Annotated in this window: 176 protein-coding genes, 5 tRNA genes, 3 pseudogenes and 1 riboswitch (2 of these 185 cut by a window edge); of the genes and pseudogenes, 125 read left to right on the forward strand and 59 right to left on the reverse strand. The window is 71.2% G+C overall.

Annotated features, from left to right (window positions below):
• On the forward strand, window positions 1–180 hold the 3' portion of the coding sequence (locus DMA15_RS36790) for a hypothetical protein (RefSeq protein ID WP_164551834.1). The gene continues 1,179 nt to the left of window position 1, outside the view; the window shows 180 of its 1,359 coding nt (coding positions 1,180–1,359); the start codon falls outside the window, past its left edge; it ends in the stop codon at window positions 178–180.
• Between the two features lie 107 nt (window positions 181–287).
• Window positions 288–1,163, forward strand: coding sequence for an alpha/beta fold hydrolase (locus DMA15_RS26720; RefSeq protein WP_125515303.1), 876 nt, complete (start codon window positions 288–290; stop codon window positions 1,161–1,163).
• A 7-nt stretch (window positions 1,164–1,170) separates the two neighbouring features.
• On the opposite strand, the gene DMA15_RS26725 is transcribed toward DMA15_RS26720, so the two are convergent.
• Window positions 1,171–1,713 (reverse strand): hypothetical protein, encoded by a 543-nt coding sequence (locus DMA15_RS26725; protein WP_125515304.1) that lies wholly within the window; start codon window positions 1,711–1,713, stop codon window positions 1,171–1,173.
• Between the two features lie 56 nt (window positions 1,714–1,769).
• Entirely contained in the window at window positions 1,770–2,384 is a 615-nt protein-coding gene (locus DMA15_RS26730) for a YceI family protein (RefSeq protein WP_125515305.1), read from the reverse strand.
• 265 nt (window positions 2,385–2,649) lie between these two features.
• Here DMA15_RS26730 and DMA15_RS26735 point away from each other — a divergent pair, with 265 nt between their 5' ends.
• From DMA15_RS26735 to DMA15_RS26760, 6 genes are all read left to right on the forward strand, one after another.
• On the forward strand, window positions 2,650–3,195 hold the full coding sequence (locus DMA15_RS26735; protein WP_125515306.1) for a hypothetical protein: 546 nt from the start codon (window positions 2,650–2,652) through the stop codon (window positions 3,193–3,195).
• A 146-nt stretch (window positions 3,196–3,341) separates the two neighbouring features.
• On the forward strand, window positions 3,342–4,181 hold the full coding sequence (locus DMA15_RS26740) for a DUF4097 family beta strand repeat-containing protein (RefSeq protein WP_125515307.1): 840 nt from the start codon (window positions 3,342–3,344) through the stop codon (window positions 4,179–4,181).
• Between the two features lie 184 nt (window positions 4,182–4,365).
• Window positions 4,366–5,349 carry an ATP-binding cassette domain-containing protein gene (locus DMA15_RS26745; RefSeq protein WP_125515308.1) on the forward strand — a complete coding sequence of 328 codons (984 nt, stop codon included), beginning with the start codon at window positions 4,366–4,368 and terminating at the stop codon, window positions 5,347–5,349.
• The gene (locus DMA15_RS26750; protein ID WP_125515309.1) at window positions 5,346–6,188 is read left to right on the forward strand and encodes an ABC transporter permease; all 843 of its coding nucleotides are present in this window, start codon (window positions 5,346–5,348) and stop codon (window positions 6,186–6,188) included. The genes DMA15_RS26745 and DMA15_RS26750 overlap by 4 nt, the downstream gene beginning before the upstream one ends.
• 330 nt (window positions 6,189–6,518) lie before the next feature.
• Window positions 6,519–8,111 (forward strand): acyl-CoA carboxylase subunit beta, encoded by a 1,593-nt coding sequence (locus tag DMA15_RS26755; protein WP_125515310.1) that lies wholly within the window; start codon window positions 6,519–6,521, stop codon window positions 8,109–8,111.
• A gap of 21 nt (window positions 8,112–8,132) precedes the next feature.
• Window positions 8,133–8,327, forward strand: a complete 195-nt coding sequence (locus DMA15_RS26760; protein ID WP_125515311.1) for an acyl-CoA carboxylase subunit epsilon — start codon at window positions 8,133–8,135, stop codon at window positions 8,325–8,327.
• 152 nt (window positions 8,328–8,479) lie between these two features.
• Here DMA15_RS26760 and DMA15_RS26765 read toward each other — a convergent pair whose 3' ends face one another.
• On the reverse strand, window positions 8,480–9,367 hold the full coding sequence (locus tag DMA15_RS26765; protein ID WP_125515312.1) for a LysR family transcriptional regulator: 888 nt from the start codon (window positions 9,365–9,367) through the stop codon (window positions 8,480–8,482).
• Between the two features lie 115 nt (window positions 9,368–9,482).
• Between DMA15_RS26765 and DMA15_RS26770 the strand changes: the two genes are divergently transcribed.
• Window positions 9,483–9,881: a tautomerase family protein gene (locus DMA15_RS26770; RefSeq protein WP_125515313.1), complete on the forward strand. Its 399-nt coding sequence runs from the start codon at window positions 9,483–9,485 to the stop codon at window positions 9,879–9,881.
• A 64-nt stretch (window positions 9,882–9,945) separates the two neighbouring features.
• On the opposite strand, the gene DMA15_RS26775 is transcribed toward DMA15_RS26770, so the two are convergent.
• The 8 genes from DMA15_RS26775 to DMA15_RS26810 all read right to left on the reverse strand — a co-directional run bounded on the left by DMA15_RS26775 (window position 9,946) and on the right by DMA15_RS26810 (window position 20,656).
• Window positions 9,946–10,530, reverse strand: coding sequence for an ATP/GTP-binding protein (locus tag DMA15_RS26775; protein ID WP_030361923.1), 585 nt, complete (start codon window positions 10,528–10,530; stop codon window positions 9,946–9,948).
• Entirely contained in the window at window positions 10,511–11,101 is a 591-nt protein-coding gene (locus tag DMA15_RS26780) for a DUF742 domain-containing protein (protein ID WP_125515314.1), read from the reverse strand. Before DMA15_RS26780 ends, DMA15_RS26775 begins: the two co-directional genes overlap by 20 nt.
• A gap of 95 nt (window positions 11,102–11,196) precedes the next feature.
• Window positions 11,197–11,610: a roadblock/LC7 domain-containing protein gene (locus DMA15_RS26785; protein ID WP_030787419.1), complete on the reverse strand. Its 414-nt coding sequence runs from the start codon at window positions 11,608–11,610 to the stop codon at window positions 11,197–11,199.
• Between the two features lie 10 nt (window positions 11,611–11,620).
• Window positions 11,621–14,734 (reverse strand): nitrate- and nitrite sensing domain-containing protein, encoded by a 3,114-nt coding sequence (locus DMA15_RS26790; protein WP_240660264.1) that lies wholly within the window; start codon window positions 14,732–14,734, stop codon window positions 11,621–11,623.
• Window positions 14,735–15,218: 484 nt separating this feature from the next.
• Window positions 15,219–15,818: an ATP/GTP-binding protein gene (locus tag DMA15_RS26795; protein ID WP_125515316.1), complete on the reverse strand. Its 600-nt coding sequence runs from the start codon at window positions 15,816–15,818 to the stop codon at window positions 15,219–15,221.
• Complete coding sequence (locus DMA15_RS26800; RefSeq protein ID WP_030787427.1) at window positions 15,799–16,200, reverse strand: DUF742 domain-containing protein; 402 nt, start codon at window positions 16,198–16,200, stop codon at window positions 15,799–15,801. Before DMA15_RS26800 ends, DMA15_RS26795 begins: the two co-directional genes overlap by 20 nt.
• A gap of 142 nt (window positions 16,201–16,342) precedes the next feature.
• Window positions 16,343–16,756, reverse strand: coding sequence for a roadblock/LC7 domain-containing protein (locus DMA15_RS26805; protein ID WP_030787430.1), 414 nt, complete (start codon window positions 16,754–16,756; stop codon window positions 16,343–16,345).
• A 9-nt stretch (window positions 16,757–16,765) separates the two neighbouring features.
• The gene (locus tag DMA15_RS26810; RefSeq protein WP_240659945.1) at window positions 16,766–20,656 is read right to left on the reverse strand and encodes a nitrate- and nitrite sensing domain-containing protein; all 3,891 of its coding nucleotides are present in this window, start codon (window positions 20,654–20,656) and stop codon (window positions 16,766–16,768) included.
• Between the two features lie 574 nt (window positions 20,657–21,230).
• Between DMA15_RS26810 and DMA15_RS26815 the strand changes: the two genes are divergently transcribed.
• The 9 genes from DMA15_RS26815 (at window position 21,231) to DMA15_RS26855 (ending at window position 25,325) form a co-directional block, all read left to right on the forward strand.
• Complete coding sequence (locus DMA15_RS26815; RefSeq protein ID WP_206302848.1) at window positions 21,231–21,431, forward strand: hypothetical protein; 201 nt, start codon at window positions 21,231–21,233, stop codon at window positions 21,429–21,431.
• 192 nt (window positions 21,432–21,623) lie between these two features.
• A complete protein-coding gene (locus tag DMA15_RS26820) occupies window positions 21,624–22,421 on the forward strand; it encodes a fumarylacetoacetate hydrolase family protein (protein ID WP_125515318.1) in 798 nt (265 codons plus the stop codon).
• The gene (gene gltX / locus DMA15_RS26825; RefSeq protein ID WP_125515319.1) at window positions 22,414–23,889 is read left to right on the forward strand and encodes a glutamate--tRNA ligase; all 1,476 of its coding nucleotides are present in this window, start codon (window positions 22,414–22,416) and stop codon (window positions 23,887–23,889) included. The genes DMA15_RS26820 and gltX overlap by 8 nt, the downstream gene beginning before the upstream one ends.
• A 104-nt stretch (window positions 23,890–23,993) precedes the next feature.
• Complete coding sequence (locus tag DMA15_RS26830) at window positions 23,994–24,722, forward strand: HAD family hydrolase (RefSeq protein ID WP_125518019.1); 729 nt, start codon at window positions 23,994–23,996, stop codon at window positions 24,720–24,722.
• An 88-nt stretch (window positions 24,723–24,810) separates the two neighbouring features.
• A tRNA-Gln gene (locus tag DMA15_RS26835) sits at window positions 24,811–24,882 on the forward strand.
• A gap of 41 nt (window positions 24,883–24,923) precedes the next feature.
• Window positions 24,924–24,996, forward strand: a tRNA-Glu gene (locus DMA15_RS26840).
• Between the two features lie 63 nt (window positions 24,997–25,059).
• Window positions 25,060–25,132: transfer RNA gene (locus DMA15_RS26845), tRNA-Glu, on the forward strand.
• Between the two features lie 24 nt (window positions 25,133–25,156).
• Window positions 25,157–25,228 (forward strand) — tRNA-Gln (locus DMA15_RS26850).
• A gap of 24 nt (window positions 25,229–25,252) precedes the next feature.
• Window positions 25,253–25,325, forward strand: a tRNA-Glu gene (locus tag DMA15_RS26855).
• Between the two features lie 61 nt (window positions 25,326–25,386).
• Here the strand turns inward: DMA15_RS26855 and DMA15_RS26860 are convergent.
• Window positions 25,387–26,052 (reverse strand): MerR family transcriptional regulator, encoded by a 666-nt coding sequence (locus DMA15_RS26860; protein ID WP_125515320.1) that lies wholly within the window; start codon window positions 26,050–26,052, stop codon window positions 25,387–25,389.
• Between the two features lie 121 nt (window positions 26,053–26,173).
• Here DMA15_RS26860 and DMA15_RS26865 point away from each other — a divergent pair, with 121 nt between their 5' ends.
• Window positions 26,174–26,659 carry a DUF4188 domain-containing protein gene (locus DMA15_RS26865; protein WP_125515321.1) on the forward strand — a complete coding sequence of 162 codons (486 nt, stop codon included), beginning with the start codon at window positions 26,174–26,176 and terminating at the stop codon, window positions 26,657–26,659.
• A 73-nt stretch (window positions 26,660–26,732) separates the two neighbouring features.
• Here DMA15_RS26865 and ndgR read toward each other — a convergent pair whose 3' ends face one another.
• On the reverse strand, window positions 26,733–27,449 hold the full coding sequence (gene ndgR, locus DMA15_RS26870; protein WP_030787455.1) for an IclR family transcriptional regulator NdgR: 717 nt from the start codon (window positions 27,447–27,449) through the stop codon (window positions 26,733–26,735).
• 181 nt (window positions 27,450–27,630) lie between these two features.
• On the opposite strand from ndgR, the gene leuC reads away from it, so the two are divergent.
• From leuC to DMA15_RS26890, 4 genes are all read left to right on the forward strand, one after another.
• A complete protein-coding gene (gene leuC, locus DMA15_RS26875; RefSeq protein ID WP_125515322.1) occupies window positions 27,631–29,055 on the forward strand; it encodes a 3-isopropylmalate dehydratase large subunit in 1,425 nt (474 codons plus the stop codon).
• Window positions 29,056–29,060: 5 nt separating this feature from the next.
• A complete protein-coding gene (gene leuD, locus DMA15_RS26880) occupies window positions 29,061–29,654 on the forward strand; it encodes a 3-isopropylmalate dehydratase small subunit (RefSeq protein ID WP_125515323.1) in 594 nt (197 codons plus the stop codon).
• 247 nt (window positions 29,655–29,901) lie between these two features.
• Window positions 29,902–30,138, forward strand: coding sequence for a hypothetical protein (locus DMA15_RS26885; protein WP_030787464.1), 237 nt, complete (start codon window positions 29,902–29,904; stop codon window positions 30,136–30,138).
• Window positions 30,139–30,300: 162 nt separating this feature from the next.
• A complete protein-coding gene (locus DMA15_RS26890; RefSeq protein WP_125515324.1) occupies window positions 30,301–30,984 on the forward strand; it encodes an HU family DNA-binding protein in 684 nt (227 codons plus the stop codon).
• A 108-nt stretch (window positions 30,985–31,092) separates the two neighbouring features.
• Here the strand turns inward: DMA15_RS26890 and DMA15_RS37620 are convergent, their stop codons facing one another.
• Entirely contained in the window at window positions 31,093–31,296 is a 204-nt protein-coding gene (locus DMA15_RS37620) for a hypothetical protein (RefSeq protein ID WP_030787468.1), read from the reverse strand.
• Between the two features lie 13 nt (window positions 31,297–31,309).
• The gene (gene cofC / locus DMA15_RS37625; RefSeq protein ID WP_240659946.1) at window positions 31,310–31,945 is read right to left on the reverse strand and encodes a 2-phospho-L-lactate guanylyltransferase; all 636 of its coding nucleotides are present in this window, start codon (window positions 31,943–31,945) and stop codon (window positions 31,310–31,312) included.
• Between the two features lie 142 nt (window positions 31,946–32,087).
• Between cofC and DMA15_RS26900 the strand changes: the two genes are divergently transcribed.
• The 3 genes from DMA15_RS26900 to DMA15_RS26910 are packed head-to-tail and all read left to right on the forward strand — an operon-like array spanning window position 32,088 to window position 35,123.
• Window positions 32,088–32,882 (forward strand): lysophospholipid acyltransferase family protein, encoded by a 795-nt coding sequence (locus DMA15_RS26900; protein WP_125515325.1) that lies wholly within the window; start codon window positions 32,088–32,090, stop codon window positions 32,880–32,882.
• Window positions 32,879–33,907 carry an NAD(P)H-dependent glycerol-3-phosphate dehydrogenase gene (locus DMA15_RS26905; protein WP_276314373.1) on the forward strand — a complete coding sequence of 343 codons (1,029 nt, stop codon included), beginning with the start codon at window positions 32,879–32,881 and terminating at the stop codon, window positions 33,905–33,907. The genes DMA15_RS26900 and DMA15_RS26905 overlap by 4 nt, the downstream gene beginning before the upstream one ends.
• A gap of 34 nt (window positions 33,908–33,941) precedes the next feature.
• Window positions 33,942–35,123, forward strand: a complete 1,182-nt coding sequence (locus DMA15_RS26910) for a D-alanine--D-alanine ligase family protein (protein ID WP_125515326.1) — start codon at window positions 33,942–33,944, stop codon at window positions 35,121–35,123.
• 76 nt (window positions 35,124–35,199) lie between these two features.
• On the opposite strand, the gene DMA15_RS26915 is transcribed toward DMA15_RS26910, so the two are convergent.
• Together DMA15_RS26915 and DMA15_RS26920 are read right to left on the reverse strand one after the other, a co-directional pair.
• Complete coding sequence (locus DMA15_RS26915) at window positions 35,200–35,697, reverse strand: DUF3515 domain-containing protein (protein ID WP_125515327.1); 498 nt, start codon at window positions 35,695–35,697, stop codon at window positions 35,200–35,202.
• Between the two features lie 20 nt (window positions 35,698–35,717).
• Window positions 35,718–35,951 carry an Lrp/AsnC ligand binding domain-containing protein gene (locus DMA15_RS26920; protein WP_030787487.1) on the reverse strand — a complete coding sequence of 78 codons (234 nt, stop codon included), beginning with the start codon at window positions 35,949–35,951 and terminating at the stop codon, window positions 35,718–35,720.
• 209 nt (window positions 35,952–36,160) lie between these two features.
• Here DMA15_RS26920 and DMA15_RS26925 point away from each other — a divergent pair, with 209 nt between their 5' ends.
• Both DMA15_RS26925 and thiD read left to right on the forward strand, forming a co-directional pair.
• Entirely contained in the window at window positions 36,161–37,129 is a 969-nt protein-coding gene (locus DMA15_RS26925; protein WP_125515328.1) for a thiamine-phosphate kinase, read from the forward strand.
• Window positions 37,126–37,920: a bifunctional hydroxymethylpyrimidine kinase/phosphomethylpyrimidine kinase gene (gene thiD / locus DMA15_RS26930; protein WP_125515329.1), complete on the forward strand. Its 795-nt coding sequence runs from the start codon at window positions 37,126–37,128 to the stop codon at window positions 37,918–37,920. Before DMA15_RS26925 ends, thiD begins: the two co-directional genes overlap by 4 nt.
• On the opposite strand, the gene DMA15_RS26935 is transcribed toward thiD, so the two are convergent.
• From DMA15_RS26935 to rpmB, 3 genes are all read right to left on the reverse strand, one after another.
• Window positions 37,893–39,161: an FAD-dependent monooxygenase gene (locus tag DMA15_RS26935; protein WP_125515330.1), complete on the reverse strand. Its 1,269-nt coding sequence runs from the start codon at window positions 39,159–39,161 to the stop codon at window positions 37,893–37,895. The two genes, thiD and DMA15_RS26935, sit on opposite strands and share 28 nt — an antisense overlap.
• 35 nt (window positions 39,162–39,196) lie before the next feature.
• Window positions 39,197–42,223, reverse strand: a complete 3,027-nt coding sequence (locus DMA15_RS26940; RefSeq protein WP_125515331.1) for a BTAD domain-containing putative transcriptional regulator — start codon at window positions 42,221–42,223, stop codon at window positions 39,197–39,199.
• Window positions 42,224–42,360: 137 nt separating this feature from the next.
• Window positions 42,361–42,546 carry a 50S ribosomal protein L28 gene (gene rpmB / locus DMA15_RS26945; RefSeq protein ID WP_125515332.1) on the reverse strand — a complete coding sequence of 62 codons (186 nt, stop codon included), beginning with the start codon at window positions 42,544–42,546 and terminating at the stop codon, window positions 42,361–42,363.
• Between the two features lie 220 nt (window positions 42,547–42,766).
• Here rpmB and DMA15_RS26950 point away from each other — a divergent pair, with 220 nt between their 5' ends.
• The 9 genes from DMA15_RS26950 (at window position 42,767) to mutM (ending at window position 51,793) form a co-directional block, all read left to right on the forward strand.
• Window positions 42,767–44,455 (forward strand): DAK2 domain-containing protein, encoded by a 1,689-nt coding sequence (locus DMA15_RS26950; protein WP_125515333.1) that lies wholly within the window; start codon window positions 42,767–42,769, stop codon window positions 44,453–44,455.
• A gap of 61 nt (window positions 44,456–44,516) precedes the next feature.
• Window positions 44,517–46,724 (forward strand): ATP-dependent DNA helicase RecG, encoded by a 2,208-nt coding sequence (gene recG, locus DMA15_RS26955; RefSeq protein ID WP_125515334.1) that lies wholly within the window; start codon window positions 44,517–44,519, stop codon window positions 46,722–46,724.
• A gap of 53 nt (window positions 46,725–46,777) precedes the next feature.
• Window positions 46,778–47,371, forward strand: a complete 594-nt coding sequence (gene rsmD, locus DMA15_RS26960) for a 16S rRNA (guanine(966)-N(2))-methyltransferase RsmD (protein ID WP_125515335.1) — start codon at window positions 46,778–46,780, stop codon at window positions 47,369–47,371.
• Window positions 47,372–47,397: 26 nt separating this feature from the next.
• Window positions 47,398–47,877, forward strand: a complete 480-nt coding sequence (gene coaD / locus DMA15_RS26965; RefSeq protein ID WP_206302964.1) for a pantetheine-phosphate adenylyltransferase — start codon at window positions 47,398–47,400, stop codon at window positions 47,875–47,877.
• Between the two features lie 111 nt (window positions 47,878–47,988).
• Window positions 47,989–49,035, forward strand: a complete 1,047-nt coding sequence (locus DMA15_RS26970) for a cell division initiation protein (RefSeq protein WP_125515337.1) — start codon at window positions 47,989–47,991, stop codon at window positions 49,033–49,035.
• 142 nt (window positions 49,036–49,177) lie between these two features.
• Window positions 49,178–49,861 (forward strand): YceD family protein, encoded by a 684-nt coding sequence (locus DMA15_RS26975; RefSeq protein ID WP_125515338.1) that lies wholly within the window; start codon window positions 49,178–49,180, stop codon window positions 49,859–49,861.
• Window positions 49,862–49,863: 2 nt separating this feature from the next.
• Window positions 49,864–50,037, forward strand: coding sequence for a 50S ribosomal protein L32 (rpmF, locus tag DMA15_RS26980; RefSeq protein ID WP_026165248.1), 174 nt, complete (start codon window positions 49,864–49,866; stop codon window positions 50,035–50,037).
• Between the two features lie 7 nt (window positions 50,038–50,044).
• The gene (gene rnc / locus DMA15_RS26985; protein ID WP_164551835.1) at window positions 50,045–50,866 is read left to right on the forward strand and encodes a ribonuclease III; all 822 of its coding nucleotides are present in this window, start codon (window positions 50,045–50,047) and stop codon (window positions 50,864–50,866) included.
• A 66-nt stretch (window positions 50,867–50,932) separates the two neighbouring features.
• On the forward strand, window positions 50,933–51,793 hold the full coding sequence (mutM, locus tag DMA15_RS26990; RefSeq protein ID WP_125515340.1) for a bifunctional DNA-formamidopyrimidine glycosylase/DNA-(apurinic or apyrimidinic site) lyase: 861 nt from the start codon (window positions 50,933–50,935) through the stop codon (window positions 51,791–51,793).
• Here the strand turns inward: mutM and DMA15_RS26995 are convergent.
• Together DMA15_RS26995 and DMA15_RS27000 are read right to left on the reverse strand one after the other, a co-directional pair.
• Window positions 51,766–52,146, reverse strand: a complete 381-nt coding sequence (locus DMA15_RS26995) for a helix-turn-helix domain-containing protein (protein WP_125515341.1) — start codon at window positions 52,144–52,146, stop codon at window positions 51,766–51,768. The two genes, mutM and DMA15_RS26995, sit on opposite strands and share 28 nt — an antisense overlap.
• Before the next feature lie 62 nt (window positions 52,147–52,208).
• Window positions 52,209–53,090 (reverse strand): CAP domain-containing protein, encoded by an 882-nt coding sequence (locus DMA15_RS27000; RefSeq protein ID WP_125515342.1) that lies wholly within the window; start codon window positions 53,088–53,090, stop codon window positions 52,209–52,211.
• Window positions 53,091–53,264: 174 nt separating this feature from the next.
• On the opposite strand from DMA15_RS27000, the gene DMA15_RS27005 reads away from it, so the two are divergent.
• The 4 genes from DMA15_RS27005 to DMA15_RS27020 all read left to right on the forward strand — a co-directional run bounded on the left by DMA15_RS27005 (window position 53,265) and on the right by DMA15_RS27020 (window position 59,589).
• Entirely contained in the window at window positions 53,265–53,546 is a 282-nt protein-coding gene (locus DMA15_RS27005; protein WP_125515343.1) for an acylphosphatase, read from the forward strand.
• A 403-nt stretch (window positions 53,547–53,949) separates the two neighbouring features.
• Window positions 53,950–54,153: a hypothetical protein gene (locus DMA15_RS27010; protein WP_030787543.1), complete on the forward strand. Its 204-nt coding sequence runs from the start codon at window positions 53,950–53,952 to the stop codon at window positions 54,151–54,153.
• A 235-nt stretch (window positions 54,154–54,388) separates the two neighbouring features.
• Complete coding sequence (gene smc, locus DMA15_RS27015) at window positions 54,389–57,955, forward strand: chromosome segregation protein SMC (protein ID WP_125515344.1); 3,567 nt, start codon at window positions 54,389–54,391, stop codon at window positions 57,953–57,955.
• A gap of 209 nt (window positions 57,956–58,164) precedes the next feature.
• Complete coding sequence (locus tag DMA15_RS27020) at window positions 58,165–59,589, forward strand: sugar porter family MFS transporter (protein ID WP_125515345.1); 1,425 nt, start codon at window positions 58,165–58,167, stop codon at window positions 59,587–59,589.
• A 53-nt stretch (window positions 59,590–59,642) separates the two neighbouring features.
• Here the strand turns inward: DMA15_RS27020 and DMA15_RS27025 are convergent, their stop codons facing one another.
• On the reverse strand, window positions 59,643–60,626 hold the full coding sequence (locus DMA15_RS27025; RefSeq protein ID WP_125515346.1) for an LLM class flavin-dependent oxidoreductase: 984 nt from the start codon (window positions 60,624–60,626) through the stop codon (window positions 59,643–59,645).
• Window positions 60,627–60,763: 137 nt separating this feature from the next.
• Entirely contained in the window at window positions 60,764–62,224 is a 1,461-nt protein-coding gene (locus DMA15_RS27030; RefSeq protein ID WP_125515347.1) for a cytosine permease, read from the reverse strand.
• A 198-nt stretch (window positions 62,225–62,422) separates the two neighbouring features.
• On the opposite strand from DMA15_RS27030, the gene ftsY reads away from it, so the two are divergent.
• Window positions 62,423–63,643, forward strand: coding sequence for a signal recognition particle-docking protein FtsY (gene ftsY / locus DMA15_RS27035; RefSeq protein ID WP_125515348.1), 1,221 nt, complete (start codon window positions 62,423–62,425; stop codon window positions 63,641–63,643).
• 187 nt (window positions 63,644–63,830) lie between these two features.
• Here the strand turns inward: ftsY and DMA15_RS27040 are convergent, their stop codons facing one another.
• Window positions 63,831–64,493, reverse strand: a complete 663-nt coding sequence (locus DMA15_RS27040) for a bifunctional DNA primase/polymerase (protein WP_125515349.1) — start codon at window positions 64,491–64,493, stop codon at window positions 63,831–63,833.
• A gap of 440 nt (window positions 64,494–64,933) precedes the next feature.
• Between DMA15_RS27040 and DMA15_RS27045 the strand changes: the two genes are divergently transcribed.
• The 6 genes from DMA15_RS27045 to ftsH all read left to right on the forward strand — a co-directional run bounded on the left by DMA15_RS27045 (window position 64,934) and on the right by ftsH (window position 74,753).
• Window positions 64,934–66,406: a hypothetical protein gene (locus DMA15_RS27045; protein WP_125515350.1), complete on the forward strand. Its 1,473-nt coding sequence runs from the start codon at window positions 64,934–64,936 to the stop codon at window positions 66,404–66,406.
• A 339-nt stretch (window positions 66,407–66,745) separates the two neighbouring features.
• Complete coding sequence (locus DMA15_RS27050; RefSeq protein ID WP_125515351.1) at window positions 66,746–68,104, forward strand: ammonium transporter; 1,359 nt, start codon at window positions 66,746–66,748, stop codon at window positions 68,102–68,104.
• Complete coding sequence (locus DMA15_RS27055) at window positions 68,101–68,439, forward strand: P-II family nitrogen regulator (protein ID WP_125515352.1); 339 nt, start codon at window positions 68,101–68,103, stop codon at window positions 68,437–68,439. Before DMA15_RS27050 ends, DMA15_RS27055 begins: the two co-directional genes overlap by 4 nt.
• A 69-nt stretch (window positions 68,440–68,508) precedes the next feature.
• Window positions 68,509–71,001, forward strand: a complete 2,493-nt coding sequence (locus DMA15_RS27060) for a [protein-PII] uridylyltransferase (RefSeq protein WP_125518021.1) — start codon at window positions 68,509–68,511, stop codon at window positions 70,999–71,001.
• A gap of 124 nt (window positions 71,002–71,125) precedes the next feature.
• Window positions 71,126–72,679 (forward strand): signal recognition particle protein, encoded by a 1,554-nt coding sequence (gene ffh / locus DMA15_RS27065; RefSeq protein WP_125515353.1) that lies wholly within the window; start codon window positions 71,126–71,128, stop codon window positions 72,677–72,679.
• A 139-nt stretch (window positions 72,680–72,818) separates the two neighbouring features.
• A complete protein-coding gene (gene ftsH, locus DMA15_RS27070) occupies window positions 72,819–74,753 on the forward strand; it encodes an ATP-dependent zinc metalloprotease FtsH (protein WP_125515354.1) in 1,935 nt (644 codons plus the stop codon).
• Between the two features lie 49 nt (window positions 74,754–74,802).
• On the opposite strand, the gene DMA15_RS27075 is transcribed toward ftsH, so the two are convergent.
• Window positions 74,803–75,663 (reverse strand): SAM-dependent methyltransferase, encoded by an 861-nt coding sequence (locus DMA15_RS27075; RefSeq protein WP_125515355.1) that lies wholly within the window; start codon window positions 75,661–75,663, stop codon window positions 74,803–74,805.
• A 414-nt stretch (window positions 75,664–76,077) separates the two neighbouring features.
• On the opposite strand from DMA15_RS27075, the gene DMA15_RS27080 reads away from it, so the two are divergent.
• From DMA15_RS27080 to DMA15_RS27150, 15 genes and pseudogenes are all read left to right on the forward strand, one after another.
• A complete protein-coding gene (locus DMA15_RS27080) occupies window positions 76,078–76,710 on the forward strand; it encodes a hypothetical protein (protein ID WP_164551836.1) in 633 nt (210 codons plus the stop codon).
• A 189-nt stretch (window positions 76,711–76,899) separates the two neighbouring features.
• Window positions 76,900–77,337, forward strand: coding sequence for a 30S ribosomal protein S16 (gene rpsP, locus DMA15_RS27085; RefSeq protein WP_125515357.1), 438 nt, complete (start codon window positions 76,900–76,902; stop codon window positions 77,335–77,337).
• Window positions 77,338–77,339: 2 nt separating this feature from the next.
• Window positions 77,340–77,579, forward strand: coding sequence for an RNA-binding protein (locus tag DMA15_RS27090; RefSeq protein WP_014176063.1), 240 nt, complete (start codon window positions 77,340–77,342; stop codon window positions 77,577–77,579).
• Window positions 77,580–77,672: 93 nt separating this feature from the next.
• Window positions 77,673–78,278, forward strand: a complete 606-nt coding sequence (gene rimM, locus DMA15_RS27095) for a ribosome maturation factor RimM (RefSeq protein WP_125515358.1) — start codon at window positions 77,673–77,675, stop codon at window positions 78,276–78,278.
• Window positions 78,278–79,099, forward strand: a complete 822-nt coding sequence (trmD, locus tag DMA15_RS27100) for a tRNA (guanosine(37)-N1)-methyltransferase TrmD (protein WP_125515359.1) — start codon at window positions 78,278–78,280, stop codon at window positions 79,097–79,099. The genes rimM and trmD overlap by 1 nt, the downstream gene beginning before the upstream one ends.
• Window positions 79,100–79,230: 131 nt before the next feature.
• Window positions 79,231–79,581 (forward strand): 50S ribosomal protein L19, encoded by a 351-nt coding sequence (rplS, locus tag DMA15_RS27105; RefSeq protein ID WP_030787595.1) that lies wholly within the window; start codon window positions 79,231–79,233, stop codon window positions 79,579–79,581.
• Between the two features lie 45 nt (window positions 79,582–79,626).
• A complete protein-coding gene (lepB, locus tag DMA15_RS27110; protein WP_125515360.1) occupies window positions 79,627–80,346 on the forward strand; it encodes a signal peptidase I in 720 nt (239 codons plus the stop codon).
• Complete coding sequence (gene lepB / locus DMA15_RS27115; RefSeq protein ID WP_125515361.1) at window positions 80,339–81,424, forward strand: signal peptidase I; 1,086 nt, start codon at window positions 80,339–80,341, stop codon at window positions 81,422–81,424. Before lepB (DMA15_RS27110) ends, lepB (DMA15_RS27115) begins: the two co-directional genes overlap by 8 nt.
• Window positions 81,309–82,271 carry a signal peptidase I gene (gene lepB, locus DMA15_RS27120; protein WP_125515362.1) on the forward strand — a complete coding sequence of 321 codons (963 nt, stop codon included), beginning with the start codon at window positions 81,309–81,311 and terminating at the stop codon, window positions 82,269–82,271. Before lepB (DMA15_RS27115) ends, lepB (DMA15_RS27120) begins: the two co-directional genes overlap by 116 nt.
• Before the next feature lie 80 nt (window positions 82,272–82,351).
• Window positions 82,352–83,107, forward strand: coding sequence for a signal peptidase I (lepB, locus tag DMA15_RS27125; protein WP_125515363.1), 756 nt, complete (start codon window positions 82,352–82,354; stop codon window positions 83,105–83,107).
• A 37-nt stretch (window positions 83,108–83,144) separates the two neighbouring features.
• On the forward strand, window positions 83,145–83,636 hold the full coding sequence (locus DMA15_RS27130; RefSeq protein ID WP_240660266.1) for an NUDIX hydrolase: 492 nt from the start codon (window positions 83,145–83,147) through the stop codon (window positions 83,634–83,636).
• A gap of 55 nt (window positions 83,637–83,691) precedes the next feature.
• Window positions 83,692–84,000 (forward strand): DUF2469 domain-containing protein, encoded by a 309-nt coding sequence (locus DMA15_RS27135; RefSeq protein WP_003965949.1) that lies wholly within the window; start codon window positions 83,692–83,694, stop codon window positions 83,998–84,000.
• Between the two features lie 191 nt (window positions 84,001–84,191).
• Window positions 84,192–84,569: a YraN family protein gene (locus DMA15_RS27140; protein ID WP_164551837.1), complete on the forward strand. Its 378-nt coding sequence runs from the start codon at window positions 84,192–84,194 to the stop codon at window positions 84,567–84,569.
• Window positions 84,569–86,188 carry a YifB family Mg chelatase-like AAA ATPase gene (locus DMA15_RS27145; RefSeq protein WP_125515366.1) on the forward strand — a complete coding sequence of 540 codons (1,620 nt, stop codon included), beginning with the start codon at window positions 84,569–84,571 and terminating at the stop codon, window positions 86,186–86,188. The genes DMA15_RS27140 and DMA15_RS27145 overlap by 1 nt, the downstream gene beginning before the upstream one ends.
• Window positions 86,185–86,868: pseudogene (locus tag DMA15_RS27150) on the forward strand (DNA-processing protein DprA); the annotation flags it as partial. The gene DMA15_RS27145 and the pseudogene DMA15_RS27150, both read left to right, overlap by 4 nt.
• 198 nt (window positions 86,869–87,066) lie before the next feature.
• Here the strand turns inward: DMA15_RS27150 and DMA15_RS27155 are convergent.
• The 4 genes from DMA15_RS27155 to DMA15_RS27170 form a co-directional block, all read right to left on the reverse strand.
• Window positions 87,067–87,360: a hypothetical protein gene (locus DMA15_RS27155; protein ID WP_125515368.1), complete on the reverse strand. Its 294-nt coding sequence runs from the start codon at window positions 87,358–87,360 to the stop codon at window positions 87,067–87,069.
• A gap of 100 nt (window positions 87,361–87,460) precedes the next feature.
• Entirely contained in the window at window positions 87,461–87,979 is a 519-nt protein-coding gene (locus DMA15_RS27160) for a DUF6262 family protein (RefSeq protein ID WP_125515369.1), read from the reverse strand.
• Entirely contained in the window at window positions 87,976–90,459 is a 2,484-nt protein-coding gene (locus DMA15_RS37135) for a tyrosine-type recombinase/integrase (RefSeq protein WP_206302850.1), read from the reverse strand. Before DMA15_RS37135 ends, DMA15_RS27160 begins: the two co-directional genes overlap by 4 nt.
• Entirely contained in the window at window positions 90,456–91,598 is a 1,143-nt protein-coding gene (locus DMA15_RS27170) for a tyrosine-type recombinase/integrase (RefSeq protein ID WP_125515370.1), read from the reverse strand. The genes DMA15_RS37135 and DMA15_RS27170 overlap by 4 nt, the downstream gene beginning before the upstream one ends.
• Before the next feature lie 155 nt (window positions 91,599–91,753).
• On the opposite strand from DMA15_RS27170, the pseudogene DMA15_RS27175 reads away from it, so the two are divergent.
• From DMA15_RS27175 to DMA15_RS27185, 3 genes and pseudogenes are all read left to right on the forward strand, one after another.
• Window positions 91,754–92,230 (forward strand): annotated as a pseudogene (locus DMA15_RS27175) (DNA-processing protein DprA); the annotation flags it as partial.
• A 345-nt stretch (window positions 92,231–92,575) separates the two neighbouring features.
• Window positions 92,576–93,418 carry an RNA polymerase sigma factor WhiG gene (whiG, locus tag DMA15_RS27180; protein ID WP_125515372.1) on the forward strand — a complete coding sequence of 281 codons (843 nt, stop codon included), beginning with the start codon at window positions 92,576–92,578 and terminating at the stop codon, window positions 93,416–93,418.
• Window positions 93,419–93,538: 120 nt separating this feature from the next.
• Window positions 93,539–94,096: a TetR/AcrR family transcriptional regulator gene (locus DMA15_RS27185; RefSeq protein WP_125518023.1), complete on the forward strand. Its 558-nt coding sequence runs from the start codon at window positions 93,539–93,541 to the stop codon at window positions 94,094–94,096.
• An 8-nt stretch (window positions 94,097–94,104) separates the two neighbouring features.
• Here the strand turns inward: DMA15_RS27185 and DMA15_RS27190 are convergent, their stop codons facing one another.
• Window positions 94,105–94,677, reverse strand: a complete 573-nt coding sequence (locus DMA15_RS27190) for a M23 family metallopeptidase (RefSeq protein ID WP_125515373.1) — start codon at window positions 94,675–94,677, stop codon at window positions 94,105–94,107.
• Between the two features lie 345 nt (window positions 94,678–95,022).
• On the opposite strand from DMA15_RS27190, the gene rpsB reads away from it, so the two are divergent.
• The 9 genes from rpsB to DMA15_RS27235 all read left to right on the forward strand — a co-directional run bounded on the left by rpsB (window position 95,023) and on the right by DMA15_RS27235 (window position 104,898).
• Window positions 95,023–95,949: a 30S ribosomal protein S2 gene (gene rpsB / locus DMA15_RS27195; RefSeq protein ID WP_125515374.1), complete on the forward strand. Its 927-nt coding sequence runs from the start codon at window positions 95,023–95,025 to the stop codon at window positions 95,947–95,949.
• A gap of 101 nt (window positions 95,950–96,050) precedes the next feature.
• A complete protein-coding gene (tsf, locus tag DMA15_RS27200; RefSeq protein WP_125515375.1) occupies window positions 96,051–96,887 on the forward strand; it encodes a translation elongation factor Ts in 837 nt (278 codons plus the stop codon).
• 199 nt (window positions 96,888–97,086) lie between these two features.
• Window positions 97,087–97,848 (forward strand): UMP kinase, encoded by a 762-nt coding sequence (pyrH, locus tag DMA15_RS27205; protein WP_125515376.1) that lies wholly within the window; start codon window positions 97,087–97,089, stop codon window positions 97,846–97,848.
• Window positions 97,849–98,004: 156 nt separating this feature from the next.
• Window positions 98,005–98,562 (forward strand): ribosome recycling factor, encoded by a 558-nt coding sequence (gene frr / locus DMA15_RS27210; RefSeq protein WP_125515377.1) that lies wholly within the window; start codon window positions 98,005–98,007, stop codon window positions 98,560–98,562.
• A gap of 31 nt (window positions 98,563–98,593) precedes the next feature.
• Complete coding sequence (locus tag DMA15_RS27215) at window positions 98,594–99,640, forward strand: phosphatidate cytidylyltransferase (RefSeq protein ID WP_125515378.1); 1,047 nt, start codon at window positions 98,594–98,596, stop codon at window positions 99,638–99,640.
• Between the two features lie 108 nt (window positions 99,641–99,748).
• On the forward strand, window positions 99,749–100,855 hold the full coding sequence (rlmN, locus tag DMA15_RS27220) for a 23S rRNA (adenine(2503)-C(2))-methyltransferase RlmN (protein WP_055534624.1): 1,107 nt from the start codon (window positions 99,749–99,751) through the stop codon (window positions 100,853–100,855).
• Window positions 100,856–100,911: 56 nt separating this feature from the next.
• A riboswitch (TPP riboswitch) is annotated at window positions 100,912–101,028 on the forward strand.
• A gap of 77 nt (window positions 101,029–101,105) precedes the next feature.
• Window positions 101,106–102,188 carry a thiamine ABC transporter substrate-binding protein gene (locus DMA15_RS27225; protein WP_125515379.1) on the forward strand — a complete coding sequence of 361 codons (1,083 nt, stop codon included), beginning with the start codon at window positions 101,106–101,108 and terminating at the stop codon, window positions 102,186–102,188.
• Between the two features lie 71 nt (window positions 102,189–102,259).
• Window positions 102,260–103,870: an iron ABC transporter permease gene (locus tag DMA15_RS27230; protein WP_240660267.1), complete on the forward strand. Its 1,611-nt coding sequence runs from the start codon at window positions 102,260–102,262 to the stop codon at window positions 103,868–103,870.
• A complete protein-coding gene (locus DMA15_RS27235; protein ID WP_125515380.1) occupies window positions 103,870–104,898 on the forward strand; it encodes an ABC transporter ATP-binding protein in 1,029 nt (342 codons plus the stop codon). The genes DMA15_RS27230 and DMA15_RS27235 overlap by 1 nt, the downstream gene beginning before the upstream one ends.
• Before the next feature lie 545 nt (window positions 104,899–105,443).
• Here DMA15_RS27235 and DMA15_RS27240 read toward each other — a convergent pair.
• Both DMA15_RS27240 and DMA15_RS27245 read right to left on the reverse strand, forming a co-directional pair.
• On the reverse strand, window positions 105,444–106,118 hold the full coding sequence (locus DMA15_RS27240; RefSeq protein WP_125515381.1) for a response regulator transcription factor: 675 nt from the start codon (window positions 106,116–106,118) through the stop codon (window positions 105,444–105,446).
• A gap of 56 nt (window positions 106,119–106,174) precedes the next feature.
• On the reverse strand, window positions 106,175–107,395 hold the full coding sequence (locus tag DMA15_RS27245) for a sensor histidine kinase (protein WP_125515382.1): 1,221 nt from the start codon (window positions 107,393–107,395) through the stop codon (window positions 106,175–106,177).
• 468 nt (window positions 107,396–107,863) lie between these two features.
• On the opposite strand from DMA15_RS27245, the gene DMA15_RS27250 reads away from it, so the two are divergent.
• Entirely contained in the window at window positions 107,864–108,991 is a 1,128-nt protein-coding gene (locus DMA15_RS27250; RefSeq protein WP_125515383.1) for a glycosyltransferase family 4 protein, read from the forward strand.
• On the opposite strand, the gene DMA15_RS27255 is transcribed toward DMA15_RS27250, so the two are convergent.
• Complete coding sequence (locus tag DMA15_RS27255) at window positions 108,958–110,130, reverse strand: LOG family protein (protein WP_125515384.1); 1,173 nt, start codon at window positions 110,128–110,130, stop codon at window positions 108,958–108,960. The two genes, DMA15_RS27250 and DMA15_RS27255, sit on opposite strands and share 34 nt — an antisense overlap.
• A 245-nt stretch (window positions 110,131–110,375) precedes the next feature.
• On the opposite strand from DMA15_RS27255, the gene DMA15_RS27260 reads away from it, so the two are divergent.
• The 4 genes from DMA15_RS27260 (at window position 110,376) to DMA15_RS27275 (ending at window position 118,504) form a co-directional block, all read left to right on the forward strand.
• The gene (locus DMA15_RS27260; protein WP_125515385.1) at window positions 110,376–114,689 is read left to right on the forward strand and encodes a HAMP domain-containing protein; all 4,314 of its coding nucleotides are present in this window, start codon (window positions 110,376–110,378) and stop codon (window positions 114,687–114,689) included.
• Window positions 114,686–117,097, forward strand: a complete 2,412-nt coding sequence (locus tag DMA15_RS27265; RefSeq protein WP_125515386.1) for a SpoIIE family protein phosphatase — start codon at window positions 114,686–114,688, stop codon at window positions 117,095–117,097. The genes DMA15_RS27260 and DMA15_RS27265 overlap by 4 nt, the downstream gene beginning before the upstream one ends.
• A gap of 115 nt (window positions 117,098–117,212) precedes the next feature.
• Window positions 117,213–117,575, forward strand: coding sequence for an STAS domain-containing protein (locus DMA15_RS27270; RefSeq protein WP_240659948.1), 363 nt, complete (start codon window positions 117,213–117,215; stop codon window positions 117,573–117,575).
• 5 nt (window positions 117,576–117,580) lie between these two features.
• The gene (locus DMA15_RS27275) at window positions 117,581–118,504 is read left to right on the forward strand and encodes an anti-sigma factor RsbA family regulatory protein (protein WP_125515387.1); all 924 of its coding nucleotides are present in this window, start codon (window positions 117,581–117,583) and stop codon (window positions 118,502–118,504) included.
• Between the two features lie 89 nt (window positions 118,505–118,593).
• On the opposite strand, the gene DMA15_RS27280 is transcribed toward DMA15_RS27275, so the two are convergent.
• The 5 genes from DMA15_RS27280 to DMA15_RS27300 all read right to left on the reverse strand — a co-directional run bounded on the left by DMA15_RS27280 (window position 118,594) and on the right by DMA15_RS27300 (window position 123,106).
• Complete coding sequence (locus DMA15_RS27280; RefSeq protein WP_125515388.1) at window positions 118,594–118,998, reverse strand: VOC family protein; 405 nt, start codon at window positions 118,996–118,998, stop codon at window positions 118,594–118,596.
• Window positions 118,999–119,138: 140 nt separating this feature from the next.
• Entirely contained in the window at window positions 119,139–120,293 is a 1,155-nt protein-coding gene (locus DMA15_RS27285; RefSeq protein WP_125515389.1) for a hypothetical protein, read from the reverse strand.
• Window positions 120,275–121,108: an ATP-binding cassette domain-containing protein gene (locus tag DMA15_RS27290; protein ID WP_125515390.1), complete on the reverse strand. Its 834-nt coding sequence runs from the start codon at window positions 121,106–121,108 to the stop codon at window positions 120,275–120,277. The genes DMA15_RS27285 and DMA15_RS27290 overlap by 19 nt, the downstream gene beginning before the upstream one ends.
• 193 nt (window positions 121,109–121,301) lie before the next feature.
• Window positions 121,302–122,681: an aspartate aminotransferase family protein gene (locus DMA15_RS27295; protein ID WP_125515391.1), complete on the reverse strand. Its 1,380-nt coding sequence runs from the start codon at window positions 122,679–122,681 to the stop codon at window positions 121,302–121,304.
• On the reverse strand, window positions 122,666–123,106 hold the full coding sequence (locus DMA15_RS27300) for an Lrp/AsnC family transcriptional regulator (protein WP_125518026.1): 441 nt from the start codon (window positions 123,104–123,106) through the stop codon (window positions 122,666–122,668). Before DMA15_RS27300 ends, DMA15_RS27295 begins: the two co-directional genes overlap by 16 nt.
• A gap of 267 nt (window positions 123,107–123,373) precedes the next feature.
• On the opposite strand from DMA15_RS27300, the gene DMA15_RS27305 reads away from it, so the two are divergent.
• From DMA15_RS27305 to DMA15_RS27315, 3 genes are all read left to right on the forward strand, one after another.
• Window positions 123,374–124,813 (forward strand): gamma-aminobutyraldehyde dehydrogenase, encoded by a 1,440-nt coding sequence (locus DMA15_RS27305; RefSeq protein ID WP_125515392.1) that lies wholly within the window; start codon window positions 123,374–123,376, stop codon window positions 124,811–124,813.
• 222 nt (window positions 124,814–125,035) lie between these two features.
• A complete protein-coding gene (locus DMA15_RS27310; protein ID WP_125515393.1) occupies window positions 125,036–127,630 on the forward strand; it encodes an MXAN_6230/SCO0854 family RING domain-containing protein in 2,595 nt (864 codons plus the stop codon).
• A gap of 129 nt (window positions 127,631–127,759) precedes the next feature.
• Window positions 127,760–128,923 carry a spermidine/putrescine ABC transporter substrate-binding protein gene (locus tag DMA15_RS27315; RefSeq protein ID WP_164551957.1) on the forward strand — a complete coding sequence of 388 codons (1,164 nt, stop codon included), beginning with the start codon at window positions 127,760–127,762 and terminating at the stop codon, window positions 128,921–128,923.
• 3 nt (window positions 128,924–128,926) lie between these two features.
• On the opposite strand, the gene DMA15_RS27320 is transcribed toward DMA15_RS27315, so the two are convergent.
• Window positions 128,927–129,904, reverse strand: a complete 978-nt coding sequence (locus DMA15_RS27320) for an AraC family transcriptional regulator (RefSeq protein WP_125515395.1) — start codon at window positions 129,902–129,904, stop codon at window positions 128,927–128,929.
• Between the two features lie 215 nt (window positions 129,905–130,119).
• On the opposite strand from DMA15_RS27320, the gene tkt reads away from it, so the two are divergent.
• The 6 genes from tkt to gnd all read left to right on the forward strand — a co-directional run bounded on the left by tkt (window position 130,120) and on the right by gnd (window position 138,458).
• Window positions 130,120–132,228 carry a transketolase gene (gene tkt, locus DMA15_RS27325; protein ID WP_125515396.1) on the forward strand — a complete coding sequence of 703 codons (2,109 nt, stop codon included), beginning with the start codon at window positions 130,120–130,122 and terminating at the stop codon, window positions 132,226–132,228.
• A 72-nt stretch (window positions 132,229–132,300) separates the two neighbouring features.
• A complete protein-coding gene (tal, locus tag DMA15_RS27330) occupies window positions 132,301–133,452 on the forward strand; it encodes a transaldolase (protein WP_125515397.1) in 1,152 nt (383 codons plus the stop codon).
• Window positions 133,449–134,981 carry a glucose-6-phosphate dehydrogenase gene (gene zwf / locus DMA15_RS27335; protein WP_125515398.1) on the forward strand — a complete coding sequence of 511 codons (1,533 nt, stop codon included), beginning with the start codon at window positions 133,449–133,451 and terminating at the stop codon, window positions 134,979–134,981. Before tal ends, zwf begins: the two co-directional genes overlap by 4 nt.
• Entirely contained in the window at window positions 134,978–135,919 is a 942-nt protein-coding gene (opcA, locus tag DMA15_RS27340) for a glucose-6-phosphate dehydrogenase assembly protein OpcA (RefSeq protein WP_125515399.1), read from the forward strand. The genes zwf and opcA overlap by 4 nt, the downstream gene beginning before the upstream one ends.
• Window positions 135,912–137,573: a glucose-6-phosphate isomerase gene (pgi, locus tag DMA15_RS27345; RefSeq protein WP_125515400.1), complete on the forward strand. Its 1,662-nt coding sequence runs from the start codon at window positions 135,912–135,914 to the stop codon at window positions 137,571–137,573. The genes opcA and pgi overlap by 8 nt, the downstream gene beginning before the upstream one ends.
• A 6-nt stretch (window positions 137,574–137,579) precedes the next feature.
• Window positions 137,580–138,458: a phosphogluconate dehydrogenase (NAD(+)-dependent, decarboxylating) gene (gene gnd, locus DMA15_RS27350; RefSeq protein WP_125515401.1), complete on the forward strand. Its 879-nt coding sequence runs from the start codon at window positions 137,580–137,582 to the stop codon at window positions 138,456–138,458.
• A 29-nt stretch (window positions 138,459–138,487) separates the two neighbouring features.
• On the opposite strand, the gene DMA15_RS27355 is transcribed toward gnd, so the two are convergent.
• The 5 genes from DMA15_RS27355 to DMA15_RS27375 form a co-directional block, all read right to left on the reverse strand.
• Entirely contained in the window at window positions 138,488–138,955 is a 468-nt protein-coding gene (locus DMA15_RS27355; protein WP_125515402.1) for a hypothetical protein, read from the reverse strand.
• A 46-nt stretch (window positions 138,956–139,001) separates the two neighbouring features.
• Window positions 139,002–140,153 carry a serine hydrolase domain-containing protein gene (locus tag DMA15_RS27360; RefSeq protein ID WP_125515403.1) on the reverse strand — a complete coding sequence of 384 codons (1,152 nt, stop codon included), beginning with the start codon at window positions 140,151–140,153 and terminating at the stop codon, window positions 139,002–139,004.
• Between the two features lie 133 nt (window positions 140,154–140,286).
• A complete protein-coding gene (locus DMA15_RS27365; RefSeq protein ID WP_125515404.1) occupies window positions 140,287–141,171 on the reverse strand; it encodes a DUF72 domain-containing protein in 885 nt (294 codons plus the stop codon).
• 22 nt (window positions 141,172–141,193) lie between these two features.
• On the reverse strand, window positions 141,194–141,874 hold the full coding sequence (locus DMA15_RS27370) for a glycerophosphodiester phosphodiesterase (protein ID WP_125515405.1): 681 nt from the start codon (window positions 141,872–141,874) through the stop codon (window positions 141,194–141,196).
• Entirely contained in the window at window positions 141,862–142,974 is a 1,113-nt protein-coding gene (locus DMA15_RS27375) for an adenosine deaminase (RefSeq protein WP_125515406.1), read from the reverse strand. The genes DMA15_RS27370 and DMA15_RS27375 overlap by 13 nt, the downstream gene beginning before the upstream one ends.
• A gap of 297 nt (window positions 142,975–143,271) precedes the next feature.
• Between DMA15_RS27375 and DMA15_RS27380 the strand changes: the two genes are divergently transcribed.
• From DMA15_RS27380 to DMA15_RS27415, 8 genes are all read left to right on the forward strand, one after another.
• Window positions 143,272–143,754 (forward strand): DUF4190 domain-containing protein, encoded by a 483-nt coding sequence (locus DMA15_RS27380; protein ID WP_125515407.1) that lies wholly within the window; start codon window positions 143,272–143,274, stop codon window positions 143,752–143,754.
• Window positions 143,755–144,366: 612 nt separating this feature from the next.
• A complete protein-coding gene (locus DMA15_RS27385; protein WP_125515408.1) occupies window positions 144,367–145,869 on the forward strand; it encodes a gamma-aminobutyraldehyde dehydrogenase in 1,503 nt (500 codons plus the stop codon).
• A 148-nt stretch (window positions 145,870–146,017) separates the two neighbouring features.
• Window positions 146,018–147,220 (forward strand): spermidine/putrescine ABC transporter substrate-binding protein, encoded by a 1,203-nt coding sequence (locus tag DMA15_RS27390; protein ID WP_125518027.1) that lies wholly within the window; start codon window positions 146,018–146,020, stop codon window positions 147,218–147,220.
• Between the two features lie 114 nt (window positions 147,221–147,334).
• Window positions 147,335–148,495, forward strand: a complete 1,161-nt coding sequence (locus DMA15_RS27395) for an ABC transporter ATP-binding protein (RefSeq protein WP_125515409.1) — start codon at window positions 147,335–147,337, stop codon at window positions 148,493–148,495.
• On the forward strand, window positions 148,492–149,430 hold the full coding sequence (locus DMA15_RS27400) for an ABC transporter permease (protein WP_125515410.1): 939 nt from the start codon (window positions 148,492–148,494) through the stop codon (window positions 149,428–149,430). Before DMA15_RS27395 ends, DMA15_RS27400 begins: the two co-directional genes overlap by 4 nt.
• Entirely contained in the window at window positions 149,430–150,230 is an 801-nt protein-coding gene (locus DMA15_RS27405; protein WP_125515411.1) for an ABC transporter permease, read from the forward strand. The genes DMA15_RS27400 and DMA15_RS27405 overlap by 1 nt, the downstream gene beginning before the upstream one ends.
• Before the next feature lie 43 nt (window positions 150,231–150,273).
• Complete coding sequence (locus tag DMA15_RS27410; RefSeq protein WP_125515412.1) at window positions 150,274–151,692, forward strand: FAD-dependent oxidoreductase; 1,419 nt, start codon at window positions 150,274–150,276, stop codon at window positions 151,690–151,692.
• A 150-nt stretch (window positions 151,693–151,842) separates the two neighbouring features.
• On the forward strand, window positions 151,843–152,310 hold the full coding sequence (locus tag DMA15_RS27415; protein WP_125515413.1) for a hypothetical protein: 468 nt from the start codon (window positions 151,843–151,845) through the stop codon (window positions 152,308–152,310).
• Between the two features lies 1 nt (window position 152,311).
• Here DMA15_RS27415 and DMA15_RS27420 read toward each other — a convergent pair whose 3' ends face one another.
• Together DMA15_RS27420 and gabT are read right to left on the reverse strand one after the other, a co-directional pair.
• Window positions 152,312–153,127 carry a phosphatase PAP2 family protein gene (locus DMA15_RS27420; protein ID WP_240659950.1) on the reverse strand — a complete coding sequence of 272 codons (816 nt, stop codon included), beginning with the start codon at window positions 153,125–153,127 and terminating at the stop codon, window positions 152,312–152,314.
• A gap of 129 nt (window positions 153,128–153,256) precedes the next feature.
• A complete protein-coding gene (gene gabT / locus DMA15_RS27425; RefSeq protein WP_125515415.1) occupies window positions 153,257–154,591 on the reverse strand; it encodes a 4-aminobutyrate--2-oxoglutarate transaminase in 1,335 nt (444 codons plus the stop codon).
• 276 nt (window positions 154,592–154,867) lie between these two features.
• Here gabT and DMA15_RS27430 point away from each other — a divergent pair, with 276 nt between their 5' ends.
• The 10 genes from DMA15_RS27430 to DMA15_RS27475 all read left to right on the forward strand — a co-directional run bounded on the left by DMA15_RS27430 (window position 154,868) and on the right by DMA15_RS27475 (window position 171,778).
• Window positions 154,868–157,270: an ATP/GTP-binding protein gene (locus DMA15_RS27430; protein ID WP_125515416.1), complete on the forward strand. Its 2,403-nt coding sequence runs from the start codon at window positions 154,868–154,870 to the stop codon at window positions 157,268–157,270.
• Window positions 157,271–157,414: 144 nt separating this feature from the next.
• A complete protein-coding gene (locus tag DMA15_RS27435) occupies window positions 157,415–159,175 on the forward strand; it encodes a PucR family transcriptional regulator (RefSeq protein WP_125515417.1) in 1,761 nt (586 codons plus the stop codon).
• 391 nt (window positions 159,176–159,566) lie between these two features.
• A complete protein-coding gene (locus DMA15_RS27440; RefSeq protein WP_125515418.1) occupies window positions 159,567–161,012 on the forward strand; it encodes an aldehyde dehydrogenase family protein in 1,446 nt (481 codons plus the stop codon).
• Between the two features lie 235 nt (window positions 161,013–161,247).
• Window positions 161,248–163,188 (forward strand): acyl-CoA dehydrogenase family protein, encoded by a 1,941-nt coding sequence (locus DMA15_RS27445; RefSeq protein ID WP_125515419.1) that lies wholly within the window; start codon window positions 161,248–161,250, stop codon window positions 163,186–163,188.
• 98 nt (window positions 163,189–163,286) lie between these two features.
• A complete protein-coding gene (gene dxr / locus DMA15_RS27450) occupies window positions 163,287–164,555 on the forward strand; it encodes a 1-deoxy-D-xylulose-5-phosphate reductoisomerase (protein ID WP_125515420.1) in 1,269 nt (422 codons plus the stop codon).
• Window positions 164,552–165,853: a site-2 protease family protein gene (locus DMA15_RS27455; protein WP_125515421.1), complete on the forward strand. Its 1,302-nt coding sequence runs from the start codon at window positions 164,552–164,554 to the stop codon at window positions 165,851–165,853. The genes dxr and DMA15_RS27455 overlap by 4 nt, the downstream gene beginning before the upstream one ends.
• A 164-nt stretch (window positions 165,854–166,017) precedes the next feature.
• Window positions 166,018–167,175, forward strand: coding sequence for a flavodoxin-dependent (E)-4-hydroxy-3-methylbut-2-enyl-diphosphate synthase (gene ispG, locus DMA15_RS27460; protein ID WP_125515422.1), 1,158 nt, complete (start codon window positions 166,018–166,020; stop codon window positions 167,173–167,175).
• A gap of 1,344 nt (window positions 167,176–168,519) precedes the next feature.
• Complete coding sequence (locus tag DMA15_RS27465; protein ID WP_125515423.1) at window positions 168,520–169,368, forward strand: GNAT family N-acetyltransferase; 849 nt, start codon at window positions 168,520–168,522, stop codon at window positions 169,366–169,368.
• Window positions 169,369–169,428: 60 nt separating this feature from the next.
• Window positions 169,429–169,971, forward strand: a complete 543-nt coding sequence (locus DMA15_RS27470; protein ID WP_125515424.1) for a GNAT family N-acetyltransferase — start codon at window positions 169,429–169,431, stop codon at window positions 169,969–169,971.
• A gap of 112 nt (window positions 169,972–170,083) precedes the next feature.
• Complete coding sequence (locus DMA15_RS27475) at window positions 170,084–171,778, forward strand: proline--tRNA ligase (protein WP_125515425.1); 1,695 nt, start codon at window positions 170,084–170,086, stop codon at window positions 171,776–171,778.
• A gap of 83 nt (window positions 171,779–171,861) precedes the next feature.
• On the opposite strand, the gene DMA15_RS27480 is transcribed toward DMA15_RS27475, so the two are convergent.
• Genes DMA15_RS27480 through DMA15_RS27490 form a run of 3 tightly spaced genes read right to left on the reverse strand, consistent with a single transcriptional unit; the run spans window position 171,862 to window position 173,793 of the window.
• Window positions 171,862–172,761, reverse strand: a complete 900-nt coding sequence (locus tag DMA15_RS27480) for an aminoglycoside phosphotransferase family protein (RefSeq protein ID WP_125515426.1) — start codon at window positions 172,759–172,761, stop codon at window positions 171,862–171,864.
• 25 nt (window positions 172,762–172,786) lie between these two features.
• Window positions 172,787–173,257 carry a ferritin-like domain-containing protein gene (locus DMA15_RS27485; RefSeq protein ID WP_125515427.1) on the reverse strand — a complete coding sequence of 157 codons (471 nt, stop codon included), beginning with the start codon at window positions 173,255–173,257 and terminating at the stop codon, window positions 172,787–172,789.
• On the reverse strand, window positions 173,254–173,793 hold the full coding sequence (locus tag DMA15_RS27490; protein ID WP_125515428.1) for a hypothetical protein: 540 nt from the start codon (window positions 173,791–173,793) through the stop codon (window positions 173,254–173,256). Before DMA15_RS27490 ends, DMA15_RS27485 begins: the two co-directional genes overlap by 4 nt.
• 255 nt (window positions 173,794–174,048) lie before the next feature.
• Between DMA15_RS27490 and rimP the strand changes: the two genes are divergently transcribed.
• From rimP to DMA15_RS27540, 10 genes and pseudogenes are all read left to right on the forward strand, one after another.
• The gene (rimP, locus tag DMA15_RS27495; RefSeq protein ID WP_125515429.1) at window positions 174,049–174,567 is read left to right on the forward strand and encodes a ribosome maturation factor RimP; all 519 of its coding nucleotides are present in this window, start codon (window positions 174,049–174,051) and stop codon (window positions 174,565–174,567) included.
• 2 nt (window positions 174,568–174,569) lie between these two features.
• On the forward strand, window positions 174,570–175,559 hold the full coding sequence (gene nusA, locus DMA15_RS27500; RefSeq protein WP_125515430.1) for a transcription termination factor NusA: 990 nt from the start codon (window positions 174,570–174,572) through the stop codon (window positions 175,557–175,559).
• 110 nt (window positions 175,560–175,669) lie between these two features.
• The gene (locus DMA15_RS27505; RefSeq protein ID WP_125518028.1) at window positions 175,670–175,960 is read left to right on the forward strand and encodes a YlxR family protein; all 291 of its coding nucleotides are present in this window, start codon (window positions 175,670–175,672) and stop codon (window positions 175,958–175,960) included.
• Between the two features lie 146 nt (window positions 175,961–176,106).
• Window positions 176,107–179,226, forward strand: coding sequence for a translation initiation factor IF-2 (infB, locus tag DMA15_RS27510; protein WP_125515431.1), 3,120 nt, complete (start codon window positions 176,107–176,109; stop codon window positions 179,224–179,226).
• 178 nt (window positions 179,227–179,404) lie between these two features.
• Window positions 179,405–179,698 (forward strand): DUF503 domain-containing protein, encoded by a 294-nt coding sequence (locus DMA15_RS27515; protein WP_125515432.1) that lies wholly within the window; start codon window positions 179,405–179,407, stop codon window positions 179,696–179,698.
• 51 nt (window positions 179,699–179,749) lie between these two features.
• On the forward strand, window positions 179,750–180,226 hold the full coding sequence (rbfA, locus tag DMA15_RS27520; protein ID WP_125515433.1) for a 30S ribosome-binding factor RbfA: 477 nt from the start codon (window positions 179,750–179,752) through the stop codon (window positions 180,224–180,226).
• Window positions 180,223–181,125 (forward strand): tRNA pseudouridine(55) synthase TruB, encoded by a 903-nt coding sequence (gene truB, locus DMA15_RS27525; RefSeq protein WP_125515434.1) that lies wholly within the window; start codon window positions 180,223–180,225, stop codon window positions 181,123–181,125. Before rbfA ends, truB begins: the two co-directional genes overlap by 4 nt.
• A 295-nt stretch (window positions 181,126–181,420) precedes the next feature.
• Window positions 181,421–185,266 carry a hypothetical protein gene (locus DMA15_RS37630; protein WP_240659951.1) on the forward strand — a complete coding sequence of 1,282 codons (3,846 nt, stop codon included), beginning with the start codon at window positions 181,421–181,423 and terminating at the stop codon, window positions 185,264–185,266.
• An 11-nt stretch (window positions 185,267–185,277) separates the two neighbouring features.
• Window positions 185,278–186,687: pseudogene (locus DMA15_RS27535) on the forward strand (serine protease); the annotation flags it as partial.
• Window positions 186,688–186,860: 173 nt separating this feature from the next.
• Window positions 186,861–187,811, forward strand: coding sequence for a bifunctional riboflavin kinase/FAD synthetase (locus DMA15_RS27540; RefSeq protein ID WP_125515436.1), 951 nt, complete (start codon window positions 186,861–186,863; stop codon window positions 187,809–187,811).
• A gap of 166 nt (window positions 187,812–187,977) precedes the next feature.
• On the opposite strand, the gene DMA15_RS27545 is transcribed toward DMA15_RS27540, so the two are convergent.
• The 7 genes from DMA15_RS27545 to DMA15_RS27575 form a co-directional block, all read right to left on the reverse strand.
• Window positions 187,978–188,997 (reverse strand): ABC transporter ATP-binding protein, encoded by a 1,020-nt coding sequence (locus DMA15_RS27545; protein WP_206302965.1) that lies wholly within the window; start codon window positions 188,995–188,997, stop codon window positions 187,978–187,980.
• A 23-nt stretch (window positions 188,998–189,020) separates the two neighbouring features.
• A complete protein-coding gene (locus DMA15_RS27550) occupies window positions 189,021–190,040 on the reverse strand; it encodes an ABC transporter ATP-binding protein (protein ID WP_125518029.1) in 1,020 nt (339 codons plus the stop codon).
• 5 nt (window positions 190,041–190,045) lie between these two features.
• Complete coding sequence (locus DMA15_RS27555) at window positions 190,046–190,978, reverse strand: ABC transporter permease (RefSeq protein WP_125515438.1); 933 nt, start codon at window positions 190,976–190,978, stop codon at window positions 190,046–190,048.
• Window positions 190,975–192,069, reverse strand: a complete 1,095-nt coding sequence (locus tag DMA15_RS27560; RefSeq protein ID WP_125515439.1) for an ABC transporter permease — start codon at window positions 192,067–192,069, stop codon at window positions 190,975–190,977. Before DMA15_RS27560 ends, DMA15_RS27555 begins: the two co-directional genes overlap by 4 nt.
• A gap of 3 nt (window positions 192,070–192,072) precedes the next feature.
• Window positions 192,073–193,977 (reverse strand): ABC transporter substrate-binding protein, encoded by a 1,905-nt coding sequence (locus tag DMA15_RS27565; protein WP_125515440.1) that lies wholly within the window; start codon window positions 193,975–193,977, stop codon window positions 192,073–192,075.
• 474 nt (window positions 193,978–194,451) lie between these two features.
• Window positions 194,452–197,739: an SCO5717 family growth-regulating ATPase gene (locus tag DMA15_RS27570; protein ID WP_125515441.1), complete on the reverse strand. Its 3,288-nt coding sequence runs from the start codon at window positions 197,737–197,739 to the stop codon at window positions 194,452–194,454.
• Between the two features lie 469 nt (window positions 197,740–198,208).
• Window positions 198,209–198,511 carry a DUF397 domain-containing protein gene (locus tag DMA15_RS27575; protein ID WP_125515442.1) on the reverse strand — a complete coding sequence of 101 codons (303 nt, stop codon included), beginning with the start codon at window positions 198,509–198,511 and terminating at the stop codon, window positions 198,209–198,211.
• Between the two features lie 626 nt (window positions 198,512–199,137).
• Here DMA15_RS27575 and rpsO point away from each other — a divergent pair.
• The 5 genes from rpsO to DMA15_RS27600 all read left to right on the forward strand — a co-directional run bounded on the left by rpsO (window position 199,138) and on the right by DMA15_RS27600 (window position 204,737).
• A complete protein-coding gene (rpsO, locus tag DMA15_RS27580) occupies window positions 199,138–199,425 on the forward strand; it encodes a 30S ribosomal protein S15 (RefSeq protein WP_125515443.1) in 288 nt (95 codons plus the stop codon).
• Window positions 199,426–199,855: 430 nt separating this feature from the next.
• On the forward strand, window positions 199,856–202,084 hold the full coding sequence (locus DMA15_RS27585) for a polyribonucleotide nucleotidyltransferase (RefSeq protein ID WP_125515444.1): 2,229 nt from the start codon (window positions 199,856–199,858) through the stop codon (window positions 202,082–202,084).
• On the forward strand, window positions 202,081–203,460 hold the full coding sequence (locus DMA15_RS27590; RefSeq protein ID WP_125515445.1) for a pitrilysin family protein: 1,380 nt from the start codon (window positions 202,081–202,083) through the stop codon (window positions 203,458–203,460). The genes DMA15_RS27585 and DMA15_RS27590 overlap by 4 nt, the downstream gene beginning before the upstream one ends.
• 54 nt (window positions 203,461–203,514) lie before the next feature.
• Window positions 203,515–204,267 (forward strand): 4-hydroxy-tetrahydrodipicolinate reductase, encoded by a 753-nt coding sequence (gene dapB / locus DMA15_RS27595; protein WP_125515446.1) that lies wholly within the window; start codon window positions 203,515–203,517, stop codon window positions 204,265–204,267.
• A gap of 17 nt (window positions 204,268–204,284) precedes the next feature.
• The gene (locus tag DMA15_RS27600; RefSeq protein ID WP_125515447.1) at window positions 204,285–204,737 is read left to right on the forward strand and encodes a tetratricopeptide repeat protein; all 453 of its coding nucleotides are present in this window, start codon (window positions 204,285–204,287) and stop codon (window positions 204,735–204,737) included.
• 35 nt (window positions 204,738–204,772) lie between these two features.
• Here the strand turns inward: DMA15_RS27600 and DMA15_RS27605 are convergent, their stop codons facing one another.
• Both DMA15_RS27605 and DMA15_RS27610 read right to left on the reverse strand, forming a co-directional pair.
• The gene (locus DMA15_RS27605) at window positions 204,773–205,351 is read right to left on the reverse strand and encodes a PH domain-containing protein (RefSeq protein WP_125515448.1); all 579 of its coding nucleotides are present in this window, start codon (window positions 205,349–205,351) and stop codon (window positions 204,773–204,775) included.
• Window positions 205,352–205,473: 122 nt separating this feature from the next.
• Window positions 205,474–205,713 carry a hypothetical protein gene (locus tag DMA15_RS27610; protein WP_125515449.1) on the reverse strand — a complete coding sequence of 80 codons (240 nt, stop codon included), beginning with the start codon at window positions 205,711–205,713 and terminating at the stop codon, window positions 205,474–205,476.
• A gap of 189 nt (window positions 205,714–205,902) precedes the next feature.
• On the opposite strand from DMA15_RS27610, the gene thyX reads away from it, so the two are divergent.
• The 3 genes from thyX to DMA15_RS27625 form a co-directional block, all read left to right on the forward strand.
• Window positions 205,903–206,643, forward strand: a complete 741-nt coding sequence (gene thyX, locus DMA15_RS27615; RefSeq protein WP_125515450.1) for an FAD-dependent thymidylate synthase — start codon at window positions 205,903–205,905, stop codon at window positions 206,641–206,643.
• A 190-nt stretch (window positions 206,644–206,833) separates the two neighbouring features.
• Window positions 206,834–207,733, forward strand: coding sequence for a 4-hydroxy-tetrahydrodipicolinate synthase (dapA, locus tag DMA15_RS27620; protein WP_125515451.1), 900 nt, complete (start codon window positions 206,834–206,836; stop codon window positions 207,731–207,733).
• Between the two features lie 147 nt (window positions 207,734–207,880).
• A protein-coding gene (locus tag DMA15_RS27625; RefSeq protein WP_125515452.1) for a ribonuclease J crosses the window boundary here: on the forward strand, window positions 207,881–208,505 show its 5' end (the start). The gene runs 1,061 nt beyond the window's last position; only the first 625 of its 1,686 coding nucleotides appear in the window; it begins with the start codon at window positions 207,881–207,883; its stop codon lies beyond the right edge, outside the window.

Here is a 208,505-nt window from a genome sequence, read left to right on the forward strand (position 1 = left end):
CCGGCGTACGGGGCGGACTTCGGGGAGGGGTACGGGGACGTCGGGGGCGGCTATGGGGGCGGGGACTACTCGGGGGCGGACTTCGACCCCGGCGACTTCGGCGGCGGAGGCGGCGGGGACTTCGGCGGTGGCGGGGACTTCGGGGGCGGCGGGGACTTCGGCGGGGGTGGTGGGTTCTAGGGCGGGGCCGTGGCGGGACATCGGCCGCGCTTGCGCGAGAAGACTGCGAGACGGTACGGTTCGTCTCGTATCTCTATCTCGTGCGTTCGACTCGCTGGAGGTGGCTCATGGTGCGTGAGCAGTACGTGGAGGTCGCGGCCGGGGTGCGGCTGTGGACGGAGCGGCGGGGGGCGGCCGACGCCCCGGCGCTGCTGCTCGTCATGGGGGCGCAGGCCTCCGGGCTCGGCTGGCCCGAGGAGCTGGTGGACGCGCTCGCGGAGCGGCATCACGTCATCCGCTACGACCATCGCGACACGGGGCGCTCCAGCCACAGCTTCGACGAACACCCCTACCCCGTCACGGACTTGGCGCGGGACATCATCGCGGTCCTGGACGGCCTCGGGATCGAGGGGGCGCACCTGGTGGGTCTCTCACTCGGCGGCATGCTCACCCAGCTGGTCCTCGCGGACCACCCCGAGCGGGTGCTGAGCGCGACCCTGATGGGGACGTGCGCGCTGAGCGAGACGCCGTACCTGGGGCCCGATGGCGTGAGCGAGCTGCCGGGCATCGCGCCGGAGGTGCTCGCGCTGTGGGCGCAACCGGTGGAGGACCACGGTCTGGAGGCCGAGCTGGACCGGCGGGTGGCGCACTGGCGGGTGCTCGGCGGCGATCGGATCCCCTTCGACGCCGCGTACTTCAGGGAGCTGGAGCGGCGCATCATCGAGCACGCGGGCGGTTACGCGGCGCCGACCGCGCACGGCCGTGCCGACGATTCCGGGATGCTCCGCACCGCCGAGCTGGCCCGGAACGAGGTCCCGACCCTCGTCGTCTCGGCCCCGGCCGAGCCGGTCTTCCCGCCCCCGCACCCGCAGCATCTCGCCCAGGTCATCGGGGGATCCCGGCTGGTGGAGGTGCCGGGCATGGGGCACGCGCTGCCCCCGGCCGTTCTCGGCCCCCTCGCGGAGGCGATCCTGGCGCACACCGGGGGCGCGGTGCGCGTGTGAGGGGCCGTCAGTCCCCGTGCGGGGAGGGCGTGGTGACGGCCCAGCGGCCCGAATGGCCGGGTGGCAGCGCCAAGTCCCTTCGTACGGCCGCGTAGTACCCCTGCCGTGCGATCCGCTGGCGCTCCAGCATCCCGGCCCAGGCCCCCGGATCACGTGTGTCGTCGCGCAGGAACCGTTCCATCTCGATGACGGTGAGCACCCACACCCGCGCCTTGTCCACCACGTCCGGCGCCCCGAGCATGAGCAGCGCCTCGCCGGCCGGGTCGCGGGCGTCGGCGGCCTCCGTGAAGTGGGGCGCGGCCGCCTCGGGGGAGAGGGGGTGCGGATGGGGATCGTTGCCGAGGTGGGCGGCGACGCGGTAGGTCAGGGTGACGGCCTGCTTCAGGACGCGGGCGTACTCGGTGTAGATCGCGAGCCGCCGCTCCTCCCACCGGGCCGCCTGCTCACGCCGGAAACGGATCCGGTCCCCGCGCACGATCGCCAGGTACGACCCGAGCGCGCCGACGATCACGCCGATGAGGGCGGGCAGTTGCTGTAGGAACTCCGGCACGGCGAAACCGTAGCGCGCGGACGCGGCCGGCGGCAGGGGGTGATCATCTCCCGGGCTCAGGAGGCCGTCTTGATCGCCGAGATGTCGAAGTTCAGCTTGATCTTGTCGGAGACGAGGACGCCGCCGGTCTCCAGCGCGGCGTTCCAGGTGAGGCCCCACGCCGAGCGCAGGATCTCGGCCTTGCCCTCGAAGCCGACGCGCTCGTTGCCGAACGGGTCCTTGGCGGAGCCGTTGAACTCCAGGTCGATGGAGAGCGGCTTCGTCGTGCCGAGGATCGTCAGGTCACCGGTGACGCGGTAGTCGTCGCCGCCGAGGAACTCCACCTTGGTGGAGCGGAAGGTCATCTCGGGGAACTCCTCCGTCTTGAAGAAGTCCGCGCTCTTCAGGTGCCCGTCACGGTCGGCGTTGCCGGTGTCGATGCTCTCCATCTTCACGTCGATGGAGGCCGTCGAACGGGACGGATCGGCGCCGTCCAGGTGCAACGTGCCCGCGACGTCGAGGAAGGAGCCCTTGACGTTCGTGACCATGGCGTGCCGGGCGACGAAGCCGATCGTCGAGTGTGCCGGGTCGATCGTGTAGTCACCGGTCAGCGCGGCGAGCTGAGGGTCGACCACGGGGGCCGTGGCGGTGGGGGTGGCGGTGGTGTCGTTCTTGCGGCCGAAGAGACCCATGACGTGCTCCTTGGGGGGTGGCTCCGATGGGGAGCTTCTGTTGAAGGTTCAACGAGATTGAATGTAGCGCGATTCAGTTCAACATTCAACATCTGGCGGAGTGGTGCTGAAGTGGCGTTACGTGATGCCACTGGGGTGTCAGATTGCCGCCGATGGGGGCGCCGTCCATCCTGACCTGCGGAAATCGCCCTTGCGGTTACTGGCTGGCCCACTCGTGGCGCGCCTAAGGCTTGCAATGGCGCCACGATGGTGCCACTATGGCGTCATGAACCTCACGCAATACGTCGACCACCTCCGGCAGGAGCTCGCGGTCGCCGCCGAAGCCGGTGGCGACGAGGCCCGCGCCCTGGCCGAGCGCCTCACCGCCCCGCTGGAGTCCGCCGCCCGGCTCACGCTGCTGAACGCCCTGTCCGCCGCCGCGGAAGAGATCACCAGCGAACTCGCGCCGGGCTCGGTCGACCTGCGGCTGCGCGGTCTCGACCCCGAGTTCGTGGTCACGCCGCCGCCCGCGGGGGACACGTTCGACGCCCAGGCGGAGTACGCCGCGCTCATGGCCCCGCCCGCCGCGCCCCCCGTGCCGGACGGCGCGGACGAGGGGGGCACGGCCCGTGTCAACCTCCGTCTCCCGGCCCACCTCAAGGCCCGCGTCGAAGAGGCCGCGAGCGGCGAGGGCCTCTCGGTCAACGCCTGGCTCGTGCGGGCGGTCTCCGCCGCGCTGGACCAGCCGGGCGGCGGCAGACCCGGCGGGAGCGCCGGCCGCCGGGAGACCGCCCCGGGCTTCGGCGGCGGCTATACGGGCTGGGTGCGCTGACCGGCCCTCGCGAGGGCCGCGCCCCCACCACGTGACGTCAGGCTCCGGCGGGGCCTTCGATGCCGGCACGACTTCGGGTCCACACGACTTCAGGTACCGACAACACCGAGCCCAAGGGCTCGTCTAGCCACCAGGACGGGACAGCCATGCCTACTTTCGACACTCCCAAGCCCATCATCGCCACCGTCGGCTTCGAGAGCGGGACCCTCCGCGTCATCGCGGGGGACGTCGCCGAGACGGTCGTCGACGTACGCCCCAGCAGCGAGAGCCGGGACGAGGACGTCAAGGGCGCCGAGCGCACCCGCGTCGAGTTCGCGAACGGCGCACTGCTGGTCAAGGGCCCCAAGAACCGGTCCCCGTTCAGCAAGGGCTCGTCGATCGACGTCCACGTCACGCTGCCCGCCGGTTCCGAGGTGCGCGTCGACACCGCGATGTCGCACGTGGTCACGGAGGGCAGGCTCGGGGACTGCGACATCAAGACGTCCGTCGGCGATCTCCAGATCGAGCAGGCGGCCGCCGTCCAGCTGAACACGGGGTACGGAGAGGTCTCCCTGGGCCGCGCGAGCGGCTCGGCCCAGGTCACCACCGGGTCCGGCGGCATCAGGCTCGGCGAGGTCAAGGGCGCGGTGACGGTCAAGAACTCCAACGGCGCCACGGACATCGGGGTGGTCGGGGGCGACCTGACGGCGAGGGGGGCGAACGGCTCCGTCACGGTCGAGCGCGCGGAGGCGGACGTCACGCTCAAGAGCGCCAACGGCTCCCTGCGGGTCGGCGAGTTGGCGCGCGGCACCGCCGTCCTGGAGACGGCTGTGGGCTCGATCGAGGTCGGCATCCGGCAGTCCACGGCGACCTTCCTCGACGTACGTACGAAGGCGGGGTCGGTGCGGCAGCCGCTGGCGGAGTCCGAGGCGCCGGCCGAGTCGGCGGACACGCTCAAGGTGCGCGCCCGCACGGCGATGGGTGACATCACGATCCGCCGCGCCTGAAGTCCTGCTCCCGGGGGCCGGCGCTCGGCGCCTCGCACACCGCTGAGCCCAGCTCCCACCCGGTTGCCCACGCCCCAAGGGGCGTCCGCAACCTCAATTTCGAACTGATGTGCGATTGCGGTCTCCATCCACCGCTCGCCCCTCGGCCGCCCGGCCCCTCCCCTCTCCATGAAAGGGAACCCCCATGACCAGGCTTCTCCAGCCGCCCGCGCCCCCCACGGGCACCCCCGCGGCGATCACCGCCACCGCCCTGCGGAAGTCATTCGGCGGGAAGGCCGTCCTCGACGGGATCGACCTGCACATCCCGAAGGGCTCGATCTTCTCCCTGCTCGGGCCGAACGGGGCCGGCAAGACGACCGCCGTGCAGATCCTCTCCACGCTGATCGCCCCGGACGGCGGCGACGTACGCGTCGCGGGACACGACCTGGCCCGCGACCCCGCGGCCGTCCGCTCGGTGATCGGCGTCACCGGGCAGTTCTCCGCCGTCGACAACCTCCTGACCGGCGAGGAGAACCTGCTCCTCGTGGCCGACCTCTACGGCTACCGCAGCCGCGAGGCCCGCCACCTGGCCGCCGGCCTCGTCGAGCGGTTCGACCTCGTGGAGGCGGCGAAGAGGCCCGCTTCGACGTACTCCGGCGGTATGCGCCGCCGCCTCGACATCGCGATGACCCTGGTCGGCGACCCGAGCATCATCTTCCTCGACGAGCCCACCACCGGCCTCGACCCGCGCAGCCGCCACGGCATGTGGGAGATCGTCCGCGAACTCGTCGGCGACGGCGTCACCGTCTTCCTGACGACGCAGTACCTGGAAGAGGCCGACCAGCTCGCCGACCGCATCGCGGTGCTGAGCGGCGGCAAGCTCGTCGCCGAGGGCACCCCCGAGGAGCTGAAGCGCCTCGTCCCCGGCGGCCACGTCGTCCTGCGCTTCGCCGACGTCGCCGGCCTGGACCGCGCCGCCCACACCCTCGGCGTCGGCACCCGCGACGACGACGCCCTCACCCTCCAGGTCCCCAGCGACGGCAGCGTGCAGTCCGTGAAGGCCCTGCTCGACTGGGTCGAGGCCACGGAGACCGAGGTCGAAGGCCTCACGATCGACACCCCCGACCTGGACGACGTCTTCTTCGCCGTGACCGGCCGTCCCGACAACGAGAAAGTGACGACCCGATGAGCGTCTCCGCCCCCGCCACGTCCGCCGCGGCCCCGGCCACCGTCCGCCCCTCCAGGCCCGCACAGCCCTCCGCGCTGCGCAACTCCCTGACCATGCTGCGCCGCAACCTCCGGCACGCCCGCCGCTACCCGGCCATGACGATCAGCCTGGTGATCATGCCCATCACCATGCTGCTGCTCTTCAACTACGTCTTCGGCGGCACGATGTCGGCCGGCATGGGTGCCACGGGCGCGGAGTACATCGACTACCTCGTCCCCGGCATCCTGCTGATGGCCGTCGGCGCGGGCGTCCTGCCCACCACGGTCGGCGTCTGCGTCGACCTGACCGAGGGCATCGTGGCCCGCTTCCGTACGATGCCGATCAGCGCCTCCTCGATCCTGACGGGACGTGCCGTCGGCGCCGTCATCCAGACGCTGCTCAGCGTCGTCCTCGTCATCGGGGTCGCCTTCCTCGTGGGCTTCCGCTCCGGCGCCGAACCCATCGAGTGGGTCGCGGCGGCCGGGCTCATCGCCTTGATGTGCTCCGCCCTCACCTGGCTCGCGGTCGCGCTCGGCCAGCTGGTCAAGGCCCCGGAGGCGGCCAGCAGCGCCGCCATCCCCTTCTCCTTCCTGCTGCCCTTCCTCAGCAGTGCGTTCGTACCGCTCGACTCGATGCCGGACTGGCTGCGCCACTTCGCCGAGTGGCAGCCCTACACCGCCTTCATCGAGACCCTGCGCGGGCTGCTCCTCGGCGACGAGATCGGCAAGTTCGGACCGCTGGCGGTCGGCTGGGGCGTGGCGATCACCATCGGCGCGTTCCTGTGGGCGCGGTCCCAGTTCAACCGGGCCACCACCCGCTGAGACGCCATCCGGAACACCGTCGTACGTTTGTCGGCCTCCGCCAACGCGAGGCCGACCGCGCTACGGTTCACGCGGGCCGCCGGGTGCGGCCCGCGTGTCATCCTGTGAGGCGTCTCTCACCCGGCGCGGACCACCTACGTGACCCCTACGCGACCCCTACGAGGCCGCGCGCGGGGCATTCTTTGTGGAGACCCTACAGACGGCGCCTGCCCGAACAGTCACTTCTTCAGCAACCGCGCTCTCTTCTGTCCGGGGCTGCCAGGAAAACGGCCCGGAGACTGTACAGAGTCGACGGTCCGTTTCCCTGGGGGCCCTCCGTAAGGTCGCTACATGACCGTTTTGGACGAGACCGCCTCCTCCGGGGGCGAGCCCACCGACGCGCGTGGGCGCGTGGCCGAACTGCACGAGATCCGTGCGCAGGCGCTGCGCGGGCCCAGCGAGAAGGCGACCGAGGCGCAGCACGCCAAGGGCAAGCTGACCGCACGCGAGCGGATCGAGCTCCTCCTCGACCCGGGCTCGTTCAAAGAGGTCGAGCAGCTGCGCAGGCACCGCGCCACGGGCTTCGGCCTGGAGACCAAGAAGCCCTACACCGACGGTGTCATCACCGGCTGGGGCACGGTCGAGGGCCGTACGGTCTTCGTCTACGCGCACGACTTCCGCATCTTCGGCGGCGCGCTGGGCGAGGCGCACGCCACGAAGATCCACAAGATCATGGACATGGCCATCGCCGCGGGTGCCCCGCTGGTCTCCCTGAACGACGGCGCGGGCGCCCGCATCCAGGAGGGCGTCTCCGCTCTCGCGGGCTACGGTGGCATCTTCCAGCGCAACACCAAGGCCTCGGGCGTCATCCCGCAGATCAGCGTGATGCTCGGCCCGTGCGCGGGTGGCGCGGCGTACTCCCCGGCCTTGACCGACTTCGTGTTCATGGTCCGCGAGACGTCGCAGATGTTCATCACCGGGCCGGACGTGGTCCGCGCGGTGACCGGTGAGGAGATCACGCAGAACGGTCTGGGCGGCGCGGACGTGCACGCCGAGACCTCCGGCGTCTGCCACTTCGCGTACGACGACGAGGAGACCTGCCTCGCCGAGGTCCGGTACCTCATCGCGATGCTCCCCTCCAACAACCGTGAGAACCCCCCGGCGCACGAGTCCGACGACCCGGCCGACCGGCGCTCGGACGTCCTGCTCGACCTGGTTCCGGCCGACGGCAACCGCCCGTACGACATGGCCAAGGTGATCGAGGAACTCGTCGACGACGGCGATTTCCTCGAAGTCCATGAGCGGTGGGCGCGGAACATCATCTGTGCTCTGGCCCGTCTTGACGGCAAGGTCGTCGGGATCGTGGCGAACCAGCCGCAGGCGCTGGCCGGGGTCCTTGACATCGAGGCCTCCGAGAAGGCCGCCCGCTTCGTGCAGATGTGCGACGCCTTCAACATCCCGATCGTGACGCTGCTCGATGTGCCGGGCTTCCTGCCGGGCGTCGACCAGGAGCACGGCGGCATCATCCGCCACGGCGCCAAGCTCCTGTACGCCTACTGCAACGCCACCGTGCCCCGTATCTCCCTGATCCTGCGCAAGGCCTACGGCGGCGCCTACATCGTCATGGACTCCCAGTCCATCGGCGCCGACCTCACCTACGCCTGGCCCACCAACGAGATCGCCGTCATGGGCGCCGAAGGCGCCGCCAACGTCATCTTCCGCCGCCAGATCGCGGCCGCCGAAGACCCCGAAGCCATGCGCACCCGCATGGTCAAGGAGTACAAGGCCGAGCTGATGCACCCCTACTACGCCGCCGAACGCGGCCTGGTCGACGACGTCATCGACCCCGCCGAGACCCGCGAGGTCCTCATCAACTCCCTCGCCATGCTCGCCAACAAGCACGCCGACCTGCCCTCGCGCAAGCACGGCAACCCTCCGCAGTAGCCCACAAGGAGAACGCTGCAGATGACTCCCCCCGACATCCGAGTGGAAAAGGGCCACGCCGAGCCCGAGGAAGTCGCGGCCATCACCGCGATCCTGCTGGCCCGCGCCGCCGCGCAGCCCGCCGCCGCCCCGGCCCGCCGCGGCCGCGCGAAGGCCGGCTGGCGCCGCCTGGAGCGCACCCCGGGCTTCCGCGCCCCGCACAGCTGGCAGGGCTGAGTCCCTCCGTATTTCGCTACGGGCCCCGTTCTCCTCCGGGAGGGCGGGGCCCGCGCCGTTCCCTGGGTGCGAACGCGCCGACAAACGGAGCCCGTTTCGGCGGCAAACGGGCAACGGGCGCCGTCCGCAGGCGGGTTCGGCAGGGGGCCGGGTCAGGACGTCGGCGTGGGATCGGTCGTACGGGACAGGTGAGTCACCGCCGCCTTCGCCAGCGGACGGACCGCCGGATGCCAGGCGCGGCCCAGCGGCCCGCTCAGCACCAGGCGCCGCGAGGCCCGCGGCTCCACCGGCAGCAGCACCAGGTCGGGCGGGACCAGGGAGCGCGAGACCTCGGACAGGACGGTCACGCCGATCCCGGCCTGCACCATGCTGATCAGGGTCGCCAGGTCCCGGACGCGGTGCGTGGGGCTGAAGCGCAGTCCGGCCAGACGGTGGAGTGCGCGGACCCGGTCCTCGCAGCCGTTCGGCGAGATCAGGAACTCGTCGTCCTCCAGATCACGGATGTCGACGGCAGGTTCGCCCGCCAGGGGATGGTCGCGCGGAAGCAGGGCGCGGTACCCGTCCAGGGCGAGCTGGACACCGGGGCCGGGCGGCGGATCGACGAGAACGGCGGCGTCGGCCGTGCCGTTCTCCAGCCACTGGGCGACCTCGGAGCTGTCGCCCTCGAAGAGCCGCACCGTGACGCGCGGCAGGCTCTCCCGCCAGTGCCGCAGCAGGCCGGGGAGCAGCCCCTGGCAGACCGTGGGCGTCGACGCGAGCCGCACGGTTCCGACCGGCGTCCCGGCGTCGGCGGCGATCTCCTCCACCGCCCTGACCGCCGACAGCGCGCCACGGGCGTACGGCAGCACACGCTCCCCGAGCGCCGTCGTCCGCACCGGACCCGAGCGGACCAGCAGCGGGGCCGCCAGCTCGCGTTCGAGGGAGGCCACGGCGTGCGACACCGCCGACTGGCTCATGCCGAGCTCCGCGGCGGCCGCGCTGAACCCGCCCGCGTCGACGACGGCGAGAAAGGCCCTGAGCTGCGGGAAGTTCACGGTCATGAGGCGGCCTCATAGGTCTATGACGGCTATGCGTTGGATCAATGGTGCCAGGCCGGGCCAGGGTTGCCCCGTGCCGCCGACCGGGCGGACACGGAAGAACGACGCGAGGAGAGCCATGCCCCACATCAGGGCCACCGTCACCGACCCCGACCTGCCCGCCGACGTCGGCCGTGCCCTCGCCGAGGGCCTGACCGGCCTGGCGGTCTCCGCGCTCGGCAAATCCGCCGCACGGACCATCGTCCATCTCGACCTCGTCCCCGCCGGCCGCTACCACGTCGCCGGGAAGCCCCTGAGCGAGGGCGACCGCGACGCGCACCTGGAGGTCAGCATCACGGCGGGCACCAACAGCGCGGCGGAGAAGGCCGCGTTCGTGACCGGGGCCGCCGCGTTCCTGACGGACCTGCTCGGCCCGCTCGCCCGGGGCGGCGTCGCCCTGCACGAACTGCACCCCGAGAACTACGCCTACCAGGGCGTGACGCAGTTCGAGCACTACCGCGGGGCCCGCGGGAACTGACAGGGGCCCGCACGCCGAAGCGTGCGGGCCCTCATCCGCGTACGGGAAAAAGTGGGACGGACCGCTACCGCAGCCGCGCCATCAGCGCGTGCTCGACCAGCGTGATCAGCGCGCTCTTCGCGTCCGCGCGGTGTCGTGCGTCGGTGGTGATGATCGGGGTGTCCGGGCCGATCTGGAGCGCCTCACGGACCTCGTCGGGGGTGTAGGGCTGGTGGCCGTCGAAGCCGTTGAGGGCGATGACGAAGGGGAGCCCGGAGTTCTCGAAGTAGTCGACGGCGGGGAAGCAGTCGGCGAGCCGCCTCGTGTCGACCAGGACGACCGCTCCGATCGCGCCACGGACCAGGTCGTCCCACATGAACCAGAAGCGGTCCTGACCGGGCGTACCGAAGAGGTACAGGATCAGGTCCTGGTCCAGGGTGATGCGGCCGAAGTCCATGGCCACCGTCGTGGTGGTCTTGTCCCCGGTGTGGGTGAGGTCGTCGATGCCCGCGGACGCGGACGTCATGACGGCCTCGGTGCGCAGCGGGTTGATCTCAGAGACCGCCCCGACGAACGTGGTCTTGCCCACGCCGAAGCCGCCCGCCACCACGATTTTCGCGCTGGTGGTGGAGCGGGCTGTTGCTCCTCCGCTAGAGCTTGCGAAGTCCACTGAGCACCCTTTCGAGCAGTGTCACGTCTGGCTGGCCGCCGGCGGACTCGTCGCCGCCGGGCTGGTGGATGGCGACAAGTCCGGCCTCCGCCAGGTCGGCTACGAGGATTCGGGCGACGCCGAGGGGGATGGAGAGCAGTGCCGAGATCTCAGCGACTGACTTGATCTCGCGGCACAGGTTGCAGATCCGCTGATGCTCGGGCAACTGGCCCTGCAACTGGTGCGGTTGTGCGGTGGTGTGCACCAGCGCCTCGATGGCGAGCTGGTAGCGCGGCCTGGTGCGGCCGCCCGTCATGGCGTACGGGCGCACCAGGGGGTTGTGCGCCGACCCGGCGGGCGCCGGTGTGGGGGCGCGCCGCTGGGACTGGACCGGCTGGATACGGGGCGCGTGCGCCGGCGTGCCCTGGTCGTAGGGGCGCGGACCCGGCTGCTGGGGCTGCGCGTACGGCTGGCGGCGATGGCTCGGCGCGGAGGGGAAGTTGTACCGGTTCGGCCCGCCGTCGTGCTGACCACCCTGGCCGTGACCAGGGGACCAGTTCGCCGAAGACGAACCGTCTGGGGGTGTTGCCACGTTGCTTCCTCCTCCAACTGTGCCGGGCACCATCACTGTGGAGCCGCGTCCCGAAACCTTACGGGCACGGGCCGCGAAAACGCACCGTCTGTCTGTTAGTTGAGAAGGCTCCCCTGGAGCTCCGCGCGCAGGTCCGGCGTGAGGACGGTGCCCGCGCGGTCGACAAGAAGTGCCATCTCGTACCCAATGAGACCGATGTCCGCATCCGGGTGGGCGAGGACGGCGAGCGAGGAGCCGTCGGAGATGGACATGATGAAGAGAAATCCTCGCTCCATCTCCACAACGGTCTGGGTCACGGAGCCGCCCTCGAAGATCCGGGAGGCCCCGGCGGTGAGGGAGGTCAGACCCGAGGCGACGGCCGCGAGCTGGTCGGCACGGTCGCGGGGGAAGCCTTCGGACATCGCCAGAAGGAGTCCGTCGGCGGAGACCACCACCGTGTGGGACACCCCGGGGGTGTTGTCCACGAAGTTGGTGATCAACCAGTTCAGGTTCTGCGCCGCCTGGCTCATCGGGCTCACACTAACGCTCCTGGTTGTAGGTGCTATCAGGGCTGAAGCCCTGGCCATTCGTGTCACTGCTGTTGCTGCGGCCCCGCTGGACGCCGCGGCGCAGGTTGCTCAGCCTGCCCCGCACTTCCTCGGGATCGCGGGAGACCTGGGGGCCGCCCTGTGGGGTCTGTTCCGCCGTGCCTTCGACCAGGTTGGCCTTGGGCACGCGCCGCGGGAGCCCGGACGAGGTGACCCCGCCCGCCTTCGGCTCCTTGAGGCGCTCGGCCCGCTGCCAGCGCTCGTCGTTGGACGAGCGCCAGTCGGGCCCGCCCGGGCCGCCCTGGCCCGCGTTGGCCGCGAGAGCACCCCCGGCGGGAGCACCTCCAGCGGGAGCACCCCCGGCGGGACCGTTCCCGGCGGGCGCGTTCCCGTTCGGGGCCGAGGAGCCCCGGCGGGGGAGACCCGCCTTGGTCGTGTCGTGCACGACGGACGGCGTCGGTCCGGGCCGGTCGAAGCCTACGCGCTCGGCGTCGCCCGCGGGGGCCTGAGCGGATTCCGCTTCCTGGCCGTACTCGGGCTGGTAGCCGTCCCCGCTGGGCCAGTCGTCCTGACGGGACCGCTCCGGATAGGAGATCTGGGGGTCCTGGTAACCGTCCTGCGCCGGGTAGTACTGCTCGTCGTACGCGGGGGCCTGCTGCTGCTCGTCGCCGTAACCGCCCTCGGCGTACTGCCCGTTGCCGTACTGGTCGGCGGGGTACTGCTCACCGGCGTACTGGTCGTGCGCGTACTGGCCGTGCGCGGGCTGCTCACCGGCGTACTGCTCGTTCTCGTACGCGGGGCGGCCCTGGTCGTACCCGGACTGCGCCTGGTCGTAGCCGCCCTGCTGCTCGTCGTAGGCGGGCGCGTGCTGCTCGTACGAGTCCTGCCGCGCGCCCTGTCCACCCTGCTGCGGGTCGACCTCGTCGCGGAAGAGCGGGCGGCCGGCGCCCGGCTGCTGGGCCTGTGCCTCAAGGGCGGCCCTGCGCTCCTCACGCATCAGCGAGCGGCCGACGGGGTCGAGGCCCGCCTCGGCGCCGTCACCGTGGTAGCGGCTGTCGTCGAAGCCCAGCTCCGCGGCGGTGCGCAGCGGCTCGGCCTCCAGGACCTGCTGCTCCGGGATGATCGAGGAGACGGTGAACTCGGGGTCCTGCCCGTGCTGTTCGCCACCACCACCGTGCGTGATCCCGTCCGGCAGCATGACCAGCGAGGTCGTGCCCGCCTGCTCGCCCGAGGGGCGCAGCTGGACGCGGATGCCGTGCCGGTCGGCCAGCCGCCCGACCACGAACAGGCCCATGCGCTGGGAGATCGCGGCGTCCACGGTCGGCGGGTTGGCCAGCTTGTGGTTGATGTCCGCGAAGTCCTCGGCGGTGAGGCCGATGCCCTTGTCGTGGATCTCGACCATGACGCGGCCGTCGGGCAGCCGGGTCGCGGTGACGCGGACCTTGGTCTGCGGGGAGGAGAACGTGGTGGCGTTCTCGAGCAGCTCGGCGAGCAGGTGCACGAGGTCGGTCACGGCGAGGCCGTGGATCTCGGCCTCCGGGACGCCCGACAGCTCGATGCGCTCGTACTGCTCCACCTCGGAGGAGGCGGCGCGGAGCACGTCGACCAGCGGGACCGGCTGGTCCCAGCGGCGGCCGGGCTCCTCGCCGGAGAGGACCAGGAGGTTCTCGCCGTTGCGGCGCATACGGGTCGCCAGGTGGTCCAGGCGGAAGAGGGACTCCAGCTGGTCCGGGTCGGCCTCGTTGTTCTCCAGGTCGGTGATGAGGGTCAGCTGGCCCTCGATCAGCGACTGGTTGCGGCGCGAGAGGTTGGTGAAGATCGCGTTGATGTTGCCCCGCAGCAGCGCCTGCTCGGCGGCGAGCCGCACGGCCTCGCGGTGCACCTGGTCGAAGGCGCGGGCGACCTCGCCGATCTCGTCCGTGGTGGTGATCGGGATGGGCTGCACGCGGGTGTCGACCCGGCCCGGGTCGGTGCGCGACAGCTGGTCGACCAGCATCGGCAGCCGCTGCTCGGCGATGCCGAAGGCGGCGGTACGCAGCTGACGCATGGCCTTGGACATCTGGCGGGCCATCATCCCGGCCAGGATGAAGGCGGCGAGCAGCGCGACGACCACGATGGCGCCGGTGATGTACGCGTTGCGCTGGGCGTCGGAGGCGATCTGGGAGGCCTCGTCCACAGCCTTGTCGGCGAGGTCGGACTCGATCGTGCGGTAGGCGTCGAACTTGGCGGAGGTGGTGTCCCACCAGGCCTGCCGGGTGATGCCCTTGCCGGCGAGCTCGACCCGCGCGCTGGGCTGCGTGCTCTCCATGGTGGCGATGGCCGCGACCATCTGGTCCTGGGTGGGCGGCGGGTTGGCCTGCTTCTCGGCCTCGGCCGCCAGCTTCTTCTTCGCCTCCTCCAGCTTGGCGACGTCCTGGGGAGTGCCGCCGCCGGTGTACTCCTCGATGGCGACGCGCTCCAGGTAGGCGTACGAGGAGAAGGAGGTGCGCTGGAGGGTGAACGAGCCGGTGCCGGGGCCCGGCTTGACCAGCAGGTGCGTGCCGATGGACCGCTGCAGCGAGAGCGCGGCCTTGGAGAGCGAGATCGCGTAGACGGTGCGGCCGTAGCTGGTGATGTTGCCGGTGCCCAGACCGAGTTCGTTGGCGAACTCCATCAGGGGGTGCTGGATGGCGACGTAGCCCTCTTCGGTCTTCACGCCGGGGAGCTTGGTGGTGTACGCGGCCTGACGCAGCGGGATCAGCTTCGGCTCGACCTTGCGGAAGGCCGCGAGACGACGGGTGAGCCCTTCCTTGTCCGGCATGTCCTCGGCGGCCGCCTTGAACGCGGCCGCGGCCTCGTCGGTGGCCTTGCGGGCCTTGACGACGGCCGGGTCGGTCCGCTTGCCGTTCAGCAGCGGGGCGGCGGAGATGTCACGCTCCTCGACGAGGCGGTTGCCGTAGTCGAGGGAGGCCCGCACCAGGCGGGCCGTGCTCTCGGCGTCCCGGGCCTCGCTCCAGGTGTCGATGGAGCCCTTCACCTGGAAGCCGCCCATGACCAGGCCGACGAGCACGGGTATGAGCAGGATCGCGTTGAGCTTGGTCGGTACGCGCCAGTTGCGGGGGGACATCCGTCCGCCGGAGGGAGCCGGGGGCTCGTTGCCGGGGCCGGAGCTCACGTCAACGGGGGACGCCGCTGTGCGCGGCGGCGGGGTGAAGTTGCCCCGCGCGTCCCCGGTGGGGGGTGCCGCGGGGCTCGTCTTGCTTCGCCTCACTCGACCAACAACCTCTCGGCGGCGGCACTCACTCTCGTGCCGCTGTCGTCTCCAAGGCCCGTGCTACTGGGCAGTTCAGCGCATTCCAGCACGTCAGGCACTGCTCTTCCAAACAGTGGGAAGCGGAAGTTCCGAGTGGTGTAAGCCTCAGATAAATCGGTCATAAAGAGCGAGCCCCGCCAAAAGGCGGGGCTCTTGTGAGCACAGCGGCACCAGGCGACCGCGACGCGTGGCGGTCACCTGGTAATTCTCTGTCGAAACGTTATGAACACGGCGCGCGCCCGTGTCAAAGGACACAGGCCGCTCCGTGCGGTCTACGACAACTGCCGTATACACCTGCCTACTTGAGACGTGCCATAAGTGCGTGCTCGACCAACGTGATCAAGCCACTCTTTGCGTCTGCACGGTGTCGCGCGTCGGTGGTGATGATCGGCGTACCCGGACCGATCTGGAGCGCCTCGCGCACCTCGTCCGGGGTGTAGGGCTGGTGGCCGTCGAAGCCGTTGAGGGCGATGACGAACGGCAGCCCGCTGTTCTCGAAGTAGTCGACGGCCGGGAAGCAGTCGGCGAGCCGCCGCGTGTCCACGAGCACGACCGCTCCGATCGCGCCACGGACCAGGTCGTCCCACATGAACCAGAAGCGGTCCTGACCGGGCGTACCGAAGAGGTACAGGATCAGGTCCTGGTCCAGGGTGATGCGGCCGAAGTCCATCGCGACGGTGGTCGTCGTCTTGTCCCCGGTGTGGGTCAGGTCGTCGATGCCCGCGGACGCGGACGTCATGACGGCCTCGGTGCGCAGCGGGTTGATCTCCGAGACGGCCCCGACGAACGTGGTCTTGCCCACGCCGAAGCCGCCCGCCACCACGATCTTGGCGGAGGTGGTGGAACGGCCCGAGCCGGAGCCTGAGCCGCCCGAGCCGTTAGAGCTTGCGAAGTCCACTGAGCACCCTTTCGAGCAGTGTCACGTCAGGCTGACCGCCGGCGGACTCGTCGCCGCCGGGCTGATGGATGGCGACGAGCCCGGCCTCGGCCAGGTCCGCCACGAGGATCCGGGCCACACCGAGCGGCATCGACAGGAGCGCCGAGACCTCGGCCACCGACTTGACCTCGCGGCACAGGTGGCAGATCCGCTGGTGCTCGGGGAGCAGTCCCATCAGCTGGGCCGGATCGGCCGTGGTGCTCACCAGCGCCTCGATGGCGAGCTGGTAGCGGGGCCGGGTCCGGCCGCCGGTCATCGCGTATGGACGCACCAGCGGCTGGTCGCCCTCCATTCCGTACGAGGGGTCACCGTACGGGTTGTGAGAGGCGGTGGGCGGGGTCATGGATCCTCCGGGCGGGACAGCAGGTCATCTGCGTGTGCCGTCTGACAGAGCCGGTGGGGGCGTATGGCGGCCGGACGGTTGGTCAGTACGTTCGGTCGGTGGGGCGGCCGAAGGGGCGGAAGCTTTCGAGCCGGCTTCGGGGCTAGTGGAGCAGGCTGCCCTGCAACTCGGCGCGCAGGTCCGGGGTGAGGACCGCTCCCGCGCGGTCGACGAGCAGCGCCATCTCGTACCCGACGAGGCCGATGTCGCACTCGGGGTGCGCGAGCACGGCGAGGGACGAGCCGTCGGAGACCGACATGATGAAGAGGAACCCCCGCTCCATCTCCACCACGGTCTGGGTGACGGTGCCGCCCTCGAAGATCCGGGACGCCCCGGCGGTGAGGGAGGTGAGGCCGGAGGCGACCGCGGCGAGCTGGTCGGCCCGGTCCCGCGGGAACCCCTCGGACATGGCCAGAAGGAGGCCGTCGGCGGAGACCACGACCGTGTGGGACACCCCTGGGGTGTTGTCCACGAAGTTGGTGATCAACCAGTTCAGATTCTGTGCCGCCTGGCTCATCGGACTCAACTAACGCTCCTGCTGGTGAGTGGGGCGAGGGAAACTGCCGGTCTGGCCGGTACCGGCCTGGCGACCCTGCTGAATGCCCCGACGGAGATTCGTCAGCCGGCCGCGTACCTCTTCGGGCGCACGCGAGACCTGCGGACCTGTGCTGTCCTGCTGCTGCTGTGCCGTGCCCGCGACCAGGTTGGCCCGCGGGACGCGGCGCGGCAGTCCGGATGTGGTGACCCCGCCCGCGGTGGGCTGCCGGACGCGCTCGGCCTGGCGGCCCAGCTCGTCGTTGGGCGAGGAGCGCCAGCCGGCGGGGGCACCGGGGCCCGCGCCGTTCTGGCCGTTGCCGTTCCCGTTGCCGGCCGCGGGTGCGGGTCCGGCGGGCGGGGCGTGGCGCGGGCCGCGCGACGGCAGCGGGCGCTGCGGGCCGGGGGCCTGCGGCGCTTGCGGTGCCTGCCGCTGGGCGGGCTCGGCGGGGTGGCCACCGGTCTGGTGGCCGTGCTGGGCCTGCTGCTGGTTCTGGTGGCTCTGCTGGTCCTGCTGACGGCTCTGCTGCTCGGCCTGCGCCCGCTGGTTCTGCTGCTGCTGGAACCAGTTGGTCTCCAGCGTGTCGTACAGCGGGGTGCGACCGTCACCGGGACCGGCGGCGGGCAGCAGGTCATCGGGCTGCGCGGAGCCGGGCAGCTGGTCGGCCTGCGGCTGCTGGGGGAGGCCCTGGTGGGGCTCGCCCTGGCCGCGGCGCGGGGCCGGCGGACGCGGCACCGTGTAGTCGGTCAGCTCCCGGCCGGCCTGCTGCGCGGGGCCGCTGCCCTGGTCCTGCTGCTGGTTCTGCTGGTTCCGCGGCTGGTTGCGCTGCGGCGCCTGCTGCTGGTTCTGGTGCTGGTTCTGCTGCGGGGCCTGACCCTGCTGGCGGCCCTGCTGGGCCTCTCCCTGGCCGCCGAAGACGTCCGAGCGGACGAACTTGCCGGTGCCCTGGTCCTGCGGGGCGGGCGTGCCGGGCGGCGGCGCGTTGAAGTCCGGGCGGGGGAACTCGGCGGTGGAGCCGGGACCCTGTCGCTCGTCGGGGGCGGTGGCCTGCGGGAACTGGCCGGTGGCCTCGTGCTCCTCGTGACCGCGCGGGGTGTCGAAGGGCTCGCGCGAGACCTGCGGCTGCGCGTTCTCGTCGCTCCAACTGGGCACGCGCGGCTGCGGGTTGCCCCCGGGCAGCTCGGCACGCGGCCCGCCCCGGGGCGGCAGCTGAGGCCTGCGCCCCTGGTCACCGGAGTCGGCCGGCGGCTGCATGGCGTTCGTACGCTGCTGGGGGACCGGAGGCTGCTTGGCACCGCCGCCACGGCCGCCCTGCGGCGCCTGCGGCTGCTGGCCCTGCTGTCCGGGCTGGCCCTGCTGCCCGTGCTGGCCCTGAGGACCGGCCGGCGGACGCTGCTGGCCGGTGTCCCGGGAGGGCAGCGCGGCGCGCGGACCCGAACCGGCGACCTGCTGGCGCGGCGCACTGGCACCGAGCCGTCCCGCGCCACCCGGACCACCGGCACCGGGCGCACCCGCGCCGGGCCCGCCACCGAGCGCCGGACCGCCACGGCCGGGGCCACCGGCCGGACCGGAACCACTGCCGAGCGCGGGACCGTTGTTCCCCGCGCCGACCCCGCGGCGCGCGGCCGCGGCACCGGCAGCGGCGGCCGCCGCGGCGGGACCACCGGTCGGGCCGGGGCCACCGGGCTTGCCGGGAACCTTCTTGCCGCCCTGGGCGACATCGACGGGCAGCATGACCAGCGCGGTCGTACCACCGGAGTCGGAGGGGCGCAGCTGGATGCGGATGCCGTGGCGCTGCGAGAGGCGGCCGACCACGAACAGACCCATGCGGCGGGAGACGGAGACGTCCACGGTGGGCGGCGAGGCGAGCCGCTCGTTGATCGCGGCGAGGTCCTCGGGGGAGAGGCCGATGCCGGTGTCGTGGATCTCGATCAGTACGCGGCCGTCGGGCAGCGCGTGACCGGTGACCTTCACCTTCGTCTGCGGCGAGGAGAACGACGTCGCGTTCTCGAGCAGCTCGGCGAGGAGGTGCACGAGGTCGTTGACCACGCGGCCCGCGACCTCGGTGGCGGGCACGGCGGACAGTTCGATGCGCTCGTACTGCTCCACCTCGGACGCGGCGGCACGCAGCACGTCGACGAGCGGCACGGGCCGCGTCCAGCGACGGCCGGGCTCCTCACCGGCGAGGACGAGGAGGTTCTCGCCGTTACGGCGCATGCGGGTCGCGAGGTGGTCGAGCTTGAAGAGCGAGGAGAGCTGGTCCGGGTCGGCCTCGCGGGACTCCAGCTCGGAGATGAGCGAGAGCTGGCGCTGGATGAGGCCCTGGGAACGGCGCGAGAGGTTGGTGAACATCGCGTTGACGTTGCCTCGCAGAAGGGCCTGCTCGGCGGCGAGGCGGACGGCCTCGCGGTGCACGTCGTCGAAGGCCGCGGCCACCTGGCCGATCTCGTCCCGGGAGTGCACACCGACGGACTCGACGGAGGTGTCGACGTCCTGCGGGTCCGACTCGGAGAGCTGCTTGACCAGCTCGGGCAGGCGGTCCTGGGCGACCTTGGTCGCGGTGTCCTGGAGCCGGCGCAGCGAGCGGATCATGGAGCGGGCCACGACGAACGCGCCGACGAGCGAGACGCCGAGCACGAGCAGGATCAGCGCACCGTTGAGGATGGCCGACTGCTCCGACTCGTTGCGCAGCTCGCGCGCCTTCTGCTCCATCTCGCCGAGCAGCGTCAGCTCGATCTTGGACATCGCGTCGATCTTGGTGGTGTCGGCGTCGACCCAGTCCCTGTAGGACCGCTTGTCCTGGAGCTTGATGCCGCCCTCCTGCTCGAGGACGCGCTTGGCGTACTCGTTGGCGGCCTTGATCGAGGCGTTGCCGCCGTCGATGGGCTTGGTCAGCTCCTCCGCGTTGCCGGCGTAGATCTTGCTGAACGTCTGGAGCTGCGAGCGCTCCTTGTCGTTGGCGCTGAGACCGAAGGTGCGGTCGGTCTCGCTGAGCTTGCCGTACTCGCTGTCGTTGGCGGGCAGGGCGGCGGCGATGATCGCCCGCTGCACCGACGCGTACTCCTTGGCCGAGGAGAAGGCGGCCAGGGCGCGGGTGCGCTGGATCATGTCCGGGTTGCTGGTCGCCTGCGCCATGTCCTGCGAGAGCGCGAGCAGCTGCTCGACGAGCTGGCTGTAGGCCTCGACGGTCTGCGAGGTGGACGCGCCGTCCTTATAGGCGTCCTTGCGGACCTTGTTGATGCCCTGGAGCTGCTGGGTGATCTGGACCGCGCTGTGCCGGACGCCGAGAAGACCCTTCTCGCCGTCCGTGTCGTTCAGGTCCTGGGTGCCCTGGAGGAAGTTGCGGTAGACCCGGTCGGTCTTGGCGCGGGCGCCCTTGACCGTGTAGTCCGAGGCCGTCGCGCCGTGCGACAGGGGACCGGCCGACTTGTCGCGCTCCTCCTGGAGCGCCACGGCGAGCGCGGTGGCCTGCTTGGTCATGTCGGTCAGCAGCTTCATGTTGTCGAGCTGCTGGATCTCGTCCATGGACGAGTTGATGCGGAGCGCGCCGAGTGAGGTCGCGGTGATCACGGGGAGCGCGAGCAGGGAGACCAGGCGGGTCGAGATGCGCCAGTTGCGCAGGGCTATTCGTGAGCCCGTGTTGCTGGGCGAGGCGGCACCGGACGCACCCTTGCCCTTGGCCGGGGCGGCAGCGGGCCCGCTGCCCGGCGCACCCTGGCGCGCGGCACCGGCCTTGTCGCCGGGCGCACCGGGTCCCGGGTTCTGGGCGTGCTGGGGCGAGGAGCCGCGGTCGCCGCCGCGCTCCGGCTCCGCCGCGGCATCCCCTCGGCCGCGACCGGCCTGGGGAGACCCCTTGCCATCCCTCTTGAAACGTCCCTGCACTAGCGTCGCAACCTCTGGACCAGGCGTCCTGCCGCTGAACGGCGGGACGGTGTCGGCGTCGTGGGGCGTCAAGCGCCCCATGGGTGGTCGTTGAGTGACCGGCGCTGCTTCCCCTTCCGGCCGCCACTCGGCGCTGCGTTGCGCCCTGCGCGCCGGTTCGATCCCGCGGCGGTCCCGGGAATTCCAGCACAGTGCAGGATCTCCAACAAGGCCCGTGTGTCGCGCCGGGACAGAGGTGACACGGCGTGAGTGAGGGGTCACGAGACGTAGAAGGTGATCCGGGGGAAAGCGGACGCATCCCCTCAAAGTGGCTACGGGGAGGGGGTGTCCCAGTCTTCATGATCAGGAGCGGAATGGTGCCTTCAGTGGCGCAATGTCCGTTTCCAAGTGGCGGAAGCGGGGCCTGATTTGACCTTTTTGCCCGCTCCTTCGTGAGCAAACTCACATGAAGATCATGGCCTCTTCCGGACTTTGGCCGGGAATTGGATGTTTAGCCTGACGCTTTACAGGGATGGCGAATCCGACAAGCCGCGTCCGTCAGACGACGCCTCAACCGACAGGGTCCGAACAGCAGATGAAGACTGTGAAGCCGACGATGTTCCGCAACATAGCCAACCCGCGCCGCACCACCCTCGCGCATCTCGAGGACGCCGCCGACGTCCAGCGCGCGGCCGACCAGCCGGAGCACGCCGTCGACCTGCCGACCCAGACCGCCAACCCGAAGCGCACGATCCTGATGACCGCGCCGGAGACATTCGTCCCGTCCGGCGCTTGAGGGCTTTCGCCCGCCCGCGGGGTCCAGTGGCCGTCCGTACGAGATTCCAGCCCGTCCGGCGTTTGAGGACGAGCCGCGAAGCGGCGATCTACCGAGGTGAAACTCGGGGCCCGGTGAAGAGAGCGACCGCCGGCCGCAGGCCATCACGTTAGCCTGGGGTGTCAGACCCCACCCACCTCAAGAGGCTAGAGCGTGCGCATCGCCAGGTTCTCCATCGACGGCAATGTCGGCTACGGCGCGGTCGAGGGGGAGAGCGCCCCCGGCAGAGAGGGCGAACTCGTCCTCGACATCATCAAGGGCATCCCGTACGCCGACTTCGAACTGTCCGGCACCAAGGTCCCGCTGAGCAAGGTCCGCCTGCTCCCGCCGGTGCTCCCGAACAAGATCGTGGCCTTCGGCCGCAACTACAAGGAGCACGCGGCGGAGCTGGGCAACGAGACGCCGGACGTCCCCTTCGCCTTCCTCAAGCCGTCCACCTCCCTGGTCGGCAGCGGCGACCCCATCACGTACCCCTCCTTCTCCGAGGAGCTGCACCACGAGGCCGAGCTGGCCGTGGTCATCGGCCGCATGTGCCGTGAGGTCCCGCGCGAGCGGGTCAAGGACGTGATCTTCGGCTACACCTGCGCGAACGACGTCACCGCACGCGACGTGCAGCGCCGCGAGAAGCAGTGGGCCCGCGCCAAGGGCTTCGACAGCTCCTGCCCGCTCGGCCCCTGGGTGGAGACGGAGATCGACCTGGCGGCCGCGAACGACCTCACCATCCAGTGCACGGTCAACGGCCAGCAGCGCCAGCTCGGCCGCACCAGCGAGATGACCCACTCCATCGAGGATCTGATCGTCAACATCTCCGAGGCCATGACGCTGCTCCCCGGCGACGTCATCCTCACGGGCACCCCGGCAGGCGTCGGGCCCCTCAACGTCGGCGACGAGGTCGCCGTCACCATCGAAGGCATCGGCACTCTCACCAACAAGGTGATCAAGCGTGGCTAACGCGAACGTCCGCGTACGTTTCTGTCCCTCGCCGACCGGCAACCCCCACGTGGGTCTGGTCCGCACCGCCCTGTTCAACTGGGCCTACGCCCGGCACAACGGCGGCACCATGGTCTTCCGCATCGAGGACACCGACGCGGCGCGTGACTCCGAGGAGTCGTACCAGCAGCTGCTCGACTCGATGCGCTGGCTGGGCTTCGACTGGGACGAGGGCCCCGAGGTCGGCGGCCCGCACGCGCCGTACCGCCAGTCGCAGCGCATGGACATCTACAAGGACGTGGCGGCCAAGCTCCTCGACGGCGGCTACGCCTACCCCTGCTACTGCACCACCGAGGAGCTGGACGCCCGCCGCGAGGCCGCCCGCGCCGCCGGCAAGCCGTCCGGCTACGACGGCCTGTGCCGCGACCTCACCGACGAGCAGAAGCGGGCGTACGAGGCCGAGGGCCGCAGCCACATCGTCCGCTTCAAGATGCCGGACGAGGCCACCACCTTCACCGACCTGGTCCGCGGCGAGATCACCGTCCAGCCGGAGAACGTCACCGACTACGGCATCGTGCGCGCCAACGGCGCCCCGCTGTACACGCTGGTCAACCCGGTCGACGACGCCCTGATGGAGATCACCCACGTCCTGCGCGGCGAGGACCTGCTCTCCTCCACGCCCCGCCAGATCGCCCTCTACAAGGCGCTGATCGAGCTGGGCGTCGCCGAGCGCATCCCCGAGTTCGGCCACCTGCCGTACGTCATGGGCGAGGGCAACAAGAAGCTCTCCAAGCGCGACCCGCAGGCGTCCCTCAACATCTACCGCGAGCGCGGCTTCCTCCCCGAGGGCCTGCTGAACTACCTCTCCCTCCTGGGCTGGTCGTTCTCCGCGGACCAGGACGTCTTCTCGATGTCCGACATGGTGGCGAGGTTCGACGTGGCGGACGTCAACCCGAACCCCGCCCGCTTCGACCTCAAGAAGGCCGAGGCGATCAACGCCGACCACATCCGCATGCTCGACGTGAAGACCTTCGCCGAGGCCTGCGAGCCCTGGCTGAAGGCCCCGCACGCCAACTGGGCCCCCGAGGACTTCGACGAGGCCGCCTGGCAGGCCATCGCGCCGCACGCGCAGACCCGCCTGAAGGTCCTCTCCGAGATCACCGACAACGTCGACTTCCTGTTCCTCCCGGAGCCGGTCTTCGACGAGCCCTCCTGGACGAAGGCGATGAAGGAGGGCTCCGACGCCCTCCTGCGCACGGCCCGCGCCAAGCTGGAGGCGGCGGACTGGACCTCTCCGGAGTCCCTCAAGGAGGCCGTCCTGGCCGCCGGCGAGGAGCACGGTCTCAAGCTCGGCAAGGCGCAGGCCCCGGTCCGCGTCGCCGTCACCGGCCGCACGATCGGCCTGCCCCTCTTCGAGTCCCTGGAGATCCTGGGCAAGGACAAGGCCCTGGCCCGCATCGACGCGGCCCTGGCGAAGCTGACCGCCTGATCGGCGAATACATGGCGGATACGCGGATACGCCATCGAAGGGCCCGGAAGCCGAGACGGCTCCCGGGCCCTTCGCATACCGTCGGTGCCATGGCCCTCAATGCCGTGCCCATCAGAGCCGTGGTCTGGGACATCGACGACACGATCTTCGACTACGCGACCGCCGACACGACCGGCATGCACGCGCACCTGACCGCCGAGGGCCTCCTGGAGCGGTACGAGTCCGCCGAGCGCGCCCTGGAGCGCTGGCGGCTGCTCACCGAGCGGCACTGGGCCCGCTTCGGCGTGGGAGGCATCACCTTCGAGGCGCAGCGCCGCGACCGCGTACGCGACTTCCTGGACGCCCCCGGCCTGAGCGACGCCGACGCCGACGCGTGGTTCGACCGTTACGTCGGTCACTACGAATCGGCCTGGTCCCTCTTCCCGGACACGCTCCCCGCCCTGGACGCCCTCGCCGGCGGCTACCGCCACGCGGTCCTGTCGAACTCGGCCCTGTTCGTCCAGGAGCGCAAGCTGCGCCGCCTCGGCGTGCGCGACCGCTTCGAGGCCGTCCTGTGCGCCGCCGACCTCGGATTCTCCAAGCCCGCCGCGGAGGCCTTCCACGCGGCCTGTACGGAGCTGGGGCTCGCGCCCGCCGAGGTCGCCTACGTCGGGGACCAGCCGGAGATCGACGCCAGGGGCGCCCGGGACGCGGGACTCCTCGGGATCTGGCTCGACCGCAACGGCACCGCGGGGGAAGGCCCCTCGGGAGTACACCGCATCACGCACCTCGGCGAGCTGCCCGCGCTGCTGCGGGCGGATACCCGTTTTGGAGCGCCGTCCACCTTCGGGTAATGTTCTTTCTGCGCCGCCCGAGAGGGCCGAAAGGTCCGGCCGGGAAGCGCACATCAGAACAAAATCCCCGTAGGGGGTTGCGGTTTGATGGCCTATGGTGTAATTGGCAGCACGACGGTTTCTGGTTCCGTTAGTCTAGGTTCGAGTCCTGGTAGGCCAGCTCGCAGAGCTCATCTGCAAAATGTGGATCATATCCACGAAGCCCCCGTTGTGTAGCGGCCTAGCACGCTGCCCTCTCAAGGCAGTAGCGCCGGTTCGAATCCGGTCGGGGGTACAGATCCTTCCCACGGGAACAGAGCGGGTCGCACCCACTGTCCCCTGATGCAGGATCGCTAGGGCCCCCGTTGTGTAGCGGCCTAGCACGCCGCCCTCTCAAGGCGGTAGCGCCGGTTCGAATCCGGTCGGGGGTACTGTGGTCTGGTCTAGACCACCAGTGGGCTATGGTGTAATTGGCAACACGAAGGTTTCTGGTTCCTTTGTTCTAGGTTCGAGTCCTGGTAGCCCAGCGCAGTACAGCAGCACATTTGCTAGCCCCCGTTGTGTAGCGGCCTAGCACGCCGCCCTCTCAAGGCGGTAGCGCCGGTTCGAATCCGGTCGGGGGTACAGAAACGGCAAGGGGCCTTCCCGGTGGGAAGGCCCCTTCGTCATGCTCCTGGACTGTGCCTCATGCCTCCGGACTCCCTTGCCCGTAGCGGCGGTTGGACTCCTCGCTCTGTGCCATCCGGCGCAGAGCGAGCAGCACCGGCTCGTACAGCACCGTGAGCGCCACCGCCGCCTCCAGCTGCTCCTCGGGCGAGTCGTACCGCTCGATCAAGTCCAGGTCGGTGACGGCCAGTTGCCGCCCGGCGCGGGCGTAGGGCGCCAAGTCCTCGACGGCGCAGGGATATCCGAGCCGCGCCAGGGTGCCGACCGCCGTCACCAGCATCCGATAGGACGGCGACTCGTCCCCGTACCCCTCGGCGAACTCCCAGCCGAGGCGCGCCAGTAGCGCGTCCACCGTGCGGCGCGCCGCCGCCCCGGTCTCGTCGGCCGACTCGTCGCCGGTGGGCTCCGGGCCGTGCGGCAGGGCCCATACCGCCGTACCCAGACGGGAGTTGTGGTCCAGGGACTCGTCCTCCAGGGCGGTCAGGACCTCGCGCGCCGAGGCGATCGGCACCCGGCCCACCTGGATCAGGGCCCGCACGAGCCGCAGCCGCTTCAGATGCGCGTCGTCGTACTCGGCCTGGGTGGCCGTCACGCGACGGCCCGGCGGCAGAAGACCCTCGCGCAAGTAGTACTTGATCGTGGCCGTGGGGACCCCGCTGCGCCGGCTCAGCTCCGCCAGTCTCATCCGTTCGCACTCCCTTTTTCGCGTGCACTCTTGCGCCTCTCCTTGGAGAGTGGCACTATCCAATCATGGATAGCGGAACTATCCAATGTTCCGTTCTGGGCTCCACGAAGGGGGAATCGTCATGAGCGAGAAGCCGATCGAAGGGCGTATGACCGCCGAGGGGGCGGGCGAGGTGGTCGTGTTCCACATCGGGATGCGCATCAACAACTTCCTCGCCCCGCGCAGCTGGCTGCCCCTCATGCGGGCCATGCCTCGCATGCTCAAGGAGCTGTCCAAGGATCCGGAGAGCGGGATGCTGGGATTCCGGCTGCTGCTCGGCGGGGCGCGCCTGGTCTACGTCGTCCAGTACTGGGAGTCCCAGGAGAAGCTGCTCGCCTACTCGGCGGCGCAGGACAAGGAGCACCGGCCCGCGTGGGCGGCCTTCAACCGGCGCATCCGGGAAGGCAAGGGGAAGGTCGGCTTCTGGCACGAGACGTACGTCGTGCCGGCCGGCGCCCATGAGGCGGTCTACGTCAACATGCCGCCGTTCGGCCTGGGGGAGGCCACCGGAGTCGTGCCGGTGGGCCGTCGCGGGGACCGGGCGGCCGATCGCCTCAAGGCGGCCTGAGGATCTGGCGGGGGAGTGCGCGCACGGAGGGGCCGCCGCGGCGTTGAGGCGGCCCCTCCGTACGTGCGTGGCGTCAGCTGGAGCGGCGCAGGGCCTCGGAGAGGCGTCCGGCAGCGTCGATGACCGCCTGCGCGTGCATGCGGCCCGGGTGGCGGGTCAGGCGCTCGATCGGTCCGGAGACCGAGACGGCGGCGACCACGCGGTTCGAGGGGCCTCGCACGGGCGCGGAGACGGACGCGACGCCCGGCTCGCGCTCGCCGATCGACTGGGCCCAGCCCCTGCGGCGTACGCCCGAAAGGGCCGTCGCGGTGAAACGGGCGCCCTGGAGGCCGCGGTGCAGGCGCTCCGGCTCCTCCCAGGCCATCAGGATCTGGGCCGATGAGCCCGCCTTCATGGTGAGCGTCGAACCGACCGGGACCGTGTCCCGCAGGCCGGACAGGCGCTCCGCCGCGGCCACGCAGATGCGCATGTCGCCCTGGCGGCGGTAGAGCTGCGCGCTCTCGCCCGTCACGTCGCGCAGATGCGTGAGGACCGGGCCCGCCGTGGCGAGCAGGCGGTCCTCGCCCGCCGCGGCGGCCAGCTCGGCGAGGCGCGGGCCGAGGATGAAGCGGCCCTGCATGTCCCGCGCCACCATCCGGTGGTGTTCCAGTGCCACGGCCAGTCGGTGGGCCGTGGGTCGTGCGAGCCCGGTGGCCGCGACCAACCCCGCGAGGGTGGCCGGACCGGACTCCAGGGCGCTCAAGACAAGAGCCGCCTTGTCGAGAACGCCGACGCCGCTAGAGTTGTCCATGCGTCGATACTCGCGTCTCACTCTGTGAAACGCAAGTTCAATTTTCCGTGGAACACGCCACTCTGTACGAGCGAACCGCAGACCAACGGATTTCGCGGTCCACGCGCGGCACGAGGGGTACGCGCGTCGGCGAACAGATTCTCTAGTTGGGCCGGCGAAACGGCCGGTCGGAGGGAAAGCGATGGGTAGGACACTCGCGGAGAAGGTCTGGGACGACCACGTCGTCCGGCGCGCCGAGGGCGAGCCCGACCTCCTCTTCATCGATCTGCACCTGCTGCACGAGGTGACCAGCCCCCAGGCCTTCGACGGCCTCCGCCAGGCCGGCCGCCAGGTGCGGCGGCTCGACCTCACCATCGCCACCGAGGATCACAACACCCCGACCCTCGACATCGACAAGCCCATCGCCGACCCGGTCTCGCGGGCCCAGCTGGAGACGCTGCGCAAGAACTGCGCCGACTTCGGTGTGCGCCTGCACCCGCTGGGCGACGTCGAGCAGGGCGTCGTCCACGTGGTGGGACCGCAGCTGGGACTGACGCAGCCGGGCACCACCGTGGTCTGCGGCGACTCCCACACCTCCACGCACGGCGCCTTCGGCGCGCTGGCGTTCGGCATCGGCACCTCGCAGGTCGAGCACGTGCTGGCCACCCAGACGCTGCCGATGGCCCGCCCCAAGACCATGGCCATCACCGTCGACGGCGAACTGCCCGACGACGTCACGGCCAAGGACCTGATCCTCGCCATCATCGCGAAGATCGGCACCGGCGGCGGCCAGGGCTACGTCCTGGAGTACCGCGGCCCGGCCATCGAGAAACTCTCGATGGAGGCCCGCATGACCATCTGCAACATGTCCATCGAGGCGGGCGCCCGCGCGGGCATGATCGCCCCGGACAAGACCACCTTCGACTACATCGAGGGCCGCGCCCACGCCCCGCGGGGCGAGGACTGGGACGCCGCGGTGGAGTACTGGAAGACACTCAAGACGGACGAGGACGCGGTCTTCGACGCCGAGGTCTACATCGACGCCACCACGCTGGCCCCGTTCGTCACCTGGGGCACCAACCCGGGCCAGGGCGCGCCGCTTTCGGCACACGTCCCCGACCCGGCTTCGTACGAAGACGCTTCGGAGCGCCACGCCGCCGAAAAGGCCCTGGAGTACATGGGGTTGACCGCCGGGCAGCCGCTGCGGGACATCAAGGTCGACACGGTCTTCGTAGGTTCGTGCACCAACGGCCGCATCGAGGACCTGCGCGCGGCCGCCTCCATCGTCGAGGGCCGCAAAGTCGCCGACGGCGTACGGATGCTGGTCGTCCCCGGCTCGGTCCGGGTCTCCCTGCAGGCCGTCGCGGAGGGCCTGGACAAGGTCTTCACCGCCGCCGGCGCCGAATGGCGGCACGCGGGCTGCTCGATGTGCCTGGGCATGAACCCCGACCAACTGGCTCCCGGCGAGCGCTCCGCGTCCACCTCCAACCGCAACTTCGAGGGCAGGCAGGGCAAGGGCGGCCGCACCCACCTGGTCTCCCCGCAGGTCGCCGCCGCGACCGCCGTCACCGGCCATCTGGCCTCACCCGCCGACCTGTCCGACGCCCCCGTGACCGCCGGAGTCTGAGAACCATGGAAGCATTCACCACGCACACCGGCCGGGCCGTCCCGCTGCGCCGCAGCAACGTCGACACCGACCAGATCATCCCCGCCCACTGGCTGAAGAAGGTCACCAGGGACGGCTTCGAGGACGGGCTCTTCGAGGCCTGGCGCAAGGACCCCCAGTTCGTGCTCAACAGGCCCGAGCGCCAGGGCGCCACCGTCCTGGTCGCCGGACCCGACTTCGGCACCGGCTCCTCGCGCGAGCACGCCGTCTGGGCGCTGCAGAACTTCGGCTTCAAAACGGTCGTCTCCTCCCGCTTCGCCGACATCTTCCGCGGCAACTCGCTGAAGAACGGCCTGCTCACCGTCGTACTCGACCAGAAGGTCGTGGACGCGCTGTGGGAGCTGACCGAGAGCGACCCGCAGGCCGAGATCACCGTGGACCTCCGGGACCGCCAGGTCCGCGCGCAGGGCATCACCGCCGACTTCGAACTCGACGAGAACGCCCGCTGGCGGCTCCTGAACGGCCTGGACGACATCAGCATCACGCTGCGGAACGAGCCGGACATCGCCGCGTACGAGGCCAAGCGCCCCTCGTACAAGCCGCGGACCGTGCGGGTCTGACTCCCCGCAACACCCCGCGACGCCCTGATGTACCCCCAATCGTGGACGGTTGGGGGTACATCTGTGTCTGCTCCCGGAATGGGCCCGATGACCTGAACGGGTGGTCTCAACTCCCTTGATTCGGACGGAAGAAGAGGCCGGAAATCCCCTTGTACTCGGCGCGACCGGGTACCCTCATGAGGGCGCCGGATGGCGGTAGTTACCCCCTGCGGAGGCGACAACTCGCCCCAGATGGCACAATCGGTGCATGGGACGCGACAGCCAACTCGAGCTCTACGGCCTCGTCGCGGCCCAACTGAAGGAAGCGCACTCACGAGTGCGCGCACTGCAAGTCCCGGAGGGCGTACGGATGGCGCTGACCCGGAAGCTGCTGGTCATTACGGCCGCGGCCAAACACGATCTCGCCGATGCGGCAAGGCGTCTGGAGCGTTTGATGGCCTCCCTCGACGAAGCTGACGAGGGCCGATTCCCCGAAGACACCTGAGCCTCAAGCCTCAACGGGCCTTCGAGGAACTCCGAGATGGTCCAGTTCGTTGCGGCACAAGGGTGATTAGCCCGTTTCGTGTTTGATTTGCGGTATATATCTGCCTAACGTGCGAAAAAGCCGGAGTATTTCGCTCCCGGCAATGTCTCCGAAGGGGAAGACGTGAACAAGGCGCAGCTCGTAGAAGCGATTGCCGACAAGGTGGGCGGCCGCCAGCAGGCCGCCGACGCGGTCGACGCGGTACTCGACGCCATCGTCCGTGCCGTGGTCAGCGGTGACCGCGTTTCGGTCACCGGCTTCGGCTCGTTCGAGAAGGTCGACCGCCCGGCCCGCTACGCCCGCAACCCGCAGACCGGGGAGCGCGTGCGGGTCAAGAAGACCTCGGTTCCGCGCTTCCGCGCCGGTCAGGGCTTCAAGGACCTGGTGAGCGGCTCGAAGAAGCTCCCGAAGAACGACGTCGCGGTCAAGAAGGCGCCCAAGGGCAGCCTGACCGGCGGTGCTTCGGCGACGGTCAAGAAGGCGGCGGCCAAGAAGGCCACCACCAAGAAGGCGGCCGCCAAGAAGACCACCGCCACCGCCAAGAAGACCGCCGCGAAGAAGACCACGGCGACGGCGAAGAAGGCCACGGCGAAGAAGACCACCGCCAAGAAGGCCACCTCGACGGCGACGGCGAAGAAGGCGACCGCCAAGAAGACCACGGCCAAGAAGGCCACGCCGGCGGCGAAGAAGGCCACGGCCAAGAAGACGGCGCCCGCCAAGAAGGCCACGGCGAAGAAGACCGCGCCGGCCAAGAAGGCCACCACGCGCAAGACGACCGCCAAGAAGGCCACCGCCCGCAAGAAGTAGGGGCACAGGGCACTCACGCGCCGGGCCGGACTCCCACGGGGGAGCCCGGCCCGCGTCGTGCGCTCCTAAGGGCTGTCGTGTCCCGGAGGGCTCGGGGCCGCCGGTGCCTCAGAACGTCTGGAGCGTCACCAGGGTGATGCGGCGGGCCTCGCCCTCGCCGTCGACCTCGATCCGCACCCGCTGGCCCGGCCGCAGCAGCCGCAGCCCGCCCGCGTCGAACGCGGGCGCCTCGAAGGGCACCGGGGTGCCGTCGTCGAGCAGCACGCTGCCGCTGCGGGTCTCGGAGTCGTACGTGTACGCGGTCGCCTGCATGGGGGCAGCGTACTCAGTCGGCGATGAGAAGCCGGGCGGCGGCCTTCGCGGTGCGCGGTCCCACGCCGAGTGCGAGGGCGGTCCGCAGGTCTTCTCCGGTGTCCACGTCCTGGCGTACGGAATCGATGCCGTCGAGCGAGAGTTCCACGGCTCCGGACGCCGTGTGGTGGGCGCGGGACGCCGTGCCGAATGCCGGCCGCAATTCCGTTCCGGCCGCCGCGGTCAGCAGTGTCGTGCCGATTCCGGCGGCATCCGGCAGGAATGCGCGGGGGAAATGGGCGGCGCGATCAAGGACACGGGCCAATTCCAGGGGGCGCAGGGCGGGCAGATCGGCGTTCAGGGCGGCGACGGACGCGGCGGGCCGCCCGGCGCGCACGACCGCCGCGCCATGGCGCAGGGCGGCGTTCAGGCCTTGTCCCGGCTCGTCGGGAACGATACGGGCGCCCAGTGCGGCCAGCTCACGACCCGCCAGGGCGTCGTCCGTGACGACTGCCACATCCCGTACCGCCGGGCAGGCCACCGCCGCGGCCACGGTGTCCTGCGCGAACGCCAGGGCGAGGCCCGGACGCAGGCCGTCGCCCGCGGCGGCGGCGAGCCTGCTCTTGGCGCGCGCCAGCGGCTTCAGGGGTATGACCAGGGTCCACTGCACGGGCGCTCCGTCCTTGTCGTCGCGCCCATTGTGACCTGCTGGGGGGCCTTGATACCTGGGCGGGCGTACGGTGTTCTCGACAGACCGGCAGCCTGGGGCGACACTTGTGCGGCCGACCAGGTTCATGGAGGAAGGTGTTTGCGTGTCCCGCCGCAGAATCGGCTTCTGGTACCGCCTAGCGGCGGTCATCGCAAAACCGCCGCTGGTGGTTCTGTTCAAGCGGGACTGGCGTGGAATGGAACACATTCCGGCCCACGAAGGATTCATCACGGCGGTGAATCACAACTCGCATATCGACCCGTTGTCGTACGCACACTTCCAGTACAACACCGGTCGGGTGCCGCGTTTCCTGGCAAAGGACGGCCTTTTCAGGCGCGGCTTTGTCGGCCAGGTCATGAAGGGCACGGGGCAGATCCCGGTCTACCGCGAGACGACGAACGCGCTCGACGCCTTCCGCGCGGCGGTCGCCGCCATCGAGCGCGGCGAGTGCGTCGCGTTCTACCCCGAGGGCACGCTCACCAGGGACCCCGACATGTGGCCGATGACGGCCAAGTCCGGTGCCGCGCGGGTCGCTCTGGAGACCAAGTGCCCGGTGATCCCGGTGGCCCAGTGGGGCGCCAACCTCGCGCTGCCGCCGTACAGCAAGAAGCCCTCCCTCTTCCCCCGCAAGACCCTCCAGGTGAAGGCCGGGGCCCCCGTCGACCTGTCGCGCTTCTACGACAAGGAGCCGACGCCCGAGGTGCTCCGCGAGGCGACCGAGGCCATCATGGCCGCCATCACCGAACTCCTCGAGGAGATCCGGGGCGAGAAGGCCCCCGACCGGCCGTATGACCCGCGCACGGCCCGCCTGGAGCAGCGCCGCAAGGCCGCGGCCCGCAGGGCGTCGCGGAGCACGAAGCAGAGCACCACAGAGAGCACCTCGGAGGACAGCAAGTGACGAACCCCGTGAACCCGGCAGGCCCGCTGAAGGCCGCCGTCTTCGGAACGGGCTCCTGGGGTACGGCCTTCGGCATGGTGCTCGCCGACGCGGGGTGCGACGTCACCCTGTGGGGCCGGCGCGCCGAACTCGCCGACGCGGTCAACTCCACGCGGACCAACCCGGACTACCTCCCCGGCGTCGAACTCCCCGAGAACCTCCGGGCGACCACCGACCCCGCCGAGGCCGCCGCCGGTGCCGACTTCACCGTCCTCGCCGTGCCCTCGCAGACCCTGCGCGCCAACCTCGCCGAGTGGGCGCCGCTGCTGGCCCCCGAGACCGTCCTCGTCTCCCTGATGAAGGGCGTCGAGCTGGGCTCCGCGATGCGCATGAGCGAGGTCATCGTGGACGTCACGAAGGTGCCGGCCCACCGCGTCGCCGTCGTCACCGGGCCCAACCTCGCCCGTGAGATCGCCGCGCGGCAGCCCGCCGCCTCCGTCGTCGCCTGCGAGGACGAAGCGGTCGCCCAGCGCCTCCAGAAGGCCTGCCACACGCCGTACTTCCGCCCGTACACCAACACCGACGTCGTCGGCTGCGAGCTGGGCGGCGCCGTCAAGAACGTCATCGGGCTCGCCGTCGGCATCGCGGACGGCATGGGCCTGGGCGACAACGCCAAGGGCTCGCTCATCACGCGCGGCCTCGCGGAGACCACCCGGCTCGGGCTCGCCATGGGCGCCGACCCGCTGACGTTCTCCGGGCTCGCGGGCCTCGGCGACCTGGTGGCCACCTGCTCCTCGCCGCTCTCGCGCAACCACACCTTCGGCACCAACCTCGGCAAGGGCATGACCCTGGAGGAGACCATCGCGGTCACCAAACAGACCGCCGAGGGCGTCAAGTCCTGTGAGTCCGTGCTGGATCTGGCCCGCAGGCACGGCGTCGACATGCCGATCACCGAGACCGTCGTCGGCATCGTCCACGACGGCACACCCCCGGTCGTGGCCCTCAAGGAGCTGATGTCGCGCAGCGCCAAGCCCGAGCGTCGCTGACTGTTTTTCGGGCAGCGGGTACGCTCAACGCGATATGAGCAGCGAGAACCTCCCCCAGAGCCCTGAGCCGCGCCCCGTGCCGAGCTCTGCGCAGCCGCTCCGCAAGCCGCGCGTGGCCGTCGTCTTCGGCGGCCGCAGCTCGGAGCACGGCATCTCCGTGGTGACGGCCGGCGCCATCCTCCGCGCCCTCGACCGCACCAAGTACGACGTCCTGCCCATCGGCATCACCACCGACGGCCGTTGGGCCCTGACGGCGGACGAGCCCGAGCGGATGGCCATCACCGACCGGAAGATGCCGAACGTCGCCGAAATCGCCGACTCCGTGGAGGGCGGCGTGGTGCTGCCGCTCGACCCCGGCAACCGCGAGGTCGTCTACAGCGAGCCCGGCTCGGTGCCCAAGGCGCTCGGCGAGGTCGACGTCGTCTTCCCGATGCTGCACGGTCCCTACGGAGAGGACGGCACCCTCCAGGGCCTGCTCGAACTCTCCGGAGTGCCCTACGTCGGCTCCGGTGTCCTCTCCTCGGCCGTCGGCCAGGACAAGGACTACATGAAGCGGATCTTCACGTCCTTCGGTCTGAACGTCGGCCCCTACCTGGTGATCCGCCCGCGCGAGTGGAGCCAGGACGAGGCCGGCGCCCGGCAGCGCATCGCGGACTTCGCGGGCGAGCACGGCTGGCCGCTGTTCATCAAGCCCGCGCGCGCGGGCTCCTCGATCGGCATCACGAAGGTCGACTCCTTCGAAGGCCTCGACGAGGCGATCGCCGAGGCACAGCGCCACGACCCGAAGATCCTCGTCGAGGCGCTGCTGCGCGGCCGGGAGATCGAGTGCGGCGTCCTGGAGTTCGAGGACGGCCCGCGCGCGAGCGTCCCCGCCGAGATCCCGCCGGTGCAGGCGCACGACTACTACGACTTCGACGCGAAATACATCGACTCGACGCCCGGCATCGTGCCGGCGCCGCTGACGCCCGAGCAGACCGCGGAGATCCAGCGGCTCGCGGTCGAGGCGTTCGAGGCGGCGTCCTGCGAGGGACTGGTGCGGGCGGACTTCTTCCTCACCGAGGACGGCCGGTTCGTGATCAACGAGATCAACACGATGCCGGGCTTCACGCCCATCTCCATGTACCCGCAGATGTGGGAGAAGAGCGGTGTCGGTTACGAAGAGCTGGTGGACCGCCTCATCCAGGCGGCGCTGAACCGCTCCACAGGGTTGCGCTGACACGCTCCCACCCGGGACCGGCCCGCCTCACGAAACCGGCTCGCCCCCCCACGGGACCGGCCCGCCCCCACGGGGGTCAGGCGACCCCCTTCGGGATCGTCTCCTTGATGGGGGCGGCGAAGTCCGTGAGCGGACCGAGGCCGTCCCCCGTCCGCTCCTCGGGCAGCGTCACCTCGACGTAGGCGAGCCGCGCCCCGGTGGTGAACGTGTACGAACCGTCGTCGCGCTTCTGCAGCAGCCAGGCCACGCCGTTCACCTTCACGCCGTTCTTCGGGGCGTAGGCGGGATCGATCATCTCGGGGGGCCGCTCCACGCCGCAGCGCAGTATGATCGCCGGGTCTCCCCACCCGGCGGTCAGCTCGGACTTCGGCCCGGGGTCGGTGCGCTCCAGCCCGTCGATCTTCTTCGGGAGCCGTGCGTGCAGATCCCGACAGAGCCCCGCGGCCTTCGCGTCCGGGGACGGAACCACCACCGAGGCCTCGTCGTCCGTAGCTGAGCAGGCCGCTGTCGTGATCAACAGAGCGAGAGCGGACGTTCCTGCGAGACGGCGGCGCCGGCGACGGGGGATGTTCACCGGGCCAGGGTAGACGGGGGCTACAAGTGCACGACCGGGCAGGTCAGGGTTCGGGTGATGCCGTCCACTTGCTGGACCTTGGCGACCACCATGCGGCCGAGCGCGTCCACCGTGTCCGCCTGCGCGCGCACGATGACATCGTAGGGACCGGTCACGTCCTCGGCCTGGATCACTCCCGGGATCTTGCCGATCAGCTCGGCGACGGTCGACGCCTTGCCGACCTCGGTCTGGATCAGGATGTACGCCTGTACCACGGAACCTCCAGGGCGGCCACGAGGATCATGTGGGGGGAAGGGACGCCACGGTACCGCGTCGCCGCTCGTCACGGGGAGACCCGGGCGGGCTGTGGCGCACACATCGTGGTGGACGGAGAACAGAAGTTGACGGTCATGTCGACCGTACCGACGACAGTGACGGCTCGCGACCGGGGGCCGGGCAGCGTGAAAGGGCATGGTGAGACTCGGTGAAGGGAACCGTGGGCGAGTTGGGGGAGTTCGGGCTCATCAGAGAGCTCACTTCCCGGCTCACCTCCACTCCGGCCGTACGGCTCGGCCCTGGCGACGACGCCGCGGTCGTGTCCGCTCCGGACCGCAGGGTCGTGGCGAGCACCGACATCCTCCTGGAGGGGCGGCACTTCCGCCGCGACTGGTCCACCGCCTACGACGTGGGCCGCAAGGCCGCCGCGCAGAACCTCGCCGACATCGCCGCGATGGGCGCCGTGCCGACCGCGCTCCTGCTCGGCCTCGTCGTGCCCGCGGAGCTGCCCGCGAGCTGGCCCACCGAGCTGATGGACGGCCTCAGGGACGAGTGCCAGGTCGCGGGCGCGGCCGTGGTGGGCGGCGATGTCGTCCGCGGTGACACCATCACCGTCGCGATCACCGCCCTCGGCGATCTGCGCAACCACGAGCCGGTCACGCGCGCGGGCGCCCAGCCCGGCGACGTGGTCGCCGTCACCGGCTGGCTCGGCTGGTCCGCCGCCGGGCACGCGGTGCTCTCCCGCGGCTTCCGCTCGCCGCGCGCCTTCGTGGAGGCCCACCGCAGGCCCGAGCCGCCCTACCACGCGGGCCCCGCGGCCGCCGGGCTCGGCGCGACCTCCATGACGGACGTCAGCGACGGGCTCATCGCCGACCTCGGGCACATCGCCGAGTCGAGCAAGGTGCGCATCGACATCCGCTCCGGAGACGTCGACGTGCCCACGCAGATGAACGACATCGGCCAGGCCGTCGGCGTCGACCCGCTCCAGTGGGTGCTCAACGGCGGCGAGGACCACGCGATCGTGGCGACGTTCCCGCCCGACGTGAAGCTGCCCGCCCGCTGGAAGGTCATCGGCGAGGTCCTCAACCCCTCCGCGCTGCCCCAGGTGACCGTGGACGGCGCGCCCTGGACCAGCAAGGGCTGGGACCACTTCGGGGACAACGGGGACGCCGAGTGACCGCGCCCCCGCGCGTGCTCACCGTCGCCGGATCCGATTCCGGCGGCGGCGCGGGCATCCAGGCCGACCTGAAGACGATGCTCGCGCTCGGCACGCACGGCATGAGCGTCGTCACGGCCGTCACCGCCCAGAACTCCCTGGGCGTGCAGGGCTTCTGGGAGCTTCCCGCCGAGGCCGTACGGGCGCAGTACCGCAGCGTCGTCGACGACATCGGCGTACAGGCCGTGAAGACCGGCATGCTCGCCTCGGCCGAACTGGTCGAGACCGTCGCCGACTTGCTGGCGGGCACCGACGCGCCCGCGGTCGTCGACCCGGTCGGCGTCTCCAAGCACGGCGACTCGCTGCTCGCGGCCTCCGCCCTGGACTCCGTACGCACGAAGCTGCTGCCGGTGGCCACGGTCGCGACCCCCAACCTCGACGAGGTCGCCCAGCTCACCGGCGTCGAGGTCACGTCCGAGGACGACATGCGCCGCGCGGCCGCCGCCGTCCTCGCGTACGGCCCGCAGTGGGTGCTCATCAAGGGCGGCCACCTGCGCGGCGACGCCGTGGACCTGCTCACCGACGGCTCCGAGGAGCACGTGCTGCGCGCCCCGCGCCACGACAACCGCCACACGCACGGCACCGGCTGCACCCTCGCCAGCGCGATCGCGGCGCAGCTGGCGAAGGGCCGGAGCGTGCCGGAGGCCGTGGCGGCCGCCAAGGAGTACGTCACCGAGGCGATCGCCGCCGGGTTCGCCCTCGGCGCCGGGATCGGCCCGGTCGATCACGGCTGGCGGTTCAGGGAGGCGTAGGCCGCGCTGGGCCGCAGGACGTACTCCTTGAGCGCCAGATCGCTCGCAGCCTTCTCCGTCAGCCTCTTGAAGAAGCCCGCGAGCAGGCGGGAGCCGAGCACGCGGTACGCGCGGTCGCGGCTGCGGATCTTCCGCTCCGAGGGCGGGGCGAGGAACGGACCGGCGTTGCCCGAGATCTTCTGGCAGCCCTTGGCGTAGGCGCCGATCTCCGCCTCGTACGCGGCGAAACCGACCCGGTGATCGCCGCCCGCGGCCGCCAGCTCTCCAGCCAGGACGTACGCGCCGACCAGCGCCGTGCCCGTGCCGATGCCGCCCATCGTGGCGCCGTATCCGGCGTCCCCCAGGAGCACCACGCGGCCCTTGGAGAGCCGGTCGACGTGGATCTGCGCGATGGCGTCGAAGTACAAGTGCTCGGCGCCCTGCAGGCCTTCCAGGGCCCGTGCGGCGTGCGTCCAGCCCATGCCCGCGAACGTCGCGGCGAGGATCTTCTTCTGCTCCGCGGTGTCGTGGCGGTCGTGGTCGAGCAGTTCGGACCTGAAGATCAGGGCCGCGCCCGCACGGTCCGGGTCGCCGTCGTAGTTGCTGATCATGAGGGTTCGGCCGGGCTCGCTGTACATGCGGGCGGTGCGGTTCAGCCCCAGGTGGTTGGGGATCTCGAAGCCCGCCACGTAGTAGCCGAGGAACCGCAGGTACCGCGCCTCGTCGCCGAAGGCAAGGCGGCGGGTGTTCGAGTGCAGCCCGTCGGCACCGACGACGAGGTCGAAGCGGCGGGGAGCGCCATGGCCGAAGGTCACCTCGACGCCTTCGGAGTCCTCGGTCAGCGAGGTGAGGGAGTCCCCGAAGACGTACTCGACCCGCTCCCTGGTGCGCTCGTACAGGATCGCGGAGAGGTCGCCGCGGGAGATCTCCACATCGCCGCTCATCAGAAACGCGGGCAGATCCACCCGCTCCTTGTCGTCCGCCCCGACGATGGTCTGGCGGCCCATGTGCGTCTGGCGGCGGTGAACCTCGTCCCAGATGCCCATCCGCTGGAGGACGGTGCGGTGCACTTCGCCCCGGAAGTCGACGGCGAAGCCGCCCTCGCGCAGGGCGGGCGCCTTCTCCAGGACGGTGACGCGAGCCCCGTAGCGGGAGAGCCACAGGGCGAGCGCGGGGCCCGCGACGCCGGCGCCGGAGATCAGGATGTTCAGGTGCGCGAGGCTGTGGGCGGGTGTGTGGTTCGTGCGCGTCGCTGTCGTCATGCCAGGAAGCTTCGAAGGCGCCGCTGACCGTCCGCCTACCGTTCGCTTACCGCCTCCCTCACTGCCGCTGACCGCAGCTTTCGGCCCTGGCCGAAAGCCTTCTCGTACGCCTCCGGAGACAGCCGCTCGCGCGCGGACCGCTCGACGGGTACGACATCGGGGTCCCCGGCGATCAGGATGCCGCGCAGGCCCTGCGCGGCGCCCAGGAGGCGGGCGGTGTCCTCGGGGCAGGATGAGACGGCGGCCAACGCCTCTGCGACCTCGGCCAGTTCGCCGGTGTCCGAGGCGAGGGCGCGGGCCTGCTCGAACCGGTCGGCGGCCTCCGCGGGACGGGACTCGGCCAGCGCGGTGCGGCCAAGGCCCACCAGGATCCGCACACTCTGCCCCAGGCTGAACCAGTTGGCGGCACACGCCTCCAGGGCCGCTTCGTAGTGCTCACGCGCGCGTGCCGTGTCACCGCCGAGCCGTGCCGCGTCCCCGAGGCCGCGCCGCGCGGCCGCCACCTTGTCGGGCACGCCCGTGGTGCGGGCGAGGGAGGCGGAGCGCGCGTAGTGGGCGGTGGCCGCTTCGAGCTCTCCGGAGCGCAGCAGGACCGTGGCCCGCTGGTGCAGCAGATCGGCGGTCTCCTCGGGGGCCGCCAACTCACGTACGTGCGTGAGGCCTTCGTCCAGGAGGGCGAGGGCACGCTCGTGCTCGCCTCGCCAGCCGGCGAACATCCCCAGCGGGTCGAGGCAGTTGGCCATGCCCCAGCGGTCACCGGTCGCCCGGAAGCCCGCGAGAGCGCGGGAGAACGCCGCCTCGGCCGCGTCGACGCGGCCCGCGAACAGCTCCTGGAAGCCCTGGCCGAGGTCGAGGAGGGCCATACCCCAGGGGTGGTCGCCGACCTGGGACCGCACCCGGTCCTCCATGGCGCGCGCGGGCCCGCCCGCCACCGACCAGAGCACCACCAGGTGCGGCAGCCGCAACGGCCCCTCAAGCGCCGCGAGCAGGCCGCCCGCTCGCGCGAGGCGGGCCGGTTCCGCGGGGTCGGCGCCATCACCCGCGATCGTGTTGATCACACACAGGACGTACTCCTCACCGAGCCCCTTCGGAGGCTCGGTGCCCACCGCGTCGAGCAGTTCGCGGGCCAGAGCCGTGCGCTCTCCGTAGAGGCCGCGCAGCCGCCAGAACCAGGAGAGCGCCGCCATCAACCGGAGCCCGCGGTGCGGGTCGGTACGGGTCAGATGGCGCAGCGCGGCGTCCAGGTCGCCGTGCTCGGCGGCGAGCCTCGCCAGCCAGGGCAGCTGTTCGCCCCCGCGCAGCCGCGGTTCGGCCTGCTCGGCGAGGTCCAGGAAGTACGCGGCGTGCGCGGCCCGCAGCCGGTCCTCCTCGCCCGCCTCGGCCAGGTGCCGGGCACAGAACGCGTGAATGGTCCGCAGCATGCCGAACCGCCTGCCGGTCACCTCCAGGAACGACTTCTCCCCGAGGGAGGCGAGCAGATCCTCCGGGTACGGGATCCCACAGACGGCCTCCACGGCCTCCGGTGTGGCGCCCCCGGAGAACACCGTCAGACGGCGGGCAAGCTTCCGCTCCTCGTCGTCGAGCAGCTCCCAGCTCCACTCGACGACCGCGTGCAGGGTGCGGTGCCGGGGCGCCTTGGTGCGGTCACCGCGTGAGAGCAGCCGGAAGCGGTCGCCGAGGCGGGCGGCCAAGTCGTCCAGGGTGAGGGTGCGCAGCCGGGCGGCCGCCAGCTCGATGGCGAGCGGAAGCCCGTCGAGGGCCGCGCAGATCTCGGAGACGAGCCGTTCACCACCCCCGGCGCCGAGCCCCTCCAGATCGGGCCTCACGGCGGCAGCCCGGTCGGCGAAGAGCCGCGCCGCGGGCCCGGCAGCCAGCGGCGGCACCGGCCACAGAACCTCGCCGGTGATCCCGAGCCCCTCCCGGCTCGTGGCAAGGACACGCACCCCGGGGCAGGCCGCGAGCAGCAGCCCGGCGACCCGGGCCGCTTCGTCGATCAGGTGCTCGCAGTTGTCCAGGACGAGCAGCGGCTCACGCCCGTGCAGCGCGGACAGCAGCCGGTCGGTGGTGTCACCGGCCGCTGCGCGGAAGCCGTCCCGCACGCCGAGCGCTGTGAGGATCGCGTACATCACCTGTGCCCCGTCGGTGAGCGGCGCCAGCTCCACGTAGCAGACGTCGGGCAGCGCACGGGCGGCCTCGACCGCCAGCCGCGTCTTGCCCGCGCCACCCGGCCCGGTCAGCGTGACGAGCCGCGCCTCGGCCAGTAGGGCGCCGATCCGCGCGAGCTCGTCGCCCCGCCCGATGAACCGCGTCAGCTGCGCGGGCACCCCCCGCTGCCGGGCCGGTTCCTGGCCCTGGAGCAGCTCCAAGTGGAGCGCGGACAGCTCGGCGGAGGGGACGGCACCCAGCGCGTCGGCGAGGGCGCGGCGGGCGTCCTCGTAGGCGGTGAGCGCTTCCGCGGGCCGCCCCGCCGCGTGCAGTGCCTGCATCAGCTGGGCGCGCAGCCGCTCGCTCAGCGGGTGCGCGGTGATCAACTCACGCAGCTCCGGTACGAGGCCGGGGCCGCCGCCCAGCGCGAGATCCGCCTCGACGCGGTCCTGCACGGCGGCCAGCCGCAGCTCGTCGAGGCGGGCGACGAGGCCAGGGGCGTACGGGAGGTCGGCGAGGGCCTGGCCCCGCCACAGGCCGAGCGCTTCCCGCAGCAGGGCGGCGGCACGGGGGTGATCCCCGGAGCCGAGTGCCCGACGCCCTTCACGGGCCAGCCGCTCGAAGCGGTGGAGGTCGATGTCCTCGGGTGAGACGGCGAGGCGGTATCCCGTGGGGACGGCCTCGATCTCAAGGCCCAGGCGCTTGCGCAGCCGGGAGACCTGCGACTGGAGGGCGTTCGCGGCGCCCGCCGGCGGCTCGTCCCCGTAGAGCCCGTCGGTCAGCCGCTCCACGGAGACTGCGTGGCCGGCCTCCAGGAGCAGCAGGGTGAGGAGCGCGCGCGGGCGCGGTCCGCCGGGGTCCAGGGGGACGCCGTCGGGGGAGCGGATGTCGAGAGGGCCGAGGATGCCGAAGCGCATCCGGCACATTCTGACAGGCGCTCACGCGCGAGGGCGCCTGTCGTACTGAGCAGCTCCACGCGCGTAGGCACACGAAAAAGCCGGCTCCCCGAAGGGAGCCGGCTTCTTCAGCAACCAGCTAGGTGGCCGCGCTGGCGTCAGCGCGAGACCTTGCCGGCCTTGATGCACGAGGTGCAGGCGTTGAGGCGCTTCGGCGTCCCGCTCACCACGGCACGCACACGCTGGATGTTCGGGTTCCAGCGACGGGGCGTACGGCGGTGCGAGTGCGAGATGGCGTTGCCGAAGCCCGGCCCCTTGCCGCAGACGTCGCAGTTGGCAGCCACGGGTCACTCCAAAGACTTCAGATGCACTTACGGTTAATCCCGGCATGCCGAGATCAGTGCAATGATCGAAAGTGGCGTTGCCAGGAGGAATGTCCCGATGAGTATCGGGCAACCGGAGCAGCATACAACGACTGCTTCGGTAGAACGAAACTACCACGGCTCGCCCCGCCCCCGCCCCGGGCCCCGTGTTCACCCTCGGTCTACGCTGCGTCCATTCCGGATGGTCAAGGAGGCGAAACAGGTGCCGCAGAACCTCGACGCGGTCGCGGTGCGCGCCTGGTGCCGACTGGCTCTGGACGCCCTCGGCAGGGCCCGCGAGGAGATCGACTCCATCAACGTCTACCCGGTCGCCGACGGGGACACGGGCACGAACCTCTATCTGACGGTGGAGTCGGCGTCCCAGGCGGTCGACGCGGCCTTCACGGGCCACGAACCGGCGCTTCCCTCGCTGGCCGAGACCGTGCACGCGATGGCCCACGGGGCGCTCATCGGGGCCCGCGGGAACTCGGGCACGATCCTCTCGCAGCTGCTGCGGGGAATGGCGCAGGTCCTCGGTGGCCCCGACATCCCCGGCGGCCCCGAGCGCGAGAGCGCCGGTGAGGCGGATCACGCCGACGGGCGGACCCTGGAGCGGGCGCTGCGACGGGCGGCGGAGTCCGCGTACGAGGCGGTCGCGCACCCCGTCGAGGGCACGGTCCTGACGGTGGCCACAGCGGCGGCGAAGGCGGCCGGGGAAGCCGGGGGCGCCGACTGCGGGACAGTGGCCAGGGCCGCGTACGACGGGGCCTGCGCGGCCCTGGACGCGACTCCGGGGCAGCTGGCCGTCCTCGGGCGCGCGGGAGTGGTGGACGCGGGCGGCCGCGGCCTCGTCGCGGTGCTCGGGGCGCTCGTGGGGGCCCTGTCGGGCGAGACGGTGTCGCGCAAGCCCGCCGACCACAGCCACGCGCGTGTGGACGACGCCGAGTGCGAGGACATCCCGGCGGAGAGCGGCGGGCCCGCGTTCGAGGTGATCTACCTCCTGGAGGCCGACGACAGCGCGGTCGCGCGGCTGCGGGCCCGGCTCGACCGGCTCGGCGACTCGCTCGTCGTGGTCGGCGGCGACGGGCTCTGGAACGTCCACGTCCACGTCGACGACGCGGGAGCCGCCGTCGAGGCGGGCGTCGAGGCGGGCAGGCCCCACCGCATCCGCATCACCCACTTCGGAGCGGGCGACGCGCACACCACCGCGCAGCCGCCCCGGGAACGCGCGCAGCGGGCCATCGTCGCCGTCGTACCGGGAGAAGGCCTCGCCGGGCTCTACGCCGAGGCGGGCGCGACCACCGTGCCCACGCGCGTGGGGGAGCCGCCCGCGAGCGGCGAGCTGGTCGACGCCATCCGGCGGGCGCACGCCCGCGAAGTGGTGCTGCTGCCCAACGACGCCGAGCTGCGCCACACCGCGGCCGCCGCGGCGGAACAGGCCAGGACGGAAGGCGTGCGCGTCGCCCTGATCCCGACCCGCTCCGCGGTCCAGGGCATCGCCGCCCTCGCCGTGCACGCGCCGGACCGCCGCTTCGACGAGGACGTGGTCGCCATGACCTCGGCGGCCGGCGCCACCCGCTACGGCGAACTGGCCGTCGCCGAGCGGCAGTCGTGGACCATGGCGGGCATCTGCCAGGCCGGTGACGTCCTCGGCCTGATCGACGGCGATGTCGCGGTGATCGGTACGGAGGTCGCCCCCACCGCCACCTCGGTCCTGGACCGCATGCTGTCGGCGGGCGGCGAGATGGTCACGCTCGTCCTCGGCGAATCGGTGCCGGACACCGTCGCGGGGCGGCTGGAGAAGCATGTGCGCGAGACGTACCTGGCCGTCGACACGGTCGTCTACCGCGGCGGCCGCCAGTCCGCGCTGATGCTGATCGGCGTGGAGTAACCGCCCTGCCGGGCGGCGGGTGCGGGGGAGCTGCGGCCGATTGTCAGTGGCGTGGTGTGCAATGGATCTCGTGCCCGCGCTCGAAGAACCCCTGAAGAAAGTGGTCGGCCCCGCCACCGCGAAGGTGATGGCCGAGCACCTCGACCTGCACACGGTCGGCGACCTCCTGCACCACTACCCCCGGCGGTATGCCGAGCGGGGCGAGCTGACCCGCCTCGCCGACCTCCCCCTGGACGAGCACGTCACGGTGGTCGCCCAGGTCGCGACCGCGCGCCTGCACACGTTCAGATCGCCCAAGGCCCCCCGGGGCCAGGGCCAGCGCCTCGAGGTCACCATCACCGACGGCAGCGGCGAGCTGCGCCTGGTCTTCTTCGGCCGAGGCGTCCACAAGCCGCACACGGAGCTGCTGCCCGGCACCCGCGCGATGTTCGCGGGCAAGGTCTCCGTCTTCAACCACCGCCTCCAGCTCGCCCACCCCGCGTACGAACTGCTGCGCGGCGGCGACCCGGACGCGGTGGACAGCTGGGCGGGCGCGCTCATCCCGATCTACCCCGCCTGCAAGCAGCTGGAGTCCTGGAAGATCGCCAAGTCCGTCGAGACGGTCCTGCCCAGCGCCCAGGAAGCCCTCGACCCGCTGCCGCCCGCCCTCAGGGAGGGCCGCGCCCTCGTCCCGCTCCCCGAAGCGCTCCTGAAGATCCACCGGCCGCACTCCAAGGCGGACATCGCCGCCGCCCGCGACCGGCTGAAGTGGGACGAGGCGTTCGTCCTCCAAGTAGCCCTGGCCAGGCGGCGGTACGCGGACGCGCAACTGCCCGCCGTGGCCCGCAGGCCCAAGTCGGGCGGCCTCCTCGACGCCTTCGACGCCAAGCTGCCCTTCACCCTCACCGAAGGCCAGGAAAAGGTCTCCAAGGAGATCTTCGACGACCTCGCCACCGAACACCCGATGCACCGCCTCCTCCAGGGGGAGGTCGGCAGCGGAAAGACGATGGTGGCCCTGCGCGCCATGCTCGCCGTCGTGGACGCGGGCGGGCAGGCCGCGATGCTCGCGCCCACCGAAGTCCTCGCCCAGCAGCACCACCGCTCCATCGTCGAGATGATGGGCGAGCTGGCCGAGGGCGGGATGCTGGGCGGTGCCGAGCAGGCCACCAAGGTCACGCTGCTCACCGGATCCATGGGCACCGCCGCCCGCCGCCAGGCCCTGCTCGACCTCGTCACCGGCGAGGCCGGCATCGTCATCGGCACGCACGCGCTGATCGAGGACAAGGTGCAGTTCCACGACCTCGGCCTGGTCGTCGTGGACGAGCAGCACCGCTTCGGCGTGGAGCAGCGCGACGCCCTGCGCGGCAAGGGCAAGCAGCCCCCGCACCTGCTGGTCATGACGGCCACGCCGATTCCCCGCACGGTCGCGATGACGGTCTTCGGCGACCTGGAGACCTCCGTCCTCGACCAGCTCCCCGCCGGGCGCTCTCCGATCGCCAGCCATGTCGTCCCCGCCCAGGACAAGCCCCACTTCCTCGCCCGCGCGTGGGAGCGCGTGCGCGAAGAGGTGGAGAAGGGGCACCAGGCGTACGTGGTCTGCCCGCGGATCGGTGACGAGGAGGAGGACCCCAAGAAGGCCAAGAAGAAGGCGGAGGAAGAGGCCACCGCCGAGAAGCGGCCCCCGCTCGCCGTGATCGAGGTCGCCGAGCAGCTCGCGCGCGGCCCTCTCCAGGGGCTGGAGGTGGAGGTCCTGCACGGCCGCATGCAGCCCGATGACAAGGACGCCGTCATGCGCCGCTTCACCGCCGGCCAGACGCAGGTCCTGGTCGCGACGACGGTCATCGAGGTCGGGGTGAACGTCCCGAACGCCACCGCCATGGTGATCATGGACGCCGACCGCTTCGGCGTCTCCCAGCTGCACCAGCTGCGCGGCCGCGTCGGCCGGGGTTCGGCCCCCGGCCTGTGCCTGCTGGTCACCGACATGCCCGAGGCGAGCCCCGCCCGCGCCCGCCTCGGCGCCGTCGCCTCCACCCTGGACGGCTTCGAGCTGTCCCGCATCGACCTGGAGCAGCGCCGCGAGGGCGATGTGCTCGGGCAGGCCCAGTCCGGCGTGCGCTCCTCCCTGCGCATGCTCGCGGTCATCGACGACGAGGAGATCATCGCCGCCGCCCGCGAGGAAGCGGTCACGGTCGTCGCCAAGGACCCCGGCCTGGAGCACCTGCCGGAGCTGCGCACCGCCCTGGACGCCCTGCTCGACGCCGAGCGCGAGCAGTACCTCGACAAGGGGTGACGCCCGCGCACGCCATATCGTGGAGGGACCACCGCCCAGCCAGAAGGACTCAGATGACCCGCGTGATCGCCGGTGCGGCCGGCGGACGGCGCCTCGCCGTCCCGCCAGGGAACGGCACCCGCCCCACGTCCGACCGCGCGCGCGAGGGCCTCTTCTCCACCTGGCAGGCCCTCCAGGGCACGCTCGACGGGGCGCGCGTGCTCGATCTCTACGCGGGCTCCGGAGCCGTGGGCCTGGAAGCGCTCTCCCGGGGCGCGGCGCACACCCTGCTCGTCGAGGCCGACGCCAGGGCGGCCCGCACCATCAGGGAGAACGTGAAGGCGATCGGCCTGCCCGGCGCCGAGGTGAGAGCGGGCAAAGCCGCCCAGATCGTCCAGCAGGGGGCACCCTCCACCCCGTATGACCTGGTCTTCCTCGATCCGCCCTACGCCGTCACCGATGACGATCTTCGGGAGATACTGCTCACACTCCGCTCGGAAGGCTGGCTCACACCGGACGCGCTCGTCACCGTTGAACGCAGTACAAGAGGCGGAGAATTCGGCTGGCCGGAGGGTTTCGAGCCCCTCAGGTCCCGTCGCTACGGCGAAGGGACGTTTTGGTACGGTCGCGCCGCCTCTACGTGCGACGACTCAGTGATCGCGCCATGACCGGACCGGAGAGCGAGGGACTCACGTTGCGCCGCGCCGTATGTCCGGGGTCTTTCGACCCCATCACCAATGGACACCTCGACATCATCGCCCGCGCCTCCAAGCTGTACGACGTGGTGCACGTCGCGGTGATGATCAATCAGTCGAAGAAGGGCCTGTTCGAGATCGAGGAGCGGATCGACCTGATCCGCCAGGTCACGGCCGACTTCGGCAATGTCGAGGTCGAGTCCTTCCACGGCCTCCTCGTCGACTTCTGCAAGCAGCGCGACATCCCGGCCATCGTCAAGGGCCTGCGCGCGGTCAGCGACTTCGACTACGAACTCCAGATGGCCCAGATGAACAACGGCCTCTCGGGCGTCGAGACGCTGTTCGTGCCCACCAACCCCACCTACAGCTTCCTCTCCTCCTCGCTGGTCAAGGAGGTCGCCGCCTGGGGCGGCGACGTCGCCCACCTGCTGCCGCCGGTGGTCCACGAGGCCCTGGTCGAACGCCTGGGCGAGAAGTGACCTTTCAGCCGATCCGCTGACAGCCCGTCATCCGGTGTCGGGCGGGCGCCCGTCGGCCTTACAGTCGTCCCGTCCGTCTCCCAACCAGCTGTAGAGAGTGGCGAGCACACGGTGGACGTGCAGAAGAAGATCGACGAGATCGTCCGGGCGGTCGGCAGCGCCCGGTCCATGCCCATGTCGGCCTCGTGCGTGGTCAACCGCGCCGATCTGCTCTCGATGCTCGAAGAGGTGCGCCAGGCCCTGCCCGGCTCCCTCGCCCAGGCCCAGGAGCTGATCGGCGGCCGCGAGCAGCTCGTCGAGCAGGCCCGCCAGGAGGCCGAGCGGATCATCGAGTCCGCGCACGCCGAGCGCGGCTCCCTGATCTCCGACACGGAGGTCGCCCGGCGCTCCCAGGGCGAGGCCGAGCGCATCCTCGCCGAGGCCCGCCAGGCCGCCGAGGAGGTCCGCGTCGAGGCCGACGACTACGTGGACAGCAAGCTCGCCAACTTCGAGGTCGTCCTCACCAAGACCCTCGGCTCGGTCGGCCGCGGCCGCGAGAAGCTCCTCGGCACCGGCCCGGGCCTCGACGAGAACGGCTACGAGGACGAGGACGCCCCCGAGCGCAGCCACGACCCCGAGACCCTGCGCCGCAACGCCGACGCGTACGTGGACGCCAAGCTGGGCGCCTTCGAGGCGGTCCTCGCCAAGACCCTGGAGGCGGTCGGCCGCGGCCGCCAGACCCTGCACGGCCGCGCCCCGGCCGACGAGCTGGGCACCCTCGGCGAAGGCGCCACCACCCAGGGCCACACCACCGACGCGGAGTTCCTCGCGGACCTCGCCGGCCCGGCGCCCGCCCCGGTGCCCCAGCAGCCCACGTACGCGCCACCGCAGCCACCGCAGCCCCAGCAGCAGCCCCCGCACCAGCCCGACCCGTACGGGTACCCGCAGCAGGACCAGTACGAGCACGATCAGTACGCCTACCAGCAGCCGTACGGCCAGCAGGACCCCTACGGGTACCAGCACCAGGACCAGCAGCACCAGTACGGCTACCCCCAGCAGGGCTACGAACAGCCCCAGCAGCCCCCGTACGAGGCCCCCGCGGCGCTGGAGGAGGCCAGCCTCTTCGACACGACCATGATCAGTGCCGAGCAGCTGCGCCAGTACGAGCAGGGACGCTAGGGCCGCCCCGGGAGCGGGCCGGAGCCGGATTGGGCCGAGAGCGAAAGGTCAAGTATCCTGGCTCTTCGGTCGCGCATACGTCCGTGACTTCGGCTGCCCGCCCGAGCGGCACATTCGCTGCGTCGGTGAGGCGGCCCTCCTCATGAACTTCCAGGATTCGAAAGCAGGAAAAGCCCTGAGTGCTCGCCTCGACCACCGCAACCCTCTTGTGTTCGACACACACGAGCTGGGTCGGCGTCCCGGTGCGCTGCAGCGGCTGACCCGTGAGATCGAGGCGCCCGGTCCGCCGAGCGCCCTCGGTATCGATGGGGTCGTCGGAGTGCCGCAGGGCGCCCCGGTCCAGCTGGAGATCCGCCTCGAGTCGGTCATGGACGGGGTGCTTGTCACAGGCACCGCCCGTGCATCGGCCGAGGGGGAGTGCGTAAGGTGTCTGGAGCCGCTCGAGCTGGAGCTCGACGCGGACTTCCAGGAGATGTTCTCGTACCCTGACGCCGACGACCGGGGCCGCAGCAGTGCGGAGCCGGCCGACGACGCCGAGGAAGACGAGGACAGGCTCTTTCTCGAGGACGGCTTGTTCGACCTCGAGCCTGTGCTGCGTGATGCGGTGGTGCTCGCACTGCCGATGCAGCCGGTGTGCCAGGACGACTGTCCGGGCCTGTGCTCCCAGTGCGGGGCACGGCTCGCGGACGACCCGGACCACCACCATGACGCCGTCGACATTCGTTGGGCGGCACTGCAGGGACTCGCCGGGACCATCCAGGACGGCGAGAAGGACGAGATGAGCGGCGCCGGCGATGCGGGCGTCGACGAGAAGCAGGAGAAGTAGCCGTGGCTGTTCCGAAGCGGAAGATGTCGCGCAGCAACACGCGCCACCGCCGGTCGCAGTGGAAGGCTGCGGTCCCCACCCTGGTTTCGTGTGAGCGTTGCCAGGAGCCCAAGCAGCAGCACATCGCGTGCCCGAGCTGCGGCACCTACAACAAGCGCCAGGTCCTCGAGGTCTGAGCGGCTGGTGAGAGGCACCGTGTCTAGCCCCAAGAAGGCGGAAGACGCCAAGAAATTGGCGGAGACAACGGCCTCGTCCCACACGCTTCTGGAAGGGCGGCTCGGGTACAAGCTCGAGTCCGCCCTTCTGGTGCGTGCGCTGACCCACCGTTCGTACGCGTACGAGAACGGCGGCCTGCCGACGAACGAGCGCCTGGAGTTCCTCGGGGACTCCGTGCTCGGCCTCGTCGTCACGGACACGCTGTACCGCACCCACCCCGACCTGCCCGAAGGCCAGCTGGCCAAGTTGCGGGCCGCGGTGGTCAATTCGCGTGCGCTGGCGGAGGTCAGCCGCGGCCTCGAACTCGGCTCCTTCATCCGGCTCGGCCGGGGCGAAGAGGGCACGGGTGGCCGGGACAAGGCATCCATCCTCGCCGACACCCTGGAAGCGGTGATCGGCGCGGTCTATCTGGACCAGGGTCTGGACGCGGCGGGCGAGCTGGTGCACCGGCTCTTCGACCCGCTGATCGAAAAGTCCTCGAACCTGGGCGCGGGCCTGGACTGGAAGACCAGTCTCCAGGAGCTCACCGCGACGGAGGGCCTCGGCGTGCCCGAGTACCTCGTCACGGAGAGCGGCCCCGACCACGAGAAGACCTTTACTGCTGCCGCCCGCGTCGGAGGCGTCTCGTACGGCACCGGCACCGGCCGCAGCAAGAAGGAAGCGGAGCAGCAGGCCGCTGAGTCCGCCTGGCGTGCGATTCGCGCCGCGGCGGACGAACGGCTGAAGGCGGCCGAGGCCGCTGTCGCTGCCGCGCAGTCCGAGGGGACCGCCGACACCCCCTCGGCCTGACGGCCGCCTATCCTTTGATGCCGGTCGCCCCTCCAGGGGGCGGCCGGCATCGTGCTGGAGGAGACCATGCCTGAGTTGCCCGAAGTCGAAGTCGTCCGGCGTGGCCTGGAGCGCTGGGTCAGCGGGCGGGTCGTCGCCGATGTGCGGGTGCTGCATCCGCGAGCCGTGCGCCGCCACCTCGCGGGCGGTGAGGACTTCGGGGCCCGGCTGAAGGGGCACCGGATCGGGCTCGCCCAGCGGCGCGGCAAGTATCTGTGGCTGCCGCTCGCCGACTCCGGTCAGTCGATCCTCGCCCACCTCGGCATGAGCGGCCAGCTCCTGGTGCAGCCGCACGACGCCCCGGACGAGAAGCACCTGCGGATCCGGGTGCGCTTCGACGACGTGCAGAGCACCGAGCTGCGCTTCGTGGACCAGCGGACCTTCGGCGGGCTCTCGCTGCACGACAACACCGCCGACGGCCTCCCGGACGTGATCGCGCACATCGCGCGCGACCCGCTCGACGACGCGTTCGACGACGACGCCTTCCATCTCGCGCTGCGCCGCCGCCGTACGACGATCAAGCGGGCCCTGCTCGACCAGTCGCTGATCAGTGGCGTCGGGAACATCTACGCCGACGAGGCGCTGTGGCGCGCCCGGCTGCACTACGAGCGGCCCACCGCCACCTTCACGCGCCCGCGCACGGCCGAACTCCTCGGCCACGTACGGGAGGTGATGAACGAGGCGCTCGCCGTCGGTGGCACCAGCTTCGACAGCCTCTACGTCAACGTGAACGGCGAATCAGGCTATTTCGAGCGGTCGTTGGACGCCTACGGCCGTGCGGACCGGCCCTGCCGCCGCTGCGGCACCGCGATCCGCCGCCGCCCGTGGATGAACCGCTCCAGCTACTTCTGCCCGCGCTGTCAGCGGCCGCCGCGCGTGGCGTCGTAACGCTCCTGGGCCTTCAGCACCTCGTCCTGGCTGCCCTCCACGAAGTGGATCAGGGCCAGCAGCCGCTCGGCGATCTGCCGTCCCAGCGTGGTGAGTTCATAGTCCACGCGCGGCGGGTTGGTCGGCTGGGCGTCACGGCGCACCAGGCCGTCGCGCTCCAGCGCGTGCAGGGTCTGGGAGAGCATCTTCTCGCTCACGCCGTCGACGCGGCGGCGCAGTTCGTTGAAGCGGAACGTGCCGTCGTGCAGCGCGCCGAGGGTGAGCGCTCCCCAGCGTCCCGTGACGTGCTCCAGCGTGCTCCGCGACGAGCACTGCCGGGAGAACACGTCGTACGGCAGGTCCGAGGAATCCATGCGGAACACCCTACTCTTCGACAGCGCTAACCAGGAGTTAGCGCTAGTCGGCGGGGTGGGTGTCAGAAGCCGAAGTCCTGCGTCCACCAGGGGCCGCCCGGCGCGAAGTGCGCGCCCACGCCCAGGGTCTTGTAGTCGCAGTTGAGGATGTTGGCGCGGTGGCCGGGGCTGCTCATCCAGGCGGCCATCACCGACTGGGCGTCGGCCTGGCCGCGGGCGATGTTCTCGCCGCCCAGGTTGGCGATGCCGGCCTTCTCGGCGCGGTCCCACGGAGTGGCGCCGTCCGGGTCGGTGTGGGCGAAGAAGTCGCGCTCGGCCATGTCCGCGCTGAACCGGCCCGCCAGCTCGGCGAGCTTGCTGTCGGCGGTCACCGGACGGCAGCCCACCTTGGCGCGCTCCTCGTTGACCAGCGTGAGCACCGCCGCCTCGGCCGCGCTCTCGCCGGACGGCGTCTGCGGGCTCGCCGGGGGAGCCTTCGGCTTCTCCTCGGGCGTACGGGAAGGGGGCGGCGTGGACTCCTCGTCCGTCTCGGGCTTCGGTGCCGAGGGGGAGGGCTTCTGGGACGGCTTCTTCGACGGCTCCGGGGCGGCCGTGGAGGGGCTGGGCTTCGGAGCGGCCTCGGAGCGTTCGGCGCCGCGGCTCGGCGACGGCTCGGCGCGGCCGGCGTCACCGTCCGAGCCGCCCTGGGCGTCCACCTCGACGGGGGCGCTCGCGGAGTGGGCCTTGCCGGGCTCGCCGCCACTTTCGAGGCGGTAACCGTCACTGCCGGGCAGTACGCCGGAGGCGACCGCGACGGCACCCATCGCGACGGCGGCGGAGACGCCGAGCAGACCCGTGCGCACGGGGGCGGAGGGCCGGGCCTTGCGGCGGTGCGAGACCGGGACCGGATGGTTCTCGGGGGTCACGGCGGCCCGCCCGGCGCCGGAACGTCGATGGCGTCCCATCTCCTGGCCTTTCCTTCTCCATGATCTTTGATCTCTGATCTTCACGATCTTGCGATCAATCTTTATGATCAACGTGCACTCACCCGTATGGGCGAATTCATCGAGTCGCGACTGTACGCGATGACGTATGGGGACGAAGTGCTCCCAGAGCAATTGGCCGGTTAGCGTGCAACCATGAATGAAGACGTACGACTCACCGCCTGGGTGCGAGGACGCGTGCAGGCTGTGGGTTTCCGGTGGTTCACGCGGGCCAAGGCGCTGGAGATCGGCGGCCTGAGTGGTTTTGCTCTCAATCTGGAGGACGGCCGCGTGCAAGTGGTCGCCGAGGGGCCCCGGGCCGGCTGTCAGGCACTGCTCGACTGGCTCCGCGAGGGCGACACACCCGGGCGCGTCGACGGGGTCACCGAGATCTGGGACACACCGCGTGGCATATACGAGACCTTCGCCATTCGCTGACGTGACCCGCGCGGACGTCACCGGACGGGTACGGCGCGGGATCCGTCCGGTGTCCCGGGCAACTGCCCGGGGCAGAAAAGACCTGGTGGTTGCCAAGAACGGCTTGCCGTGGCAGGCTCCGCAGATAAGGATGATCTCCACGCCCCCAGGGCCCCGAAGGAGCAGCAGCGCCGCCCGTTCCCGGGCCGCGCGCCCCCGGGTCGCCCGCCAATACGGGGTGTGATCGTGTTGACCGTCAAACTTTTTGGTGAGACTCTGGAAGCCCCGCGCACCTTAGCTGTTTGGCATGTGAACGGCCAGCAAGACCAGCAGAACAAAGAGTGCCAAGCACCGCGGGTGCGATTCCCTCACGACCCACACCGCACCGCTTCGGTCGGTCACTCATTGTGGAGGACCATCCATCATGGCAAAGGCGCTTCTCGGTTACGTCGGCGGCAGCGACCCGCGACTCCTCGCCGAGATGCGACGGCTCCAGCAGCGCGTCCAGGACCTGGAATCCGAGCTCGTTCGGATTCAGCAGGAGAACGACGCGCTCGCGGCTGCCGCTTCTCACGAATCGCTCATGGAGAGCATCGACGTACCCCAGGCGGAGCCTGCGCTCACCTGACCACCCTTGATGCCGTACCCAGGGCCTTGCCTTAAAGGCACCTTGTTCTAAGCACGTGGTCAGGCTGTCCTGTCAGCCGCTGTCTCCAGATCTGCAAGGGACGCTTCGGCGTCCCTTCTTTCTTGCTCTCGCGTACTTACTCCCCCGTGCTCCCGCGTACGCCGCTTCCTTTACCGTCTGATGTGCCCTGCACCTTCATCGGTGAAACGGCCAGTGAAAGGTAGAGTCCGACGGCGTGCATCTCAAGGCCCTGACCCTGCGCGGATTCAAGTCCTTCGCGTCGGCCACGACGCTGAAGTTCGAACCCGGCATCACCTGCGTCGTCGGTCCGAACGGCTCCGGCAAGTCCAATGTCGTGGACGCGCTCAGCTGGGTCATGGGGGAGCAGGGCGCCAAGTCCCTGCGCGGCGGCAAGATGGAGGACGTCATCTTCGCCGGCACCACCGGGCGCCCCCCGCTCGGCCGCGCCGAGGTCTCGCTCACCATCGACAACTCCGACGGCGCGCTCCCCATCGAGTACGCCGAGGTCACCATCACGCGGATCATGTTCCGCAACGGCGGCAGCGAGTACCAGATCAACGGCGACACCTGCCGCCTCCTCGACATCCAGGAACTGCTCTCCGACTCCGGCATCGGCCGCGAGATGCACGTCATCGTCGGCCAGGGCCAGCTCGACGGCGTGCTGCACGCCGACCCGATGGGGCGCCGCGCCTTCATCGAGGAGGCCGCGGGCGTCCTCAAGCACCGCAAGCGCAAAGAGAAGGCGCTGCGCAAGCTCGACGCGATGCAGGCCAACCTCGCGCGCGTACAGGACCTGACCGACGAACTGCGCCGCCAGCTCAAACCGCTCGGCCGGCAGGCCGCCGTGGCCCGCAGAGCCGCCGTCATCCAGGCCGACCTGCGCGACGCCCGGCTGCGTCTGCTCGCCCACGACCTCGTACGGCTGCGCGAGGCGCTGAACGCGGAGATCGCCGACGAGGCCGCCCTCAAGGAACGCAAGGAGAGCGCCGAGGCCGCCCTCAAGGCAGCCCAGCAGCGCGAGGCGCAGCTGGAGGAGGAGGTGCGGCGCCTCAGCCCGCGCCTCCAGAAAGCCCAGCAGACCTGGTACGAACTCTCCCAGCTCGCCGAGCGGGTGCGCGGCACCGTCTCGCTGGCCGACGCCCGGGTCAAGAGCGCCACCGCGGCGCCCCCGGAAGAGCGGCGCGGCCGCGACCCCGAGGAGATGGAGCGCGAGGCCGCGCGAATCCGGGAGCAGGAGGCGGAGCTGGGAGCCGCCCTGGAAGCCGCCGAGCACGCGCTGGAGGACACGGTCGCCCACCGGGCCGAGCTGGAGCGGCAGCTGGCGGTCGAGGAGCGGCGGCTCAAGGACGTGGCGCGGGCCATCGCCGACCGGCGCGAAGGGCTCGCTCGCCTCGGCGGCCAGGTCAACGCGGCCCGTTCGCGTGCCGCCTCCGCCAGGGCGGAGATCGAAAGGCTCGCCCTCGCGCGGGACGAGGCCGCCGAGCGCGCGGTCGCCGCACAGGAGGAGTACGAGCAGCTCAAGGCGGAGGTCGACGGGCTCGACGCGGACGACGCGGAACTGGGCGAGCGGCACGACGCGGCCAAGCGGGACCTCGCCGAGGCCGAGGCCGCCCTCACCACCGCCCGCGAGGAGGCCACCGCCGCCGAGCGTGAGCGGGCCGCGGTCGCCGCCCGGCACGAGACCCTCGCCCTCGGGCTGCGCCGCAAGGACGGCACCGGCGCGCTGCTCGGCGCCAAGGAGCAGCTCGCGGGGCTCCTCGGCCCCGCCGCCGAACTGCTCACCGTCGCCCCCGGCTACGAGGTCCCGGTCGCCGCCGCACTCGGCGCCGCGGCCGACGCGATCGCGGTGAACGGCCCGCGCACGGCCGCCGACGCCATCCGGCTGCTGCGCAAGCAGGACGCGGGGCGCGCCGCACTGCTGCTCTCCGGCGCCCCGGACGACGTACAGCCGAAGCGGACCGAGGGGCCGCCGTGCGTCGCTGATCTTGTGCGGGGTCCCGATGAGCTGATGCCCGCCGTGCGGCGGCTGCTGCGCGGGATCGTCGCCGTCGGCACGCTGGAGGACGCCGAGGACCTGGTCTACGCCCATCCGGAGCTGACCGCCGTCACCGCGGAGGGCGATCTGCTCGGGGCGCACTTCGCGCAGGGCGGGTCGGCCGGTGCGCCCAGCCTCCTTGAGGTCCAGGCCTCCGTCGACGAGGCCGCGGCCGAGCTCGCCGAACTCGCCGTGCGCTGCGAGGAGTTGGCGCGGGAGCAGGCGAGTGCGGGGGAGCGGCGCAAGGAATGTGCCGCGCTGGTCGAGGAGTTGGGGGAGCGGCGCAGGGCCGCCGACCGGGAGAAGTCGTCCGTGGCCCAGCAGTTGGGGCGGCTCGCGGGGCAGGCCCGGGGCGCCACGGGGGAGGCCGAGCGGTCAGCGGCCGCCGCGGCCAAGGCGCAGGAGGCGCTTGACCGGGCGGTCGAGGAGGCGGAGGAGCTGGCCGAGCGGCTCGCCGTGGCGGAGGAGGCGGCCCCCGCCGGGGAAAGAGGGGAGGAGGAGCCCGACACCTCGGTGCGGGACCGCCTCGCCGCCGACGGGGCCAACGCCCGCCAGACCGAGATGGAGGCCCGGCTCCAGGCGCGTACGCACGAGGAGCGGGTGAAGGCGCTCGCGGGGCGGGCCGACTCCCTGGACCGGGCCGCGCGCGTCGAACGTGAGGCACGCGCGCGTGCCGAGCGGCGCAAGGCGCGGCTGCGCCACGAGGCGGCCGTCGCCGAGGCCGTCGCCTCCGGTGGGCGGCAGCTGCTCGCCCACGTCGAGGTCTCCCTCGTACGCGCCGACGACGAGCGCGCCGCGGCCGAGCGCGCCAAGGAGGTGCGGGAGCGGGAGCTGGCCGCCGCGCGCAACCAGGGCCGCGATCTGAAGGCGGAACTGGACAAGCTGACGGATTCGGTCCACCGCGGTGAGGTACTGGGCGCCGAGAAGCGGCTGCGGATCGAGCAGCTGGAGGCCAAGGCGCTGGAGGAACTCGGCGTGGAGCCGGCCGGGCTCGTGGCCGACTACGGCCCGGACCAGCCCGTGCCGCCCTCGCCCGCCGCCGAGGGCGAGGAGCTGCCCGAGGACCCGGAGCACCCCCGGAACAGGCCGGTGCCGTTCGTCCGCGCCGAGCAGGAGAAGCGGCTCAAGTCAGCCGAACGGGCGTACCAGCAGCTCGGAAAAGTGAACCCGCTGGCCCTTGAGGAGTTCGCGGCGCTGGAGGAACGCCACAAGTTCCTCAGCGAGCAGCTGGAGGACCTGAAGAAGACGCGGACCGACCTGCTTCAGGTGGTGAAGGAGGTCGACGAACGCGTCGAGCAGGTCTTCACCGAGGCCTACCGGGACACGGCCCGTGAGTTCGAGGGAGTCTTCTCGCGGCTGTTCCCCGGCGGTGAGGGGCGGCTCATCCTGACGGATCCCGACAACATGCTCGCCACGGGTGTGGACGTCGAGGCCCGGCCGCCCGGCAAGAAGGTGAAGCGGCTCTCGCTCCTGTCGGGCGGTGAGCGGTCGCTGACGGCCGTCGCGCTGCTCGTCTCGATCTTCAAGGCACGGCCCAGTCCGTTCTATGTGATGGACGAGGTCGAGGCGGCGCTCGACGACACCAACCTCCAGCGGCTCATCCGCATCATGCAGGAGCTGCAGGAGGCCTCGCAGCTCATCGTGATCACGCACCAGAAGCGCACGATGGAGGTCGCGGACGCGCTCTACGGAGTCTCCATGCAGGGCGACGGCGTCTCCAAGGTCATCAGCCAGCGCCTTCGCTAGACGCTCCCTTCAACGCTTCAAGACTTGAACGTAAGCACTCCCAGAGTGCCTAAAAATTCACAGCAGCCCCCCTATTGACTTCGAAACTTGAAGGCATAGTCTCTGCAACGTTGCTTTTACCTTCAGGTGGTGGGCGGCACGAAGTTGTGCGCCACTTGAAGAGCTCGCCCCCACCCCCGGCAGTGCAGCCGGTGGCCCGAGGAGTACACGTGACCAGCACATCGCAGGCGCCACAGTCCGGAGCCAGAGAGGCCCACCCGGACCATCTCGGCCATGTCATCTTCATTACGGCGGCGGCCGCGATGGGTGGCTTCCTCTTCGGCTACGACAGTTCGGTGATCAATGGCGCCACCGTCGCCATCCAGCACCGCTTCGACGTCGACGCCGACACGCTCGGCTGGATCATCGCCACCGCGCTGTTGGGCTGTGCCGTGGGCGCCGCGGTCGCCGGTCGCATCGCCGACCGCATCGGCCGCATCCGCTGCATGCAGATCGCCGCCGTGCTCTTCGCGGCCAGCGCCGTCGGCTCGGCGCTGCCGTTCGCGGCCTGGGACCTCACGATGTGGCGCCTGATCGGCGGCGTCGGCATCGGCATGGCCTCGGTGATCGGCCCGGCGTACATCGCCGAGGTGGCGCCGCCCGCCTACCGCGGTCGCCTGGCCTCCTTCCAGCAGGCCGCCATCGTCATCGGCATCGCCGTCTCCCAGCTGGTCAACTGGGGCATCCTGAACATGGCCGACGGCGACCAGCGCGGCAAGCTGGGCGGCCTGGAGGCCTGGCAGTGGATGCTCGGCGTCATGGTCGTCCCCGCCGTCCTCTACGGCCTGCTCTCCTTCATCATCCCGGAGTCGCCGCGCTTCCTGGTCTCCGCCGGCCGCCACACCGAGGCCAAGAAGGTGCTCGGCGAGGTCGAGGGCCACGCCATCGACCTGGACGCGCGCGTCGAGGAGATCGAGCACGGCCTGCACCGGGAGCACAAGCCGTCCTTCAAGGACCTGCTCGGCAAGGTCGGCTTCCTGCCGATCGTCTGGATCGGCATCGGCCTCTCGGTCTTCCAGCAGCTCGTCGGCATCAACGTGATCTTCTACTACTCGAACCAGCTGTGGCAGTCCATCGGCAAGGACCCCTCCAGCTCGTTCCTGTACTCGTTCGAGACGTCGATCGTGAACATCATCGGCACGGTCATCGCGATGATCTTCGTCGACCGCATCGGCCGCAAGCCGCTGGCGATCATCGGTTCGACGGGCATGGCCGCGGCCCTGTTCACCATGGCCTGGGCGTTCTCGTACAAGACCGGCTCCGGTGACAACGTCTCGCTGCCCAACGCGCAGGGCCTGACCGCGATCATCGCCGCCAACGCCTTCGTGCTCTTCTTCGCCCTGTCCTGGGGCGTGGTCGTCTGGGTGCTGCTCGGCGAGATCTTCCCCAACCGGCTGCGCGCCGCCGCGCTCGGTGTGGCCGCCTCCGCCCAGTGGCTCGCCAACTTCGCGATCACCAAGACCTTCCCGAGCATGTCCGAGTGGTCGCTGACCGGCTCGTACATCATCTACGGCGCCTTCGCCGCCCTCTCGATCCCCTTCGTCATGAAGTTCGTCAAGGAGACGAAGGGCAAGGCCCTGGAGGAGATGGGCTAAACCCCCGCTGCCCCCTCCTCTTGAGGAAGCTGCCCCGGCTCAAGGACTCGTGCTCACTTGTCCTTCAGCCGGGGCAGTACGTTTTCGCAGAAGTGGTGCAGGCTGCGCCAGCCCTCGTCCACGGGCATCCCGCCGGCGAGCGGATGCAGGATCAGACTGCCGGTGTCGCCCTTCGCGTACGTCACACACTCCTCCGGCGTCAGGACGCGGTAGACGCCCTCCGCGCGCAGCTCTTCGACCGTGGTGGCCGCCGACTTCACCGCCGAGCGGATCTGCCGGGACTGCCAGGACGCGTAGGTGCGGGCCTCGTGCAGGAAGTGCTCGCCGTGCTCGGCCCAGGTGCGGTCGGGGTCGTCGGCGATGTGCAGCAGCGGCGTCTCGGCGGCGGGCATCATCGTCCAGCCCTCAGTGCCGTGCTCGGCGAGCTGCTCGCGGTAGTACGCCTCCAGGTCCGGCAGGTGCGCGCTCGGGAAGAACGGCAGGCCGAGCCGGGCCGCGCGCCGGGCCGCCGCCTTCGACGAGCCGCCGACCAGCAGCATCGGGTGCGGCTGGGTGAAGGGGCGCGGGGTGACGCGCACCGTGCGGCCGCGGAAGGCGAAGGGCTCGCCGGTCCAGGCCTTCAGCAGCGTCTCGAGCAGCTCGTCCTGGAGCCTGCCGCGGCGCGTGAAGTCGACGCCCGCCCGCTCGTACTCCTCGGGCCGGTAGCCGATCCCCGCCACGGTGACCAGACGGCCGCCGCTCAGCAGGTCGAGTACGGCGATGTCCTCGGCGAGCCGCAGCGGATCGTGCAGCGGGCCGATGACCGCCGACACCGTCACCGCGATGCGCCGCGTCGCCCCGAAGACCGCTCCGGCGAAGGCCAGCGGGGAGGGCAGCCAGTTGTTCTCGGCGCCGTGGTGCTCCTCGGTCTGGAGGGTGGTGATGCCGCGGTCGTCCGCGTACGTGGCCATCTCCAGCGCGGTCTTGTAGCGCTCGCTCAGCGAGGCGGGTGTCGCCGCGGGATCGACGAGGTTGAACCGTACGACTGTGGTGGGCATGGAAACGTCCCCCTTCACCGTGCGTGGGCGGCGAAGGGGGACGTTAGTTGACGTGATGTCAGATGGGTAGCCTCGTACGGAAGTTGGGTCCCGTCGTCGGCAAGTTGGCGTGGATCAGGCGGCTTTCGCCGATCCGGTCAGGCGGAGACCAGCTTGCTCTCGCCCTCGCCCTTGCCGCCCGTGACCGCCGCGTCCTTCTCGACGAGCGGGGTCTTCGGCAGGAGCGCGTAGAGCGCCGCGGCGACCAGGATGGTGGCCAGCCAGCCCAGGCCGTGGCGGCCGATCCAGGAGGTGGCGAGCGGGCCGCTGAACCAGTCGACCTTGGTGAAGAGCAGGCCCACGATCAGGGCGACGGCCCAGGCGGTCATGGCCTGCCAGGCGAAACCGGCCTTGTACCAGTAGGCGCTGGTGCGCTTGGTGTCCATCAGGGCCTCGCCGTCGTACGTCTTGCGGCGCAGCATGTCGATGCCGAAGACGCCGATCCAGGCGGAGAAGGCGACCGCGAGCAGGGTGAGGAAGGAGATGAACGAGCCCATGAAGCTCGTCGCCACGTTCATCAGGATGTAGCCGAAGATCAGGCTGATGACGGCGTTCACGCTGACGGCCCACGCGCGCGGGACCTTGATGCCGAGCGTCATGGCGGTGAAGCCCGCGGAGTACATCGACATCGAGTTGATCAGAAGCATGCCGACCAGGGCCATGATCAGGTACGGCACCGCGATCCACGTCGGGAGCAGCGAGCCGAGGAAGGAGACCGGGTCCTGCGCGGTGGAGAGCTTCGGCGCGGAGACCGCCATGACGGCGCCCATCAGGACCATCGGGACGACCACGATGGCGGCGCCGCCGACCGCGTGGCCGACCAGCGGCTTGTTCGAGGCGTTCCGCGGGAGGTAGCGGGTGAAGTCGGGGCCGGTGGGGACCCAGCTGATGCCGCCGGCGGCGATCGTGCCGACGCCCGCGACCATCATCGCGGTGGAGCCCGCGGGCTGGTCGAAGACGGCGGACCAGTCGGCCTCGGCGATGAGGTAGATCAGCACGAGCACGCTGAAGGCGCCGAAGGCGTACGTCGACCACGTGCTGCAGATGTGCAGGATCTTGCGGCCCAGGCCGCTGATCAGGAACGTACAGGCGACGAAGGCGACGAGCGTGACGACGGTCAGCCAGGTGCTCGACTCCACGCCGAAGCAGATGTCCAGGACCGTGATGATCGCGTACGCGCCGGTGACCGCGTTGATCGTCTCCCAGCCCCAGCGGGCGACCCAGATCAGCGCGCCCGGGAAGAGGTTGCCGCGCTGGCCGAAGACCGCGCGCGAGAGCGTCATGCCCGGCGAACCGCCGCGCTTGCCGGAGATGGAGATCAGGCCCACCATGCCGTAGCTCAGCAGGGGCGAGACGAGCGCGACGACCAGGACCTGCCAGAAGTTCAGGCCGTTGGAGACGATCAGGCCCGCGCCCATGGTGAGCAGCAGAACGCTGATGTTCGCCGCTACCCAGGTGGGGAACAGCTCACGGGTGCGGCCCGTGCGCTCGGCGTCCGGGACGGGCTCGAGGCCGCGTGTTTCGAGGGCGCCTTCAGGTTCGGCGGTGGTGCTGCTCATGGGGGTGGGTCCGTGCCTCTCGCTCGGCTCGCAACGTCGCGATCCGTCGGTGGGGGTAATCGCGATGGACTCTACGCGCGTTGATGCGGGGACATCCATCGTACTTTAATCCGAGTAGTGCCTTCTAGGGGCATATGTTCTTTGGAGGAAGACACAATCTGGGCCTCCGCGAGGGCCATGGCGGATACTGGGTGGGTTATGGAAATCGTCATCCTTGCTGTAGTCATCGCCGTGGTCGTGATCGGCGCGCTCGGCGGGCTCGTGATCGGCAGCCGCAAGAAGAAGCAGCTGCCCCCGCAGGCCCCGTCCAGCACGCCCACCATCACCGCCCCTTCCGCCGAACCGCAGGTCGGCGACGAGGCCGAGACGCCGCGCGACGAACCGCGCCGCACGATCGAGGAGGTGGAACTCCCGCTCGCCGAGCCGACGGCCTCGGCCCCGGTCGTCGTCGAGGAACCGGCCGCGCCGGAGATCGAGACCCCCGAGCCCACCGCCGGCCGCCTGGTCCGGCTGCGCACCCGGCTCTCCCGCTCGCAGAACGCGCTCGGCAAGGGGCTGCTCACGCTGCTGTCCCGCGAGCACCTCGACGAGGACACCTGGGAGGAGATCGAGGACACGCTGCTCACCGCCGACGTCGGCGTCGCCCCCACCCAGGAGCTGGTCGAGCGGCTGCGCGAGCGGGTCCGCGTGCTCGGCACCCGCACGCCGGACGAGCTGCGCACCCTGCTGCGCGAGGAGCTGATCGCGCTCCTCGGCACGGGCGCGGGCACCGACTTCGACCGCACCGTGAAGACCGAGTCGGGGCTGGAGACGCCCGGCATCGTGATGGTCGTCGGGGTCAACGGCACCGGCAAGACCACCACCACCGGCAAGCTCGCGCGCGTCCTCGTCGCCGACGGCCGCTCCGTCGTCCTCGGCGCCGCGGACACCTTCCGCGCCGCCGCCGCCGACCAGCTGCAGACCTGGGGCGAGCGCGTCGGCGCCCGCACGGTCCGCGGCCCCGAGGGCGGCGACCCGGCGTCCATCGCCTACGACGCCGTCAAGGAAGGCATCGCCGAGGGCGCGGACGTCGTGCTCATCGACACCGCGGGCCGGCTGCACACCAAGACGGGCCTGATGGACGAGCTGGGCAAGGTCAAGCGCGTCGTCGAGAAGCACGCCCCGCTCGACGAGGTGCTGCTCGTCCTTGACGCCACGACCGGGCAGAACGGCCTGGTGCAGGCGCGGGTCTTCGCCGAGGTCGTCGACATCACGGGCATCGTCCTCACCAAGCTCGACGGCACCGCCAAGGGCGGCATCGTCGTCGCCGTCCAGCGTGAACTGGGCGTGCCGGTCAAGCTCATCGGTCTCGGTGAGGGCGCGGACGATCTGGCTCCGTTCGAGCCGGAGGCGTTCGTGGATGCGCTGATCGGCGAGTAGGCCCGCCGGGAGTCAGGTGCGTCGGCTGCGGTTGGCCCGTGGGGTTTTCTGCGGGTGCGTCGTGGCTGGTCGCGCAGTTCCCCGCGCCCCTTCGGGGCGCACATGGCTCCCCGTGCCCCTTCGGGGTGCACGCAAGGACAGCAGGGCCTCCTCGCATGGCGCAGGTGCGAGGGGGCCCTTCCGGCGTCTACGCCGGGGAGCGGTGCGCCACGTACGCCAGCGTGCCGAGCAGGAGCCGGGCCTGCGGCGGGTCCGTCGCCGAGTCCAGCGCGGGGGAGCGCAGCCAGCGGACCGGGCCGAGGCCGCCGCGGTCCGAGGGGGGCGCCGTGATGTGGTCGCCCGGGCCCAGGCCGTGCAGGTCGAGGGCGGCGTCGTCCCACCCCATGCGGTAGAGCAGCCGAGGGAGTTCGGCGGCGGCGCCCGGGGCGACGAAGAACTGCGCCCGGCCGTCGGGGGTGACCGTCACCGGCCCCAGGGGAAGCCCCATCCGCTCCAGCCGGACCAGGGCCCGCCGCCCCGCCGTCTCCGCCACCTCGATCACGTCGAAGGCCCGCCCCACCGGCAGCAGCACGGCCGCTCCGGGGAACTCGGCCCAGGCCTGAGCCACTTCGTCGAGCGTGGCCCCGGCCGGGATCTCCGGGGCGAAGCCCAGTGGGTGCGCGCCGGGAGCGGCGCAGTCACCGGCGCCGCAGGAGCAGGCTCCGTCCAACGCGCGGGCGCCGGGCACCGCGTCCCAGCCCCACAGTCCGGTGTACTCCGCCACCGCCGTACAGTCCGACGGGCGGCCGCGCCGCCGTGATCCGGTCCGGAGCTTGTCGGTCCCCCGGGTGCCGCCGATCGTGAAGCCCATGCCCCCTCCAACGGGTCGAGCGTGCCGCGGTTACGTGAGGGAATCGGAACGTGACCCTCTGTCCTTGAGGCGGCGCTTGGAGGTCTCACGGGTGGTGCGCCCGGCGATATGCGCCCCGGCGTGCTCCGTTCCGCCCCTTGTCGGCCGTCACCTGTCAAGTGAATCGCGTGCCGTGGAGCGGGAGTTCATTCGAAGGGGTGGCGAATGGTGGCGTTTCCGGAATCGCCCTCGCCGGAGGGGTGATCGTAGGATTACTTTCAGTACACGGCCCCGGGATTTCGACCACCCGTGGGTATGCCGGAGGCAAGTCGGTTCCCTGTTCGATGGGTGACATTCTCCGGACGGACGGCCGCAACAGGCGGCATTCTGTTAGGGCTTGACATGGAGAAAGCGCACGGCGTGGACGGCGCGCAGGTGTCTTGAAGGATGGGGGCGTTCCAGTGGGCGGCAATGGCGGAAGCGGTACGAACGCTGAGAAGCGCCCCAATGAGATGCTCACGTCGTGGTTCGTGCGCAGCGGCTGGTCCAAGGGCGAGCTGGCGCGCCAAGTGAACCGCAGGGCGCGGCAGTTGGGCGCCCACCACATCTCCACCGACACCTCGCGGGTGCGCCGCTGGCTGGACGGGGAGAACCCCCGCGAGCCGATCCCCCGCATCCTCTCCGAGCTGTTCTCCGAGCGGTTCGGCTGTGTCGTCGCCGTCGAGGACCTGGGCCTGCGCGCCGCCCACCGCACGCCCGCGTCCTCCGGTGTCGACCTGCCCTGGACCGGGCCGCAGACCGTCGCGCTGATCAGCGAGTTCTCCCGCAGCGACCTGATGCTGGCCCGGCGCGGCTTCCTCGGCACCTCGCTCGCGCTCTCCGCGGGCCCCGCCCTCATCGAGCCCATGCAGCGCTGGCTGGTGCCCTCGCCGTCGGCGCCCCGCGAGGAGCCCGACCCGGCCGCGATGCGCCGCCCGGCCCGCCTGTCCAAACCGGAGCTCGACCTCCTGGAGTCCACGACGGTGATGTTCCGCCAGTGGGACGCCCAGTGCGGGGGAGGGCTCCGCCGCAAGGCCGTCGTCGGCCAGCTGCACGAGGTGACGGACCTGCTCCAGGAGCCCCAGCCCGAAGCCACCTCCCGGCGCCTGTTCAAGGTCGCGGGCGAGCTGGCCGAGCTTGCGGGCTGGATGAGCTACGACGTGGGTTTGCAACCCACCGCCCAGAAGTACTTCGTCCTGGCCCTGCACGCCGCGAAGGAGGCGGGCGAGAAGCCCCTCGGGTCGTACATCCTCTCCAGCATGAGCCGTCAGATGATCCACCTCGGCCGCCCGGACGACGCGCTCGAACTGATCCACCTCGCGCAGTACGGCAGCCGTGACTGCGCGAGCCCCCGCACCCAGTCGATGCTGTATGCGATGGAGGCCCGCGCCTACGCCAGCATGGGCCAGCCCGGCAAGTGCAAGCGGGCCGTGCGGATGGCCGAGGACACCTTCGCCGACGCCGAGGAGTTCGACGAGCCCGAGCCGGACTGGATCCGCTTCTTCTCCGAGGCCGAGCTGAACGGCGAGAACGCCCACTCCTACCGCGACCTGGCCTACGTGGCGGGCCGCAGCCCCACCTACGCCTCGCTCGCCGAGCCCGTCATGGACCGCGCCGTCGAGCTGTTCGAGACGGACGCCGAGCACCAGCGTTCGTACGCCCTGAACCTCATCGGCAAGGCCACCGTCCACCTGCTCCAGCGCGAGCCCGAGCAGAGCACGGTCCTCGCCGGGCAGGCCCTCGACATCGCCAAGAAGGTCCGCTCCGAGCGGGTCAACACCCGGCTCCGCAAGACCGTCGACACCGCCGTACGCGACTTCGGGGACGTCTCCGAAGTCGTCCAGCTCACCGAACGGCTCGCCATCGAGATGCCGGAGACCGCGGAAGCGGTCTGAGACCCGGCACGACCGGCTCCGGCCGCGGCGCGACCATCCCGAACAGCCCGACTCGGCTCCCCCTACGCCAGTCAGCCGGATGGCCGCCGCGGCCGGTTCTCACACCGTGCGCAGGGTAGGAAATCCCGCCCCGCCCGACCCGCCAGTTCATGGACGTGTAACACGCACGACCTCTTCGTCACTGCGGCGAAACACCGAGGGGCGCCCGCCGAAACGGCGCTGCGCCAATCTCTTGGCGCATAACCGGCCCACAGCCCCGACCTCCCCAGGAGCACGGGCCCCCTCGGTACCGCACAGGCTTCGCCCGCACGGGCCGCATACGACGACGAGGAGACGCCGATGCCCCCAGGCATCACGATCGCCGCAGACGCCCCCGAGCTGTCTGCCGCGAACACCGGGTTCATGCTCATCTGTTCCGCCCTGGTGATGCTCATGACACCGGGACTCGCCTTCTTCTACGGAGGCATGGTCCGCGTCAAGAGCACCCTGAACATGCTGATGATGAGCTTCATCAGCCTGGGGATCGTCACCATCCTCTGGGTGCTGTACGGCTTCTCCGTCGCGTTCGGCACCGACCACGGCAGCCTCTTCGGCTGGGAGAGCGACTACGTCGGGCTCAGCGGCCTCGGCATCAACCAGCTCTGGGACGGCTACACCATCCCGGTCTACGTCTTCGCCGTCTTCCAGCTGATGTTCGCCGTCATCACGCCCGCGCTGATCAGCGGCGCCCTCGCGGACCGCGTGAAGTTCACCGCCTGGGCGCTCTTCGTCGCGCTGTGGGCCACGGTCGTGTACTTCCCCGTCGCGCACTGGGTGTGGGGCGCCGGAGGCTGGGCCTTCGAGCTGGGCGTCATCGACTTCGCGGGCGGCACGGCCGTCCACATCAACGCCGGTGCCGCGGCGCTCGGCGTCATCCTCGTCATCGGCAAGCGCGTCGGCTTCAAGAAGGACCCGATGCGGCCCCACTCGCTGCCGCTCGTGATGCTCGGCGCGGCCCTGCTGTGGTTCGGCTGGTTCGGCTTCAACGCCGGGTCGTGGCTCGGCAACGACGACGGCGTCGGCGCGCTGATGTTCGTCAACACGCAGGTCGCCACCGCCGCGGCCATGCTCGCCTGGCTCCTCTACGAGAAGATCCGCCACGGCGCCTTCACCACACTGGGCGCGGCCTCCGGAGCGGTCGCCGGGCTCGTCGCGATCACCCCGGCCGGCGGCTCCTGCTCGCCGCTGGGCGCCATCGCCATCGGTGCGATCGCCGGTCTGCTGTGCGCCATGGCGGTCGGCCTGAAGTTCCGGTTCGGCTTCGACGACTCCCTCGACGTCGTCGGCGTCCACCTGGTCGGCGGTGTCGCCGGCTCGATCCTCGTCGGGTTCTTCGCCACGGGCGGCGGGCAGTCGACGGCCAAGGGCCTCTTCTACGGCGGCGGCCTGGAGCAGCTGTGGAAGCAGCTCGCGGGCGTCGGTGCCGTCCTCGCCTACTCCCTCGTCGCCTCCGCCGTCCTCGCCCTCCTGATCGACAAGACGATCGGGATGCGGGTCAGCGAGGATGACGAGGTCGCCGGCATCGACCAGGTCGAACACGCGGAGACCGCCTATGACTTCAGCGGCGCCGGCGGCGGCACGGTCCCGCGTACGGCGGCGGTCCCCGGCCCGGTCGTGGCCGGCACTCAGGCTCAGCAGAACAAGAAGGTGGACGCATGAAGCTCATCACCGCGGTGGTCAAGCCGCACCGGCTCGACGAGATCAAGGAGGCACTGCAGGCCTTCGGCGTCCAGGGCCTGACCGTCACCGAGGCCAGCGGCTACGGCCGCCAGCGCGGGCACACCGAGGTCTACCGCGGCGCCGAGTACACCGTGGACCTCGTACCGAAGATCCGTATCGAAGTCCTGGTCGAGGACGACGACGCCGACCAGGTCCTCGATGTCGTGGTCAAGGCCGCGCGGACCGGCAAGATCGGCGACGGCAAGGTCTGGAGCGTCCCGGTCGAGACGGCGATCCGGGTGCGCACCGGCGAACGCGGACCGGACGCGCTGTGACCCGGCCGGACCGGACACGCGACTGAGCGGAACTGAGCGGGACTGAACAGGAGCTGCTGGGTGACGAGTGTGAACGTACGAACCGAATCCACATCGGAAGCGACATCGGAATCGGAAGACTCCGGACCCAGCGGCTACGCGGCGGCCCGGCTGCGGCTCCTCCACGAGGAGTCGCGGTCCGGGCCGCCGCGCCGTTCGGCCCTCTCCGGCCTGACGGACGACTGGCTGGCCGGGCTCTTCCAGGCGGGCTCCGAGAGCGTGCTGCGGGGCGTGGCGCTCGTCGCGGTGGGCGGGTACGGGCGAGGTGAGCTGTCGCCGCGCAGCGACCTCGACCTGCTCCTGCTGCACGACGCGAACGCCGACGCCGCCGAGGTGGCCGCCCTCGCCGACCGGCTCTGGTACCCCGTCTGGGACCTCGGGCTCGCCCTCGACCACTCCGTGCGTACGCCCTCACAGGCCCGCAAGACCGCGGGCGAGGACCTCAAGGTGCACCTCGGGCTGCTCGACGCGCGGCATGTCGCCGGGGACCTGGGGCTGACCGCGGGGCTGCGCACCGCCGTCCTCGCCGACTGGCGCAACCAGGCCCCGAAGCGGCTGCCCGAGCTGCGCGAGCTGTGCGAGGAACGGGCCGAGCGCCACGGCGAGTTGGGCCACCTCCTCGAACCCGACCTCAAGGAGGCGAGAGGCGGTCTGCGGGACGCCACCGCGCTGCGGGCCGTCGCCGCGTCCTGGCTCGCCGACGCGCCGCGCGAGGGCCTCGCCGACGCCCGGCGGCGGCTGCTGGACGTGCGCGACGCGCTGCACCTCGCCACCGGGCGGGCCACCGACCGGCTCGCCCTCCAGGAACAGGACCAGGTCGCCGCCGCGCTCGGCCTGCTGGACGCCGACATCTTGCTGCGACAGGTGTACGAATCCGCCCGCGTCGTCTCCTACGCGAGCGACGTCACCTGGCGCGAGGTCGGGCGCGTGCTGCGGGCCCGGTCCGTGCGGCCACGGCTGCGGGCCATGCTGGGCGGCCGGAGCGCGGTCGCCGAGCGGACGCCGCTTGCCGAGGGGGTCGTCGAGCACGACGGGGAGGTCGTGCTCGCCCGCACCGCCCGGCCCGAGCGCGACCCCGTCCTGCCGCTGCGGGCCGCCGCGGCCGCGGCGCAGGCCGGGCTCCCGCTCTCCCTGCACGCCGTGCGGCGGCTGGCCGCGTCCGTGAAGCCCCTGCCCACGCCGTGGCCCGCCGAGGCGCGCGAGCAGTTGGTGACGCTGCTCGGCGCCGGGCGGCCGACCGTCGAGGTGTGGGAAGCGCTGGAGGCGGAAGGCCTCATCACCCGGCTGCTCCCCGACTGGGAGCGGGTGCGGTGCCGGCCGCAGCGCAACGCCGTCCACACGTGGACCGTCGACCGGCATCTGGTGGAGACGGCGGTACGGGCCGCCGAGCTGACGCGGCGGGTCGGCCGGCCCGACCTGCTCCTGATCGCCGCGCTGCTGCACGACATCGGGAAGGGCTGGCCCGGGGACCACTCCGCGGCCGGGGAGATCATCGCCCGCGACGTCGCGGCGCGCGTGGGCTTCGACGCGGGCGACGTGGCCGTGGTCGCGTGTCTCGTACGGCACCACCTGCTGCTCGTCGAGACGGCGACGCGGCGTGACCTCGACGACCCGGCGACGGTCCGCGGGGTCGCCGAGGCCGTCGGGTCCGTGGGCACGCTGGAACTGCTGCACGCGCTGACCGAGGCGGACGCGCTCGCCACCGGCCCCGCGGCCTGGTCCGCGTGGCGGGGCGCACTGGTCGCCGATCTGGTGAAGCGGGTGGTGGCGGTGCTCTCCGGGGACGAGGCGGGCGTCGCCTCCGCCGAGGGGGCGGCGGACCGGCCGCCCACGGCTGAGCAGGAGCGGTTGGCGGTGGAGGCGTTCCGCACGGGCGGGCCGGTGCTCGCGTTGCGGGCGCGGGCGGAGGAGGAGGCCTCCGGTGGGCCCGAGCCGCTCGGTGTGGAGCTGCTCATCGCCGTGCCGGAGCAGGCCGGGGTGCTGTCCGCCGTGGCCGGGGTCCTCGCGGTGCACCGGCTCGCGGTGCGCACCGCGGAGCTGCGGGAGGTCGCGCTGCCGTCCGGGATCGAGGGCGTGGCGGGCTCGGTGCTGCTGCTCGACTGGCGGGTCGCGGCGGAGTACGGGTCCTTGCCGCAGGCCGCGCGGTTGCGGGCCGATCTGGTGCGGGCGCTGGACGGCTCGCTGGACATCGCGGGGCGGCTGCGGGAACGGGACGCGGCGTATCCCCGTCGGCGGGGGACGGTGGCGCCGCCTCCCCGGGTGACGGTGGCCTCGGCGGGCTCCCGGCTCGCGACGGTCATCGAGGTGCGCTCCCAGGACGCCCCGGGCCTGCTGCACCGGATCGGGCGGGCGCTGGAGGCGGCGGGGGTGGTGGTGCGCAGTGCGCATGTCTCGACGCTGGGGGCGAACGCGGTCGACGCCTTCTATGTGACCGGGGCGGATGGAGGGCCGCTCTCGGGGGAGCGGGCCGCGGAGGTCGCGCGGGGGGTGGAGGAGGGGCTGAGGGTTCTGGCGGGGAGCTAGGCCTGCCGAGCGCCCCGGGCGGGGTGAGGAAGAACCCGCCCAGCGCCCCAGGCACCGGGCCGCGCCAGATACTCTGGAAGGCGACCTGTCAGCCCGCCCCCAACTACGAGGATTCGCGACCGCCGTGTTCGATACTCTCTCCGACCGCCTCGCAGCGACATTCAAGAACCTCCGGGGCAAGGGCCGCCTGTCCGAGGCGGACATCGACGCCACGGCGCGCGAGATCCGCATCGCGCTGCTCGAAGCCGACGTCGCCCTGTCCGTCGTACGCGCCTTCATCAAGCAGATCAAGGAGCGCGCGGCCGGCGCCGAGGTCTCCCAGGCGCTGAACCCCGCCCAGCAGGTCATCAAGATCGTCAACGAGGAGCTCATCGGCATCCTCGGCGGCGAGACCCGACGCCTGCGCTTCGCCAAGACCGGGCCGACCGTCATCATGCTCGCCGGTCTCCAGGGTGCCGGTAAGACGACCCTCGCCGGAAAGCTCGGCCTCTGGCTGAAGGGGCAGGGCCACTCGCCGCTCCTGGTGGCGTGCGACCTCCAGCGTCCCAACGCCGTCAACCAGCTGAGCGTCGTCGCCGAGCGCGCCGGCGTCGGCGTCTACGCCCCCCAGCCGGGCAACGGCGTGGGCGACCCGGTGCAGGTCGCCAAGGACTCCATCGAGTTCGCCAAGACGAAGCAGTACGACGTCGTCATCGTCGACACCGCCGGCCGCCTCGGCATCGACCAGGAACTCATGCAGCAGGCCGCGGACATCCGCGACGCCGTCAGCCCGGACGAGGTCCTCTTCGTCGTCGACGCCATGATCGGTCAGGACGCGGTCAACACCGCCGAGGCCTTCCGCGACGGCGTCGGCTTCGACGGCGTGGTGCTCTCCAAGCTCGACGGTGACGCCCGCGGTGGTGCGGCGCTCTCCATCGCGCAGGTCACCGGCCGCCAGATCATGTTCGCCTCGAACGGCGAGAAGCTGGACGACTTCGACGCGTTCCACCCGGACCGCATGGCGTCCCGCATCCTCGGCATGGGCGACATGCTCACGCTCATCGAGAAGGCCGAGCAGACCTTCTCCCAGCAAGAGGCCGAGAAGATGGCCTCCAAGCTGGCGAGCAGCAAGGGCAAGGACTTCACGCTCGATGACTTCCTGGCCCAGATGGAGCAGGTCAGGAAGATGGGCAGCATCAGCAAGCTGCTCGGCATGATGCCCGGCATGGGGCAGATCAAGGACCAGATCAACAACATCGACGAGCGCGACGTCGACCGCACCGCCGCCATCATCAAGTCCATGACGCCCGCCGAGCGTCAGGAGCCCACGATCATCAACGGCTCCCGCCGCGCCCGTATCGCCAAGGGCTCCGGTGTCGAGGTCAGCGCGGTGAAGGGCCTCGTCGAGCGGTTCTTCGAGGCGCGCAAGATGATGTCCCGCATGGCCCAGGGCGGCGGCATGCCGGGTATGCCCGGACTGCCGGGCATGGGCGGCGGCGCCGGCAAGCAGAAGAAGAAGCAGAAGCAGGCCAAGGGCAAGCGCCGCTCCGGCAACCCGATGAAGCGCAAGCAGGAGGAGCTGGAGGCGGCCACGCGCCGCGAGCAGGCCGGCCAGGAGGGCGGCGCCTTCGGCCTTCCGGGCGGACAGGCCGGGCAGAACTTCGAGCTGCCGGACGAGTTCAAGAAGTTCATGGGCTGATTCGGGCTCATCGCGTTCGCCGCGCGAGCCGTAGCCACGTACGACATCCGGGGCGCCCCTCTCCACAGGGGCGCCCCGGGCGTTTTCCGGGGGAAGCGGCGCGGGTGCCGGGGTCTGTTTCGTGACGTAACGTCCGCATATGAGCAACCCTGTGCCACCGCGCCAGGCGCCCGATCAGCCGTGGCGCTCCGAGGGCGCGCCCCCGCCCGCCCCCACGCCCCCGCCGAAGAAGAAGATGCCGGGCGGCTGGGGCGGGCTGATCCTGACGGCTCTGCTCGTCTATCTCCTCGCCAACCTCGTGCTCTCCTTCTTCAACGAGGGCGACGAGCCGACCATCTCGTACACCGAGTTCAGCAAGCAGGTCGACTCCGGCAACGTCTCGAAGATCTACTCCAAGGGCGACGCGATCCAGGGGCAGCTCAAGAAGGAGCGGGAGAAGCCGGGGGACGAGAAGGGGAAGTACACCAAGTTCACCACCCAGCGCCCCGCCTTCGCCGACGACAAGCTCTGGGACGACCTGACCAAGCACGACGTCACCGTCACCGCCGAGCCCGTCGTCCAGGAGCGCAGCTTCCTCTCGAACCTGCTGATCTCGCTCGCCCCGATGCTGCTCCTCGTGGCGCTGTGGATCTTCATCGCCCGGCGCATGGCCTCGGGGATGGGCGGCGGGGGAGGGATGCTGGGGCGCAAGACGCCGCCCAAGCCGGTCGAGCTCGAGCCCGGCGCGAAGCGGACCACGTTCGAGGACGTGGCGGGCATCGACGAGGTCGAGGGCGAGCTGAACGACGTCGTCGACTTCCTCAAGAACCCCGACGCCTACCGCACGATGGGCGCCAAGATGCCGCGCGGCGTGCTCCTCGCGGGGCCGCCGGGCACCGGCAAGACCCTGCTCGCGCGGGCCGTCGCCGGCGAGGCGGGCGTGCCCTTCTTCTCCGCCTCCGCCTCCGGGTTCATCGAGATGATCGTGGGCGTGGGCGCCTCGCGCGTACGGGAACTCTTCGCCGAGGCCCGCAAGGTCGCCCCGTCGATCATCTTCATCGACGAGATCGACACCATCGGACGCGCGCGGGGCGGCGGCAGCGGCATGGGCGGCCACGACGAGCGTGAGCAGACGCTGAACCAGATCCTCACCGAGATGGACGGCTTCTCCGGGGCGGAAGGCGTCATCGTCCTCGCCGCCACCAACCGCGCCGACGTCCTCGACCCCGCCCTCACCCGCCCGGGCCGCTTCGACCGCGTCGTCAACGTCTCGCCCCCCGACCGCGGCGGGCGCGAGGCCATCCTCAGGATCCATACGAGGGCCATCCCGCTCGCCGACGACGTCGACCTCGCCCAGGTCGCCCGTACGACACCGGGCATGACCGGCGCCGAACTCGCCAACCTCGCCAACGAAGCCGCCCTCCTCGCCGTCAAGCGCAAGCAGAAGACGGTCACCCAGTCCGACCTCTCCGAAGCGATGGAGAAGGTCCAGCTGGGCGCCGAGCGGCCGCTGGTCATGCCGGAGGAGGAGCGTCGGCGCACGGCGTACCACGAGAGCGGGCACGCGCTGCTCGGCATGCTGCAACCCGGCGCCGACCCGGTCCGCAAGATCACGATCGTGCCGCGCGGCCGCGCCCTTGGCGTCACGCTTTCGACCCCCGACTCCGACAAGTACGCCTACACGGAGGAGTACCTCCGCGGCCGCATCATCGGCGCCCTAGGAGGCATGGCCGCCGAACACGTCGTCTACGGAGTCATCACCACCGGCGCCGAGAACGACCTGGAGCAGGTCACCAACATCGCCCGCGGCATGGTCGGCCGCTGGGGCATGAGCGAACTCGTGGGACGCCTCTCCGCGCTCCCGAGCGACGCCCAGCAGGCCTACGGGCTCTCCGCCGCCCCGCAGACGCTCGACACGATCGACGGCGAGATGCGGCGGATCGTCGACGAGTGCTACGAGAACGCCTGCCGCCAACTGCGCGACCACCGGGACCAGCTGGACGCGCTGGCCGCGGCGCTCCTTGAGAACGAGACCCTGGAGGAGGCGGACGCGTACCGCGTCGCCGGAGTCGTGCGGACCACCAAGAGCGGCTAACCCGCGGTCAGGAGCGTCAGTCCGCGGTCAGGAGCGGCCAGTCCGCGGCTCAGGGCGTACGCGCGATCAGGTACCGGAAGACGTTCGGCATCCACACCGTCCCGTCCCGGCGCCGATGCGGATGCAGCGCCTCCGTCAGCTCCTTGTCGACCTGCGCCTTGTCCGTCGCGCCGACCGCCGCGTCGAACAGGCCCGTCGAGAGCAGCCCCCGGACCGCGCTCTCCACATCCGCGTACCCGAACGGGCACGCGACCCGCCCCGAGCCGTCCGGCTTGAGGCCCGCCCGCTGGGCGACGTCCTCCAGATCGTCCCGCGACGCCGGGCGCCAGCTGCCCGCACCGCGCAGGGGGTCGGCGAGCTTGGTCGCCACCTTCATGACGGTGGAGGTGGCACAGCGCTCCGGAGGACCCCATCCGGCGAGCACCACCGCGGCGCCGTGTCCGGCGAGCGGGGCCGCCGCCTCCAGGAGACCGGTGAGCCCTTCGGAGTCGCCCGCCATGCAGCCGATCGGCTGGAACGCGGTGACGAGGTTGTACGCGGGCACGCCCGGGCCCGCCGCGTCCGCGGGGCCGCCTTCGACGAGCCGCGCGTCGGTACGCGCGCGTGCCTGCGAGGCGGCCTCCGGAGAAAGCCGCTCCCGCGCGAGGGCCAGCCGTTCGGGAGCCGACGCGTCGACACCGGTGACCGCGGCGCCCCGGGACGCCGCCATCAGCAGGGCGAGCCCGGATCCGCAGCCGAGGCCGAGCAGCCGGGTGCCACCGCCCACGTCGAGCCGTTCGTACACCGCTTCATAGAGCGGGACCAGCATCCGTTCCTGGATCTCCGCCCAGTCACGCGCGCGTGCACCGAGGTCCACACGGGGCGCCGAGCCCGCGCGAGGGAGGTGCGACTGCACGAGTGTTGGTGTCATCGAAAGCGCCCCAATCCGCCGAGAGTTATAGCCGTGCCGGTGATCAACGGTTCGTCCGCCCCCGTGCAGTGCGCTCGCACTCTCCCCCGTATGCCAGAGAACTCCGCATCCGTCGCGGCGTCCAGGGGTTGTGGGCCAATGCTTGTGCGCCGCCGGTGGCCGGTCGCGTAGGGCGGGGCGGTGCCGGGCGCCGAGGAGACCCCGGGTAACGTCGGCCGGAGACGGCGCCGGCCCCAGCTGGAGGCGGCGCGAGCCCCGGAGTGAGGGCTTGGCCTACGCGCCGGGGCGTACGCGCCGCTACGTACCGGCTTGGTGGGAGCTGTGAGGCTTCTCCGCAGATCAGCGCACCCGCCCTCGTCCGGACGCATCAATGGCAACTGACGGGTACGTGCAAATTATTTGGGATGCCCCGGAATGGAACCCCCGGGGCACCCGGCTCGTTGTCACGACGTGAGCACGACACCACCTGTTCTCGCCGCAGAGCTGGCACAGGCGTGGGCCGACATTCAGCGGCACCACCCCGAGCTGCCCGATCTTGCCGCGCCCGAATCCCTGATCGGAGAGTCGTCGTCCGCCTGCGGCGCCGAGCTCTCCTTCGAGCGACTGCTTCACGAGGCAGTCCATGGCATCGCCGCCTCGCGCGGCGTACGCGACACCTCACGCGCCGGCCGCTATCACAACCGGCGGTTCCTGGCGATCGCCGAGGAGCTGGGCCTCGACCATCCCGAGGAGCCACATCCGAGCAGTGGCTTCTCCCTGGTCACGCTCAACCCCGACGCCAAGCGGCGGTATCGCCCGACGATCGAGCGACTGCAGCGTGCCCTGAAGGCGCACACCGCGGCGACGACCGCGGACACCGCGCGCAGCTTCCGGGGCCCGGCCGCCCGGCACGGCTCCTCCGGAGGCGGTGTGCGCGTGAAGGCGGTCTGCGACTGCGGGCGCAACGTCCGCGTGGTCCCGTCGGTGCTCGCCCAGGCGCCCATCATGTGCGGCGGCTGCGGCAAGCCCTTCCGCATCCCGGAAGCGGTCGGCGCGGGCGTGGGCTGAGCAGGAGCGGGGCGCCCCGACCGGGTGCGGGTGCCCCGGCGACGTATGGCACAATGGCTAGCTGTACTCGACAGTCGCATAGGACCCCTCTCTCCTCCGGCTGACGCGTCCATCGGGCACTCGAGTACCGCAACCCCACGCGGCATCCCGTTGTGCCCACCCACGTCAAGACCAGGAGACACCACTCCCGTGGCAGTCAAGATCAAGCTGAAGCGTCTGGGCAAGATCCGTTCGCCTCACTACCGCATCGTCGTCGCCGACTCCCGTACCCGCCGTGACGGCCGGGCCATCGAGGAGATCGGCCTGTACCACCCGGTGCAGAACCCCTCGCGCATCGAGGTCAACTCGGAGCGTGCCCAGTACTGGCTGTCCGTCGGCGCCCAGCCGACCGAGCCGGTCATGGCGATCCTCAAGCTCACCGGCGACTGGCAGAAGCACAAGGGCCTGCCGGCCCCGGCGCCGCTGAAGGTCGCCGAGCCCAAGGACAAGCGCGCCGCGTTCGATGCCTTCACCAAGGGCCTCGAGGGCGACGACGCCAAGGGTGAGGCCATCACCCAGAAGGCCAAGAAGGCTGACAAGAAGGCGGACGAGGCCGAAGCCACGTCCACCGAGTCGACCGAGGCCTGAGCATGCTCGAGGAGGCTCTCGAGCACCTCGTGAAGGGCATCGTCGACAACCCCGACGACGTGCAGGTGGCCTCGCGCAACCTGCGCCGCGGGCGCGTCCTCGAGGTCCGGGTCCACCCGGACGACCTCGGCAAGGTGATCGGTCGTAACGGCCGCACCGCGCGTGCTCTGCGTACCGTCGTGGGCGCCATCGGCGGCCGCGGTGTCCGCGTCGACCTCGTCGACGTGGACCAGGTTCGCTGAACCGGGTTCCCAGAACCACAGCAGCACCGGCTCGGGCCGGGGAGGGCTTCAGGGCCCTCCCCGGCCCGTAGTCGTTGGATGAGGAGAAACGCAGTGCAGTTGGTAGTCGCCCGCATCGGCCGTGCCCACGGCATCAAGGGTGAGGTCACCGTCGAGGTCCGCACCGACGAGCCGGAGCTGCGGCTCGGCCCCGGCGCCGTCCTCGCCACGGAGCCCGCCTCCATCGGCCCGCTGACCATCGAGACCGGCCGGGTGCACAGCGGCCGTCTCCTGCTGCGCTTCGAGGGCGTGCGCGACCGCACGGGCGCCGAGGCGCTGCGCAACACGCTCCTGATCGCCGAGGTGGACCCGCAGGAGCTGCCCGAGGAAGAGGACGAGTACTACGACCACCAGCTCATGGACCTCGACGTCGTCACCAAGGACGGCGAGGAGGTCGGCCGGATCACCGAGATCTCGCACCTGCCCTCGCAGGACCTCTTCATCGTGGAGCGCCCCGACGGCAGCGAGGTGATGATCCCCTTCGTCGGGGAGATCGTCACCGAGATCGACCTGGAGGAGCAGAAGGCCGTCATCGACCCGCCCCCCGGCCTGATCGACGACCGCGCCGAGATCGCCTCCGCGCGGGACGCCGAGGCGGCCTCTTCGCAGGGCGAGCAGGCCTCTTCGAAGGACGCGCCGACCTCGGAGGACCAGGCGTAATGCGGCTCGACGTCGTCACGATCTTCCCCGAGTACCTGGAGCCCCTGAACGTCTCCCTCGTGGGCAAGGCACGCGCGCGTGGGCAGCTCGACGTGAAGGTGCACGACCTCAGGGAGTGGACGTACGACCGCCACAACACGGTCGACGACACCCCCTACGGCGGCGGTCCCGGCATGGTCATGAAGACCGACCCCTGGGGCGCGGCCCTCGACGACGTGCTCGCGCAGGGGTACGAGTCCGGGGCCCACGGCCCCGTCATGGTCGTCCCCACGCCCAGCGGCCGCCCCTTCACCCAGGAACTCGCCGTGGAGCTCTCCGAGCGCCCCTGGCTGGTCTTCACGCCCGCGCGCTACGAGGGCATCGACCGGCGCGTCATGGACGAGTACGCGACCCGTGTGCCCGTCTACGAGGTGTCCATCGGCGACTACGTCCTCGCGGGCGGGGAAGCGGCCGTCCTGGTCATCACGGAGGCGGTGGCCAGGCTGCTGCCCGGCGTCCTCGGCAACGCCGAGTCCCACCAGGACGACTCCTTCGCGCCCGGCGCCATGGCCAACCTCCTCGAAGGCCCCGTCTACACCAAGCCTCCCCAGTGGCGCGGTCACGGCATCCCGGACGTCCTGCTCAGCGGCCACCACGGCAAGATCGCGCGCTGGCGGCGGGACGAGGCGCTGCGCCGTACCACCCGCAACAGGCCCGACCTCATTGAGCGTTGCGACCCCAAGGCCTTCGACAAGAAGGACCGCGAGATGCTCTCGATCCTGGGGTGGCGGCCGGGGCCCGACGGCCGATTTGGGCGGGACCCCGAGGCCGTGGAAGAATAGGCCGCTGCTGTACGTCCAGCGTGCGCCCCTGCCACAGGGGGAAAGACGCCCGCCCGACGCGATCAGCTACCGAAACCTCCTCTCCACGTACCGCTGATGACCTGTGGCATCAGCGAAGAAAGCAGACGATCATGGCTAACCTGCTCGACTCCGTCGACAGCGCGTCGCTGCGCAGCGACATCCCGGCGTTCCGCCCGGGTGACACCGTCAACGTCCACGTCCGCGTCATCGAGGGCAACCGCTCCCGTGTGCAGCAGTTCAAGGGCGTAGTCATCCGCCGCCAGGGTGCCGGCGTGCGCGAGACCTTCACGGTCCGCAAGGTCTCCTTCTCCGTCGGCGTCGAGCGCACCTTCCCGGTGCACACGCCGATCGTCGAGAAGATCGAGCTGGTCACCCGCGGTGACGTGCGTCGCGCGAAGCTGTACTACCTCCGTGACCTGCGCGGCAAGGCCGCGAAGATCAAGGAGAAGCGCGACAACTGAGCTTCCGCGCGAGTCCACAGCCGGGCCGGATAGCATCTGGCCCCGATGGACACCGAAGCACAGCACACGGAGCGCGACCGCTCCTCCGCACCCTCCGATTCCGGGGACGTCCCGCACGTCACCGAGGCATCCGAGGAGACGGAGGAGCGGTCGCGCTCCGTTTTCATGTCGCTCCTCGCCCGGCTCCCGGGCGGCGGGCTCACGCTGACGTTCCTGCTGTGCGTGGGGGCCCTGCTCCTCGTCAGCGCCTTCGTGGTGCAGCCCTTCCAGATCCCCAGCGGCTCCATGGAGCCCGCGTTCCGGGTCGGTGACCGGGTGCTCGTCAACAAGTTGGCGTACCGTTTCGGGTCCGAGCCGCAGCGGGGTGACGCGGTCGTCTTTGACGGCAGCGGCTACTTCGGAGACGCCGACTACATCAAGCGGGTCGTGGGCACCGGCGGAGACCGGGTGGTCTGCTGCGAGGGGGGAGGCATCAAGGTGAACGGCGAACCCGTCGACGAGCCCTACCTGTACCCGGGGGACAGACCCTCGACGGTGCCCTTCGATGTCGTCGTCCCCGAAGGCAGCCTCTTCCTCCTCGGCGACCACCGCAGCGACTCGCGTGACTCCCGCGACCACCTGGGGGAGCCCGGCGGCGGCATGATCCCCGTGGAGGAGGTCATCGGCCGCGCCGACTGGATCGCCTGGCCGATCGGCCACTGGACCTCCCTGGAGCGTCCCGACGGCTACGCGCGCGTGCCCGAGCCGGGCGGCACGCATGGGTAACCGCGGGCGGACACGCGCCGCGGGCCACCGTGCCGACACCCGGCTGCCCACCGGCTCCCGGCCCACCAGCGGGCCCGTGCTGCCGGGCCGGGCCGACCGGCGCAAGCTGGCGAAGAAGGTCAAGCGGCGCAGGCGGCGCTCGGCGATCAAGGAGATACCCCTCCTCATAGGTGTGGCACTGCTCATAGCCCTCGTCCTGAAGACCTTCCTGGTGCAGGCCTTCGTGATCCCCTCCGGCTCCATGGAGCAGACGATCCGCATCGGGGACCGGGTCCTGGTCGACAAGCTCACCCCCTGGTTCGGGTCGAAGCCGGAGCGCGGCGACGTCGTCGTCTTCAAGGACCCCGGCAACTGGCTCGAAGAGGAGCAGGGCAAGAAGAAGGACGACCCGGTGGTCGTCAAGCAGGTCAAGGAAGGCCTGACCCAGATCGGTCTGCTGCCCTCCGACAGCGAGCGGGACCTGATCAAGCGCGTGGTCGGCGTCGGCGGCGACACGGTGAAGTGCTGCGACAAGAACGACAAGGTCACCGTCAACGGCGTGCCGCTCGACGAGCCCTACATCCACCCCGGTGACAAGCCCTCGGCCTTCGAGTTCGAGGTGAAGGTCCCCAAGGGGCGCCTCTTCATGATGGGCGACCACCGCAGCGACTCGGCCGACTCCCGCTTCCACCGCACGGAGAAGTTCGCCGGCACGGTCTCCGAGGACGAGGTCGTCGGGCGCGCCCTCGTCATCGCCTGGCCCTTCGGCCACTGGAGCAAACTGGAGGAGCCGGACACGTACGCCTCCGTGCCCGACGCGCGTACAGGGTCGGACACCGCCACAGGCGTGTCGCATAGGGTGGCTTCCGGCGATCGATACGGATTGATCCGACTCCCGACCCCTGCGGAACTCCCGCTCGTTATGGGAGTGGTGGGCCTGCATCGCATCTGGGGCAGGCGGCGGCACGGACTGAGGAGTGGATGTGGGGGATTTGGCGGTCGGCGCACGATCCGGACACGAGGGGCCCGAGGAGCGACCGGGACGATCCGACGAGCCGGGCGTCGAGGCCGCCGCGGGCGGTGCGCACCCCGGGAGTGACCCCGCGGACGGCGACGGGGCGAAGAGCGAGCAGGACGCCAAGCAGCCGAAGAAGCCGCGCTCCTTCTGGAAGGAGCTGCCGCTCCTCATCGGCATCGCGCTGGTCCTGGCGCTGGTGATCAAGTCCTTCCTGGTCCAGGCGTTCTCGATCCCCTCGGACTCGATGCAGAACACCCTCCAGCAGGGCGACCGCGTCCTCGTCGACAAGCTGACGCCGTGGTTCGGCTCCGAGCCCGAGCGCGGCGAGGTCGTCGTCTTCAAGGACCCGGGCCACTGGCTGGACGGCGAGCCCACACCCGACCCGAACGCGGTGCAGCGGGTCCTCGGCTGGATCGGCCTGATGCCGTCCGCCGACGAGAAGGACCTCATCAAGCGCGTCATCGCGGTCGGCGGCGACACCGTGGAGTGCAAGGGCACCGGACCGGTGAAGGTCAACGGCAAGGCGCTGAACGAGCCGTACGTATTCCCGGGGAACACCCCGTGCACCGTCGACGACCAGGGCGGTCAGTTCAAGAAGACCGTCCCCAAGGGCAAGATCTGGGTGATGGGCGACCACCGGCAGAACTCGCTGGACTCCCGCTACCACCAGAACCAGCCCGGCGGCGGCGCCGTCCCCGTGGACAACGTGGTGGGCCGCGCCATCGTGATCGCCTGGCCGCCCACCCGCTGGGCGACGCTCCCCAAGCCGGACACCTTCGACCAGCCCGGCATCAACGCCCTGTCCAGCGCGGCCCCCGGCGTCCTCGGCCTCGCCGGTGCCGTACCGCTCGTGCTGTGGCGCAGGCGGCGGCTGACGGTCGCGGCCGCGCGCGGCGCGAGGGTTTCTGGCGGCAGTACCGCCGGGTAGGGTGCCGTCCCAGATCGCCGATCTTCCGCCGCCCGTAGGCACGGGCGGCGGGGTCGTCTCCGAGACGGGGGAGCACCGGGATGAGCAGGACACGTCGTACGGACGAGGGCCAGGGCAGGCTCGGCAGCGTGCTGTCGGGTGTTGCCGTGGCCCTCGGCTGTGTGCTCTTCCTCGGCGGGTTCGTCTGGGGCGCGGTGCTCTACCAGCCGTACACGGTGCCCACCGGGTCCATGACGCCGACGATCGGCTCGGGCGACCGGGTGCTCGCCCAGCGCATCGACGGGGACGCGGTGCGCCGCGGTGACGTCGTCGTCTTCGAACAGTCGGCCTGGGGCGACCTGCCGATGGTCAAGCGTGTGGTCGGCATAGGCGGGGACAAGATCGCCTGCTGCGAGGACGGCAAGCTGACCGTCAACGGCAAGGAAGTCGCAGAACCGTATCTCCCGAAGGGCCAGGGCGCCTCGGCCACCGGCATCCCCACCACGACGGTCCCTGAGGGGCGCCTGTTCCTGCTGGGTGACGAGCGCAGCGGCTCCCTGGACTCCAGCGTGCACCTGGACGACGGGGACCACGGCTCGGTGCCGCGCGACGCGGTGAAGGCACGGGTCGACGCGGTGGCCTGGCCGTTGGGCGAGTCCGGCATGCTGGAGCGCCCGGAGGGCTTCGCGGACATGCCGGGCGGGATCTCCGAACCCGGACCGCTGCGCCTGATGGTGACCGCGATCCTGGTGGGCATGGTGCTCATCCTCGGCGGCGCCGCGTACGGCCCGGTGGCAAGGCTCCTCGGGCGCGGCCGTGGCAGGAGCGGTACGAGGGAGGCCGTCGGTGCCGGCTGAGGAGGCGAGCGCCGCTGCCGGCGAGGCCGAGGCATCGCTGACGGGGCGTCCGCTGCGCAGGGTCGCCCGTGTGGTGCTCCTCGACCCCGACGACCGCATCCTGCTGCTGCACGGCCATGAGCCGGGCGACCCCGCGGACGACTGGTGGTTCACGCCGGGCGGCGGCCTGGAGGGCGACGAGACGCGGGAGCGGGCCGCCCTGCGCGAGCTGCGCGAGGAGACCGGCATCACGGAGGTCGAGCTGGGCCCGGTGCTGTGGCGCCGGGTCTGCTCCTTCCCCTTCGCCGGACGCCGCTGGGACCAGGACGAGTGGTACTACCTCGCGCGTACGTCACAGACGGCGACCGTCGCCGAGGGGCTGACGGAGCTGGAACGCCGCAGTGTCGCCGGAGCACGTTGGTGGACGTGCCGGGAACTGACCGAGGCTCATGAGACGGTGTACCCGACCAGGCTCGCCGAGCTGTTTCGCAGACTGCTCGACGAGGGGCCCCCGGACCGGCCCGAGATCCTCGACACGGAAATCGCGTAGGGGCTCGCGGGGCTGACGCACAATAGGGGGACGCACGGCTGAAGGGGAACATGCCATGAGCGCCGAGGACCTCGAGAAGTACGAGACCGAGATGGAGCTGAAGCTCTACCGGGAGTACCGCGATGTCGTCGGTCTGTTCAAATACGTGATCGAGACCGAGCGGCGCTTCTACCTCACCAACGATTACGAGATGCAGGTGCACTCGGTCCAGGGTGAGGTTTTCTTTGAGGTGTCCATGGCGGACGCCTGGGTGTGGGACATGTACCGGCCCGCGCGGTTCGTGAAGCAGGTGCGGGTGCTCACGTTCAAGGACGTGAACATTGAGGAGCTGAACAAGAGCGATCTTGAGCTGCCGGGGGGCTGAGGGTGCTGACCGGCCGGGTCGCAGGCTCGGGTTGCTGGGTGCTGAGCCGCCGGACTCCGGGCGGCTGGGGGCGCTGAGCCGCTGAGTTCACTCGGCGGGGTGGCGGAGTTTTCCACAACCGGCGAGTAGTGCACCAAGATCCAATAGCTGCGGGTCGATCCGTGACCGTGGGTGCCGGAGGTGGTGCCGACATGAACGCACGGGGAGCACTCGGCAAGTACGGCGAAGACCTGGCCGCGCGGCGGCTGGTCGACGCGGGGATGACGGTCCTGGAGCGCAATTGGCGCGCGGGCAGGACCGGCGAGATCGACATCGTGGCGATGGACGGCGAGGCCCTCGTCGTCTGCGAGGTCAAGACGCGCAGGGCGGGCCTTGTCGGCTCCGCGCTGTTCGAGCATCCGATGGCGGCCGTAAGCCAGATCAAGGCGGAGCGGCTGCGGCGGCTGGCGGAGCGCTGGATCGAGGAGCGCGGTGGCCCACCGCCCGGCGGCGTCCGCATCGACCTGGTGGGCGTGCTGATCCCGCGCCGCGGCGCTCCCGTGGTCGAGCACGCCCGGGGGGTGGCGTGATGGGATTCGCGCGTACGTGCTCCGTGGCGCTCGTCGGCGTCGAGGGCGTGGTCGTCGAGGTGCAGGCCGATCTGGAGCCGGGTGTCGCCGCGTTCACGCTGGTGGGGCTGCCGGACAAGAGCCTGACGGAGAGCCGGGACCGGGTCAGGGCCGCCGTGGTCAACTCGGGCGGGGAGTGGCCCCAGAAGAAGCTCACGGTGGGGCTGAGCCCGGCGTCGGTCCCCAAAGGCGGCAGCGGTTTCGACCTCGCCGTGGCGTGCGCGGTCCTCGGGGCGGCCGAGCGGATCGATCCCAGAGTGCTCGCCGACATCGTCATGATCGGTGAACTGGGGCTCGACGGGAGGGTGCGCCCGGTCCGCGGAGTGCTGCCGGCGGTCCTGGCCGCGGCGGACGCGGGGTACGAACAGGTGGTCGTCCCGGAGTGCACGGCCGCGGAGGCCTCCCTGGTGCCGGGGGTCTCGGTCCTCGGGGTGCGCAGCCTGCGACAGCTCATCGCGGTGCTCACCGACGAGCCGGTGCCGCAGGAGGAGCCGGACGAGCCGGGGCGGCCCGACCCCATGCTCGCCGGGCTCTGCGTCCCGGGCACCGGGGTCGGCACGGGCCTCGGCGGCGCGATGGACGACGCCCACGCGCTGGACCTGGCCGATGTCGTCGGGCAGACCTCGGCGAGGACCGCCGTGGAGGTGGCCGCCGCCGGAGCGCACCACCTCTTTCTTCAGGGCCCGCCCGGCGCGGGCAAGACCATGCTCGCGGAGCGGCTGCCGGCGATCCTGCCGCGGCTGACCCGCGAGGAGTCCCTGGAAGTGACGGCGGTCCACTCGGTGGCGGGCATGCTCCCGCCGGGCAAACCGCTGGTGGACCTCGCGCCGTACTGCGCGCCGCACCACTCCGCGACGATGCAGTCGCTCGTGGGCGGCGGCAAGGGACTGGCACGGCCGGGAGCGGTCTCGTTGGCTCATCGAGGAGTGCTTTTCCTGGACGAGGCGCCGGAGTTCAGCAGCCAGACCCTGGACTCCCTGCGGCAGCCGCTCGAGTCCGGCCATGTGGTGATCGCTCGCAGCGCGGGGGTGGTGCGGCTGCCCGCGAAATTCCTGATGGTGCTCGCGGCCAACCCCTGTCCTTGCGGGCGGCACACCCTGCTCGGCGACGGCTGTGAGTGCCCGGCCTCCGTGGTCCGGCGCTATCAGGCCCGCCTCTCGGGGCCGCTGCTCGACCGGGTCGACCTGAAGGTGGAGGTGGAGGCCGTCACCCGGTCCGAACTGGCCGGGTACGGCACGAAGGGCGAGTCCACGCGGACCGTCGCCGACCGGGTGCGCGCCGCGCGCGAGAGAGCGGCGGCCAGGCTGTCCGGCACCGGCTGGCGGACCAACAGCGAGGTCCCCGGGCATGCGTTGCGCACCCGCTGGCCCGCCGCCCCGGGAGCGCTGGACGCGGCCGAGCTGGACCTGGAGCGCGGCTTCCTGACGGCCCGTGGGCTCGACCGCGTCCTGCGGGTGGCGTGGACCGTGGCGGACCTGGCGGGGCACGACCGGCCCTGCGCGCAAGACGTCGCCCTGGCACTCCAGCTGCGCACGGGGATCTCGCGCGGGGTGCCGATGCCGCTCGGGGTGCCGAGGTGAGCCCCGGGCCGCCGACGGACGAGGAGCGGCTGGCCCGGGTCGCCCTGACGCGGGTGATCGAGCCCGGGGACGTGGTCGGGGGCAGGTGGCTGCGGGAGGCCGGGGCCGTCGAGGTGCTGCGCAGGATCGGCGGGGAGGAGGAGCGGTTGCCGGGGGTGACCGCGCGGCGGTGGGAGGGGCTGCGGGCGCGGGCCGCCGGAGTGCGGCCGGAGCGGGATCTGGCGGCGGCGCGGGACGTCGGGGCGCGGTTCGTCTGCCCGGGGGACGCGGAGTGGCCGCTGCCCCTCGACGACCTGGGGGACGCCCGGCCGATCGGGCTCTGGGTGCGCGGACGGCCGTCGCTCCGGATATGGGCGGTGCGGTCGGTGGCCGTCGTCGGAGCCCGGGCCTGCACGCAGTACGGCGCGCATATGGCCGCCGACCTCGGCGCGGGGCTCGCGGAGCGCGGCTGGGTCGTCGTCTCCGGCGGCGCGTACGGCGTGGACGGCGCCGCGCACCGCGGGGCGCTCGGGGCGGGTGGGGCCACCGTGGCCGTGCTGGCCTGCGGGGTGGACCGGCCCTACCCCCGCGGGCACACCCAGTTGATCGGGCGGATCGCGGAACAGGGTCTCGTGATCGGGGAGTTGCCGCCGGGGGACCATCCCACGCCGAGCCGGTTCATCCTGCGGAACAGGGTGATCCTCGCTTCTCTGGGGGAGTGACTGTGGTGCAAGGCACTTAGAGGTGGCTTTGTGCAGCTCAGCGCCGGTGAGTCGAAGAGTAGCGACTGCAACAGGTGTGGTGCCATCCCCGGTTCGGGTGAACGAAAGCCCCTGCGATGGCCGCCGTGTCGGCGGCCATCGCAGGGGCTTGAGCAAGAGGCTCAACGGCGTCCTGCTTTAGCTGGTCGCTGGCCCGGACCGGTGCAGTGGACGAAGGTGCGTCACCGACGGCTCGGCCACGTCCTGGTCCGCAGTGCCCAGGGCGGACTCCAACGTGTCGGCGTGAAGGCAGATCGCCGCGCTGTATGCCTCGGCGGCCGGGTGGAGGTCGAAGAAGTCCGCCATGGCATCGGCGGTGGCCTCGTCACAGTTGTCGAAGAACCGCTCCAGTTCCCGCAGCAGTCGGGCAAGGGACGCCGCGTGCTGGCCGTCGAGAGTGATGGTCCGGGGAGGTGTGGGCTCCGTCGTCATGTCAGATCCTGATTCTGCTCAATGAGCTGCACTTCTCGGTTGGCGGTGGTCTTTCGTTCGCACTCGCGGGCCAGTTCGAGGCGGAAGGGGACAGGCCCTGTCATCCGCGCTGGTTCAGGGCTCGGGTCAGCTCTCGGTTGGCGGCCCGGGCGGCATCGAGCTCTTCGGTGCGTTCTTCCAACTGCCCCTGGGATTGGGTGAGTTCCTGTTCGAGCATGGTGATGCGTCGCTGGAGCTGGTCGATGTCGGCTGGTGCCCCCAGTCCGGACTCGTGCCATGCGGCCTCACCGAGAGACTGGGAGAGACGCTTTTCCAGCTGGCGGACCCGCGCGGCCAGACGCTTGTTGCGTTCGAGTGCGTTGGTCAAGTCGGCTTGGAGGGAGGCTCGGCTGACCGCGGCGATCCGGCCCTCCTCCGGTGGCGTCGAGGCGGCGGCGTGGACGCGCTCGAGGAGGTCCCGGTGCCGATAGAGGAAGGTGCGGTCGACTCGGGCCGCGCGGGCCAGGCCGGAGACGGTGATGTCGCCGCCGCCTCGCAGCATGGCATCGAGGGTTTTGAGGACGCGTTCGCGGCGGCGGGCCGAGTCGGCCCGCCGCCCGTCGATCATGGAGGCGGTCATGCGATCCTGTCAGGACGGAAGTCGGGCAGGGGCGGCCCGACGCGGGGCATTCCCAGGGAGACGACCTGCCGGCGACTGCGACGCAGGATGGAAGTGGCTTCCTGAATCTGCGCGCGGTCTTCATCGGTGAGTTCGTCGAGGTCTTCTTTGACCCGGCGGATCAGACGGCGGACGCGGGTGATCTCTTCGTCGGAAGGCATGGCTTCGGCTCGTGCCCAGTCGTCGGCGGTCGTGAACGCTGCCAGACGCTCCCGGTTGCGCAACAGGTCGGCGAGGTATGCCTCCAGGTCGGGGAGATAGGAGGCGTCGGTGCGGAAGTGGTCGCAGCCGACGCATCGGAAACGGGCCGGGCAGGCGTGTCCGCCGGCCGCGACGTTCGTCGGTTCGACGCAGATGCCGTAGGGGGCCGGGACCTCTCCGACGGCTCGGCGGGCGTACTCGGATTCGAGGAGTTCCTTCGCCTGGCGCCAGATGCGATTGCCGTGCCGGTCGAACTGCAGAGCCGAGACCCGCTCGACAGCCTCGCGTTTGCGCTGCTCACTGACCCGGTAGTAGCGCTGAGTAGTGGTGGCTTGACGGTGATCCATCAAAGCCTGGAGGACGTCTGGGTAGACGTTCGCGTCAGCATGCCGCTGAGCGAACGTGTGCCGGTAGGCGTAGAGGAAGATCTTCGTCTTGTCGAACGGCAGCATCTTGGTGACGCGCTCGCCGCTCTCGTCCACCACCGTGGGGAGGAAGAAGTCGGGCAGGGAGTTCACCCAGGCGCGATGCTGGCTGGAGACCCAATCCGCCGACATGGACTTCGTGCCATGGGGATTGGTCATTGCGCCGGGGAAGAGCTTGAGCTTGTCGGCAGGGGCGTCGGGGAAGCGGGCGCGGGCCCGTTCCTGCTGCTTGATGATCAACGAGGCGGTGACGCCGGCGATCGGCTGACGGCGGGCATTGCGGAGCGACTTGAAGTTGTCGTAGACGAGCACGGGGGTGCCATCTGGATCCCGGTCGAGACACTGCAGTGGCAGTTTGCAGATTTCGTCGGGACGGCGGCCGGTATCGATGAGCAGCTCGACCGCCGTTCGGATGTCAACGGTAGCGGCGGCCTCCAGAGAGCCGAGATGGTCGCAGAGCTGCCGCATAACCTCCGGCGGCAGGTCACGGCCGGCTTCGCGATCTTCGGGGTCGTCGGGGATGTCCTCTTCCCGCAGTGCGAAGTCGTCGGGCAGGCCATGCAGGGGCTGGCCGGGCTGGGCCAGCCCCAAGGTCCGCATCCGGGTGAGGATCCGTCGCGTCGTCCTGACAACCGAGACGTGGGTGCGCCCAGAGATCTCACTTTGCTCATTGAGGAATCTCAACCGGGTGAGGAAGGCGAGCACGTCATCGCGGCCGAGCAACCGCAAGTCGTTGCCGCGGTCGGGGCGGTTGAGCTGGAGGCTCGCGGAGAGGCGAGCGATGGTGTTGATCCGATCCTGGACGACTGAGCGTCGGGCCTTGCCCCGACGCTTGGGAATGTCGTCGATGGCCCATGCCTGGGTGGCTTCTCGTAGCCAGGGCTGGGTGATCTTGACGAAGGAGAACGTGCCGGACATGCCGAAGGCAGCAGCGTCCCAGATGTCCTTGTGACGCTCAGTTTCAGGAGAGACCCCGAAGCGGCCCACGTGCTTGAGGAAGCTCTTGGCCAGGTGCCAGTCGTGAGATTTCAGGGCCTGGAGGTCGAGGTCCGCCAGGGTGGTGATCTGTTGTGCGCGAGCGGCGTTCGGCAACGGGCGCAGGAGGTTGTCCTTGTGCAAGAGCCCCTCGGCGACGCGTTCCTGGAGGCCGTAGAGGATCTCGGCCACCACCCGGTCGGGAAGGCCGCGGAGGCTGACGCGGCCGAATTCGGCAACGGCGGGGGTGGTCAGACGCCAAAGCTCCTCGTCCCACCCTGTGCTCCTGTCGCGCTCAATCCGTCGGCGCTGGGAATGGGCCTGGCAGTAGCCGTTGCGGTATTGACGCTCCCGGTCGCAGGCGGCCACTAGGCACGAGCCCAGGGTGGGCAGGGGGGTCACCTGCGGGAGAGCGAGGTAGTCCTCCAGCGGCAGGCCGTAGGTCTTGCGCTGCTGGTGCAGGTGTGTGACGCAAAGAGGTGCAGTGGTGTTCTTCCCCGGCCGCTCACACTTCGGGACACGGCAAGGGCTGACGCCGATCGCTCGCCAGATGCGTTTGGCCGTGGTCACGAACTCCTCGAAGGACTGCGTGCTGGTCTTCCAGCGCTTCATGCAGCCGGCGCACAAGCCCTTTTGGAAGGCGTGATAGACCATCTTGTTGCAGCCGTTCACCAGGCACTCAGGGGCGCTGAACTGCGGATGCGAATGAGGGAAGACCAGGACGCGGACCTCCGGGTCCCAGCTGAGCAACTGCAGGAAGTCGGGCCGGACGACGGCCATGAGTTCTGCGGTGACCCCGTCTTCCTCCGGCTGCCGCGGTGCGGTGAGAGCCAGGTTCACTGGTCCTCACCACCCTGGAGAAGGCGGGGTGAGGGAACGCGTTCGACCGCTTCGCGTAGCCGCGAGGGCTTCGGGTGGAGGTAGGGACGGGGCGAGGCCGGGTGCTTCTGGCCGAGCAGGGCCTGGATCTCGTCGAGCTTGCCGCCGGCGTCGGCGACATTGCTGGCCATCGCGTGACGACACATCCGCGGTGTGACCTTCCGGCCGAGGCCAGCTCGCCGGGACAGCGACTCGCAGAGTTCGCCGATCGCCTCCGTGGTGATGGGGGCTCCGTAGGGCGGGCGGAACAGGTTGACCAGCAGGAAGTCGCTGCCACCGTCGCCCAAGACCTCGTGACGCTCCAGCGCGTACTGGTCGATCGCCTGCACCACGAGAAAGTCCACGGGCATGATCCATGACTGCTTCGACTTCGACCACGCGTTGTTCTCGTTCTGCCGACGCACGACGTGAACGTGGGCACCTTCCGCGTCGCAGCCCAAAGCCCGTGAGTCCGCCATCATGTGCGGGTCGCTCCGGCGCAGCCCAGCGGTCTGTCCCGGGCGGAGGCCGACGCGGGAGAGCAGCAGCAGGGTCAACCGGTCACGGGCCGAGCGGCAGGCGAGGAACATCGCGACGACCTCCTCGTCGCTGGCCCGGTCGATATCGCTCTCCGGCTCCTGGAGGCGATGCCTGGCCTTCAGCCGGACGCGCATCGGCCCGTTCTCGCCATGGGCCTCCGCGGGCAGGTCGAGGCCGTCGCCGAGCTCATAGATCTGCTCCACCACCCAGGCCGGCGCCACCTTGCTGTTGACGGCGTGGACCAAGAACATCCGCACCGCAGTCAGCACCTTGTTGATCCGCGGGTCCTCGCGGACCGGCTTGGCGCCGGGACCGGGTACCACGGTCGTCCTTTGGCCCCCGTTACCGGGCGTCCACCTCAGCCAGAGAATGAACAGCCCCATGTCGCGGGCCGCCGTCCGCCAGTCCCGCCCCGTACGCAGGCACCAGCGAAGGAACAAAGACACGCCCTCGGCGTACGCCTTGGTTGTGGACTCGGCACGGCCACGGGCCAGCCGTACCTCTCTCAAGAACCGATCTACGTCATCGACGACATCGAAGTCATCGTCCACCACGGTCCAGTACCGGGCGCCGGATGGCATCAGGACAGGAAACGCACGCACCTCTATATACCCCTACTCTGCGGGTCGATCACAACGGTTCACCGCAGAGCCACACCCCCCGAGAACCACCTCACCCCCCATAACAGTCAGGGGAGTTACAACGTCACACCGCAGGGTCGGAAACCCCAGAGAACGCCGCGCTGACCCGGGGGACGGTGGTGGTGGAGGCCGCCTACCGCAGCGGGGCGCTCGCCACCGCTCGCGCCGCCCAGGAGCTGGGGCGCTTCGCGATGGGGGTGCCGGGTCCCGCGACCAGCGCTCTCTCCGCGGGCGTGCATGAACTGCTGCGGGGTGACGGCGCCCTGGTGACCGATGCCGCGGAAATCGTCGAGCTGGTCGGTGACATGGGTGAGCTGGCCCCGGAACGGCGGGGGCCCGTCCTGCCGCGCGATCTGCTCGCCCCGGGGGCGGCCCGGGTCCTGGCGGCCCTGCCCGCGAGGGGGCGGGCGACGGCGCGGGACATCGCGGTCGGGGCGGGGACGACCGAGGACGATGCGGTAGGGCGCCTGTACGAACTTCAACCGTTGGGGTTCGTCGAACGACACGGCGACGGCTGGCAGTTGACACGCCAGGCGTTTGGCTCCGTCTTCGCCACTGGAGGTGAATCGTGACCGAGCGTGTTGCGCCGGACGGATGACGCCCGACAGCCTTGGGAAATCGCGCAGTTGATACGGCGGCGTCGTCACGCAGTGCGACGGACTCGCCCCCGCGGGGTGCTCAGCGGAACGTATCTGCGCACGCGCGATCCCATAGTCTTCGCACACTGCGACACTTCAGTCACGCTACGCTCACAAGGATTCCGACGCGGACAGGCAATTCAGACGGACGACCTCATTCACCTCACGCACACCCCCCACCGCGCGGGCGCGAGCGGCAGCCGCGAATCCGCCGCCCCGCGCGACCTCATCGACCCACGCGACCTCACCAGTTCACGGCAGAACGGCTCAAGGCGACGAATGCCCCAGCACACCTCAGGGTCCGACCGGGCGGCGGTCCCTCCCGCCGCCCGTAGCGGCGAGCGGGAGCGGCCTCCCGCCCCCTCGTCGCTGGACGAGTTGTGGCGGTCGTACAAGGCGACAGGTGACGGGCGGCTGCGGGAGCAGCTGATCCTGCACTACTCGCCGCTGGTGAAGTACGTCGCGGGCCGGGTGAGCGTGGGGCTGCCGCCCAATGTGGAGCAGGCGGACTTCGTCTCGTCCGGGGTGTTCGGCCTCATCGACGCGATCGAGAAGTTCGACATCGAGCGGTCGATCAAGTTCGAGACCTACGCGATCACGCGTATCCGTGGGGCCATGATCGACGAACTGCGGGCGCTCGACTGGATCCCGCGCTCCGTGCGGCAGAAGGCGCGCAACGTCGAGCGTGCCTACGCCACCTTGGAGGCGCAGCTGCGGCGCACCCCCTCGGAGGGCGAGGTCGCCGCCGAGATGGGAATCGCGCTGGAGGAACTGCACGCGGTTTTCAGCCAGTTGTCGTTGGCGAACGTGGTGGCGCTGGAAGAGTTGCTGCACGTCGGCGGGGACGGCGGCGACCGGCTGAGCCTCATGGACACGCTCGAGGACCACGCGGCCGACAACCCCGTGGAGGTCGCCGAGGACCGGGAGCTGCGCAGGCTGCTCGCACGGGCGATCAACACGCTGCCCGAGCGTGAGAAGACCGTCGTGACGCTCTATTACTACGAAGGGCTCACGCTCGCCGAGATCGGCAACGTGCTCGGGGTGACCGAGAGCCGGGTGAGCCAGATCCACACGAAGTCGGTGTTGCAGCTGCGGGCGAAGCTGGCCAGTTTTGGCCGCTGAGGCCGCGCGGCGAGCGAGCTGAATCGTCCCTGCCCGGGGCATATGTGCGCGCGGCAGCGACTCCCGCGCGGGGCCCGCCGTCCGTAAAGTGGAGCCGTGCCAAGGATTCGAGCGGCCTCTGTGGCCGAGCACCGGTCGATGCAGCGCGGGGCCCTGCTGGACGCCGCGAGGTCCCTGCTGTCCGAGGGAGGTACGGAGGCGCTGACCTTCCCCGCTCTCGCGGAGCGCACCGGGCTCGCCCGGTCGTCCGTGTACGAGTACTTCAGGTCGCGGGCGGCCGTGGTCGAGGAGCTGTGCGAGGTCGACTTCCCCGTCTGGGCCGCGGAGGTCTCGGCGGCGATGGAGGGGGCGCAGTCGCCCGAGGGGCAGGTCGAGGCGTATGTGCGGCGGCAGCTGGCACTGGTGGGGGACCGGCGCCACCGTGCCGTGGTCGCCATCTCCGCCAGTGAGCTGGACGCCGGGGCCCGGGAGAAGATCCGGGCCGCGCACGGCGGGCTCATCGCGATGATCGTCGAGGCGCTCCAGGCCCTGGGGCACGAGCAGCCCCGGATGGCGGCGATGCTGCTCCAGGGGATCGTGGACGCGGCCGTGCGGCGGATCGAACTGGGGGCCGCGGAGGACCCCTCCGCCATCACGGAGGCCGCGGTCTCGATGGCTCTGCGCGGGGTGCGCGGCTGAGGTCCCGCTCACGGCTCCGGTGGTCCGGTCAGTGGGAGCAGGCGGGACGGGCCGGGGTGCAGTAGCCGCGGTGGTAGCAGGCTCAGTGGGTCCAGATAGGTCCCGGCTCTGCGCAGGCCCCAGTGGAGGCAGCTCTCGGGGCAGTGGCCCGCCGGGGTTTCCAAGGTGCCGACCTGCTCGCCCGCGGTGACCTCGGCGCCCTTCTTCAGCGTGGCGCGCACCGGCTCGTACGTCGTGCGCAGCGGGGGCGCTCCGGTGCCGTCCAGCTCCACCGAGACCACGCCTCTGCCCGCCACCCGGCCCGCGAAGGAGACCCGGCCGGGCGCCACCGCCCGCACCGCGGTACCCGGGGGCGCGGCGAGGTCCACGCCCCGGTGGCCCGCGCCGTACTCGGTCGAGGGTGGATCCCAGGCGCGTACGACAGCGGGGCGGGTGCCCGCGGGGGCGTCCAGCGGCCAGGTCGTGGCCACCGGGATAACCGGCGGCGGGCTCGGGGGTGTGGGCGGAGTCGGGCTCGGGAGTGGGTTCAGTGCGGTCGCCAGCAGTGCGGTCAGTGTCGTCAGGAGCAGTTCCAGGCGCATGGCAGAACCGTCCCGCGTCCCGGCGTTCCGCAGGGATCATGGTCCGAATCTGTGGAGTACCGGCCGGTTGTGGAAAGCCGCGTCACCCGTCGGGGGGAAAGTGGCGAGCGGTTCCGTCACCAGGTCACGGGTAGCGGCGTCATCCGGCGCCCCGCGGGTCCCGTACACTTCTTGTGGCGATCCGGGTCACCGGGTCGACTTCGCACGCCCCGACATCAGGCCCTCACAGGCCGGTGTCAGCGCCCCTCGGTCCCTAGGTCTCTAGTGGCAAGGCGCACAGCGGGCGTCAGGCGCGAGTGCCGTCCGGCACACGCGGCACAACCGAGAATCTCAAGGAGAACGGCCATGGCCGTCGTCACGATGCGGGAGCTGCTGGAAAGCGGCGTCCACTTCGGTCACCAGACCCGTCGTTGGAACCCGAAGATGAAGCGCTTCATCTTCACGGAGCGCAACGGCATCTACATCATCGACCTGCTCCAGTCGCTGTCGTACATCGACCGCGCCTACGAGTTCGTCAAGGAGACCGTCGCCCACGGCGGCACGGTCATGTTCGTCGGCACGAAGAAGCAGGCGCAGGAGGCCATCGCGGAGCAGGCCACCCGCGTCGGCATGCCTTACGTCAACCAGCGCTGGCTGGGCGGCATGCTCACCAACTTCTCGACCGTCTACAAGCGTCTGCAGCGCCTCAAGGAGCTCGAGCAGATCGACTTCGAGGACGTCGCCGCCTCCGGTCTCACCAAGAAGGAGCTTCTCGTGCTCTCGCGCGAGAAGGCCAAGCTGGAGAAGACCCTCGGTGGTATCCGCGAGATGTCCAAGGTGCCCAGCGCCGTCTGGATCGTGGACACCAAGAAGGAGCACATCGCGGTCGGTGAGGCCCGGAAGCTCAACATCCCGGTCGTCGCCATCCTCGACACCAACTGCGACCCCGACGAGGTCGACTACAAGATCCCCGGCAACGATGACGCGATCCGCTCCGTCACCCTGCTCACCCGCGTGATCGCCGACGCCGTCGCCGAGGGCCTCATCTCCCGCTCCGGCGTGGCCACCGGTGACTCGAAGCCGGGCGAGAAGGCCGCTGGCGAGCCGCTCGCCGAGTGGGAGCGCGACCTCCTCGAGGGCGAGAAGAAGGCCGACGACGCCGAGGCCCCCAAGGCCGAGGAGCCGAAGGCCGCCGAGGCCGAGGCCGAGGTTCAGAAGTCCGCCGAGACGGAGAAGGCCGCCGACGCCGAGCAGGCCGAGGCTCCCGCCGCCGCGGACGCCGAGCAGGCCTGACCTCACAGGTTCGGTAGTTGACGGCGGGGGCCCGATCGGCCCCCGCCGTTCACCCGTAGACCTCCGTAGATCTTTCAAGACTTCGAGAGAGAATTTCGATCATGGCGAACTACACCGCCGCTGACGTCAAGAAGCTCCGTGAGCTCACGGGCGCCGGCATGATGGACTGCAAGAAGGCGCTCGACGAGGCCGAGGGCAACGTCGACAAGGCCGTCGAGGCGCTCCGCATCAAGGGCCAGAAGGGCGTCGCCAAGCGCGAGGGCCGCTCCGCCGAGAACGGCGCCGTGGTCTCCCTCATCGCCGACGACAACACCTCCGGTGTCATCGTCGAGCTGAAGTGCGAGACGGACTTCGTCGCCAAGGGCGAGAAGTTCCAGGCCGTGGCGAACAACCTCGCCGCCCACATCGCCAAGACGTCCCCGGCCGACATCGAGGCGCTGCTCGCCTCCGAGATCGAGGCCGGCAAGACCGTCCAGGCGTACGTCGACGAGGCCAACGCCAACCTGGGCGAGAAGATCGTCCTGGACCGCTTCGCGCAGTTCTCCGGCGCCTACGTCGCCGCGTACATGCACCGCACGATGCCCGACCTGCCCCCGCAGATCGGTGTCCTCGTCGAGCTGGACAAGGCCGACGCCGACGTCGCCAAGGGCATCGCGCAGCACATCGCCGCCTTCGCGCCGAAGTACCTCTCCCGCGAGGACGTCCCGGCCGAGGTCGTCGAGTCCGAGCGTCGCGTCGCCGAGGAGACCACCCGCGCCGAGGGCAAGCCCGAGGCCGCCCTCCCGAAGATCGTCGAGGGTCGCGTCAACGGCTTCTTCAAGGAGGCCACCCTCCTCGGCCAGCCGTACGCGCTGGACAACAAGAAGTCGGTCGAGAAGGTTCTCGCCGAGGCCGGTGTCTCCCTGAAGCGCTTCTCGCGCATCAAGGTCGGCATCTGAGTCCGTACCGCGATCGACGGTAGACCCCGCTAGGGTCGACAGCGGTCGCCCGCGTGGGGAACCCCGCACAGGGAGCCCATACGCGATGTACGACCGCAGGATCTGACGAGGAGGCCACTGCCGAGCATGGGATGCGAACGACACCCCACCGGCAGTGGCCTTCTTCGTATGTGCGTCAAGTAAGAGAAGCGAGAACACCATGACCACCAAGGCCGACTCGAAGAGTGACGACGACAAAGGCGCCGGACGCTTCCTGCTGAAGCTCTCCGGCGAGGCGTTCGCCGGCGGGGGCGGCCTCGGGGTCGACCCCGACGTGGTGCATGCCATCGCGCGCGAGATCGCGGCCGTGGTCCGCGACGGCGCCCAGATCGCCATCGTCATCGGCGGCGGCAACTTCTTCCGCGGCGCCGAGCTCCAGCAGCGCGGCATGGACCGGGCCCGCTCGGACTACATGGGCATGCTCGGCACGGTCATGAACTGCCTCGCGCTCCAGGACTTCCTGGAGAAGGAGGGCATCGACAGCCGCGTCCAGACCGCCATCACCATGGGCCAGGTCGCGGAGCCGTACATCCCGCTGCGCGCCGTGCGCCACCTGGAGAAGGGCCGCGTGGTCATCTTCGGCGCCGGTATGGGCATGCCGTACTTCTCCACCGACACCACCGCCGCGCAGCGCGCCCTGGAGATCGACGCCGAGGCGCTGCTCATGGGCAAGAACGGCGTGGACGGCGTCTACGACTCCGACCCGAAGACCAACCCCGACGCGGTGAAGTTCGACGCCCTCGGCTACGGCGAGGTCATCACCCGCGACCTCAAGGTCGCCGACATGACCGCGATCACGCTGTGCCGGGACAACAAGCTGCCCATCCTCGTCTTCGAGCTGCTCTCCGAAGGCAATATCGCCCGGGCCGTCAAGGGTGAGAAGATCGGCACTCTCGTGGGTGACCAGGGAAGCCGGGCCTGACCCCGGGGACCCGGGTCAGTCTCAAGAGACGGACGCGAGACGTCACTTGAGAGGGATGGACAAAGCCCTGCCGGTCGGACACCGTGCAGGAAAGACACGCGACGCAGCCGGCCGCCCCGTGCTAGCCGGGCCTACTCAGACACGCAGGAGCAAGTGGTGATCGAAGAGACCCTCCTCGAGGCCGAGGAGAAGATGGAGAAGGCCGTCGTGGTCGCCAAGGAGGACTTCGCCGCGATCCGCACCGGCCGTGCGCACCCGGCGATGTTCAACAAGATCGTGGCGGACTACTACGGCGCGCTGACGCCGATCAACCAGCTGGCCTCGTTCTCGGTGCCGGAGCCGCGGATGGCCGTGGTGACCCCGTTCGACAAGAGCGCGCTGCGCAACATCGAGCAGGCGATCCGCGACTCCGACCTCGGCGTCAACCCGAGCAACGACGGAAACATCATCCGGGTGACCTTCCCCGAGCTGACGCAGGACCGCCGCAAGGAGTACATCAAGGTCGCCAAGACCAAGGCCGAGGACTCCAAGGTCTCGATCCGCTCCATCCGCCGCAAGGCCAAGGAGGCCCTCGACAAGGCGGTCAAGGACGGCGACATCGGCGAGGACGAGGGCCGTCGTGCCGAGAAGGACCTCGAGGACCTCACGTCGAAGTACGTCACCCAGGTGGACGAGCTGCTCAAGCACAAGGAAGCCGAGCTGCTCGAAGTCTGAGGCTCAGTCCGAGGAATCAGGAATCCGATCCGTGAACGACTCTTCCTGGGGGGCGCGGCCCACAGCCGGGTACTGGGTGCCGCCCGACCAGGGGTCTGGTCAGGGGGCGCCCCCGGCAGGTCCCGCGTACGATGCGCAGGACGTGCTGCTGCCGTCCGTGACGCAGCCGATGCCCGTCGTGCCCGACACCCCCGCGCCCCCGCAGGAGCCCATGCCCAGCGCCTCCCAGCCCGCCCCGGCAGCGCCGCAGCCAGCGCCGAAGAAGAGCGCGGGCCGTGATCTCGGTGCGGCCATAGGAGTCGGTGTGGGCCTCGGCGCGGTGATCATCGCGTCGCTCTTCATCGTCAAGGCCGTCTTCATCGGCGTCATAGCGGTCGCCGTCGTGGTCGGCCTCTGGGAGCTCACCTCCCGCCTTGAGGAGCGCAAGGGCATCAAGGCGCCGCTCGTGCCGCTCGCGGTGGGCGGCGCGGCGATGGTCGTCGCCGGGTATGTCCGGGGGCCCGAGGGCGCGTGGGTCGCGATGGCGCTCACCGCGCTCGCGGTCCTGGTCTGGCGCATGACCGAGCCTCCCGAGGGCTATCTGAAGGACGTCACGGCAGGCGTCTTCGCGGCCTTCTACGTCCCCTTCCTCGCGACGTTCGTGGCGCTGATGCTCACCGCAGACGACGGGGCGTGGCGGGTGCTCACGTTCCTGCTGCTCACCGTCGTCAGCGACACCGGCGCGTACGCGATCGGCTGGCGCTTCGGCACGCACAAGCTGGCGCCGCGCATCAGCCCCGGCAAGACCCGTGAGGGCCTGCTCGGCGCGGTGGCGTTCGCGATGGGCGCGGGCGCGCTGTGCATGGAGTTCCTGATCGAGGGCGGCGTGTGGTGGCAGGGGCTGCTCATCGGCCTCGCGGTCGCGGCGAGCGCCACGCTCGGTGACCTCGGCGAGTCGATGATCAAGCGGGACCTCGGCATCAAGGACATGGGCACGCTCCTGCCGGGCCACGGCGGCATCATGGACCGGCTCGACTCCCTGCTGCCGACGGCACCGGTGGTCTGGCTCCTGCTCGTGGTCTTCGTCGGGTCCGGCTGACCGACCGACTGACCGATTACCGGTCTGACCTGCGCAGATGTAGGTGAGGGGCTCGTTGTCCACAGGGCGGCGGGCCCCTTGTCGTATGTCTGCGACACTGGAAGGACCATGCCTGTACCCGGAGAACTCACCTTCGTCGCGCCCCGCGGAGCCAAGAAGCCCCCGCGGCACCTCGCCGACCTCACGCCCGCCGAGCGCAAGGAAGCCGTCGCCGCCATCGGCGAGAAGCCGTTCCGCGCCAAGCAGCTCTCGCAGCACTACTTCGCGCGGTACGCCCACGACCCGGCCGAGTGGACCGACATCCCCGCCGGTGCGCGCGACAAGCTCCGGGAAGCGCTGCTGCCGGACCTGATGTCCGTGGTGCGGCACATCAGCTGTGACGACGACACCACGCGCAAGACGCTGTGGCGCCTCTTCGACGGCACGCTCGTCGAGTCGGTCCTCATGCGCTACCCCGACCGGGTGACCATGTGCATCAGCTCCCAGGCGGGTTGCGGCATGAACTGCCCGTTCTGCGCCACGGGCCAGGCGGGTCTCGACCGGAACCTGTCGACGGGCGAGATCGTCCACCAGATCGTCGACGGCATGCGCGCCCTCAGGGACGGCGAGATCCCCGGCGGACCCGCACGTCTGTCCAACATCGTCTTCATGGGCATGGGCGAGCCGCTGGCCAACTACAACCGCGTGACCGGCGCCATCCGCCGCCTCACCGACCCCGAGCCGGACGGCCTCGGTCTCTCGCAGCGCGGGATCACGGTGTCGACGGTGGGGCTCGTGCCCGCCATCCACCGGTTCTCCGACGAGGGCTTCAAGTGCCGCCTCGCGATCTCGCTGCACGCCCCGGACGACGACCTGCGCGACACCCTCGTACCGGTCAACACGAAGTGGAAGGTGCGGGAGGTCCTCGACGCGGGCTGGGAGTACGCGGCCAAGTCCGGGCGCCGGCTCTCCATCGAGTACGCGCTGATCCGCGACATCAACGACCACGCCTGGCGCGGTGACCGTCTTGGCCGGCTGCTCAAGGGCAAGCCGGTGCACGTGAACCTCATTCCGCTGAACCCGACGCCGGGTTCGAAGTGGACGGCCTCGCGGCCCGAGGACGAGAAGGCGTTCGTGGAGGCGATCGCCGCCCATGGGGTGCCGGTGACGATCCGGGACACCCGAGGTCAGGAGATCGACGGGGCGTGCGGTCAGCTGGCGGCCGCCGAGAGGTAGTCTGGCGGTCGTACGCCTCGTACATACGATCGCGTACGGCACGTACCCACATCTGCATATTCCGACAGGGGAGCGCCACAGCGCTGAGAGTGCGGCACCTTGGACAGGTGGGCCGCAGACCCTCTGAACCTCGCCCAGGTCATTCTGGGTAGGAAGTTCGGGCATTACTCAAGCTGTTGCGCCCTGCCCGCAGGCATTTCGCCGGCGGGCGGGGCCGCGTCTCTTCCTGGACACCCAGGAGGACATTCCAGTGAGCACCAAGAAGGTCACGTTCACCGCCGTCGCGGTGGGCATCGGGCTCGTCGCCGTCTCGGCGTGCGGCGGCTCCGGCGGGGATTCCACGAAGGCCGGCTCCAAGAGCGTCACGCTCGTCAGCCATGACTCCTTCAACGTCTCCAAGGACGTACTGAAGGACTTCGAGAAGCGGTCCGGGTACAAGGTCAAGGTCCTCAAGGACGGTGACGCGGGCGCCGCCGTGAACAAGGCGATCCTCTCCAAGGACAACCCCCAGGGCGACGTCTTCTTCGGCGTCGACAACACCCTGCTCTCCAGGGCGCTCGACAACGGGCTCTTCCAGTCGTACGAGGCCAAGGGTTCGGACAAGATCAAGCCCGAGTACCGCGTCGACCGGGACAAGCACCGGGTGACGCCCGTGGACAGCGGCGACATCTGCGTGAACTACGACAAGAAGTACTTCGCCGACAAGAAGCTGGCGCCGCCGAAGTCCTTCGACGACCTCCTCGCGCCGCGGTACAAGAACCTGCTGGTCACCGAGAACGCCGCGACATCCTCGCCCGGGCTCGGGTTCCTGCTCGGCACCGCCGCGAAGTACGGCGACAAGGGCTGGGAGAGGTACTGGAAGCAGCTCAGGGCCAACGGCGTCAAGGTCGTCGACGGCTGGGAGCAGGCCTACAACGAGGAGTTCTCCGGGTCCGCGGGCGGCAAGAAGGCCAAGGGCGACCGGCCGCTCGTCGTCTCCTATGCCTCCTCGCCGCCCGTCGAGGTGCTCTACGGCAAGCCCCAGCCGAAGGAGGCGCCGACCGGCGTCGCGACCGGCACGTGCTTCCGCCAGGTCGAGTACGCGGGTCTGCTCAGCAACGCCGGGAACACCAAGGGCGGCAAGGCCCTCCTCGACTTCCTCGCGGGCGAGGAGTTCCAGGAGGACATGCCGCTGAACATGTTCGTGAACCCGGTGCGCGAGGGCACGAAGCTGCCCGAGCTGTTCACCGAGCACGGCGTGACGGTCGACAAGCCGCAGACCATGGACCCGAAGAAGATCGCCGAGAATCGCGAGCCGTGGATCAAGTCGTGGACCTCGCTCGTACTGAAGTAGCCGAGGCGAAGGCCCCGCCCGCCACGCCCGCCAGGGGGGCCGGCCGCGGCGGCGCGGCGCGGCTCGGTCTGATGGCCTTGCCCGTCGCGTTCTTCGCGGTCTTCTTCGCCTATCCGGTCACGGCGATCGTCGCGCGCGGTCTGCACGTCGACGGGGTCTGGCGGTTCGGGCGGATCGCGGAGGTGCTCGGGCAGTCCGACATCCGGCACGTCCTGTGGTTCACCACCTGGCAGGCGCTCGCGTCGACGGCGCTCACGCTGCTGATCGCGCTCCCCGGCGCGTATGTCTTCGCGCGCTTCGACTTCCCCGGCAAGCAGGTGCTGCGGGCTGTCGTGACCGTGCCGTTCGTGCTGCCGACGGTCGTCGTCGGGACCGCGTTCCTCGCGCTGATCGGGCGGGGCGGGCTCTTCGACGAGCTGTGGGGCGTACGGCTCGACACCACCGTGTGGGCGATCCTGCTCGCCCACGTGTTCTTCAACTACGCGGTCGTCGTGCGCACGGTCGGCGGGCTCTGGTCGCAGCTCGACCCGCGGCAGGAGGAGGCCGCGCGGATGCTCGGCGCCTCGCGCTGGACGGCCTGGCGGACCGTGACGCTGCCCGCGCTCGGGCCGGCCGTCGCGGCCGCCGCGCTCATGGTCTTCCTCTTCACCTTCACCTCCTTCGGCGTCGTGCAGATCCTCGGCGGACCCGCGTACTCCACGCTGGAGGTGGAGATCTACCGGCAGACCGCCCAGCTCCTCGACCTGCCGACGGCCGCCGTCCTGACGCTCGTGCAGTTCGCGGCGGTCGGCCTGATCCTGGCGATCCACGCGTGGACGACGCGGCGGCGCGAGAGCGCCCTGAAGCTGGTCGACGCCTCGGCCGTGGCCCGCCGCCCGCGCGGGGCCGGGCAGTGGTCGCTGCTCGGCCTGGTCGTGGCCACGGTCGCGCTGCTGATCCTGCTGCCCCTCGGCGTGCTGATCCAGCGGTCCTTCGACGGCCCCGACGGCTACGGGCTCGCGTACTACAGGGAGCTGACCTCGGCGGAGGGCGGCGCCTTCCTCGTGCCGCCGATCGAGGCGGTCTGGAACTCCCTCCAGTACGCGCTCGCGGCCACGGCCATCGCGGTCGTCGTCGGCGGGCTCGCGGCCACCGCCCTGACCCGGAGAGCCGGTCGTCTCGTACGAGGGTTCGACGCGCTGCTCATGCTGCCGCTCGGGGTGTCCGCGGTGACCGTCGGATTCGGCTTCCTCATCACACTGGACGAGCCGCCGCTCGATCTGCGGGCCACCTGGATCCTCGTGCCGCTCGCCCAGGCGCTGGTCGGCGTGCCCTTCGTCGTGCGCACCATGCTGCCCGTGCTGCGCGCGGTCGACGGGCGGCTGCGCGAGGCGGCGGCCGTGCTCGGGGCCTCGCCGCTGCGGGCGTGGCGGGAGGTCGACCTGCCGATGGTGCGGCGGGCGCTCCTGATCGCCGCCGGGTTCGCCTTCGCCGTCTCGCTCGGCGAGTTCGGGGCGACCGTCTTCATCGCGCGGCCCGACAATCCGACGCTGCCGGTCGCCGTGGCGCGGCTGCTCGGGCGGGCCGGGGACCTCAACTACGGGCAGGCGATGGCCCTTTCGACGATCCTCATGGTGGTGTGCGCGGTGTCGCTGCTGCTCCTGGAACGCATCCGTACCGAACGCACCTCGGGAGAGTTCTGATGACCGCCTTGCTGAGACTGCGTGAGGCGACGGTCCGGTTCGGGGCGCGGGCCGTGCTCGACGCCGTGGATCTGGAGGTCACCGAGCACGAGATCGTCTGCGTGCTCGGGCCGAGCGGCAGCGGCAAGTCGACGCTGCTGCGGGCGGTGGCCGGGCTCCAGGCGCTGGACGCGGGCCGGGTCGAGCTGGGTGGACGCGACCAGCGCGGGGTGCCCGCGCACAAGCGGGGCGTCGGCCTGATGTTCCAGGACCACCAGCTCTTCCCGCAGCGCGATGTGGCGGGCAACGTCGCCTTCGGGCTGCGCATGCACGGCGCGTCGCGGGGCGAACAGGCCGACCGCGTGGCCGAGTTGCTCGAACTGGTCGGGCTGCCGAAGGCGCAGCGGCGCGCGGTCGCCTCGCTCTCCGGGGGCGAGCAGCAGCGGGTCGCGCTCGCGCGGGCTCTGGCGCCCCGGCCCCGGCTCCTCATGCTGGACGAGCCGCTGGGCCAGCTCGACCGCTCCCTGCGCGAACGCCTCGTCGTCGAACTCCGCGAACTCTTCGACGAGTTGGGCACGACCGTGCTGGCCGTCACCCACGACCAGGGCGAGGCCTTCGCGCTCGCCGACCGGGTCGTCGTCATGCGGGACGGGCGGATCGCCCAGTCCGGCACGCCGCTCGAGGTGTGGCAGCGGCCGGTGGACGAGTTCGTCGCGCGGTTCCTGGGCTTCGACAACATCGTCGGGGCGACGGTCACCGGCGACAGGGCGGACACGGTGTGGGGCAAGATCCCCGTGCCGGCCGGTGCCCCCGCGGGGCGGTGCGAGGTCCTGGTGCGGCCCGCGGGGGTGCGGCTCGTCGCCGCCGACGAGGGGCTGCCGTGCGCGGTGACGGCGCGCACGTTCCGCGGCACCCATGTCGCCGTGCACCTCCAGCCCGAGGAGGGCCCGCGCCTGGAGGCGGCGTGCGCGCTGCGCCGGGCGCCGGAGGTCGGGGAGAGGGTCGGGATCACCTTCGACGCCGAGGACGTCGTCGTCCTCGGTCCTTGAGTGCCTGTGCCTGATGCTGCCCTGACAAGTTGAGCCACCTCAGAGCCGAGCTTCATACGGCGCTGTGTGACCGCACCTCGGTCAGTTCAGCGCGAGGGGGACTGAAGGTAGGGCAGCTGCACCTGAGCACCAGGTGGTACCACCACGGCTGCCAGAACACCAGGGATAAACCCGTCCATCGTGGTCGGGGGGAAAGGGTCGGTTGGAGCAGCTGCGGATGTACTGGGTGCTGCGGTGGCATGGGCTGCGTGGGCGGGAATGGCGAGCATGCCGACGGCTACGGCGGCTCCCACCAGGGTGGTGCTGAAAAGGCGCATGACGTCTCCCTTCCTCGGAGGTCCTGGCGTGATGCGCCAGGATGCTCTCCATCGTCCGGGCCGTGCAGGCGAGCCGCCCGGACTGATGGGCCATACCAGTGGTCGAGAGCCTGATGACGGGCGCGACATTAGTCCGCTCTTCCAGCCCGAACGGCAGCCAGGATCAGCGTCCCAGATCATGCCCGTGACCTGCGCAAAGAGATGTGACACAGCTTCTGAGGGCCGGGCTCAGCGCTGGGCCGGTGAAGTGGCGCGGACGAGCCCCAGTTCGTACGCGAGGATCACCGCCTGGGCGCGGTCGCGCAGGCCCCTCTTCGTGAAGAGGCGGTTGATGTGCGTCTTCACGGTGTGGTCGGTGATCGTGAGGCGGTCGGCGATCTCCGCGTTCGACAGGCCCTGCGCGATGAGGACGAGCACCTCGGCCTCGCGGGCCGTCAGGCCTTCGACGCCGCCCGTCGGCGTCGGCGGCGCGGCGGCCCGCTGCCGTGTGAACTCCGCGACGAGCCGCTTGGTGATCTCCGGCGACAGCAGCGCGTTGCCGGCCGCCACGACCCGTACCGCGTGCAGCAGTTCGGGGAACGTGGCGTCCTTGAGCAGGAAGCCGGAGGCTCCGGCGGTCAGCGCGTCGTACACGTACTCGTCGAGTCCGAACGTCGTCAGCATCAGCGCCTTCGTCGCGCCGCCGGACGCGGCGAGGATCTCGCGGGCCGCGTCGATGCCGTTCATGTGCGGCATGCGGATGTCCAGGAGGACCAGGTCCGGGCGGTGCTCGGCGGCCAGCCGGACGGCCTGGGCGCCGTCCTCGGCCTCGGCGACCACCTGGATGTCGTCCTGGGTGTTGAGGAGGTTCACGAAGCCGGTGCGGACGACTGCCTGGTCGTCGGCCACGAGAGTTCTGATCACGCTGGTTCCTGCCCTTTCCGGGGCGTCGGGGTCCGCTGTCACTGTCGCCGAGGCGGTCACCAAGGGAGTTCCGCCTCCACGCAGAAGCCGCCGTCCTGGCCCGCGCCCGCGGTGAGGCTGCCGCCGACCAGGGTCGCGCGCTCGCGCATGCCGGTCAGGCCGTGGCCGCTCGCGCCACCGCCGCCGCCGGGCGGGGGCGGGCCCGGGCCGTCGTCGGTGACGCGCAGGGTCAACCGGTCCTTGCGGTAGCCCAGTTCGACGATCGCGCGGGCGCCGGGCGCGTGCTTGCGCGCGTTCGTCAGCGACTCCTGCACGATGCGGTACGCCGACAGCTCCCACACCGCCGCCAGCGGCACCCGCTCCCCGCTGATCCGCAGCTCCGCGCTGCCGCCCACCGTGCGGTGCTGGTCGAGGAGTTCGTCGAGGTGGGCGAGGGTGGGCTGCGGGGCGGTCGCGGCGGCCTCGTCCTGCTGCGGGGTGCGCAGGACGCCCAGGAGGCGGCGCAGTTCGGCCATGGAGGCCCGCGCCGTCCCCGCGATCTGCTGGAAGCCGTCGCGGGCCTGCGGGCTCAGGTCCGGTGTCGTGTACGTCGCGCTCTCCGCCTGCACCGCGATCATCGACACCGAGTGCGAGACGATGTCGTGCAGCTCGCGGGCGATGGCCGCGCGCTCGGCCTCCGCCGCCTCCCTGCGCTCCATGGCGATCAACTGCTCCTGGGCGAGGGCGCGTTCGCGCCGTGTCTCCTCGCGGGCGCGTACGGCGTCGCCCATGCTGACCGCGCCGAGGATCACCGCGCACAGCCCGAACCCCTCGGCGAACAGGCCGAGGGAGCCCGCGTTGCCGAGCGGCGGCACGTAGGGCAGGCGGTCGTCGCGGGCCCAGCTCAGGATGTGCCAGAGGTTGGCCGCGAGGGCGCCGAGCGCGCCGCCCGTCACGAGCAGCGCCGGGTGCAGTACGCGGTGGCGGCCGAGGACGTAACAGCCGACGAGCCCGCTGATCATCACCGCGATGGACAGCGACGTGTCGGCGCCGAAGCTCAGCAGCCCGGCGGCCACGGTCACCAGGGCGACCGGCGGGAAGGAGTGGCGCCACATCAGGGAGGCCGTGGAGACGAGGATCGCGCTCGCGTTCGTCACCGAGCCGGGGAACTCCACGAGCTCGACGGCCGCGCCCGCGGTCAGGGCCGCGCCCGTGACCCAGGGATAGGCCGGGGCGGCCGTCAGGGCGCGCAGACGCCGACGCAGGGCGGCCGGGCTGCCGGGGATGCTCGTGCTCATGCCCCCAATTCTGGCGGGCCTGCCGGGGCGGACGCGTCGGCGTGGGGGTGGAGGTGGGGGGCTGATGTCATGCCTGGGGTTGAGGCGGGGGCCGTGGGCTCGGGGGATGTCGGGCGGCGCGGATTTTGCGCGGGCCTGCCGTCTCGGCGGTGGGCGTGCTGAGGTCCTTGGTCCTGCCGCCCGCCGGGCGGACGCGTCGGGGTGGGGGCGGGGGCCGGTGTCACGCCAGGGGTTGGATCCCGGGGCTGGGCTGGGGGGATGTCGGGCGGCGCGGATTCCTCCTAGGTCTGCCCTGCCGGTGGTGGGCGTGCTGAGGCCTTGGTCCTGCCGCCTGCCGCCCGCCGCCCGCCGAGGCGGGCGCGTCGGCGTGGGGGTGGAGGTGAGGGGGCCGTGTCATGCCTGGGGTTGGGGCGGGGAGCCGGAGGCTCGGGTGATGTTTTGCGCCTCGGGGGTTCCTAGCGTCGGGGCATGCCTCGCACCCTCGTCGTCACCAATGACTTCCCGCCCCGCCAGGGCGGCATCGAGACCTTCGTGGACACCCTCGTCCGGCGCTTCCCGCCCGGCTCGGCCGTCGTCTACACCTCGGCGGAAGCGGGCGGCGCGGCGTACGACCGTACGTTCCCCCACCCCGTCGTACGCGACCGGGCCCGCACCCTGCTGCCGACGCGGCGCACGGGGGAGCGGGCCGTCGCCCTCGCCCGGCGTCACGGCTGCGACCGCGTCTGGTTCGGCGCCGCCGCCCCGCTCGGGCTGCTCGCCGGGCGGCTGCGGCGGGAGGCGGGGGTGCGTCGGATCGTCGCCACGACGCACGGGCACGAGGTGTGGTGGGCCCGCACGCCGGGCGCGCGGACGCTGCTGCGGCGGATCGGGGCGGGCGCCGACTGTGTGACGTATCTCGGGGCGAGCACCCGGGATCCGGTCCGCCGGGCCGTGGACCCCGGGGTGCGGTTCGCGCGCCTGGTGCCCGGCGTCGACGCCGAGGAGTTCAGGCCGGGCCTGGACGGCCGCCCGGTGCGGGAGCGGTACGGGCTCGCCGACGGCAGGCCGGTCGTCCTGTGTGCCGCGCGCCTCGTGCCGCGCAAGGGCCAGGACACCCTGATCGAGGCGTGGCCGATGGTACGCAGGGCCGTCGCCGATGCCACGCTCCTGCTGGTCGGCGCGGGCCCCTACGAGGGGCGCCTGCGCCAACTCGCCGAGGAGGAGGGCGTCCTGGACGGCGTCGTCTTCGCGGGCGGACACGCGCACCCGGCGATGCCGCTCTTCTACGCCGCCGCCGACGCCTTCGCCATGCCGTGCCGCACGCGCAGGGGCGGCCTGGAGGTGGAAGGGCTCGGCATCGTCTTCCTGGAGGCGGCCGCGGCCGGACTGCCGGTCGTGGCGGGCGACTCCGGGGGCGCACCGGACGCCGTGCGGGACGGCGAGAGCGGCTACGTCGTCGACGGCCGCTCCCCGGCGGCCGTCGCGGACCGCCTCGTACGCCTGCTGCGGGACCGCGAACTCGCCCACGCCATGGGGGAGAAGGGCCGGGCGTGGGTGCGGCGGGAGTGGGACTGGGGGCTGTCCTACGAGGCGCTGGCGGGGCTGCTGGAGACGTGAGCCGCGCCCGAGAGCAGGGCGTCCAGCGCGGCCGGTGCCTCCTCCACCCGGTCGACCAGCGCGATCCGCGACTCCATGGACCTGCCGCGGGCCAGTGACTGGAGCAGGGGCCAGACCGGGAGGTGGGCCGTCCAGTGCGCGCGGTCGACCAGGACCATCGGGGTGGGCTCGCCGCGCGACTCGTAGTAGTTGGGGGTGGCGTTGTCGAAGACCTCCTGGACCGTGCCCGCGGCCCCCGGCAGGAAGACGACGCCCGCGTTCGAGCGGGCCAGCAGGCCGTCCTCGCGGGTGGCGTTGGCGAAGTACTTGGCCAGGTGGGACGCGAAGGCATTCGGCGGCTCGTGGCCGTAGAACCAGGTGGGGATGCCCACCGACGCCCCGCCCGAGGGCCAGCGCTCGCGGACCGCGAAAGCCGCCCGCGCCCACTCGGTGACGGACGGCTCGAACGAGGGGGCCTTGGCGAGGAGTTCCAGGGCCTCGTCGAGCATGCCGTCGGCGAAGACGGAGGCGTACGCGCCGAGGTTCGCCGCCTCCATCGCGCCCGGCCCGCCGCCCGTCGCGACGGTGAACCCGGCGCGGGCCAGCGCACGGCCGAGGCGCGCGGCGCCCGCGTACGCCTCCGTGCCGCGCGCCATCGCGTGGCCGCCCATCACGCCCACCACGCCCGCCCCGGCGAGCAGTTCGTCCAGGGCGTCGGAGATCGAGTCGTCGTGTATCGCGCGCAGCATCGAGGAGAAGACGTCGCCGTCGGCCTTCGTCCGCTGGAACCAGTCGTAGGCGTGGGCGTCCGGCGTCGCGTCGTACCCGCCGCCGGCGAGGCCCGCGAAGAGGTCGCCGGGGGTGTAGAGCAGCCCCCGGTAGGGGTTGAACGGCAGGCCCGGGACCGGCGGGAAGACCAGCGCGCCCGCGGCCCGCACCTTCGCCGCCGCGTCCTCGCGCATGGGGCAGCCGAGGAAGACGGCGCCCGCGACATCGGCGGTCAGCAGGGCGGAGGTGCGCTCGGTCAGGTCGACGGCCTGGACGCGGCAGCCGGCGAGCGCGCCGCGCCCCCAGACCTCGTCGAACTCGGCGAGGGATTCGATCTCCCGGTCCTCGCCGGTCGGACGCGGGGCGGAGGCGGGTTCGTCAGTGGGCTGCATCCGCCCATACTAGGAGTCCCGTCTGAAGCGGCCCCGTGCGGGAACGCGGGTCCTTGGACGTCACGGATCACGGTGCGGCAGGGCATCGTGGCCCCGGGGGCGCGGCCGCCCGGCTCACTGCGTATTTTTGTACGGCCGTGAGCAGACGGTGAAGATTGTGGAAAGTCGGTTGGCGGCCCCGGCAGGCGCGTGTGCTGTCTGTCGGGGCGGTCCTTTGTCGTGGTATCCGAGCGAAAGAGGTCATCATGGCTGAGGCGGCGGTCGAGAAGGGGCGCTCGGTGCCACGATCGCGGTCCTCTCGTGGGGGCGGCGGGGTGGGCGAGCCGGAGCTGCGGCAGTTGCTGGCGGGACTCACGGCCGTACGGGACGGGGACTTCGGGACGAGGCTGCCGGACGAGGGCGACGGGCTGATCGGTGAGATCGCCGACGTCTTCAACGGCATGGTCGACCAGCTGTCGCTCTTCACCTCCGAGGTGACCCGCGTGGCCCGGGAGGTCGGCACCGAGGGGACCCTGGGCGGGCAGGCCATCGTGCCCGGTGTCTCCGGGACGTGGGCGGATCTCACCGATTCCGTGAACGCCATGGCGGGCAATCTGACGACCCAGGTCCGGGACATCGCCCAGGTGGCGACCGCGGTGGCCAAGGGCGACCTGTCGCAGAAGATCGACGTGGACGCCCGCGGGGAGATCCTGGAGCTGAAGGAGACCGTCAACACGATGGTCGACCAGCTCTCCGCCTTCGCCGACGAGGTCACGCGCGTCGCCCGCGAGGTCGGCAGCGAGGGCCGGCTGGGAGGCCAGGCGCAGGTGCCGGGCGTCGGCGGCGTCTGGCGGGACCTCACCGACTCGGTGAACCTGATGGCAGGCAACCTCACCGACCAGGTCCGTAACATCGCCCAGGTCACGACGGCCGTGGCCAAGGGCGACCTGTCGCAGAAGATCCAGGTCAACGCCCGCGGCGAGATCCTGGAATTGAAGGAGACCATCAACACGATGGTCGACCAGCTCTCGTCCTTCGCCGACGAGGTCACCCGCATGGCGCGTGACGTGGGCACCGAGGGCATCCTGGGCGGCCAGGCCGACGTCAAGGGCGTCTCGGGCACCTGGCGGGACCTGACCGACTCGGTCAACAGCATGGCGGGCAACCTGACGGCCCAGGTGCGCTCGATCGCCCAGGTGGCGACCGCGGTGGCCGGGGGCGACCTGTCGCAGAAGATCAAGGTCAACGCCCGCGGGGAGATCCTGGAGCTGAAGGAGACCATCAACACGATGGTCGACCAGCTCTCCGCCTTCGCCGACGAGGTGACGCGCGTGGCGCGCGAGGTCGGTACCGAGGGCAACCTCGGCGGCCAGGCGACCGTCCGCGGGGTCTCCGGCACGTGGAAGGACCTGACCGACAACGTCAACGTGATGGCGTCGAACCTGACGGGCCAGGTGCGCTCCATCGCCCAGGTCGCCACGGCGGTGGCGCGGGGTGACCTCTCGCAGAAGATCACCGTCGAGGCGAAGGGCGAGGTCGCCGCGCTCGCCGGGGGCATCAACACCATGGTCGACACGCTCTCGGCCTTCGCCGACGAGGTGACGCGCGTGGCGCGCGAGGTCGGCACGGAGGGCCAGCTCGGCGGTCAGGCCCGCGTCCCCAATGTCGCGGGTACCTGGAAGGACCTCACCGACAACGTCAACTCGATGGCGAACAACCTGACCAACCAGGTGCGCAACATCGCGCTTGTCACCACCGCGGTGGCCAACGGCGACCTGTCGAAGAAGATCGACGTGGACGCCCGCGGCGAGATCCTGGAGCTGAAGACGACCATCAACACGATGGTCGACCAGCTCTCGGCGTTCGCCGCCGAGGTGACGCGTGTGGCGCGCGAGGTCGGCAGTGAGGGCAGACTGGGCGGCCAGGCCGAGGTCGAGGGAGTGTCGGGCACCTGGAAGCGCCTGACCGAGAACGTGAACGAACTGGCAGGCAACCTCACCCGGCAGGTACGCGCCATCGCCGAGGTGACGAGCGCGGTGGCCGAGGGCGATCTGACGCGTTCCATCACCGTCGACGCCTCCGGCGAGGTCGCCGAACTCAAGGACAACATCAACGCCATGGTCGAGTCGCTGCGCGAGACGACCATGGCCAACCAGGAACAGGACTGGCTCAAGTCCAACATCGCCCGCATCTCCGGGCTGATGCAGGGACACCGGGACCTCGCCGTCGTCGCCGAGCTGGTGATGGACGAGCTGGCCCCGCTCGTGGGCGCCCAGTACGGAGCCTTCTACCTCGTCGAGGAGGCGTCCGGGTCCGCCGAGCTGGCTCTGGTCGGGTCCTACGGCCGCCCCATCGACAGCGTCGGCCGCCGGCGCTTCCGGCTCGGGGAGTCCCTGGTGGGGCAGGCGGCGCGCAGCAGGCGGCCCATCGCCGTCAACCACCTTCCGGCGGACTACGTCAGCATCTCGTCCGGGCTCGGCCAGGCCGCGCCGGGCAGCTTGATGGTCGTACCGATCCTCGTCGAGGACCAGGTCCTCGGCGTCATCGAGCTGGCGTCGTTCGAGCAGTTCACCCCCGTACACCGGGACTTCCTCGAACAGCTGATGGAGACGCTGGGGGTGAACGTCAACACCATCGTCGCCAACGCGCGCACCGACGAGCTCCTCGAGGAGTCGCAGCGGCTGACGGCTGAACTCCAGGAGCGCTCGGCGGAGTTGCAGGTCCAGCAGGACGAACTCCAGCGCTCCAACGCCGAACTGGAGGAGAAGGCGGCACTGCTCGCGGCCCAGAACCGCGACATCGAGACGAAGAACCTGGAGATCGAGCAGGCCCGCCAGGAACTGGAGGCGCGGGCGCAGCAGCTCTCCCTCACCTCCAAGTACAAGTCGGAGTTCCTGGCCAACATGAGCCATGAGCTGCGCACCCCGCTGAACAGCCTGCTCATCCTCGCTCAGCTGCTCGCGCAGAACCCGACCCGCAACCTGACCGCGAAGCAGGTCGAGTACGCGGGCATCATCCACTCGGCCGGCTCCGACCTGCTCCAGCTCATCAATGACATCCTCGACCTCTCCAAGGTCGAGGCGGGCAAGATGGACATCAACCCCGAGCAGGTGGCGCTGCACAAGCTGCTGGACTACGTCGAGGCGACCTTCCGGCCCATGACGACCCAGAAGAACCTCGACTTCACCATCAGCACCGCCCCCGACGTGCCGTCCGACCTGCGCACCGACGACTCGCGGCTGCGGCAGGTCCTGCGCAACCTGCTCTCCAACGCGGTCAAGTTCACCGAGCGCGGCAGCGTCGAACTCCGCATCGAAAGGGCCGGGGACAGCGAGGTGCCGACCTCCGTCCGGCGTGGCGAGGCGATGCTGGCCTTCCGGGTGAAGGACACCGGCATCGGCATCGCTGAGCATCAGCTCGAAGCCATCTTCGGCGCGTTCCAGCAGGCCGACGGCACCACGAGCCGCAAGTACGGCGGAACCGGCCTCGGCCTCTCCATCAGCCGGGAGATCGCCCACCTCCTGGGCGGCGTGGTCGTCGCCGCGAGCACGCCGGGGCAGGGCAGTACGTTCACCCTCTACCTGCCCGTGACCCGCGCCGAGTGGGAGACCGCGGCCGAGGCCGCGCCGATCACCCGGGCGGCGCCCGTCCGCGCGGTGGACGCGGGGCAGGACGCCCAGACCGCCCCGGAGCCCCGCCGCAAGCGCCGGCTGCTCGTGGTCGAGGGGCGGGCGCGTGGCCTGCTGTCCCTGGTCGCCGAGAGCGCTGTCGCCGACCTCTCCGGCAGCCAGGAGCTCTCAGCTAAGTCGGCGGAAGCGGGCATCGAGGTGATCACCGCGGTCGGCGCGGTGGAGGCGGCCGAGAGCCTCGCCGCGGGCGCCTGCCACTGCGTCGTCCTCGAACTGGACATGCCCAAGGATGAGGCGCTGCGGTTCCTGGACGCGATGGACGGCGACACCGCGGTGACCTCGGTGCCCGTGCTCGCGCACAACAGCCGCCGCCTGGACCCGGCACACGAGCAGCGGCTCCAGTCCCGTTCGCACGCGCGCCCCCTGGAGCTGATCTCCAGCCTGGACGAGCTGCGCGAGCGCATCGCGCTGCACCTCTCCGCCGAGCAGCCCGGGGACGTGGTCCCGCTGGTGCGGGGGAAGGAGATCGGCGAGCCGCTCCCGGCGGCCGTCGGCGGCGGCCTCTCCGGGCGTGTGGTGCTGGTCGTGGACGACGACGCCCGCAATCTGTACGCCATCAGCGGCATCCTGGAGATGCACGGCATCCAGGTGCTGCACGCCGAGAACGGCCGCAAGGGCATCGAGACCCTGCGCAGGAACCCGGAGATCGACCTGGTCCTGATGGACGTGATGATGCCCGAGATGGACGGGTACGCGGCGACCACGGAGATCAGGCAGGACCCGGCCTACGCGGCGCTGCCCATCATCGCCGTGACGGCGAAGGCCATGCCGGGCGACCGGGAGAAGAGCTTGGCCTCCGGGGCCAGTGACTACGTCACCAAGCCCGTCGACGCCAATGACCTCATCGCCTGTATCGGGCGCTGGCTCGGTGAGGAGCCGTCGGCGCGATGACCACCTCCCAACCCCTTGAGGGCTCCGCCGCCTCGCCGGACCCCCACGTACCCGAACCCCGCGCGGAGAGCACCGACGTGGGCAGGCTCGCGGCGACGGTGGAGCGGCTGCGCGGCGAGATCGCCGCCGCGCAGGCGGCGGCCGACGGCCGCGCCCTGATCGAACTCGCCAAGGGCGTGCTGATCGAGCGGCTGCGGTGCGGACCCACCATGGCCGCGCAGCAACTGGCCTCGCTGGCCGAGGAGGCGGGCGTCACCCAGCTCGAACTGGCCGCGGACATCGTCAACCAGTCGTCCCAGGACCAGCTCACCGAACTCGCCAGCGAGTTCGCGAGCCGGGCCAACGACGATCCGCCCCCGGAGCAGGCCGAACCCTCCATCGGTGTCCGCCTGCGGACGGCGGAGAGCGGCGCCCTCGCCGCGGGCGACACCCAGGCGGCCGCCTCCTCGCTCCTGGCACACGCCCTGGCCCCGCTGGGCGCCGTCGCCGTCGCCGTGTGGAGCGCGGGCGCCGACGCGTCGCTGGCCCTCGCGGGGCACGCGGGCTTCAGCGAGGGCGAGGCCGACCGCTGGCGTTACGTGCCCCCGGGCGTCTCCACCCTGGCCCGCCGTGCGCTGATGGAGCGCCAGCACGTGCACATCACGGACATGTCCGCGGAGGGGCTGCCGTCCATCGGCCGGGGACGTCACCCCCGCGGCGGGCGCATCGCGCTCCCGGTGGGCACCGGCGGCCGGGTCAACGGCGTCCTGGAGATCTGCTGGCCGGATCCGCTGGAGCCGCAGCCCCCGCAGATCCTCCGCCAGCTCGACGCGCTGGCGGAGCTGTGCGCCCACACTCTGGAGAGCCGCCCGGACGTGACGGCCCCGCCCTCGGCGGAGACATGGGTGCCCAGGCCCGACCTCTCCGAACTGGTGGAGCTGGCGGAGGGCCTGTACGACCCCGCCCTGGTCCTGGTGCCGTACGTGGGCCCGGACGGGCAGCTGACGGACTTCCGTGTCCACCACGTCAACAGCAGCTTCGTCGACCCCGCGGGCCGTCCGCGCAGCGCCGTGAACGGGGCGCTGCTGCTGGAGGCCTATCCGATGGCCGTCGGCGACAGCGAACTGTACGAGAAGATCGAGCGGGTGTACGCGACCGGTGAGCCGTTCCGTACCCGCCGGATGACCCTGACCGCGCTGGTCGGCCAGGTCTCCCTCGCCGCGGTCGCCGATGTCAGCATCAGCCGCCACGGGAGCTGCGTGCTGCTCATCTGGCGCATAGAGGACGAGGCGGCCCGGCTCGCCCATCTCCTGCAGCACGCCCAGCGCCTGGGGCGGATCGGTGGTTTCGAGGAGAACGTCGTCACGGGCGAAGTCACCTGGAACGATCAGCTGTTCGACCTGTACGGCCGGCCGCACGACGCGCATCCCGTGCCCCTGGAAGCGCTGACGTCGTACGCCCATGTCGACGACGCCACCACCATCCGCCGCTTCCTGCGCGCCGTGCTCCACCACCGCAGATCGTCCTCGGCCGCCTTCCGCCTCGAACGGCCCGACGGCGTCACCCGGCACATGCGGGTGATCGCCGAACCCGTCCTCGACGCCGACGGCAGACTGCTCTCCGTACGAGGCGCCTACCAGGACATCTCTTCCCAGCACTGGACCGAGGTGGCGCTTGCGGCCACCCGCGACCAGCTGGCGCACACCGAGCAGCAGGCCGCCGAGAGCGACCGGCTGACCCTCCAGTTGCAGCACGCGATCATGCCTCCCACCCAGGCGCCGCTGAGCAGTCCGGGCCTGCAGATCGCCGTGCGGTACCGGCCCGCTGAGTCGGAATCCATGGTCGGCGGGGACTGGTACGACGCGGTGACCCTGCCCTCGAAGCAGATCATGCTGTGCGTGGGCGACGTGGCCGGACACGGGATCGAGGCCGCCACCAGCATGGTGGTCCTGCGCAACGCCATGCGGGGCCTGGCCGTCACAGGGGCCGGACCCGGGCAACTGCTGTCCTGGCTGAACATCGTGGCCCACCACCTGACCGCCCACGTCACCGCCACGGCCGTGTGCGGTCTGTACGACCCGGAGCGGCACACCCTGCGCTGGGCGCGGGCCGGGCACCTGCCGCCGGTGCTGCTGCGCGGACAGCAGGCGGCACCCCTGCCCGCGACCGGGGGCATCCTGCTGGGCGCCCTCGCCGACGCCGACTACGAGGAGCAGGAACTGAGTCTGGAGCCCGGCGACACCCTGCTGATGTACACCGACGGACTCGTCGAGCGCCGTGACGAGTCGGTCCAGGACTCCCTGGCCCGGCTGCTGACCTCGGCGGGCCCCCCGGCCGCGAACCTGGAGCAGCAGCTCGACAGGCTCCTGACGCACAGTGCCTCCGACACCGACGACGACACCTGCCTGATCGGTGTGCGGGTCACCTGAGCCGCCCGGACAGGGGCGGGCCCCGGCCGACCGACCCTTGGTTCGGGCCGGCCGGGGGCACCAGGGATAATGGGCATACTGGGCACGATGTCCTGGAGGAAAGCGGGAGGACGATGTGAACGACCCGCATGAGGGGAATGCGAGGGCGGATGAAGCGGCGCCTGGGAGCGAGCAGCTGAGAATCTGCCCTCTGACCGACCGAGTCGGCGTGGAGGTGGCCGGCGAGGTGTGTCTGCCCACACACACGGTGTGGGAGCAGGCCTTGGAGCGGGTGGCCCAGCGGCACCACGGCTCGTATCACTTCGATCTTTCGGCACTGACTTTCATCGACATGGCTGGAGCCACCGCCCTGGCCGTGACCGCCCAGAGTCTGCACGGCGAGCAGCGGCTCGTGCTGGAGAGCCCGCCGCCCGCCCTGAGCCGTCAGCTGGAGTTGTTCTGGCCTGATCTGTCTGCAATCGAGGTGGCCGTTTCATGAGTGCCATGACCGAGACCGAACCCTTCGTCCACCCGGCGCTGTTCTACCGAGGCGAGCGGGAGTACTTGGCGGGCACCGTGCCGTTCCTCCTCGAGGGTCTGGACGCGGGCGAGGCCGTGGCCGTGGCGGTCCCCGAGGCCAATCTGGAACTCATCCGCGGCGAGCTGGGGGCACGGGCCGCTCAGGTCAAGCTCCTCGACATGACGCAGGTAGGACGCAATCCGGGCCGGATCATCCCGCGGGTGCTGCGTGCCTTCGCCGACGCCCACCCCACCGGACGGGTGCGGATCATCGGCGAGCCCATCTGGGCCGGGCGCACCCCGACGGAGTACCCCGCCTGCGTACAGCACGAGGCGCTCATCAACCTGGCCTTCCAGGGCCGTGAGGTGACGATCCTCTGCCCCTATGACGCGGTGAGCCTGGAGGAGACGGTCCTCGCCGACGCCTACGCCACGCACCCCACGATCATCGAGGCCGGTACGGAGGGCACCAGCGCTGCCTACGCCCCCGAAGCGGTGATCTCGCGTTACAACGAGCCTCTGAGAGCACCCGATGACGTGCCGCAGATGCGCTACGCGGCGCAGACGCTGCCCGACGTACGGCACTACGCCACCCGCCGCGCGGCCGCGCTCGGCATGCACGAGTCCCGGTTGCAGGACTTCGCCCTCGCCGTGGCCGAGCTGACGACCAACAGCGTGGTGCACGGGCAGGGCTCCGGTGAGCTGCGGGTCTGGCTCCAGGACGGCTCCGTCGTCTGCGAGGTGCGTGACGCCGGGCTCCTCGCCGACCCGCTCGCGGGCCGCCGCCCGCCGCCCCCGGAGCAGCGCGGAGGGCGGGGACTGCTGATGGTGCACGTGCTCGCGGACCTGGTCCGGATCCACACCGCCCCGGGCGAGGGCACGACCATCCACGGTTACTTTCACTGCTGACCGCTGTCGCCGCGTCCGGCGCGGGCTGCCACAGGGCACCCGCGCCGGGCCCGGCCCCGGACCTCAGCTCTGGACCTCGGCCCTGGACCTCAGCCCTGGACCTCGGAGGGGTCCATCCACATGAACTCCCAGGTGTGGCCGTCCAGGTCGTCGAAGGAGCGGCCGTACATCGTGCCGTAGTCCTGGACCTTGCCGGGCGTGGCACCGGCGGCGATCGCCTTGTCGACGATCTCGTCGACCTTCTCGCGGCTCTCGGCGCTCAGACACAGCAGCGCCTCGCTGGTCTTCGTGGAGTCCGCGATCTCCTTCTCCGTGAAGTCCGCGTAGCGCCGCTTGCCCAGCATCATCGCGACGATGGTGTCGCTGATGACCACGCAGGCGCAATCGTCCGAGGAGAACTGCGGGTTGAGGGTGTAGCCGAGCCCGGTGAAGAACTTCTTCGTCGCGTCGACGTCGTTCACGGCGAGGTTCACGAAGATCATCTGCTGGTACATGAGCGTCTCTCCCAGTGCGAGTGTGCGGGTGCCGTAGGCGTCTGCCGTACGCGTCTGCCGTACGCGTCTGCCGTACGCAGGGTTAGACGTGTGTTCGACCCCGGACTCATCGCTCGCCGCGATTTTTTTCCTACGCGTTCTCAGCGTCCCAGTGGCAGCGCGGCCAGCTCGGCGACGAGCCAGGTCAGCGGGGCGAACACGGTGGTGAGCGCGCCCGCCCGCAGTGCCGCCGAGCCGCGGAGCATCGTCGCGGGCGCCCCGAGCCGCAGCAGCGCCGCCGTCGTGTCCGCGCGGGACTGGCGGGCCTCGACGGCCGCCGTGGCGAGCGTCAGCACGGCGCAGCCCGCGACGAGCAGCGCGCCGAGGGTGGTGAGCGGGCCGACGCCGGGGCGCGGGCCCGCGTAGAGGACGGCCGAGGCGTACGCGCCCGACGCGACCGCGCACACCACGCCGAGCGGCCGCCCGATGCGCCGCGCCTCCTCCTGGAGGACGCGCCCGGCGAGCAGCCGCACCGCGCCGGGCCGCGCGGCCTGGAGCACGCGGCCGCACAGGTAGGTGAGGCCGGGGCCCGCGAGCGCGAGGCCGAGCGCGGTCAGCGCCCATCCGGCGAGGATGCCCGCGGGGTTGCCGTCGGCCCCGCCCGGCATCGGGAGGCCGCCGCCGGGCCCGCCGCCCCGGCCGCTCGCGTACGTCTCCACGGCGAGGCCCGCCGCGAGCAGCGCGACGCCCCAGGGCAGGCCGCTCGGCGCCGGGGCCGGTGCGGCGGGCTCCTCGACGCCGCCCGCCTTGGCGGAGCGCGGCCGCAGCGCCGCGGCGCTCGTGGCCGAGGCGGCGAGCGGGACCACGGTGAGCAGGGTCAGCGCGGCGGCGAGCGGCAACGGCCGTTCCGCGGCCAGGAGTTCGGCGGCCGCCCCGTCGAAGGGCAGGCCGGACAGGTCGCCGCGCAGGTGCAGGAAGACGAGCAGCGCCACCATGGAGCCGAGGGCGCAGGCCACGGCCGTGGAGATCGCGGCGAGCACCCTCAGCCGGGCCGGGCCGAGACCGACGGCGGAGAGCCCGGCGCGCGGCCGGGTGCCGGGGTCGGTGCGGGCCACGGCGACGGCGAAGTACACGGTCGCGGCGATCGGCGCGACGCACCAGGCGAGCCGCAGCACGGAACCGGCTCCGGGGTGCTCCATCGCGTACGCCAGGGTGCACAGCAGCAGGAATCCCGTACCCGCGGCCGCGGCGGCGACGAGCAGCCGCCGCAGCTGGACGAGCGGGTGCGCCCCGCGGGCTAGACGGAGAGCGAGCACGCGGCCCGGCCTTCCGCGTCGGAGGGGCCGGGGCCTGCGCCGGGTCCCGCGCCGGGGGCGGTCCCTGCCTCGGAAGCGCGCGCGGCGCCCGCCGCGGGTCCCGGACCTGGCGGGGCGTCCGTGTCCGGCAGGTGCACCGTCTTGACCCGCCGCCCGTCCAGGAGGGTGACCGCGCGGTCGGCGAGGGCGGCCAGCTCCGGGTCGTGCGTGGCGAGGACGACCGTGATGCCGTGGGAGCGGGCCGCGGTCGTCAGGGTGCGCAGGACGTGGGCGCGGTCGGCGCGGTGCAGGGGCGCGGTCGGCTCGTCGGCGAAGATCACCGATGGCGTGGTGACCAGCGCGCGGGCGACGGCGACGCGCTGGCGCTCGGCCTGGAGGAGGGCGTGCGGGCGCTTGCGGGCGCAGCCGCCGATGTCGAGGCGCTCCAGCCACTCCTGGGCGGCGGGCTTGGCGCTCCGGTGCGAGCCGCCGCGCAGCATCAGCGGCAGGGCGACGTTCTCCCAGGCGGTCAGCTCGGGCACCAGGTGCGGCTCGGGGTCGATCCAGCCGAACCGGTCGCGGCGCAGGCGCTCCCGGACGAGCGGGCCCATCGTGTGGACGGGGGAGCTGTTGAACCACACCTCGCCCTGCTGGGGCAGCAGCTGGCCCGACAGGCACCGCAGGAGAGTCGTCTTGCCGCTGCCGCGCGGGCCGCTGACGGCGAGGATCTCGCCCTCGCGGACACCGAGCGAGACGCCGGTGAGGGCGGGGGAGCCGTTGTGTGTGACATGCAGTGCGCGTGCCCACAGCACGTCGTTGTCCGGCGGGGCCACCATGGCGTACACCTCGGTTCAGATCAGTTTGCCTCCCCCGTACGGGGGAACGAAGGCGGGGCCGATCGGTCACTGGGCACGCTAGGGATTCGGGCGGACCTGCCCGGAAACGACGCGGCCCTGGGGCGCCCGTTCTCACTCGAACGGGCGCCCCAGGGCCGGTGCTGATCGGACGATCACCTCAGGTGATCACCGGTCAGAGCTTCGTCCAGGCCTCCGTGAGGACGTGCCGCAGGATGCCCTCGATCTCGTCGAAGGTCTCCTGGGTGGAGATCAGCGGCGGGGCGAGCTGGACGACCGGGTCGCCTCGGTCGTCGGCGCGGCAGTACAGGCCGTTGTCGTAGAGCGCCTTCGAGAGGAAGCCGTACAGGACGCGCTCGGTCTCCTCGTCGTTGAAGGTCTCCTTGGTGGCCTTGTCCTTCACCAGCTCGATGCCGTAGAAGAAGCCGTTGCCGCGGACGTCGCCGACGATCGGCAGGTCGTGCAGCTTGCGCAGGGTCTGGTAGAACGCGTCCTCGTTGTCGAGGACGTGCTGGTTGAGACCCTCCTTCTCGAAGATGTCGAGGTTGGCGATGCCGACCGCGGCCGAGACCGGGTGGCCGCCGAAGGTGTAGCCGTGCAGGAAGGTGTTGTCGCCCTTGTAGAACGGCTCGGCGAGCCTGTCCGAGATGATGCAGGCGCCGATCGGGGAGTAGCCCGAGGTCATGCCCTTGGCGCAGGTGATCATGTCCGGGACGTAGTCGAACTTGTCACAGGCGAACATCGTGCCGAGGCGGCCGAACGAGCAGATGACCTCGTCCGAGACGAGCAGCACGTCGTACTTGTCGCAGATCTCGCGCACCCGCTGGAAGTAGCCGGGCGGGGGCGGGAAGCAGCCACCGGCGTTCTGCACCGGCTCCAGGAAGACGGCGGCGACCGTCTCGGGGCCCTCGAAGAGGATCTCCTGCTCGATCTGGTCGGCGGCCCAGCGGCCGAAGGCCACCGGGTCGTCGCCGTGGATCGGGGCGCGGTAGATGTTCGTGTTCGGCACCTTGTGCGCGCCCGGGACGAGCGGCTCGAAGGGGGCCTTGAGGGCCGGCAGGCCGGTGATGGACAGGGCGCCCTGCGGGGTGCCGTGGTAGGCGACCGCGCGGGAGATGACCTTGTACTTCGTGTGGTTGCCGGTGAGCTTGTGGTACTGCTTCGCCAGCTTCCACGCGGTCTCGACGGCCTCGCCGCCACCGGTGGTGAAGAAGACCTTGTTGAGGTCGCCCGGCGCGTAGTTCGCGAGGCGCTCGGCCAGCTCGACGGCCTTGGGGTGGGCGTAGCTCCACACCGGGAAGAAGGCCAGCTCCTGCGCCTGCTTGTAGGCGGTCTCGGCCAGCTCGTGACGGCCGTGGCCGGCGTTGACGACGAAGAGGCCGGACAGACCGTCCAGGTACTTCTTGCCCTTGTCGTCGTAGATGTAGGTGCCCTCGCCACGCACGATGGTGGGCACGGGTGCGTTCTCGTAGTCCGACATGCGGGTGAAATGCATCCACAGGTGGTCGTACGCGGTCTGGCTGAGGTCCTTGCTCACGGCTATCGGGTTCCCCACATATAGGTCTGCTTCTTGAGCTTGAGGTAGACGAAGCTCTCGGTGGAGCGCACGCCGGGGAGGGCGCGGATGCGCTTGTTGATGACTTCCAGGAGGTGGTCGTCGTCCTCGCAGACGATCTCCGCCAGGAGGTCGTACGAGCCCGCGGTCATGACCACGTACTCGGCTTCCGGCATGGCCGTCAGCGCGTCCGCCACGGGGTCCAGGTCGCCCTCGACGGTGATGCCGACCATCGCCTGCCTGCGGAAGCCCACGGTGAGCGGGTCCGTGACGGCGACGATCTGCATCACGCCCTGGTCGAGCAGCTTCTGGACCCGCTGGCGCACGGCCGCCTCGGAGAGGCCCACGGCCTTGCCGATGGCGGCGTACGGACGGCGTCCGTCCTCCTGAAGCTGCTCGATGATCGCCAGGGAGACGGCGTCCACGGGCGGGGTGCCGTTCCCATTGCCGCTTCCGCCCGGGTTGCCGGTGCGGGAGCCGCGAGGGCTGCTGGGGTCTGCGCTGCGACTTGCCACGACTTCACTCTGCACGACGTCTCGTCACTTCCGCAAGGCCAGATCGATGAATTTCGTTGTCTGGGACTTCGATCGTCACGGATTCCGCAGTTCTGGGCCGCTGGGTATGTTGAAAGCGTCGGTATAGCGACTACTGTGGGTGTCTCATCCACTGGACATCTGACTGGAGGGCCGGAAGTGAGCACCGAGCTGCGCCGTCTGCGCAACTACATCAACGGAGAATTCCGGGACGCGGCCGACGGACGGACCACCGAGGTGATCAATCCGGCGACCGGCGAGGCCTACGCCACCGCGCCGCTGTCGGGCCAGGCCGACGTCGACGCCGCGATGAAGGCCGCGGCGGACGCGTTCCCCGCCTGGCGCGACCAGACGCCCGCCGAGCGGCAGAAGGCACTGCTGAAGATCGCCGACGCGTTCGAGGAGCGCGCCGAGGAGCTGATCGCCGCCGAGGTCGAGAACACGGGCAAGCCGATCGGACTCACGCGGTCCGAGGAGATCCCGCCGATGGTCGACCAGATCCGCTTCTTCGCGGGCGCGGCCCGGATGCTGGAAGGGCGCGCCGCCGGCGAGTACATGGAGGGTCTGACCTCCATCATCCGCCGCGAGCCGATCGGCGTCTGCGCGCAGGTCGCGCCGTGGAACTACCCCATGATGATGGGCGTATGGAAGTTCGCCCCGGCGCTCGCGGCCGGTAACACGGTCGTGCTGAAGCCGTCCGACACCACGCCCGCCTCGACCGTCCTGATGGCCGAGATCATCGGCTCCATCGTGCCGCCCGGCGTCTTCAACGTCGTCACCGGCGACCGCGACACCGGCCGCGCCATGGTCGAGCACCCGACCCCCGCGATGGCCTCCATCACCGGCTCCGTGCGCGCCGGCATGCAGGTCGCCGAGTCCGCCTCCAAGGACCTCAAGCGGGTCCACCTGGAGCTGGGCGGCAAGGCGCCCGTCGTGGTGTTCGAGGACACCGACATCGCCAAGGCCGTCGAGGACATCTCGGTGGCGGGCTTCTTCAACGCGGGCCAGGACTGTACGGCCGCCACGCGCGTGCTCGTCCACGAGTCCATCCACGACGAGTTCGTGACGGCGCTCGCCAAGGCCGCCGCCGACACGAAGACCGGCCAGCCGGACGACGAGGACGTGCTGTACGGCCCGCTCAACAACGCCAACCAGCTGAAGCAGGTCTCCGGCTTCATCGAGCGGCTGCCCGCGCACGCGCGCGTGGAGGCCGGTGGCCAGCGGGTCGGCGAGAAGGGCTACTTCTTCGCGCCGACCGTCGTCTCGGGCCTCAAGCAGGACGACGAGATCATCCAGAACGAGGTCTTCGGGCCCGTCATCACCGTGCAGTCCTTCACGGACGAGGCGCAGGCCGTGGAGTACGCCAACGGCGTCGACTACGCGCTGGCGTCCTCCGTGTGGACCAAGGACCACGCGCGGGCGATGCGGATGTCCAAGGTGCTGGACTTCGGGTGCGTCTGGATCAACACGCACATTCCTCTCGTTGCCGAGATGCCTCACGGTGGGTTCAAGAAGTCGGGGTACGGCAAGGATCTCTCGGCTTATGGGTTCGATGACTACACGCGCATCAAGCATGTGATGACGTCCATCGAGGGTTAGTCTCCGCGGGTGTGTGGGGGCTGGTCGCGCAGTTCCCCGCGCCCCTTCGGGCGCCTCCTGCCGCCCGGTGATTAATCGTGTGACCGTTTCGCCGCCCCCGCGTACCTTTGAGTGCGCGGGGGCGGCTTCGTGGTGTGCTTCCTTCTTTTTTCTTCTGCAAAAAGAGCCGTAGCGCACCCACTCCCCGTCCCCGCCTCTTCTGCCGCACGGGGGTGGGACCTGATGACGACCGCCGACGACCTCGCCGGGCTGCTGCTGCGCCGTCGGCAGAGCGTGTACGTGCCCTCCGGGCCCGGGCGGTCCGCCGGGACCGACGCCGCGCTCGTCGTCCTCGAAGCCGAACTCGGCGACCGCGGGCACCTGTTGACCGCCCCGCTGCGCCGCGCGCTGGCCTCGCTGACCGTGGCGGACCTCACCGTGGCCGGACGCGAGCTGCTCGCCGGCGTCGACGCCCTGATGGGCTCCGACCGCAGGCACACCCCGCTCTTCGCCCGCTTCTCCGACGTCCCGTACCAGCACGCCCACGAGCGGTTCACCTCCCTCGTCGTCGCGCACCTCACCGCCCAGCCGCACCAGCCCTGCATGAACTGCGCGGGTACCAAGTCGCGGGTGCGCGCGCTCATGCCCTGCGCGCACCTGCTGTGCGACGACTGCCACCGCAAGGAGCAGGACTGGGGCTGCTGCGACGACTGCTGCGTCTGGTACGCCTGCCAGATCTGCGAGAAGCGTTACGAGACCGACGGCCCCCTCGACCCCTGGCTCGACACCGGCGCCGGTCTCGGCGGCGACGGAGGCCCGGTCCTGCGCGCCCTGCGCCTCGGCGCGCCCGGTGACGCTGCCGCCGAACTCGCCGCCCTGCTCGCCCGTCGTACGCCCCTGAACCCCCAGGACCACGACGACCTGGTGCTGCTCCTCGCGCACGCGGACCCGGCGGACGCCGCCGGCTGGCTGCCCGAGGCCATCGCGCTGCGCGAGAGCAAGGCGCTCGCCCTCGCCCCGCTCCTGGACCACCCCGGGACACGAGCGCTCGTCGGGCGGTACGCGGACACCGCCACGGACGTCCTGCGGATCCTCGCCGTACGGTCCGGCGGCGACCCCGACCTGCTCGAACCGCCGCGCCTGCGGAGCCTTCCCCGACCCGTGCGACGCGAACTGCTCGCGCTGCTCGACGGGTTCGACTTCCGGCGCCTCACCGAGGACATGGCCCGCCACCCGCGCGCGTGGAAGCGGGTCGGCGAAATCCTGCACCCCTTCGAGGCCGCCCACCGGCACGCGCGCGTAGCGCTCGCCTTCGCGGTGCTGCGCGGCACCCGACTCGGCGACGGCGCGCTCGGCGAGGTGCTGCTCACCGAGGCCGCCCGGCACGACGGCGTCCGGCTCGTCGGCGACCGGCTGCGCTCGGTCACCTGGCAGAGCCGTGTCGAGGCGGCCCTCGGGCGCTGGGACGTCACGGCCGCGGCCGGCCTGCTCCGCGAGCGCCCCGGTGAACTCCTGCGCCGACTCGACCTGTTGCTCGCCCGCTCCGGCGCCGCCACGCTCCCGGAACCGATCGGCGAGGCGCTCGCACACGCCCTGCCGCGTACCGCCCCCGGCCCGCTGCTCGGGGCGTACGGACAGCTGAGGATCCGGACCGCCCCCGGGCACCGCCGCGTGTTCTTCCCGCGCGGGCGGGTCACCAAGGCCTTCGCCGTGCCGGACCACCGGCCGCCGCTTCCGCCCTTGGCCGCCGGACGCGCCGGTGAGCTGATCGAGGCCGAGGCGGTCCGCCGACTCGCCGCGCGCGAGGGGGAGCGGTACGACCTGGCCGTCCTGGACGCCTCCCTCGCCGACCTGCCCGTGCCGTTCGCCGAGCGCGCCTCGGCGGCCTCCCTGGTCGCGGTCCCGCGCGGCAGCTCGCTGCCCATGCCCGCGGACAGCGAGAACGTGCGGCTCTTCCTGCACTGGCTCCAGCCCAAGGGCGTACGCGTCGACCTCGACCTGTCCGTCGCGCTCTACGACGACCAGTGGCGGTTCATCGGCCTGTGCGACTACACCCACCTCGCCTACGCGGGCGGCGCCGCCCGGCACTCCGGCGACCTGACGTCCGCGCCCGCCCCGCACGGCGCCACCGAGTACCTGGACCTCGATCTGCCGCGGCTCGCCAACTGCGGGGTGCGCTTCGTCGTCCCCGCCGTCCTGTCGTACAACGACGTGCCCTTCGACGAACTCCCCGACGCCTTCGCGGGGTTCATGGCGGTCGAGGACACGATCCGGGCCGTCTACGACCCGCGGACCGTGCGCCAGCGCTTCGACCTCGCGGGCGACGCGAAGCTGCGCGTGCCGATGATCGTCGACCTGCGGACACGGCAGGCCTGGTGGGCGGATGTCACCCTCGCCACGCACGGCGTCGGCCACGACGTGTGGCGCTACCGCGAGCAGCTCCGGCGCCTCGGCAACGACCTGCTCGACACGTTCCTGCCGCGCGGCCGGGCCACCCTGTGGGACCTGGCGTGCTGGACGGCCGCGGCCCGCACCGACGGCGAGGTGTACGTGCGCGGGCGCGGGCACGTCCTGTGGGGCTACCGCCGCGCCCCGGACGAGCCGCGCGCCGACTTCGCCCTGCGCGTCCGTGACGGCTGGGAGCCGGACGCGCTCCGCGCCGAGCCGGACCTGGCGGGGCGCCGGGCCCTACTGGCGCTTGTGCACGGCGAGTTGGCGGCGGCGGGCGACGCCGCGTCCGGCACGGTGTACCGCCTCTACCCGGGGCCGGTCGACGCCGCTCCGCTGGAGCGGATCACGGCGGGGGACCTCGCGGGGTGGCTGGAGCCCGCCGCCTGAGCGGGGGATGATCGACAAGGTGTCGGTTCCACGAGGCGGGGCTCGACGCTGCGTCCATTGCCGCGCCGCCGGGCGTAGGCGCATGCTGCCGGGGTGCGAGCGAACCCCATGGCGTCCTCAGCCTCCTCCGTGTCCCGCCGGTCCCTGCTCCGTGGCCTCGGCGGGGGCGTGGCCGTCGGTGCGCTCGCCGGGTGCGGTGTGCCCGCCGCGTACATCGCGCCGGACGAGCGCTCCGCGGGCGACCGCTCGGCGAAGGACGGGACGCTGGCCTTCGCGAACTGGCCGCTGTACATCGACACGGACGACAAGGACGAGACGAGGCGGCCCTCGCTGCTCGCCTTCGAGAAGCGGACCGGGATCGACGTCCGCTACACGGAGGAGATCAACGACAACGACGAGTTCTTCGGCAAGATAAGCCCCTCCCTGATGAACCATCAGGAGACCGGCCGGGACCTCATCGTCATCAGCGACTGGATGTGCGCCCGCTTCGTACGCCTCGGCTGGGTCCAGGAGATGGACCGCGCGCGCCAGCCCAACGTCACCAAGTACCTGGACCCGCTGCTGCGTTCGCCGCACTTCGACCCGGGCCGCAAGTTCACCGTCCCCTGGCAGTCGGGCATCACCGGCATCGCGTACAACAAGCGCAAGCTCGGCCGCGAGATCAAACACGTCTCCGATCTGTGGGCGGACGACCTCAAGGGCCGGGTCACGCTGCTCTCCGGGCTCGACGAGGCGTTCGCGCTGCTGCTCCAGGGCGACGGCGTGGACGTCACGAAGTGGACGGCGGACGACTTCCACCGGATGTGCGACAAGGTCGAGAAGCTGGTGGGCTCCCACCACATCCGCCGCTTCACCGGCAACGACTACATCAAGGACCTCTCCAGCGGCGACGTCCTGGCCTGCCAGGCCTACAGCGGTGACGTCATCCAGCTCCAGGCGGACGACCCGGACATCGAGTTCGTCGTCCCCGAGGAGGGCGCGGAGCTGTGGGCGGAGTCCCTGATGATCCCCAACCTGGCCCGCCACAAGCGCAACGCCGAGCGGCTCATCGACTACTACTACGACCCCGAGGTGGCCGCGGAACTGGCCGCGTGGGTCAACTACGTCTGCCCGGTCCCGGCCGCCCGTGACGTCCTCGCCTCCGCCAAGGACAAGGACCTTGCCGCACTCGCCGAGGACCCGCTGATCTTCCCGGACGACGCGATGCGCGAGCGGCTCGCGATCGCGCGGGACATCACGCCGAAGGAGCGGACGGAGTTCGCGAAGCGGTGGAACGCGTTGGCGGGGCTGTAGGGGCTACTGGGCCGCTCTGAAGCCCGCCGGGGTCATCCCGGTGCGCTGCTGGAAGAACTTCGAGAAGTTCGCCGAGTCCGCGAAGCCGACGGCCGCTCCGATGCGGCCCGCCGGGAGGTCGGTGTGGGCGAGGAGGCGCTTCGCCTCCAGGATCACGCGGCGGTCGATGAAGTCCTTCGGGGTCTGGCCGGTGGCCGCGCGCACCGCGCGGACGAGGGTGCGGCGCGAGTAACCCAGTTCGTCGGCGTACGCGCTGACGCTGTGGTTGGTCGTGAAGCCCTGCTCGACCGCGGCGCGGAACCGGGAGAACGCCGAGTCCGGCAGCGGGCTGCACTCGTCCGCCGCCGCCTGCGCCGAGACGTGCGCCACCCGCAGCATGAAGGCCGTCAGACAGTGCCGCAGCACCGACGTGTGCAGGCTCAGCGGCAGCGTCGCCGTGTCCAGGTACTCGCGCTGGAGCTGGGCCAACGAGGCTTCCAGCGCGGCGAGTTGGGCCTCGCCGGGGTGCAGGAGCGGCGGCCGGTCGTAGCGGTACAGGCCCGTCGCCTCCACGATCGCGCGCGGCAGGAAACCGGGCTGCATCGTGAGCGCCGTGCCGACGTAGCTGTCGGTCGCGGAGAAGCTGTGCACCTGCCCGGGGCGGATCCACAGGATGTCGCCGGCCCCGGCCTCGTACTCCGTGAAGTCCACCATGTGGCGGACCGGGCCCGCGCGGAAGAAGAGGAGCACGTGGAAGTCGATGCGGTGCACGCGCCGGGAGAGGCCGACGCCACCCGCCCAGGGGCCGTCCGTGCCCATCGGGCCGACCTGTATCCCGACCCCGGAGACGCTCGCGCTCGGGTCGAAGGGGTAGGTGCGGATGTGCTCCGCGGTGCCTTCGGGGGCGTCACGGGTGTGCTCCGCCGCACCCTCGCGGGTGTCACGGATGGGCCCCGCTCCGCCCGCATGGGCGCTCGGATGTGCGCCGGTCTGCTCGGTCATGCGTCTTCCCTGCGTCTTCCCTGCGTTTTTCTCCGCCCGAGCCGCTCCGCCCGCCGCGCCTGTCCCATTTTCACCGCACGCTGACACGGGCGCACCTTCCCCCGGAAAAGTATGACCTTTACGTTCGTAGGTGGCTGGACCTGGGTTTTTGGGTCCGGACCGCCGGTGCCTCTCGGCGCCACGGAAGTACCACGGATGCGAAGGAAGTCATACAGATGAGCACGCAGACACCGGACGCCCTCGGCCCCTTCGAGCGCCCCCTGGAGCGCCCCTTGGAGTGGACCGAACTCGACCGGCGTGCCGTCGACACCGCACGCCTCCTGGCGGCCGACGCCGTGCAGAAGGTCGGCAACGGACACCCCGGTACGGCCATGAGCCTGGCCCCGGCCGCCTACACCCTCTTCCAGAAGGCCATGCGGCACGACCCGGCCGACCCGGAGTGGACCGGCCGCGACCGTTTCGTCCTGTCGCCCGGCCACACCAGCCTCACCCTCTACACCCAGCTCTTCCTCTCCGGCTACGAGCTGGGCCTCGACGACCTGAAGGCGTTCCGCACGCAGGGCTCCAAGACGCCCGGCCACCCCGAGTACGGGCACACGGCGGGCGTGGAGACGACGACCGGGCCGCTCGGCCAGGGCGTCGCCAACGCCGTCGGCATGGCCATGGCCGCCCGCTACGAGCGCGGCCTCTTCGACCCCGAGGCCCCCGAGGGCACCAGCCCCTTCGACCACACCATCTGGGCGATCGTCTCCGACGGCGACCTGGAGGAGGGCGTCTCCGCCGAGGCCTCCTCGATGGCCGGACACCAGAAGCTCGGCAACCTCGTCTTCCTCTACGACGACAACCACATCTCCATCGAGGGCGACACCGGCACCGCGTTCTCCGAGGACGTCGCCAAGCGGTACGAGGCGTACGGCTGGCACGTGCAGCGCGTGGCTCCGCGGGCCGACGGCGACATCGACGTCCAGGCGCTGTACGAGGCCCTCGCCGCCGCCAGGGCCGAGACCGGACGGCCCTCGCTCGTCGTGATGCGCACGATCATCGCCTGGCCCGCCCCGAACGCGCGGAACACCGCGGGGTCGCACGGCTCCGCGCTCGGCGCCGACGAGGTCGCCGCCACCAAGCGCGTCCTCGGCTTCGACCCCGAGCAGTCGTTCGCCGTCGAGGACGAGGTCATCGCCCACACCCGCAAGGCCCTCGACCGCGGCGCCGAGGCGCACGCCGCCTGGGACAAGCGGCTCGCCGAGTGGCGCGCCGCCAACCCCGAGCGCGCCAAGCTGCTCGACCGTGTCGTCGCCGGCCGCCTCCCCGAGGGCTGGGAGCAGGCGCTGCCCGCCTTCGAGGCCGGTACGAAGCTCGCCACGCGCGCCGCGTCCGGCAAGGTCCTCCAGGCGCTCGGCCCGGTCATCCCCGAGCTGTGGGGCGGCTCCGCCGACCTCGCGGGCTCGAACAACACCACCATCGACAAGACGTCGTCGTTCCTGCCGAAGGGCAACCCGCTCCCGGAGGCCGACCCGTACGGCCGCACCATCCACTTCGGCATCCGCGAGTTCTCGATGGCCGCCGAGATGAACGGCATCGCGCTGCACGGCAACACCCGCATCTACGGCGGCACCTTCCTGGTCTTCTCCGACTACATGCGCAACGCCGTGCGGATGTCGGCCCTCATGCAGCTGCCCGTCACCTACGTGTGGACGCATGACTCCATCGGCCTCGGCGAGGACGGCCCGACCCACCAGCCCGTCGAGCACCTCGCGTCCCTGCGCGCGATCCCCGGTCTGAACGTGGTCCGGCCCGCCGACGCCAACGAGACCGCCATCGCCTGGCGCGAGATCCTGCGCCGCGGCTCGGAGAAGCCCGCCCCGCACGGCCTGGCGCTGACCCGGCAGGGCGTGCCGACGTACGAGGCCAACGAGGAAGCCGCCAAGGGCGGTTACGTTTTGGCCGAGGCGTCCAAGGGCACCCCGGATGTCGTGCTGATCGCCACCGGTTCCGAAGTGCACCTCGCCGTCGAGGCGCGGGAGCGCCTTGAGGCCGACGGGATCGCCACGCGCGTCGTGTCGATGCCGTCCGTCGAGTGGTTCGAGGAGCAGCCGCGGGAGTACCGCGACAGCGTCCTGCCGCCCGCCGTCAAGGCCCGCGTCGCCGTCGAGGCCGGTATCGGCCTGACCTGGTACCGCTACGTCGGGGACGCCGGACGCATCGTCTCCCTGGAGCACTTCGGCGCCTCCGCGGACGCCGACGTCCTGTTCGCCGAGTTCGGCTTCACCGCCGAGAACGTCGCCGCCAAGGCGCGGGAATCCCTCGCCGAGGCCCGCGCCTGACTCCGGCCGGCGGCCCCCTGCCGGCCGCCCGCGCCTGACCCCCGTACCACCCGAAAGAAGTTGGAACAGCACATGACCAGCGCCGCACCCGCTGCCCCCGCCCCCTCCTCGCCGCACCTCAAGGCCCTCTCCGACGAAGGCGTCTCCATCTGGCTCGACGACCTGTCCCGCACCCGCATCGAGTCCGGCAACCTCGCCGAGCTGATCGAGAAGAGCCACGTCGTGGGCGTCACCACGAACCCCTCGATCTTCCAGGCCGCCATCGGCTCCGGCGAGGGCTACGAGGACCAGCTCGCCGACCTGGCCGTCCGCGGCGTCACCGTCGACGAGGCCGTCCGCATGATGACCACCGCCGACGTGCGCGCCGCCGCCGACGTGCTGCGCCCCGTGTACGAGACGACCGGCGGGCGGGACGGCCGCGTGTCGATCGAGGTCGACCCGCGCCTGGCGCACGAGACCGCGGCGACCGTCGCCGAGGCCAAGCAGCTCGCCTGGCTCGTCGACCGCCCGAACGTCATGATCAAGATCCCGGCGACCGAGGCGGGCCTGCCGGCGATCACCGAGGTCATCGGCCTCGGCATCAGCGTCAACGTCACGCTGATCTTCTCCCTCGACCGCTACAAGGCCGTCATGGACGCCTACCTTGCGGGCCTGGAGCAGGCGCACGAGCGCGGCATCGACCTCGCCGGCATCCACTCCGTCGCCTCCTTCTTCGTCTCGCGCGTCGACTCCGAGATCGACAAGCGCCTGGACGGCATCGGCACGGACGAGGCCAAGTCCCTCAAGGGCAAGGCCGCGCTCGCCAACGCCCGGCTCGCCTACGAGGCGTACGAGCAGGCGTTCGCCACCGACCGCGCCGCCAAGCTGGCGGCGGCGGGCGCCCACAAGCAGCGTCCGCTGTGGGCCTCGACCGGCGTCAAGGACCCGGCGTACAAGGACACCCTCTACGTCGACGAGCTGGCCGCGCCCGGCACCGTCAACACCATGCCGGAGGCCACCCTCAAGGCCACCGCCGACCACGGCGACATCCACGGCGACGCCGTCACCGGCACCTATGACACCTCCCGCGCCGAGCTCGCCGCCGTCGAGAAGCTCGGCATCTCCTACGACGAGGTCGTCCAGCAGCTGGAGGACGAGGCCGTCGCCAAGTTCGAGGCCGCCTGGACCGACCTGCTCGGCACCGTCGCCACGCGCCTCGCGGGCAAGGAGGCCGGCACCAAGTGAGCGTCACCGACTGGCACAACCCCCTGAGGGACCCCCGCGACCGGCGCCTGCCGCGCGTCGCGGGCCCCTCCGGGCTCGTCATCTTCGGCGTCACGGGCGACCTGTCCCGCAAGAAGCTGATGCCCGCCGTCTACGACCTCGCGAACCGGGGACTGCTCCCGCCGGGCTTCTCACTCCTCGGCTTCGCCCGCCGCGAGTGGGAGGACCAGGACTTCGCACAGGTCGTCCACGACTCGGTGCGCGAGCACGCCCGCACGCCCTTCCGCGAGGAGGTCTGGCAGCAGCTCGCCGACGGCATGCGGTTCATCCCGGGTGACTTCGACGACGACACCGCCTTCCGGCAGCTGCGGGAGGCCGTCGAGGAGCTGGACGAGAAGCGCGGCACGAGCGGCAACTACGCCTTCTACCTCTCCGTGCCGCCGAAGTTCTTCCCCAAGGTCGTCCAGCAGCTCAAGAAGCACGGCCTCGCGGACGCCCCGGAGGGCTCCTGGCGCCGCGCGGTCATCGAGAAGCCGTTCGGCCACGACCTCGCGTCGGCCAAGGACCTGAACGCCATCGTCCACGAGGTGTTCGCCCCCGACCAGGTCTTCCGCATCGACCACTACCTCGGCAAGGAGACCGTCCAGAACATCCTGGCGCTCCGCTTCGCCAACCAGATGTACGAGCCCATCTGGAACCGCAGCTACGTCGACCACGTGCAGATCACGATGGCCGAGGACATCGGCATCGGGGGCCGCGCCGGCTACTACGACGGCATCGGCGCCGCCCGTGACGTCATCCAGAACCACCTGCTCCAGCTGATGGCCCTCACGGCCATGGAGGAGCCGGCCGCGTTCGACGCCGAGTCGCTGGTGATGGAGAAGCTGAAGGTCCTCAGGGCCGTGCGCCTCCCCGACGACCCGGCGGCGTCCACGGTCCGCGCCCAGTACGCCGACGGCTGGCAGGGCGGCGAGAGGGTCAAGGGCTACCTCCAGGAAGAGGGCATCGACCCCGAGTCGAAGACCGACACCTACGCCGCCGTCAAACTGGAGGTCGACAACCGCCGCTGGGCGGGCGTCCCCTTCTACCTGCGCACCGGCAAGCGCCTGGGCCGTCGCGTCACCGAGATCGCGGTCGTCTTCCAGCGCGCCCCGCACTCGCCGTTCGACTCCACCGCCACCGAGGAGCTGGGCCAGAACGCCATCGTCATCCGCGTCCAGCCCGACGAGGGCATGACCGTGCGCTTCGGCTCGAAGGTCCCGGGTACGTCGATGGAGATCCGTGACGTGTCCATGGACTTCGCGTACGGCGAGTCCTTCACCGAGTCCAGCCCGGAAGCGTACGAACGTCTGATCCTGGACGTACTGCTGGGCGACGCCAACCTCTTCCCCCGCACGGAGGAGGTCGAGGAGTCCTGGCGCATCCTCGACCCCATCGAGGAGCACTGGGACACCCACGGCAAGCCCGCCCGGTACGCCTCGGGCAGCTGGGGCCCGAGGGAAGCGGACGAGATGCTCGCACGAGACGGACGGAGCTGGCGCAGGCCATGAAGATCGATCTGACCGACACCACGGCAAGCAAAATCAACAAGGCGCTCGTGCAAGGACGCCGGGCCATCGGGACACCCGCCGTCGGCGTGGTCCTGACGATGGTCATCGTCACCGACGAGGAGAACGCGTACGACTCGGTGAAGGCGGCCGAGGAGGCCTCCCGCGAGCACCCCTCGCGCACCCTCGTCGTCATCCGGCGCACCGCACGCTCCCCGCGTGACCGGCAGGGCAACCGCCTCGACGCCGAGGTACGGGTCGGCTCCGAGGCGGGCACCGGCGAGACCGTGTTCCTGCGGCTGTACGGCGAGGTCGGCCAGCACGCCGACTCCGTCGTCCTGCCGCTGCTCCTGCCCGACGCCCCCGTCGTCGTGTGGTGGCCGGTCGACGCGCCGGAGAACCCCGCCAAGGACCCGCTGGGCGCGCTCGCCGCCCGCCGCATCACCGACGCGTACGCCGTCGAGGACCCGCTCGCGGCCCTCGCGGCCCGCGCCACGTCCTACGCCCCCGGCGACACCGACCTCGCCTGGACCCGCCTCACCCCGTGGCGCTCCATGCTGGCCGCCGCCCTCGATCAGGCCCGCACCGGCATCACATCGGCCGCCGTCGAGTCCGAGGCCGACAACCCCAGCGCCGAACTGCTCGCGCGCTGGCTCGGCGCCCGCCTCGGCGTCACCGTCGAGCGGGTCACGACCGCCGGGCCCGTCATCACCGCGGTCCGCCTCGGCACGGCGAACGGCGAGATCCGTATCGACCGCCCCGAGGGCCCCCTCGCCACCCTGTCCCTGCCCGGCCAGCCCGCGCGCACCCTCGCCCTGAAGGTCCGCTCGACGGCCGAGCTGATCGCCGAAGAGCTGCGCCGCCTCGACGCCGACGAGATGTACGCCGTCGCGCTGCACGGGGACGCCTCCGGCACGAAGGAGTCCGTACGACATGACTGACAGCACGCCGCTTCTCACCCGCCGCCCGCAGTGGACCGCCCTGGAGGACCACCGCGCCAAGTTCAACGGCACGCACCTGCGCGACCTGTTCGCCGCCGACCCGGGCCGCGCCGAGCGCTACACCGTCCAGGTGGGCGACCTGCACATCGACTACAGCAAGCACGTCGTCACCGACGAGACGCTCGCCCTCCTCCAGGAACTGGCCGCCGCCACCGACGTGTTCGGGCAGCGCGACGCCATGTTCCGCGGCGAGAAGATCAACACCACCGAGGACCGCGCCGTCCTGCACACCGCCCTGCGGGCCCCCGCCGACGCGGTGATCGAGGTCGACGGCGAGAACGTCGTGCCGAAGGTGCACGCCGTACTCGACAAGATGGCCGCCTTCTCCCAGAAGATCCGTACGGGGGAGTGGACCGGCCACACCGGCAAGCGCATCAAGAACATCGTCAACGTCGGCATCGGCGGCTCCGACCTCGGCCCCGCGATGGCTTACGAGGCGCTGCGCCCCTACACCGCGCGCGACCTCACCGTCCGCTTCGTCTCGAACGTCGACGGCGCCGACCTCCACGAGGCCATCCGCGATCTCGACCCCGCCGAGACGCTGTTCATCATCGCCTCGAAGACGTTCACGACGATCGAGACGATCACCAACGCCAAGGCGGCGCGCTCCTGGCTGCTGGCTTCCCTCGGTGACGAGGCGGCCGTGGCCGAGCACTTCGTGGCCCTGTCGACCAACGCCGAGAAGGTGTCGGAGTTCGGCATCGACACGGCGAACATGTTCGAGTTCTGGGACTGGGTCGGCGGCCGCTACTCCTTCGACTCCGCCATCGGCCTCTCCCTGATGATCGCCATCGGCCCGGACGCCTTCCGCGAGATGCTCGACGGCTTCCGCATCGTCGACGAGCACTTCCGCACGGCACCGGCCGAGGCCAACGCGCCTTTGCTGATGGGCCTGTTGGGCGTCTGGTACGGCAACTTCCACGACGCGCAGTCGCACGCGGTCCTGCCGTACTCGCACTACCTCTCCAAGTTCACCGCCTACCTCCAGCAGCTCGACATGGAGTCCAACGGCAAGTCGGTGGACCGCGAGGGCCGGGACGTGCGGTGGCAGACCGGCCCGGTGGTGTGGGGCACGCCCGGCACCAACGGCCAGCACGCCTACTACCAGCTCATCCACCAGGGCACGAAGCTGATCCCCGCGGATCTCATCGGCTTCGCGCGGCCCGTCGACGAGCTGGGTCCCGAACTCGCCGCGCAGCACGACCTGTTGATGGCGAACCTCTTCGCGCAGGGCCAGGCGCTCGCCTTCGGCAAGACGCCCGACGAGGTGCGCGCCGAGGGCGTGCCGGAGGAACTGGTCCCGCACAAGACGTTCAAGGGCAACCACCCGACGACCACGATCCTCGCCCGCGCGCTGACCCCGTCGGTGCTCGGCCAGCTCATCGCCCTCTACGAGCAGAAGGTGTTCGTCCAGGGCGCCCTCTGGAACATCGACTCCTTCGACCAGTGGGGCGTCGAGCTGGGCAAGGTCCTCGCCAAGCGCGTGGAGCCCGCGCTCACCGAAGGCGCCGAGGTCCCCGGCCTCGACGCCTCCACGCAGTCCCTCGTCGCCACCTACCGCGCCCTGCGCGGCCGCCTCGCAGAAAGCAAGTGAACTGACATGCAGCTCGGACTCATCGGCCTCGGCAAAATGGGCGGCAACATGCGCGAGCGCATCCGCCGCGCGGGCCACACCGTCATCGGCTACGACCGCAACCCCGACGTCTCCGACGTCGCCTCGCTCGCCGAACTCGTCGACAAGCTCGAAGGCCCCCGCGTCGTCTGGGTGATGGTCCCCGCGGGCGCCGCCACCCAGTCGACCGTCGACGAACTGAAGGACCTCCTCTCCGAGGGCGACATCGTCGTCGACGGCGGCAACTCCCGCTGGACCGACGACGAGAAGCACGCCGAGGAGCTGAAGGCCAAGGGCATCGGCTTCGTCGACTGCGGCGTCTCCGGCGGCGTCTGGGGCCTGGAGAACGGCTACGCCCTCATGGTCGGCGGCGACGACGAGCACGTCGCCCGCGTCAAGCCGGTCTTCGACGCCCTCAAGCCGGAGGGCGACTTCGGCTACGTCCACGCGGGCAAGGTCGGCGCCGGCCACTTCTCCAAGATGGTCCACAACGGCATCGAGTACGCCATGATGCAGGCCTACGCCGAGGGCTGGGAGCTGCTGGAGGCCGTCGACTCGGTGACCGACGTGCGCGAGGTCTTCCGCTCCTGGCAGCAGGGCACGGTCATCCGCTCCTGGCTGCTCGACCTGGCCGTCAACGCCCTGGACGACGACGAGCACCTGGAGAAGCTGCGGGGCTTCGCCGCCGACTCCGGCGAGGGCCGCTGGACCGTCGAGGCGGCCATCGACAACGCGGTGCCGCTCCCGGCGATCACCGCCTCGCTCTTCGCCCGCTTCGCGTCCCGCCAGGACGACTCGCCGCAGATGAAGATGATCGCGGCGCTGCGCAACCAGTTCGGCGGGCACGCGGTGGAGTCCGCGAAGTAGCCGTCCCTACGAGTCTGTGCGGCGCCGCGTCAGGAGGAGCGGCGCCGTACGGCTTTCCAGGCGTCCAGGACCGTCTCCGCGGAGCGCAGCCACCAGCCCTCCAGCCTGTTACGCACATACGTCAGCACTTTCCGCCGCTTCAGCCACGGCGGCAGCTGCCGGAACGGCACGAAGACGAGGGTGTCGTCGATGGCGTACTCGGCGAGCCCCCTGTGTCCCTCGGCGCGCAACGCGTCGTACAGCTCCGGGGTCAGCGCGCCGTTGAGCCGGGCGGCGACACCCGCGGCGGTGTAGGCGAAGCCGCGCTGAGCGATGTCCGGCGACCGCATCGCCTTGATGATGCGTGGCGAGGCCGCTTCGAGGGGGCACCGGAAGGCGAGGCCGATGGCGGCAGTGCCGAGATGGTCCGCGCCGCGTTCGTACGCGGCGTCCCAGTCGGCGGGGTCATCGATACGGATCAGACCCTCGCCGCTCTCCCAGTCCCATGCGGGCGCCATCGCCGACTCTCCTCGCTCCTCGCTCCGGTGACCCCCGGATGGTCTCTCAACGCAGCGCGGCTCCCACGATGCGCTCGGCCACCGGGTTCATGCCCCGGCCCTTCGCGTCGGTCGCGTTGACGGAGTAGACGAGGGTGCGGGAGCCGTCCTCTGTGGCGGCGATCAGGTTCGCGTAGCCGTAGCGGGCGCCGGTCTTGAGCCAGACCGCCTTGCCGCCGATCCTCATGTGCTGCGGGCCCCCGCCGAAGACCGCCTCGGGGACGCCCGGGGCGAGGCGGGGCAGGGTGAGCATCTCCTTCAGCTGGGCGCGCGGCAGGAGCTTGCCGCCGAACAGGGCCCGTGTGAAGGTCTCCAGGTCGGCCGTGGAGGAGATCATGTCGCCCGCCGCGAAGCGGTCCGACTGGTTCCACTCGGTGACGTCGACCAGCCTGGTCGTACCGTCCGGACGCTGCATCTTCTGGTAGCCGTGGTTGTGCGGGCCGCGGATGCGGGGGTCGGCGCCGGGGAAGTACGTGTCGCGCATGCGCAGCGGCTCGAAGACGCGCTGGCGGGCCTGATGGGCGTACGTGTCTCCGGTGACCCTCTCGATCAGCAGGCCGAGCACGGTGTAGCCGATGTTGCGGTAGTGCTGCTCGGCGCCCGGGGCGTGTTCGGGACCCTTGGCGAGGGCGGAGGCGACGACGGTCCGCGGGTCCAACGTGTCGTAGCGGTGGGCGTATTCGTCGTCGAAGCCGTCGCCCGGCTTGAGGCCGCTGGTGTAGTTCAGGAGGCTGCGCACGGGGATGGGCCGGAACTCCTTCCCGAACAGCTCCGGCATGTAGTGCTGCACCGGCTCATCGAGGTCGAGTGTGCCCTCGGCGGCCAGTTGCAGCGCCACGGCCGCCGTCACGATCTTGGTCGTGGACCCGGCGCGGAACCGGCCGTGCGGGTCGGCCTCGCGGCGCGTGACCAGGTCGTGGACGCCCGAACTGCCGCGCCAGGTGCCGGCTGTGCCGCCGACGCGGACGAGGGCCGCGGTCGCGTCGGCGTTCGGCAGCCCCTTGATCGCCTCGCGCAGGGCCCTGGCGTCGGGGCGGGGCGAGGGGGCTTCGACGGCCGTCCCGGTGGCCGGGGCGTGCGCGAGGGCGGGGACGGCCGCGGCGCCGGTGAGGCCGAGGACGAGGGCGGTGGCGAGAGCGGCGCGGGCGGGGAGCTTCACGGGGACTCCTGGGTCGGCTGTGGTCTGGTGCCAGGTGTCTGATGCCTGGTGTCCCCATCCTCGTGATCATGGCGAAGGGATGGATCGTCTCAGGGGAGAGTGTCGGCCCTGGGCCGCCTCGGGGTGAAGTGACCTACGCGCCCCGGGAGTTCCCGGGGTCGTCCCCTAGGGGCGCCGAGTCGATGAGCCGACTCATCGACTCCGCCGCGCGGACCGCGGCGTCCGCGCAGCAGTTGTTGAACAGGACGTGGACCTCGTCGGCGCGCTCGGCCATGGAGCGTATGCGCGGGAGCCACTCGGCGAGTTCCGTCTCCGCGTACGTGTGACGGAACTTGTCCTCCTTGGAGCCGTTGCCCCACGCCGTACTGCGGCCATGGAAGCGGACCACCGCGTGCCGCGACGCGGTGACGGGGGCCACCGGAGGCATCGAACCGGGCAGCCCCTGCGCCGTGTCCACCGCGACCGCCGCCATGTCCAGCTCCGTCAGCAGCGCCTCGCTGCGGGCCCGCCGGTCCGCGCGCCACCAGTCGGGGTGGCGGAACTCCACGGCCATCGGCCAGCCCGCGGCACGCTCGGCGCACTCGCTCAGCGCCTTCTCCGCCCGCGGCCCCGGGGCGAACCACGGGGGGAACTGGAAGAGCAGCGTCCCCAACCGGCCCGCCCTGCGCAGCGGTTCGAGCGCGCCGCTGAAGCGCTGCCACACGGTGTCGAGCAGCCAGGGCCCCGCCGGTTCGCCCCGCAGATCGGGAGGGAGCGAGGCCTGCCGGGTCGGGTGCCCGGTGAGCAGGGAGAACGCCTTCACGTCGAAGCGGAACCCGTCCGGCGTGCGGTCGGCCCACAGCCGACACGTCTCCTCGCGGGGGAGCGCGTAGTAGGTCGCGTCCACCTCCACCACGGGGAAACGGCCGGCGTAGTGGCGCAGCCGCCCCTCGGCGTCCTTGAACCCCGGCGGATACCAGCCACTGGCCAGCAGCGCGCGGTCCGTCCACGAACAGGTCCCCACCAGAATCTCGTTCATCCGGGCCGGGTACCCCGATGTGTCAGGAGGCGTGCAGCCCCGCCAGGACGTCGATGCGGTTGGTGGTGATCGCGTCGACGCCCGCGTCGATCAGACGGCGCATCGAGCGGCGCGTGTCGGGGGTCCACGCCGAGACGAGGAAGCCGTCGCGGTGCACCTGGCGGACCAGCTCGCGGTCGACGAGCGGGAAGCGGTAGTTGAGCCAGCGGGGCTTCACCGCGTCGAGCAGCACGCGGCGGGGCGGGGCGAGCGTCGTCCAGGTCAGCGCGATCTCCGCGGCCGGATCCGCGTCGCGCACGGCGAGCATGGTGTGGCCGCCCGCGCAGTAGTACACGCGGTCGGTGGCCCCGCACTCCGCGACGGCCCCGACGACCGTCCGCACGGCGTCGTGCGTGGCGCCCGGCAGATCGATCATCACCCGGTGCCCCTCCGTGGCGGCGAGGGCCGCTTCGAGGGTCGGCACCCCGCCCTCGGTGAGGCCGTCCAGCTCGGCGGAGGAGAGGACGGCGAGCGGACGGTCGTACCCCCACAGGCGTTTGAGCGTCGAGTCGTGCAGCAGTACGGGTACGCCGTCGCCGCTCAGGCGGACGTCGATCTCCACCGCGTCCGCGCCCCGTTCGAACGCGGAGCGCAGGGACGGCAGGGTGTTCTCGCGGACGCGGTAGGGATCGCCTCGGTGGGCCACGGCTGTCAGGGTGCGCATGGCCCCATTGTGGTGCCGGGGCACGGAGCCAGCCACGTCTCCGTGTACGTGTCGATCTCGGCGGCGATCCGGGCCTTGCCCGCCGGGTCGAGGAAGGACGCCTCCACGGCGTTCTTCGCGAGGGCCGCGACGCCGCGCTCGTCGAGGCCGAGGAGGCGGGCCGCGACGGCGTACTCGTTGTTCAGGTCGGTGCCGAACATGGGCGGGTCGTCGGAGTTGACGGTCACGGTCACCCCGGCCTCGACGAACTGCTTGAGCGGGTGCTCGTCGAGGGTGCGCACCGCGCGCGTCGCGATGTTCGAGGTCGGGCAGACCTCCAGCGGGATGCGGTGCTCGGCGAGGTGGGCGAGGAGCTTCGGGTCCTGCGCGGAGGTGGTGCCGTGGCCGATGCGCTCGGCGCCCAGGTGGATCAGGGCGTCCCAGACGGTCTCCGGGCCGGTCGTCTCGCCCGCGTGCGGCACCGAGTGCAGGCCGGCCGCGATGGCCCGGTCGAAGTGGGGCTTGAACTGGGGGCGCGGGACGCCGATCTCCGGGCCGCCGAGGCCGAAGGAGACCAGGCCCTCGGGGCGCAGCTTGTCGCCGGTGGCGAGCCGGAGCGTCTCATCGGCCGCCGCGAGCCCGGCCTCGCCGGGGATGTCGAAGCACCAGCGCAGTACGGTGCCGAACTCCGCCTCGGCGGCCTTGCGGGCGTCCTCGATCGCGTCCATGAAGGCGCGGTCGTCGATGCCGCGGCGGACGGAGGAGTACGGGGTGATGGTCAGCTCGGCGTAGCGCACGTTCTGCCGGGCCATGTCGCGGGCCACCTCGAAGGTGAGCAGGCGGACGTCCTCGGGGGTGCGGATCAGGTCCACGACGGAGAGGTAGACCTGGATGAAGTGCGCGAAGTCCGTGAACGTGAAGTAGTCGGCGAGCGCCTCGGGGTCGGTCGGCACCGCGGAGTCGGGGTGCCGGGCGGCCAGTTCGGAGACGATGCGGGGGGAGGCCGAACCGACGTGGTGCACGTGCAGTTCCGCCTTGGGCAGTCCGGCGATGAACGCGTGCGGGACGAGCGGGTCGTGCGGGTCCGTCGCGGTCGCGGCCGCGGTGTGCTGCTCGGTCACGGTTTCCTCCCCAGGAACGGGCTTGATCGGCTGATCGGTGGGTCGGTGGTCATCGTAGGCGGCGGTCGGCGCGGGCGAATCGGGGGCCGTAGCATGACGGAACGTATGAAAGAGGTGACCGCGATGCCTGCGGGGTCCGAGGACGGTGCCGTGCCGGGTGGCGCGGGGGGCGCAGGGGCGCCGGAGGAGCGGGACCCTTGGGCGCCGCCTGCGGAGGACGCGGGGGCCGCCGAGGCTGGGGGCGCGCGGGGGGTGCCGTGGGCTCCGGTGCCGGGTGCTGGTGTGCCGGGTGCTGCGGTGCCGCCGCCTTTCGGGGCGCCGTCCGCCTTCGGGGCGCCGGGGGAGCCGGTGCCGCCGCCTCCGCTCTCGCCGGATGGGCCGGGGCAGCCTGCCGCCTTCCAGGGGTATCCGGCCTACCCCGGCCTCCCGGGGTACCAGATCGAGGCGTCCGGGTACGGGTGGCCCGCCATGCCGGCGCCGCCCGCGAACGGCATGGGCGTGGCCGGACTCGTGCTCGGGATCATCGCGGCGGCGGGCTTCTGCCTCTGGCCGCTGGCGATCGTCCTCGGCGTCCTCGCGGTGATCTTCGGCGCGGTCGGGCGCGGGAAGGCGCGGCGGGGCGAGGCGACGAACGGGGGCCAGGCGCTGGCGGGAATCATCTGCGGGGCGGCGGGCATCGTGCTGGGGGTCGCTCTGCTGGCGGTCCTGATCGTGCTGCCGGATGACTTCTCGGCGGAGGACGCGTTGCGCTACGCGGCGGCGGCGACAGCGGGGCGCTAGGCCTCCGGCTCCCTAGCCGCGTGCGGCCCGCCGGCCCCTGGCCCACTGCTCCGCGCGGGGTGCTCCCCACCCACCCGTCTCTGCCGCGTGCGGCCCGCTGGCCCCTGTTCCGTCGGGTGCTCCCCACCCACCCGCCCGTCGCTGCCGCGCGCGGCCCGCCACGCCCTGGCCCGCCGCTTCGCGGCGGATGCTTTCCCACCCACCCACCCGTTGCCCTGCGATCCGCCCTGCCGTAGGAGCACTGCTTCGCAGGCCGGTGCGGGGCGAACGGGTGGGTGGGTGGGAGAGATCCGCCGCGCAGCGGCGGGACAGGCCCCCGAGCGCCCCCCGCACCAAGGAAGCCCCAGCCCCGAGCCCGCCCAGCGCCCCCCGGCACCAAGGAACCCCCCCCGCCGACCTCCGCCATGCACGCGCCCCCCACACGCACCACTGACACACCGTCCCCCGTTTTCCGGGGCGACTCGACACCTGGTCGACAGATTCCGTCGCGTAACCAAAAGGCAACAACGGAATCACTTGTTGGACTATCCCTGCTCTGTCAGGATCGGCACTCAAATCGATCTGGAGCTACGCCGACCCCACGGGACGGGGAGGGCGGCGGAGGAGAGCGTCATGCACAACTTCCAGGCGCGGGACCACTTCGCGGACGGCGCGCAGTACATCGCCGGACGGCTGACCAAGGGCACCTCCGGCCGGACCCACGCGGTCGTGGACCCGGCCACCGCCGAGGAGGTCCACTCGTACGAGCTGGCCGGAAGAGACGACGTGGACGCCGCCGTCGCCGCGGCGGCGCGGGCGTTCCCCGCCTGGGCGGGCGCCACCCCGGGCGAGCGCTCGGACGCCATGCACCGCTTCGCGGGCGTGCTGGCCGACCGCGCCGAGGAGTTCGCGCAGGCCGAGTCGGTGCAGTGCGGCAAGCCGATCAAGCTCAGCCGGGAGTTCGACGTCCCCGGCACCGTCGACAACACCGCCTTCTTCGCGGGCGCCGCCCGCCACCTCCAGGGCCAGTCGGCCGGCGAGTACACGGGGGACCACACCTCGTACGTACGCCGGGAGCCCATCGGCGTCGTCGGCTCCATCGCGCCCTGGAACTACCCGCTCCAGATGGCCGCCTGGAAGGTCCTCCCGGCGATCGCGGCCGGCAACACCATCGTCCTGAAGCCCGCCGAGCTGACGCCCTTCACCTCGCTCCTGTTCGCCCAGGCCGCCACCGAGGCCGGTATCCCGGACGGCGTCGTCAACATCGTCACGGGCGCGGGCAAGGACGCCGGTGAGCACCTCGTCGGCCACCCGGACGTGGCCATGACCTCCTTCACCGGCTCCACCGGCGTCGGCAAGCGCGTCGCCGAGATCGCCACCGCCACCGTCAAGCGGCTCCACCTGGAGCTGGGCGGCAAGGCGCCCTTCGTGGTGTTCGACGACGCCGATCTGGAGGCCGCCGTGCACGGCGCGGTCGCCGGCGCGCTCATCAACTCCGGGCAGGACTGCACGGCCGCCACGCGCGCGTACGTCCAGCGTCCGCTCTACGACGCCTTCGTGGAGGGCGTCGCCGACCTCATGGAGAGCGTGCGGCTCGGCGATCCGTTCGACCCGAGCACCGACATGGGGCCGCTCATCTCGCACGTGCACCGCCACCGCGTCGCCGGGTTCGTCGACCGGGCCCGCTCCTACGCGCGCGTGGTGACCGGCGGCGAGGCGCTCCAGCACCCCGGCGCGTACTACAAGCCCACCCTCATCGCCGACGCCGCGCAGGACAGCGAGATCGTGCAGTCCGAGATCTTCGGGCCCGTCCTCGTCGTCCTGCCCTTCGACTCCGACGACGAGGGCATCCGCCTCGCCAACGACACGCCGTACGGCCTCGCCGCCTCCGCGTGGAGCCGCGACGTGTTCCGCGCCAACCGCGCCACCCGTGAGATCAAGGCGGGGTGCGTCTGGGTCAACGACCACATCCCGATCCTCAGCGAGATGCCGCACGGCGGCTACAAGGCCTCGGGCTACGGAAAGGACATGTCCGCGTACTCATTCGAGGAGTACACACAGGTCAAGCACGTCATGTTCGACAACACCGCGGTGGTCCGCAAGGACTGGCACCGCACGATCTTCGGGGACCGGTAGTCACGTCGTCACAGGCCGCCCGACCAGCGGCCGCCTTCCTCCCGAAAGGGCAACCACGCGCATGGAGCAGTACGAGCCCGAACTCCCCCAAGCTCTCAACTCCGTTCGAGCAGGGAGGGACCCCCTCACCCCGGCCCAACTGGCCGCCATGCACCGCAGCCTGCGGAACGGCAGGGGCTCCCTGACCCGCCGTTCCCTGCTGCGCGCCGCCACCGGCGGCACGCTCGCCGTCGGCGGGCTCGGGGCGCTGAGCGCCTGCGGGATCCCCGCCGCGGGCAAGGGCCAGGGTGACGTCTCGTCCGAGGACCACTCGGTCAAGGAGAAGCGGATCACCTTCTCCAACTGGACCGAGTACATGGACGTCGACGACAAGGACAAGAACAGGCGGCCCACCCTGGCGGCGTTCACGAAACGCACCGGTATCGAGGTCAAGTACACCGAGGACATCAACGACAACGTCGAGTTCTTCGGGAAGATCAAGCCGCAGCTCGCCGCCGGCCAGGACACCGGCCGCGACCTCATCTGCGTGACGGACTGGCTCGCCGCGCGGCTCATCCGCTTCGGGTGGGTCCAGAAACTGGACCCGGCCAACCTGCCGCACGCGTACGCCAACCTGTCGACCCAGTTCCGCGACCCCGACTGGGACCCCGGCCGGGCCTACTCGTACCCCTGGACCGGCATCTCCACCGTCATCGCCTACAACAAGAAGGCGACCGGCGGGAAGAAGATCACCTCGGTGTCGGAGCTGCTGGACGACCCCAAGCTGAAGGGGCGCGTCGGATTCCTCTCCGAGATGCGCGACACCGTCGGCATGACGCTCATCGACATGGGCAAGGACCCCGGGGACTTCACCGACGACGACTTCGACGCGGCCATCTCCCGTCTCCAGAAGGCCGTCGACAAGCGGCAGATCCGCCGCTTCACCGGCAACGACTACACCTCGGACCTCGCCAAGGGCGACATCGCCGCCTGCCTCGGCTGGGCCGGCGACATCGTGCAGCTCCAGGCCGACAACCCGGACATCGACTTCCACATCCCCGACCAGGGCTACATCACGTCCACGGACAATCTGCTGGTCCCGAACAAGGCGCGGCACAAGAGCAACGCCGAGCGGCTCATCGACTACTACTACGAGCCGGAGCCGGCGGCGCGCCTCGCGGCGTACATCAACTACGTGTGTCCGGTGGACGGAGTGCGGGACTCCCTCGCGAAGATCGATAAGGAGGCCGCGGCGAATCCGCTGATCATCCCCGACAGGGAGATGAAGGAGAAGTCTCGGGCGTTCCGGTCGCTGACTCCGAAGGAAGAGACCGCGTACGAGGAAAAGTTCGCGAGGTTGACCGGCGTGTGACGCCGCGTGGGCTGTGGCCGCTTGGACCTGCGGGCCTGTCGTGGCTGGTCGCGCAGTTCCCCGCGCCCCTTTCAGGGGCGTTTCCGTTCCCCCCGACTTCATCTGGACCTCACCATGACCACTGCTCAAGAACACGGCGGCGATGTCCGTCTCACCGGGATCAGCAAGACGTACGGCTCCTTCACCGCCGTGCATCCGCTCGACCTCACCGTGCCGCAGGGTTCCTTCTTCGCGCTGCTCGGCGCGTCCGGCTGCGGCAAGACCACCACGCTGCGCATGATCGCCGGCCTGGAGGAGCCCAGCTCCGGCACCGTCCACCTCGGCGACCAGGACGTCACGGCCCTGCCGCCGTACAAGCGGCCCGTGAACACCGTCTTCCAGTCCTACGCGCTCTTCCCGCACCTGGACATCTTCGAGAACGTCGCCTTCGGCCTGCGCCGCCGCGGCATCAAGTCCGTGAAGAAGCAGGTCGGCGAGATGCTCGACCTCGTACAACTGGGCGAGCAGGCCCGCAAGAAGCCCCACCAGCTCTCCGGCGGCCAGCAGCAGCGCGTCGCCGTCGCCCGCGCGCTGATCAACCACCCCAAGGTGCTCCTCCTCGACGAACCCCTCGGCGCCCTCGACCTCAAGCTGCGCCGCCAGATGCAGCTGGAGCTCAAGCGCATCCAGACCGAGGTCGGCATCACCTTCGTGCACGTCACGCACGACCAGGAGGAGGCGATGACGATGGCCGACACCGTGGCCGTGATGAACGGCGGCCGCGTCGAACAGCTCGGCGCCCCCGCCGACCTCTACGAGAACCCGCGCACCACCTTCGTCGCCAACTTCCTCGGCACCTCCAACTTCATCGAGGCCGAGGTCGCCGCCAGGAGCGGCGACGACCTCATCCTCAAGGCGGGCGACTGCAAGCTCACGCTGCCCACCGCCCGATGTACGGGACCCACCGCCACCGGCGCCAAGGTCCTGGCCGGCGTACGGCCCGAGAAGATCTCCCTCACGCACGCCGACGACGCGGGGCGGATCCCCGAGGGCCGCAACCGCATCACCGGACGCATCGCCGACAGCAGCTTCATCGGCGTCTCCACGCAGTACGTCATCGACAGCCCCGCCTGCGACTCCTTCGAGGTGTACGCGCAGAACATCGAGCGCGACGCCCGCCTCACCCCGGGCGCCGAAGTCGTCCTGCACTGGAACCCCGCACACACGTTCGGGCTCGACGCCGCCCAGGACGTCGAGGCAGGCGCCTCCAAGGTCGAGGAGGACGCCTCCGCATGACGACGCCCCTCGCCGAAGCGCCACCGGCGAAAGACCCCGAAGGCCCGGCTCCCGCACCGCGCAAGCCCCGCAGGCGCGGCCGCCTCGTCCCCTACTGGCTGCTGCTCCCCGGCATCCTCTGGCTGATCGTCTTCTTCGCGCTGCCGCTGGTCTACCAGGCCTCGACCTCCGTACAGACCGGGTCGCTCGAAGAGGGCTTCAAGGTCACCTGGCACTTCGCCACCTACTGGGACGCGGCAACCGACTACTGGCCGCAGTTCCTGCGCTCGGTGCTCTACGCCGGTTCCGCCACCGTCCTGTGCCTGCTGCTCGGCTATCCGCTCGCCTATCTGATCGCGTTCCGCGCGGGCCGCTGGCGCAACGTCATCCTCGTGCTGGTCATCGCCCCGTTCTTCACCAGCTTCCTCATCCGTACGCTGGCGTGGAAGACGATCCTCGCGGACGGCGGCCCCCTCGTGGGCGCCCTCAACTCCCTGCACGTCCTGGACGTCACCAGCTGGCTGGGCGTCACGGACGGCGACCGGGTCCTCGCCACACCGCTGGCGGTGATCTGCGGACTCACGTACAACTTCCTGCCGTTCATGATCCTGCCGCTCTACACCTCGCTGGAGCGCATCGACGGACGGCTGCACGAGGCCGCCGGCGACCTCTACGCCAAGCCGTCCACGACCTTCCGCAAGGTGACCTTCCCGCTCTCCATGCCGGGCGTGGTCTCCGGAACGCTGCTGACCTTCATCCCGGCGGCGGGCGACTACGTGAACGCGGACCTGCTCGGGTCGACCGACACCCGCATGGTCGGCAACGTCATCCAGACGCAGTTCCTGCGCGTCCTGGACTATCCGACGGCGGCCGCCCTCTCCTTCATCCTCATGGCCGCCATTCTCCTCATGGTGACCTTCTACATCCGCAAGTCGGGGACGGAGGATCTCGTCTGATGGCCGTTCTTCGCTGGCTGCGGCGCAATCTCGTCGTCATCGCGGGCCTGTGCACGCTCGCCTATCTGCTCCTGCCGAACGTCGTCGTCACGGTGTTCTCCTTCAACAAGCCGAAGGGGCGCTTCAATTACTCCTGGCAGGAATTCTCCACCGACGCCTGGCGGGACCCGTGCGGTGTCGCCGACATGTGCGGATCGCTCTCCCTGAGCCTCCAGATCGCCGCCTGGGCGACGATCGGCGCGACCGTGCTCGGCACGATGATCGCCTTCGCCCTGGTGCGCTACCGCTTCCGGGCGCGCGGCGCGATCAACTCGCTGATCTTCCTGCCGATGGCGATGCCCGAGGTCGTCATGGCCGCCTCGCTGCTCACGCTCTTCCTCAACATGGGCGCCCAGCTGGGCTTCTGGACCGTCCTCATCGCCCACATCATGTTCTGCCTCAGCTTCGTGGTGACCGCCGTCAAGGCGCGCGTCATGTCGATGGACCCCCGCCTGGAACAGGCCGCGCAGGACCTCTACGCAGGTCCCGTGCAGACCTTCCTCAGGGTCACGCTGCCGATCGCCGCCCCCGGCATCGCGGCGGGCGCGCTGCTCGCCTTCGCGCTCTCCTTCGACGACTTCATCATCACGAATTTCAACGCGGGCTCCACCGTGACATTCCCCATGTTCGTCTGGGGATCCGCACAGCGGGGCACGCCCGTTCAGATCAATGTGATCGGTACGGCGATGTTCCTCGTCGCCGTGCTGCTCGTACTCGCCGGAATGCTGGCCGGCAAGCGCCGCAACAAGCAGTCCCGGTAAGCAATCCTCGTACCCCACCGCGATTTCTGAAGGAGTGGAAATCATGGCCCCAAGCGCCATGACCCGTTGGACCAAGTCCCTCTCCGACGCCCAGCCGGTCCCGTACTGGCTGGACGACCCCGGCAGGCCCGCCCCCGAGCCCGCCCTCACCGGCGACGACCGGTGCGACCTCCTGGTGGTCGGCGGCGGCTACAGCGGTCTGTGGACCGCGCTCATCGCCAAGGAGCGCGACCCGCGCCGCGAGGTGGTCCTCGTCGAGGGCCGCGAGGCGGGCTGGGCCGCCTCCGGCCGCAACGGCGGCTTCTGCGCCGCCTCCCTCACCCACGGCATCGCCAACGGCCTCTCCCGCTGGCCCGGCGAGATCGAGAAGCTGGAGGAGCTGGGCGCCCGCAACCTGGACGAGATCGAGGCGGCCGTCAAGCGCTACTCCATCGACTGCGACTTCGAACGCACCGGTGAGATCGACGTCGCCACCGAGCCCCACCAGGTCGCCGAACTCCACGAGATGTACGAGGAGATGGCCGCCCACGGCCTGGCGGGCGGCTCCGACCTGCTCGACGCGGACGCCGTGCGCGAGCAGGTCGACTCGCCCACCTTCCTCGGCGGCCTCTGGGACCGCGACGGCGTCGCCATGCTGCACCCGGCGAAGCTGGCGTGGGGCCTGAAGCGGGCCTGCCTGGAGAAGGGCGTACGTATCTACGAACACACGCCCGCCCTCGAACTGGCCTCCTCCGGAGCGGGGATGGCGATCCGCACGCCCTACGGCCGGGTCTTCGCCCGCCAGGTCGCGCTCGCCACGAACATCTTCCCCTCGCTGGTCAAGCGGATCCGCGCGTACACCGTCCCGGTCTACGACTACGCGCTGATGACCGAGCCGCTGACCGACGACCAGCTGGCCGCGATCGGCTGGCGCAACCGGCAGGGGCTCGGCGACAGCGCGAACCAGTTCCACTACTTCCGGCTCTCCGCCGACAACCGCATCCTGTGGGGCGGCTACGACGCGATCTACCCGTACGGCGGGAAGGTGCGCGCCGAGTACGACGACCGCCCCGAGACGTACGCGAAGCTCGCCGGGCACTTCTTCACCTGCTTCCCGCAGCTGGAGGGGGTCCGCTTCACGCACGCGTGGGGCGGCGCGATCGACACGTGCTCGCGCTTCTCGGCGTTCTTCGGTACGGCGTACAAGGGCCGCGTCGCGTATGCGGCGGGGTACACCGGCCTCGGCGTCGGGGCCACCAGGTTCGGCGCCGACGTCATGCTCGACCTGCTCTCCGGAGAGCGCACCGAGCGTACGAGCCTGGAGATGGTCCGCACGAAGCCGCTGCCGTTCCCGCCCGAGCCGTTCGCCTGGACGGGCGTCGCGCTGACCAAGTGGTCGCTCGCCCGGTCCGACGCCAACGACGGCAAGCGGAACCTCTGGCTCAAGACGATGGACAAGCTGGGGCTCGGCTTCGACAGCTGAGCCCCGGCCGCCGATCCGGCGTACGCCCCACAGCCCTCCGTGAGCCGCTGCACCCCCAGTGGGTGGCCGAACCGGCGTAATGCCCGGCCCTCCGGGCCCCTCTCACCTGTGACATGCACGGTCGTCACACAGGAAAAGGGAGGTCCCGCCATGACTGGCTCGGGGGCGAGGTCGGCGGTCGAATGGCTCGTGTCGGTGGCGCCGGATCCGGACGCCTGCCGCTGGGAATGGGAGCGCAACCCGCACGGGGTCGCGCTCCTGCCCGCCGGCAGGCGCTGGGACGTGCTGATCCTCCCCGGCGAACTCGGCCATCCCACGCTCGATGTGCTGACCTGCTGCGTCGACCACCCGGGGCCGGTGCTCGCCGACTTCGGCGACTCACGCCTGGGGTTCTTCGTGCCGCCGGGCACGGTCGCCCACTGGCTCGGCACGGGCGTACGCGGCGCGGGCTGCGGCACCTGGATCGTCGTCCCCTACCCCGGGCGCGCCACGGGCGGCGTCCACTGGCTCGTCCCCCCGGACGGCTCGGGCACGCTCACGGACCCGGCACTGCTGGAACTGGCGATGCACGAGGCGGCCGCGGGCCTCGCGAGGGAGCCCCAGGGCGGGGAGCAATGACCTACGCCCCGTCTGCCTCGTCCCGCTCCCCGCCATACCGCCCCACCACCGCCACCATCACGTGCAGCACCATCCCGCACAGCAGCCACGAGGCCACCACGTCCAGCGGCCAGTGATACCCGCGCCGCACGAGGCCGAAGCCGACGGCCACGTTCAACACCGCGCAGCCGATGAGCAGCCCACGGCGGCGGTACGCACCGCGCAGCAGCGGAAGCAGGAGCAGTACGGCCGCTCCGTAGGCGACTGCGGCCGTCGCGGTGTGCCCGGAGGGATAGAAGCCGTCGTGGCCCGCCATGCCCGGCGGCCCCGGCCGGTCGACGGCCGCCTTGAGCGGGACGACGAGCGCGGGCACCGCGGCCATGGCGACGGCGGCGGCCACCGCGGGCAGCCACCAGCGGAACGTACCGGCGCGGCGGCCGCGCCAGGTGACGTACGCGAGGACGGCGACGAGGACCGGCACGGCGACGGGGGGATTGCCGAGATCGGCGAGGAACTCCGCGGCGCGCCCAGGGAACCCGCCCTCGGCGACGGCCCGCCCCGCGCGCTCGTCGGCCCGGCGCAGCGGCCCTCCGGCGACGACCTGCCAGGTGAGCAGCGCGAAGGCGAGCGCGCACAGGAGAAGGAAAAGGGGCGGCCGCCTCGGGACAGGGGGGGTTGTTCCGAGGCGGCCGAGAGGACCGGGGCGCCGCCCGCCCCGGGGGGTGTGGGGCGTGCGGCCATCCGATCGGTGAGGAGTTCCGGGGCCATGGGCCCCGGGGGTGTGCGCGAAGGCACGACCGGGACGGGGCTGGGGAGGCTCCGCCCTGGTGTCGCCCACAGTCCCCTGTGGGCGGGGTGTTTCTCTCATCTGCAAAAACCGTACGGCAGAAGGTGTCCGGCCCGACAGGCGGTACGGCAACCCGTCATGGGGCCCGCACACCTTCTTCACACGCCCCGACGCTCGGACTCAGACGCCGGCGAAGGCGCCCTCGATGATGTCCAGGCCCTCGTTGAGCAGGTCGTCACCGATGACGAGCGGCGGCAGGAAGCGCAGGACGTTGCCGTAGGTGCCGCAGGTCAGGACCAGCAGGCCCTCCGCGTGGCAGGCCTTGGCCAGGGCCGCGGTGGCCGCCGGGTTCGGCTCCTTGGTCGTACGGTCCTTGACCAGCTCGATGGCGATCATCGCGCCGCGGCCGCGGATGTCGCCGATGATGTCGAACTTCTCGGCCATCGCGGAGAGCCGGGCCTTCATCGTCGACTCGATCGCCTTCGCCTTGGCGTTGAGGTCCAGCTCCTTCATCGTCTCGATGGCGCCGAGCGCACCGGCGCAGGCCACCGGGTTACCGCCGTAGGTGCCGCCGAGGCCGCCCGCGTGCGGGGCGTCCATGATCTCGGCGCGGCCCGTGACGGCGGCGAGCGGCAGGCCGCCCGCGATGCCCTTGGCCGTGGTGATCAGGTCGGGGACGATGCCCTCGTCCTCGCAGGCGAACCACTGGCCGGTGCGGCAGAAGCCGGACTGGATCTCGTCCGCGACGAAGACGATGCCGTTGTCGTTGGCGAACTTCACGATCTCGGGCAGGAAGCCCTTGGCGGGCTCGATGAAGCCGCCCTCGCCGAGCACCGGCTCGATGATGATCGCGGCGACGTTCTCCGCGCCGACCTGCTTGGTGATCTGGTCGATGGCCTGCTTGGCGGCCTCGGGACCGGCGTTCTCGGCACCGGTCGGCCAGCGGTAGCCGTAGGCGACCGGGACGCGGTAGACCTCGGGGGCGAACGGGCCGAAGCCGTGCTTGTACGGCATGTTCTTGGCGGTCAGCGCCATCGTGAGGTTCGTACGGCCGTGGTAGCCGTGGTCGAAGACGACGACGGCCTGGCGCTTGGTGTACGCACGGGCGATCTTGACGGCGTTCTCGACGGCCTCGGCGCCGGAGTTGAACAGCGCCGACTTCTTCTCGTGGTCGCCCGGCGTCAGCTCGGCGAGCGCCTCGGCGACGGCCACGTACCCCTCGTACGGCGTGACCATGAAACAGGTGTGCGTGAAGTCCTGCAGCTGGGCGGAGGCCCGGCGCACCACGGCCTCGGCGGAGGCGCCCACGGAGGTCACGGCGATGCCGGAACCGAAGTCGATCAGACGGTTGCCGTCGACGTCCTCGATGATGCCGCCGTCCGCGCGGGCGGTGAAGACGGGCAGCACGGAGCCCACGCCACCGGCGACCACGGCGGTACGGCGGGCCTGCAGCTCCTGCGACTTCGGACCGGGGATGGCGGTGACGACGCGGCGCTCCTGCGGGATGTCGCTCATGCGGGGCTCCTGTTTCTGGGGTTGAACGGCTACGCCGGACGCTGGCTGTCGGTTTCGCCTGGTTCGACGGGGGGTTTTCTCGCAGATTAGGTGCGTGACGGAGAGACGGTCATGCTCCATCGGGGTGGGGTCGCGCGGCACGCTTGTCCGACTTGGACACATGCCGCCTTCCGGCCGTCCGGACGGACCGGGCGCGTAACCGGTGAAGTCCCCCCGCCCGGGCACTAGATTGAGCGCGGATCGACGGACGGACCGGCAGGTCAGGGGGCAAGGGCCATGGACACCGAGGGCACGCACGGGGCACGCGACGGGCAGCGGGCCGCACCGGTGCCGCGCCCGGCGCCACCGGCCGTCCCCGCCGCCCCGCCGATGCCCCGGCAGCCGCCCGGCGCCGACGGGCCCACCCCCGCCGCCTCCGTCGCCGAATGGCTGGCCACACCCCGGCCCGAGGCGGCCCCGGGCATCTGGCGCTACGGCTACCGGCCCCCGGAACCCGAGGCCGACACCGAGGGCGCGGGCCGGCGCCTCGTCGTCGGCATGGCGATCTCCGCCGTACTCGGCCTGCTCTTCTGGTCGCTGTGGCGGCAGGGCAACATCCCCTACCAGTGGGCGCTGCTGAAGCTGTTCACGCCGGGGGACTGGTGGTGGGCCGGGAGCATGCAGGCCAAGCGCTGGGAGGGCGACGAAGCCCCGATCGTCTACGAGGGGGTGGTCTTCGCCGCGCTGGTGTACACCGTGGGGCGCCTCGGCGCCTGGCCCGACGCGATCCGGCACTTCGTGGTGCGGCGCCCGCAGCCCTCCCGTGCCGTGCTCGCCTCCGTCGCCGCCGTCGGCGCCCTCGTCTTCGTCTGGCCGAGCGCCCTCGGGCTCGACATGCGGCCGCTGCCCGTGGTCGACCCCGTCTTCTCCCTGGTCGCGCTCATCGCGGGCCTCGACGTCTTCACCTCGCCCGAGGTCCCCACCGTCCTGTACGCCCTGATCACGCTCGCCGTGCTGTGGCCCTTCGCCCGCATCGGCGGCTGGTGGCAGGCGCTCCGCGAGGCCAGGGGCACCACCGTGCGCCGGCCCGCCGGCCCGCCCCGCCCGGCCGACGCCCCGCCGCGCGCCCACTGGCCCGAGCTGCGCGCCGCGGGCCAGGACAAGGCCGCGGACCTGCTCAGCGCCGAACTGCTCAGCGGGCGCATGACCGACGTCGACTGCGCCCGCGTCACCCACGCCTGGCGCACGGCCGCCCCCGACCCGGCCGCCCCCGACCCCACCGCCCTCGCCACCTTCGTGGACACCGTCGCCCGGCACGGCGCCGCCGCCTGGCTGCACCCCTCCGGCCAGCGTGACCTGCCGGCCCGCGCCGCCGTCCACGACCCCCTCGTCGGCCAGGTCAGGATCGGCCGCTTCGCACAGGACGAGCGCAACCCGTACGCCGTACGCGGCGCGGGCGCGGCACTCGACCCCGCCGTGCTCGGCACCTCACTGCTGGCCGTCGGCCCCTCCGGCGCGGGCAAGACGGGACGGCTCATGCGCCCCGTCGCCGAATCGCTCGCCCTGGGCGCCCTCACCGGGCGGTGCGCGGTCGTGGTGGTGTGCGCGGCGGGCACGGACCTCGGCGCCGACGACACGTACGACGTCGTGGTCAAGCCGGGCGACCCGGCGTCCGTGCACGACATCGACCTGTACGCGGACTGCGCCGACGCGGACGAGGCCGCCGCCTTCCTCGCCGAGGGGCTCGTCGGCGATCTCGACGCGGTCGACACCCGGCGCGCCGCCACCACCCTCGCCCAGCTGCTCGGCCCCTACCGCGCCCTCCACGGCCGCTTCCCGTCCGTGCCCGTGCTGCGGGAACTGCTCGAAGGGGACCCGGCGGGCCTCGCCGCCCTCCAGGCGGGCCTCGCCGCGGGCGAGCACGCCGCGATGCGCCGGGAACTCGACGCACGTATGCGCCAGTCGGCCTCTCCCCACGACCCGGGCCCCGCCCTCGCCGACCGGCTCGCCCTGCTCGACCGGCCCGCCTTCGCCGACTTCTTCGACCCCGGCGGCGACGGGCACCCCTTCTCGATGCGGGCCGTCGTCCACCACCCGCTGCGGGTCAGGGTGGACCTGCCCGAACACGGCCACGAGGAGGCGTCGCGGCTGCTGGCCCGGCTGCTGCTCGCCCAGTTCTCGTACGTCGTACGCAGCCGGGCCCGGCGGCCGCACTTCGCCTGCCTGATCCTCGACGACGCCTCCCGCACCCTCACCGACGAGAGCGTGCGCGCCATCCAGCGGCTGCGGTCCCTGAACGCGGGCGTCGTCCTCGGCCTGCGCACGATAGGAGAGGTGCCGGAGTCGCTCCAGGGGCCGCTGTACGCGGCGGTCGGCTGCCGGATGGCCTTCTCCGGGGTGACGACCTGGGACGGGCGCCGGTTCACCGAGGCCTGGGGCACCGAGTGGATCGAGACGAAGGAAGTCGCCCAGCACACGGTCTTCGCCGACCAGCCGGTCACGCGCGCGCTGCACTCGCTGCGCAAGCTTGTCACCGGCAAGGCGGTCACCACGGACGCGGTCACCGTGCGCAAGGTCGAGCGCGAACGCTGGTCGGCCTCCGACCTCGCCCACGCGCTGCCCCCCGGCCACGCCGTGCTCTCGCTCGCCACGGTGGCGGGCGGGCACGCGCCGCCCCTGCTGGTGGATCTGCGGGGGTAGAGGGCGCGCCGAGAGGGGCCTGTCCGGCTCGGCGGGGGCGCGTGGTTACCCGGCAGTCCGTCTTGTCCCCACCGTACGGTGAGGCAGAATCGACACAGGTCGTTCATACGGACCGGCCAAAAGATCCGCAGACCTGAAGGTCCCATGCCGCCCACCCTCGCCTCGCTCGTCCACCACTCCGCGCTCAAGCTGACCGTGCGCGCGGGCGAGGAGCGCCTGGACACCCCCGTGCGTTGGGCACACGCCAGCGAACTCGCCGACCCCGTGCCCTATATGGAGGGCGGCGAACTGCTCCTGATCACCGCGCTCAAGCTGGACGCGGAGGACCCGGAGACGATGCGGCGCTATGTGGAGCGCCTCGTCGGCGCCGGAGTCGTCGGCCTCGGCTTCGCCGTCGGCGTGCACTACCCGGACATCCCGAAGGCCCTGCTCGACGCCGCCACCGAGGCGAACCTGCCGCTCATCGAGGTGCCGCGGCGCACCCCGTTCCTCGCCATCAGCAAGGCCGTCTCCGCCGCCATCTCCGAGGAGCAGTACCGCGCGGTCACCGCGGGCTTCGCCGCCCAGCGCGAACTGACCCGGCAGGCGCTGAGCGCGGGCCCCGAAGGGCTGCTGCTCGCGCTCGCCGGACAGGTCGACGGCTGGGCCGCGCTCTACGACGCCTCGGGCGCAGCCGTCGCCGTCGCCCCGGACTGGGCCACGCGGCGGGCCGCCCGCCTCACCCCCGACGTCGAACGCCTGCGCGAGCGACCGGCGCCCGCGAGCCTGGTCGTCGCGGGCGCCGAGGACCGCGTGGAGCTGCACTCGCTCGGCACCGGACGCAGGCCGAGGGCCGCGCTCGCCGTCGGGACGGCCTCCACCCTCGGCACCGCCGAGCGGTACGCGGTGCACTCCGCGATCGCGCTCCTGACGCTGACCACCGAGCGCTCCCGGTCGCTGCACGCCGCCGAGCAGCGCATCGGCGCCGCCGTGCTGCGGATGCTGCTCGCCGGGGAGCCCGACCACGCGCGGACCGTCGCGGGGGACCTCTACGGCGGGCTCCTCGACGCGCCCTTCCGGCTCGTGGTCGCCGAGGCGGCGTCCGCGTCGGCGGCGCGGGTGCGCGCGGGTGCGGGAACGGGGACGGCGCCGGGGACGGGCAGGGGCACGGATACGGGTACGGGCACGGGTACGGCCGGGACGGAGGGGAGTGGTGAGGGCGCCGGGGAGGCCGCCGCTCCGGCCTCCGCCGCGGTCCTCGCCGCGGTCGCCGACGCCTCGGCCGGCGGGGATCCGCTCGCCGCCCTCGTGGACGTCGTCGAGGCCGCGGCCGCCCGCTCCGGAGAGGCGCTGCTCGTCGTCCCCTATGGGGAGCGGCTCGTGCTGCTCGCCGTGGACGGCGGGGCGGGGGTGCGGGCCTGTGCCCAGTACGCGGCGGCTCTGGAGGCAGGGCGGGGGAGTGCCGGGCGTGAGGTGGCGGCCTCCGGCGAGGAGGCCGAGCTGGTGATGGGCCTCTCCGCACCGGCCGGGCCGATCGCCGCGGTCACCGCGTACAAGCAGGCCGAGCAGGCGCTGTCCGTCGCCCGGCGCCGCGGGCGTGCCCTTGTGGAGCACGAGGAGCTGGCCGCCGGTTCCGTGCTGCCGCTGCTCGCGGACGACGCGGTGCGGGCCTTCGCGGACGGGCTCCTGCGGGCGCTGCACGAACACGACGCGACGGGCCGCGGCGACCTCGTCGCCTCGCTGCGGGCGTGGCTCTCCCGGCACGGCCAGTGGGACGCGGCGGCGGCCGACCTCGGCGTCCACCGGCACACGCTGCGGTACCGCATGCGGAGGGTCGAGGAAATCCTGGGCCGCTCCCTGGACGACCCGGACGTCCGCATGGAGCTGTGGCTCTCCCTGAAGGCAACGTCGACGGCATCCGACTGAGGCCCCCAAGCCCCACGCCCACCCACCCCGCCAAACAGCGGCGAGGACGCCCCCCACCCCGCCAAACATCCGCGAGGACGCACCCCCGCCCCCCGCCCCCCGCCCTGCCAAACAGGCGCGAGGGCCCACCCCCACCCTCCGCCCTATGGCACGGGGCAAACGGGTGGGTGGGTGGGCGAGCATCCGCCGCGAAGCGGCGGGAGAACCCGACGACGACCCGCACAGGACAGACGGGAGACGCAACACCCCGCGCAAAAAGCCCCGGCCCAGTACAAAGAGGCGCGAGGCCCCCGGCCAGTACTCCGCGTAGGACAAACGCCCCCTCCCCCCGCTCCCCCTACGGTGAGGGACGTACCCCCAGACACACCTCCGCGGAAGGGCCGGGACTCACATGACTTCCATCCACGCCTTCTGGCTCGCCGGTCGCCAGACCACCGGCGAGACCACGCTCGACGTCACCTCCCCCTGGGACGGACGGCTCGTCGCCAAGGCGGCCGTCCCGACCGACGCCCAGGTCGAGGAGGCCGTCGCCGCCGCGTACGCCGTGCGCGACGAGTTCGCCGCGACCCCGGCCCACGTCCGCGCCGCCGCCCTCGACCACGTCAGCCGCAGGCTCGTCGAGCGCACCGAGGAGATCGCGCAGCTCATCTCCGCGGAGAACGGCAAGCCGATCAAGTGGGCCCGCGGCGAGGTCGGCCGCGCGGTCTCCGTCTTCCGCTTCGCCGCGGAGGAGGCCCGCCGCTTCAACGGCGGCGAGGCCCAGCGCCTGGACACCGACGCCGGCGGCCAGGGCCGCCTCGCGCTGACCCGCCGCTTCCCCAAGGGCGTCGTCCTCGGCATCGCACCGTTCAACTTCCCGCTGAACCTCTGCGCGCACAAGGTCGCCCCAGCCATCGCCGTCGGCGCCCCGATCATCCTCAAGCCCGCCCCGGCGACCCCGCTCTCCGGCCTCGTCCTCGGTGAGCTGCTCGCCGAGACCGAGCTGCCCGCGGGCTCCTGGTCGGTCCTGCCGGTCGCCAACGACAAGATGCCCGCCCTCGTCCAGGACGAGCGCATGCCGGTCATCTCCTTCACCGGCTCCGACAAGGTCGGCTACGCGATCATGGACTCGGTGCCGCGCAAGCACTGCACCCTGGAGCTGGGCGGCAACGGCGCGGCCGTCATCCTCGACGACTTCTCCTCGGACGAGGACCTGGACTGGGCCGCCTCGCGCATCGCGACCTTCTCCAACTACCAGGGCGGCCAGTCCTGCATCTCCGTGCAGCGGGTCATCGCCGACGCCTCCGTGTACGACCGGCTGGTCCCGCGCGTCGTCAAGGCGGTCGAGGCGCAGGTCACCGGCGACCCCTCCGACCCGGCGACCGAGGTCGGCCCGCTGGTCAACGAGGACGCCGCCAAGCGCGTGGAGTCCTGGGTCGACGAGGCCGTCAAGGCGGGCGCGCAGCTGCTCACCGGCGGCAAGCGCGACGGCGCCACGTACGCGCCGACCGTCCTCGCCGACGTACCCGCCGACGTGACGATCGCCTGCGAGGAGGTCTTCGGACCGGTCCTCACCCTCAAGAAGGTGAACGGCGAGGCGGAGGCGTTCGCCGCCGTCAACGACTCCAAGTACGGCCTCCAGGCGGGCGTCTTCACGCACGACCTGCAGACCGCCTTCCGCGCCCACCGCGCTCTCGAGGTCGGCGGCGTGGTCATCGGCGACGCCCCCTCCTACCGCGCCGACCAGATGCCGTACGGCGGCGTCAAGCAGTCCGGCGTCGGCCGCGAGGGCGTCCGCTTCGCGATGGAGGACTACACCTACGAGCGCGTCATGGTGCTGACGGGCCTCGCCCTGTAAGCAGCCCCGTCCCCCGAGGACAACGGCCGGAGCCCACTGTGCGGGGGCTCCGGCCGTTCTCGTACAACCGCTGCGCGAGGACTGGTGGGCCCGGGACGAATGGGGTACCAACGATCCAGTAGCACCAGTCAGTAACCGAAGGAACCGAAGGAACCGAAGGCTCAGTCAGTAACCGACCGGGTCAGGACCGGGCGATCGGTCCGGTGGCCCCTCTGCGCGGCGAGGTGAGCTCCTCATGACCGCACCAACCCCCGACAAGCCGTCCGTGAGCGAACGCGAGGCCCGGCAGGTCGCCGAGGCCGCCCGCGAGCAGGACTGGCGCAAACCCAGCTTCGCCAAGGAACTCTTCCTCGGCCGCTTCCGGCTCGACCTGATCCACCCGCACCCCATGCCGCCCGAAGAGGACGCCCGGCGCGGCGAGGAGTTCCTGGCCAAGCTCCGCGACTTCTGCGAGACGAAGATCGACTCGGCCCGCATCGAGCGCGAGGCACGGATCCCCGACGAGGTCATCAAGGGCCTCAAGGAACTCGGCGCCCTCGGCATGAAGATCGACACCAAGTACGGCGGGCTCGGCCTCACCCAGGTCTACTACAACAAGGCCCTCGCCCTCGTCGGCTCCGCGAGCCCCGCCATCGGCGCGCTGCTCTCCGCGCACCAGTCGATCGGCGTACCGCAGCCCCTGAAGATCTTCGGTACGCAGGAACAGAAGGACGCCTTCCTGCCGCGCTGCGCCCGCACCGACATCACGGCGTTCCTGCTGACCGAGCCGGACGTCGGCTCGGACCCGGCGCGCCTGGCCACCCTGGCGGTGCCCGACGGCGACGACTACGTACTGGACGGCGTGAAGCTGTGGACCACCAACGGCGTCGTCGCGGACCTGCTCGTGGTGATGGCCAGGGTGCCGAGGTCCGAGGGGCACAAGGGCGGCATCACGGCGTTCGTCGTCGAGGCGGGCGCCGAGGGCGTCACCGTCGAGAACCGCAACGCGTTCATGGGCCTGCGCGGCCTGGAGAACGGCGTGACCCGCTTCCACCAGGTGCGCGTCCCGGCCACCAACCGCATCGGCCCGGAGGGCGCGGGCCTGAAGATCGCCCTCACCACCCTCAACACCGGGCGGCTCTCCCTGCCCGCCATGTGCGTCGGCGCGGGCAAGTGGTGTCTGAAGATCGCCCGCGAGTGGTCGGGCGCCCGCGAGCAGTGGGGCAAGCCCGTCGCGCACCACGAGGCGGTCGGCGCGAAGATCTCCTTCATCGCGGCGACGACCTTCGCGCTCGAAGCCGTCCTCGACCTCTCCTCGCAGATGGCCGACGAGGACCGCAACGACATCCGCATCGAGGCCGCGCTCGCCAAGCTGTACGGCTCCGAGATGGCCTGGCTGATGGCCGACGAGCTGGTCCAGATCCGCGGCGGCCGCGGCTTCGAGACCGCCGAGTCGCTCGCGGCCCGCGGCGAGCGCGCCGTCCCGGCCGAGCAGATCCTGCGGGACCTGCGCATCAACCGCATCTTCGAGGGCTCCACGGAGATCATGCACCTGCTGATCGCCCGCGAGGCCGTCGACGCCCACCTGAAGGTCGCGGGCGACCTCATCGACCCCGACAAGACCCTCTCCGACAAGGCGCGGGCGGGCGCGCGGGCGGGCGGCTTCTACGCGCGCTGGCTGCCGAAACTGGTCACGGGCCCCGGCCAGCTGCCGCGCTCGTACACCGAATTCCACCCGCCCGGCCACGCCGACCTCTCCGGCCATCTGCGCTATGTCGAACGCGGCGCCCGCAAACTGGCCCGCTCCACCTTCTACGCCATGTCCCGCTGGCAGGGGAAGATGGAGACCAAGCAGGGCTTCCTCGGCCGGATCGTCGACATCGGGGCCGAACTGTTCGCGATGAGCGCGGCCTGCGTACGCGCGGAACTCCTGCGCACCACGGAGGATTACGGCCGCGAGGCCTACCAACTGGCCGACATTTTCTGCCGCCAGTCCCGTATCCGCGTGGAGGAACTCTTCGACCGCCTGTGGACCAACACCGACGAACTCGACCGCAAGGTCGTCAAGGGAGTCCTCTCGGGCACCTACGCCTGGCTCGAATCGGGAATCATCGACCCCTCCGGAGAGGGCCCGTGGATCGCGGAAGCGGCCCCCGGCCCCTCCAAGCGCGACAACGTCCACCGCCCTATCCGCTGAGCCTCGCCGAGGCGTCACCGCAAGAATGCTGACGCCACGTTCGCCACATAGGGCCCCGCGCGGTCCGGCCGGACAGGTCTTGCGGCCACAATGGGGGGATGAGCGACAGCCCATCCCCCCTCGCCGACCCGCATCTCGTCTTCGACCCCGTCTCCACGACGGACGGGACCGGCCCGCGGGACATCGTCATCCTCGGCTCCACGGGCTCGATCGGCACCCAGGCCATCGACCTCGTCCTGCGCAACCCCGACCGCTTCCGCGTCACCGCACTCTCCGCCGCGGGCGGCCGCGTCGGCCTCCTGGCCGAACAGGCACGCCGACTGCGGGTCAGGACCGTCGCGGTCGCCCGCGAGGACGTCGTACCGGCGCTGCGGGAAGCGCTCCAGGGGCAGTACGAAGCGGGGGAGCCGCTCCCCGAGATCCTGGCCGGACCGGACGCCGCCACCCAGCTGGCCGCATCTCCCTGCCACACGGTCCTCAACGGCATCACCGGCTCCATCGGCCTCGCGCCGACGCTCGCCGCCCTCGAAGCGGGCCGCACCCTCGCGCTCGCCAACAAGGAATCCCTCATCGTCGGCGGCCCGCTCGTCAAGGCGGTCGCCAAGCCCGGCCAGATCATCCCGGTCGACTCCGAGCACGCGGCCCTCTTCCAGGCGCTCGCGGCCGGTACGCGCGCGGACGTACGCAGACTCGTCGTCACCGCGTCCGGCGGCCCCTTCCGCGGACGTACGAAGGCCGATCTCGCGCACGTCACCCCCGAGGACGCGCTCGCGCACCCCACCTGGGCCATGGGCCCGGTGATCACCGTCAACTCCGCGACGCTGGTCAACAAGGGCCTGGAGGTCATCGAGGCGCACCTCCTCTACGACATCCCCTTCGACCGTATCGAGGTCGTCGTGCACCCCCAGTCGTACGTGCACTCGATGGTGGAGTTCACCGATGGCTCGACCCTCGCCCAGGCCACCCCGCCCGACATGCGCGGCCCGATCGCCATCGGCATCGGCTGGCCCGAGCGGGTGCCCGACGCGGCGCCCGCCTTCGACTGGACCAAGGCGTCGAGCTGGGAGTTCTTCCCCCTCGACAACGACGCGTTCCCGTCGGTCGGGCTCGCCCGGTACGTCGGACAGCTCGCGGGCACGGCCCCGGCGGTGTTCAATGCCGCCAACGAGGAGTGCGTGGACGCGTTCCTCAAGGGCGCGCTGCCCTTCAACGGCATCATGGAGACGGTGACGAAGGTCGTGGAGGAACACGGCACACCGGCATCGGGAACCTCCCTGACCGTGGCGGACGTCCTCGAAGCGGAGACCTGGGCGCGCGCTCGGGCCCGCGAACTGGCAGCCAAGACGACCGCGGAGGCTCGTGCATGACGACCTTGATGATGATCCTCGGGATAGTCGTCTTCGTGATCGGGCTGCTCTTCTCGATCGCCTGGCACGAGCTGGGCCACCTGTCGACGGCCAAGATGTTCGGCATCCGCGTGCCGCAGTACATGGTGGGCTTCGGCCCGACCCTCTTCTCGCGCAAGAAGGGCGACACCGAGTACGGCATCAAGGCCATCCCCCTCGGCGGCTACATCCGCATGATCGGCATGTTCCCGCCCGGCGCCGACGGCCGGATAGAGGCCCGCTCCTCCTCGCCCTGGCGCGGCATGATCGAGGACGCCCGCTCGGCGGCCTTCGAGGAGCTGAAGCCCGGCGACGAGAGCCGCCTCTTCTACACGCGCAAGCCGTGGAAGCGCGTGATCGTGATGTTCGCGGGCCCCTTCATGAACCTGGTCCTCGCCGTGGCGATCTTCCTCGGCGTGATGATGACGTTCGGCATCAGCTCCCAGACGACCCAGGTCAGCAAGGTCTCGGACTGCGTCATCCAGCAGAGCGAGAACCGCTCCAAGTGCGAGAAGGGCGACAAGCCCGCCCCCGCCAAGGCGGCGGGCCTCAAGCCCGCCGACAAGATCGTCGCCTTCCAGGGGCAGCCGGTCGACGACTGGTCCACGCTCCAGACGAAGATCCGCGAGACCATCGGCCCGGCCACCCTCACGGTCGAGCGCGACGGCAAGCGGCTCGACCTGCACGCCAACCTCATCAAGAACCAGGTCACCAAGACCGACGGCGAAGGTGCCTACGTAGAGGGCAAGTACGTCTACGCCGGCTTCCTCGGCTTCACCCCCGCCACCGGCATCGTCCAGCAGTCCTTCGGCGACTCCGTGGAGCGCATGGGCGACATGATGGAGAGCGGCGTCGAGTCGCTGATCGCCCTGCCGTCCAAGATCCCGGACCTGTGGGACGCGGCGTTCGGCGACGGCGAGCGCAAGCAGGACTCGCCGATGGGCGTGGTCGGCGCGGCCCGCGTGGGCGGTGACGTGTTCACCCTGGACATCCCGCCGCAGAACCAGATCGCGATGATGCTCTTCCTCATCGCGGGCTTCAACCTCTCGCTGTTCCTCTTCAACATGCTGCCGCTGCTCCCGCTGGACGGCGGCCACATCGCGGGCGCCCTGTGGGAGTCCCTGCGCCGCAACGTGGCCAAGGTGCTGCGCCGCCCCGACCCGGGCCCCTTCGACGTGGCGAAGCTGATGCCGGTCGCCTATGTGGTGGCGGGGATCTTCATCTGCTTCACGATCCTGGTGCTCATCGCGGACGTGGTGAACCCGGTGAGAATCTCCTAGTTGCACGAAGTTTGCGGCGGCCCGGCACTCTATGTGCCGGGCCGCCCTCCATTGGGTGGACTTACGGACGTGATGTGCCCGGCCCCCCTGGGGTGCCGTAATCTCGAAGCCTGGAGCCCGCCGATCTCGGGACCTCGATCCACACTCTTGGGGATGCTCGCCAGATGACTGCCGTATCGCTCGGAATCCCGTCCGTTCCGACCAAGCTCGCCGACCGAAGGGTCAGCCGGAAGATCCAGGTCGGTTCGGTGGCCGTGGGCGGGGACGCACCGGTCTCCGTGCAGTCGATGACGACGACGCGTACGTCGGACATCGGTGCGACGCTCCAGCAGATCGCGGAGCTGACGGCGTCCGGCTGCCAGATCGTCCGGGTCGCCTGCCCCACGCAGGACGACGCCGACGCGCTGGCCACGATCGCCCGGAAGTCGCAGATCCCGGTCATCGCCGACATCCACTTCCAGCCGAAGTACGTCTTCGCGGCGATCGACGCGGGCTGCGCGGCGGTCCGCGTGAACCCGGGCAACATCAAGCAGTTCGACGACAAGGTCAAGGAGATCGCGCGCGCCGCCAAGGACGCGGGCACGCCGATCCGCATCGGCGTCAACGCAGGCTCGCTGGACGCGCGCCTCCTGAAGAAGTACGGCAAGGCGACCCCCGAGGCGCTGGTCGAGTCGGCCCTGTGGGAGGCGTCCCTCTTCGAGGAGCACGACTTCCGGGACATCAAGATCTCGGTGAAGCACAACGACCCCGTGGTCATGGTCAACGCCTACCGCCAGCTGGCCGCCCAGTGCGACTACCCCCTGCACCTCGGCGTGACCGAGGCCGGTCCCGCCTTCCAGGGCACGATCAAGTCGGCGGTCGCCTTCGGCGCGCTGCTCTCCGAGGGCATCGGCGACACGATCCGCGTCTCGCTCTCGGCCCCCCCGGCGGAGGAGATCAAGGTCGGCATCCAGATCCTGGAGTCCCTCAACCTCCGCCAGCGCCGCCTGGAGATCGTCTCCTGCCCCTCCTGCGGCCGCGCCCAGGTGGACGTCTACAAGCTGGCCGAGGAGGTCACGGCGGGCCTCGACGGCATGGAGGTCCCGCTCCGCGTGGCCGTCATGGGCTGCGTGGTGAACGGCCCCGGCGAGGCCCGAGAGGCGGACCTCGGCGTGGCCTCCGGCAACGGCAAGGGCCAGATCTTCGTCAAGGGCGAGGTCATCAAGACCGTCCCCGAGTCGAAGATCGTGGAGACGCTCATCGAGGAGGCGATGAAGATCGCGGCCCAGATGGAACAGGACGGCGTCCCCTCCGGCGAGCCGACCATCTCAGTAGCGGGCTAGCCCCAGCACCGCCCCCCGCCACAGCACGGAGCCCACACCGCCGCCCGCCACGGCGCGGGGCACATGCCGCCTCCCGCCACGGCGCGGGGCACACGCCGCCGCCCGCCACGGCACGGGGTACGCACGCCGCCTCCCCGCCCTTAGCGCACGGTGCCGCCCACGCCACCCTCGGCTTCAGCGCAGGGCACTCAGGCCGCCGCCGGGCTTCAGCGCGGGGCGCCCACGCCGCCCCGCCCACAGCGGGGGGAGGCACCCACGCCGCCCCGCGCCCGCAGCGCGCGGTGCCCACGCCTGAAGCCGGGCCGCAGCGCTGGGTGCGCACTTTGACGCCTGCCCGCGACTTGGGGTGCCCACGCCGCCGCCGGCCGCTGCTCTCCCCGCCAACGCTGATGCCCCGCCGCTCCCAGAGCGCCGGGGCATACGCGTGCCCCAGCGCCGCCCGGCCCCTAGCCCGCCGCTTCGCGGCGGATGCCTCCCACCCACCCACCCGTTCACCCCGCACCGCGCGAAACCGTAGGAACCCCCAAGCCCGGCCCCGAAAGCCCACGCCGCGTGAGGCGGCGGAGGGGGGAATGGCTCGGGGCAAACGGGCGGGTGGGTGGGGGGACCCGCCGCGAAGCGGCGAAGGACGGTCCGCCGGGTGGCAGGGGCTGATGGCCCGGGTATCCGGTGAGTAGGCAGGCAGGGAACGGTCCAGGGTGAACGGGTGGGTGGGTGGGGGGATTCGCCGCGAAGCGGCGAAGGGACAGCTCGCCGGGTGGCAGTGGCTGATGGCCCAGGTATCCGGTGAGTGGGTAGGCGGGGAACGGTTCAGGGTGAACGGGTGGGTGGGCGAAGGGACAACCTGCCGGGCGGCAGCGGCTGAGGGCGCGGGCAGGCGGCCTGCCGCGAAGCGCGAAGGCCCCCTCCGGGACAAGCTGTCGATGAGGTCCCGGGCGGGCAGGCGGCCTGGCGCGAAGCGGCAAGACCCCCACCGGGACGATGAGCCTCCGCCGCGAAGCGGCGATCAGGGAATGGCGCGGGGTGAACGGGTGGGTGGGTGGGGGAGTCGCCGCGGAGCGGCGAAGGTCCCCGCCGGAGGGGGCGAGCTGTCAATGCGGCCCCGGGCGGAAGCCCCGCCGCAGCGCGGGCCGGCACCGGTGCGGCCCCGGGCGGAAGCCCCCGCCGAGGCGCGAGCCGGCCCACCGGCCGGCAGTGCTGAGGGCCCCGCAGAGGGCACCCGGCCAGTCCCCACCGAAGAGAGCCCCCCGGGCCACCCGGGCCGACAAAAGGCACCCCCCGCACAAGGCGCCCCCGCCAGGTACAGTGCGGAGATCAGCAAACCGTATGGTGAGGCCCCCGCACGTGTTGACTCAGACCACCACCCGGGTCCTCGAACCGAGTGACCTGGACGCCGCACTCGCCGTGCTCGACCGCGAGCCCGTCACGAACGCCTTCGTGACCGCCCGCGTCCAGGTGGCCGGCCTCGACCCCTGGCGCCTCGGCGGCGAGATGTGGGGCTGGTACGAGCACGGCATGCTCGAGTCCCTCTGCTACGCGGGCGCCAACCTCGTCCCGATCTGCGCGACCCCGCGAGCCGTCCGCGGCTTCGCCGACCGCGCCCGCAGGGCAGGACGCCGCTGCTCCTCCATCGTCGGCCCCGCCACCGCCACCGCCCAGCTGTGGCGGCTCCTGGAACCGTCCTGGGGCCCCGCCCGCGAGGTCCGCACCCGCCAGCCCCTGATGGTCACCGACCGCCTCCCGGACGACATCACCCCGGACCCGTACGTCCGCCGCGTCCGCAAGGACGAGATGGACACGATCATGCCGGCGTGCGTGGCGATGTTCACCGAGGAGGTCGGCGTCTCGCCGATGGCCGGTGACGGCGGCCTCCTCTACCAGGCCCGCGTCGCCGAACTCGTCGGCGCGGGCCGCTCCTTCGCCCGCCTCGACCAGGACGGCAAGGTCGTCTTCAAGGCCGAGATCGGCGCCGCCACCCCCCACGCCTGCCAGGTCCAGGGCGTCTGGGTGGCGCCCGAGTACCGCGGCCGCGGCCTCGCGGCACCCGGCATGGCGGCCGTCCTGCGCTACGCCCTCGAGGACGTCGCCCCCGTCGTCAGCCTGTACGTCAACGACTTCAACACCGCGGCCAGAGCGGCGTACCGACGCGTGGGCTTCCAGGAGGTCGGCGCCTTCATGAGCGTCCTCTTCTGACGCCCCGCCCACCCCGAGCGCCCTGTTCAGAAGCGCGGCGGCGCGAAGTAGGGTCGCCCCATGACTGACGACGTCGTGATCGGGCCCCTCGACCTCGCCACCCGGGTGGACGAAGCGCTGGACGTCCAGGCCCACGCCTTCGGGCTGAGCGACGACGAGGTGGCCGTCCGGCGCCAGATCGTCCTGCGCCACCTCACGTATCCGGGCGCCCGCTCGTTCGGCGCGACCACCCCCGACGGCCGGCTCGTCGGCTTCGTCTACGGCATGCCCAACGACCGCCACCACTGGTGGTCGACGGTGGTCGAGCCCTACCTCCGCGGCCGGCACGTGGATGACTGGCTCGACGACTCCTTCGTCATCACCGAACTGCACGTGCACCCCGGCCACCAGAACCGCGGCATCGGCCGCACCCTGATCACCACCATCACCGAGGGCGTCCCCGAGCCCCGCTCGATCCTCTCCGCGATCGACGTCGAGAGCCCGGCCCGCGGCCTGTACCGCTCCCTGGGCTACACGGACCTGGCCCGCCGCGTCCTGTTCCCCAGCGCCGCCATGCCGTACGCCGTGATGGGCGCCCCGCTGCCCCTGCCGCGCCGGGTCTGAGCCAAACCGATTTCCGCCCGCGCCCGCGCCCCGGCTAACCTCCTGTTCATTACCCTCCCCACGCTCTCGGCCGTGCCGAGCAGAGGGGATCCCCTTGTAGCAGGAGTTGATCATGGCCCAGGTCCAGCGCATGTCCCGATTGATGGTCAAGACACTGCGCGACGACCCGGCGGACGCCGAGACGCTCAACCACAAGCTGCTCGTCCGGGCCGGTTACGTCCGCCGCACCGCCGCCGGCATCTGGACCTGGCTGCCGCTCGGCAAGAAGGTCTACGAGAACATCGCTCGCGTCGTCCGCGAGGAGATGGACGCCATCGGCGGCCAGGAGGTGCTGCTCCCGGCGCTCCTGCCCAAGGAGCCCTACGAGGCCTCCGGCCGTTATGAGGAGTACGGCGACCTGCTCTTCCGCCTCAAGGACCGCAAGGGCGCCGACTACCTCCTCGGCCCCACCCACGAGGAGATCTTCACCCAGGTCGTCAAGGACCAGTGCTCGTCCTACAAGGACCTGCCGGTGATCCTCTACCAGATCCAGACGAAGTACCGCGACGAGGCCCGCCCCCGCGCCGGTGTGCTGCGCGGCCGCGAGTTCCAGATGAAGGACTCGTACTCCTTCGACACCACCGACGAGGGCCTCGCCGAGTCCTACGCCCTGCACCGCGGCGCCTACCAGCGCATCTTCGAGCGCCTCGGCCTCGACTACCGCATCGTGTCCGCCGTCGCGGGCGCCATGGGCGGCTCCAAGTCCGAGGAGTTCCTGGCCCCGGCCCCGGCCGGCGAGGACACCTTCGTGGACTGCCCGGCGTGCGACTACGCCGCCAACACCGAGGCCGTCACCTTCCAGCTCGCCCCGGTCGACGGCTCGGCGCACGGCCCCGCCGAGGAGCTGGACACCCCCGACACCCCGACCATCGAGACCCTCGCCGAGCACCTCGGCGTCCCGGCCTCCGTGACCCTGAAGAACCTCCTGGTCAAGGTCGACGGCGAGATCGTGGCCGTCGGCGTCCCCGGCGACCGCGAGGTCGACCTCGGCAAGCTCGGCGAGCACCTGGCCCCGGCCGAGGTCGAGCTGGTCACCGCCGAGGACTTCGAGGGCCGCGACGACCTCGTACGCGGTTACGTGGGCCCGCAGGGCCTGGACAAGGTCCGCTACATCGCCGACCCGCGCGTCGCGCCCGGCACCGCCTGGATCACCGGCGCCAACAAGCAGGACAAGCACGCGAAGAACGTCGTCTGCGGCCGCGACTTCGAGGTCGACGACTACCTGGACGTCGTGGTCGTCGAAGAGGGCGACCCGTGCCCCAACTGCGGCACCGGCCTCAAGCTGGACCGCGCCATCGAGATCGGCCACATCTTCCAGCTCGGCCGCAAGTACGCCGACACCTTCCAGCTCGACGTCCTCGGCAAGGAGGGCAAGCCGGTCCGCGTGACCATGGGCTCGTACGGCATCGGCGTCTCCCGCGCGGTGGCCGCGCTCGCCGAGCAGACCGCCGACGACAAGGGTCTGTGCTGGCCCAAGGAGGTCGCACCCGCCGACGTCCACGTGGTCGCCGCGGGCAAGGCGCTCCAGACGGAGCTGGCCCTGGACGTCGCCGAGAAGCTGGGCGCCGCGGGCGCGCGCGTCCTGGTCGACGACCGGGCCGGGGTCTCCCCGGGCGTGAAGTTCACCGACGCCGAGCTGATCGGCGTCCCGCAGATCCTGGTCGCGGGCCGCCGCTCCGCCGAGGGCATCGTGGAGCTGAAGGACCGCCGCACGGGCGAGCGCGAGGAGATGACGGTCGAAGAGGCCGTCGCCCGCCTCACCGCGTAGGGGAAGCGCCCCGAAGGGGCGCGGGGAACTGCGCGACCAGCCACACACGGTCCGCGGACTCCGCGCCCACCGGGGTCACCCGGTCACAGCCACCCCGCGAACTCCAAGAGCAGCTCCGCATCCTGCGGACGCCCCACCCGCAGGGCCCGGACCCCCGACTCCACGGCCCGGAAAAGCGTCCACCCCCGAAGCCGCTCCTGATCCACCTCAAGGGACTCGGCCAGCTTCTTCACGCGCCGACGGGTGATCGACGCCCCGGACGGCGAGGCGATCAGATCCTCCACCCGGTCACGGACGAGCCGCGCCAGGTCGAACGCGGTCTCACCGACCACCGGGTCGGGCCCCACGGCCAGCCACGGCACCCGGTCCCCGGCAAGGACCTTGCTCTGCCGGAAGGTGCCGTGCAGCAACCGCGGCTCCATCGGCGCCGCCGCGGCGAGAAGCTCCTCACGCGCGGCGAGGGCCGCGTCCACCAGTGGCGCCACCTCCGCGTCCCGGGAGGCCCGCATCGCCTCGGCCTGGCGTCCCGTCCGCTCGGCGACCGTCTCGAAACGGTGCCCGGCGGGCGGCTCCACCCACAGCCGCCGCAGCGTCCCCGCCGCTTCGAGCAGCGCCTTGGCTTCCGGCAGCGAGCGCACGGACACATCACGGTGCAGCCGTTCGAGGAGCAGTGCCCCGTCCGCGCACTCGGGGTCGAGCAGCCGGGCGGCACCGAGACCGCCCCAGTGCGCGAGGGCGGCCCGCTCGCTCTCCGGGCGCGACCGGGGCGGCACGAGCTTGAGCACGGCGGGCGTGCCGTCGGCCCGGCGCACCATCAGGACGAGGCCGCTGCGCCCGCCGGGGACGTGGACCCGTTCGACGGTCAACTCGCGCAGTGCGACGGCCTGTTCCACTGCCCCGGGCAGCTTCGCCAGCCAGTCGTCGCCGTCCTGCGCCGTCTCGCCCAGTGCGGTGACCAGGCGTCGCGGCGGTTCGAAAGCCATGCGCGAGTCGTTCCTTCCTTAAGGGTTACGCCTTGGGCGTCGCCGGAGCCGAGGAGCCGGATGGCGCGGACCGCTCGGCGAGCCCAGGGAAGGCTACGCTCCCGCCCCGCCACCGCGCGGCCCGGACCGCCGCCTCGCGCAGCGCCCCGGCGGCACTGCCGCGCCGGCTGCCCGAGGAAGCGCGTACGAGATCGGAGTAGACCCCGGCGACCCGGTCCTCCAGCTCGGCGGCGAGCCGCGCGGCAGCGGTGGCGTCCGGCACCGGGAAGGGGAGCGCGTAGGCGGCGTCCGCGGGCTGCGGCTCGCCGCCCAGGTCGCGCACGGCGCGCTGGAGTTCGTCGCGCCGGGCGCGGTGTGCGTCGTACGCGGTCCGCGCCTCGTCCCTGCGGCCCTCGCCGACCCGGCCGCCGACGACCCCATAGCCGTACACGGCGGCGTGCTCGGCGCCCAGGGCGGCCTGCACGGCCTTCAGCTCGTCGTCCTTGGACTCGCTCACTTCTTGTCGCCCTCCGTCAGCAGATACGCGTGCGCCGCCCCCGCGGCCGCCACCGAGGCGAGCAGCCTGGCCTGCTCGGCCGGGGCGTCGACCAGGGCCGCGCCCCGCCGGTCGGCCAGTGCGCGCTCGGCGTCGGCGAGGTCGCGCACCGCCTTGTCGGGGTCCGAGGCCACGGACGGCTCCGGAGCCGGCGCGGCGGCGCCGGAGGCCGACCCGGACGGGGACGGGGACGCCGGGGCTCCGCCGCCGCCGAACGCCTCCACGTGCTTCTCGACCTCCGCGCGCAGCGGCCCGAGCCGCCCGGCGAGCGAGGGGTGCGCGGCGAGCACGGCGTCGTACCGCCCGAGCAGTTCCGTGCTGTCCTTCGCCGCCCTGGCGCGCACGCGGCGCACGGCGGAGGGGTGCTCCGCGCCGGAGTCGGCGGCGTCCGAACAGCCCGTGAGCAGCGCCGCGGAGGCGATGCCCGCGGCCCCGGCGAACAGGCTCCTGCGGCGCGGTCCCGGGCGGGACCGTGGGGCGGTGGGATACGACGGCACGGCAGACGTCCTCGTAAGGAAGGCCAAAAGGCGCGAGCGAGAAGGCAGACACAGGCTGACAAGGGCAGGGAGTGGGCGCAGGCCCGGTGATCACCGTACCTTCGGACGGTCTCCGTACGCGTGATCGGCTCGGGACCGGGCGGCACATCGCCCCTCCGGTGGGCGGCAACACCCCTCGGGACCGGATACCCTTTGACCTGACACGCAGACTTGCAACGAAATCACAACAGCACACGCGGCCGAGGAGTCACCCGGATGAGCACCACCCAGAGCGAGAGGCTGCGGCAACTACTGGAACCGCTCGTCAGCTCCCAGGACCTGGATCTCGAAGAGATCGAAGTGGCCTCGGTCGGACGCAAGCGAGTGCTGAGAGTCGTCATCGACTCCGACGACGGCGTGGATCTGGACCAGATCGCGGAAGTGAGCCGCCTGCTCTCCGCGAAGCTCGACGAGACCGACGCGATGGGCGAAGGGGAGTACGACCTCGAGGTCGGTTCCCCCGGCGCCGAGCGCGCGCTGACCGAGCACCGCCACTACCTGCGCGCCGTGGACCGCCTGGTGAAGTTCCAGCTGACCGGGGGCGACGAGCTGGTCGCCCGCATCCTCACGGTGGACGACGAGGGGCTCGACCTCGAAGTGCCCGGTGTGAAGGGCCGCAAGCCCACCGCCCGCCGGATCGCCTTCGACGAGATCGACAAGGCGCGCGTGCAGGTCGAGTTCAACCGCAAGGACAAGAAGGACGAGAAGGACATGAAGGAAGAGGAGGAGGCGTAGCCGTGGACATCGACATGAGTGCCCTGCGGGGTCTGGTACGGGAGAAGGAGATCTCCTTCGACCTGCTCGTCGAGGCGATCGAGTCGGCCCTCCTCATCGCCTACCACCGCACGGAAGGCAGTTTCCGCCGCGCACGCGTGAAGCTGGACCGCGAGAGCGGCCACGTGACGGTGTGGGCGACGGAGGACCCGGCGGACCTCGAAGAAGGCCAGGAGGCCAAGGAGTTCGACGACACGCCGTCCGACTTCGGCCGCATCGCCGCGACGACGGCCAAGCAGGTCATCCTCCAGCGGCTGCGCGACGCCCAGGACGACGCGACGCTCGGTGAGTACGCCGGGCGCGAGGGCGACATCGTCACCGGCGTGGTCCAGCAGGGCCGCGACCCGAAGAACGTGCTGGTCGACATCGGCAAGCTGGAGGCCATCCTGCCGGTGCAGGAGCAGGTCCCCGGCGAGGAGTACCCCCACGGGATGCGCCTTCGCAGTTACGTCGTCCGGGTGGCGAAGGGTGTCCGCGGCCCGTCCGTGACCCTGTCGCGCACGCACCCGAACCTGGTCAAGAAGCTCTTCGCGCTCGAGGTGCCCGAGATCGCCGACGGTTCCGTCGAGATCTCCGCCATCGCCCGCGAGGCCGGCCACCGCACCAAGATCGCCGTGCGCTCCACGCGCTCGGGGCTCAACGCCAAGGGCGCCTGCATCGGCCCGATGGGCAGCCGTGTGCGCAATGTCATGGCCGAGCTGAACGGCGAGAAGATCGACATCGTCGACTGGTCGGACGACCCGGCGGACATGGTCGCCCATGCGCTCTCCCCGGCGCGCGTCAGCAAGGTCGAGATCGTCGACCTCGGCGCCCGCTCGGCCCGGGTGACCGTGCCGGACTACCAGCTGTCGCTCGCCATCGGCAAGGAAGGGCAGAACGCCCGCCTGGCCGCCCGGCTCACCGGCTGGCGCATCGACATCAGGCCCGACACCGAGCAGCCCGCCGACCAGTAGGCGGGAATAAATCCGGGCGCGCACCGCTTGGATCACGACAGTATGTGGCGAGTAGCCGTTCGATTTTTGCCCCAAAGGGGTGAGGTCGGTGCGGGGAGGTAGACTTGAGCGTGTCTGGCCGGACGCCAGCCCGGGCATGCCCTGAGCGCACGTGTGTGGGGTGCCGGGAGCGAGCGGCCAAGAGCGAACTGCTGCGCATCGTGGCGAAAGAGGGCGCCTGCGCCCCCGATCCAAGCGGTACGCTGCCCGGCCGGGGTGCCTATGTACACCCCGCCCTGGTCTGTCTGGACCTGGCGGTCCGCCGCCGGGCGTTCCCACGGGCCTTCCGCGCCCAGGGGCCGCTCGACACGGAGGCGTTGCGCCGGGTGGTCGAGACAGTTGTCCAGCAGGCAGCAACGTAAGACGTGGTCGCACGGAACCCCGTGCGGCCTTGGTATTCCGCGAGTTGGAAGTAGGTCGAGATTGCGATGAGCACTCGATGAGCACGCGATGAGTACGCCCATGAAGTAGCGACGGTCCGGCGTAACCCGGACCTAAAAGGAGCGAAGTGGCTAAGGTCCGGGTATACGAACTCGCCAAGGAGTTCGGGGTAGAGAGCAAGGCCGTCATGGCCAAGCTTCAAGAACTCGGTGAATTCGTACGTTCGGCGTCCTCGACGATCGAGGCGCCCGTGGTACGCAAACTGACTGACGCATTCCAGCAGGGTGGCAACGGCAAGTCCGCCGCCAAGCCCGGCGCGCCGCGCAAGCAGGCCGCCCCCAAGCCGCCGGCCCCCTCGGGCTCGGCGTCCCCCTCTCCCGCGCAGGCCGCCCGTCCGGGTCCGGCCGCGCCCAAGCCGCCGGCCCCCAAGCCCGCGGCCGAGAAGCCCGCGGCTTCTCCGGCGGCCCCGGGCCCGCGGCCCGGCCCGAAGCCCCCGGCCCCCAAGCCGGCCCCGGCTTCCCCGGCGCCGACCACCCCGGAGTTCACCGCTCCGCCGGCGGCTCCGGCCGCTCCGGCCGCCCCCGCGGCGCAGCAGGCCCCGCGTCCGGCTGCCGCCCGTCCCGGCGCCCCCAAGCCCGGTGGCCGTCCGGCCCCCGCGCAGGGCGGCCAGGGTCAGGGCCAGGGCGGTCGTGGCGACCGTCCCGAGCGCGCCCCGCGCCCCGGCGGCCAGGGCGCCCCGCGTCCCGGCGGTGCCCGTCCCGCGGGTCCGCGTCCGGGCAACAACCCCTTCACCTCTGGTGGCTCCACCGGCATGGCGCGCCCGCAGGCGCCCCGTCCGGGCGGCGCCCCGCGTCCTGGCGGCGGCCCCGGCGGCCAGGGTGGCCCCGGCGGCGCCCCGCGCCCGCAGGGTCAGGGTGGCCCCGGTGGCGCTCCCCGTCCGCAGGGTCAGGGCGGCGCCCGTCCGACCCCGGGCGGCATGCCCCGTCCGCAGGCCCCGCGTCCCGGCGGCGGTCCCGCCGGTAACCGTCCCAACCCGGGCATGATGCCGCAGCGTCCCGCTGCCGGCCCGCGTCCCGGTGGTGGCCCCGGCGGTGGCCGTGGTCCCGGCGGCGGCGGTCGTCCGGGCGGTGCCGGTGGCGGTCGTCCCGGTGGCGGCGGCTTCGCAGGTCGTCCGGCCGGTCCCGGTGGCGGTGGCGGCGGTTTCGCCGGTCGTCCCGGTGGTCCCGGTGGTGGCGGTGCCGGTCGTCCCGGTGGCGGCGGCGGCTTCGGCGGCCGTCCCGGCTTCGGTGGACGTCCCGGTGGCCCCGGTGCCCGTGGTGGCACGCAGGGTGCGTTCGGCCGTCCCGGCGGGCCCGCCCGTCGTGGTCGCAAGTCGAAGAGGCAGAGGCGCCAGGAGTACGAGGCCATGCAGGCCCCGTCCGTGGGCGGCGTGATGCTGCCTCGCGGCAACGGACAGACCGTCCGCCTGTCGCGCGGTGCCTCGCTCACCGACTTCGCCGAGAAGATCAACGCCAACCCGGCGTCGCTCGTCGGCGTGATGATGAACCTCGGCGAGATGGTCACCGCCACGCAGTCCGTCTCCGACGAGACGCTGAAGCTCCTCGCGGACGAGATGAACTTCGTCCTGGAGATCGTCAGCCCGGAGGAGGAGGACCGCGAGCTGCTCGAGTCGTTCTCCATCGAGTTCGGCGAGGACGAGGGCGGCGAGGAGATGCTCGTCTCCCGTCCGCCGGTCGTCACCGTCATGGGTCACGTCGACCACGGTAAGACCCGACTGCTCGACGCGATCCGCAAGACGAACGTCGTCGCGGGCGAGGCCGGTGGCATCACCCAGCACATCGGTGCCTACCAGGTCGCGACCGAGGTGAACGGCGAAGAGCGCGCCATCACCTTCATCGACACCCCCGGTCACGAGGCGTTCACCGCCATGCGTGCCCGTGGTGCGAAGTCCACCGACATCGCGATCCTCGTGGTCGCGGCGAACGACGGTGTGATGCCGCAGACGATCGAGGCGCTGAATCACGCCAAGGCGGCCGACGTGCCGATCGTGGTCGCGGTCAACAAGATCGACGTCGAGGGTGCCGACCCGACCAAGGTGCGCGGTCAGCTCACCGAATTCGGTCTGGTGGCCGAGGAGTACGGCGGCGACACGATGTTCGTCGACATCTCCGCGCGTCAGGGCCTCAACATCGAGCAGCTGCTCGAGGCCGTGGTCCTGACCGCGGACGCCTCGCTCGACCTGCGGGCCAACCCGGAGCAGGACGCGCAGGGCATCGCCATCGAGGCCCACCTCGACAAGGGCCGCGGCGCCGTCGCGACCGTCCTCGTCCAGCGCGGTACCCTCCGCGTCGGCGACACGATGGTCGCCGGTGACGCCTACGGCCGAGTCCGCGCCATGCTCGACGACAAGGGCGAGAACGTGGAGGAGGCGACCCCGTCGACTCCCGTCCTCGTGCTCGGTCTCACCAACGTCCCGGGCGCCGGCGACAACTTCCTGGTGGTCGACGAGGACCGTACGGCCCGTCAGATCGCCGAGAAGCGTGCCGCCCGTGAGCGCAACGCCGCGTTCGCCAAGCGCACCCGCCGCGTCTCCCTCGAGGACCTCGACCAGGTGCTCAAGGCGGGCCTGGTCCAGGACCTCAACATCATCATCAAGGGCGACGCGTCCGGTTCGGTGGAGGCTCTCGAGTCCTCGCTGCTCCAGCTCGACGTCGGCGACGAGGTCGACATCCGCGTCCTGCACCGCGGTGTGGGTGCGGTCACCGAGTCCGACATCGACCTGGCGATGGGCTCCGACGCCATCGTCATCGGCTTCAACGTCCGCGCGGCCGGCCGTGCCGCGCAGATGGCGGAGCGCGAAGGCGTCGACGTCCGCTACTACTCGGTGATCTACCAGGCCATCGAGGAGATCGAGGCGGCCCTCAAGGGCATGCTCAAGCCGGAGTACGAGGAGGTCGAGCTGGGCACCGCGGAGATCCGCGAGGTCTTCCGCTCGTCCAAGCTCGGCAACATCGCCGGTGTCCTCATCCGCTCGGGCGAGGTCAAGCGCAACACCAAGGCGCGCCTCATCCGCGACGGCAAGGTCATCGCGGAGAGCCTCAACATCGAGGGTCTGCGCCGCTTCAAGGACGACGTCACCGAGATCCGCGAAGGCTTCGAGGGCGGTATCAACCTCGGCAACTTCAACGACATCAAGATCGACGACGTCATCGCGACGTACGAGATGCGCGAGAAGCCGCGCGGCTGATCGACTGCCTCACGGCAGTGACCGCCTCACAGCGGTCTGATCCGCACGGTCAGTGTCGGGGCCGGTCGACGGGGAAAATCCCGTCGATCGGCCCCGGCCGTTCCGTGTACGGTTCTTGTGTCCCTGCCAAGTGGTTGGCGGGGCACCGAACCCGTACCGGCGGGACATCCGGACACACATGTATGTGGGGACTCTGTCCTTCGATCTGCTCCTCGGCGACGTACATTCGCTGAAGGAGAAACGCTCCGTAGTCCGCCCGATCGTCGCCGAACTCCAGCGGAAGTACGCGGTGAGCGTGGCGGAGGTGGGCGGTCACGACCTGCACCGCAGGGCCGAGATCGGGCTCGCCGCGGTGTCGGGCGACTGGGGCCATCTCACGGACGTACTGGACCGGTGCGAGCGCCTGGTCGCCGCCCGGCCCGAAGTGGAGCTGCTGTCGGTAAGACGGCGGCTGCACGGCGACGACGACTGAACAACAGCAAGACAAGCCCAGGGAATGCCCGGGGAAAAGGGAGACGGAGCAGTGGCCGACAACGCGCGGGCGAAAAGGCTGGCGGACCTCATCCGAGAGGTGGTTGCCCAGAAGCTGCAGCGCGGGATCAAGGACCCGCGGCTCGGGACGCACGTGACCATCACGGACACCCGGGTGACCGGTGACCTGCGGGAGGCGACCGTCTTCTACACGGTCTACGGCGACGACGAGGACCGCGCGGCCGCCGCCGCGGGCCTGGAGAGCGCCAAGGGCGTGCTGCGCTCGGCGGTGGGCCAGGCCGCGGGCGTGAAGTTCACCCCGTCCCTGTCCTTCGTCGCGGACGCCCTGCCGGACAACGCGCGGGCCATCGAGGACCTGCTCGACAAGGCACGGATGTCGGACGAGAAGGTGCGGGAGGTCTCCGCGGGCGCCGAGTTCGCGGGCGGGGCCGACCCGTACCGCAAGCCCGAGTCCGACGAGGATACGGACGGCACCGACGACGAGACGGACGGCGACGCCCGCGCATGAGCAGCACCACAACGCCGGACGGCCTTGTCATCGTCGACAAGCCGTCCGGCTTCACTTCGCACGACGTGGTCGCCAAGATGCGGGGGATCGCAAGGACCCGCCGCGTCGGGCACGCGGGCACCCTCGACCCCATGGCGACGGGCGTGCTCGTCCTCGGCGTCGAGCGCGCCACCAAGCTCCTCGGTCATCTGGCGCTGACCGAGAAGGAGTACCTGGGCACCATCCGCCTCGGGCAGGACACGCTCACCGACGACGCCGAGGGCGAGATCACCTCGTCCGCCGACGCCTCGAAGATCACCCGCGAGGCGATCGACGAGGGCATCGCCAAGCTCTCCGGCGACATCATGCAGGTGCCGTCGAAGGTCAGCGCCATCAAGATCGACGGCAAGCGGTCGTACGCGCGCGCCCGCAAGGGCGAGGAGTTCGAGATCCCGGCCCGGCCGGTGACGATCTCCGCCTTCACCGTGTACGACGTCCGCGACGCCGTCGCCGAGGACGGCACCCCCGTCCTCGACCTGGTCGTCTCGGTCGTCTGCTCCTCGGGAACGTACATCCGGGCGCTCGCCCGCGACCTCGGCGCGGACCTCGGCGTGGGCGGGCACCTGACCGCGCTGCGCCGCACCCGCGTCGGCCCGTACAAACTGGACGCGGCCAAGACGCTCGACCAGCTCCAGGAGGAGCTGACCGTGATGCCGGTGGCCGAGGCCGCCGAGCGGGCCTTCCCGCGCTGGGACGTGGACGACAAGCGCGGCCGGCTGCTGCTGAACGGCGTCCGGATCGACATGCCCGAGGAATACGCGGGCGTGGGCGCCGTCGCCGTCTTCGACGCGCAGGGCCGCTTCCTGGTCCTCGCGGAGGAGTCGCGGGGCAAGGCCAAGAGCCTGGCCGTCTTCGCCTGAGGCGGGCCCGGCCGGGGGCTCCGGCGCCGGGATCTCGTGGCCGGGGCCTCTTGTGCTGGTACTTCTGTGCCGGGCTCTGGGGCCGGGGCTTTGTCGTGGAGCGGCGGACTTCGGCACGCCGCTCCACGGTCCCCCCACCCAAGGTGTTTCCATCGCGCCGCGCCGATTCACCCCTTCGGGCAGGCGCTCGGAGTGAACCGAGGGAGCAGACGGGGGCGCGTTCGGGCCTCGTCCTGTCCGGCTGATCACCGCCGACCTACGGTCGGAGAACGGGGAACGGCCGGGAGGTTCGAGCATGGCGGGACGGGGTCCGCGGGCCAAGGGTGCCGGGGACGCCGCGGGCGCGGAGGAGCGGGGCGGTCACGCGGCGCTCGACCGGGCCCTGGTGCGGGTCTGCGATCTCGCGGGGCGGCCTCGGGGCACGGGGTTCGCCGCCGACGAGCACGGCACGGTCATCACCAGCCACGAGGCCGTCGACGGCCTCGCCCGGATCGTGCTGCACGCCTCGGACGAGCGGACCTGCGTCGTGCCCGCCGATGCCGTGGTGGCGCTGCCCGACGCCGATCTCGCGCTCGTGCACACCGAGGGGCTCGGGCTGCGGCCCCTCCCGCTGGCCGTGCGGGACTCCGTGGCGACCGGCGCGTATGTGCGGATCGCCGCGCTCGGCTGGCGCGAGGCGCGGGTCCTCGGCTCCTCCCCGGTGACGTATACGGCGACGGACCGCTTCCATCTGGTGGGCACCGCGCTGGAGTTGGCGATCGGCACGGAGGGCGCGGACGCGCTGCGGCTCGGGGGCGGGGCCGCGGGCGGGCCTGTCGTGGACGTCGCGTCCGGCGCGGTTCTCGCGGTCCTGGGCACGGCGCTGCTGCCTCAGCATCCGGCTCGGGCGGGGGAGGGCGCCTCCTTCGCGGGAGCGGGCTCCTCCGTCGCGGGAGCGGGCCTCGTGGGGGAGGGCTCCTTCTTCGTGGGGGAGGTCCCTTTCGCGCACCGGCCGCCCGGCTTCGCGATTCCGCTGCGGGAGGCGGCCGCCGCCGACCCGGGCGGGCCACTCGCCGCACTCATCGCACGCAACGCCGCGACCGTCCCCGCCTACGGAGACGATCTCAATCTGGCGGGCGCGCTGCATCTGACGGCCACGTCGGCGGGGTGCGACGGGCCGGGCGCGGCGCAGCTCGACCCGGTCGAACGGCCGGACGTGGCGGGGGAGTTCAGCGCCTTCGTCGACGGTCCGGCGTACGTACTGGGCCTGGTCGGCGACCCCGGCACGGGGCGTACGACGGAACTGTCCGCGCTCGCCGCACGGCGGGCCAGGGGTGCCGAGCCGGCGCCCACGCTGTGGCTGCGCGGCGCCGACCTGCGGGGCACGGACGACTCCGTCGCGGACGCGGTGGAGCGGGCCCTCGACCGGGCGGGGCGGATCCTCGCGGCTTCGGAGGAGATGCCGCGGGGGCAGCAGCCGGGGCAGCAGCCGGAGCCGGGTCCGGGGCTCGGGGACATCTCGGCGGGGCGCGTGGCCCGGCTCGTGCGGGACGCGGGGCGACCGCTGCTCCTCCTGCTCGACGGCCCCGAGGAGATGCCGCCCGCGCTGGCACACGGCCTCGCCCGGTGGAGCGAGGGCACGGCCGCGTGGCTGAGGGAGACGGGCGCGCGGCTCGTCGTCGCCTGCCGGGCGGAGTACTGGGAGCAGGCGGGGGCGTTTTTCGAGGCGGGGGCGCTGCACGGGGCTCTGGGAACAGCGCTGGGACCACACGAAACCGCATACCCCCCTTGCGTACGCCTCGATGACCTGCCGGAGCCGCAGGCGGGGTGGGCCCGCGCGCGGTACGGCATTCCGGAGGGCGCGCTCGCCGCAGCCGACGCGCGGCATCCGCTGGCGCTGCGGCTGCTCTCCGAGGTCCGGGCCGCCCGCCCGGACGCGCCGCCGCCGGGTACGCCCGGGCGGGAGGAGATCTTCGCCGCGCATCTGGACCTGCTGTGCCTGCGCGTCGCGGTACGGCTCGCGGCGGCGAACGGCTTGCGCGGCACCGCGGTGCGGCGCCTCGCGGCGAAGGTCTCCGGTCAGGTCCACGAGGCGGCGCGGCGCTGCCTGGGCCCTGGCCAGGGCGAGCTGGACCGCGAGTCCTTCGAGGCGGTCTTCCCGTGGGGGGCGCTGCCGGGGGTCCACGGCTGCACGGGCTGGGCGTCGGCGGTACTGACGGAGGGGCTGCTGGTGCCGGCGGGTTCGGGTTACCGCTTCGCGCACGAGGAGGTGGCCGACTGGATCCAGGGCACGCATCTGGACGTGGACGGAGCGCTGACCTCCCTGATCCACCGACACCGCCCCGCGCTCCGCGCCCCCACGGTCCCGGAACAGCGCCGCCCCGTCCGCCCCCTCCCGGTGCCCCGCCACCGCATCGGCCCGGTGATCGAGGCGCTGCTGCTGCTGGGACGGCAGCGGGGCCCGGTGGGGCTGGGGCAGCGGCTGTGGGAACTGTCGGACGCGGTGACGGAGTTTGTGGGCGGGGGGTCCTTGAGCGGTGGGGGATGCGGCGCGGGGCCTGCGGCAGGGGCTGAGGGCTCGGGGGGCGGCGAGAGGGGGGCGGTGATCCCCGCAGAGGGGCGGGACGCCGAGGACATGGCACCCACGGAGGCCGAGGGCGCGGCATCCGGTGGGAGCGGGGATGCGGTGTGTGCCGGTGGAGCGATCACCGGGGGCGGCTGTGCGGAATCCGGTGGGGGAGACGGTGGGGTGCCGGCTGGCGGGGGATGTGCGGCGTGCGCGGGAGGCAGCTGTCCGGTGAGCGCCGGGGACGGCCGTGTGGCGTGCGGTGGAGGCGGCCGGGCGGGGTGGGCGGAATCCGTCGCAGGGCACTGCGGGGCGTCCGCTGGCGGTGGGTGTGCGGCATGCGCCGGAGGTGGCGGGGCGGTGTCCGCTGGAGGCAACCGTGCGGCGTTTGCCGAGGGGCGGGACGCGGCATCTGCCGGAGCCGACTGTGCGGCACCTGTCGACGGCTGCACGGAATCCGTGGCAGGGCACTACGGAGCGTCCCGTGGCGGGGGCTCTGTGGCATGCGCCGGAGGCGGCCGGGCGGCGAGCGCCGAGGATGCGGGTGCGGTTTTCGGCGGGGACGCGTATGGGGCGTTCGCTGGTGAGGGCTGCGTGGCGCCCGCTGGAGGTGGCGGAGAGGGCTCAGTCGAGGGCGGTTTTGGGGTGCGCGCCCGAGGTGATGGTGCGGCCTTCGACGAGGGCGTAGGCCCGGCATGCGCCGAGGGCGACGGGGAGGGGTCTGCCGAAGGCTGGCGCGGGGCGCGTGCCGACGTTAGCTGTGTCGCGTCAACTGGCGGCGACTCCACCAGAGGCAACCGTGCCGAGGCGTTCGCAGAGGAGGAGGGCGCGGCAGCTGACGGACGTAACTGTCCGGCATCTGTCGGCGGCGACCGTCCGGCTCCGGCCGGGGGCGGCCACGCGGGACCTGTGGGCGGTAGCCGCTCGGCAGCCGCCCGGGATGACTGGGTGGCATCTGTCGGGGGCGACTGCGCGGCTCCGTCCGGAGGCGATTACGCGGCATCTGCCGGAGGTATCCACGCGGCTCCGGCCGGGGGCGGCCACGCGGCATCCGTCGGCGGCGACCGCCCGGCCCCGGCCGGGGGCGGCCATGTGGAATCTGTGGGCGGCAGCCGCTCGGCAACCGCCCGGGATGACTACGTGGCATCTGTCGGGGGCGACTGCGCGGCTCCGGCTGGGGGCGGCCGTGTGGGATCCGTGGGCGGCAGTCGCTCGGTACCTGCCCGAGACGACTACGCGGTACCTGCCGACGGCGACCGCACACCCCCGGCAGCAGGCGGTCACGCGGCATCTGTCGGCGGCAGCCGTGCTACCCCCGCCCGAGACGACCACCCGGCAACTTCCGGCGGCAGCCGCCCGGCACCCGCTCACGGCAACGGCAACCTCGCGACCTCCCCCGAAATGGGCTCGGCACCCTCCGCAGGGCCCACCCCGCCCCTGCCCTTCTCCGCCGGACCCGAAGCTCCTCCCCCCGTACCCCAGCCACCCCCCACCACCCCCTCCACAGCGCCACCCCGCACCCCGAGGCCCCGCACCCCCCGGGAACGGAGCCGGAAGTCCCCGTACGCGGCAAGGCGGCAGGCCGTGACGGTGTGAGCGATGCTTGTTGGTGGGCGACGCACCTGGTCAGGGGCGTGCTGCTGCGCGTGCCCGACGCGGGGCCCTATCTGCCCGTGCTCGAAGTGCTCGCCGAGCGCGGCCAGTTCGGGGCCGCATTCTGGCTGGGGCTCCGCCTGGGGGACGCCGAGCGGTTCGCCCTGTTGCGGCGGCGCGTCGTACGGGACGGGCCCCCTGGCACTCCGGACCGGTGCCTGGACGCCGTCGCCGGACTCCTCGCCGCCGACCCCACCGGCGTACAGCCGCACCTCGTCCGCTGGTTCACCGACGAGCGGCCGCTGGACGCCGCGCCCCACGCCACCGTCGCCTCCGCCGCGCAGGCGCTGCTCCACACCCACCGGCACCACGCCATCGACGACCTCACCGAAACCCTCGTCGACCGCGCCCACGCCCGCGCCGACGAACTCCTCGCCGCCCTCGCCGAGGAGGAGCCCTCCGCCCTCTGCCGCGCCGTCGTGCGCTGGGCCCACGACGAGCGGCCCGACCGGCGCGTGGCCGCCGCCACCTACGGCCCGCTCGTCGCCCCGCACGCCACGGCGGAGGCCGACCGGGAGATCCTGCGGGACGCCGCCCTCGCCCTGCTCGCCCGCCCCGCCGACGACACCCTGCACGGCGCCGCCCTCGCCCTGCTCATCCGCGACCCGAAGACGCGCCCCCGCTATCTGACCCGCGCCCTGCGCCGCTTCATCGCCGGGGACCCGCGGCTGCCCGTGAGCGCGCCGGCCGAGGCCCTGGCCACCCACCCCGAGCCGGTACTCGCCGCCTTCAGCGCCCGCCTGCACGCCCCGGGCCCGGCCCCCGACGACGTCCTGCGCGGCCTCGCCGACGTGACCACGCCCGCCCTCGCCCGCCGCGTCGCCGCCCTCGTACAGGACCTCCTGGAGACTCGCCCCGAGACCGCCGGAGCCGCCGCCGCGTACATCGACCGGCGACTCGAACAGGGCCCCGCCGTACGCCCCGTCCTCTTCCCCCTGGTGTCCGGCCTGCTGCACAGCCGCCCCGCACAGGTCCGCGCGGCCCTCGCGCCCGTCCTCGCCGCCCCCGGCACCGCCGCCTCGCGGGCCCTGCGGGACGAGCTGCTCGACGTACTGCTCAGCCAGGAGCGGGACCCGACGGTCCTGGAGAGCGTCCTGCGCTCCGTGGCCCACGGCGCCGCCGTCCGCGGTGAGGCCCGCACCCGCGAGCGCGTGCACCGCACCGGACTGCTCCTCGGACGCACCCCGGAAGGCGCCCTCCGCTTCGACCGCTGCCTGGTCGAACAGGCCCGCCGCGAACAGGCGTTCGCCACCCTCGTCGCCCGCTGGCTCCGCGACGCCCCCGAGGAGTGGGCCGCCCTGATCGGCCCGAGCGCCTCCCGGACGATTCTGAACATCGCGGGCGGTGCACGGGTCCCGGCCTAGGGGACAACCCCGGCCTCAGCCCGAGGACGGCCCGGAGTGACTGCCGCCACCCCCGCCGAGCAGACACCGATGCGAGCCGGGGCACGTCGGCATGGCAGTCTTAGACCTGCGTAATCGGCAATGGGAACGTACAGACGTCACGGACGTACACAGGTTCGGCGAGGAGCAAAGAAGTGCAGCGCTGGCGTGGCTTGGAGGACATCCCCCAGGACTGGGGGCGCAGCGTCGTCACCATCGGTTCCTACGACGGCGTGCACCGCGGTCACCAGTTGATCATCGGCCGTGCCGTGGAGCGCGCCCGGGAACTCGGCGTGCCCGCCGTCGTCGTCACCTTCGACCCGCACCCCAGCGAGGTCGTACGCCCCGGCAGCCACCCGCCGCTGCTCGCCCCGCACCACCGCCGCGCCGAACTGATGGCCGAGCTGGGTGTGGACGCGCTGCTGATCCTCCCCTTCACCTCCGAGTTCTCGAAGCTGTCGCCCGCCGACTTCGTGGTCAAGGTCCTCGTGGACAAGCTGCACGCGCGCGTGGTCGTCGAGGGCCCCAACTTCCGCTTCGGCCACAAGGCCGCGGGCAACGTCGCCCTCCTCGCCGAGCTGGGACGCACGTACGACTACGAGGTCGACGTCATCGACCTGTACGTCACGGGCGAGGCCGGCGCCGGTCAGCCCTTCTCCTCCACGCTGACCCGGCGCCTGGTCGCCGAGGGCGACGTGAAGGGCGCCGCGGAGATCCTCGGGCGTCCGCACCGCGTCGAGGGCGTCGTCGTGCGCGGCGCCCAGCGCGGGCGCGAGCTTGGCTATCCCACCGCCAACGTGGAGACGCTGCCGCACACCGCCATCCCCGCCGACGGCGTCTACGCCGGATGGCTGCACGTCGAGGGCGAGGCGATGCCGGCGGCGATCTCCGTCGGGACGAACCCGCAGTTCGACGGCACCGAGCGGACGGTCGAGGCGTACGCGATCGACCGCGTCGGCCTTGATCTGTACGGGCTGCATGTCGCGGTGGACTTCCTCGCCTTCGTGCGGGGACAGGCGAAGTTCGACTCCATCGAGGCGCTGCTTGTCGCTATCGCGGATGACGTGGAGAAATCCCGCGCCCTTGTTTCTGGCGCGGGGGCCTAGTCGTCGTTGGGGGGCGTTGCCTCTTTGCGTGCCTGCGGGCGCGTCGCTCGCGCAGTTCCCCGCGCCCCTGACGGGGCCCGGCCAAGCGCCCCTTAGGGGGCGCGGGGAACTGCGCGACCAGCCCCCACCGACGGCCAGTCGCAACCGAAACAGAACCCACCACCCCCTAAGGCGCCCCACCCCCCAAGGCGCCCCCGCCAGAACTCGCCCAGTGGCACGCCACCTGCGTGCGCCCGGCGCCCGAAAGCACGGCCAGGTCCTGCGTACGGCACCTGCTCGCGACGCCCGCCGCCTCCGCCTCGCCGGAGGCGAGCACCTGGCACCGCACATGGAACCGGCAGCCCCCCGGGATGCGGGACGGGTCCGGCGGCTCACCCGTGAGCACCACCGGTTCCCCGGGCGCCTCCGGAAGCACCGACAACAGCGCCTGCGTATAGGGGTGTTGAGGCGCCGTCAGCACCTCCTCCACCGTGCCGGTCTCCACGATCCGGCCCAGGTACATCACCGCGACGCGGTCCGCGATGTTCCACGCGAGCCCCAGATCGTGCGTCACCACCAGTGCGGAGAGCCCCAGTTCGTCCCGCAGGCGCAGCAACAGGGCCAGGATCTCGCCGCGCACGGACGCGTCGAGGGACGCCACCGGCTCGTCGGCGACGATGAGTTCGGGTTCGAGGACCAGCGCGCCCGCGATGACGACACGCTGGCGCTGACCGCCCGACAGCTCGTGCGGATAGCGCAGGAAGAAGCGCTCGGGGGGCCGGAGACCGGCCCGGGAGAGCGCCCCGGCGACCGCGGCCCGCTCGTCACCCGCGTACCCATGGATGCGCAGCCCCTCGGCCACCGCCTCGTACACCGTGTGCCGGGGGTTGAGCGAGCCGCTGGGATCCTGGAGCACCAGCTGGACGCGCTTGCGGTACGCCTTGAGGGCACGCCCGGAGTAGTTCAGCGGCTGCCCGGCGAACGTCACCTTGCCGGAGGTCGGCGGCACCAGGCCGAGCAGCGAACGGGCCAGCGTGGTCTTGCCGCAGCCCGACTCGCCGACCAGCGCGACGATCTCACCGCCCTTGATGTCGAGGTCGACGCCGTCCACCGCCCGCGCGGTCGGCGCGCCCCGGCGGCCGGGGAAGGCGATGTGCAGGGCGCTGGCGGACAGCAGGGAGCCGCCGCCCGGCTCGGGGGTGGTCATGCGCGGCTCCTCGTCACTCTCGGTCACGGTGTGCGCTCCGCCGTCGCGGGCGCCGACGTGGGCTGCGCCGGGAGCGGCGCGCCCGCGTGGACGCATGCCGCGCGGTGGTGCGGGCCCGCGTCCCGCAGGGCCTGGTCCTCGCTCGTACAGGAGTCCAGGGCCACCGCGCAGCGCGGATGGAACGTACAGCCCGTAGGGAGCGCCGACGGGTCGGGCGGGTCGCCCGGCAGGCCGCGCGGCGCGAACCGGGACGCCGCGTCGCCGATCCGCGGGAACGCCGCCGACAGGGCCTTCCCGTAGGGGTGCTTGGCGTCCTCGTAGACCTGCGTGGCCGGGCCCTCCTCGACGACGCGGCCCGCGTACATCACCGCGAGCCGGTCGCAGGTGTCGGAGAGCACCGCGAGGTCATGGCTGATCATCACCAGGCCGAGGTCCTGCTCGGTGACCAGCTGTTCGATCAGGCGCAGGATCTGGGCCTGGATCATCACATCGAGTGCGGTGGTCGGCTCGTCCGCGATGATCAGACGAGGATCGCAGGCCAGCGCCATGGCGATCATCACGCGCTGGCGCTGGCCTCCCGACAGCTCGTGCGGATACGCCTCGGCGCGGGCGGCGGGCAGCCCCACCTGTTCGAGGAGTTCACCGACCTTCTTCCTGGCGCCCGCCTGCGTGGCCTTCTTGTGGAGCAGGATCGGCTCGGCGATCTGGTCGCCGATGCGGTGCACGGCGTTCAGCGAGTGCATCGCGCCCTGGAAGACGATCGAGGCGCCCGCCCAGCGCACCGCGCGCACCTGCCCCCACTTCATCGTGAGGACGTCCTCGCCGTCGAGCAGGATCTCGCCGGACACCTTCGTCCCCGCGGGGAGCAGCCGCAGCAGCGCCAGCGCGAGCGTGGACTTGCCGCAGCCCGACTCACCGGCGACGCCGAGCTTCTGGCCCGCGTCGACGTGGAGGTTCACCCCGCGCACGGCGGCGGCGCCGTTCGCGTACGTCACTTCGAGATCGCGTACGTCGAGAAGACGCCGCACGCTGGCTTTGGTCAGGTCGGTCAACGGGAAGCCCCCAGCCTGGGGTTGAGCACGGATTCCACGGCACGGCCGCACAGCGTGAACGCCAGCGCGACGAGCGCGATGGCGAGACCGGGCGGGGCGAGGTACCACCAGTGGCCCGCGCTGACCGCGCCCGCCTCACGCGCGTCCTGGAGCAGACCGCCCCACGACACGCTCGTCGGGTCGCCGAGGCCGAGGAAGGCGAGCGTGGCCTCGGTGAGGATGGCGCCGGAGATGACGAGGGTGGTCTGCGCGAGGACGAGCGGCATGACGTTGGGCAGCACGTGCCGGGCCATGACGTGGCCGTGGCCGCCGCCGAGCGCCCGCGCCCGCTCGATGTACGGGCGCGACTCCACCGCGAGGGTCTGCGCGCGGACCAGGCGTGCCGTCGTGGGCCAGGTCGTCACGCCGATCGCCAGGATGATCGTCCAGACGCTGCCGGACATCACCGCGGCCAGCGCGATGGCGAGCACCAGCGTCGGCATCACCAGGAACCAGTCGGTGACGCGCATGATCACCGTGGCGTACCAGCCCTTGAAGTGCCCCGCCGTGATGCCGACGAGCGTGCCGATGGCCACCGAGAGCACGGCGGCGAGCAGCCCCACGGTGAGCGACATCCGCGCGCCCCACACCAGCAGGCCAAGCAGATCGCGCCCGAACTGGTCGGTCCCCAGCGGGAACTCGGCACTCGGCGACTCCATCGGCGCGCCCGGCGCGTCGGTCACGCTCTGCGCGTCGGAGCCGACGAGCAGCGGCGCGAAGACCGCGGCGAGGGCGATCAGGACGAGCGTCGCGAGCCCGAAGAGCCCGGCCCTGTGCGTGCGGTAGTCCCGCCAGAAACGCGCCGCGGAGTGCCTGCGCCGCGTCCAGGCGAGGGAGCGCGCGCTCTTTCCCGGCGCGGTGGGTGCGCTCGGCGCGGATTCGGTCGTCATCGGCCCACCCGGGGGTCGAGCAGCGGATAGATCACGTCGGCCAGGGTGTTCATGAGGATCACCGCGGCCGAGAAGACGAAGAACAGCCCCTGCACCAGCGGCAGATCGGGCACGCTCAGCGCCGCGTAGAAGAGCCCGCCGAGCCCCGGCCAGGAGAAGACGGTCTCGACGAGGATCGCGCCCGCCACCACCGTGCCGAGATTGACGAACATCAGCGTGACGGTCGGCAGCAGCGCGTTTGGGACGGCGTGCCGGCGGCGTACGAGATCGTCGCGGAGCCCCTTGGCACGCGCGGTCGTCAGATAGTCGCTGCCCATCTCGTCGAGGAGCGAGGACCGCATGACCAGCAGGGTCTGCGCGTACCCGACGGCGACGAGCGTGATGACGGGCAGCACCATGTGGTGGGCGACGTCGATGACGTACGCGAGGCCCGTCTCACCGCCGGACTCCAGGCCGCCGGTGGGGAACATCCCGGGGATCGGCCCGATCCCCACCGAGAAGGTGATGATCAGCAGCAGCCCGAGCCAGAACGACGGCACGGAGTACAGCGTCAGCGCGAGGCCGGTGTGCAGGCGGTCGCCCAGCTTGCCGTTACGCCAGGCCGTGCGCGTGCCGAGCCAGATGCCGATGAGGGTGTAGAGGACGTACGCCGTTCCGGTGAGGAGCAGTGTCGCGGGCAGCGCCTCGGTGATCTTCTCCATCACGGGGGCGTGGAACTGGTACGACGTACCGAAGTCGCCGCTCAGCACCTTGCCGGTGTAGTCCCAGAACTGGGCCATGACGGGCTTGTCGAGGCCGAACTCCTTGCGCATCGCGGCCAGTTGCTCGGCAGAGACGCGCTTGCCGCCCGTCATCTGCTTGACGGGGTCGCCGGGGATGAGCCGGAAGAGGAAGAAGCTGGTGACGAGCACGGCGAACAGCGACACGAGCGCGCCGCCGAGCTTGCCCGCCACGTAGAGGAGATAGGCGCGGGTGTTGCGGGCCCGTGGCCCGCGGGCCGACGCCGGCCCGGCCTTCGCCGGGTCGCCGTCGGCCCCGGGGCCCGGCGGGCCCTCGGTGTCGAGCAGTGCGGGATTGCTGTCAGCGGTCATGCGTTACTCGCGGTCCTCTGCGGTAGAACGGCGGCGCAGGGCGAACAGGACTCCGCCGCCCACGAGCACCACCGCGGCAGCGGCGATACCGATGATGACACCGGTCGAGCTGCCATCCTTGGAGGAACTCTTCCCCTCCGCGGGGACGGCTGACCACCAGCTCCAATATCCGTCCTGGCCGTAGATGTTGCCTGCGGCCGTCGGCATGGTGGTGATGGACTTGATCTGGTCGGTGCGGTAGGCCTCGACGGCGTTCGGGTACGCGAGGACGTTCATGTACCCCGAGTCGTACAGCCACGACTGCATCCGCTTGACGATGTCCGCACGCTTGTCCGGGTCGTACTCCGCGAGCTGCTCGGCATACAGCTCGTCGTACTTCTTGTCGCAGATGAAGTTGTCGGTGGCGGCGCTCTCCTTGGCCTTCACGGGGAGCGCGGCGCAGGTGTGGATGCCGAGCACGAAGTCCGGGTCCGGGTTGACGGACCAGCCGTCGAACGCCAGATCGTACTCACCCGCGTACCACGGCACGGAGACGTCATCGAGGCAGTTGACCTTCAGCCCGATGCCCAGCTCCCCCCACCACTCCTTGAGGTACTTGCCCACGGCCTTGTCATTGGGGTCCGTGGCGTGGCACAGGATGCGGAAGTCCAGCGGCCTGCCGTCCTTGCCGACGCGCTTGCCGTCGCCGTTCTTCTTGTAACCGGCCTCGTCGAGGAGGCGGGCGGCCTTCTCGGGGTCGTACTTCAGCTCCTGGTCGGCGGAGGGCTTCCAGGCGTACTCGGAGAAGCGCGGCGGGATGTAGCCCGCACCCTCGACGGCGTTGCCCTGGAAGACCTTGTCGACGATCGCCTCGCGGTCGACGGAGAGGAAGAGCGCCTGGCGGACCTTCTTGTCGAGCAGCGCCGGATGGCCGTCACCGAACTTCTCGCCGTCCTTCGTCTTCGCCCCCGGGTTGGTGGCGATGGCGAAGAAACGACGGCCAGGCCCCTCATTGACCTTGATGTTCTCCTCGTTCGCCAGGGAGTTGGCCTGCGCCGGGGTCAGCGCGGGCTGCCCGGCGACGAACGACACCTCGCCCTTCCTGAGCGCGGAGACGGCCGCGTCCTGGTCCTTGTACGTCTTGAAGACCAGCTCGTCGAACTTGGCCGGACCGCGCCAGAAGTCCTTGTTGGCCTTGAGCCGCACGTACTGGTCGACCTTGTAGTCCGTCAGGATGAACGGGCCGTTGCCGACGACCGGGAAGTCCTTGTCGTTGTTGAACTTCGAGATGTCGTCGACCTTCTCCCATACGTGCTTGGGAACGATCGGCACGTCCAGCGCGGCCATCGTGGCCTGCGGCTTCTTCAACTCGATGACCAGCTTGGTGGGGCTGGGCGCGGTCACCTTCCTGAAGTTGGTGACGAAGTTCGAGTTCGCGGTGGCGGTGCCCTCCTTGGACATCACCTTGTTGAACGTCCAGGCGGCGTCCTCGGCGGTGGCGGGCTTCCCGTCCGACCACTTGGAGTCCTCGCGAATGGTGTAAGTCCACGTCAGCTTGTCGGCGGACGCCTTCCAGTCGGTGGCGAACCCGTCGATCGCCTTGTTGTTCTTGGCGTCGTAGTTCGTCAGGTACTCGTACGTCAGCCGGTGGATGCTGGTGCTGAGCAGCCGCTGGGCGAGGAAGGGACTGAGCGAGTCGACGCTCTGCGCCACGGCGACGGTGAGGACCTTCTTGCCTCCGTCATCCTTGGCCTCGGCTTGCCGCGGGGCCGGATCGAGCGGCGTGGCGAGACCGGCCGTAAGGGTGAACGCGGCGGCGCCGGCGGCGGCGAGGAGCTTCAGTCGGCTGCGGGGGCGGTGAGGCGCTGGAGTCTGCGGTTCCGGGGCGTTCGGTGCTGCTGCTCTGCCGTGCTGATCTTGTGTGTCCATGGGTCGGTGACCTCGCGTCATCGCTCGCGCAGGGATGGCTGGTTGCACGCTGGTTGATCAAGGGACGTCAGCTGGTTGATGTGTGTGTCTACCAGCGCCGGTCTGGGCGAGTCAACGGCAGGTGAACCCCATGTGGCCTGCGGAAATAACGAGTTGACCGCAATTTCACCCGCATTGGTCAAGACCTCTGCCGCTTGGCTGGTGAGGGGGTGATGGTGGGGGAGTGGGCAGGTGGGGGCGGGGGCGTTTGGGCGGGGGGCGGGTGCCCGGGATGGCGGTGCGGGACGCTTCCGCTGCGGTCGGGGCGGTGCCGCTGGGTGGCGGGGCTGGCCGTTGCCGTTCCCGCTGTGGGCAGGCGTTCTGCACGGCGGAACGGGTGGGCACAGCCCTGGGTGCCGGGCGCGGTGAAGAGGGCGGTACGCGAGCGGGCCCACGCCGAGGAACGGCGCGGGCCCGCTGGTCGAGCGACGGAACTTACTGCTGGGGCGGCTGCTGCGGCTGCGGCGCCTGGAAAGGCGCCCCCGGCTGGAACGGGGCCCCGGGCTGCACAGCCTGCGGCACCTGCCCATCCGGGGCCGGGGCCGGGGCCTGGCCCGGGGCGGCCTGCGGAGCCTGGGGATGCGCCTGCTGCGAAGGCTGCCCCTGCGGCTGCCACCCCTGCTGCGGATAAGCCTGGGGAGCCTGCGCCTGCTGAGGCGCCTGCTGCTGAGGCGCCTGCTGCGGGGGCACCTGCTGGGGAGGCACCTGCTGCTGAGGCGCCGGCGCCTGAGAACCGTACGCCTGCCCACCCCCAGCCGAAGCCACCTGCTGCCCCGGCAACGGCGGAGCCACATGCGGCGGCGGATTCCCATCCGAAGTCCACAGCCCCTGCTGCCGCTGAGCCCGCACGAAGTCCTCGGCCACCATCGCCGAGAGATTGAAGTACGCCTCCCGCACCTTCGGCCGCATCATGTCGAGATCGACCTCCGCACCGGCGGCGAGATGCTCGTCGAAGGGGACGACGACAACCCCCCGGCACCGCGTCTCGAAGTGCGAAACGATGTCATCGACCTTGATCATCTTCCCGGTCTCACGCACTCCGGAGATGACGGTGATGGACCGCGAGACAAGATCGGCGTACCCATGCGCGGACAGCCAGTCCAGCGTCGTGGACGCACTGCTCGCACCGTCCACCGACGGCGTGGAAATGATGATCAGCTGATCGGCGAGATCGAGCACGCCCCGCATGGCGCTGTACAGCAGCCCCGTACCGGAGTCCGTCAGGATGATCGGGTACTGCTTGCCGAGTACGTCGATGGCGCGCCGGTAGTCCTCGTCGTTGAACGTCGTCGACACGGCCGGATCGACGTCGTTGGCGATGATCTCGAGCCCGGACGACGCCTGCGAGGTGAAGCGCCGGATGTCCATGTATGAGTTGAGGTACGGGATCGCCTGGACGAGGTCACGGATGGTGGCCCCGGTCTCGCGCCGCACACGCCGCCCGAGCGTACCGGCGTCGGGGTTGGCGTCGATGGCGAGGATCTTGTCCTGCCGCTCGGTGGCCAGCGTCGAGCCCAGCGCGGTGGTCGTGGTCGTCTTGCCGACGCCGCCCTTGAGGCTGATGACGGCGATGCGGTAGCAGGAGAGGACCGGGGTGCGGATCAGCTCCAACTTCCGCTGCCGCTCGGCCTCTTCCTTCTTCCCGCCGAGCTTGAACCGCGAGCCGCCCCCGGCCCGGCTGCTCTTCGCCTTCGGCTTGGTGTTGCGCAGCAGGCGGTCGGAGGACAGCTCGACGGCGGCGGTGTAGCCGAGCGGAGCACCCGGGTTGGTGCGCTCACGCTGGTCGTGCTGAACGGCCTGCGGCCAGGCGGCACCGGTACGGGGGTCGACGGGGGCCTGCCCGGGCTGCGGGGCCTGCGGCTGCTGATGCTGAACGGGCGGCTGAGGCTGAGCCTGGGCCTGAACCTGCTGGCCCTGAGGCTGCTGAGCGGGCGGCTGGGGGAACCCGTAACCGGCTTGCGGCGCGGGCGCCGGAACGGGGTTCTGCGCAACCGGAATCGGCTGCTGCCCGTGGGGAGCGGGCGGCTGCGGGAACCCGTAACCGGCCTGCGGCACCGGAGCGGCGGGCGCGGGAGCAGGCGCCGGCGCCGGCGCCGCGGCCGGAGCGGAGTTCTGCGCAGGCGGCAGAGGCGCACCCGGCACCGACTGCGGGAACCCATAACCGCCCTGCGGAGCCGGCCCCGGCACATCGGCGACGGGAGCGTGGGGCGAAGGCACCCATGCCCCGGGGGCGGGCTGCTGCGGAGCCTGCGGCGCAACCGGCGCCTGAGGCTGGGGCGGCTGCGGCTGCTGCGGCAGGGGAGCGGCAGCCACAGGCGGCGGAGTCTGCGCCTGAACGGGCTCGGGGACGGCAGCCGGAGCGGGAGCAGGAGTAGGAGCAGGGGCAGGAGCGGGCGCGGCTTCGGGCGCGGCCTGAACCGGCTGCTGCACGGGCGCCGGAGCCTGCGTAGGCGCGGGCCACTGCGGCGCCGAGGCGGGAGCGGCGGGCTGATAGGTGGGCGGCAAGGGCGGAAGCCCACTCTGCGGCGCAGGCGCAGGCGCAGGCGCGGACTGCGGGGAAGCCCAGGAAGCCGGCACGGCATCCTGCACGTCACCGCCCTCACCACCGCCACCGTCATCAGCGGCCACGGAGGGCACAACATCCTCAGGCTCGGCCTCACGGACACCCGCACCGGCGCCCGCGTCCTCCTCACCTACGACACCTGCGCCGGACGAGGCGCCGTCCACCTCATCGTCAGGCGAGGAGCCCTCCTCACCGGACAGGTCAGAACCCTCGTCCTCGGCGGAAGACACGGACGGGGACTCGGCCGCTGCCTCGGAGGCGGCAGCACGCTCCTCGATCTCGCGCTGGAGAGCACGCGCGGAGAACCTCATGGTGGCGCCACTCTCGAGATCACCGCCCCCGAGATCGCCCGAGGGAGCCTCACCGGCTTCACGCGCGGTGCCACCGACGGCAGCCGTAACCGAAGCCGAATCCGCAGCTACAACCTCCGCGGCCGCAGCCGCAACCTCTACCTCCGCCTCCTCCTTGCCCTCGGCCTCAGCATCGGCCTCAGCGTCAACCGACGCCTCAACCTCACTCTTAGGCACAACCCCAGTCACATGAACAGAAGCGGCAGGCCCGGCAAGGGCGGTGCTCCAGTCGGTGGCCCCGCCACCGGAAGACGCGGCGGGCGGCACCTCGGCCGCGCCCTGCTCATCGTCCCGAGCGACCGGCTCGAACCCACTCCCCACAGGAAGCTTCGGCACCACACTGGGAACGACATTCGAGGGCGCCTCCGACGGCGGCGCGACAGGAGCGGGCGGAACCGGCCCGGTGGGCGGAGCCAGGGGCGGCGCGGCAAAGGAAGGAGTGACAGGAGCGGGAGCCGGCGAACTGGGAGCAGGAGCCTCCGGAGCCTCAGAAGAATCCGAAGCCCCCGAACCACCCTCAGCCGCCTCCGAGGAAGCAGCCTCAGCCACCCCCGACGAAGCCGAGTCAGCCACCCCCGAAGGAGACGAAACAGGCGGACCAGAAACAGGCGGACCAGAAGCAGGGGGACTGGAAACGGGCACCGCCGAAGGAGTCTCCCCCGCACTCCCCGAAGCGTTCTGCGTGTACCAGGCGGGCGGCGCGTAGTCGATGGTGAACTCGCCCGTCGTCTCGGCGGCGGACTCCGCGTCGGACTGATCATCGACGGGTGAGTCCCAGCCCCCGCGGATCTCGTCCCGATCGCTGTTCACAATGCCTCCTGGTGTGGTCGAGCACCCTCGTGCCGTGGTGGGGGGCGACCGTTCCTGTCGTCCGATCCGCCTGGCTCTCCCCGTTGAGGACGCACGCGACCCGTCGCGGGTTTCCGGCGCAACGCCCTGCCCCAGACTAATCACCAAAACCACCGGCACGTCAGGGCAGCCCACCCCACCAATGCCGTCCATGACGTCACGCTTCACAGCACGGCGATCCGCGTACATCAAAAGGCGCCGGACAAACCCCTCACCACCGCCCGGACCCCCCTGAACCGTCCCCCGGCTGGCCCTCCCCGCGCCCTCAGCCCATCCGCCGAGCCCCACCCAACAATCCGGTCTCGGTGTCCGTGGCCCGCGTCATCACGTACGCAACAAGCAGCGTCGACGCGCCGAGGACATGGTCGACGCAGAGGACATAGAGGCAGGCGCGCGCGGGAGGTACCCACCCGCACCATCCGCGGAGGCGCTACTCCGTCGGCACCCCGCCATTGCGCGCGGAAGGCTCCAGGTCGAACTCCCCGTCCCGTGCCCCCAGCACAAAAGCCCGCCACTCCGCCTCCGTGTACCGCAGCACCGTCTCCGGCTCCAGCGACGACCGCATCGCCACCGCGCCCTCGGGCAGGTATGCGATCTCGACCCGCTCCTCGTGCTCTTCGGTGCCAGGGGCGCTGTGCCACTCGACGCCGGAGATGTCGAGGGCGTAGAGCTCCTCCTTCTCGCGTTCCTTACGGGCCTTGTCCTGCGCCTCGGTGTCGGGTGCGTCGGTCATGGCGGAGGGGTCCCTTCACAACGTGCGAAACAGCTGTGGATCCACCCTACTTGGGGCACTCCGTCGCTGTTCAGCGGTTGGGGAGGTCCGTGAGAACTTCGGGGGTGTCAAGGACTAGCGGCATGCAACCCCCTTGCATGGCAAGGGGGTTGGGCCATCCGTCAATGATCGGAGGGGCGTCACAGCAGCTGGTGCCGGACACTCCCTCGCGGCCCCAAGACAGCGGTCGACGTCGACACGGAAGCCACAGCCGCAGCCGCAGCCCCTGCTCGGACTCCCGCGCGCGGGAGTGACGCCCCCTGGGCCGCTCCCTGAAGATCACCGAGGCCCCGTACGCGAGGCCCCCCGTACTATTGACTGGCACCGCCGACCCTCGCGGTCCCCCACGTGTACGCCGGGGACAGAGCCAGGCGAGCAGAAGGCCCCCTCGCCTGCCCGGCAGCCCGCAGGCAAGCGCCCTCCAGTCGACTGGTACCCTGTTTGACGACCGCCTTTCTGCGCGCGCCCTGGTCCCAGAGGCCAGACCCGCGCCCGGCGGCCCATCACCGCCTCCCGAGTCACGGAAGCTCCCCTGAGATGTAGACCAGGGGCACTCGGAGGCACTCGAAGACTCACGAGGAGTACGCGTGTCGCTCGACACTGCTACGAAGAAGCAGATCATCACCGAGTTCGGCCAGAAGGAGGGCGACACCGGCTCCCCCGAGGTCCAGGTCGCCATGCTTTCGCGCCGGATCTCGGACCTGACCGAGCACCTCAAGACCCACAAGCACGACCACCACTCCCGTCGTGGTCTGCTGATCCTGGTCGGCCAGCGTCGCCGCCTGCTGCAGTACCTGGCCAAGAAGGACATCCAGCGCTTCCGTGCCCTGGTTGACCGCCTGGGCATCCGCCGCGGTGCGGCGGGCGCCAAGTAAGACGCCGTGAAGGGAGCGGTTCCCACTCGAAGCACTCGAAGGGGGCCGCTCCCTTTGCTGTACGTGCGCGGTGTCACCGACGCTTTGTAGTCTGGTGATACCCAGCACGACTCACTGGGTACGCGAGTAGCAGCAACAACCTCATAGGTAGCAACCTCACAGGTAGCGACCTCACAAGTAACAACCGCATAGGTACGCACGTAGGACGTACGTACCGGCACCACCCACGAGGGAGAGGCGCACCCCGCCGCCGCCGGTCCTCGGTAGTGGCCCCCGGGAGATTCCCCGGGTGCTTCGATCGAAGACCGGCCCGCACACACGGCGCGCTTCTCCACACAGTCCCGGTCCACGCAGGACTCCCATGGGACGCCGTCCCCGGGCTACACGGGCCCAGGGGCGAGAAGACGAAACGTAGACACGTAGGAGAACAGTGGAGAACGAGACCCACTACGCCGAGGCCGTCATCGACAACGGCACGTTCGGCACCCGCACCATCCGCTTCGAGACGGGCCGTCTGGCCCGTCAGGCCGCCGGCTCCGCCGTGGCCTACCTGGACGACGACACGATGGTCCTCTCGGCCACCACCGCGTCCAAGAAGCCCAAGGACCAGCTCGACTTCTTCCCCCTGACGGTGGACGTCGAGGAGCGGCAGTACGCCGCCGGCAAGATCCCCGGCTCCTTCTTCCGCCGCGAGGGCCGGCCCTCCGAGGACGCGATCCTCACCTGCCGCCTGATCGACCGCCCGCTGCGTCCTTCCTTCAAGAAGGGCCTGCGCAACGAGATCCAGGTCGTCGAGACGATCATGGCTCTCAACCCCGACCACCTGTACGACGTGGTCGCGATCAACGCCGCCTCCTGCTCCACGCAGCTGGCCGGCCTGCCCTTCTCGGGCCCGATCGGCGGCACGCGCGTGGCGCTCATCAAGGGCCAGTGGGTCGCCTTCCCGACCCACACCGAGCTTGAGGACGCCGTCTTCGACATGGTCGTCGCCGGTCGCGTCCTCGACGACGGCGACGTCGCGATCATGATGGTCGAGGCCGAGGCCACCGAGGAGACCATCGAGCTCGTCAAGGGCGGCGCCGAGGCGCCGACCGAGGAGATCGTGGCCGCCGGCCTCGAGGCCGCCAAGCCCTTCATCAAGGCCCTCTGCAAGGCCCAGTCGGACCTCGCCGCCAAGGCCGCCAAGCCCGTCGGCGAGTTCCCGATCTTCCTCGACTACGAGGACGACGTGCTGGAGGCCCTGACCGCCGCGGTCAAGACCGAGCTGGCCCAGGCGCTCACCATCGCCGGCAAGCAGGAGCGCGAGAGCGAGCTGGACCGCGTCAAGGCGCTGGCCGGCGAGAAGCTGCTCCCGAAGTTCGAGGGCCGCGAGAAGGAGATCTCCGCCGCGTACCGCTCGCTGACCAAGACCCTGGTCCGTGAGCGCGTCATCAAGGAGAAGAAGCGGATCGACGGTCGCGGTGTGACCGACATCCGTACGCTCGCCGCCGAGGTCGAGGCCATCCCGCGCGTGCACGGCTCCGCCCTGTTCGAGCGTGGCGAGACCCAGATCCTGGGTGTCACGACGCTGAACATGCTCCGGATGGAGCAGCAGCTCGACACGCTGTCCCCGGTGACGCGCAAGCGCTACATGCACAACTACAACTTCCCGCCGTACTCCACCGGCGAGACCGGCCGCGTCGGCTCCCCCAAGCGCCGCGAGATCGGCCACGGCGCGCTCGCCGAGCGCGCGATCGTGCCGGTGCTGCCGACGCGCGAGGAGTTCCCCTACGCGATCCGTCAGGTGTCCGAGGCGCTGAGCTCGAACGGCTCGACGTCCATGGGCTCCGTCTGCGCCTCCACCATGTCGCTGCTGAACGCCGGTGTGCCGCTGAAGGCCGCCGTCGCCGGTATCGCCATGGGTCTGATCTCCCAGGAGATCGACGGCGAGACGCACTACGTCACCCTCACCGACATCCTCGGTGCGGAGGACGCCTTCGGTGACATGGACTTCAAGGTCGCCGGTACGAAGCAGTTCGTGACCGCGCTCCAGCTCGACACCAAGCTCGACGGCATCCCCGCCTCGGTCCTGGCCGCCGCGCTGAAGCAGGCCCGTGACGCGCGTCTGCACATCCTGGACGTCATGAACGAGGCCATCGACGTCCCGGACGAGATGTCCCCGAACGCCCCGCGGATCATCACGGTCAAGATCCCCGTGGACAAGATCGGTGAGGTCATCGGCCCCAAGGGCAAGATGATCAACCAGATCCAGGAGGACACCGGCGCCGACATCACGATCGAGGACGACGGCACGATCTACATCGGTGCCGCGCAGGGCTCGCAGGCCGAGGCCGCCCGCGCCACGATCAACGGCATCGCCAACCCGACCATGCCGGAGGTCGGCGAGCGCTACCTGGGCACCGTCGTGAAGACGACGACCTTCGGCGCGTTCGTCTCGCTCATGCCGGGCAAGGACGGTCTGCTGCACATCTCGCAGATCCGCAAGCTCGCCGGCGGCAAGCGCGTGGAGAACGTCGAGGACGTCGTCGGCGTGGGCCAGAAGGTCCAGGTCGAGATCGCCGAGATCGACTCCCGCGGCAAGCTCTCCCTCATCCCCGTCATCGACGGCGAAGAGGGCGACGAGCAGGCCGCCGACCAGAAGGACGACACCGACAAGTGACGTCGCGTAGCACCACGACGACGGCCCGCACCTCCTCGGAGGCGCGGGCCGTCGCCCGTACCCAAACCCTCATCAAGGGCGAGCACGGCATCGGCACGGTCCGCAGGACGACCCTCCCCGGAGGCCTGCGCGTCGTCACGGAGACCCTGCCCTCCGTCCGTTCGGCGACCTTCGGCATCTGGGCGAACGTCGGCTCACGCGACGAGACCCCGTCGCTGAACGGCGCCACGCACTACCTGGAGCACCTCCTCTTCAAGGGCACCAAGAAGCGCAGCGCCCTGGACATCTCCTCCGCGCTCGACGCGGTCGGCGGCGAGATGAACGCCTTCACGGCGAAGGAGTACACGTGCTACTACGCACGCGTGCTCGACACGGACCTGCCGCTCGCCATCGACGTCGTCTGCGACATGCTGACGGGCTCCCTGATCCTCCAGGAGGACGTCGACGCCGAGCGCGGAGTCATCCTCGAAGAGATCGCGATGACCGAGGACGACCCGGGCGACTGCGTGCACGACCTGTTCGCGCACACGATGCTCGGCGACACCCCCCTCGGCCGCCCCGTCCTCGGCACCGAGGAGACGATCAACGCCCTCAACGCCGACCGCATCCGCCGCTTCTACAAGAAGCACTACGACCCCACCCACCTGGTGGTCGCCGCCGCGGGCAACGTGGACCACAACAAGGTCGTACGCCAGGTCCGCGCCGCCTTCGAGAAGGCCGGCGCCCTCGGACGCGCCGACGCCACCCCGATGCCCCCGCGCCAGGGCTCCCGCGCCCTGCGCACCGCGGGCCGCGTCGAGCTGATCAACCGCAAGACCGAGCAGGCCCACGTCATCCTCGGCATGCCGGGCCTGGCCCGCACCGACGAGCGCCGCTGGGCGCTCGGCGTCCTGAACACCGCGCTCGGCGGCGGCATGTCCTCCCGCCTCTTCCAGGAGGTCCGGGAGAAGCGGGGCCTGGCCTACAGCGTGTACTCGTACACCTCGGGCTTCGCCGACACCGGCCTCTTCGGCGTGTACGCGGGCTGCCGCCCGAGCCAGGTGCACGACGTGCTGAAGATCTGCCGCGACGAGCTGGACCAGGTCGCCGAGCACGGTCTGTCGGACGACGAGATCGGCCGCGCCATCGGCCAGCTCGCGGGCTCCACCGTCCTCGGCCTCGAGGACACCGGCGCCCTGATGAACCGCATCGGCAAGAGCGAGCTGTGCTGGGGCGAGCACATGTCGGTCGACGAGATGCTGGCCAAGATCTCGGCGGTCACCCCCGACGAGGTGCGCGAGGTGGCCCGGGACGTCCTCGGCCACCGGCCGTCGCTGGCGGCCATCGGTCCGCTCAAGGACAAGCAGGCGGCCCGCCTCGAGGAAGCGGTCGCGTAGTCCCGCGAAGCGGTCTCGTACTCCCGTGAGGGATCGACCTAAGGAATGAAGGACATGAGCAAGCTGCGCGTGGCGGTCATCGGAGCCAGGGGCCGCATCGGCTCCGAGGCCGTGAAGGCCGTCGAGGCCGCCGACGACATGGAACTGGTCGCGGCGCTCGGCCGGGGCGACAAGCTGGAGACCCTCACGGAGTCCGGCGCCCAGGTCGCGGTCGAACTGACCCACCCCGACTCCGTGATGGCCAACCTCGACTACTGCGTGGGCCACGGCATCCACGCCGTGGTCGGCACCACGGGCTGGACCGACGAACGCCTCGCGCGGCTGCGCACGTCGCTGGAGGCGTCCCCGGGCACGGGCGTGCTCATCGCCCCGAACTTCTCCATCGGCGCGGTCCTGACGATGAGGTTCGCGCAGCTCGCGGCGCCCTACTTCGAGTCCGTCGAGGTCGTCGAGCTGCACCACCCGAACAAGGCCGACGCCCCCAGCGGCACCGCCACGCGCACCGCCCAGCTCATCGCCGAGGCCCGCAGGGAAGCGGGCAGCGCCCCGCAGCCCGACGCCACGTCGACCGCCCTGGACGGCGCCCGCGGCGCGGACGTCGACGGCGTACGGGTGCACTCCGTGCGCCTGCGCGGCCTCCTCGCCCACCAGGAGGTCCTGCTGGGCGGCGAGGGCGAGACCCTGACCGTGCGGCACGACTCGCTGCACCACAGCAGCTTCATGCCGGGCATCCTGCTCGGCGCGCGCCGCGTGGTGAGCACTCCGGGTCTGACCTTCGGCCTCGAACACTTCCTGGACCTCGGCTGACGAGGGAAGCGACCCCCATGCGAGCGAAGATCACCTACGCCGTCACGGCTGCCGTCCTGGTCGTCTACTTCGTCCTGGTCGGCAGCCGCGGCGTCCTCCTGATACAGCACGGCACCGCGCTCACCGTCACCTTCGGCGTCGCGGTGCTGATCCTGCCGTTCATCGGCATCTGGTTCCTCTGGAAGAACACCCAGTTCGTCCAGCGCGCCAACCGCCTCGCCACCGAACTGGAGGCCGAAGGCGGCCTCCCCGTCGACGAGTTGAGGCGCACCCCCAGCGGTCGCATCGACCGCGACTCGGCCGACGAGGTCTTCGCCCGCCGCAAGGCGGAGACCGAGGACGCACCGGACGACTGGCGCTGCTGGTTCCGCCTCGCCGTCGCCTACCACGACGCGCGGGACACCCCCCGCGCGCGAAAGGCGATGCAACGGGCGATCGCCCTGCACGCGGGCAAGCCGGTGAACGCCTGACCGGGCAGCGGACGTGCGATCAACCGATCAGATGATCAGGCGGTGGGCTCGTACTCGGCCGTGGTCCGGTACTCGTCGGCCCACACCTCGATGGAGTCCGCCGCCCGGTTGAACGCCTCGTGCCGCGCCAGGAAGTCGGCGTTCCGGTCGGTCAGCAACAACTGCTGCCCGTCGTCCGCCCGATCACGGCGTACGAGGATGAGGGCCTGCCCCTGCACCGTGCGGGGCAGCCCCAGCCACCGCACGGGCTGCTGCGCGGTGCGCACGGCCGCGATCTGCGTCCACGGCACGGTCCGCGTCCTCAGGAAGCCGACCTTGCGCACCCCGCGCGCGCTCACCCAGGTGCCCACGCGCAGCAGCCGCAGGGAGCCGACGACGAGGAGCGCGGCGAGCCCCGCGCAGATGGCGGCGCCCGCGAGGGAGTCCGCGAGCGCGATGATCACCGCGGCGAAGAGGATGTACGAGGCGAGCAGCAGCGACAGCGCGGCGGTGCCCACGCGCCAAGGGCCGGGGCGGTAAGGACGACGCCACTGATCGCGGTCGTCGAAGGGCAGCGCCGCGTCATCCGCCGCGTCGTCGAAAGCGCGGTCCGCGGTCAGGAAAGGCAGGGGCACGGGCTGATCCTCACTCGATCCACGCACGGGCTGTGCCCGGTGAGGTTATCGAGCCGTGTCCCCTGCCACCACCCTTGGGGGTCCGGACGGGTCAGCGACCACGGGCCCGGACCGTGTGCAGGTCAGCGCCGGTCGGAGGCCTCGGACTGCTGGGTGTGCGCGGGTGACTGATCGGCCGACATCGCGGGCATCCCGAAGAGCAGGGATCCCACGAGACCGGCCACGACGGTCAGCCCGATGAGCGTGCGGCCCATGATCTGACTGGCCGATGCGCGCTCACGCGGTGGGGGAGTGACGTTGCTGCGGAACTTGTCGGCTTCGGCGATGAAGGCGAACGGGACGGGCTCTCGCCGACGGAACATGGGGCGCGCTTCTCCTCACGGGTATCGAACTTCCTCTCTCGTCTAGACAGACGCTCGAATCGCCCAGAAGGTGCCCTGTTTCGGCAAATTGGTTGAAGAATGTCGTGGCGGGTCACCGAACGGCTGATTGTCAGTGCCTGGCCATAGAGTGGGCGCCGCCCGAGTGATGCACATGGAAGGACCCCGCCAGTGAGCGACACCCCCACCGAAGACCTCAAGCCCAGCTTCCGCAGCGAGGTCACCGTCGAGCTGGTGAAGCACGCCGCCACCGACTCCGACGTCCTGTGGGCCGCCCGTGTCTCCACGGCGGGCGAGCAGTCGCTGGACGAGCTGCAGAAGGACCCGGAGCGCTCCAAGGGCCTGATCAACTACCTGATGCGGGACCGCCACGGCAGCCCCTTCGAGCACAACTCGATGACGTTCTTCATCAGCGCCCCCATCTTCGTCTTCCGTGAGTTCATGCGCCACCGCGTCGGCTGGTCGTACAACGAGGAATCGGGCCGGTACAGGGAGCTGGAGCCCGTCTTCTACGTCCCCGACGAGTCCCGCAAGCTGGTCCAGGAAGGCCGCCCCGGCAAGTACGTCTTCGTGGAGGGCACCCAGGCCCAGCAGGAGCTGACGGGCCGCGTCATGGAGGACTCCTACCGCCAGGCGTACGAGGCGTATCAGGAGATGCTCGCCGCCGGCGTCGCCCGCGAGGTCGCCCGCGCCGTGCTCCCCGTCGGCCTCTTCTCGTCGATGTACGCGACGTGCAACGCCCGTTCGCTCATGCACTTCCTCGGCCTGCGCACGCAGCACGAGCTGGCCAAGGTCCCGTCCTTCCCGCAGCGGGAGATCGAGATGGTCGGCGAGAAGATGGAGCAGTACTGGGCGGAATTGATGCCGCTCACCCACGCGGCCTTCAACAAGAACGGACGCGTGGCGCCGTAAGGCACTGATGTACGGACGGGCGGAGCGAAGTGTCCGTATTGCGGCACTTCGTGAAGTTCATCTAGCCTGATCAAACGGACCCGGCACTGCTTGAACCCCCGAGCAGGCAGTGCCGGGCTCCATACTTGTCAGGTCCGCTCACATCCCCCGAGGGGGGACCCCGCGCTGAGCAGCGAGTAGCGTGTTACCCATGGCTCCGACCTCCACTCCGCAGACCCCCTTCGGGAGGGTCCTCACCGCCATGGTCACGCCGTTCACGGCGGATGGCGCACTTGACCTCGACGGCGCGCAGCAGCTCGCCGCCCACCTGGTGGACGCAGGCAATGACGGCCTGGTCATCAACGGCACCACCGGTGAGTCCCCGACCGTGGGTGACGCGGAGAAAAACGATCTCGTACGAGCCGTAGTGGACGCCGTCGGAGACCGCGCCCACATCGTCGCGGGCGTCGGCACGAACGACACCCGCCACAGCATCGAACTCGCCCGCGCGGCCGAGCAGGCCGGCGCGCACGGCCTCCTGACCGTCACGCCGTACTACAACAAGCCCCCGCAAGAGGGCCTGTTCCGGCACTTCACCGCGATCGCCGACAGCACCGCGCTGCCGGTCATGCTCTACGACATCCCGGGCCGCAGCGGCGTGCCGATCAACACCGAGACGATCGTCCGCCTCGCCGAGCACCCCCGGATCGTCGCCAACAAGGACGCCAAGGGCGACCTCGGCCGCGCCAGCTGGGCCATCGCCCGCTCGGACCTGGCCTGGTACTCCGGCGACGACATGCTGAACCTTCCGCTCCTTTCGGTCGGCGCATGTGGTTTCGTCTCCGTCGTCGGCCACGTCGTCACCCCCGAGCTGCGCGCGATGCTCGAAGCGCATCTCACGGGCGACGTCCAGAAGGCCACGGAGATCCACCAGAAGCTGCTCCCGGTCTTCACCGGCATGTTCCGCACGCAGGGCGTCATCACCACCAAGGCGGCGCTCGCCCTCCAGGGCCGCCCCGCGGGCCCGCTCCGCCTGCCGATGGTGGAGCTGACGCCCGAGGAGACGGCGCAGCTCAAGATCGACCTCGCCGCCGGCGGGGTACAGCTGTAACCACAGACTTCACAACTGAATAAGCACAACCCGCGGGCGCGCGAGAAACACGAGCCGCCCGCACCCCACACAACAACTGCTAACGCACGAACGTCATACGCGCCACGTGCCTCGGAGGTACGTGGCGCGCGTGGTGAGGAGAGTCTTTTGAGTCATCCGCATCCTGAACTCGGCGCCCCCCCGAAGCTCCCGAAGGGCGGCCTGCGGGTCACCCCGCTGGGTGGCCTCGGTGAGATCGGCCGCAACATGACCGTCTTCGAGTACAACGGTCGTCTGCTGATCGTCGACTGCGGAGTGCTCTTCCCCGAGGAGGAGCAGCCCGGAATCGACCTGATCCTGCCGGACTTCACGTCCATCAGGGACCGCCTCGACGACATCGAGGGCATCGTCCTCACGCACGGTCACGAGGACCACATCGGCGGCGTCCCCTATCTCCTGCGCGAGAAGCCGGACATCCCGCTGATCGGCTCCAAGCTGACCCTCGCGCTCATCGAGGCGAAGCTCCAGGAGCACCGCATCCGTCCGTACACGCTCGAGGTCGTCGAGGGCGACCGCGAGCACCTGGGTCCGTTCGACTGCGAGTTCATCGCGGTCAACCACTCCATCCCGGACGCCCTGGCCGTCGCCATCCGCACCCCCGCGGGCCTGGTCGTCGCCACCGGCGACTTCAAGATGGACCAGCTGCCGATGGACGGCCGCCTGACCGACCTGCACGCGTTCGCACGGCTGAGCGAAGAGGGCATCGACCTCCTCCTCTCCGACTCGACCAACG

Origin of the sequence: Streptomyces sp. WAC 01529 (assembly GCF_003945545.1) — a bacterium.
In the GTDB taxonomy this organism is placed as follows: Bacteria; Actinomycetota; Actinomycetes; order Streptomycetales; family Streptomycetaceae; genus Streptomyces; species Streptomyces anatolicus.

Coding starts and splice junctions, on each gene's coding strand:
- DMA15_RS26720 (WP_125515303.1), top strand. CDS start 288: ATGGTGCGTGAGCAGTACGTGGAGGTCGCGGCCGGGGTGCGGCTGTGG.
- DMA15_RS26730 (WP_125515305.1), bottom strand. CDS start 2,384: ATGGGTCTCTTCGGCCGCAAGAACGACACCACCGCCACCCCCACCGCC.
- DMA15_RS26735 (WP_125515306.1), top strand. CDS start 2,650: ATGAACCTCACGCAATACGTCGACCACCTCCGGCAGGAGCTCGCGGTC.
- DMA15_RS26740 (WP_125515307.1), top strand. CDS start 3,342: ATGCCTACTTTCGACACTCCCAAGCCCATCATCGCCACCGTCGGCTTC.
- DMA15_RS26745 (WP_125515308.1), top strand. CDS start 4,366: ATGACCAGGCTTCTCCAGCCGCCCGCGCCCCCCACGGGCACCCCCGCG.
- DMA15_RS26750 (WP_125515309.1), top strand. CDS start 5,346: ATGAGCGTCTCCGCCCCCGCCACGTCCGCCGCGGCCCCGGCCACCGTC.
- DMA15_RS26755 (WP_125515310.1), top strand. CDS start 6,519: ATGACCGTTTTGGACGAGACCGCCTCCTCCGGGGGCGAGCCCACCGAC.
- DMA15_RS26760 (WP_125515311.1), top strand. CDS start 8,133: ATGACTCCCCCCGACATCCGAGTGGAAAAGGGCCACGCCGAGCCCGAG.
- DMA15_RS26765 (WP_125515312.1), bottom strand. CDS start 9,367: ATGACCGTGAACTTCCCGCAGCTCAGGGCCTTTCTCGCCGTCGTCGAC.
- DMA15_RS26770 (WP_125515313.1), top strand. CDS start 9,483: ATGCCCCACATCAGGGCCACCGTCACCGACCCCGACCTGCCCGCCGAC.
- DMA15_RS26785 (WP_030787419.1), bottom strand. CDS start 11,610: ATGAGCCAGGCGGCGCAGAACCTGAACTGGTTGATCACCAACTTCGTG.
- DMA15_RS26790 (WP_240660264.1), bottom strand. CDS start 14,734: ATGTCCCCCCGCAACTGGCGCGTACCGACCAAGCTCAACGCGATCCTG.
- DMA15_RS26800 (WP_030787427.1), bottom strand. CDS start 16,200: ATGACCCCGCCCACCGCCTCTCACAACCCGTACGGTGACCCCTCGTAC.
- DMA15_RS26805 (WP_030787430.1), bottom strand. CDS start 16,756: ATGAGCCAGGCGGCACAGAATCTGAACTGGTTGATCACCAACTTCGTG.
- DMA15_RS26815 (WP_206302848.1), top strand. CDS start 21,231: ATGAAGACTGTGAAGCCGACGATGTTCCGCAACATAGCCAACCCGCGC.
- DMA15_RS26860 (WP_125515320.1), bottom strand. CDS start 26,052: ATGAGACTGGCGGAGCTGAGCCGGCGCAGCGGGGTCCCCACGGCCACG.
- DMA15_RS26865 (WP_125515321.1), top strand. CDS start 26,174: ATGAGCGAGAAGCCGATCGAAGGGCGTATGACCGCCGAGGGGGCGGGC.
- ndgR (WP_030787455.1), bottom strand. CDS start 27,449: ATGGACAACTCTAGCGGCGTCGGCGTTCTCGACAAGGCGGCTCTTGTC.
- leuC (WP_125515322.1), top strand. CDS start 27,631: ATGGGTAGGACACTCGCGGAGAAGGTCTGGGACGACCACGTCGTCCGG.
- leuD (WP_125515323.1), top strand. CDS start 29,061: ATGGAAGCATTCACCACGCACACCGGCCGGGCCGTCCCGCTGCGCCGC.
- DMA15_RS26885 (WP_030787464.1), top strand. CDS start 29,902: ATGGGACGCGACAGCCAACTCGAGCTCTACGGCCTCGTCGCGGCCCAA.
- DMA15_RS37620 (WP_030787468.1), bottom strand. CDS start 31,296: ATGCAGGCGACCGCGTACACGTACGACTCCGAGACCCGCAGCGGCAGC.
- DMA15_RS26910 (WP_125515326.1), top strand. CDS start 33,942: ATGAGCAGCGAGAACCTCCCCCAGAGCCCTGAGCCGCGCCCCGTGCCG.
- DMA15_RS26935 (WP_125515330.1), bottom strand. CDS start 39,161: ATGACGACAGCGACGCGCACGAACCACACACCCGCCCACAGCCTCGCG.
- DMA15_RS26940 (WP_125515331.1), bottom strand. CDS start 42,223: ATGCGCTTCGGCATCCTCGGCCCTCTCGACATCCGCTCCCCCGACGGC.
- DMA15_RS26950 (WP_125515333.1), top strand. CDS start 42,767: ATGGTCAAGGAGGCGAAACAGGTGCCGCAGAACCTCGACGCGGTCGCG.
- recG (WP_125515334.1), top strand. CDS start 44,517: ATGGATCTCGTGCCCGCGCTCGAAGAACCCCTGAAGAAAGTGGTCGGC.
- rsmD (WP_125515335.1), top strand. CDS start 46,778: ATGACCCGCGTGATCGCCGGTGCGGCCGGCGGACGGCGCCTCGCCGTC.
- DMA15_RS26975 (WP_125515338.1), top strand. CDS start 49,178: ATGAACTTCCAGGATTCGAAAGCAGGAAAAGCCCTGAGTGCTCGCCTC.
- mutM (WP_125515340.1), top strand. CDS start 50,933: ATGCCTGAGTTGCCCGAAGTCGAAGTCGTCCGGCGTGGCCTGGAGCGC.
- DMA15_RS26995 (WP_125515341.1), bottom strand. CDS start 52,146: ATGGATTCCTCGGACCTGCCGTACGACGTGTTCTCCCGGCAGTGCTCG.
- DMA15_RS27000 (WP_125515342.1), bottom strand. CDS start 53,090: ATGGGACGCCATCGACGTTCCGGCGCCGGGCGGGCCGCCGTGACCCCC.
- DMA15_RS27005 (WP_125515343.1), top strand. CDS start 53,265: ATGAATGAAGACGTACGACTCACCGCCTGGGTGCGAGGACGCGTGCAG.
- DMA15_RS27010 (WP_030787543.1), top strand. CDS start 53,950: ATGGCAAAGGCGCTTCTCGGTTACGTCGGCGGCAGCGACCCGCGACTC.
- DMA15_RS27025 (WP_125515346.1), bottom strand. CDS start 60,626: ATGCCCACCACAGTCGTACGGTTCAACCTCGTCGATCCCGCGGCGACA.
- DMA15_RS27030 (WP_125515347.1), bottom strand. CDS start 62,224: ATGAGCAGCACCACCGCCGAACCTGAAGGCGCCCTCGAAACACGCGGC.
- ftsY (WP_125515348.1), top strand. CDS start 62,423: ATGGAAATCGTCATCCTTGCTGTAGTCATCGCCGTGGTCGTGATCGGC.
- DMA15_RS27040 (WP_125515349.1), bottom strand. CDS start 64,493: ATGGGCTTCACGATCGGCGGCACCCGGGGGACCGACAAGCTCCGGACC.
- DMA15_RS27050 (WP_125515351.1), top strand. CDS start 66,746: ATGCCCCCAGGCATCACGATCGCCGCAGACGCCCCCGAGCTGTCTGCC.
- DMA15_RS27055 (WP_125515352.1), top strand. CDS start 68,101: ATGAAGCTCATCACCGCGGTGGTCAAGCCGCACCGGCTCGACGAGATC.
- ftsH (WP_125515354.1), top strand. CDS start 72,819: ATGAGCAACCCTGTGCCACCGCGCCAGGCGCCCGATCAGCCGTGGCGC.
- DMA15_RS27075 (WP_125515355.1), bottom strand. CDS start 75,663: ATGACACCAACACTCGTGCAGTCGCACCTCCCTCGCGCGGGCTCGGCG.
- DMA15_RS27080 (WP_164551836.1), top strand. CDS start 76,078: ATGGAACCCCCGGGGCACCCGGCTCGTTGTCACGACGTGAGCACGACA.
- DMA15_RS27090 (WP_014176063.1), top strand. CDS start 77,340: ATGCTCGAGGAGGCTCTCGAGCACCTCGTGAAGGGCATCGTCGACAAC.
- trmD (WP_125515359.1), top strand. CDS start 78,278: ATGCGGCTCGACGTCGTCACGATCTTCCCCGAGTACCTGGAGCCCCTG.
- rplS (WP_030787595.1), top strand. CDS start 79,231: ATGGCTAACCTGCTCGACTCCGTCGACAGCGCGTCGCTGCGCAGCGAC.
- lepB (WP_125515360.1), top strand. CDS start 79,627: ATGGACACCGAAGCACAGCACACGGAGCGCGACCGCTCCTCCGCACCC.
- lepB (WP_125515361.1), top strand. CDS start 80,339: ATGGGTAACCGCGGGCGGACACGCGCCGCGGGCCACCGTGCCGACACC.
- lepB (WP_125515363.1), top strand. CDS start 82,352: ATGAGCAGGACACGTCGTACGGACGAGGGCCAGGGCAGGCTCGGCAGC.
- DMA15_RS27135 (WP_003965949.1), top strand. CDS start 83,692: ATGAGCGCCGAGGACCTCGAGAAGTACGAGACCGAGATGGAGCTGAAG.
- DMA15_RS27140 (WP_164551837.1), top strand. CDS start 84,192: ATGAACGCACGGGGAGCACTCGGCAAGTACGGCGAAGACCTGGCCGCG.
- DMA15_RS27145 (WP_125515366.1), top strand. CDS start 84,569: ATGGGATTCGCGCGTACGTGCTCCGTGGCGCTCGTCGGCGTCGAGGGC.
- DMA15_RS27155 (WP_125515368.1), bottom strand. CDS start 87,360: ATGACGACGGAGCCCACACCTCCCCGGACCATCACTCTCGACGGCCAG.
- DMA15_RS27160 (WP_125515369.1), bottom strand. CDS start 87,979: ATGACCGCCTCCATGATCGACGGGCGGCGGGCCGACTCGGCCCGCCGC.
- DMA15_RS27170 (WP_125515370.1), bottom strand. CDS start 91,598: ATGCCATCCGGCGCCCGGTACTGGACCGTGGTGGACGATGACTTCGAT.
- whiG (WP_125515372.1), top strand. CDS start 92,576: ATGCCCCAGCACACCTCAGGGTCCGACCGGGCGGCGGTCCCTCCCGCC.
- DMA15_RS27190 (WP_125515373.1), bottom strand. CDS start 94,677: ATGCGCCTGGAACTGCTCCTGACGACACTGACCGCACTGCTGGCGACC.
- rpsB (WP_125515374.1), top strand. CDS start 95,023: ATGGCCGTCGTCACGATGCGGGAGCTGCTGGAAAGCGGCGTCCACTTC.
- tsf (WP_125515375.1), top strand. CDS start 96,051: ATGGCGAACTACACCGCCGCTGACGTCAAGAAGCTCCGTGAGCTCACG.
- pyrH (WP_125515376.1), top strand. CDS start 97,087: ATGACCACCAAGGCCGACTCGAAGAGTGACGACGACAAAGGCGCCGGA.
- rlmN (WP_055534624.1), top strand. CDS start 99,749: ATGCCTGTACCCGGAGAACTCACCTTCGTCGCGCCCCGCGGAGCCAAG.
- DMA15_RS27230 (WP_240660267.1), top strand. CDS start 102,260: ATGGCCTTGCCCGTCGCGTTCTTCGCGGTCTTCTTCGCCTATCCGGTC.
- DMA15_RS27235 (WP_125515380.1), top strand. CDS start 103,870: ATGACCGCCTTGCTGAGACTGCGTGAGGCGACGGTCCGGTTCGGGGCG.
- DMA15_RS27245 (WP_125515382.1), bottom strand. CDS start 107,395: ATGAGCACGAGCATCCCCGGCAGCCCGGCCGCCCTGCGTCGGCGTCTG.
- DMA15_RS27250 (WP_125515383.1), top strand. CDS start 107,864: ATGCCTCGCACCCTCGTCGTCACCAATGACTTCCCGCCCCGCCAGGGC.
- DMA15_RS27255 (WP_125515384.1), bottom strand. CDS start 110,130: ATGCAGCCCACTGACGAACCCGCCTCCGCCCCGCGTCCGACCGGCGAG.
- DMA15_RS27260 (WP_125515385.1), top strand. CDS start 110,376: ATGGCTGAGGCGGCGGTCGAGAAGGGGCGCTCGGTGCCACGATCGCGG.
- DMA15_RS27265 (WP_125515386.1), top strand. CDS start 114,686: ATGACCACCTCCCAACCCCTTGAGGGCTCCGCCGCCTCGCCGGACCCC.
- DMA15_RS27275 (WP_125515387.1), top strand. CDS start 117,581: ATGACCGAGACCGAACCCTTCGTCCACCCGGCGCTGTTCTACCGAGGC.
- DMA15_RS27280 (WP_125515388.1), bottom strand. CDS start 118,998: ATGTACCAGCAGATGATCTTCGTGAACCTCGCCGTGAACGACGTCGAC.
- DMA15_RS27290 (WP_125515390.1), bottom strand. CDS start 121,108: ATGGTGGCCCCGCCGGACAACGACGTGCTGTGGGCACGCGCACTGCAT.
- DMA15_RS27310 (WP_125515393.1), top strand. CDS start 125,036: ATGACGACCGCCGACGACCTCGCCGGGCTGCTGCTGCGCCGTCGGCAG.
- DMA15_RS27320 (WP_125515395.1), bottom strand. CDS start 129,904: ATGACCGAGCAGACCGGCGCACATCCGAGCGCCCATGCGGGCGGAGCG.
- tkt (WP_125515396.1), top strand. CDS start 130,120: ATGAGCACGCAGACACCGGACGCCCTCGGCCCCTTCGAGCGCCCCCTG.
- tal (WP_125515397.1), top strand. CDS start 132,301: ATGACCAGCGCCGCACCCGCTGCCCCCGCCCCCTCCTCGCCGCACCTC.
- opcA (WP_125515399.1), top strand. CDS start 134,978: ATGAAGATCGATCTGACCGACACCACGGCAAGCAAAATCAACAAGGCG.
- pgi (WP_125515400.1), top strand. CDS start 135,912: ATGACTGACAGCACGCCGCTTCTCACCCGCCGCCCGCAGTGGACCGCC.
- gnd (WP_125515401.1), top strand. CDS start 137,580: ATGCAGCTCGGACTCATCGGCCTCGGCAAAATGGGCGGCAACATGCGC.
- DMA15_RS27355 (WP_125515402.1), bottom strand. CDS start 138,955: ATGGCGCCCGCATGGGACTGGGAGAGCGGCGAGGGTCTGATCCGTATC.
- DMA15_RS27365 (WP_125515404.1), bottom strand. CDS start 141,171: ATGAACGAGATTCTGGTGGGGACCTGTTCGTGGACGGACCGCGCGCTG.
- DMA15_RS27370 (WP_125515405.1), bottom strand. CDS start 141,874: ATGCGCACCCTGACAGCCGTGGCCCACCGAGGCGATCCCTACCGCGTC.
- DMA15_RS27385 (WP_125515408.1), top strand. CDS start 144,367: ATGCACAACTTCCAGGCGCGGGACCACTTCGCGGACGGCGCGCAGTAC.
- DMA15_RS27390 (WP_125518027.1), top strand. CDS start 146,018: ATGCACCGCAGCCTGCGGAACGGCAGGGGCTCCCTGACCCGCCGTTCC.
- DMA15_RS27395 (WP_125515409.1), top strand. CDS start 147,335: ATGACCACTGCTCAAGAACACGGCGGCGATGTCCGTCTCACCGGGATC.
- DMA15_RS27400 (WP_125515410.1), top strand. CDS start 148,492: ATGACGACGCCCCTCGCCGAAGCGCCACCGGCGAAAGACCCCGAAGGC.
- DMA15_RS27405 (WP_125515411.1), top strand. CDS start 149,430: ATGGCCGTTCTTCGCTGGCTGCGGCGCAATCTCGTCGTCATCGCGGGC.
- DMA15_RS27410 (WP_125515412.1), top strand. CDS start 150,274: ATGGCCCCAAGCGCCATGACCCGTTGGACCAAGTCCCTCTCCGACGCC.
- DMA15_RS27415 (WP_125515413.1), top strand. CDS start 151,843: ATGACTGGCTCGGGGGCGAGGTCGGCGGTCGAATGGCTCGTGTCGGTG.
- gabT (WP_125515415.1), bottom strand. CDS start 154,591: ATGAGCGACATCCCGCAGGAGCGCCGCGTCGTCACCGCCATCCCCGGT.
- DMA15_RS27430 (WP_125515416.1), top strand. CDS start 154,868: ATGGACACCGAGGGCACGCACGGGGCACGCGACGGGCAGCGGGCCGCA.
- DMA15_RS27435 (WP_125515417.1), top strand. CDS start 157,415: ATGCCGCCCACCCTCGCCTCGCTCGTCCACCACTCCGCGCTCAAGCTG.
- DMA15_RS27440 (WP_125515418.1), top strand. CDS start 159,567: ATGACTTCCATCCACGCCTTCTGGCTCGCCGGTCGCCAGACCACCGGC.
- DMA15_RS27445 (WP_125515419.1), top strand. CDS start 161,248: ATGACCGCACCAACCCCCGACAAGCCGTCCGTGAGCGAACGCGAGGCC.
- dxr (WP_125515420.1), top strand. CDS start 163,287: ATGAGCGACAGCCCATCCCCCCTCGCCGACCCGCATCTCGTCTTCGAC.
- DMA15_RS27455 (WP_125515421.1), top strand. CDS start 164,552: ATGACGACCTTGATGATGATCCTCGGGATAGTCGTCTTCGTGATCGGG.
- ispG (WP_125515422.1), top strand. CDS start 166,018: ATGACTGCCGTATCGCTCGGAATCCCGTCCGTTCCGACCAAGCTCGCC.
- DMA15_RS27470 (WP_125515424.1), top strand. CDS start 169,429: ATGACTGACGACGTCGTGATCGGGCCCCTCGACCTCGCCACCCGGGTG.
- DMA15_RS27475 (WP_125515425.1), top strand. CDS start 170,084: ATGGCCCAGGTCCAGCGCATGTCCCGATTGATGGTCAAGACACTGCGC.
- DMA15_RS27480 (WP_125515426.1), bottom strand. CDS start 172,761: ATGGCTTTCGAACCGCCGCGACGCCTGGTCACCGCACTGGGCGAGACG.
- rimP (WP_125515429.1), top strand. CDS start 174,049: ATGAGCACCACCCAGAGCGAGAGGCTGCGGCAACTACTGGAACCGCTC.
- DMA15_RS27515 (WP_125515432.1), top strand. CDS start 179,405: ATGTATGTGGGGACTCTGTCCTTCGATCTGCTCCTCGGCGACGTACAT.
- truB (WP_125515434.1), top strand. CDS start 180,223: ATGAGCAGCACCACAACGCCGGACGGCCTTGTCATCGTCGACAAGCCG.
- DMA15_RS37630 (WP_240659951.1), top strand. CDS start 181,421: ATGGCGGGACGGGGTCCGCGGGCCAAGGGTGCCGGGGACGCCGCGGGC.
- DMA15_RS27545 (WP_206302965.1), bottom strand. CDS start 188,997: ATGACCACCCCCGAGCCGGGCGGCGGCTCCCTGCTGTCCGCCAGCGCC.
- DMA15_RS27555 (WP_125515438.1), bottom strand. CDS start 190,978: ATGACGACCGAATCCGCGCCGAGCGCACCCACCGCGCCGGGAAAGAGC.
- DMA15_RS27560 (WP_125515439.1), bottom strand. CDS start 192,069: ATGACCGCTGACAGCAATCCCGCACTGCTCGACACCGAGGGCCCGCCG.
- DMA15_RS27565 (WP_125515440.1), bottom strand. CDS start 193,977: ATGGACACACAAGATCAGCACGGCAGAGCAGCAGCACCGAACGCCCCG.
- DMA15_RS27575 (WP_125515442.1), bottom strand. CDS start 198,511: ATGACCGACGCACCCGACACCGAGGCGCAGGACAAGGCCCGTAAGGAA.
- dapB (WP_125515446.1), top strand. CDS start 203,515: ATGAGCAAGCTGCGCGTGGCGGTCATCGGAGCCAGGGGCCGCATCGGC.
- DMA15_RS27600 (WP_125515447.1), top strand. CDS start 204,285: ATGCGAGCGAAGATCACCTACGCCGTCACGGCTGCCGTCCTGGTCGTC.
- DMA15_RS27610 (WP_125515449.1), bottom strand. CDS start 205,713: ATGTTCCGTCGGCGAGAGCCCGTCCCGTTCGCCTTCATCGCCGAAGCC.
- dapA (WP_125515451.1), top strand. CDS start 206,834: ATGGCTCCGACCTCCACTCCGCAGACCCCCTTCGGGAGGGTCCTCACC.